219 protein-coding genes, 4 tRNA genes and 2 pseudogenes (2 of these 225 only partly in view) are annotated in these 224,812 nt (G+C 67.1%); 117 read left to right on the top strand and 108 right to left on the bottom strand.

From position 1 onward, the window contains the following. From AC5Y30_RS07045 to AC5Y30_RS07035, 3 genes are all read left to right on the top strand, one after another. Positions 1-369, top strand: partial view of a nuclear transport factor 2 family protein gene (locus tag AC5Y30_RS07045; RefSeq protein ID WP_499917359.1) — the 3' portion only. Its footprint begins 135 nt before the window's first position; only the last 369 of its 504 coding nucleotides appear in the window; the start codon falls outside the window, past its left edge; its stop codon occupies positions 367-369. After that, positions 366-860, top strand: coding sequence for a nuclear transport factor 2-like protein (locus tag AC5Y30_RS07040; RefSeq protein WP_499917358.1), 495 nt, complete (start codon positions 366-368; stop codon positions 858-860). Before AC5Y30_RS07045 ends, AC5Y30_RS07040 begins: the two co-directional genes overlap by 4 nt. Positions 861-1,608: 748 nt before the next feature. Then, positions 1,609-2,718, top strand: a complete 1,110-nt coding sequence (locus AC5Y30_RS07035) for a PPE family protein (protein WP_499917357.1) — start codon at positions 1,609-1,611, stop codon at positions 2,716-2,718. 150 nt (positions 2,719-2,868) lie between these two features. On the opposite strand, the gene AC5Y30_RS07030 is transcribed toward AC5Y30_RS07035, so the two are convergent. Further along, positions 2,869-3,240 carry a hypothetical protein gene (locus AC5Y30_RS07030; RefSeq protein WP_499917356.1) on the bottom strand — a complete coding sequence of 124 codons (372 nt, stop codon included), beginning with the start codon at positions 3,238-3,240 and terminating at the stop codon, positions 2,869-2,871. Between the two features lie 126 nt (positions 3,241-3,366). Between AC5Y30_RS07030 and AC5Y30_RS07025 the strand changes: the two genes are divergently transcribed. Continuing rightward, positions 3,367-3,642 carry a hypothetical protein gene (locus AC5Y30_RS07025; protein WP_499917674.1) on the top strand — a complete coding sequence of 92 codons (276 nt, stop codon included), beginning with the start codon at positions 3,367-3,369 and terminating at the stop codon, positions 3,640-3,642. Between the two features lie 11 nt (positions 3,643-3,653). Next, positions 3,654-4,394: an SDR family NAD(P)-dependent oxidoreductase gene (locus AC5Y30_RS07020; protein ID WP_499917355.1), complete on the top strand. Its 741-nt coding sequence runs from the start codon at positions 3,654-3,656 to the stop codon at positions 4,392-4,394. Positions 4,395-4,429: 35 nt separating this feature from the next. Here the strand turns inward: AC5Y30_RS07020 and AC5Y30_RS07015 are convergent, their stop codons facing one another. Continuing rightward, complete coding sequence (locus AC5Y30_RS07015) at positions 4,430-5,071, bottom strand: DUF5134 domain-containing protein (RefSeq protein WP_499917673.1); 642 nt, start codon at positions 5,069-5,071, stop codon at positions 4,430-4,432. Between the two features lie 268 nt (positions 5,072-5,339). On the opposite strand from AC5Y30_RS07015, the gene AC5Y30_RS07010 reads away from it, so the two are divergent. Continuing rightward, entirely contained in the window at positions 5,340-6,773 is a 1,434-nt protein-coding gene (locus AC5Y30_RS07010) for an FAD-dependent oxidoreductase (RefSeq protein ID WP_499917354.1), read from the top strand. A gap of 445 nt (positions 6,774-7,218) precedes the next feature. Then, positions 7,219-7,896 (top strand): Crp/Fnr family transcriptional regulator, encoded by a 678-nt coding sequence (locus AC5Y30_RS07005; RefSeq protein ID WP_499917353.1) that lies wholly within the window; start codon positions 7,219-7,221, stop codon positions 7,894-7,896. 20 nt (positions 7,897-7,916) lie between these two features. Here AC5Y30_RS07005 and AC5Y30_RS07000 read toward each other — a convergent pair whose 3' ends face one another. From AC5Y30_RS07000 to AC5Y30_RS06990, 3 genes are all read right to left on the bottom strand, one after another. Beyond that, positions 7,917-8,792, bottom strand: a complete 876-nt coding sequence (locus tag AC5Y30_RS07000) for an alpha/beta fold hydrolase (RefSeq protein WP_499917672.1) — start codon at positions 8,790-8,792, stop codon at positions 7,917-7,919. A gap of 120 nt (positions 8,793-8,912) precedes the next feature. Beyond that, entirely contained in the window at positions 8,913-9,251 is a 339-nt protein-coding gene (locus AC5Y30_RS06995) for a nitroreductase/quinone reductase family protein (protein ID WP_499917671.1), read from the bottom strand. Positions 9,252-9,462: 211 nt separating this feature from the next. Continuing rightward, the gene (locus tag AC5Y30_RS06990; RefSeq protein WP_499917352.1) at positions 9,463-10,314 is read right to left on the bottom strand and encodes a LysR family transcriptional regulator; all 852 of its coding nucleotides are present in this window, start codon (positions 10,312-10,314) and stop codon (positions 9,463-9,465) included. A gap of 145 nt (positions 10,315-10,459) precedes the next feature. Between AC5Y30_RS06990 and AC5Y30_RS06985 the strand changes: the two genes are divergently transcribed. The 5 genes from AC5Y30_RS06985 (at position 10,460) to AC5Y30_RS06965 (ending at position 14,294) form a co-directional block, all read left to right on the top strand. After that, positions 10,460-11,404, top strand: coding sequence for a DMT family transporter (locus AC5Y30_RS06985; RefSeq protein ID WP_499917351.1), 945 nt, complete (start codon positions 10,460-10,462; stop codon positions 11,402-11,404). 111 nt (positions 11,405-11,515) lie between these two features. After that, entirely contained in the window at positions 11,516-12,241 is a 726-nt protein-coding gene (locus AC5Y30_RS06980; RefSeq protein ID WP_499917350.1) for an esterase, read from the top strand. Between the two features lie 35 nt (positions 12,242-12,276). Beyond that, positions 12,277-12,714, top strand: coding sequence for an SgcJ/EcaC family oxidoreductase (locus tag AC5Y30_RS06975; RefSeq protein ID WP_499917349.1), 438 nt, complete (start codon positions 12,277-12,279; stop codon positions 12,712-12,714). 42 nt (positions 12,715-12,756) lie between these two features. Beyond that, entirely contained in the window at positions 12,757-13,320 is a 564-nt protein-coding gene (locus tag AC5Y30_RS06970; protein ID WP_499917348.1) for an arsinothricin resistance N-acetyltransferase ArsN1 family B, read from the top strand. Between the two features lie 17 nt (positions 13,321-13,337). Then, positions 13,338-14,294: a dipeptidase gene (locus tag AC5Y30_RS06965; RefSeq protein ID WP_499917347.1), complete on the top strand. Its 957-nt coding sequence runs from the start codon at positions 13,338-13,340 to the stop codon at positions 14,292-14,294. A 103-nt stretch (positions 14,295-14,397) separates the two neighbouring features. Here the strand turns inward: AC5Y30_RS06965 and AC5Y30_RS06960 are convergent, their stop codons facing one another. Further along, positions 14,398-15,006, bottom strand: coding sequence for a hypothetical protein (locus tag AC5Y30_RS06960; RefSeq protein ID WP_499917346.1), 609 nt, complete (start codon positions 15,004-15,006; stop codon positions 14,398-14,400). Positions 15,007-15,142: 136 nt separating this feature from the next. On the opposite strand from AC5Y30_RS06960, the gene AC5Y30_RS06955 reads away from it, so the two are divergent. The 3 genes from AC5Y30_RS06955 (at position 15,143) to AC5Y30_RS06945 (ending at position 17,297) form a co-directional block, all read left to right on the top strand. Continuing rightward, complete coding sequence (locus AC5Y30_RS06955; RefSeq protein ID WP_499917345.1) at positions 15,143-16,402, top strand: TetR/AcrR family transcriptional regulator; 1,260 nt, start codon at positions 15,143-15,145, stop codon at positions 16,400-16,402. 284 nt (positions 16,403-16,686) lie between these two features. Then, positions 16,687-16,911, top strand: coding sequence for a hypothetical protein (locus AC5Y30_RS06950; RefSeq protein ID WP_499917344.1), 225 nt, complete (start codon positions 16,687-16,689; stop codon positions 16,909-16,911). Between the two features lie 11 nt (positions 16,912-16,922). Next, on the top strand, positions 16,923-17,297 hold the full coding sequence (locus tag AC5Y30_RS06945) for a hypothetical protein (RefSeq protein ID WP_499917670.1): 375 nt from the start codon (positions 16,923-16,925) through the stop codon (positions 17,295-17,297). 37 nt (positions 17,298-17,334) lie between these two features. Here AC5Y30_RS06945 and AC5Y30_RS06940 read toward each other — a convergent pair whose 3' ends face one another. From AC5Y30_RS06940 to AC5Y30_RS06930, 3 genes are all read right to left on the bottom strand, one after another. Then, complete coding sequence (locus AC5Y30_RS06940) at positions 17,335-17,502, bottom strand: hypothetical protein (RefSeq protein ID WP_499917343.1); 168 nt, start codon at positions 17,500-17,502, stop codon at positions 17,335-17,337. A gap of 151 nt (positions 17,503-17,653) precedes the next feature. After that, a complete protein-coding gene (locus tag AC5Y30_RS06935; RefSeq protein ID WP_499917342.1) occupies positions 17,654-18,343 on the bottom strand; it encodes a class I SAM-dependent methyltransferase in 690 nt (229 codons plus the stop codon). A 51-nt stretch (positions 18,344-18,394) separates the two neighbouring features. Next, complete coding sequence (locus AC5Y30_RS06930; RefSeq protein WP_499917341.1) at positions 18,395-19,294, bottom strand: class I SAM-dependent methyltransferase; 900 nt, start codon at positions 19,292-19,294, stop codon at positions 18,395-18,397. A 155-nt stretch (positions 19,295-19,449) separates the two neighbouring features. Between AC5Y30_RS06930 and AC5Y30_RS06925 the strand changes: the two genes are divergently transcribed. Continuing rightward, on the top strand, positions 19,450-19,872 hold the full coding sequence (locus AC5Y30_RS06925; protein ID WP_499917340.1) for a nitroreductase family deazaflavin-dependent oxidoreductase: 423 nt from the start codon (positions 19,450-19,452) through the stop codon (positions 19,870-19,872). Positions 19,873-20,129: 257 nt separating this feature from the next. After that, positions 20,130-21,707 carry a SulP family inorganic anion transporter gene (locus AC5Y30_RS06920; RefSeq protein ID WP_499917339.1) on the top strand — a complete coding sequence of 526 codons (1,578 nt, stop codon included), beginning with the start codon at positions 20,130-20,132 and terminating at the stop codon, positions 21,705-21,707. Between the two features lie 23 nt (positions 21,708-21,730). On the opposite strand, the gene AC5Y30_RS06915 is transcribed toward AC5Y30_RS06920, so the two are convergent. Beyond that, positions 21,731-22,588, bottom strand: a complete 858-nt coding sequence (locus AC5Y30_RS06915) for an LLM class F420-dependent oxidoreductase (RefSeq protein ID WP_499917338.1) — start codon at positions 22,586-22,588, stop codon at positions 21,731-21,733. A 186-nt stretch (positions 22,589-22,774) separates the two neighbouring features. On the opposite strand from AC5Y30_RS06915, the gene AC5Y30_RS06910 reads away from it, so the two are divergent. Next, positions 22,775-23,710, top strand: coding sequence for a 2-hydroxyacid dehydrogenase (locus tag AC5Y30_RS06910; protein ID WP_499917669.1), 936 nt, complete (start codon positions 22,775-22,777; stop codon positions 23,708-23,710). 142 nt (positions 23,711-23,852) lie between these two features. Further along, positions 23,853-24,278 carry an ATP-binding protein gene (locus tag AC5Y30_RS06905; protein WP_499917668.1) on the top strand — a complete coding sequence of 142 codons (426 nt, stop codon included), beginning with the start codon at positions 23,853-23,855 and terminating at the stop codon, positions 24,276-24,278. Between the two features lie 19 nt (positions 24,279-24,297). Here AC5Y30_RS06905 and AC5Y30_RS06900 read toward each other — a convergent pair whose 3' ends face one another. Together AC5Y30_RS06900 and AC5Y30_RS06895 are read right to left on the bottom strand one after the other, a co-directional pair. Continuing rightward, on the bottom strand, positions 24,298-25,515 hold the full coding sequence (locus tag AC5Y30_RS06900; RefSeq protein ID WP_499917337.1) for a cytochrome P450: 1,218 nt from the start codon (positions 25,513-25,515) through the stop codon (positions 24,298-24,300). A 146-nt stretch (positions 25,516-25,661) separates the two neighbouring features. Then, the gene (locus AC5Y30_RS06895; protein WP_499917336.1) at positions 25,662-27,020 is read right to left on the bottom strand and encodes a WS/DGAT/MGAT family O-acyltransferase; all 1,359 of its coding nucleotides are present in this window, start codon (positions 27,018-27,020) and stop codon (positions 25,662-25,664) included. Positions 27,021-27,179: 159 nt separating this feature from the next. On the opposite strand from AC5Y30_RS06895, the gene AC5Y30_RS06890 reads away from it, so the two are divergent. Then, complete coding sequence (locus AC5Y30_RS06890; protein ID WP_499917667.1) at positions 27,180-28,157, top strand: methylenetetrahydrofolate reductase; 978 nt, start codon at positions 27,180-27,182, stop codon at positions 28,155-28,157. Between the two features lie 49 nt (positions 28,158-28,206). Further along, positions 28,207-28,977, top strand: coding sequence for a class I SAM-dependent methyltransferase (locus tag AC5Y30_RS06885; protein WP_499917335.1), 771 nt, complete (start codon positions 28,207-28,209; stop codon positions 28,975-28,977). Here AC5Y30_RS06885 and phoU read toward each other — a convergent pair. From phoU to AC5Y30_RS06870, 3 genes are all read right to left on the bottom strand, one after another. Then, positions 28,974-29,609 carry a phosphate signaling complex protein PhoU gene (gene phoU, locus AC5Y30_RS06880; protein WP_499917334.1) on the bottom strand — a complete coding sequence of 212 codons (636 nt, stop codon included), beginning with the start codon at positions 29,607-29,609 and terminating at the stop codon, positions 28,974-28,976. The two genes, AC5Y30_RS06885 and phoU, sit on opposite strands and share 4 nt — an antisense overlap. Positions 29,610-29,679: 70 nt before the next feature. Then, positions 29,680-31,011, bottom strand: a complete 1,332-nt coding sequence (locus AC5Y30_RS06875) for an MFS transporter (protein ID WP_499917666.1) — start codon at positions 31,009-31,011, stop codon at positions 29,680-29,682. Between the two features lie 300 nt (positions 31,012-31,311). Beyond that, complete coding sequence (locus AC5Y30_RS06870) at positions 31,312-31,887, bottom strand: hemerythrin domain-containing protein (RefSeq protein WP_499917333.1); 576 nt, start codon at positions 31,885-31,887, stop codon at positions 31,312-31,314. A gap of 275 nt (positions 31,888-32,162) precedes the next feature. Here AC5Y30_RS06870 and AC5Y30_RS06865 point away from each other — a divergent pair, with 275 nt between their 5' ends. Both AC5Y30_RS06865 and AC5Y30_RS06860 read left to right on the top strand, forming a co-directional pair. Further along, complete coding sequence (locus AC5Y30_RS06865; RefSeq protein WP_499917332.1) at positions 32,163-33,047, top strand: cyclopropane mycolic acid synthase family methyltransferase; 885 nt, start codon at positions 32,163-32,165, stop codon at positions 33,045-33,047. Positions 33,048-33,192: 145 nt separating this feature from the next. Continuing rightward, positions 33,193-33,708, top strand: coding sequence for a hypothetical protein (locus tag AC5Y30_RS06860; protein WP_499917331.1), 516 nt, complete (start codon positions 33,193-33,195; stop codon positions 33,706-33,708). A 22-nt stretch (positions 33,709-33,730) separates the two neighbouring features. Here the strand turns inward: AC5Y30_RS06860 and AC5Y30_RS06855 are convergent, their stop codons facing one another. Beyond that, positions 33,731-33,997: a YdeI/OmpD-associated family protein gene (locus AC5Y30_RS06855; RefSeq protein ID WP_499917330.1), complete on the bottom strand. Its 267-nt coding sequence runs from the start codon at positions 33,995-33,997 to the stop codon at positions 33,731-33,733. Further along, the gene (locus AC5Y30_RS06850; RefSeq protein WP_499917329.1) at positions 33,994-34,890 is read right to left on the bottom strand and encodes an SCO6745 family protein; all 897 of its coding nucleotides are present in this window, start codon (positions 34,888-34,890) and stop codon (positions 33,994-33,996) included. The genes AC5Y30_RS06855 and AC5Y30_RS06850 overlap by 4 nt, the downstream gene beginning before the upstream one ends. A gap of 80 nt (positions 34,891-34,970) precedes the next feature. Between AC5Y30_RS06850 and AC5Y30_RS06845 the strand changes: the two genes are divergently transcribed. Then, the gene (locus tag AC5Y30_RS06845) at positions 34,971-35,690 is read left to right on the top strand and encodes an NUDIX hydrolase (protein ID WP_499917328.1); all 720 of its coding nucleotides are present in this window, start codon (positions 34,971-34,973) and stop codon (positions 35,688-35,690) included. Here the strand turns inward: AC5Y30_RS06845 and AC5Y30_RS06840 are convergent, their stop codons facing one another. Beyond that, on the bottom strand, positions 35,691-36,446 hold the full coding sequence (locus AC5Y30_RS06840) for a haloacid dehalogenase type II (RefSeq protein WP_499917327.1): 756 nt from the start codon (positions 36,444-36,446) through the stop codon (positions 35,691-35,693). Between the two features lie 51 nt (positions 36,447-36,497). Further along, positions 36,498-37,103, bottom strand: coding sequence for a PadR family transcriptional regulator (locus tag AC5Y30_RS06835; RefSeq protein ID WP_499917326.1), 606 nt, complete (start codon positions 37,101-37,103; stop codon positions 36,498-36,500). Positions 37,104-37,222: 119 nt separating this feature from the next. Between AC5Y30_RS06835 and AC5Y30_RS06830 the strand changes: the two genes are divergently transcribed. Beyond that, entirely contained in the window at positions 37,223-37,645 is a 423-nt protein-coding gene (locus tag AC5Y30_RS06830) for a nuclear transport factor 2 family protein (protein ID WP_499917325.1), read from the top strand. Between the two features lie 11 nt (positions 37,646-37,656). Next, positions 37,657-38,694, top strand: coding sequence for an LLM class F420-dependent oxidoreductase (locus AC5Y30_RS06825; protein WP_499917324.1), 1,038 nt, complete (start codon positions 37,657-37,659; stop codon positions 38,692-38,694). Positions 38,695-38,711: 17 nt separating this feature from the next. Here AC5Y30_RS06825 and AC5Y30_RS06820 read toward each other — a convergent pair whose 3' ends face one another. Continuing rightward, on the bottom strand, positions 38,712-39,938 hold the full coding sequence (locus tag AC5Y30_RS06820; protein ID WP_499917323.1) for an MFS transporter: 1,227 nt from the start codon (positions 39,936-39,938) through the stop codon (positions 38,712-38,714). Between the two features lie 234 nt (positions 39,939-40,172). Between AC5Y30_RS06820 and AC5Y30_RS06815 the strand changes: the two genes are divergently transcribed. After that, positions 40,173-40,454: a hypothetical protein gene (locus AC5Y30_RS06815; RefSeq protein ID WP_067357681.1), complete on the top strand. Its 282-nt coding sequence runs from the start codon at positions 40,173-40,175 to the stop codon at positions 40,452-40,454. 59 nt (positions 40,455-40,513) lie between these two features. Here the strand turns inward: AC5Y30_RS06815 and AC5Y30_RS06810 are convergent, their stop codons facing one another. Beyond that, positions 40,514-41,182 (bottom strand): DUF998 domain-containing protein, encoded by a 669-nt coding sequence (locus tag AC5Y30_RS06810; protein ID WP_499917322.1) that lies wholly within the window; start codon positions 41,180-41,182, stop codon positions 40,514-40,516. 99 nt (positions 41,183-41,281) lie between these two features. Between AC5Y30_RS06810 and AC5Y30_RS06805 the strand changes: the two genes are divergently transcribed. Beyond that, a complete protein-coding gene (locus tag AC5Y30_RS06805) occupies positions 41,282-42,262 on the top strand; it encodes an alpha/beta fold hydrolase (RefSeq protein WP_499917321.1) in 981 nt (326 codons plus the stop codon). A gap of 23 nt (positions 42,263-42,285) precedes the next feature. On the opposite strand, the gene AC5Y30_RS06800 is transcribed toward AC5Y30_RS06805, so the two are convergent. The 3 genes from AC5Y30_RS06800 to AC5Y30_RS06790 are packed head-to-tail and all read right to left on the bottom strand — an operon-like array spanning position 42,286 to position 45,396. Beyond that, entirely contained in the window at positions 42,286-43,503 is a 1,218-nt protein-coding gene (locus AC5Y30_RS06800) for a GNAT family N-acetyltransferase (protein ID WP_499917320.1), read from the bottom strand. A 51-nt stretch (positions 43,504-43,554) separates the two neighbouring features. After that, complete coding sequence (locus AC5Y30_RS06795) at positions 43,555-44,766, bottom strand: acyl-CoA dehydrogenase family protein (protein ID WP_499917319.1); 1,212 nt, start codon at positions 44,764-44,766, stop codon at positions 43,555-43,557. Between the two features lie 27 nt (positions 44,767-44,793). Further along, complete coding sequence (locus AC5Y30_RS06790; RefSeq protein ID WP_499917665.1) at positions 44,794-45,396, bottom strand: TetR/AcrR family transcriptional regulator; 603 nt, start codon at positions 45,394-45,396, stop codon at positions 44,794-44,796. A 224-nt stretch (positions 45,397-45,620) separates the two neighbouring features. Between AC5Y30_RS06790 and AC5Y30_RS06785 the strand changes: the two genes are divergently transcribed. From AC5Y30_RS06785 to eccA, 11 genes are all read left to right on the top strand, one after another. Then, positions 45,621-46,949 carry an ATP-binding protein gene (locus AC5Y30_RS06785; protein WP_499917664.1) on the top strand — a complete coding sequence of 443 codons (1,329 nt, stop codon included), beginning with the start codon at positions 45,621-45,623 and terminating at the stop codon, positions 46,947-46,949. Between the two features lie 436 nt (positions 46,950-47,385). Further along, on the top strand, positions 47,386-47,697 hold the full coding sequence (locus AC5Y30_RS06780; protein WP_499917318.1) for a PE domain-containing protein: 312 nt from the start codon (positions 47,386-47,388) through the stop codon (positions 47,695-47,697). 40 nt (positions 47,698-47,737) lie between these two features. Beyond that, positions 47,738-48,940, top strand: a complete 1,203-nt coding sequence (locus AC5Y30_RS06775; RefSeq protein ID WP_499917317.1) for a PPE domain-containing protein — start codon at positions 47,738-47,740, stop codon at positions 48,938-48,940. 96 nt (positions 48,941-49,036) lie between these two features. After that, positions 49,037-49,351, top strand: coding sequence for a WXG100 family type VII secretion target (locus AC5Y30_RS06770; protein WP_040630553.1), 315 nt, complete (start codon positions 49,037-49,039; stop codon positions 49,349-49,351). 50 nt (positions 49,352-49,401) lie between these two features. Beyond that, entirely contained in the window at positions 49,402-49,689 is a 288-nt protein-coding gene (locus AC5Y30_RS06765) for a WXG100 family type VII secretion target (RefSeq protein ID WP_007771836.1), read from the top strand. 106 nt (positions 49,690-49,795) lie between these two features. Next, entirely contained in the window at positions 49,796-50,626 is an 831-nt protein-coding gene (locus AC5Y30_RS06760; protein WP_499917316.1) for an ESX secretion-associated protein EspG, read from the top strand. Between the two features lie 161 nt (positions 50,627-50,787). After that, positions 50,788-51,813, top strand: a complete 1,026-nt coding sequence (locus tag AC5Y30_RS06755; protein ID WP_499917315.1) for a MinD/ParA family ATP-binding protein — start codon at positions 50,788-50,790, stop codon at positions 51,811-51,813. After that, positions 51,810-53,339, top strand: a complete 1,530-nt coding sequence (eccD, locus tag AC5Y30_RS06750) for a type VII secretion integral membrane protein EccD (protein ID WP_499917314.1) — start codon at positions 51,810-51,812, stop codon at positions 53,337-53,339. The genes AC5Y30_RS06755 and eccD overlap by 4 nt, the downstream gene beginning before the upstream one ends. Positions 53,340-53,380: 41 nt before the next feature. Continuing rightward, complete coding sequence (gene mycP, locus AC5Y30_RS06745; protein WP_499917663.1) at positions 53,381-54,988, top strand: type VII secretion-associated serine protease mycosin; 1,608 nt, start codon at positions 53,381-53,383, stop codon at positions 54,986-54,988. Continuing rightward, positions 54,985-56,595 carry a type VII secretion protein EccE gene (eccE, locus tag AC5Y30_RS06740; protein WP_499917313.1) on the top strand — a complete coding sequence of 537 codons (1,611 nt, stop codon included), beginning with the start codon at positions 54,985-54,987 and terminating at the stop codon, positions 56,593-56,595. The genes mycP and eccE overlap by 4 nt, the downstream gene beginning before the upstream one ends. Positions 56,596-56,728: 133 nt before the next feature. Next, on the top strand, positions 56,729-58,567 hold the full coding sequence (gene eccA, locus AC5Y30_RS06735; RefSeq protein WP_499917662.1) for a type VII secretion AAA-ATPase EccA: 1,839 nt from the start codon (positions 56,729-56,731) through the stop codon (positions 58,565-58,567). A gap of 3 nt (positions 58,568-58,570) precedes the next feature. On the opposite strand, the gene AC5Y30_RS06730 is transcribed toward eccA, so the two are convergent. Continuing rightward, positions 58,571-59,011, bottom strand: a complete 441-nt coding sequence (locus AC5Y30_RS06730) for a nitroreductase family deazaflavin-dependent oxidoreductase (RefSeq protein WP_499917312.1) — start codon at positions 59,009-59,011, stop codon at positions 58,571-58,573. Between the two features lie 2 nt (positions 59,012-59,013). Further along, positions 59,014-59,865, bottom strand: a complete 852-nt coding sequence (locus AC5Y30_RS06725) for an NAD(P)H-binding protein (RefSeq protein ID WP_499917311.1) — start codon at positions 59,863-59,865, stop codon at positions 59,014-59,016. A gap of 112 nt (positions 59,866-59,977) precedes the next feature. On the opposite strand from AC5Y30_RS06725, the gene sigI reads away from it, so the two are divergent. After that, the gene (gene sigI / locus AC5Y30_RS06720) at positions 59,978-60,835 is read left to right on the top strand and encodes an RNA polymerase sigma factor SigI (protein WP_499917310.1); all 858 of its coding nucleotides are present in this window, start codon (positions 59,978-59,980) and stop codon (positions 60,833-60,835) included. Here sigI and AC5Y30_RS06715 read toward each other — a convergent pair. After that, on the bottom strand, positions 60,832-62,109 hold the full coding sequence (locus AC5Y30_RS06715; RefSeq protein ID WP_499917309.1) for a MinD/ParA family ATP-binding protein: 1,278 nt from the start codon (positions 62,107-62,109) through the stop codon (positions 60,832-60,834). The two genes, sigI and AC5Y30_RS06715, sit on opposite strands and share 4 nt — an antisense overlap. Before the next feature lie 643 nt (positions 62,110-62,752). Here AC5Y30_RS06715 and gltB point away from each other — a divergent pair. The 3 genes from gltB (at position 62,753) to AC5Y30_RS06700 (ending at position 69,089) form a co-directional block, all read left to right on the top strand. Next, a complete protein-coding gene (gene gltB / locus AC5Y30_RS06710; RefSeq protein WP_499917308.1) occupies positions 62,753-67,336 on the top strand; it encodes a glutamate synthase large subunit in 4,584 nt (1,527 codons plus the stop codon). Further along, a complete protein-coding gene (locus AC5Y30_RS06705) occupies positions 67,329-68,795 on the top strand; it encodes a glutamate synthase subunit beta (protein WP_499917307.1) in 1,467 nt (488 codons plus the stop codon). Before gltB ends, AC5Y30_RS06705 begins: the two co-directional genes overlap by 8 nt. A gap of 123 nt (positions 68,796-68,918) precedes the next feature. Continuing rightward, entirely contained in the window at positions 68,919-69,089 is a 171-nt protein-coding gene (locus AC5Y30_RS06700; protein WP_499917695.1) for a hypothetical protein, read from the top strand. A gap of 99 nt (positions 69,090-69,188) precedes the next feature. On the opposite strand, the gene AC5Y30_RS06695 is transcribed toward AC5Y30_RS06700, so the two are convergent. Continuing rightward, on the bottom strand, positions 69,189-70,040 hold the full coding sequence (locus AC5Y30_RS06695) for an LLM class F420-dependent oxidoreductase (RefSeq protein ID WP_499917306.1): 852 nt from the start codon (positions 70,038-70,040) through the stop codon (positions 69,189-69,191). A gap of 51 nt (positions 70,041-70,091) precedes the next feature. On the opposite strand from AC5Y30_RS06695, the gene AC5Y30_RS06690 reads away from it, so the two are divergent. Then, positions 70,092-70,532 (top strand): hypothetical protein, encoded by a 441-nt coding sequence (locus AC5Y30_RS06690; protein WP_499917305.1) that lies wholly within the window; start codon positions 70,092-70,094, stop codon positions 70,530-70,532. 22 nt (positions 70,533-70,554) lie between these two features. After that, a complete protein-coding gene (locus AC5Y30_RS06685) occupies positions 70,555-71,562 on the top strand; it encodes a PHP domain-containing protein (protein WP_499917304.1) in 1,008 nt (335 codons plus the stop codon). 9 nt (positions 71,563-71,571) lie between these two features. Here AC5Y30_RS06685 and AC5Y30_RS06680 read toward each other — a convergent pair whose 3' ends face one another. The 3 genes from AC5Y30_RS06680 to AC5Y30_RS06670 form a co-directional block, all read right to left on the bottom strand. Continuing rightward, positions 71,572-72,327, bottom strand: a complete 756-nt coding sequence (locus AC5Y30_RS06680; protein WP_499917303.1) for a YoaK family protein — start codon at positions 72,325-72,327, stop codon at positions 71,572-71,574. Positions 72,328-72,478: 151 nt separating this feature from the next. Then, positions 72,479-73,684, bottom strand: coding sequence for a DNA polymerase IV (dinB, locus tag AC5Y30_RS06675; RefSeq protein ID WP_499917302.1), 1,206 nt, complete (start codon positions 73,682-73,684; stop codon positions 72,479-72,481). 30 nt (positions 73,685-73,714) lie between these two features. Continuing rightward, on the bottom strand, positions 73,715-74,353 hold the full coding sequence (locus AC5Y30_RS06670; RefSeq protein ID WP_499917301.1) for a TetR/AcrR family transcriptional regulator: 639 nt from the start codon (positions 74,351-74,353) through the stop codon (positions 73,715-73,717). A gap of 77 nt (positions 74,354-74,430) precedes the next feature. Here AC5Y30_RS06670 and AC5Y30_RS06665 point away from each other — a divergent pair, with 77 nt between their 5' ends. After that, positions 74,431-75,900 (top strand): flavin-containing monooxygenase, encoded by a 1,470-nt coding sequence (locus AC5Y30_RS06665; protein ID WP_499917300.1) that lies wholly within the window; start codon positions 74,431-74,433, stop codon positions 75,898-75,900. 3 nt (positions 75,901-75,903) lie between these two features. Here the strand turns inward: AC5Y30_RS06665 and rraA are convergent, their stop codons facing one another. From rraA to AC5Y30_RS06615, 10 genes are all read right to left on the bottom strand, one after another. Next, on the bottom strand, positions 75,904-76,389 hold the full coding sequence (gene rraA / locus AC5Y30_RS06660) for a ribonuclease E activity regulator RraA (RefSeq protein WP_499917299.1): 486 nt from the start codon (positions 76,387-76,389) through the stop codon (positions 75,904-75,906). A gap of 17 nt (positions 76,390-76,406) precedes the next feature. Further along, a complete protein-coding gene (locus tag AC5Y30_RS06655) occupies positions 76,407-76,859 on the bottom strand; it encodes an Rv3852 family protein (RefSeq protein ID WP_499917298.1) in 453 nt (150 codons plus the stop codon). 113 nt (positions 76,860-76,972) lie between these two features. Continuing rightward, a complete protein-coding gene (locus tag AC5Y30_RS06650; RefSeq protein ID WP_499917297.1) occupies positions 76,973-77,473 on the bottom strand; it encodes a copper resistance CopC family protein in 501 nt (166 codons plus the stop codon). Then, a complete protein-coding gene (locus AC5Y30_RS06645) occupies positions 77,470-78,138 on the bottom strand; it encodes a YcnI family copper-binding membrane protein (RefSeq protein ID WP_499917296.1) in 669 nt (222 codons plus the stop codon). The genes AC5Y30_RS06650 and AC5Y30_RS06645 overlap by 4 nt, the downstream gene beginning before the upstream one ends. Positions 78,139-78,164: 26 nt before the next feature. Continuing rightward, positions 78,165-78,821 carry a DUF6474 family protein gene (locus AC5Y30_RS06640; protein ID WP_499917295.1) on the bottom strand — a complete coding sequence of 219 codons (657 nt, stop codon included), beginning with the start codon at positions 78,819-78,821 and terminating at the stop codon, positions 78,165-78,167. 130 nt (positions 78,822-78,951) lie between these two features. After that, on the bottom strand, positions 78,952-79,350 hold the full coding sequence (locus AC5Y30_RS06635) for a transcriptional regulator (RefSeq protein WP_499917294.1): 399 nt from the start codon (positions 79,348-79,350) through the stop codon (positions 78,952-78,954). A 408-nt stretch (positions 79,351-79,758) separates the two neighbouring features. After that, complete coding sequence (locus tag AC5Y30_RS06630) at positions 79,759-80,454, bottom strand: TMEM165/GDT1 family protein (protein ID WP_499917293.1); 696 nt, start codon at positions 80,452-80,454, stop codon at positions 79,759-79,761. Positions 80,455-80,700: 246 nt separating this feature from the next. Further along, positions 80,701-81,234 carry a peptidase gene (locus tag AC5Y30_RS06625; protein WP_499917292.1) on the bottom strand — a complete coding sequence of 178 codons (534 nt, stop codon included), beginning with the start codon at positions 81,232-81,234 and terminating at the stop codon, positions 80,701-80,703. A gap of 196 nt (positions 81,235-81,430) precedes the next feature. Further along, a complete protein-coding gene (locus AC5Y30_RS06620) occupies positions 81,431-82,054 on the bottom strand; it encodes a superoxide dismutase (RefSeq protein WP_499917291.1) in 624 nt (207 codons plus the stop codon). A gap of 148 nt (positions 82,055-82,202) precedes the next feature. Continuing rightward, positions 82,203-82,358 (bottom strand): hypothetical protein, encoded by a 156-nt coding sequence (locus tag AC5Y30_RS06615; RefSeq protein WP_197694716.1) that lies wholly within the window; start codon positions 82,356-82,358, stop codon positions 82,203-82,205. 452 nt (positions 82,359-82,810) lie between these two features. Between AC5Y30_RS06615 and AC5Y30_RS06610 the strand changes: the two genes are divergently transcribed. Together AC5Y30_RS06610 and AC5Y30_RS06605 are read left to right on the top strand one after the other, a co-directional pair. Continuing rightward, on the top strand, positions 82,811-83,857 hold the full coding sequence (locus tag AC5Y30_RS06610; protein ID WP_499917290.1) for a DUF4328 domain-containing protein: 1,047 nt from the start codon (positions 82,811-82,813) through the stop codon (positions 83,855-83,857). A 4-nt stretch (positions 83,858-83,861) separates the two neighbouring features. Further along, positions 83,862-84,686, top strand: coding sequence for a glycerophosphodiester phosphodiesterase (locus AC5Y30_RS06605; RefSeq protein WP_499917289.1), 825 nt, complete (start codon positions 83,862-83,864; stop codon positions 84,684-84,686). Positions 84,687-84,694: 8 nt separating this feature from the next. On the opposite strand, the gene AC5Y30_RS06600 is transcribed toward AC5Y30_RS06605, so the two are convergent. Together AC5Y30_RS06600 and AC5Y30_RS06595 are read right to left on the bottom strand one after the other, a co-directional pair. Continuing rightward, positions 84,695-85,903: an LCP family protein gene (locus AC5Y30_RS06600; protein ID WP_499917288.1), complete on the bottom strand. Its 1,209-nt coding sequence runs from the start codon at positions 85,901-85,903 to the stop codon at positions 84,695-84,697. A gap of 53 nt (positions 85,904-85,956) precedes the next feature. Further along, the gene (locus tag AC5Y30_RS06595) at positions 85,957-86,751 is read right to left on the bottom strand and encodes a DUF2470 domain-containing protein (protein ID WP_499917287.1); all 795 of its coding nucleotides are present in this window, start codon (positions 86,749-86,751) and stop codon (positions 85,957-85,959) included. A gap of 89 nt (positions 86,752-86,840) precedes the next feature. On the opposite strand from AC5Y30_RS06595, the gene pheA reads away from it, so the two are divergent. Then, positions 86,841-87,785 (top strand): prephenate dehydratase, encoded by a 945-nt coding sequence (pheA, locus tag AC5Y30_RS06590; protein ID WP_499917286.1) that lies wholly within the window; start codon positions 86,841-86,843, stop codon positions 87,783-87,785. Then, positions 87,782-88,468, top strand: coding sequence for a histidine phosphatase family protein (locus AC5Y30_RS06585; RefSeq protein WP_499917285.1), 687 nt, complete (start codon positions 87,782-87,784; stop codon positions 88,466-88,468). The genes pheA and AC5Y30_RS06585 overlap by 4 nt, the downstream gene beginning before the upstream one ends. 8 nt (positions 88,469-88,476) lie before the next feature. On the opposite strand, the gene AC5Y30_RS06580 is transcribed toward AC5Y30_RS06585, so the two are convergent. From AC5Y30_RS06580 to AC5Y30_RS06570, 3 genes and pseudogenes are all read right to left on the bottom strand, one after another. After that, positions 88,477-88,668: a hypothetical protein gene (locus AC5Y30_RS06580; protein ID WP_499917661.1), complete on the bottom strand. Its 192-nt coding sequence runs from the start codon at positions 88,666-88,668 to the stop codon at positions 88,477-88,479. Continuing rightward, positions 88,669-89,094, bottom strand: a pseudogene (locus tag AC5Y30_RS06575) (metallopeptidase family protein); the annotation flags it as partial. It lies immediately after the preceding gene. A gap of 4 nt (positions 89,095-89,098) precedes the next feature. Further along, positions 89,099-90,478 carry a septum formation family protein gene (locus AC5Y30_RS06570; protein WP_499917284.1) on the bottom strand — a complete coding sequence of 460 codons (1,380 nt, stop codon included), beginning with the start codon at positions 90,476-90,478 and terminating at the stop codon, positions 89,099-89,101. A 111-nt stretch (positions 90,479-90,589) separates the two neighbouring features. Here AC5Y30_RS06570 and serS point away from each other — a divergent pair, with 111 nt between their 5' ends. Both serS and purT read left to right on the top strand, forming a co-directional pair. After that, on the top strand, positions 90,590-91,852 hold the full coding sequence (serS, locus tag AC5Y30_RS06565; protein ID WP_499917283.1) for a serine--tRNA ligase: 1,263 nt from the start codon (positions 90,590-90,592) through the stop codon (positions 91,850-91,852). Then, complete coding sequence (purT, locus tag AC5Y30_RS06560) at positions 91,849-93,048, top strand: formate-dependent phosphoribosylglycinamide formyltransferase (protein ID WP_499917282.1); 1,200 nt, start codon at positions 91,849-91,851, stop codon at positions 93,046-93,048. Before serS ends, purT begins: the two co-directional genes overlap by 4 nt. Here purT and AC5Y30_RS06555 read toward each other — a convergent pair. Further along, positions 93,029-93,511, bottom strand: coding sequence for a DUF2834 domain-containing protein (locus tag AC5Y30_RS06555; RefSeq protein ID WP_499917281.1), 483 nt, complete (start codon positions 93,509-93,511; stop codon positions 93,029-93,031). The two genes, purT and AC5Y30_RS06555, sit on opposite strands and share 20 nt — an antisense overlap. Before the next feature lie 69 nt (positions 93,512-93,580). Here AC5Y30_RS06555 and AC5Y30_RS06550 point away from each other — a divergent pair, with 69 nt between their 5' ends. Together AC5Y30_RS06550 and AC5Y30_RS06545 are read left to right on the top strand one after the other, a co-directional pair. Continuing rightward, positions 93,581-94,213, top strand: a complete 633-nt coding sequence (locus AC5Y30_RS06550; RefSeq protein ID WP_499917280.1) for a TetR/AcrR family transcriptional regulator — start codon at positions 93,581-93,583, stop codon at positions 94,211-94,213. Between the two features lie 61 nt (positions 94,214-94,274). Then, positions 94,275-95,837: a phytoene desaturase family protein gene (locus AC5Y30_RS06545; RefSeq protein ID WP_499917279.1), complete on the top strand. Its 1,563-nt coding sequence runs from the start codon at positions 94,275-94,277 to the stop codon at positions 95,835-95,837. Between the two features lie 8 nt (positions 95,838-95,845). Here the strand turns inward: AC5Y30_RS06545 and AC5Y30_RS06540 are convergent, their stop codons facing one another. Continuing rightward, positions 95,846-96,187 carry a hypothetical protein gene (locus AC5Y30_RS06540; protein WP_499917278.1) on the bottom strand — a complete coding sequence of 114 codons (342 nt, stop codon included), beginning with the start codon at positions 96,185-96,187 and terminating at the stop codon, positions 95,846-95,848. Next, the gene (locus AC5Y30_RS06535) at positions 96,184-97,734 is read right to left on the bottom strand and encodes a Rieske 2Fe-2S domain-containing protein (protein WP_499917277.1); all 1,551 of its coding nucleotides are present in this window, start codon (positions 97,732-97,734) and stop codon (positions 96,184-96,186) included. The genes AC5Y30_RS06540 and AC5Y30_RS06535 overlap by 4 nt, the downstream gene beginning before the upstream one ends. A 150-nt stretch (positions 97,735-97,884) precedes the next feature. Here AC5Y30_RS06535 and AC5Y30_RS06530 point away from each other — a divergent pair, with 150 nt between their 5' ends. From AC5Y30_RS06530 to AC5Y30_RS06515, 4 genes are read left to right on the top strand one after another with little or no spacing between them, the layout of a single operon-like run. Continuing rightward, entirely contained in the window at positions 97,885-98,652 is a 768-nt protein-coding gene (locus AC5Y30_RS06530) for a lysophospholipid acyltransferase family protein (RefSeq protein WP_499917276.1), read from the top strand. 7 nt (positions 98,653-98,659) lie between these two features. After that, the gene (locus AC5Y30_RS06525; RefSeq protein WP_499917275.1) at positions 98,660-99,415 is read left to right on the top strand and encodes a lysophospholipid acyltransferase family protein; all 756 of its coding nucleotides are present in this window, start codon (positions 98,660-98,662) and stop codon (positions 99,413-99,415) included. A gap of 14 nt (positions 99,416-99,429) precedes the next feature. Then, positions 99,430-100,215, top strand: a complete 786-nt coding sequence (locus AC5Y30_RS06520; RefSeq protein ID WP_499917274.1) for a lysophospholipid acyltransferase family protein — start codon at positions 99,430-99,432, stop codon at positions 100,213-100,215. A 34-nt stretch (positions 100,216-100,249) separates the two neighbouring features. Beyond that, positions 100,250-101,065, top strand: coding sequence for an HAD family hydrolase (locus AC5Y30_RS06515; protein ID WP_499917273.1), 816 nt, complete (start codon positions 100,250-100,252; stop codon positions 101,063-101,065). Positions 101,066-101,077: 12 nt separating this feature from the next. Here the strand turns inward: AC5Y30_RS06515 and AC5Y30_RS06510 are convergent, their stop codons facing one another. Continuing rightward, positions 101,078-102,769, bottom strand: coding sequence for an N-acetylmuramoyl-L-alanine amidase (locus tag AC5Y30_RS06510; protein ID WP_499917272.1), 1,692 nt, complete (start codon positions 102,767-102,769; stop codon positions 101,078-101,080). A 128-nt stretch (positions 102,770-102,897) separates the two neighbouring features. Then, on the bottom strand, positions 102,898-104,034 hold the full coding sequence (locus tag AC5Y30_RS06505; protein WP_499917271.1) for a PirG: 1,137 nt from the start codon (positions 104,032-104,034) through the stop codon (positions 102,898-102,900). 252 nt (positions 104,035-104,286) lie between these two features. Here AC5Y30_RS06505 and glf point away from each other — a divergent pair, with 252 nt between their 5' ends. The 11 genes from glf to AC5Y30_RS06450 all read left to right on the top strand — a co-directional run bounded on the left by glf (position 104,287) and on the right by AC5Y30_RS06450 (position 123,669). Beyond that, positions 104,287-105,477: a UDP-galactopyranose mutase gene (gene glf / locus AC5Y30_RS06500; protein WP_499917270.1), complete on the top strand. Its 1,191-nt coding sequence runs from the start codon at positions 104,287-104,289 to the stop codon at positions 105,475-105,477. Next, positions 105,477-107,387 (top strand): glycosyltransferase, encoded by a 1,911-nt coding sequence (locus AC5Y30_RS06495; protein WP_499917269.1) that lies wholly within the window; start codon positions 105,477-105,479, stop codon positions 107,385-107,387. Before glf ends, AC5Y30_RS06495 begins: the two co-directional genes overlap by 1 nt. Next, the gene (locus AC5Y30_RS06490) at positions 107,380-107,931 is read left to right on the top strand and encodes a phosphatase PAP2 family protein (RefSeq protein WP_499917268.1); all 552 of its coding nucleotides are present in this window, start codon (positions 107,380-107,382) and stop codon (positions 107,929-107,931) included. Before AC5Y30_RS06495 ends, AC5Y30_RS06490 begins: the two co-directional genes overlap by 8 nt. Then, positions 107,928-108,836, top strand: coding sequence for a decaprenyl-phosphate phosphoribosyltransferase (locus tag AC5Y30_RS06485; RefSeq protein ID WP_499917267.1), 909 nt, complete (start codon positions 107,928-107,930; stop codon positions 108,834-108,836). The genes AC5Y30_RS06490 and AC5Y30_RS06485 overlap by 4 nt, the downstream gene beginning before the upstream one ends. Continuing rightward, positions 108,823-110,796, top strand: coding sequence for a terminal beta-(1->2)-arabinofuranosyltransferase (gene aftB, locus AC5Y30_RS06480; RefSeq protein WP_499917266.1), 1,974 nt, complete (start codon positions 108,823-108,825; stop codon positions 110,794-110,796). The genes AC5Y30_RS06485 and aftB overlap by 14 nt, the downstream gene beginning before the upstream one ends. A gap of 391 nt (positions 110,797-111,187) precedes the next feature. Further along, entirely contained in the window at positions 111,188-112,234 is a 1,047-nt protein-coding gene (ag85A, locus tag AC5Y30_RS06475) for a diacylglycerol acyltransferase/mycolyltransferase Ag85A (protein ID WP_499917265.1), read from the top strand. A gap of 160 nt (positions 112,235-112,394) precedes the next feature. Then, complete coding sequence (locus AC5Y30_RS06470) at positions 112,395-113,300, top strand: alpha/beta hydrolase-fold protein (protein WP_499917660.1); 906 nt, start codon at positions 112,395-112,397, stop codon at positions 113,298-113,300. A gap of 199 nt (positions 113,301-113,499) precedes the next feature. Next, a complete protein-coding gene (culp6, locus tag AC5Y30_RS06465) occupies positions 113,500-114,510 on the top strand; it encodes a carboxylesterase Culp6 (RefSeq protein ID WP_499917264.1) in 1,011 nt (336 codons plus the stop codon). A gap of 324 nt (positions 114,511-114,834) precedes the next feature. Next, positions 114,835-116,733 carry a long-chain-fatty-acid--AMP ligase FadD32 gene (fadD32, locus tag AC5Y30_RS06460; RefSeq protein ID WP_499917263.1) on the top strand — a complete coding sequence of 633 codons (1,899 nt, stop codon included), beginning with the start codon at positions 114,835-114,837 and terminating at the stop codon, positions 116,731-116,733. Positions 116,734-116,824: 91 nt separating this feature from the next. Beyond that, the gene (gene pks13, locus AC5Y30_RS06455) at positions 116,825-122,083 is read left to right on the top strand and encodes a polyketide synthase Pks13 (protein WP_499917659.1); all 5,259 of its coding nucleotides are present in this window, start codon (positions 116,825-116,827) and stop codon (positions 122,081-122,083) included. 11 nt (positions 122,084-122,094) lie between these two features. Then, positions 122,095-123,669, top strand: coding sequence for an acyl-CoA carboxylase subunit beta (locus AC5Y30_RS06450; RefSeq protein WP_499917658.1), 1,575 nt, complete (start codon positions 122,095-122,097; stop codon positions 123,667-123,669). A gap of 99 nt (positions 123,670-123,768) precedes the next feature. On the opposite strand, the gene AC5Y30_RS06445 is transcribed toward AC5Y30_RS06450, so the two are convergent. Further along, the gene (locus tag AC5Y30_RS06445; protein ID WP_499917262.1) at positions 123,769-124,743 is read right to left on the bottom strand and encodes a sigma-70 family RNA polymerase sigma factor; all 975 of its coding nucleotides are present in this window, start codon (positions 124,741-124,743) and stop codon (positions 123,769-123,771) included. A 64-nt stretch (positions 124,744-124,807) separates the two neighbouring features. Between AC5Y30_RS06445 and AC5Y30_RS06440 the strand changes: the two genes are divergently transcribed. Next, positions 124,808-125,404 carry a dihydrofolate reductase family protein gene (locus AC5Y30_RS06440; protein ID WP_076055668.1) on the top strand — a complete coding sequence of 199 codons (597 nt, stop codon included), beginning with the start codon at positions 124,808-124,810 and terminating at the stop codon, positions 125,402-125,404. A 39-nt stretch (positions 125,405-125,443) separates the two neighbouring features. On the opposite strand, the gene AC5Y30_RS06435 is transcribed toward AC5Y30_RS06440, so the two are convergent. From AC5Y30_RS06435 to AC5Y30_RS06330, 22 genes are all read right to left on the bottom strand, one after another. Next, entirely contained in the window at positions 125,444-126,262 is an 819-nt protein-coding gene (locus tag AC5Y30_RS06435) for an SAM-dependent methyltransferase (protein ID WP_499917261.1), read from the bottom strand. Positions 126,263-126,321: 59 nt separating this feature from the next. After that, entirely contained in the window at positions 126,322-127,152 is an 831-nt protein-coding gene (locus AC5Y30_RS06430; protein ID WP_499917260.1) for a helix-turn-helix domain-containing protein, read from the bottom strand. Positions 127,153-127,162: 10 nt separating this feature from the next. Then, the gene (locus AC5Y30_RS06425; protein ID WP_499917259.1) at positions 127,163-128,947 is read right to left on the bottom strand and encodes an acyl-CoA dehydrogenase family protein; all 1,785 of its coding nucleotides are present in this window, start codon (positions 128,945-128,947) and stop codon (positions 127,163-127,165) included. A 40-nt stretch (positions 128,948-128,987) separates the two neighbouring features. Next, a complete protein-coding gene (locus tag AC5Y30_RS06420) occupies positions 128,988-129,464 on the bottom strand; it encodes an FHA domain-containing protein (protein WP_499917258.1) in 477 nt (158 codons plus the stop codon). Positions 129,465-129,548: 84 nt separating this feature from the next. Continuing rightward, positions 129,549-130,064, bottom strand: coding sequence for a hypothetical protein (locus tag AC5Y30_RS06415; RefSeq protein ID WP_499917257.1), 516 nt, complete (start codon positions 130,062-130,064; stop codon positions 129,549-129,551). A 173-nt stretch (positions 130,065-130,237) separates the two neighbouring features. Beyond that, positions 130,238-133,477: an arabinosyltransferase domain-containing protein gene (locus AC5Y30_RS06410; protein ID WP_499917256.1), complete on the bottom strand. Its 3,240-nt coding sequence runs from the start codon at positions 133,475-133,477 to the stop codon at positions 130,238-130,240. A 77-nt stretch (positions 133,478-133,554) separates the two neighbouring features. Beyond that, positions 133,555-136,890 carry an arabinosyltransferase domain-containing protein gene (locus tag AC5Y30_RS06405; RefSeq protein WP_499917255.1) on the bottom strand — a complete coding sequence of 1,112 codons (3,336 nt, stop codon included), beginning with the start codon at positions 136,888-136,890 and terminating at the stop codon, positions 133,555-133,557. Between the two features lie 87 nt (positions 136,891-136,977). Then, positions 136,978-137,601 carry a maleylpyruvate isomerase family mycothiol-dependent enzyme gene (locus tag AC5Y30_RS06400; protein ID WP_499917254.1) on the bottom strand — a complete coding sequence of 208 codons (624 nt, stop codon included), beginning with the start codon at positions 137,599-137,601 and terminating at the stop codon, positions 136,978-136,980. Continuing rightward, positions 137,598-138,083, bottom strand: a complete 486-nt coding sequence (locus AC5Y30_RS06395) for an SRPBCC family protein (RefSeq protein ID WP_499917253.1) — start codon at positions 138,081-138,083, stop codon at positions 137,598-137,600. Before AC5Y30_RS06395 ends, AC5Y30_RS06400 begins: the two co-directional genes overlap by 4 nt. Beyond that, on the bottom strand, positions 138,080-138,403 hold the full coding sequence (locus AC5Y30_RS06390; protein ID WP_499917252.1) for an ArsR/SmtB family transcription factor: 324 nt from the start codon (positions 138,401-138,403) through the stop codon (positions 138,080-138,082). Before AC5Y30_RS06390 ends, AC5Y30_RS06395 begins: the two co-directional genes overlap by 4 nt. Positions 138,404-138,511: 108 nt before the next feature. After that, the gene (locus tag AC5Y30_RS06385) at positions 138,512-141,763 is read right to left on the bottom strand and encodes an arabinosyltransferase domain-containing protein (protein WP_499917251.1); all 3,252 of its coding nucleotides are present in this window, start codon (positions 141,761-141,763) and stop codon (positions 138,512-138,514) included. A gap of 6 nt (positions 141,764-141,769) precedes the next feature. After that, complete coding sequence (locus tag AC5Y30_RS06380) at positions 141,770-143,791, bottom strand: galactan 5-O-arabinofuranosyltransferase (RefSeq protein WP_499917250.1); 2,022 nt, start codon at positions 143,789-143,791, stop codon at positions 141,770-141,772. Positions 143,792-143,793: 2 nt separating this feature from the next. Continuing rightward, positions 143,794-144,558: a decaprenylphospho-beta-D-erythro-pentofuranosid-2-ulose 2-reductase gene (dprE2, locus tag AC5Y30_RS06375; protein WP_499917249.1), complete on the bottom strand. Its 765-nt coding sequence runs from the start codon at positions 144,556-144,558 to the stop codon at positions 143,794-143,796. Next, the gene (dprE1, locus tag AC5Y30_RS06370; protein WP_499917248.1) at positions 144,559-145,959 is read right to left on the bottom strand and encodes a decaprenylphosphoryl-beta-D-ribose oxidase; all 1,401 of its coding nucleotides are present in this window, start codon (positions 145,957-145,959) and stop codon (positions 144,559-144,561) included. It abuts the gene before it with no gap. Positions 145,960-146,049: 90 nt separating this feature from the next. After that, positions 146,050-146,415, bottom strand: a complete 366-nt coding sequence (locus AC5Y30_RS06365) for a GtrA family protein (protein WP_499917657.1) — start codon at positions 146,413-146,415, stop codon at positions 146,050-146,052. A gap of 111 nt (positions 146,416-146,526) precedes the next feature. Beyond that, positions 146,527-147,006 (bottom strand): GreA/GreB family elongation factor, encoded by a 480-nt coding sequence (locus AC5Y30_RS06360; protein WP_499917247.1) that lies wholly within the window; start codon positions 147,004-147,006, stop codon positions 146,527-146,529. A gap of 102 nt (positions 147,007-147,108) precedes the next feature. Then, positions 147,109-147,996, bottom strand: a complete 888-nt coding sequence (locus AC5Y30_RS06355) for a TauD/TfdA dioxygenase family protein (protein WP_499917246.1) — start codon at positions 147,994-147,996, stop codon at positions 147,109-147,111. A gap of 88 nt (positions 147,997-148,084) precedes the next feature. After that, a complete protein-coding gene (gene wzm / locus AC5Y30_RS06350) occupies positions 148,085-148,915 on the bottom strand; it encodes a galactan export ABC transporter permease subunit Wzm/RfbD (protein ID WP_499917245.1) in 831 nt (276 codons plus the stop codon). Then, the gene (glfT1, locus tag AC5Y30_RS06345) at positions 148,912-149,832 is read right to left on the bottom strand and encodes a galactofuranosyltransferase GlfT1 (RefSeq protein ID WP_499917244.1); all 921 of its coding nucleotides are present in this window, start codon (positions 149,830-149,832) and stop codon (positions 148,912-148,914) included. The genes wzm and glfT1 overlap by 4 nt, the downstream gene beginning before the upstream one ends. After that, positions 149,825-150,664: a galactan export ABC transporter ATP-binding subunit Wzt/RfbE gene (gene wzt / locus AC5Y30_RS06340; RefSeq protein WP_499917243.1), complete on the bottom strand. Its 840-nt coding sequence runs from the start codon at positions 150,662-150,664 to the stop codon at positions 149,825-149,827. Before wzt ends, glfT1 begins: the two co-directional genes overlap by 8 nt. Positions 150,665-150,684: 20 nt before the next feature. Beyond that, positions 150,685-151,131, bottom strand: a complete 447-nt coding sequence (locus tag AC5Y30_RS06335) for a bacterial proteasome activator family protein (protein WP_499917656.1) — start codon at positions 151,129-151,131, stop codon at positions 150,685-150,687. 81 nt (positions 151,132-151,212) lie between these two features. Then, positions 151,213-153,210, bottom strand: a complete 1,998-nt coding sequence (locus AC5Y30_RS06330; RefSeq protein ID WP_499917242.1) for a DUF6541 family protein — start codon at positions 153,208-153,210, stop codon at positions 151,213-151,215. A gap of 117 nt (positions 153,211-153,327) precedes the next feature. On the opposite strand from AC5Y30_RS06330, the gene AC5Y30_RS06325 reads away from it, so the two are divergent. Further along, positions 153,328-154,524 carry a cysteine desulfurase-like protein gene (locus AC5Y30_RS06325; RefSeq protein WP_499917241.1) on the top strand — a complete coding sequence of 399 codons (1,197 nt, stop codon included), beginning with the start codon at positions 153,328-153,330 and terminating at the stop codon, positions 154,522-154,524. Between the two features lie 101 nt (positions 154,525-154,625). On the opposite strand, the gene AC5Y30_RS06320 is transcribed toward AC5Y30_RS06325, so the two are convergent. Next, complete coding sequence (locus AC5Y30_RS06320) at positions 154,626-155,594, bottom strand: NAD(P)H-quinone oxidoreductase (RefSeq protein ID WP_499917240.1); 969 nt, start codon at positions 155,592-155,594, stop codon at positions 154,626-154,628. 37 nt (positions 155,595-155,631) lie between these two features. On the opposite strand from AC5Y30_RS06320, the gene AC5Y30_RS06315 reads away from it, so the two are divergent. Beyond that, positions 155,632-155,718: transfer RNA gene (locus AC5Y30_RS06315), tRNA-Ser, on the top strand. A 39-nt stretch (positions 155,719-155,757) separates the two neighbouring features. Here AC5Y30_RS06315 and AC5Y30_RS06310 read toward each other — a convergent pair. The 4 genes and pseudogenes from AC5Y30_RS06310 to AC5Y30_RS06295 all read right to left on the bottom strand — a co-directional run. Beyond that, positions 155,758-156,112: pseudogene (locus AC5Y30_RS06310) on the bottom strand (Rv2629 family ribosome hibernation factor); the annotation flags it as partial. A 35-nt stretch (positions 156,113-156,147) separates the two neighbouring features. Next, positions 156,148-156,336 carry a hypothetical protein gene (locus AC5Y30_RS06305; protein WP_066873023.1) on the bottom strand — a complete coding sequence of 63 codons (189 nt, stop codon included), beginning with the start codon at positions 156,334-156,336 and terminating at the stop codon, positions 156,148-156,150. 29 nt (positions 156,337-156,365) lie between these two features. Beyond that, positions 156,366-157,619 (bottom strand): lipase LipE, encoded by a 1,254-nt coding sequence (gene lipE, locus AC5Y30_RS06300; RefSeq protein ID WP_499917239.1) that lies wholly within the window; start codon positions 157,617-157,619, stop codon positions 156,366-156,368. 25 nt (positions 157,620-157,644) lie between these two features. Continuing rightward, positions 157,645-158,469, bottom strand: a complete 825-nt coding sequence (locus tag AC5Y30_RS06295) for a crotonase/enoyl-CoA hydratase family protein (RefSeq protein WP_499917238.1) — start codon at positions 158,467-158,469, stop codon at positions 157,645-157,647. 23 nt (positions 158,470-158,492) lie between these two features. Between AC5Y30_RS06295 and AC5Y30_RS06290 the strand changes: the two genes are divergently transcribed. Beyond that, complete coding sequence (locus AC5Y30_RS06290) at positions 158,493-159,077, top strand: TIGR03086 family metal-binding protein (RefSeq protein WP_499917237.1); 585 nt, start codon at positions 158,493-158,495, stop codon at positions 159,075-159,077. 91 nt (positions 159,078-159,168) lie between these two features. Here AC5Y30_RS06290 and AC5Y30_RS06285 read toward each other — a convergent pair whose 3' ends face one another. Then, positions 159,169-159,630: a DUF4334 domain-containing protein gene (locus tag AC5Y30_RS06285; protein ID WP_499917236.1), complete on the bottom strand. Its 462-nt coding sequence runs from the start codon at positions 159,628-159,630 to the stop codon at positions 159,169-159,171. Positions 159,631-159,639: 9 nt separating this feature from the next. Further along, on the bottom strand, positions 159,640-160,707 hold the full coding sequence (hisC, locus tag AC5Y30_RS06280) for a histidinol-phosphate transaminase (protein WP_499917235.1): 1,068 nt from the start codon (positions 160,705-160,707) through the stop codon (positions 159,640-159,642). Between the two features lie 80 nt (positions 160,708-160,787). On the opposite strand from hisC, the gene AC5Y30_RS06275 reads away from it, so the two are divergent. Together AC5Y30_RS06275 and AC5Y30_RS06270 are read left to right on the top strand one after the other, a co-directional pair. Continuing rightward, positions 160,788-160,879 (top strand) — tRNA-Ser (locus AC5Y30_RS06275). Between the two features lie 29 nt (positions 160,880-160,908). Continuing rightward, a tRNA-Arg gene (locus AC5Y30_RS06270) sits at positions 160,909-160,981 on the top strand. A gap of 151 nt (positions 160,982-161,132) precedes the next feature. On the opposite strand, the gene AC5Y30_RS06265 is transcribed toward AC5Y30_RS06270, so the two are convergent. The 3 genes from AC5Y30_RS06265 to AC5Y30_RS06255 are packed head-to-tail and all read right to left on the bottom strand — an operon-like array spanning position 161,133 to position 163,063. Continuing rightward, positions 161,133-161,648 carry a hypothetical protein gene (locus AC5Y30_RS06265; RefSeq protein ID WP_499917234.1) on the bottom strand — a complete coding sequence of 172 codons (516 nt, stop codon included), beginning with the start codon at positions 161,646-161,648 and terminating at the stop codon, positions 161,133-161,135. Between the two features lie 11 nt (positions 161,649-161,659). Then, positions 161,660-162,664, bottom strand: coding sequence for a phosphotransferase family protein (locus AC5Y30_RS06260; RefSeq protein ID WP_499917655.1), 1,005 nt, complete (start codon positions 162,662-162,664; stop codon positions 161,660-161,662). Between the two features lie 39 nt (positions 162,665-162,703). After that, on the bottom strand, positions 162,704-163,063 hold the full coding sequence (locus AC5Y30_RS06255) for a nuclear transport factor 2 family protein (RefSeq protein WP_499917233.1): 360 nt from the start codon (positions 163,061-163,063) through the stop codon (positions 162,704-162,706). Between the two features lie 125 nt (positions 163,064-163,188). Between AC5Y30_RS06255 and AC5Y30_RS06250 the strand changes: the two genes are divergently transcribed. The 6 genes from AC5Y30_RS06250 to AC5Y30_RS06225 all read left to right on the top strand — a co-directional run bounded on the left by AC5Y30_RS06250 (position 163,189) and on the right by AC5Y30_RS06225 (position 167,499). Beyond that, positions 163,189-164,133 (top strand): class I SAM-dependent methyltransferase, encoded by a 945-nt coding sequence (locus AC5Y30_RS06250; RefSeq protein WP_499917232.1) that lies wholly within the window; start codon positions 163,189-163,191, stop codon positions 164,131-164,133. Between the two features lie 85 nt (positions 164,134-164,218). Beyond that, a complete protein-coding gene (locus AC5Y30_RS06245; protein ID WP_499917231.1) occupies positions 164,219-164,629 on the top strand; it encodes an MmcQ/YjbR family DNA-binding protein in 411 nt (136 codons plus the stop codon). A 105-nt stretch (positions 164,630-164,734) separates the two neighbouring features. Then, entirely contained in the window at positions 164,735-164,974 is a 240-nt protein-coding gene (locus tag AC5Y30_RS06240; protein WP_064880197.1) for a hypothetical protein, read from the top strand. Positions 164,975-164,997: 23 nt separating this feature from the next. Further along, the gene (locus tag AC5Y30_RS06235) at positions 164,998-165,153 is read left to right on the top strand and encodes a DUF6131 family protein (protein ID WP_197694711.1); all 156 of its coding nucleotides are present in this window, start codon (positions 164,998-165,000) and stop codon (positions 165,151-165,153) included. A gap of 152 nt (positions 165,154-165,305) precedes the next feature. Further along, the gene (locus AC5Y30_RS06230) at positions 165,306-166,010 is read left to right on the top strand and encodes a response regulator transcription factor (protein ID WP_499917654.1); all 705 of its coding nucleotides are present in this window, start codon (positions 165,306-165,308) and stop codon (positions 166,008-166,010) included. Then, a complete protein-coding gene (locus tag AC5Y30_RS06225; RefSeq protein WP_499917230.1) occupies positions 165,988-167,499 on the top strand; it encodes a sensor histidine kinase in 1,512 nt (503 codons plus the stop codon). Before AC5Y30_RS06230 ends, AC5Y30_RS06225 begins: the two co-directional genes overlap by 23 nt. A 1-nt stretch (position 167,500) precedes the next feature. On the opposite strand, the gene AC5Y30_RS06220 is transcribed toward AC5Y30_RS06225, so the two are convergent. Next, positions 167,501-167,968 carry a lipoprotein LpqH gene (locus AC5Y30_RS06220; RefSeq protein ID WP_499917229.1) on the bottom strand — a complete coding sequence of 156 codons (468 nt, stop codon included), beginning with the start codon at positions 167,966-167,968 and terminating at the stop codon, positions 167,501-167,503. Positions 167,969-168,146: 178 nt separating this feature from the next. Here AC5Y30_RS06220 and AC5Y30_RS06215 point away from each other — a divergent pair, with 178 nt between their 5' ends. Further along, positions 168,147-170,021, top strand: coding sequence for an alkyl/aryl-sulfatase (locus AC5Y30_RS06215; RefSeq protein WP_499917228.1), 1,875 nt, complete (start codon positions 168,147-168,149; stop codon positions 170,019-170,021). 7 nt (positions 170,022-170,028) lie between these two features. Here the strand turns inward: AC5Y30_RS06215 and AC5Y30_RS06210 are convergent, their stop codons facing one another. The 6 genes from AC5Y30_RS06210 to AC5Y30_RS06185 form a co-directional block, all read right to left on the bottom strand. Next, on the bottom strand, positions 170,029-170,997 hold the full coding sequence (locus tag AC5Y30_RS06210) for an NADPH:quinone oxidoreductase family protein (RefSeq protein ID WP_499917227.1): 969 nt from the start codon (positions 170,995-170,997) through the stop codon (positions 170,029-170,031). Further along, positions 170,997-171,620, bottom strand: a complete 624-nt coding sequence (locus tag AC5Y30_RS06205; RefSeq protein WP_499917226.1) for a TetR/AcrR family transcriptional regulator — start codon at positions 171,618-171,620, stop codon at positions 170,997-170,999. The genes AC5Y30_RS06210 and AC5Y30_RS06205 overlap by 1 nt, the downstream gene beginning before the upstream one ends. Beyond that, complete coding sequence (locus tag AC5Y30_RS06200; protein WP_499917225.1) at positions 171,601-172,884, bottom strand: acyl-CoA dehydrogenase family protein; 1,284 nt, start codon at positions 172,882-172,884, stop codon at positions 171,601-171,603. Before AC5Y30_RS06200 ends, AC5Y30_RS06205 begins: the two co-directional genes overlap by 20 nt. 18 nt (positions 172,885-172,902) lie before the next feature. Beyond that, entirely contained in the window at positions 172,903-173,667 is a 765-nt protein-coding gene (locus tag AC5Y30_RS06195; protein ID WP_499917224.1) for an SDR family NAD(P)-dependent oxidoreductase, read from the bottom strand. 1 nt (position 173,668) lies between these two features. Then, a complete protein-coding gene (locus AC5Y30_RS06190) occupies positions 173,669-174,709 on the bottom strand; it encodes a phosphotransferase family protein (RefSeq protein ID WP_499917223.1) in 1,041 nt (346 codons plus the stop codon). 70 nt (positions 174,710-174,779) lie between these two features. Continuing rightward, positions 174,780-175,451 carry a class I SAM-dependent methyltransferase gene (locus tag AC5Y30_RS06185; RefSeq protein WP_499917222.1) on the bottom strand — a complete coding sequence of 224 codons (672 nt, stop codon included), beginning with the start codon at positions 175,449-175,451 and terminating at the stop codon, positions 174,780-174,782. A gap of 74 nt (positions 175,452-175,525) precedes the next feature. Between AC5Y30_RS06185 and AC5Y30_RS06180 the strand changes: the two genes are divergently transcribed. Together AC5Y30_RS06180 and AC5Y30_RS06175 are read left to right on the top strand one after the other, a co-directional pair. Then, complete coding sequence (locus AC5Y30_RS06180; RefSeq protein ID WP_499917221.1) at positions 175,526-176,161, top strand: histidine phosphatase family protein; 636 nt, start codon at positions 175,526-175,528, stop codon at positions 176,159-176,161. 63 nt (positions 176,162-176,224) lie between these two features. After that, a complete protein-coding gene (locus AC5Y30_RS06175) occupies positions 176,225-177,271 on the top strand; it encodes a phosphotransferase family protein (RefSeq protein WP_499917220.1) in 1,047 nt (348 codons plus the stop codon). On the opposite strand, the gene AC5Y30_RS06170 is transcribed toward AC5Y30_RS06175, so the two are convergent. Continuing rightward, the gene (locus AC5Y30_RS06170) at positions 177,268-177,618 is read right to left on the bottom strand and encodes a LapA family protein (protein ID WP_499917219.1); all 351 of its coding nucleotides are present in this window, start codon (positions 177,616-177,618) and stop codon (positions 177,268-177,270) included. The two genes, AC5Y30_RS06175 and AC5Y30_RS06170, sit on opposite strands and share 4 nt — an antisense overlap. 100 nt (positions 177,619-177,718) lie before the next feature. On the opposite strand from AC5Y30_RS06170, the gene AC5Y30_RS06165 reads away from it, so the two are divergent. From AC5Y30_RS06165 to AC5Y30_RS06145, 5 genes are read left to right on the top strand one after another with little or no spacing between them, the layout of a single operon-like run. Next, complete coding sequence (locus tag AC5Y30_RS06165; RefSeq protein WP_499917218.1) at positions 177,719-178,666, top strand: ABC transporter substrate-binding protein; 948 nt, start codon at positions 177,719-177,721, stop codon at positions 178,664-178,666. Position 178,667: 1 nt separating this feature from the next. Beyond that, on the top strand, positions 178,668-179,780 hold the full coding sequence (locus AC5Y30_RS06160; RefSeq protein ID WP_499917217.1) for an ABC transporter ATP-binding protein: 1,113 nt from the start codon (positions 178,668-178,670) through the stop codon (positions 179,778-179,780). Between the two features lie 3 nt (positions 179,781-179,783). Beyond that, the gene (locus AC5Y30_RS06155; RefSeq protein ID WP_499917216.1) at positions 179,784-180,470 is read left to right on the top strand and encodes an ABC transporter permease; all 687 of its coding nucleotides are present in this window, start codon (positions 179,784-179,786) and stop codon (positions 180,468-180,470) included. Further along, positions 180,467-181,183 carry an ABC transporter permease gene (locus AC5Y30_RS06150; protein WP_499917215.1) on the top strand — a complete coding sequence of 239 codons (717 nt, stop codon included), beginning with the start codon at positions 180,467-180,469 and terminating at the stop codon, positions 181,181-181,183. The genes AC5Y30_RS06155 and AC5Y30_RS06150 overlap by 4 nt, the downstream gene beginning before the upstream one ends. Further along, a complete protein-coding gene (locus tag AC5Y30_RS06145; protein WP_499917214.1) occupies positions 181,184-181,783 on the top strand; it encodes a putative glycolipid-binding domain-containing protein in 600 nt (199 codons plus the stop codon). It abuts the gene before it with no gap. On the opposite strand, the gene AC5Y30_RS06140 is transcribed toward AC5Y30_RS06145, so the two are convergent. Continuing rightward, positions 181,746-182,690: a prephenate dehydrogenase gene (locus AC5Y30_RS06140; RefSeq protein WP_499917653.1), complete on the bottom strand. Its 945-nt coding sequence runs from the start codon at positions 182,688-182,690 to the stop codon at positions 181,746-181,748. The genes AC5Y30_RS06145 and AC5Y30_RS06140 overlap by 38 nt on opposite strands. Before the next feature lie 129 nt (positions 182,691-182,819). Here AC5Y30_RS06140 and AC5Y30_RS06135 point away from each other — a divergent pair, with 129 nt between their 5' ends. From AC5Y30_RS06135 to AC5Y30_RS06110, 6 genes are all read left to right on the top strand, one after another. After that, the gene (locus tag AC5Y30_RS06135) at positions 182,820-183,341 is read left to right on the top strand and encodes a tRNA adenosine deaminase-associated protein (RefSeq protein ID WP_499917213.1); all 522 of its coding nucleotides are present in this window, start codon (positions 182,820-182,822) and stop codon (positions 183,339-183,341) included. 85 nt (positions 183,342-183,426) lie between these two features. Further along, positions 183,427-183,885: a nucleoside deaminase gene (locus AC5Y30_RS06130; protein ID WP_499917212.1), complete on the top strand. Its 459-nt coding sequence runs from the start codon at positions 183,427-183,429 to the stop codon at positions 183,883-183,885. Between the two features lie 29 nt (positions 183,886-183,914). Further along, positions 183,915-184,004: transfer RNA gene (locus AC5Y30_RS06125), tRNA-Ser, on the top strand. Between the two features lie 127 nt (positions 184,005-184,131). After that, complete coding sequence (locus AC5Y30_RS06120) at positions 184,132-184,845, top strand: cutinase family protein (protein WP_499917211.1); 714 nt, start codon at positions 184,132-184,134, stop codon at positions 184,843-184,845. A 92-nt stretch (positions 184,846-184,937) separates the two neighbouring features. Next, complete coding sequence (locus tag AC5Y30_RS06115) at positions 184,938-185,942, top strand: glycoside hydrolase family 6 protein (RefSeq protein WP_499917210.1); 1,005 nt, start codon at positions 184,938-184,940, stop codon at positions 185,940-185,942. Between the two features lie 141 nt (positions 185,943-186,083). Further along, the gene (locus tag AC5Y30_RS06110) at positions 186,084-186,560 is read left to right on the top strand and encodes a CAP domain-containing protein (RefSeq protein WP_499917209.1); all 477 of its coding nucleotides are present in this window, start codon (positions 186,084-186,086) and stop codon (positions 186,558-186,560) included. 40 nt (positions 186,561-186,600) lie between these two features. Here AC5Y30_RS06110 and AC5Y30_RS06105 read toward each other — a convergent pair whose 3' ends face one another. The 4 genes from AC5Y30_RS06105 to AC5Y30_RS06090 form a co-directional block, all read right to left on the bottom strand. Beyond that, positions 186,601-187,014, bottom strand: coding sequence for a hypothetical protein (locus AC5Y30_RS06105; RefSeq protein ID WP_499917652.1), 414 nt, complete (start codon positions 187,012-187,014; stop codon positions 186,601-186,603). A 115-nt stretch (positions 187,015-187,129) separates the two neighbouring features. Continuing rightward, entirely contained in the window at positions 187,130-188,794 is a 1,665-nt protein-coding gene (locus AC5Y30_RS06100; protein WP_499917208.1) for a putative alpha/beta hydrolase, read from the bottom strand. Positions 188,795-188,927: 133 nt separating this feature from the next. Then, complete coding sequence (locus tag AC5Y30_RS06095; protein ID WP_499917207.1) at positions 188,928-190,061, bottom strand: cellulase family glycosylhydrolase; 1,134 nt, start codon at positions 190,059-190,061, stop codon at positions 188,928-188,930. A gap of 253 nt (positions 190,062-190,314) precedes the next feature. Further along, complete coding sequence (locus AC5Y30_RS06090; protein ID WP_499917206.1) at positions 190,315-190,776, bottom strand: TM2 domain-containing protein; 462 nt, start codon at positions 190,774-190,776, stop codon at positions 190,315-190,317. Between the two features lie 130 nt (positions 190,777-190,906). Here AC5Y30_RS06090 and AC5Y30_RS06085 point away from each other — a divergent pair, with 130 nt between their 5' ends. The 5 genes from AC5Y30_RS06085 to AC5Y30_RS06065 all read left to right on the top strand — a co-directional run bounded on the left by AC5Y30_RS06085 (position 190,907) and on the right by AC5Y30_RS06065 (position 195,341). Then, positions 190,907-191,293, top strand: a complete 387-nt coding sequence (locus tag AC5Y30_RS06085; RefSeq protein WP_499917205.1) for a DUF2237 family protein — start codon at positions 190,907-190,909, stop codon at positions 191,291-191,293. 86 nt (positions 191,294-191,379) lie between these two features. After that, entirely contained in the window at positions 191,380-192,651 is a 1,272-nt protein-coding gene (locus AC5Y30_RS06080) for a sulfotransferase family protein (protein ID WP_499917204.1), read from the top strand. A 13-nt stretch (positions 192,652-192,664) separates the two neighbouring features. Next, positions 192,665-193,903: an MBL fold metallo-hydrolase gene (locus AC5Y30_RS06075; protein WP_499917203.1), complete on the top strand. Its 1,239-nt coding sequence runs from the start codon at positions 192,665-192,667 to the stop codon at positions 193,901-193,903. Next, complete coding sequence (locus AC5Y30_RS06070; RefSeq protein ID WP_499917202.1) at positions 193,900-194,379, top strand: VOC family protein; 480 nt, start codon at positions 193,900-193,902, stop codon at positions 194,377-194,379. Before AC5Y30_RS06075 ends, AC5Y30_RS06070 begins: the two co-directional genes overlap by 4 nt. Positions 194,380-194,393: 14 nt before the next feature. After that, the gene (locus AC5Y30_RS06065; RefSeq protein WP_499917201.1) at positions 194,394-195,341 is read left to right on the top strand and encodes an LLM class flavin-dependent oxidoreductase; all 948 of its coding nucleotides are present in this window, start codon (positions 194,394-194,396) and stop codon (positions 195,339-195,341) included. Positions 195,342-195,470: 129 nt separating this feature from the next. Here the strand turns inward: AC5Y30_RS06065 and AC5Y30_RS06060 are convergent, their stop codons facing one another. Beyond that, positions 195,471-196,115: a GntR family transcriptional regulator gene (locus AC5Y30_RS06060; protein WP_499917200.1), complete on the bottom strand. Its 645-nt coding sequence runs from the start codon at positions 196,113-196,115 to the stop codon at positions 195,471-195,473. 60 nt (positions 196,116-196,175) lie between these two features. Between AC5Y30_RS06060 and AC5Y30_RS06055 the strand changes: the two genes are divergently transcribed. Genes AC5Y30_RS06055 through AC5Y30_RS06045 form a run of 3 tightly spaced genes read left to right on the top strand, consistent with a single transcriptional unit; the run spans position 196,176 to position 199,648 of the window. Continuing rightward, positions 196,176-197,540 (top strand): LLM class flavin-dependent oxidoreductase, encoded by a 1,365-nt coding sequence (locus tag AC5Y30_RS06055; RefSeq protein ID WP_499917199.1) that lies wholly within the window; start codon positions 196,176-196,178, stop codon positions 197,538-197,540. Beyond that, positions 197,533-198,717, top strand: a complete 1,185-nt coding sequence (locus AC5Y30_RS06050; protein ID WP_499917651.1) for a CaiB/BaiF CoA transferase family protein — start codon at positions 197,533-197,535, stop codon at positions 198,715-198,717. Before AC5Y30_RS06055 ends, AC5Y30_RS06050 begins: the two co-directional genes overlap by 8 nt. Before the next feature lie 19 nt (positions 198,718-198,736). Beyond that, the gene (locus AC5Y30_RS06045; RefSeq protein ID WP_499917198.1) at positions 198,737-199,648 is read left to right on the top strand and encodes an HpcH/HpaI aldolase/citrate lyase family protein; all 912 of its coding nucleotides are present in this window, start codon (positions 198,737-198,739) and stop codon (positions 199,646-199,648) included. On the opposite strand, the gene AC5Y30_RS06040 is transcribed toward AC5Y30_RS06045, so the two are convergent. From AC5Y30_RS06040 to prpD, 4 genes are read right to left on the bottom strand one after another with little or no spacing between them, the layout of a single operon-like run. After that, a complete protein-coding gene (locus AC5Y30_RS06040; RefSeq protein WP_499917197.1) occupies positions 199,645-203,028 on the bottom strand; it encodes a pyruvate carboxylase in 3,384 nt (1,127 codons plus the stop codon). The two genes, AC5Y30_RS06045 and AC5Y30_RS06040, sit on opposite strands and share 4 nt — an antisense overlap. A gap of 5 nt (positions 203,029-203,033) precedes the next feature. Then, complete coding sequence (locus tag AC5Y30_RS06035) at positions 203,034-204,161, bottom strand: bifunctional 2-methylcitrate synthase/citrate synthase (protein WP_499917196.1); 1,128 nt, start codon at positions 204,159-204,161, stop codon at positions 203,034-203,036. Then, complete coding sequence (prpB, locus tag AC5Y30_RS06030) at positions 204,158-205,072, bottom strand: methylisocitrate lyase (RefSeq protein ID WP_499917195.1); 915 nt, start codon at positions 205,070-205,072, stop codon at positions 204,158-204,160. Before prpB ends, AC5Y30_RS06035 begins: the two co-directional genes overlap by 4 nt. Then, positions 205,072-206,571: a 2-methylcitrate dehydratase PrpD gene (prpD, locus tag AC5Y30_RS06025; RefSeq protein ID WP_499917194.1), complete on the bottom strand. Its 1,500-nt coding sequence runs from the start codon at positions 206,569-206,571 to the stop codon at positions 205,072-205,074. Before prpD ends, prpB begins: the two co-directional genes overlap by 1 nt. Before the next feature lie 110 nt (positions 206,572-206,681). On the opposite strand from prpD, the gene AC5Y30_RS06020 reads away from it, so the two are divergent. Further along, the gene (locus AC5Y30_RS06020) at positions 206,682-208,106 is read left to right on the top strand and encodes a short-chain fatty acyl-CoA regulator family protein (RefSeq protein WP_499917193.1); all 1,425 of its coding nucleotides are present in this window, start codon (positions 206,682-206,684) and stop codon (positions 208,104-208,106) included. 82 nt (positions 208,107-208,188) lie between these two features. Here the strand turns inward: AC5Y30_RS06020 and AC5Y30_RS06015 are convergent, their stop codons facing one another. Then, on the bottom strand, positions 208,189-208,770 hold the full coding sequence (locus AC5Y30_RS06015) for a TetR/AcrR family transcriptional regulator (protein ID WP_499917192.1): 582 nt from the start codon (positions 208,768-208,770) through the stop codon (positions 208,189-208,191). A 264-nt stretch (positions 208,771-209,034) separates the two neighbouring features. Here AC5Y30_RS06015 and AC5Y30_RS06010 point away from each other — a divergent pair, with 264 nt between their 5' ends. From AC5Y30_RS06010 to AC5Y30_RS06000, 3 genes are all read left to right on the top strand, one after another. Further along, positions 209,035-209,952, top strand: coding sequence for an alpha/beta hydrolase fold domain-containing protein (locus AC5Y30_RS06010; protein ID WP_499917191.1), 918 nt, complete (start codon positions 209,035-209,037; stop codon positions 209,950-209,952). 28 nt (positions 209,953-209,980) lie between these two features. Beyond that, a complete protein-coding gene (locus AC5Y30_RS06005; RefSeq protein WP_499917190.1) occupies positions 209,981-210,922 on the top strand; it encodes an NADP-dependent oxidoreductase in 942 nt (313 codons plus the stop codon). Positions 210,923-211,051: 129 nt separating this feature from the next. Further along, a complete protein-coding gene (locus tag AC5Y30_RS06000) occupies positions 211,052-212,041 on the top strand; it encodes a D-2-hydroxyacid dehydrogenase family protein (protein ID WP_499917189.1) in 990 nt (329 codons plus the stop codon). 6 nt (positions 212,042-212,047) lie between these two features. On the opposite strand, the gene AC5Y30_RS05995 is transcribed toward AC5Y30_RS06000, so the two are convergent. The 3 genes from AC5Y30_RS05995 to AC5Y30_RS05985 are packed head-to-tail and all read right to left on the bottom strand — an operon-like array spanning position 212,048 to position 214,520. Next, complete coding sequence (locus tag AC5Y30_RS05995; RefSeq protein WP_499917188.1) at positions 212,048-212,656, bottom strand: TetR/AcrR family transcriptional regulator; 609 nt, start codon at positions 212,654-212,656, stop codon at positions 212,048-212,050. Continuing rightward, complete coding sequence (locus AC5Y30_RS05990) at positions 212,653-213,426, bottom strand: SDR family NAD(P)-dependent oxidoreductase (protein WP_499917187.1); 774 nt, start codon at positions 213,424-213,426, stop codon at positions 212,653-212,655. Before AC5Y30_RS05990 ends, AC5Y30_RS05995 begins: the two co-directional genes overlap by 4 nt. Continuing rightward, positions 213,423-214,520 (bottom strand): NAD(P)H-dependent amine dehydrogenase family protein, encoded by a 1,098-nt coding sequence (locus AC5Y30_RS05985; RefSeq protein WP_499917186.1) that lies wholly within the window; start codon positions 214,518-214,520, stop codon positions 213,423-213,425. Before AC5Y30_RS05985 ends, AC5Y30_RS05990 begins: the two co-directional genes overlap by 4 nt. A gap of 104 nt (positions 214,521-214,624) precedes the next feature. Here AC5Y30_RS05985 and AC5Y30_RS05980 point away from each other — a divergent pair, with 104 nt between their 5' ends. From AC5Y30_RS05980 to AC5Y30_RS05955, 6 genes are all read left to right on the top strand, one after another. Beyond that, on the top strand, positions 214,625-215,482 hold the full coding sequence (locus AC5Y30_RS05980) for an SDR family oxidoreductase (RefSeq protein WP_499917185.1): 858 nt from the start codon (positions 214,625-214,627) through the stop codon (positions 215,480-215,482). Between the two features lie 46 nt (positions 215,483-215,528). Beyond that, positions 215,529-215,912 (top strand): DUF1330 domain-containing protein, encoded by a 384-nt coding sequence (locus AC5Y30_RS05975; RefSeq protein ID WP_499917184.1) that lies wholly within the window; start codon positions 215,529-215,531, stop codon positions 215,910-215,912. A gap of 62 nt (positions 215,913-215,974) precedes the next feature. Beyond that, on the top strand, positions 215,975-217,330 hold the full coding sequence (locus tag AC5Y30_RS05970; protein WP_499917183.1) for a WS/DGAT/MGAT family O-acyltransferase: 1,356 nt from the start codon (positions 215,975-215,977) through the stop codon (positions 217,328-217,330). A gap of 6 nt (positions 217,331-217,336) precedes the next feature. After that, positions 217,337-217,822, top strand: a complete 486-nt coding sequence (locus AC5Y30_RS05965; RefSeq protein ID WP_499917182.1) for an NUDIX hydrolase — start codon at positions 217,337-217,339, stop codon at positions 217,820-217,822. A 1-nt stretch (position 217,823) separates the two neighbouring features. Next, positions 217,824-218,729, top strand: coding sequence for a haloalkane dehalogenase (locus tag AC5Y30_RS05960; protein ID WP_499917181.1), 906 nt, complete (start codon positions 217,824-217,826; stop codon positions 218,727-218,729). A 35-nt stretch (positions 218,730-218,764) separates the two neighbouring features. Continuing rightward, entirely contained in the window at positions 218,765-220,024 is a 1,260-nt protein-coding gene (locus AC5Y30_RS05955) for a cytochrome P450 (protein ID WP_499917180.1), read from the top strand. Here AC5Y30_RS05955 and AC5Y30_RS05950 read toward each other — a convergent pair. Next, on the bottom strand, positions 220,021-220,389 hold the full coding sequence (locus AC5Y30_RS05950; RefSeq protein ID WP_499917650.1) for a hypothetical protein: 369 nt from the start codon (positions 220,387-220,389) through the stop codon (positions 220,021-220,023). The genes AC5Y30_RS05955 and AC5Y30_RS05950 overlap by 4 nt on opposite strands. A gap of 95 nt (positions 220,390-220,484) precedes the next feature. Between AC5Y30_RS05950 and AC5Y30_RS05945 the strand changes: the two genes are divergently transcribed. Both AC5Y30_RS05945 and AC5Y30_RS05940 read left to right on the top strand, forming a co-directional pair. Continuing rightward, positions 220,485-220,772, top strand: a complete 288-nt coding sequence (locus tag AC5Y30_RS05945; RefSeq protein WP_499917179.1) for a CDGP domain-containing protein — start codon at positions 220,485-220,487, stop codon at positions 220,770-220,772. A gap of 54 nt (positions 220,773-220,826) precedes the next feature. After that, positions 220,827-222,086 carry an HNH endonuclease signature motif containing protein gene (locus tag AC5Y30_RS05940; RefSeq protein ID WP_499917178.1) on the top strand — a complete coding sequence of 420 codons (1,260 nt, stop codon included), beginning with the start codon at positions 220,827-220,829 and terminating at the stop codon, positions 222,084-222,086. A 79-nt stretch (positions 222,087-222,165) separates the two neighbouring features. Here AC5Y30_RS05940 and AC5Y30_RS05935 read toward each other — a convergent pair whose 3' ends face one another. Next, complete coding sequence (locus tag AC5Y30_RS05935; protein ID WP_499917177.1) at positions 222,166-223,236, bottom strand: ATP-dependent DNA ligase; 1,071 nt, start codon at positions 223,234-223,236, stop codon at positions 222,166-222,168. 26 nt (positions 223,237-223,262) lie between these two features. Between AC5Y30_RS05935 and ligD the strand changes: the two genes are divergently transcribed. Both ligD and AC5Y30_RS05925 read left to right on the top strand, forming a co-directional pair. After that, on the top strand, positions 223,263-224,294 hold the full coding sequence (ligD, locus tag AC5Y30_RS05930) for a non-homologous end-joining DNA ligase (protein ID WP_499917176.1): 1,032 nt from the start codon (positions 223,263-223,265) through the stop codon (positions 224,292-224,294). A 94-nt stretch (positions 224,295-224,388) separates the two neighbouring features. Further along, on the top strand, positions 224,389-224,812 hold the beginning of the coding sequence (locus tag AC5Y30_RS05925) for a glycoside hydrolase family 172 protein (protein WP_499917649.1). It continues 1,529 nt past the right edge of the window; the window shows 424 of its 1,953 coding nt (coding positions 1-424); its start codon is at positions 224,389-224,391; the stop codon falls past the right edge of the window.

The following is a 224,812-nucleotide window of genomic DNA, read 5'->3' as shown; positions in this document are numbered from 1 at the left end:
CTACTTGCCGACGTGCGTGGTCGCGAGCAGGCCAGCGCGTACTGGCGCCGAGTCTTCACTCTCATGCCGGACCTGCACATCGACGTGGTGAACTGGGCGGTTTCCGCTGACAACCTCGTCTACATCGAGTTCTTGATCAAGGGAACGCTCGGCGGCACGTCCGTATCCGTTCCGGCGATCGACCGCTATGAGCTCGACGGGTCCGGACGGGTACGGCGGCGGATCTTGTATTGCGATGCGCTGACAATGGCTGCGTCGGTGGTGCGCCGACCCCGGGCGTTGGCGGCGCTGCTGCGGCAGGGTACGCGAATCATCCTTGCTGCGGGCATTTCCGCGATCCAGTCGACCCGGCGGGGTGGCGATCGATGACGGGGCCGACGGCGGCGGCTCACGAGCTAGGGCGGCGGCCCGAAGACGCCGCCGCTTTCGTCGAAGCCGTCGCGCGCGCGACCAACGAATGCCTCACCGACATGGTGTATGACATCTACGCCCCCGACGCCCGGGCGGTGATGATCACCGACGGCGCACGCGAGGAATCAGTCGGCGTGCTCGCCATCCACGACGCGTACGCCAGGAATTGCGCGGCATTCAAAGCACGCCGGTTCACACTTGAAAAGCAGCTTGTCGCCGCCACCGAGGACACCATCGTCAACGAGTGGCGCGGTGGACCGCGCGGGCGCCACCAGGGTTGCGGTATCGAAGTCTGGCGATTTGACCACGAGGGCAAGGTGATCGACCTGCGCCTGTACAGCTACCTGAAAGTCCGGCCCACCCTGCACCCACTGCAGATACTGCAGCTGATGCTCGGCTCGCCAGGGATGACGCTAGCCGCCGGCTGGGCGAGACTTCGTCAACGCTGATTTGCGACGACTTTCGACCGATTACCTGTCACGCCGTGCTGCTTGATTGGACACACCGGCGCATCGAAATCAGCAAGCGGTACGGAACAACCTGTGCCGCAGGCATGTTGGCGTCTGTGTCGACCGTAAGTTGTGGAACCACCGTGCTGGCGATGAGTCTGCAGTCGGCAAGTTCCGGCTGGATCTCAGTTTCGACAGAATTGGCCCAGCGCTCCGTAAGCTGGGCTCGCCTGGCAATCGCCCTGGGCTGTACGCAAGGGGTTATCCGGGATTGAATGGTCGATGCAGGCCTGGCGGTCGACCGGATCGGTGATGCCGTCGCAGGGATCGTCGGCGTGCGCTTGTCCGTGGGATACACAAAGGGATGCCAGCGCGATGGCCGCCGCCGCCGACATCCTCGTTATTGCCGTCTTCATCTCAACTGCTTCCTCTGACCGCTCAGCTGTGGCCGTGTCGTCGTCACCAATACCAGTGTCGCACTGTCTTCGCCGAAACCGACCGAGTAAAGCCAACGCCCGGCATGGAAAGAGATGCTCTCGTAGGCGTGATCACCGCGCGGAGCTGCGTGATGCAACCGGACGCTCGCCAGCAGCAAAGTTTGCTCAATGTTCAACCGCTCGAGCTCCCCCTGTGATAGACCACTAAAGTGCCCCGGCACCGTTAGCCCGACATTGAAGGATTACCAGCATGGCTACCGTGCACGGCTTTGCCGCATCTGCTAACGACGTCGACCTTTGACGGGGCGGGCATGGACTTTTCGGCTCCTCCCGAGATCACCTCAGCACTAATTCATTCTGGGCCGGGGCCTGGATCATTGCTCAGCGCTGCCACCGCATGGCGCCAGTTGGCGATCGAGCTGGGGCGCACGGCCTCGGATTACGCCAGCACTGTGGCCGCCACCCCCTGGCAGGGACCATCAAAGACGGCGATGACCCTCGCTACGGTTCCCTACATCGCCTGGCTAAACACGACGGCGATGCAAGCCGCTCAGATGTCGGTGGCGGCCACCACCATGGCCAGCTCATTCGTCGCCACCCAGGCAGCTGTGGTGCATCCGAGCGTCGTGGCCGCAAACCGCGCACTGCTGTCTCACCTGATTGCGACGAACTTCTTCGGCATCAACTTTCCGGCCATCGCCGCCACCGAGGCCCAGTACATGGAGATGTGGGCGGGTAACACGACCGCGCTGATGGCCTACCACGCCAGCAGGTTGCAGACCATGGCGATGCCGACATTCTCGTCTCCCGCCGCTACCACCAACTCAGCCGGCGTGGCCAACCAGCGCGCTGCCGTAGCCGCTGCACAGGCCGCTGCCGATCCGCCCGCGTTGAACCTTCCGACGGATCCTTTCTTCTCGAATCCCACCATCGGTTTCTTCCTTAATCAGGAAGCTAGCGTCGTCCAGAGCGGGTTCCCGTTCAACGCCCTTGCTGCGTTCACTGGAGGCCATGATTTCGTCCCCGGCCAGTTCCCAGACGTGCTGGCCCCCACCCCACGCAACCTCGCTCTCGCATACAACCTCACCGGTCCAGAGGCCGTTGGAGGGGTGCCCAATCTCTACGCTCCTCCCGCCGCTGAGGCCGGGGCGGTGGAAGCTTCGGTCACCGCGAATATGAGCAAAGGATTGTATGTGGGCAACCTCGTGGTCCCGCCTTCGGCGGTCACCTCCCCGATTCAGTTGGCTGCCACCGAGGCCCCGTTGGTGGCAACCTCTGCAGAAGGCGCTCCACTGATCCCGATGTTCGTTCCGCCGATGCCGCCGGGAGCGCGGAAGGCCCAGCGGGATAAGCCGGACGAGAAAGGTTATGGACCGCCGATCTTTGGCAACATCATGCGGCGGCCTCCCTCCGGGGGCTGAGAGGTCGGACGGCGAACGTCCTGGCCAATTGCTGTTGACCATCGCTGCACCAAGCCAACGCTTTCGGACTTCCGGTTCACCACCTACCGACCTCGTCGCCTTTGCCACGCGAGAGTACCTGCCGCGAAACACGTTGCTAAGACCGTCGATTCAGAACGCCATGTCGTAGCAGACCCACAGCAGCGGGCCGACCACGATGAATGCCAGCAGGGTGACCCCCCCGACGATCCGCCACGCGATGGTCGAGCGGAAGATCACCGCCGTCACCGCCGAAGCGGTCGCCAGGACTGTCAACACGGCCGCGATCACAACTTCGGTGCGCGCTGACTGCACTGCGGCTTCGGACAGCGGCGGGAAGAAGCCGGCTTCCAATTTGAACGCCAGAGCTTGATTGCTCTCGGCGATCAACAACAGCGAAAGCGCGAGCATCATCGCCGCCAAACCGGCCAGCGACAGGCAGGCTCCAAAGATGTTGCGGTTGCGGGGCTCGATCGGGCCCGTGTAGTGGGGCATCTCGTCCACACCCAGATCGTAGGGGCTAGAGCCACGGCGGCGCGGAAGAGGCAAAGCCGCACCGGCGAGGCGTTGTTGGCCGAGGTGTAGCCGGTGTGTGACCTTGCCGCGACGGCGGCGCAGGACGCTCAACACGTGACGGTAATCGCGGCCATCGCCGCGCTCGCGATAGCAGCATGCATCGGCTACTACTTCGGACGGCGTACGGCCTCGACACCGCCGAGCTGGAAGAAGCGAACGAGTCGGATCGCGCTGGGCAGGCAAGCCTTCAACCTGCTCGCGATGATCGCTGCGCGCCGGATCCAGCAGCGGTTCCAAGCGGTCCCAGGCATGGCCGCCGGATGGGGGTTGAGAGCCATTGCGCCGCTTCAGGTTCGACACGGTGCAGTGGCGCGGCTGCGGCCCTACTAGGGTGCACTGATATGGCTGTACTGCAGGGCAAAGTGGCGTTGGTGACCGGCGCGTCGTCGGGCCTGGGCGCCGAAACGGCGAAATTGTTTTCCCGCGAGGGCGCAACGGTTTTCGGTATCGGCCGCGATGCGGATCGCTTGGCCGCCGTGTTCGCCGCCGTCGAGCGGGGCAAATTCGCGTCGGTAGACATCGGTGCGGCGCGGGCCTGCCGGGACGCGGTCGAGCAGTGTGTCCGTGATTTCGGTGGACTCGACGTCCTTGTCAACGTCGCCGGGCGACACCAGATGCGCCGCACGGAGTCGATGACCGACGACGACTGGGAACAAGACCTTGCGGTCAACCTCAACGGGCCTTTCTACCTCTGCAGGGCGGCGCTGCCTCATCTACTGGAACGCGGCGGCAGCATCGTCAACGTCAGCTCCATCGCCGGCGTCGAGGGGCAGGCGTATTCGGCCGGCTACTGCGCCGCCAAGCACGGCCTGATCGGCCTCACCCGCGCGCTGGCCGTGGAATACACCGCGGATCGGTTGCGCGTCAACGCGGTATGCCCCGGTGGCATGCTCACGCCGCAGATCGAACAATTCAGCGCGCCAGACAATCCCAACTACGACCTGATCATGCGCACGGCCGCACCGCGCGGCATGATGCAACCCCTCGACGTCGCCAACGTGATCGCCTTCCTCGCCAGCGACGTCGCGACCGCCATCCATGGGGCTGTCTATCGGGTCGACAACGGTAAAGGCGCCGGCTAGGAAACGGTCAGCACACAGGCCGCTACGGCCCGTCATTACCAGAGCAGCGCGTCGAACATGAGCGCGGTGCCGGCGGCTGTGGAGGCCTGGTAGAGCGGTTCCCACCGAAACGGCCGCGCGGTCGTCGGCACCAGGGTCGTGCGGCGTTCGCCGACGAAGCGGTACGACCAATACAGTGCAACCGCGGCAAACCCAGCCATCAGCATCCAGTTCGCGGCGGCGATCCAAGAGAATTCCGCCGGCGCTGCAGGCATTTCGGGTGAGGGCACCTTCATCCCTGGCATGTTCATAGCCGTCGAGTCGGGCCGTGAGTGAAGGCGTGCGGGAACACCCGACAGGACTCCGCTCATCAGCGCGTACATCCATGCCATCGCCCCCATCATCGCCGCGTAGTAGCACATTTTCAGTCGCTGACGGGATACTGGCTGGGCCCACACGGCGGTGCCCACGAACCAGACCCCGGCAAGAAGAAAGAACAGAATCGGCCCTGCCGCCGGGAGGTCGACCCCCACGCGCCACACCATCGAAACCATCGCCATCGACATCGTCAGGTGTATCAGGTGATTGACCGTCCCCGTCCATTGATCGCGTTGTGCGACAGCGACGTACGCATACATCGCGACGCTGACGCCGAATAGGACCGTGACGGCCCAGCGCAGCGCCGGGTCACCGATCATGGCATGCAACATCGTGATATTACGAACACCGCCTGCGGCACCGCAGCCTTGCAGCGAACCTGCGTTGCGTACATGGCGCCACCGTACCCCTATGGGGTATTTGATCCAACCGCCGTCAAAGGGTGTCGGCGAATAGCCGCCAGCCTGGCGCACGTGCCCGGGGGCGGTAACGGTTCGAGCACGTTTCGGTCACCCCCCGACACGTCGTGTGGCACTACGGGTCTCGTGGTCGACAATTCGGGCATGACGCAATCGCGGGAGTCCGACGATGGCGCGTGAAATCTCGCGGCAGGCGTTTTTGCGGGGCGCCGTCGGCGCGTTGGCCACCGGCGCCGTCCTCGGCGCGCCCCGGGTGACCGCCGATCCGAGACCTACCGGGTGGGAAAGCCTGTCCACCGCCCTCGGCGGGAAGGTGCTGCTTCCGGATAGCCCCCAATTTGCCGGTGCCAAGCAGGTTTTCAATACCAACTACAACGGGTTGACGCCGGCGGCAGTCGTCGCACCCACGTCCGCGGCCGACGTGCAGAAGGCGATGGCGTTCGCGGCCGCCCACAACCTCAAGGTCGCCCCACGCAGCGGCGGCCATTCCTACATCGGCGCCTCGACCGCCAACGGCGCCATGGTGCTCGACCTGCGCCAACTGCCCGGGGACGCCAATTACGACGCCGCAACGGGGCAGGTGACGGTGACGCCCGCGACGAGCCTGTACGCGATGCACCGGACGCTGGCCGCGGCCGGCCGCGGCGTGCCGACGGGCACCTGTCCCTCGGTCGGTGCCGCGGGGCACGCGTTGGGCGGCGGCATGGGGGCCCAGTCACGGCATGCGGGCCTGCTGTGCGACCAGTTGACGTCGGCGTCGGTGGTGCTGCCCAGCGGTCAAGCTGTGACAGCATCCGCCGCCAGCAACCCCGACCTATTCTGGGCGCTGCGCGGTGGCGGTGGCGGCAACTTCGGTGTGACGACCTCGCTCACGTTCGCCACGTTTCCCACCAAGGACGTCGACGTCGTCAACCTCAACTTTCCGCCGCAGTCCTTCGCGCAGGTTCTCGTCGGTTGGCAGAACTGGTTACGCACCGCCGATCGCAGCAGTTGGGCGCTGGCGGACGCCACCGTCGACGCGACGGGGATGCATTGCCGGATCCTGGCGACCTGCCCGGCCGGATCCGGAAACAGCGCCGCGGCCGCGATCACCCAAGCGGTGGGACTGCAGCCGTCGGGTACCGAGAACCACACCCTCAACTACCTGGATCTGGTGAATTATCTGGCCGTCGGGAACCTCAACCCGTCTCCGCTCGGGTATGTCGGCGGATCCGACGTGTTCGCCAACGTCAACGCGGGCGTGGCACAGGGGATCGCCGCGGCGGTCAATGCCTTTCCCCGCGGAGCCGGCCGCATGCTGGCCATCATGCACGCGCTGGACGGCGCCCTCGCCACGGTGGCGCCAGGCGCCACCGCCTTTCCATGGCGCCGGCAGTCGGCGCTGGTGCAGTGGTATGTGGACACGGGCGATCCGGCGGCCGCGACCAATTGGCTCAGCACGGCACATCAAGCGGTGCAACAGTATTCGGTCGGCGGCTACGTGAATTACCTCGAGACCAACCAGCCGCCCTCGCGCTACTTCGGCCCGAACCTCTCGCAGCTGAGTGCCGTGCGGCAGAAGTACGATCCCGGGCGGGTCATGTATTCGGGGCTGAATTTTTAGCCGCACAACGCCACCGGAGGCCGGCACCGCGGGTGGCTCAACCTCGATGGTTAGCGGGGCTCGGCACTGGGTACTTCCAGTGTGTCTGTGGCAAGTTCAGGGGGTTGGCGAATGGCAATCGAGCACGGTCGTGCGCGGTGCCCGCGGTGCATGGCGTGGGCGCAGTACCGGTTTCTTGAGCGGGATGACGCCAAGCTCGAATATCAGGTGGATTGCGATGCATGCGGGAGCCAATACTCCGAGGTGACCATCGCATCGAGCATCACCACGCCGGCCGCCTGAGCGGCCCGCTCGACCACCGTTTCACGCCGAAGCGGTGGTCGTGACCTGCTACGTTACGAATCTCCGGCCTCGTGTAAGGTCTGGGTGGCGAGCCGAGACGCCCCCAGATTGGAGCAGCGCCTAGTGCGCGCAACGCCGTGCGAAACGCGTTGAAAGGGGCGGCGTGAACGAAGTATTGGCGCGAGCCGGCATATTCCAGGGGATCGCCCCTGAGGCGGTCGATGCGTTGGCTCGCCACCTGCAGCACGTAGCGTTCCCACGCAGGCGGACCGTCTTCGTCGAAGGCGAGCTGGGTGACGACCTCTACGTCATCTTGTCGGGCACGGTGAAGATCCGCCATCAGACGGTGGACGGTCGCGAAACCGTCTTCGCGGTGCTGGGGCCGGGGGATGTGTTCGGTGAGCTGGCGCTGTTCGATCCCGGCCCGCGAACCTCCACGGTGATCACCCTGACGGAGGTGAAGGCGGTCAGGATGGACCGCCATGCCCTGCGGACATGGATCGTCGAACGTCCCGAAATCGCAGAGCAGCTGCTGCGGGTGTTGGCGCGCCGACTCCGGCATACCAACAACGCTTTGAGCGACCTGATCTTCACCGATGTCCCCGCCCGGGTGGCCAAGCAAATCCTGGATCTGGCAATGCGATTCGGCACCAGCAACGGGGGCTCGGTCCTGGTCGAGCACCACCTGACGCAGAAGGAACTGGCCCAACTCGTGGGGTCCTCGCGTGAAACGGTCAACAAGGCGCTATCCGACTTCGCCCAACGCGGATGGATCCGTCAGCAGGGCAAGGCCCTGATCATCGACCAACCGGCGAAACTGGCCCGCCGCGCGAGGGCTTGAGGCCCGCAGCCCGTTCCTGCCTAGGTGATCGACCAGAATTCCAGGAGGGTTCGCAGGGTCGCGACCAGGGGGAGCGGTTGGTCCAGCATGGGATGGTGACCGGCCAGGGCCAACTCCACGAAAGGGCCACGCAGCTGAAGCAGGGAGCGGATCCGTTCGGCCATATCGGGCGGCACCAAACCGGCTTCGCAGCGCAAATACCCCACGCGGCAACGCATCGCGGCCAGCATGGTCTCCAAGGACTCCTCGTCGGCGGGCGTCGGCTCGAGAAACTCACCGGCGAAGATGGCCGGGTCGAACTTCCAGACCCATCCCCCGTCGGTTTTGCGTATCGACTCGCCCGCGATGTGTTCTCGGACATAGGGCAGGATCAACTCCTGCGAAGGCACGGCCGTGAAGCGGGCCAGGATCTCATCCCTCGTTTGGTAACGATTGTGTTTGCGCCTGCGCAGTCGCCCTTCCTCCGGTGCACGCTCCCACAACGGCGAATCGATCACCAGCATGCTGTTGATCTGCTGGCTGTAGTGCATCGCGGCCGTGGACACGACCCAACCGCCCATACTGTGGCCGATGATCGTCGGCCGTCCGGCGGGACCCGCGGCCGCCGCGGCCGCCATCACTTCGCTTGCCCAGGTGCGCAGGTCGTAATGGTCACGCGATTCGCTGTCGCCGTGCCCGGACAGATCCGGCGCGATCACCCGATGGGTGCTGGCAAAGAACGGCGCGATGTGATCCCACCAGCCCGAATGTGCTCCGCCGCCATGCACGAGCACCACCGGAGGATGGACAGCAGCACCCCAGACACGCAGGTGTATGCGGCAACCGTCGACATCGACGTCGCAGTGTTCTGGCTTTTGGTCGAGCGCCGTGCTGAACCAAGACGGGGTGATCGGCATCTGACGCGAACGGGCGAACAGTTTATCGTCCTCCACATCCGAAGCTCAAACGCGTTGCTTTGAACCGGATTTCGCGTTGAAGCAGCCGGTCGCGGTTCGGCTGGGCGGTAATCGTGGAACTCAAGATTTCGCCCCGGAGAGCCGCACAGTGACGGTGACAGCTCCCTTTTCGTCCTGCGTGGCGACGGCGTGTCCGGCATGTTCGGCCTCGTCCAGGCGCAGCGTCAGCGGCCCGCCGGTGTCGAGGAAGTTGCGCCACCACGTCTTCGCCTCGGGCATGCCGACGCTGATGAGGATGTCGTCCCCGGAACGTCGGTAGGCCACCGGGATGCTGTACGTGCGCCCGGAGCGTCGGCCCGTGTAAGTCAGCATCGCGATGTTGCGATTGATCAGGCGGCCAAAGCGACGGGAGTTGGCCAGCGCGGCCACCGGCGCATTGAAAACGGGTGCGGCTCGCATCAAGAGGCGGCCGAGTTTGTTCGGACCCACGGGAGAAGTATCGCAGCAAACTCCAAGAGGGGTCGACCGCGGTGCCGCACAGCTGCTGCGCCATCTGGACGACTGTCGGCGGTTAGCCGGCCGGTGTGCTGCCTATTCGGCGCCGCCGTTGGCCGGTGCGTCGCCGGCCAATGCTTCGCGCTGCGCTTGCCCCGGTTAGGTCTCTTTCGAATCAGGTTGCGGCGGCGAGCAAATCGCGTACCGCATCGTCGACCGTGCGCAGCAGTCCGTGGTCGATTCCGGTGCGGCCGCGCACCAGTATGGAGGCGCTGTTGGCGGATGGCAGGCCCTCGGCCGGACTCAGCCCGTCGGGGAACTTGCCGATCATCGGCAGCAGCGCCACGCCAAGGCCCGACCGCACCGCCGCGTAAAGGCCGGACAGATCGCCGCACTCGGCGGCGATCTCGTACTCGATATGGTGGCTCTCCAAAATTGCGAAGGCCGGCTCGCGCAATGTGCACGGCTCGGCGAAAATCACCAGCGGCAGCGGGTCTCGTGGTGAGAGCGCCAGCGAACGAGCTGAAACCCATTGCAACTGGACAAGTCCCGACGCGTTAGCGCGATCCAGGCCTGCCCCGTCGAGCATGATGGCCAGATCGATCAGACCGCGGTCGATCGAGTCGGCCAGCGACACGTTGCGGTCGAGCCGGAAGCGCACCCGTAGATCGGGGAGTCGCTCGCGCAACACGCGGGACAGCCCGCCCAGCATGACGTCGGCGCCGTGTTCGGTGGCACCGATGGTCAGGGCCTTGTGTTCGGTCGCGCCCAGGTCGTCGAGGGCGGCGTCGTGCGCGGCCAGTATGGTGCGGGCGTGGCGCAGTGTCTTCTGGCCGACGTCGGTGAAGACGACCCCGCGTCCCGAGCGTTGGACTATCGGCTCGCCGACCACGGCTTCGATTCGGCGCAGATGCTGGCTGACCGCGGACTGACTCAGATGTAGAGCGGCGGCAGCACGGTGGAAGCCGCCGCAGTCGGCGACGGCGACGAGGCTGCGCAGCGGAGCGATATCGAGCACCTGGGCCACAGCCGCACTGTAATCCGATCGTCTTGACTAATCAATCACTGGCGTTGTCGGCTGAATCATCGCCGCTGATAGGGATACCGATAAGGCGATGCGATCGATCATGATCGCCAATAATCGTTGGACTGCGTCGGTCGATCACGCGAACATGGGTGGCATGCCTTTGCCGCGCATGCCAGCGACCACCGCCACGGCGGTGACATTCTTCTACGCGCTCGGATATCCGATCGGGACGCTGGCGGTTACGGCGATGACGCCGATGGCCGCCCTGGTGCTCCGGTTCAGTTTGGCCGCAACGATTCTGGCCACGTGGTCGATGGTGGCCAGGGCCGGCTGGCCCCGGGGAGCGCAGCTGGGCCATGTCCTGGTGACGGGTCTGCTGATCCAGGGCGTGCAGTTCTGCTGCCTGTATGAGGCCGTTCAGCTCGGAGCGCCCGCGGTGCTGTGCGCGGTGGTGATTGCGATGAACCCGGTGGCTACCGCCATCCTGGCGGCGATGTTTCTGCGGGAATCGCTCGGCGCGCTGCGGGTGGTTGCGCTGGTGCTTGGCGTGGCCGCTGTGTTGGCCGCCTGCTCGCGCAGGCTGATGAGCACGCACGGCGCCGACCCGGTCATCCTGTTGCTTGTCGTTGGGCTGCTTGGTCTTTCGGCCGGCGGGGTGTATCAACAGAGATTCTGCCGCAGTGTCGATTTTCGCGTGACGAGCGCCATACAGAACGCCGTCGGATTGATACCCGCCTCGGCCCTTGCGGTCGTCACGCCCTTTACGGTGCACGACGGCGTCAAGGCGGTGATCGCGGTGAGCGGCATGGTGCTGTTGAATGCCACGCTGGCGGTGAGCCTCTATGTGCGCGCCATCAACACCCACGGTGTGACGGCGGTGGCGATGCTGTTCGCCGTCATTCCGGCGGTGGCCGGCGTGTTGTCGTGGATCATCCTGGGCCAGCGTCCTGACGAGGGGATTGCGGTCGGCCTGGTGCTTGGCGGGCTGGCATGCTGGGTCAATTCGAGGGCATCCGCCGGGAGCCGCTCAGCGGGCCAGAGCATGCCCGCCATGCTGCCGCGGGTCCAGCTGCAGGACGCACGGCGATGAGATCCCGAACGAGCGCGGCGGGGAGGCGTCGCCAATAGGCTTGCCCACCATGGCCCATCCGCCGCAGCGATCTGTGACAATGCACCCTGCGGAATATCAACGGAGGCGTGGGTGAAGTCGGACATCGGGCGGCGCAGCGGATCAACGTGGTCAGCGGGGGCGGTGGCGTTCCTTGTGACGGTGCTAGCCTTCACCGGCACTGCCGTGGCGGGCGCGGACCCGCAATTGTGCAATCCGTCGAGCGTCGACGCGAATCACATGTGCCATTTTGATGCCTCAGAGCCCCTGTCGGATATCGGCATGGTGTTTCCGGCTGATTATCCCGATGAGCAGACGATGATCGGCTATTTGACTAAGACCCATGACGATTTTCGCAACGCCCGCGGACCGCTGAATACGTTGAAATCGCCGACGGCGTTGAAGGTTACCGGTACCCGATACAGCTCGGGTCCCCCGGCCACGGGCACCCAGTCGGTAGTCACCGAGATGTACCAGAACCTTGGCGCCGCGCATCCGCTGGTCTGGTACAAATCCTTCAACTACAACCTGGCCAATCGGCAGCCGATCACCTTCGACGCCTTATTCCAGCCGGGAACTCAACCGTTGCAGGCCATCTTGCCGATTGTGCAGAAGACCTTGGCCGACCGGTATCGGGCGAAGGTGTCGATTCCGCCGGCCACCGGTCTAGAGCCGGCGAATTACCAGAGCTTTGCGATCACCAACGACGCGATCGTGTTCTTCTTCGACCAGAACGCGTTGCAGCCGGCGATGGAGGCTACGCGGGTATCGGTGCCGCGCGGCGCGATCGCCTCGATGATCAGCGCCGACATCGCCTAACCGGCCGTTATAGTGGTGCAACTGCGGGAGGCATCGTGACAAGTGGCGACCAGCGAGCCGACGAACAAGCCATTCGTGCGCTCCTCGATCAGCAGGTAACAGGTTGGGCCGCAGGCGATCCACGGGCTTACGCCAGCGTCTTCACCGCCGACGCGCAGTACGTCACCTTTCTGGGCAGCCGTTACAGGGGGCGTGACGCGATCGCGGCATCATATGTTCCGCTGTTCCGACGGGTCCTCAAGGGAACACGGCTGCTCATAGACATCACCGACGTCCGATTTCTCACACCCGATGTCGCGCTGGTGCACGCGAACGCGTCGGTGGTCAACGGGGCGCGACGGCGTAACCGGCGCAGGGCTCGTGTCAACACCAGCGTGGCTGTGCGCAGGGACGGCCGCTGGCAGCTCGCCGCCTCGCAGAACACCACCCACCGGCGGCTCGCTGAAGTGCTTATGTCTAAATTGTTTTCCTGATCATCGGCGCCCGACTAGCGTTGTGTGGTCATGAGGGCTCGAATGGCGACGCCGCAGGATGCCGATGCGGTGGCGGCACTCTATCTGCCCTATGTGCGCGACACGGCGATTTCCTTCGAGACGGCGCCCCCTGATGCCGAAGAGATGCGGTCGAGGATCACCGCAACGCTTGCGCTTCTGCCCTGGCTGGTCGTCGCCGATGGTGACGACGTCAAGGGTTTTGCCTACGCGAGCCCGCATCGCGCACGTGCGGCCTACCGCTGGTCTGTCGATGTGTCGCTGTACCTGGACGAATCGATTCACCGCCAAGGACACGGCCGCCGGCTCTACGCTGTGCTGTTGAATGTGCTTGTCGCACAGGGCTATATCAACGCCTATGCGGGTATCGCACTACCCAATCCCGCCAGCGTAGGACTACACGAAGCGCTCGGCTTCACGCCGGTGGGCGTCTTTTCCGGCGTGGGCTTCAAGCATGAAACATGGTGGGACGTCGGCTGGTGGCATCGCCGGCTGGTCGATCCGCCTCCGGATCCGCCCGAGCCGCTGCCCTGGTCCCGGCTGCCCGATCAGGCCCTCGCCACCGCCCTCGCCGCATACAGCCGATAGCGGGAGAGATCGCATCGATGACCACGCTGCTCTGGGACCAGCACACCTGTCTACCGCTCAAGACCGACGCCGACATCGATCCGCTGACTCGGTATCAAGGCGCCACCGGCGCAGTGCTTTCCGTCAACGCGGGGTATTCACCCCACAGTTTCGACGATGCCGTGGCGCTCCTGCGGCACTACCGCGCCGCGATCGACGCCCGCGCGGACTTCGCCGTGGCTGACACCATCGACGAGGTGGATGCGGCGGCGCGAGGGGGACGCATAGCGGTGGTGTTCGACCTGGAGGACTCACGGCCGTTGAATGACGACCTCGCGAATGTGCGAAGGTTGGCCGACCTCGGTGTTCGCACCCTGTTGCCGACCTATAACAACGCGAACCGCGCCGGCAGCGGTTGCCTCGACCACACCGATGCGGGCCTGACCGCATGGGGCCGGGCGGTCGTTGCCGAGCTCAACGCCGTCGGCGTCGTCCCGGACGGCTCACATTGCAGCGCTCGCACCGGTCTGGATATGTGCGAGGTATCCTCTGGCCCAGTCATTTACAGCCATTCGTGCATGCGCGCAGTCTGGGACCACCCGCGCAACATCACCGATGATCAGGCACGAGCGTGCGCGCAAACCGGCGGCGTCGTCGGTATCACCGGGGTCGGCATCTTCTTGGGACCCAACACGCCCACACTGGACGCGATGACTCGGCATCTGGAATACGCCGTCGACCTGATCGGCATCGAGCACGTCGGTGTCAGCACCGACTTCTCCTTCGACACAGCCGACTTCATCGATGAGCTGCAGCGCAATCCACATCTGTTCGACGACAGCTACACCCGTTGGGGCCCGATCCAGTGGATGCCGCCAGAGATCTTCCTGACGCTCGGTGAACACCTCCGGCGCAGGGGGTGGAGGGCCGGCGATATCAGCGCGGTATTGGGCGAGAACTTCCATCGGGTGGCCCGAATCGCCTGGCGCTCTTGATCATCGCCGCTCAAGCTGCGGCGGTCTGAAGGCACCTCGGGGAAGCGAGTCGCCAACCCGTCCCGGGTTGGCGACTGTGCGGAAGCGTTTCGGCGATGGTTCGTCAGTCGCATGCGCCCGAGTCGCGAAGCGAGCTGCCCCAGCCGGTGGCCGCGACGATGTTCGCGTGCGTGACTCCTGACGGGTCCTTCCTCTTGATGCTGTCGCTGATCCGCGATAGTTGAAATGCCAAGTGGGTCATCGGTTCGCCGCCGTATACCGGCGAATACGGCCCGAGGTTGTCGGGCTCGTTGGTGATGATCAAAGGCTTTACTCGAGGAGCCAGAAAGGCCGTCGATTGATCGATATTGGCGACCACGGTGTGAGCGTTCCCCTGCACGCTGCCGGCCGAGTAGTCGTCATGCTGATCACCGAGGTACCGGTTGAAGTCGTTGACCTGGCCCATCAGCGGGTCGAATTGCGACTTGAACCATTGGCAGGAGTCCGACATTCCCCCGATCATCTCTGGTGTCACCCGTGCGGCGAATGTGTTGTACGGCCAGATGGAGACGTTCGGTGACCAATCGCTTGGCGCCGGCCTGAACACCGGCAACGGCGGCGGAGGCTGCCCCGGATCGGCGGTGGCCCCGCCGGCGAGCATCAGCGCAGCGGCGAATACCGGCCCGGCGCACGCCAGGCCAGTCGCAGCCCGTCGTAACCTCGTCAGCTCCATCCGCATTCCCAATGGAACACGGTATCGGACGGGGCGTTCTCCGGTGGCATATGGCATGGATGCGCAGCTGCCGGCTCCGCGATTCCGTCGTCTAACGATCGCCCGAACGGCCTCCCTGGCCGCTACGGTGATCTGTATGCCGTCGGCCAGCCGCTCCTCCGCGGATCAGGTAAAGCGGCGCCCGAAGGACCGCAAGATCCAGATCGCGCGCGCCGCTACCGATGCATTCAGCGAGTTGGGCTATCACGCGGTCAGCATGGAGAACATCGCGGCGCGAGTGGGAATCTCGGCTGCCGCGCTGTACCGCCACTCGCAGGGCAAATATGACCTGTTTCGCGAGGTCTTCCTGGCGCTGGGACAGCAACTGGTCGACGCCACGGCATTCGCGGATGCTTTACCCGCCGACGGAAATCCCGAGGAGCAACTCAGCGCACTCACCGGTGCGCTGATCGACACAACGATCGTCAACCGCACCGCGGGTGGGCTGTATCGGTGGGAGGGCCGCTACCTGCGCGGCGACGATCAGCGCGCTCTGGCCGAACAGATCAAATTGATCAACCGGCGCCTGCAACGTCCGCTGATCAGGTTGCGGCCGAAATTGACGTCGCGGCAGCGCTGGATACTGTCGGCGGCCACACTGAGTGTCATTGGCAGCATCACCGACCATCGTTCTCGGTTGGGCAATGCCGAAATTCGCGCGGCGCTGACCGATATCGCGACCGCCGTGTTGCGGACCGAGCTGCCGAGCCAGCGTGGTCGCGGATCCGACCAGCCGCGCCCCGTGACACTGACCAGCGCCGCCGGATGTTATGAGCTCCTGTTGCACGAATCGATGCGCCTGTTCAGCGAGCGAGGCTATCGCGAAACCGGGATGGAGGACATCGCCGCAGCGGTCGGCATACCGGTTGCCACTATCTATCAATACTTTCCGGGGAAGGCCGCCATTTTGGCGGTTTACTACCGGCGCGCCGCCGACCAACTCTCGGGTGACCTCTCCAGCATGTTGGCCACCGACGCCGACCCGGAACAGGCGCTCACGCAACTCATCGAGGCTTACGTCAACCGGTCGTTCGCCAACCCGGAACTGGCGTGCGTGTACTACACCGAGCGCCACAACCTGCCCGACACCGACGCGGTGCTGCTCTACAACATTCAGCGCTCCACCGTCGAATCCTGGGCCAGCCTCGCCGTCGCGGCCAGCCCGGAACTCACCCTGGGCCGGGCCCGATATGCCGTCCACGCCGCGTTCGCGCTTGCGGTGGACGTCGGGCGCCTGGTCTTCTCCGACACCAGTGCTGCCGCCAGCCTCACGGTGCGTCGCCTGATGGAGGTGACGGTGTTGGGGCGACCCGCCTCCTCTCCCCCTGCGCCACCCGGCAGCCGACAACGTCGCTGACCGGTCGTCGCGGATGCCCTTTGCCGCGGAACCCATCCCCACTTGCTGTGGGGACGTCCATCGCGGCCGTGCGTCCGGGCGAGCTGAACGCCCGCTTCCGGCAGCGTATCTCCCGCTCTCATTGGCCGCGCCTAACCGACGGCGACGGGCGCACCGGACTATCGAATCGCCCGAATCAGCATTAACATAGTCGGATCTAGTCCGCGTGCCGGGTGTGCCGGAGTCCGCATTGCTTCGGTGGGCCGCCGTCAAGCTCGGCAGGCGCCCGCGCGAAAGGCATGCCCATGCTCAACAGGATTCGCACACTTCTGGAGTATCAATTGACCATCGCTGAACTGCTGGGACTGGCGATACTGCTGGGGACGCCGTACCTGATCGTTGGCGTGATCTGGTCGAGCACCCATACCCAGCACCTGCACGACATGCACGGCGCCGATTTGGTGGTGTCCTTCCTCGGCTCGATCGTGTCGTGGCCCGTGCTGCTTTTCGCCAACGTGTGCATGACTTAGGGGGCCGCGTGATTAACCGAGTGCCGCTGATCGTCTTCGGCGCCGTGCTGTTATTGGCCGGCGGAACCTTCGCCCTGTACTTCCCGGTGTTCATCGACGCCTTTGATCAGTTCGGCTGGCAAATCAAGTGCGGCAACGGTTTTACAACCGAATTGACCCAGGCCTCGAACGCGGCCGGCACGGCGCACAACTATGTCGATCGATGCGAGAGCGCGCTGATGGTCCGGCGGTTATGGGCAATCCCGACGGCGGCCCTGGGCGGGATGATGCTGACATGGGAGGCTGCGGCGGCAGTCGCCCGCGACCACCGGCGGCCGGCTGCATCTGCGCGTCGGCCGCAATCACCGGGCAACGCGGCGTCACGGCAGGACGAAATGCGCTGCTAAGAGGCGACATTCGCTGGCCGAGAGCCGCTGGGCGGAGCTATCGTGTGCTCTCGTCGGGCAGGTCGTGCCGAGACTGGTGCAATGCCGGCCCGTCGGGATCCTCATCCTGGTGCTCGAGTTGCTCTTGTAACTTGCGCTGTTCCTCGGTCGCCTTGCGGGCGTCCTCGGGCGCAGCGGGCGGGTCGAAGTTCACTTGCTGATCCACCGAGATCTCCTCTGAACGGCTGCAGTGCCATCAGAATCTCCCGAATGACGGGTGCCGAAACCCGGCCCGATCGGTCGATGCTGATTGCGCTGCTCACGGCGCTGCGGCAATCGCTTCTGGCTGACCACCGCGGCGCCGTTCGCCACGTTCGTCAGCCGAGGTGCGCGGAGAGCAGCCAGGCGCCCACGGACTTGCGACCGTTGTCCTCGTCACGAATGTCGGCGCCGGCGAAGGCCTCAAAGCCGGCCAGGAAGCTCTCAGGCACGTTGGCGTGGATGCGCGCCGGCCGGATCTCATCGATCACCCAGTACTTCGAGACGACATCGCGCAGCTCGGTTTCGGTGACAGCGTTGACGGGGCCTTCGGCCGGCATCGCGGCGCGGTCGAAGACGAGCACGAAGTACGAGGCTCCCGGTGCGGCGGCCCGCACGATGGACTGCTGGTAGCCTTCGCGCAGTTCGACGGGCATCGAGTGGAAAAGCGTGCTGTCGACGATGGTTCCGAAGCGGCCGTCGTAGCCGGTGAAGGCGCTGATGTCGGCGACATCGAAGGTGGCGCTGGTCAGGCCCCGCCGGGCGGCTTTCTCGGTTGCCAACGCGATGGCGGTGGGCGACTGGTCCAGGCCTACCGTGGTGAAGCCGCGCTCGGCGAGGTACAGCGACACCGCCGCCTCGCCACAACCGGCGTCGAGCACGTCGCCGTGGAACTTGCCGTCCTCGATCAGGGCGGCGATCTCGGGCTGCGGCTCACCGATGCTCCACGGTGGCCGGTTTCCCTCGCCCATCTCGGGAGCCTCACCCCGATAGGCGGATTCGAACATCTCTTGGGTCGGTTGCGTCATAGCCCCCTTTATATCAAGTTAGCTGATATGTGTCAATGAGGCTGATATGCGCTACTGGAGCGTGGCCGTCAGGTACCCCGATGCGTCGCCGAAGGAAGCCAGTTCGTCGTTCGGCACTGCGAAGCCGTGTGCGGCAAACGCCTGCTGGGTTGTCCGTATATCGATCCGCCAACCACGCGCGGCCAGGTATTCGGCCGCGCTGTTGCGCTCACCGGTGTAGAACAACTCCGCCAGATTGATGTTGGAACCGATGCGCTGAGACCGCTCGGTCAACTTCTTCGCCCAGTCCGAGGGGATGTCGCGCAGATCCATGTGTTCGGTGGCAATCCGGCTGCCCGGCGCCGAAGCCGCGGCGATGTTGTCGAACAAACGGTCTTGCCCCTCGGGCGGCAGGTAAACGAGTAGCCCCTCGGCGCTCCACGCAGTCGGCTTTTGAGCGTCAAACCCCGCTGCCACGAGCGCCGAGGGCCAGTCGTCGCGCAGGTCGATCGCCACGGTGCGGCGCTCGGCACTCGGTGTGGCGCCCAGCTCGGCCAGAGTTCGCGTCTTGAATTCGATCACCTCGGGCTGGTCGATCTCGTATACGACCGTCCCCGTCGGCCAGGGTAGGCGGTAAGCCCTGGTATCCAAGCCGGACGCCAGAATGACCGCTTGCTGGATACCCGATTCGGTCGCTTGCACGAAAAAGTCGTCGAAGAATCGGGTGCGCACCGTGATCTGCTCCCGCACGGCCCGGCGGTTCAGCAGCGGGTCATCGCTACGGTCGAGCCGGTTGCCGAGAAGCTTGATGAAGGCGTCTGCGCCCACCGCCCGGACGAGCGGATCCGCCCAGGGGTCGTTCAACAACGCGTCTGGGCCCTGGGACGCGATCGCCCGCTGTGCGGCAACCGCCGTCGCGGTGGCTCCGACGCTGGACGCCAAATCCCAGGTGTCGTTCTCGGTGCGGGTCACGCCCGTCTCCTCTCTACAGCCTGCGCTAAATTAGCTAGCCTGTCTAAACGACTCCACTGTACTCCTGCACGCAGGGGGTCAGCTGGGCGCGCGGCGACGCGGTGCAGGCGACACCCGAGGAATGCAGTGGCGCTGGCCGGGTGTTCGCTGTAGGTATGGCTGACGAAATCGAAATGAGCCCGAGGGGCTGGGTGCGCGACCAGACCAAACAGATCTTGAGTCAAGGCACGACCGATGGAGTCGAGGTATTCGACCGACCTATCGTTCTGTTGACCATCACCGGAGCGAAGTCGGGCAAGCAGCGCTACGTACCGTTGATGCGCGTCGAGAAGGATGGTCGTTACGTGATTGTCGCCTCCCACGGCGGCGCTCCGGAACATCCGGTTTGGTACTTCAATTTGAAGGCGAATCCGGCGGTGACGTTGCAGGATGGCGACAAGGTTGTCACGTTGACGGCTCGCGAGCTCGACGGTGCCGAGCGCGAGGAGTGGTGGCAGCGGGCCGTTGAGGCTTTTCCGCCCTATGCCGAATACCAGGAAAAGACGGCACGTCAGATCCCCGTTTTCGTTCTGGAGTAACCGCTTTCCGTCTAATGGTCTTGGTGTCTGCGATCGGCGCCGAAAGATTTGCATTCGATATGCGCTCGGCTTGTCCGGTTGACCCTTCGTGCTCGCCCCACCTACCTTCGAACGCATAGTCCAGGCACATCCGCCGAACAATGACGTTCTTGTTAGTTCTAACCGCCTGCGCTGCAAGGCTTTACGCGTTTCCTACCTGCCGTGACCGGGTGGATATCGAAACGCCCACCGCTAGTGACCAATTCAGGGGAGGGCCGGTGCAACAGGTAGAACAGCCAGTTCGTCGGGGCGCGCAGGACGCAGGCCAATCCCGAATCGACCGGTTACGCGAGACGCTCCCGTACGACCTGCCGGCCTCATTGGTCGTCTTTCTGGTGGCACTCCCGTTGTCGCTCGGCATCGCGATTGCTTCGGACGCACCGGTTCTCGCCGGTCTGATCGCGGCGATCGTCGGGGGAGTGGTTGCCGGATGGATCGGCGGCTCACCACTGCAGGTGAGCGGCCCGGCCGCGGGATTGACCGTCGTCGTTGCCGACGTGATCTCTCAGTTCGGCTGGGCGATAACATGTTTCATCACCGTGGTGGCGGGGATTCTCCAAGTCCTGCTGGGGTTCAGCCGGATTGCGCGGGCGGCCCTGGCAATCTCGCCGGTAGTGGTGCACGCCATGCTGGCCGGCATCGGAATCACGATCGTCCTGCAGCAAGTGCACGTGTTGCTGGGTGGCGCTTCGAAGAGTTCGGCCTGGAGCAATGTCATCGGCCTGCCCGCACAAATCGTCGGTGCTCACCGGCCAGGCCTTGTGTTGGGTCTCTTGGTGATCGCCATTCTGATCGCCTGGCGCTGGGTTCCGGCCCGGGTGGCCAAGATACCCGGGCCACTCGTCGCGATCGTCGTGGTCACCGCTATTTCGGTGGTCTTTCCGTTCAACGTATCCCGGATAGTCCTGAATGGCTCGGTGATCGAGGCGTTGCGCCTGCCGTCGTTGCCACACGGGAACTGGGCAGCCGTCACCGTCGCGGTGATCACTGTCACCCTGATTACGAGCGTGCAGAGCCTGCTGACCGCGGTGTCGATCGACCGGATGCACACCGGCGCCCGAACGGACTTGAACCGCGAGCTGATTGGGCAGGGCGCGGCGAACATCGCGTCGGGTGCGATCGGTGGGCTTCCCATCGCGGGTGTCATCGTGCGCAGCGCGGCCAACGTGAATGCCGGCGCGAAAACACGCGCCTCGGCCATATTGCACGGAATTTGGATACTGCTCTTCGCGGTGCCGTTCGCGGGACTCGTCGAAGAGATCCCCACGGCGGCACTTGCCGGCCTGCTCATCGTGATCGGCATCGAACTGCTGAAGCCCGCGCATATCGAAACCGCTTTGCGCAACGGAGATCTCGTCGTCTATCTGGTAACCGTGCTCGCTGTCGTCTTCCTCAACCTGCTGCAGGGCGTCATGATCGGACTCGCCCTGGCCGTCGCCGTGACCGGATGGCGGGTGGTGCGGGCCAGGATCGAGGCCAAGCCCGTTGGTGACGGATGGCACGTCGTCGTGGAAGGTGCGTGCACCTTTCTGGCATTGCCACGCCTGACCGGCGTGCTGGCGTCCGTTCCCGAACGCACGTCGGTCACCATCCACCTGCTCACGAACTATCTCGATCACGCGGCGCACCAGGCGATCAGCGACTGGCAACGACGGCACTGCGCTACCGGCGGGCAGGTCCACGTTCGTGACACGGTCGACGCGAGTGACCGTGAGACCGCAGGCAGGTCGAAGGCGAACCGCCGCAACGTGCACCTGAGCCTGGTCGAGGAGTTGTCGGCGTCAGGGAGCAAGTAAAGCCGACGACCGCGTCGGCGCCGCTACTTCAGGTCGGCGGCGACCTGCTCCAAGGCGGCGAGGTGCTCGTCGACGCTCGCGAAGCCGGCCTTCATGGTGTTCACCGACAGGTGGCTGGCGCCGGCGGCTTTCCATGCGCCGATGGTGGCGGCGAGCTTGTCGCGGTCCTCGGTCCAGCTGACCCGGCCTTCCATTCCGAGGCTCTTCGGGTCACGGCCCGCCGACTCGGCCGCGCGGTTCACCTGTTCGAGTGCCTGATCGAGTTTGGGACCGGGCTCCACCATGGGAAACCAGCCGTCGCCGAGCCGGCCGGCACGTTCGTACGCGCGATCGGAGGCCGCACCGAACCACACGGGTATCGGCCGCTGGGTGGGCAGCGGGGCCAGGCCGGCCGCGGTCACGGTGTGGTACCTGCCGGTGAAGGTGACCGACCGTTCGGTCCAGAGCCTGCGCATGACCTCGACCTGTTCCTCGGAGCGTCTCCCGCGGTTAATGAACGACTCGCCGAGCGCCTCGTATTCGACGGCGTTCCAGCCCAATCCGATTCCGAGCCGAAAGCGGCCCCCGGAGAGCACATCGACCTCGGCGGCCTGCTTGGCCACCAACACCGATTGGCGCTGCGGCAAGATGATGACCCCGGTGACCAGTTCCAGTGACGTGACCGCGGCCAGGTAGCCGAACATGACGAACGGCTCATGAAACGTCGAGTCGATGTCGTAGGGGCCCTGGAAGCCGTGATGGACCGTCGGGTCGGCGCCGACGACGTGGTCATAGGCGAGGATGTGGGTAAACCCGAGCTCCTCGACGCGCTTGGCGTACGCGCGAAGGACGGCGGGGTCCGAGCCGAGCTCGGTTTGTGGGAAGACGACTCCGATGCGCATTCGCTATCCAACCACGTCGCCTCGGGTGCACTTCCCGCGCCCGAAAGACGCAGTGCACCAGCAAGAATTCGACCGGTGTCGATGGCCGGCGGGATATTGCCCTGCGCGACAGAGGCGGGATGCGGCGTCAAGCATGATGTAAACGTGACGGCAGAACAGGTCAGCGGGGTGCTACGGGTCGGTGAAATGGAGCCGACGTTCGAACGCGAATTGGCCGCGCGCTACGAGATTGCGAAGCTTCCCGACGGAACCGCGCGAACCGAGTTCTTGGTTGAGCATGGCGCCGATGTGCGCGTGCTGGTGACATCGGGATCACCCGGCGTCGATGCCGCCACCATCGCGGCGCTGCCCAACCTGGAGGTGATCGTCAACAATGGCGCCGGGGTGGATCTGATCGATCTGGGTGCGGCGAAGCGCCGCGGCATCGGCGTGAGTAACACTCCGGACGTGTTGTCGGACACAGTCGCCGACACGGCGGTGGGCCTCATCTTGATGACGCTGCGCCGTTTCAGTGCCGCCGATCGCTACGTGCGCGCCGGCCGATGGGTCCGGGAAGGCCCATTTCCCTATGCCAGAGATGTCAGCGGCCTGCAGGTCGGCATCTTGGGCCTGGGCCGGATCGGTTCGGCGATCGCGGACAGGCTCCTCGGATTCGACTGCGCCATTGCCTATCACAACCGCCACCGCATCGAGGGATCGCCATTTCGCTATGCCGAGTCGCCCGTGGCACTGGCCGAATCGGTCGACGTGCTGGTCGTCGCCACGACGGGTGACCGCGACACGCACAGGCTGGTCGACCGGGCCGTGCTGCACGCGTTGGGCCCCGACGGTTACCTGATCAACATCGCGCGGGGCAGCGTCGTCGATGAGGACGCGCTGGTGGAACTGCTGACCGCCGGCCAACTGGGGGGTGCGGGGCTGGACGTCTTCGCCGAGGAGCCGCGGGTGCCGGCGGAGTTGTTCGACCTGGACAACGTGGTCCTGCTGCCGCATATTGGCAGCGCCACCGCGCGGACCCGGCGGGCCATGGCGCTGCTGGCGATCCGAAACCTCGACAGCTACCTCCAAACTGGCGAATTGGTCACACCTGTCCTATCGCGGCGCCGCTCGAACCCGCGATAAACGCGGTTCGTCGCGATGACCTGGTGATTCTGGATGGCGATTCAGCTGTGGCCGAAGCGATACTCGCAGAAGGTTATTGGCCCAACCGCTTGTGGGTATGTGACTTTTCATGAGTCCACTAGAGCCGGAGACTGCCACGCCGGTGCGGCTGACGCTCGCCGGCCCAGCCCGCCCCGATACGGCGGCGGAGTGGCGTCGTGCGCTGCAACGGTGGCTGCAGCAAGAGGTGCACGCGCCGGAAAAGATCCGCGAGGACATCGTTCTGGGCGTGAACGAGGCGCTGGCGAATTGTGTTGAGCACGCGTATCGCTCGCATCATCAGGTGGGCGCAATGAAACTGCAGGCCAGCTACGACGCCGACGCCGAGTCGATTCGGGTCTGCGTCAGTGACCGCGGCAGCTGGCGCAAACCCTCGTCCAGGCACCCCAACGACCCCCGGGCATCGCGCGGCATCATGTTGATGCACAACCTCGCCGATCACTGCACCATCCATGCGCGCCCCAACGGGACCAGCGTCTATTTGGATTACGCGACCGATGCGGACCTTGCCGCTCACCAAACCCGTTGAATCCTCGGTCCAGCCGAGATCAGGCGCGTGAGGCTGCCGTCGGCGTGAACTTGACCGGCATCTTCTCCAGACCGCTGACGAAGTTCGCCGGGCGCAGCGGCAGCGGCTCATCGGAAGCCAGCCGCATATCGGGAAGACGCTTCAGCAGCCGCTCGAGCATGATCGACAGCTCCAGGCGCGCCAGCTGATTGCCCAGACAGAAGTGGGTGCCGAACCCGAACGCCAAGTGGTTGTTGGGATAGCGGTCGATGCGGAAGTCCTGCGGATCGCCGAACACCGCCTCGTCGAAGTTCGCCGATTCGAAGAGCAGAATGATCTTCTCGCCCCGCTTGAGCTGCGCGCCGTGAAAGTCCAGGTCGGTGGTCATGGTGCGGGCCATGTTCTTGACCGGGGCGGTCCACCGCAGCATCTCCTCGATCGCGTTGGGTAGCAGCGCCACGTCGTCGACCAGCCGCTGGTGCTGTTGCGGGTGCCGTAGAATCTGCGCGGTACCGCCGGAAAGCGTGTGCCTGGTGGTCTCGTCGCCGCCGATCAACAGCAACAGCACCTCGGTGACGATCTCGTGGTCGGCCAGCTTCTCGCCATCCACCTGCGCGTGTACCAGCACACTGACCAAGTCATCGGTCGGCTCCGCCTTGCGCGCCGCGATCATGCCCGTCATGTACTCGGTGTAAGCGGCGAATGCGTCCACCGAGACCTGAAAATCCTCTTGCGCGGTCGTGCTGCTGAGCAGGGTGACCATGTCGTCGGACCAGCGAAGAAACATCTGGCGTTCCTCCGGAAGTACCCCGAGCATGTCGCCGATCACCGCCATGGGAAGCGGAGCGGCGAGGTCCCAGACAAAGTCGCATTCGCCCCGCTCGCAGACGTTGTCGATCAGCGCATCGCACAGCTCGGCGATCGAGTGCTCCCTGTCCTTGACGCGTTTGCGGGTAAAGCCCGAGTTGACCAGCTTGCGCCGCAGCAGATGCGCCGGGTCGTCCATCGCGATCATCATCGGCGGCGCGTCCTGGTCCGGCCGGATACCGCCGGCGTTGGAGAACATCTCGGGCGCACGCTCGGCGTCGATCACCGCCTGGTAGGTCGCCGCGGCCGCCAGCCCGTTGCGGTCCCGAAAGACCGGTTCATTCTCGCGCATCCACCGATAGACGGGCCGGGAGTCGCCCGCATAGAAGGCGCCGTCGGTCAGATCAATGTCCGGCCGTGACTGGTTGCGCGTATCGGTAGTGCTTGGCACGGGTCCACCCTTCCCGCATGCGGTCGGTTACCGTGGACCTTACAGTAGGAACGGTGGTATTCCCCACAACAGGTTTCAACCTGATGCAGCAACGGGGCGCCGGCGGGTTTCACGGACTGCTGGGACGGCAAGCGATGCAACGCATCTCAGATGCCCGCGCTGAGTTCCAAGTCCTTCAGCGCCGCCTCGAGGTGGCCGAGCATCCGCTGCAGGTGCGGGACGCTGCGCCGGCAACCGACCAGACCGAAGTCGAGGTTGTCCGCGTTGTTGGTGACGGTGATGTTGACCGCTTGGCCGTCCAATGGGATCGACAGAGGATAGTTTCCGTCCAATCGCGCTCCGCGCCAGTACAATTGGTCGCGGTTACCGGTCGATACGTTCGAGATGACGATGTTGAACGGCGGCGATCCCGCCGACAGGTAGCCGGGGATCAGCCCGAAGAACAGCCCCCCGATGTTGAAGGCGGACAGCGCCAGCTGCTGGACCGGAGGTAGCTGCCAGAACACCTCTTTGGTCTCGCGGATGGACGCGCTGATCGTCTCGAGCCGCTTGGCCGGGTCGTCGAGGTGGGTCGCGAGATTGCACAGGAAGGTTCCGACGTTGTTGCCGCCGCGATCGTCGTCGTCCTTGCGCAGATTGACGGGGACCATGGCGGTCAGGGGCGCGTCCGGCAGGGCGTTCTGATCGATGAGGTAGGCGCGCAGGGCCCCGGCGGACATCGCGAGCACCACGTCGTTGATCGTCGCACCGGTAGCCGACTTGACCGCCTTGATGCGCTCCAGCGAGTAGGACTGGGCCGCAACCCGCCGGGCGCCGCCGATCCGCACGTTGAACATCGAGCGCGGCGCCCGAAACGGCAGGGTCAATTGTTGTTCGAGCAGCGCCGCGCGCGCGAGCTTGAGCGTGGAGGGCGCCATGGCGAGCGCCGACCCCGCGGTGCGGCCGACCCGGTCAAACAGCGACGACTGGTGCCGGTGCCCGCTGCGTTTGCGCGGACCGAGGCTCCACGGCACGCGCACCTCGTCGTCCTGGGGATCCGACGTGAAGGCGCGCTGCATCAGGCGTAGCGCCGAGACGCCATCCATGAGGGAGTGGTGGTACTTCGTGTAGACCGCATAGCGCCCGTCCTGCAGACCTTCGACGAGATGTGCCTCCCACATCGGACGGTGCCGGTCGAGCAGGCTGCCGTGCAGCCGGGACGCCAGCTCGAGCAAGTCGCGGACCCGTCCGGGTTCGGGCAGAGCGGACCGGCGCAGGTGGTAGTCGAGCTCGACGTCCTTGTCCAAGGACCACGCGACATTCGTGATGCCGCCGAAGAAGGCGGGATGTTTGCGGAAGGACGGCTGGATTTCGGTGCACTCGAGCATCGCCTGGTACGCCTCGCGCACGAAATGGGGGCCGGCGTCCTCCGGGGGTTCGAAGAGCTGCAACGAGCCGACGTGCATCGGATGTTCGCGTGACTCGCCGATGAGGAACAACGCGTCCATCGGTGATATCGGTTCCATAGCCGTTCCCATTCCCTCGCTGTGCCGCGCGCCCAGCGCGCGCCCCTTTCGTATTAGCCGCGGGAACCACTTGCTAATCCACCATCGGCGTTCGGACCGCGACGGGTCAGAGCGCTTGCGTGCGCATTGGTGTGGGTATTGACGCTCAAGGGGGTGACGATGCCGGCGGAGTCGGAGTGTCCCAAGCGGATGGAGTTCGGGCCGTGCGGCGGCGTGCGCCCGGACGGACAGTGCGAGATGCGCGCTGGCCCGTGTGCGTTCGACGACGTGGTGCCGTGGTCGGGTCATCGCCCCAACCGTCGTCTCGCCAGTGCTCCGCGGGTGCTCACCGACTTCAGTGCCACCCCCTTCGATCCCGACGACATCGCCGCGACCGCAGCCATCCTCGCGCCCGGGTGCGACGCCGTCCTGGTCGGCGAGCATCAGAACAAGCCCGATTTTCCACCGACGCTCATGGCGTCGTTGCTGCTCGACGCCGGCGTGACGCCGTGGATCACGCTGTCCTGCCGCGACCGCAACCGGGTGGTCCTCGAGCAGGAGTTGAGGGGATTACGCAGCATCGATGTCGACACGGTGCTGTGCGTGACGGGTGACGGGCGCGGATACGACGTGCGCCCAGACGTCACGCAGACCTTCGACCTCGACGGGCCGCGCCTGGTGTCGCTGGCCGCCTCGGTCGGCATGGCCGCAGCGGTACCCGAGACGCCCACCGCTCCACCCGTGCACCGCCGACCGGCCCGCCTGGTCGAGAAGCAGCGAGCCGGAGCGAGCCTGGCGGTGCTGAACCATGTGCCGTTTCCCGACATGGTCGCCGACTTCATGACGACGGCGCGATCGGTCGGCCTGACCATCCCGGTGATCGCGGCGGTCGCGGTGTTCACCGACAGCATCTCGGCGGCGGTGCTGGAGGGTTTGCCCGGACTCGAGCTCGATCCCGCTGTGACGCAACGGGTTTTGAGTGCGCGGGATCCGGTGGCCGCCGGGATCGCGGCGGCGGTGAGCGAGGCGCGGGAGCTGTTGTCGATCGAGGGCATCGAGGGTGTCAACGTCTCGGGGCTGGCGTCGGCGTCGGGCCCCCGCGTCGGCGCGGAGATCAAGGCAGAGGTCGGTCGTCGGATCCGGGCGGAGGCGCCATGACCCGTGCCGACGATGCAGGGGGCCGCAACGAGGGGGAGGAGCGGCGCCGATGACCGACGCGATGAAGGCCGAGTTCGACACCGTCGCCGAATGGACCGCGCAGGTCGCGGCGGAGCTGGGGCCGGACTACCACCTCCCTGCCGGCTGCCGGGGAAGCGGAAGTCCGGCTGCGCTCGACTGGCTCATCGAGCGGATGGAGTTGACGCCCGGCGCCACGCTGCTGGATTCCGGCGCGGGTGTCGGGGGCCCTGCCGCGTACGCCGCCCGATCCGGCGCGGTGCGGCCCGTGCTCGTCGAACCCGAAACGGGCGCTTGCCGCGCGGCGCGGGAACTGTTCGGCTTCCCGGTGGTGTGCGCATTGGGATCGGCCCTGCCGATCAGGGACGCGAGTGTCGACGCCGCCTGGTCGCTGGGCGTGTTGTGCACGACGCCTGATCAATTCGCGTTGCTCACGGAGTTGCGCCGCGTCGTACGGCCGGGCGGGCGCATCGGCTTGCTGGTTTTCGTCGCGCACCGTGAGTTGCCGTCAAACACGTTGGAAGGCAATCATTTTCCGACGCCAAACCGAATGCGTGAGCTACTTTCCGCGGCCTCACTCCAGGTCGAGCAGTGGCTCGGCACGTCGGCCCTGCCGCCGATCGACGACACGTGGAACGAGCGCGTGGCCACCGTGGAGGGCGTCCTCGGGGACCGGCACGGACACACGGAAGCCTGGCAGCTGGCCGAACGTCAGAGTTCCAGGATCGGGCGGCTGCTCGAGGAGGGAACCCTCACGGGTGAGTTGTTGGTGCTGAGCCACGCGGCGCAGGGCCCCGGCTAGCGCCCCGTCGCCTGGAAGATCACCCGCCGCGCGATCTCGACCGCGTGGTCGGCGAAGCGTTCGTAGAAGCGGCCCAACAGCGTGGCGTCCACGGCGGCGGCGACTCCTTGCGCCCAGGCCGGATCCATCAGCACCGCCAGCAGTTGCTGGTGCAGCTCGTCCATCGCGTCGTCGTCGTGACGAATCTGGGCGGCCCCGCGCGGATCTTGCGACATCAGCACCTGCCGCGCCCCGAGGGCCAATGCCTCGGCCGCCTCGCCCATGGCGGCGATGTATGGCCGCACCTCGACGGAAACGGCCGGATGGGGATGGCGGCGGCGGGCGATCTCGGCGATGTGGACGGCCAGCTCGACCATCCGTCGCGCGTCCGCGGCGATCCGGATGGCGCTGACGACCGCGCGCAGGTCGGTGGCGACCGGCGCCTGCAACGCCAACAACACGAACGCGGTGTCCTCCACATGAGCGTCGAGAGCGACGATGTCCCGGTGGCCGGCGATGACGCTTTCGGCCGTCGTCAAATCGGCTTTCAGCAGCGCCTCGCTCGCCCGCTTGATCGCCTCGGCGGCAATCGAGCACATGTCGGCGAGCTGGTCGGTCAGCGTGTCCAGCTGCTGGTGGAAACCGGTCCTCACCTTCCAGGGATAGCCCGCTTCCGCCAGATGAATCCAGCGTCGAACAGCGGAAGTTCCGCCGGATGGCCCGCTAGCCGACGCCCTCGGCGAGCGCGCGAGCCTCCCGCTCGGTTTCGACGGCAGGCCCGGAGCCCGGCAACGGCTTGCGGGCGACTTCCGGGGTGAACAGCAGCGTGATGGCTCCCACCACGCCAGCGAAGATCAGCATGTAAGCCGGCACCATCACGTTGCCGGTGGCGGATACCAGCGCCTGGGCGATCAGCGGGGTGATACCGCCGACCAGCGAAATCGAGATGTTGTACGAAATCGCCAGCGCCCCGTAGCGCACGTTGGTGGGAAACAACGCCGGCAGCATGGCCGGTCCGGTGCTGTCGAAGCACAGTTCCATCAGGCCGATCAACAGCACGCCGATGAAGATCACCGGGTACCAGCCGCCGAAGCGGATGAGCAGGAACGCCGGGACGGAGGCCCCGATCAGCAGCCCGCAGCCGGTCCACATGATGGGTTTGACGCCGATGCGGTCGGACAAGCCGGCGACGAGCACCACGGTGACCATCAGGATCGCCAGCGTCGACACGATCATGACCAGTCCCGCGGTGTGCCCGACCCGGACGAAGAGCCGGAGGTAGGTCGGCAGGTACCCGGTGAGCATGAAGTCGGCGACCTGGGAGGTCAGCACCAGCGCCGCGCAGATCAGCATCGGGCGCCACTGGGCCGCCACCGTGCGCAGAATCTGCTGCCCGCCTTGGCCGCCGGAGGGGGGCGCGGCGTCGTTCGCGCTCTGGTAGGCGGAGGACTCCTTGAGCCGAAGCCGCAAGTACAGGGCGACCAGGCCGAAGGGAAAGCCCAGCAGCAAAGGAATCCGCCAGCCGTACGTCAGCATGGCGTCGTCCGGCAGCCAGGTCTGCAAACCGGTCACCAGCAACCCGGCAAGGACGAATCCGACCAGGTTGCCCATCGGCAAGAAGCCGACCATCTTGCCGCGTTTGTGGTCCGGGGCCTGCTCGACGAGATAGGTCATCGCGCCGACGTATTCGCCGCCGGTCGACAGGCCCTGGAAGATTCGTGCGACGACGAGCAGGATCGGCGCCCAGATGCCGATGGTGCCGTAGGTGGGCAGCAGGCCGGTCATGGTGGTGCTCACCGTCATCATGAGGATGGTGACGACCAGCACTCGGTGCCGTCCGATCCGATCGCCCAGCGGCCCGAAAATGAATCCGCCGAGCGGGCGCACGACGAACGCCGCCGCCAGCGTGCCGAAGGTCGCGATGAGGTGAACGCCGCTGACGCTCTTGCCGGGGTAAAACACCTGGGCGATCGTGGTGGCGATATAGCCGTAGACGCCGAAGTCGTACCACTCCATGAAGTTGCCGATCGCGGTGCCCATGATGGTTTGGCGCATAGCCGGATCGGCGACCCTGATGTCTTTACGTGCCCATTTCCTCCGGCGGCGGCGTGCAGTACCCATCGGATGATGGCTTACCCGAAACGTTCCCGGGAGGAACCAGCGGGGTCGGGTGTTCGGGCGTGCTGAGGGGCCATCCGCAGCTCGCCGCGATGTTGCGGCGAGGCCGTGGGCGGATGTGATTGCGGCAGGAAAAGCCAGCTAGGTGCGCCTCGGTGGCGCCGTCGTCGACGGCATCGCCTCGCAGCCCGAGCCGGGGTTGGTTATTCGCGTCACGTCAGCTCGAGCCGGGCCAGGTCATTGCCCTTTGAGGCTCCCGATGCGCAGCGAGAAATCGGTGGGTTTGGCCGGCGTCGGCTCCTCGAACTGTTCGACGTAGCGCTGCGGGTCACGATCGGTGATCAACAGGCCCTCGGTGGTGGGGTGCTCGGCCATGAACTCGCTGTATTGACGTCCGAGGGCTTCGCGAAGCCCGATGGGCGCGTTGCGCCGAAAATCCGACAGCCCCTCTCGCTCCTCCTCGCCCATGTGATCGTCGTTGGCCACCCGGGTCCGCCCGACGGCTGCCCACCACTCCTGGCTGCCGAGTGCGGCGGCGTTGGCGTCGCGCACGCCGTCGCGGATGTCGTTGTGATCGCCGATCGCGTCGAGGGTCTCGCCTTCGGCGTCGTCACCCCCGCGTTTGAGCAGCTGCGGGTAGAAGATCTTTTCTTCGATGTAGGCGTGCACGTCCAGCTTGTCGGCGAGCGGGCGCCACACCCGGTTGAGGGCGGCCGGGTCGTCGGGGCGGCGGGCCTGCAGATCGTCCAGTCGCGCGAACTGTTCCCGAAACCACTCGTGGTCGGCAAGGATCAGCATGGTGATGTCTGCCATCTTCAGAATCCCGCCTCTCGGAACGCCGGTCAGCCGGGCTTACCCGGTTCACCAGCTGAGGTAACAACTCGGCGCGGGATCCGTCAACCGCGTGCGCCCTCTGCGTGACCACTCGCTCGAGTGCGCCGGCACCGGCGCCCCCTCCATCGGCGCTGTGGCCCTGAACAGGAACTCGCCGGGAGGGCGCTGACGTCCGGGCGGATACACTGGTGCGTCAGTCAGGCGATCAGCTTCGATCGCACCCGAATCAAGAAGAATCAGTCAGAGGTTGTGCCTTGTCCGAAAAACCCGGCGATGCCGTCAGCTTGGAACCGCATTTCGAGGACGTACAAGCGCACTACGACCTGTCCGACGAGTTCTTCGCGCTGTTCCTAGACCCGACGCGCACCTATAGCTGCGCCTTTTTCGAGCGCGACGATATGACGCTGGAAGAGGCGCAGTACGCCAAGGTCGATCTCTCCCTGGGCAAGCTTGGGCTGCAACCGGGCATGACCTTGCTCGACATCGGATGCGGGTGGGGCACCACGATCGTCCGCGGCCTCGAGAACTACGACGTCAACGTCGTCGGCCTCACGCTCAGCCGCAATCAACAGGCGCACGTGCAGCGCCGTCTTGACAGCCATCCCTCGCAGCGGTCCAAGCGGGTGCTGCTGCAGGGCTGGGAGCAGTTCGACGAACAGGTCGACCGGATCGTGTCGATCGGCGCCTTCGAGCACTTCGGACGCGACCGCTACCCCGACTTCTTCAAAATGGCGTATGAGGCGCTGCCGGCCGACGGCGTCATGATGCTGCACACCATCATCAAGCCCAGCGACGAGGAGTTCGCCGAGCGCGGGCTGCCCATCACGATGACCAAGCTGCGCTTCATGAAGTTCATCATGGACGAGATCTTCCCGGGCGGAGACCTGCCACAGGCCAAGGGCGTGGTGGAGCACGCGGAGCGCGCGGGCTTCGGTGTGAAGCTGATCCAGCCGCTCCGCCTGCACTACGCCCGCACCCTGGACACCTGGTCGGCCGCGCTCGAGGCGCACCGGGACGAGGCCATCGCGATCCAGTCCGAAGAGGTCTACGACCGGTACATGAAATACCTGACGGGTTGCGCCGACCTGTTCCGTGAGGGCTATACCGACGTCGCACAGTTCACCCTGACCAAGGGCTGACGGCAACTGCCCCGGCCGGCCGATCGGGCTTCCCGGTTGGCCGGGGTGCGGTTTACCGGTCCAATTCTGCGGGTAATTCCACGGCAACAACCTGATTCGGTGCGCGCCGGTGTTCCTCGGTGTAACGCCGCTGGGAGGACTGACCGTGAGCGCCAAACACCGCATGCCGGATTCGCCGGAGCATACGCCGACGCCGACCCATCGTGGTCGCCGGCGCGGGCTGTCCGGCGCAGCCTCGGTATGCGAAATCGTCTCCGCGTCGCTGCTGGGTGCCGCATGCGTAATGGCGCTGGTACTCAACGGACCGCAGTCCGAGAAGCGCGCCGTCGCTGCCGATCTCGAACCGCCGGCCGCCTCGCAGCCGATAAGTCAGGAAGGCACCGTGATGGCCGTGTCGGCGGACTCGGTGACCATGCGCGGCGCCGACGGGCATATCCAGACCTATCGCTTCACCCCGGACACCACGGTTGTCACCCGCGGCGCGCGTCAACCCATCACCGCCGCACCACATTTCGCGGTCAATGACAAGGTCGTTGTGGTGGGCACTATCGAGGATGGAACGGCGCTGGCTACGGCGGTGGCCTACCGGGGATCGGGGCATGGCGAGGCGCCGCCGATGGATTTCGCTGACGGCCAGGCGGTTCCAACCGGCGCGGCCTGAGCCGAAACTCGCCGGTGCGCATTCACTTTCCGGTGCGCTCGCGGTGTTTGCAGCCCGGCCAGCAGCAGGGTCGGCGCTTGCCCTCCTCCAACTCCTCCTGGGTCCGGCGGATGCGGCGCTCCCGGGTCGCCTGCTGCTTGGCATCCTCGACCCAACAGATGAACTCGTTTCGGGCCAGCGGCGTGATGTCCTTCCAGGCGGCGAGCGCGGCGGCGTTGCCGATCAGCGACTCGCGCAGATCCGCAGGCAATTTGTGCACGACACCGCCGGGCACGCGCTGGCCGCTCATCGGTCCACCAGATGCGCGGCGCCATCGTGTAATTCATCGCGGCGCAACGTCATTGGGGTGAGAGCCGGAACGTCGCCGCCCGCCACCACGGCGCGGGTGATGGGGGTGAGCGCCCCGAACAGTGTCTCCACCTCGTCGTCGCTGAGGGCATCGAGTGCGGACAGGGCCAGCGTGTCGGTCGTCAACTCGATGTGGTCCTTCAATTGCTGTCCCGCCGCGGTCAGCGTTCCGTCGTCGTTGAGCAGCCCCCGCTCGGCGAGCGCGTGTTCATGTTCGCGCCAGGACGTCTCGTCGTAGTCACGGGTGCGGGCGATGTAGTCGCGAGCGACGTTGCCCGCCGCGGCATGTAAGACGTTGGATTCTCGGCCGGAGACGCCGGCCGCGGCCAGCACCGCCACGTGCGCGTCGCCACGCTGTTCGCGCAGCAGCGTGGTGGCGTGCCAGAGGGCGGACAGCGGATCGTCCGGCCAGGGCAGCGCCACATTCGCGGCGAACAGCGGCCGCGCATCGAGGGGCGCGCTGCGGGCCGCCCGGCCCGCGAGTTCGGCTGCAACGCGGACGTTTTCGTCGTCCGAGCCCAGGCCATAACGGCGTAGCGCCGCCACCGCGGACTCTTGCCGAGCCTCCAACGCGGCCTGCGGACCCGCGATCTCCCATGCCGCCGGCAGCGCCTTGGCCACCCGTTGGGGCGCGAAGTTGTAGAAGACCGCGGCGACCACCTCCCTGGGCACCACGCCCAACGGCGCCGACCGCGCGGCGAAATAGCCCATCCAGAAGCCCCGGTAACCCAGTGCGTCCAATGCGGCCCGCGCTTCTGGTGCGAAGTACGTCACCGCGTGCACCGGTTCGTAGCGATCGAAAAAACGTCGGGCCAGCACGGGTTGTCGTCGCATGCTGGCAGTTAACCACTGGGGCCGGCCGCGACCAAGCACGGACGTGCGGCACCGGCAGCGCCTCAGCTTAGGCTCGAGTGGTGACCATCCCTTATGACCAGCCTTTGCGCGAGCGGATCCGGAACAATCTGGCCGGCCACCACCGCCGCGTTGTCACCGATCCGACGAAGCGGCACGCCGCCGTCGCGGTGGTACTGGTCGATTCGGAAGTCGGGGAGGACCGGGTCGATCCGGTGCCGGTCGACGAGTGGAATGCCGGACGTCCGGTGCCCGCCGCCCATCTGGACGGGCGCATGGTCGACGTATCCGGCGGCGCCGCGTTTTTACTGTGCCGCAGGGCATCTCGTCTCAGTTCGCACGCGGCGCAGTGGGCGCTACCGGGCGGGCGCCTCGATCCGGGCGAGACGGCGGTCGACGCGGCGCGGCGGGAACTGCTTGAGGAGGTCGGCGTCGAGCTGTCCGATTCGACCGTGCTCGGGTTGCTCGACGACTATCCCACCCGATCCGGGTACGTGATCACCCCCGTCGTGCTGTGGGGAGGAGGGCGGCTGGAGCTTTGCCCCGCGCCCGACGAGGTGGTGGCCGTTTATCGGGTCGGCCTACACGAACTGCAGCGTGACGACTCGCCACGGTTCATCACGATTCCGGAGAGCCCGCGACCGGTGGTGCAGATCCCGCTGGGAAACGACCTCATTCACGCGCCGACCGGCGCCGTACTGCTGCAGCTGCGTTGGCTGTGTCTGGAAGGGCGAACCGATCCGGTCGACGAGTTGGAACAGCCGGTTTTTGCGTGGAAGTAGCTAGCGTTGGCCAAGCGCACCGAACAGCAAGTTGGCCAACTCGATTAGCGATGCGCCCGAGACGTCGAAGGCGCCGGTGGGTTCGGGGTATGGATCGCCGCTGAGCCCGTATTCCTGCGGCCGGGAGACGAAACCGGTGGCCAGGCCGCTGTTCTGGGCCGCCTCGAGATCGGTGGGATGCGCGGCCACCAGCATCACTTCACCCGGTTCCAGACCGAGCAGACGTGCGGGGGTTTGGTAGGCGCGCGGATCGGGCTTGTAGGTTTTGCCGACATCGGAACCGAGCACCACATCCCATGGCAGACCGGCGTATTTCGCCATATCGACCAGCAGCCCGGTGTTCCCGTTGGACAGCGGCCCGACGATGACGTGCCGCTTCATGGCCGCAATCCCGTCGACGCTATCCGGCCACGGCGGCAGCCAGCGCCACGACCGGGCCAGCGCCTCCACCTCGGCACCCGGCAGCGCTTCGGCAGCGATGGAGAACTTCTCGAACGACGCAAGCAGGTTTTCTTTGTGCAGTACGTCCAGCGACACGAATTCGCGACGGCCCGAAAGGATCTCGGACATCGAGGGCAGGTACCTGCTCCGCCATTCCAGCGCGAACTCCCCGGGGTCGATGCTGAGACGGTGGCGCCGCGCGAAGTCGCGCACTGAGGCGGCGATTCCGGAACGCCAGTCGACGACCGTTCCAAAGGTATCGAATAAAACGGCGCGTATTGCCCGGCCGGTCGAGGGCGATCGGTATTCGGCCATTCCTCAGACTAGCGTCGCGTTCGGCGGCGACCGCTGAATCCCTTCGCGAACTCACCGGCGGGGAGCAGCCCGGCGCCGTGAACGCCCGGCGCGCGCACCGCCGGCCGTCAGACGACGTTCGACGATGTCCAGCGCGCGTTCGGCCCATCGAATGTTCTCCTCCTCGAACGAGATTCCGCGCATCAGCGTCAGGTAAGGGCCGACTCGCTCGGACTCGGTAAGGTACTCGTCCTCGGTGCGCCCGTCGAGCACGCGCTCCCGCAGCCGTTCGTAGCGCTGCACTTTGGCCACTGCCCAGTCCAGCCGTTCGCGAACGAATCCGCGGACCGCGTCGAGGTCTCCGGCGTCGCTGGCTTGGACCTTGACCAGCAATTCGTCGCGGATGACGGACGGCTTCGGCGCCTTGGCCGTGAACTGCCGGATCGCGTCACGCCCGGCCTCGGTCAGCGAGAACATGCGCTTGTTGGGCCGGCGTTCCTGCCGCACGACGCGGGCCTGGATGAGGCCTTGCCCGGCCAGCCGGTCGAGTTCGCGATACAGCTGTTGCGGGGTGGCCGGCCAGAAGTTGGCGACCGAGGCGTCGAATTCTTTCGCCAGGTCGTATCCGGACGATTCGCCCTCGAGGAGGGCGGCCAACACCGCGTCACGCAGCGACATCGGTCGATACTATAACGCGCGATTATTCAACAAAGTGACCAATCGCACTCTGGACATCGAACGCCGCGCGACCTAGCGTCTAATCCACCTACTCAACTAGTTGACTATGCGAGGTCGCGATGCACCCGTTCCGCAAAGCCGTCGAAGAGCGCGATGAGAAGGGCATCCAGGCGATGTTGGCCGACGGCGTGGTCTTCACCAGCCCGGTGGCGTTCAAGCCCTATGTCGGCAAGCCGATCACCGCCGCGATCCTGCGAGGTGTATTGCGAATCTTCGAAGACTTCCGCTACGTCCGCGAGATCCACGACCCCGGCGGTCGCGATCACGCCTTCGTGTTCGAGACCGGTATCGCCGGGGCGCCGGGGGTGAAGATCACCGGCTGTGACTTCCTGCACTTCGACGACGACGGTCTCATCGACGACTTCATGGTGATGGTGCGGCCGTTGTCGGGCGCGACGGCACTGTCCGAAGCGATGGGCGCGCAGTTCGGGCGCATCCAGGAGGAGGCGCTCGAATTGGCCAATCAATCCGGTACCGCGTAGAAGTAATGACCATGCGGATTGGACTGAGCGTCAATTATGCCGGCGGTTTCAAGGACGTGGCCGCCGAAGTGGCCGATCTGGAAAAGGCCGGATTGGACATAGTCTTTGTCCCCGAGGCGTATTCGTTCGACGCGGTGAGCGCGCTGGGCTATCTGGCCGCGAGCACCGAACGGGTAGGGCTCGCCTCGGGCATTCTGCAGCTCTACACCCGCACGCCCACCCTGACCGCGATGACCGCAGCCGGCCTGGACTACGTCTCCGACGGCCGGTTCACCCTCGGCCTGGGCGCCTCCGGCCCACAGGTCATCGAGGGCTTCCACGGTGTTCCCTACGACGCGCCGATCGGGCGGACCCGCGAGGTCATCGACATCTGCCGCCAGGTGTGGCGGCGCGAGACCGTGCAACACCGGGGCAAGCACTACACGATCCCGCTGCCCGCCGACCGGGGAACCGGGCTGGGCAAGCCGCTCAAGCTGATCAATCAGCCTGTCCGCGAGCGCATTCCGATACTGGTTGCCGCGCTGGGGCCGAAGAACGTCGAACTGGCGGCCGAGATCGCCGAGGGCTGGCAACCCATCTTCTATCTGCCGGAGCGGGCGCACCAGGTGTGGGGGGATGCCCTGGCCGCCGGCCGGGCCAAGCGCGATCCCGACCTCGGCGACCTCGACATCTACGCCGGACCCGTGCTGGCGATCGGCGAAAATGTCGAGCCGCTAAGGGAATTCGTCAAGCCGCACCTGGCGCTCTACATCGGCGGAATGGGCGCCAAGGGTAAGAATTTCTACCACGCCCTGGCCACCAAATACGGCTACGGTCCCCAAGCCGACCGGATTCAGGAGCTGTATCTGGCCGGTGACAAAGACGGCGCCGCCAAGGTCGTGCCCGATGATCTGGTGCGAGACGTCAACCTGATCGGTAGCCGCGAGTTCGTCAAGGAACGTCTGGCGGCGTTCCGTGAGGCGGGGGTAACCACCCTCAACGTGGCACCCATCGCATCCACCACGGGCGAACGGGTCAAGCTGATCGAGACGCTGCGCGAACTCGTTTGATCGCCGGTGGCGCCAATTCAGTGTTGCCGGTGGCTATCCCGGCGTAGCCGCACCGCTCTGGTTACCGCTGCCGCCGAGGCAAGCAGTGCCATCGCGGAAAGGATCACCACCGAGGCCGCGGAGCCGACGGTGGCCAAGATCAGCGGAAGCGCGAAGCCGACATACGTGACGACATAGAACACTCCGGTCAGGGCGCCGCGCAGGTGCGGTGGGGCCGCGGCCTCCAGGTCGATCAATCCTTCGCGCAGGCAGAGACCCGAGGCGCAGCCGAGGACAAGCAGGAGGGGGAACCCCAATGCCGGGCTCAGAGTGGGCGGCGCCATCGCGGCCACCGCGTAGCCGAACGCGGCCAGCACCGCACCCGCAGTACCGGCCTGGGGCCCCCACCGCAGCGCGCGGGCCAGTACCTGAACGACACCGCTGACACCGTTGACGAGCAGGGTGGCCGTGCCCGCCGCCATCGGAGCCGCGAGCGCGGTGTGTAGCCGGGTGGGGATCGTGACGAATCCCAGTGTCGCCGAGGCATATACCCACGGCGCAAGCGGCATGGCCCAGCTCAGCGCCCGGCTGAATGCTCGCCCCGCGGGTGCGGCCGGGGCGGTCCGGCCCGAGTCGTCGTTCGTGGCCGGCGCCGCCGCTTCGGTGCGTCGGGCCGCGCCGACGACCGCGAACGTCGCCAACATGAGAATGGCTGCGGCCACACCGAAGGAGACTCCGATGCCGGATCGTCCGGCCCACACAATGAACCCGCCGGCGAACGGGCCGAGGGCGAAACCGGCCGTCAGCACCGCCCCGGCGGTTGCGGCACCGGCGGGGCCGCGCAGATCCGATGCCCACGCGGTGCACGAACTGATGGCGAGGCCCACACCGATCCCGACGACCAGCCGACCCAGCAGCAGGGCGCCCGTGTGCTGGGACAGCAGCATCACCGCCGTGCCCACCAGCGCGGCGGCCGAACCCGTCACCGCGACCGACCGGCGCCCGAGCGAGTCCGACACGCGGCCACCGACGAGCAACCCCGGCAACAGCCCGACGGCGTAGATGCCGAAGATCCCGTCGAGCGTGGCCGTGCTGAGGTGCTCGCTGTCACTGATCACCGGCATCAACCCGACGAAGTGATTGGCGACCCACCCGGTGGCCAGCAGCAGTGCCAACACGCTGGCAAACAGCGCCCGGTCGCCCGCGGGCTCGCCCGCCGACCGCTTGATGCCATCGTTGCCGGTGCGCACATTCGACGAGGTCACGAAGGTTCTCCATTCCCAAACTCGAGGTGTGTGCGTGGCCGACCGACGATGATAGAACGCGACGCCACCGGGGCTGTTATTCCCGCTGGGGGTGATCGCATCGCTGCGTCGGCGCGACACCGCCGGCCCGGCGCCCGCCTGCAAACACGGCGATCACCGGTGCGGGGCTCGCTTCGGGGTTTGAAATCAGGCGATTTGGTCTACTGATACCACTACTCGCACCCAGGAAGGCAAATGATGAAGTACATTGCGGCAGCCACGATCGCGATCTCCGTCTTGCTGTCCAGCGCGTGTTCGGCCTCACAGGTCATCAACACCGGTGGCGACACGAAGTGCAAAGATTTCACCACCCAGGACGAGAAGAAGCAGAACGACGAAGTCAGCAAGATGCTCAAGGACAAGAACGGCGCCGACCCGAGCAATGTGGAGATCTCCGCAACGCGGCTTTCGGCGATGACGTACTGCCAGACACTCGGCAAGCCCGACACCAAGATCTCCGAGGCACCGCACGGCTGACGGCGGCCGCACCGACCGTGATGCCGTTGGCCATCGCGCTGTTGCCTGCTTGGGCAAGCTCACCGATGGGCCCTTGGGGGCCGCGGAGACCCGGATCGTGTGGCGGCGCGGGTAGTTCGCGTCAGCAGACAGGCGGCGGTGAGCAACTGCCAGGCGATGATCGAGTACACGCTGCCGCGCTCCCATACGCCGCCGGGCAGCAGCACCGTCTTCGCCGTCGCGGAATCGACCATCAGCATAGCGATGGAAGAAAACCCTAGGGCCGCAAGCACTTTGGAAGCCAAGCGGTACCAACGGCACTCGGCGAGTGCCGCGATCGCATCGGGTCCGGTCAAGATGGCGGCGTTGCCCCCAAGAATCGCCAGCGCGGCGCCGTCGACGTGCACCGTGCCGCTGTGCACCGTACCGATCACGACGTTACCGACAGCATTCCCGGCGACGACACCCAAAAACACCCTGGCCCTTCGGTTGTCGGGCACCCCCACGATCAGTGACGCGCCGAGCAGGAACAGGATGCCCTGCAAATAGAACGCCGCGTGTATCAAATACCCCCGTGGTGAGTAGACCGTCCGTCCGCGGACCAGCCTGCCGCTGGGGAGGCCGAGATCGCTGATGTAGTCGCGGGCATAGCTGTAGGCGGGCTCGAAGCCCGCCGCGGCGACCGCCTCGAGGACCAGGTAACCGATGGCCGCCACGACCCACAGGGCTGCTCCGCGCGCGCTGGCCACGTTGGGCGACTCCTTCCCGGCGGGACCGGTAAGGGCCGGCCGCTTTCATATTGGCGCCAATGTTTTCACGTGGGGCCGGCTTACCCGCACAATAACGCGATGCGTGCAGTGCGGGAGAACTTGAGAAGCGCGGCCTATCCGAAGCGTGCCGCCGCGGGCGTTCGCCGATGTCTGTCGACTCTCGCGCTGATCGGGCTGGTGGGATGCGCCGCACCGGCGCACAACCCCAGCTCGCCGGCCGCAGGCGGCGAGTTCGCGGGCCCTATCGACATCGGCAACGGCCGGCACCTGTATCTCAAGTGCCTCGGAAAGGGCGGGCCCACAGTCATTTTGGAGTCGGGATATCACAACTCCTCGGATCCGTGGAGTCAGTCCGACACCGCTGCGCCGGCAACGGGTCCGGCCGTGCTGCCGTCGCTGGCCGCGGACCACCGCGTCTGCGCCTACGACCGGCCCGGCACCCTGCGCTATGCCGATCCACCCAGCATCACCGACCGCAGTTCGCCGGTGGCGATGCCACGCAGCGCCCAAGACGTTGTCCAGGATCTGCATGCGCTACTCGCCGCCGCCCGTCTTCCCGGCCCGTACGTCCTGGTCGGGCACTCGCTGGGCGGGCTGTTCATTCGGCTGTACGCCCAAACATATCCCGACCAGGTGCGGGCGCTGGCGTTCGTCGACGCCTTTCCGGTCGAGATACCGGACCTGATGGGATCGGACTGGCCGACCTACCGCCAGGCGTTGGACCAGCCGTTGCCCCAGTTCGCGAATGCGCCGTCGTTTGAGGAGATCGACATCGACAAGAGCGTCGCCCAGGTCGGCGCGGCCCCCGCCTTACCGGCGGTCCCCGCCGTCGTGCTGACCAGGACTGAACCGTTTGCGGTTCCCGGCACCGTCTCGCCGGAGCAGAGCGGGAAATTGGAGCAGGCGTGGCGAGAGGCATCGGCGGATCTGATTGCGCTGCGCCCGCAGACACCGCACCTGATCGCGACCGGCAGCGACCATTTCATCCAGATCCACCAGCCCGATCTGGTCGCGGCCGGTGTACGTCTGGTGATGCAGAGGTCGGAAACGTCCCGATGACCGCAGCCGTGCGCCGGCTCCGCTCAGAAGAACGTCCCGGCATGCGGCGCTTCGGGCACCGCGAACAGTTCATCGGCCACATTCAGCGCCACCGGATCGTCGGCGCGGGCCAGCCCGGCCGCGGTAAGGCTGCGCCAGCTCGTGCCGCCGAGCAGCGCGGCCCCAAGCCCCGCGATCCCGACGCGGATGTCGGCGTGCCGGCTTGTCGGTTCGGCGCCGGCGCCGCTGATCGAGAAGCTCACCGAATTCGTCGACAGCAATGGGTCATTCACCGCGATAGTCACCGTCCCGCCGCCGACATAGGATCGTGCCGTCAGCGCACGCGGGACATCGATGACTCGCAGCCACGTTTCGTCGTGCACAGCGGTGACCTTCGCCGCCCGACAATCGACGAACAGCCACGGCAACACGTCGTCGATCGGCAGCATCCAAAACTGCACTCGGTCAACTAGATCCAGGCCGAGCAGAAAACGCAGCAACCCGAGATAGGCGTCGGCGGACGGCGCGAAGAAATCCTCGACCACGACGGTGCGTTGGTCGCTGACGAACCAATTTTCGGTGCCGATCGGCCGGTAGCGGGCGAAACCGGTCTCGGCGCCCGGTTCGCCATGTGCGGCGACATACCAAGCCCCCGAGGAGGATTCGGCTCGGCGCCGCGTGCTCTCCCACCACACCCCAGGGCGGTCGATGGTTCCGGGACGCGACGGGCGGTTGGCGTCGTAGACGCGGGGCAGAATGTCCCAGACTTCGGCCGTGCCGAGCAACCGCACCGGGCCACCCGGGCCGACCCCGGGGCGAAACGCCGCCCGCGCGGTCGTAACCTCCACGCTCTGGAAGCGACTCGCCACCCCGTAGCCATACCGCTCATAGATGGTGGCCTCCGACGCCCGCAGCGACGCGACGACCTCGCCACGCGCCGCGACGTCGCGGAGCTGGTGACGGATCAATTCGGTGGCGACCCCCCGCCGGGTGAACGACGGCAAGACGCCGATGTGGGTTACCGCGGCGTGGCCCACGGCGGCTCCGCCTGGAAGTGTCAGGCTGCTCGTCACAGCATCCGCGGTGCCGACGAGTTGTCCGTCGACGAACGCGCCGACGGTGCGCCCGGGCTCGAACAGCTTGGTGATCTGGCCGGGCGGCAGGTTCTGCACGGGCGGCAGGCCCACCATCGCGGTGCGGAACAGTTGAGCCGCGGCGACCAGGTCGTCGTCGGTGTCCAGGACCCGGATCTCGGTGGTCATTCGGCCATCATGACGCGCCCTGCGCGTCGGGTCACCCGAATTGCGCGCCTGCTAACGGATCGGCAGCCCGGTCACCGCCCGCGAAATCACCAACCGCTGGATCTCACTGGTGCCCTCGAAGATCGTGAAGATCTTCGCGTCGCGGTGCATGCGCTCCACGGGGTAGTCGCGGGTGTAGCCGTTGCCACCAAGGATCTGGATGGCCTCGTCGGTGACGTAGACCGCGGCCTCGCTCGCGATCAGCTTGGCCATCGAGCCCTCCGCCGAGTCGAAGTTCTGGTTGTTGCGCGCCATCCAGCCGGCCCGCCACACCAGCAGGCGGGCCGCGTCGATGCGGCTCTTCATGTCCGCCAGCTTGAACGCCACCGCTTGGAATTCGCCGATCTTGCGGCCGAATTGCTCACGCTGGCAGGCATAGTCGAGTGCGTACTCGTAAGCGGCCCGCCCCACGCCGACGGCCATCGCCCCGACGGTGGGCCGGGTGCGCTCGAAGGTCTTCATGGCCGCCTGGCCACCCGTGGAGGCACCGGACTTGACCCGGGCGATCCGCGCCTCGAACTTCTCCCGGCCGCCGAGGATGGCGTCCTCGGGCAGCCGGACGTTGTCGAGCACCACCTCGGCGGTGTGCGACGCCCGAATGCCGTGCTTCTTGAATTTCTGGCCCTGCGCAAGACCTTTGGTGTCCGGCCCGATGACGAAGCTCGCCTGCCCGCGGGTGCCGAGTTCGGGATAGACGGAGGCCACCACGATGTGCACGTTGGCGATGCCGCCGTTGGTGGCCCAGGTCTTGGTGCCGTTGAGCACCCACTCGTTGGTCGCCTCGTCGAAGCGAGCGCGGGTGCGGATGCCGCCGACATCAGAACCCGCGTCGGGCTCCGACGAGCAGAAGGCGCCGAGCTTGGGCTCGTCGGCCGTACCGAACATTTCGGGCAGCCAGCGCCCCAGCTGTTCGGGAGTTCCGTTGCCCGCCAACGCCGCTGCGGCCAGGCCGGTGCCCATGATGGACAGCGCGATGCCCGCGTCACCCCAGAACATCTCCTCGAACGCGGTCAGCATGCCCAGGCCGGTGGGCTCGGCCGCCTGCTGCGCGAAGAAGTCGGGGGAATACAGGCCGACCTTTGCGGCTTCCTGGATCACCGGCCACGGCGTTTCCTCCCGTTCGTCCCACTCGGCCGCGGCCGGACGGATGATGTCGGCCGCGAACTTGTGCACCCAGTCGCGCACCTCGATCACGTCGTCGGACAGTTGCAGTGAAAATGTCACAGCTGTGCTCCTGAAATAGGTTGCGTATTAACGGTTTCGGTATTGGTTGAGAACGCTGACCGTTTGGTTGACCCACGCCTCGAAATATCGCTCTTCATCGGTGTTTCCGGGCAGGCGGCCGGTGAGGGCCTGCAGAGTCGCGGCGTACGACAGCGATCCGATCGCGACCGCCGCGGCCGCTTCGGGATCGGGAATGCTGGTGCGGCCGGACCGGTTTAATGCCGACAGTTCGTCGGCGAAGCGTTGGTAGGCGTTGTCGGTGATGACCTGCCACGTTTTTTCGTCGAGATCACCGAGCTCGTCGGGTTCACGCAGCATGACCTTGAGCAGATCTTCGCTCTGTTTGAGGTTGCTCCAGATCAGCTCGCCGGCGATGCGCACCGCCCGCTCAACGCTGCCCGGTTGTCCAGCGTCGTATTCCTCTCGCGCGGCCACGATGCTGTCGATGCGGTGCGCCACCGCCGCCTCGAGAAGCTCGCGCTTGGAGCCGAAGTGCTTGTAGAGCGCGCCCGAGCCGGGCGCCAGGCCCGATTCCCGCTGGATGTCGGCCACCGACGTCGCCGCGTAGCCCTTGGCGGCAAAGAGCCGCAGCGCCGCCGACAGCAATCGGTCACGGCCGGAGGCGAGCATGGTGAGAGAGTACTCACTCACCCTGGTCACGGCAAAATCGGGCGGGTTCAAGCACGTGGCGGAGGAGGTGGCGAGGCGGCTGGCGTTAAATTCTTGCGAAACGCCACCGCGCTTGATCGCGCCGGACCGGTACTGCTGTGAGGGTTGTACTCAGGTTGGTTGACCAACGATCAGCACCACCGAAGGAGCCTGACATCCGCGTCCTACCGCGCGTGCAGCTGCCCATGCGGGTGCTGTCGCTGCGCACGATCGTCATCGTCGCCGCCATATCGGTGATGACCCTCGTTGTGCTGCTGGGCACCTGGGTGTGGGTGGGGGTGACCAACGATCAATACAGCCAGCTCGATCGGCGGCTCGATTCGGTCAGCAGCCTGGGTGACATCAGCAGCCTGCTCAACAACGCGGAGCACACCAACCCGGACCGCCCCGCGCCGGATGGCAACCTGGTGCGCACCGCCCGCATCGGCGGCGTGACCGTGTCGGTGCCCAACAGCATCGTGTTGCCCCGGCTTCCCGACGGCTATGCCAACACCACCATCAACGGGGTGCAGTACCGCGTCCGCACCTTCACAGCGGGCCCCGCCTCCATCGCGCTGGCCGCTCCGCTGGCCGAAGCTCAGCACCGGATCAACGAACTGCACCTACGGGTGCTGCTGATCTGTGCCAGCGTGATCGGCGGCACCGTCGTCGTGGGCTGGGTGATCTCGTTGATCATGGTCAATCCATTCCTGCTGCTGGCCCAACAGGCCCGCGCGATCAACGCCCAGTCGAGCCCCGACGAGGTTCAGGTTCGCGGCGTGCGCGAGGCCGTGGAGATCGCCGAAGCGGTCGAGGGAATGCTGGCCCGCATCGGCAAGGAGCAGCAGCGCACCAAGGCCGCGCTCGAATCGGCCCGCGACTTCGCCGCGGTCGCCTCCCACGAGCTGCGCACCCCGTTGACCGCCATGCGCACCAACCTGGAGGTGCTGTCCACCCTGGATCTGCCGCTCGAGCAGCGTCACGAGGTCATCGGCGACGTCATTCGCACCCAGAGCCGCATCGAGGCGACACTGACCGCGCTCGAGCGGCTGGCCCAGGGTGAGCTGACGACCGTCGACGATTTCGTCCCGTTCGACATCACCGAGCTGTTGGACCGTGCCGCGCACGACGCACTCCGCATCTACCCCGACGTGGACGTGTCGCTGGTGCCCTCGCCGACGGTGTTGATGATCGGATTGCCCACCGGGCTGCGGCTAGTGATCGACAACGCGCTCGCCAACGCCGTCAAGCATGGGAATGCCCGCAAAATCCTGCTGGCCGTTGGCAGTTCCGGCGAGGGCGTCGAGATCACCATCGACGACGACGGCACCGGTGTCCCCGAATGCGAACGCGCCACCGTCTTCGAACGGTTCACCCGAGGCTCGACGGCGTCCCGATCGGGCTCGGGGCTGGGCCTGGCGCTGGTCGCCCAACAGGCCGAATTGCACGGCGGCACAGCGGCATTGCAGACCAGTCCGCTCGGAGGCACCCGGTTGTTGTTGCGGCTGGCCGGCGATGGGCGCGGTCCGGCATAGCGGCGGATAGCTGGGCGCCGCCGTTATTTCAGGCCGAAAAAGTTCCCATCGGGACGCCGAAAAACAGGCGCGCCCCGGGCATTGGCTATGCCGATCTTCGGCAATAGCCCCGCAATTACCAGCGGCCTTTTCGTAGGGACATTCGGCATCAAACTCGCAGCGTTATGCCGTCGCCTTCCGCGACGCTCGCAAAGGCCGTGACCCGGGCGCACCAGGTAACCGAGGTGCCTTTGTGACAGCCGAGTCCTGAGAGGCGGCTGAGGTTATCACCGACTCCTTTTGGTAATCCAGTACTTTCACGCTTGGAGCCGGCGCCGCTAAACAAAATCCTGCGGCCTAAGCCGGTCCCGACCGGAGTGAATAACACGATCACCGAAATCCCATTACACTATGGCCCCAAGCACCCGGATTTGGGTTGAGCGTTCGGAGGGAAATCATGGGTCCTGTCACGTCGGTGCAGTCAGAGGCGGTGCTGGCGTCGGCCGGCGCCGAGACGGCGATCAGCGCGGAGACCGAGGCGGCGGCTTCGGCTGCCGCGCCCGTTCTGCTCGGTGTGCTGCCGATGGGCGGCGATCCGGACTCGGCCATGTTCGCGGCGGCGCTTAACGCCTGCGGCGGCAGCTACCTGGGCGTAGTGTCTGAGCACGCCGCCCAGCGCGGCCTGTTCGCCGGCACGCAGAGCATCGCCTCGAGCACGTACGTCGTCACGGAGCTCATGCGCAGCTTGACGATGGCAATCGGGGCTTAGTCACCAGGTTCCCAGCGAGGCATTAAGGGGGGAAGTACGCATGGCCGATCCGGGATGGGCTGCGCGTACGCCTGAGGAAAACGACATGCTGCTCAAGGCGGGGGCCGGCGTCATCACCCACCTGGCGAACCAGGCCGCCTGGACTGCCTTGGCGGCCACCCATCACGGCTCCAGCATCGCGTCAACGATCAACACCGTCGCGACGTCGGCGAGCTGGACGGGCTCGGGTTCGTTGGCCTCGGCTGCCAACGCGACCGCGCTGAACGCGTCGCTGCACGGGCTGGCCGGCTGGGTCGACGTCAAGCCGGCGGTGGTGTCGACTGCGGTCTCGGCGTACCAGATGGCGTACGGCTCGATGCGCCCCGCTCCCGAATGCATCGGCAACCGCACCGAGACCGCCGCCGACTACGGCATCAACCCGCTGGTCCTCGGCGCGTTGACCCCACGCATCACGTCGCTGGAGCTCGAATACTTCGGGTCGATGTGGCCGAACAACTCCGCGGTCGGCGCCAGCTACGGAACGATCCTGACGGCCCTGTCGCAAAGCCTCACCATCCCTCCGCCGATCGCATCCATGGGCGCATCGCCGGCCGCGCCCGCGCAAGCGGCGGCGGCGGTCGGCGAGTCGGCGGCGGAGCAGGGGGCCGGCGACGGCATGCGCGCCGCCTTCCAGGGCGCCCAGACCGGGACGCAGGGGGCCGGTCAGGCCGCCTCGGGTGGGCAGGACTTCATGAGCCAGGCCAGCACGCTGATGCAACCGGCGCAGCAACTGATGGGAGCGGTCCCGCAGGTGATGCAGGCCCCGATGCAGATGATGCAGGCGCCGATGCAGATGATGCAGGCGCCGATGCAGATGATTCAGCCGCTGATGGGCATGTTCGCCAATCCCGGCGCCATGGGCATGGGCGGAGCGGCGCCGGCCGTCTCGGCGGTCTCGGCCACCACCGGACTGTCCGCGGCGGAGGCCGGGGCCGGCGGCGGCGCGTCCCTGGGTGGCGCCGGCATGCCCGCAACCAGTTTCACCCGTCCGGTCAGCGCCTTCGAGCCCGCGACCGGCGGCCGGCCGGTAGGGCTGCGGCCGGCCGGGGCCTTGGGCGCCGAGGCCATGCGACCGCAGACGACGTCGATGGGCGGTGCCCCGATGGGCGGTATGCCCGTGGGTCACGGGGCGGGAAGCGACCGCGGCTCGCGTGACAAAGCCGACCAGCCCACGACCGTGCGAGTCGTCGACGCCCGAGTGTGAACCACTGGTGAAAGGTGAATCGACAGGTCCAATTAGCCGCCATACACTTCGCTTCATGCCCACACGGGGGGCGGCCCACCGGAGAAGGAGAATTCCGTGACAATCAAAGTAACACCGCAAATGCTTCGCGATGCTTCCAACGCCATTCAGGCGAACATGGAGCACGCGATCGGGATTGGCCAGGGATACGTCGCGAATCAGGAGAACGTGATGAATCCGTCCACCTGGTCTGGCTCGGCGGTGACGGCGTCACACGCGACGGCCATCGAAGTTCAGAACGACTTGAACAAGGTTTTGACTGGCGGCACGCGTCTGGCCGAAGGTCTTACGAAGGCGGCGGCCCTGATGGAAGGCCACGAGGCCGATTCTTCGCACGCCTTCAGCGCGCTATTCGGCGGCCACGGCTCCTAAACATCCACTCAGTCGCAATTCCATCAATGGTCTTTTGAAAGGAACTCACAATGTCCGACCCGATCACCTATAACCCGGGAGCCGTCGCGGACTTCGCCACCGACGTCGCCTCCCGCGCGGGCCAGTTGCAGTCGATTTTCGACGACACCTCCAACCGCACGCACGCCCTCCAGGAATTTTTCGCCGGCCACGGCGCATCGGGCTTCTTCGAGGCGCAGGCGCAGATGCTGTCCGGGCTGCAAGGCCTCATCGACACCATCCGCCAGCACGGCGTGACGACGTCCCACGTGCTGGACAACGCGCTGAGCACCGACCAGCACATCGCCGGTCTGTTCTGAGTCCATCCGACCAAGCGAAGGTGGGGCGGCTGCCCCGGGCGCGTGTGCCCCACCTTTGGTCTCCTGTTCACGGGTCGGCCGATTCATCCAGTGACGATGAGGCGAGATGCTGACAACGACGGTGGACGGCTTATGGGTGTTGCAGGCGGTCACCGGGGTCGAGCAAACCTGCCCTGAATTGGGGCTGCGGCCGATGCTGCCGCGCCTGGACACCCCCGAGCGCGCCCGGAACCATCCCGCGGCCGCCGAGCTGGTGGCCGCCGGTGCGCTCGATGAGGCCGGCAACGCCGACCCGATGATTCGAGAATGGCTGACGGTCCTGTTGCGACGAGACCTCGGACTGCTGGTGATGATCGGGGTACCGGGTCGGGAGCCGACGCGCGCATCCATTTGCCGCTTCGCGACGTGGTGGGTGGTCTTGGAACGCCATGGGGACATGGTGCGGTTGTATCCCGCGGGAACGGCCGGCAATGAAGCGTCGGCCAGCGACCTGCTGGTGGGTCAGATCGAGCGGCTGTGCGGCGTGGCCGAGGCGGCACCGCTGAAGCCGGTCACGCTGGACACCGAGCAGTTACTGAACTCGGTGCGCGACGCCGCCAGCCTGCGAACATTCCTGCTCGAACAGCGCCTCGACGCTGACCAGCTGCAGATGGTCCTGACGGCCGCCGATCCGGCGCGGTCCGCGCACGCGAACATCGTCGGGCTGCAGGCCGGCGTGGGGCCGGACGAATTGGCGCGGATAGCCGTCGGCGACTCGACGGTGTCCATCGTCGACACCCCGGCGGGGCGGATCTGCATCGAAAGCGTCACCTCGGGGCAGCGTCAATACCAGATCCTCTCGCCGGGCTCGCGCACGGACATCGGCGGCGCGATTCAGCGGCTCATCCGCCGATTGCCCGCCGGCGACGAGTGGCACTCGTATCGGCGAGTCGTGTGACGCGGCGCTTTGCCATGGGAAGCAAAACGTAAGGGGCGCGACGGAAGCGAACTGACGAAAGTCAGTTAGTAGCCAAAGTCTTGGAATAGCAACATCTGTCGTACTTGCAAAGTTTTTGAACGGGGTAAACGCGGTTTCGGCAACCGTGTTAGCATCGCGTCGTGACGAGCCCTTGGAATGACCCGAATATGTCGGACGAAGGTGCGCTCAGACGGGGGGATCCGTCCGGGGCCAGCAACTTCCCGGATTCGGTATCCGACACAATGCGTATTACCGATCTGGCCGCGCCGCGGAAAATTCCACCCGGATCGGGCTGGCGGAAATTCATTTACTCCATATCTTTTCACAAAATAAATCCGGGCGAGTCGCCGCGGGAACGGCACTATCGCGATTTGCAGAATCGCATCCGGCGGCATATTCGACGGCAGTACGTCATCACGGTCGTCTCCGGCAAGGGCGGCGTGGGCGTGACGACGCTCGTCGCGTGCCTCGGGGGTGTGTTCCGGGAATGCCGCCCGCAGAACGTGATTGCGATCGACGCCGTCCCGGGTTTCGGCACGTTGGCCGACCGCATCGACGAGTCCCCGCCCGGGGACTACACCGCCATCATCAACGACACCGATGTCCAGGGATACGCGGATATTCGAGAACACTTGGGCCAGAACGTCATCGGCCTTGACGTCCTGGCTGGAAACCGGACTTCCGACCAGCCCAGGCCGTTGGTGCCCGCGATGTTCTCCGGGGTGCTTTCCCGCCTGCGACGCACCCACACGGTGATGATCGTCGACACCTCCCCGGACCTCGAACACGAGGTGATGAAGCCGGTACTGGAAAACACCGACACTCTCGTGTTCGTCTCCGGAATCACCGCGGACCGGTCGCGCCCGGTGCTGCGCGCGGTGGATTACCTGCGTTCGCAGGGTTATCACGAGTTGGTCTCGCGCAGCACCGTGATTGTGAACCACACCGACCAGATCACCGATAGGGACGCGCTGGCTTACTTGACCGAGCGCTTCACCAAGGTCGGGGCGACGGTCGAAGTGCTGCCGTTCGATCCCCACCTCGCCAAAGGCGGCATCATCGACACGGTTCACGAGCTGAAAAAGAAGTCGCGACTGCGCCTCTTCGAAATCACCGCCGGGCTGGCGGACAAATACATTCCTGACGCCGAGCGGTCGGTGCCGTGACAGCGCCGCATAAGGTCGCTTTCCCGGCGCGTTGTGCGGTCAACATTTCATACGAGAAGCATCTGTGTTCCCAGGTGTTCCCGGCCGCAATCCCGATGGAGGGATTCTTCGAGGGAATGGTGGAGCTTTTCGACGCCGACCTCAAGCGCAAAGGTTTTGAGGGCATCGCATTGCCCGCGGGCAGCTACGAACTCCACAAGATCAACGGGGTTCGGCTCGACATCAACAAGAGCCTCGACGAGCTCGGCGTCCAGGACGGCGACACCCTGGTGCTGGTGCCGCGGGTCGACGGTGAGTCGTTCGAACCGCAGTACGAATCGCTGTCAACAGGGTTGGCGGCCATGGGCAAATGGCTGGGCCGCGACGGTGGCGATCGGATGTTCGCGCCCGTGACGCCGCTGACGGCGGCGCACACCGCGGTCGCCGTGATCGCGATGGCAGTCGCGGTTGCCGTGGCATTGACGCTGCGGGCGCGGACATTCACCGACGGCCCCATCCCGGCAGCGGTGTCCGGTGCCGTCGGCGTCTTGCTCGGGGTTGCCACGCTGGTGGTGCGAAGCGGGTGGCGGGGACGGCGCGACCTGTTCGGTGGGTTCGCGTGGCTGGCGGTGTTGTCGCTGGCGACCGCCGGTGCGTGCGCGCCACCCGGCGTGCTCGGCGCCGCCCATGGGCTGATCGGCGCCGTCGTGGTGATCCTGGGCGCCATCGCCATCGCGGTGACGGCGCGAAACCGTTGGCAGACAGCGGTGGTCACCGCGGTGGTGACGGTCTGCGGGATCCTGGCCGCTGTCGCCGCGGTCCGCATGTTCCGGCCGGCTTCGGCTCAGGTGCTGGCGGTCTGCGTGTTGGTCGGATTGCTAGTCCTGGTCCGGATGGCCCCACTGATCGCGCTGTGGGTGGCGCGGGTACGGCCGCCGCACTTCGGATCGATCACCGGTCGAGACTTGTTCGCTCGGCGCGAGGGGATGCCCGTCGACACGGTTGCTCCGGTCAGCGAGGACGAATCCGAGGACGAGGACAACGAACTGACCGACATCACCGCGCGCGGCGCCGCGATCGCCGCCTCGGCGCGGTTGGTCAATGCGGTCCAGGTCGGCCTGTGCGCGGGCGTGTCGATAGTGTTGCCCGCCGCGGTATGGGGCGTGTTGACGCCCGGACGCCAATGGGCGTGGTTGGCGCTGGTGGTCGCGGGGCTGGTGGTGGGCATCTTCCTCACGCAGGGGCGCGGATTCGCCGCCAAGTATCAGGCCATCGCGCTCGTGTGTGGGGCATCGGCCGCGGTGTGCGCGGGTGTGGTCAAGTACGCCGTCGCCGCACCGAAAGATGCGATGACTGGCTTGATGTGGCCGGTGGTGACCGTGACGATCTTCGCCGCGTTGGGTTTGGCCGCAGCGCTTTTGGTGCCGACCATGAGGTTTCGGCCGTTCATCCGGTTGACGGTGGAATGGGTGGAAGTGCTCGCATTCATCGTATTGCTTCCAGCCGCGGCGGCCTTGGGAGGGCTCTTCACGTGGATTCGCCACTGAAAAGGGTCGCGGCGGTCGCCGCCGCCGTCACCCTGGTCGCGATGTCAGCCGATATCCCTGCCGCACTTGCCATTACACCACCCTCGGTGGACCCGGGGATGGTTCCGCCGGACGGGCCGCCGAGACCCGACCAGCCGATGCGCCGCGCCAACAGCTGCTCGACTCCGATCACCGTGAGGAATCCCGATGTGGCGCAGATGGCCCCGGGCTTCAACTTGCTGAACATCACGAAGGCATGGCAATACAGCACCGGCAACGGCGTTCCCGTGGCGGTCATCGACACCGGGGTCTCGCCGAATCCGCGGCTACCGGTGATCCCGGGTGGCGACTACATCATGGGCGAGGACGGCCTGTCGGATTGCGACGCCCACGGCACGATCGTCAGCTCGATCATCGGAGCTGCGCCGCAAGGGATTTTGCCGATGCCCCGGCCGATGCCCGCTACTCCGGCGTTCCCTCCGCCGGCCGGTCCACCGCCGGCCGCCGGCGCACCACCCCCACCGGTCGAGGTACCACCCCCGGTGGCACCCCCGCCCCCGCCGCCGCCGGTGACCATCACCCAGGTCCTTCCGCCTCCGCCACCACCGCCGCCGCCCCCGCCGCCGGAGGGAGGCGGCGCCACCGCCGCATCGAACGGTCCCGCAGATCCGCAAACCGAGGACGAACCCGCAGTGCCGCCGCTTCCCCCCGGAGCGCCCGACGGAGTGGTCGGGGTGGCCCCGCACGCCACCATCATCTCGATCCGGCAATCGTCACGCGCCTTCGAACCGGTCAACCCGCCGCCCGGAGATCCCTACTCGGACGAGAAGGTCAAGGCGGGAACGCTGAATTCGGTTGCGCGCGCGGTGGTTCACGCCGCGAACATGGGCGCCAAGGTGATCAACGTTTCGGTGACCTCGTGCCTGCCCGCCGCCTCCACGGCCGATCAGCGAGCGCTGGGGGCGGCGCTCTGGTACGCGGCCACCGCGAAGGACGCGGTGATCGTCGCGGCCGCGGGCAACGACGGGGAAGCCGGCTGTAACAACAATCCGACCTACGACCCGCTGGATCCGTCGGATCCCCGGGACTGGCATCAGGTCAAGATCGTCTCGGCGCCGTCGTGGTTCTCCGACTACGTCCTGTCGGTGGGCGCGGTAGATGCCAGCGGCGCCCCGCTCGACAAGAGCATGTCGGGTCCCTGGGTCGGTGTGGCCGCGCCGGGAACGCACATCATGGGCCTCTCCCCGCAAGGGGGCGGCCCGGTCAACGCGTATCCGCCGTCGCGGCCGGGCGAGAAGAACATGCCGTTCTGGGGAACCAGTTTCTCGGCGGCCTACGTCAGTGGCGTCGCGGCGTTGGTGCGGGCGAAATTCCCCGACCTCAGCGCGCATCAGGTGATCAACCGGATCGTGCAGTCGGCGCACAATCCGCCTGCGGGCGTTGACAATAAGGTCGGGTATGGGTTGGTGGACCCGGTCGCCGCGTTGACCTTCAACATCCCGCCGGGCGAGCGGATGCCACCGGGCGCTCAAAGCCGGGTCATCACCCCGGCAGCGCCGCCCCCGCCGCCCGACCACCGGGCGCGCAACATCGCCATCGGATTCCTGGGAATCGTGGCCGCCGGTGTGCTCGTGTTCGCGATCTCGGCGCGGTTGCGGAGGGCGCGATGAGGCCCGACCTGACCGGGTTCAGCCGCGGCAGTAATCGGCGGGTGGTCGGCGTGTGGACGGTGTTCGTTCTCGCGCTCGCGGCGTGGCTGGTGGGTGGTTACATCGGCGCGGCCCTCGCGGTGGTGGTGGGTATCGCGCTCGTCTTCGTGCGGTGGTGGGGGCAGCCGGCGTGGTCGTGGGCCGTCCTGTGGCGGCGCGGCCGGCGTCCGATCGACTGGACCGCCCCGATCACCGTGGCGAACAACCGATCCGGTGGGGGCGTGCGCGTGCAAGACGGCGTCGCCGTGGTGGCGGTGCAGCTACTCGGCAGGGCGCACCGCGCGACCATGGTGACCGGCTCGGTGACGGTCGAGACCGAAAACGTGCTCGACATCGTCGAATTGGTGCCGATGCTGCACCAGGCCCTGGGCCTGCAACTCGATTCGATCAGCGTTGTCACCATCGGTTCCCGGCACGGCACCACCGGAGACTTTCCGCGGGTGTACGACTCGGAGATCGGAACGCCGCCCTACGCGGGCCGGCGCGAGACGTGGCTGATCATGCGGCTGGCGGTGATCGACAACGCCCAAGCCCTCTTCTGGCGCACGACCGTTGGCGCGGCGGCCATTTCGGTCGCACAGCGCATCGCCGGGTTGTTGCGCTGCCAAGGATTGCGGGCGAAGGTGGCCACCGCCACCGACCTCGTCGAGCTCGATCGCCGGCTCGGGCGCGACGCGGTGTCGGGAAATGTGCAGCGATGGAAGGCCATCCGCGGAGAAGCGGGCTGGATGACCACTTACGCATACCCGGCTGAGGCGATCACGTCGCGCAATCTCTCGCAGGCGTGGACGCTGCGCGCCGACGAGGTCATCCAGAACGTCACGGTGTTCCCGAACTCCGAATGCACCGCGACGATCACGGTGCGAACCCCGACGCCCGCACCGACACCGCCCAGCGTGATTTTGCGCCGGCTCAACGGCGAGCAGGCGGCAGCCGCGGCCGCGAACATGTGCGGTCCCCTTCCGCACCTGCGGGGCATTCGGCGCAGCCCGCTTCCCCCGCAGCTCGTCACCGAGATCGGACCGTCGGGCGTCCTGATCGGCAAACTGAGCAACGGCGATCGGCTGCTGATGCCGGTTACCGACGCCGGCGAGTTGTCGCGCGTGTTCGTGGCGGCGGACGACCCGATCGCCAAGCGGCTCGTGATCCGCACCGCAGGCGCCGGCGAGCGGGTCTGCGTGCACACCCGCGACATGTCGCGCTGGGTCAGCGTGCGCATGCCGGAGATCAGCGTCGTGAGCAGCTCGCGTCCCGCACCGCGGACCACCGTGAGCGTCGTCGAGTACGCTGCGCGACGGGGCAACGCCTTTGGCGCGGCCGAAGCCGGAGGCATCGAGGCTGCGATCTCACCCACTCCGCGGCCTGCGACCGTGATCACGGTGGCACCCGCGGGGGCCAGGCTTTCCGAGGGGCAACGGCACGGCTTCGAGGTGATCATCGAGCAGATCAGCCCGGCGGTGGTGAACGTCAGTGCAGCAGGACAGGATTGGCTTGTCGAGATGGACATGTTCCGCGCCGAGAACCGCTACGTCAGTCTCGAGCCGGTAGGCATGTCGGTCGGCATATAGCGGGTCGGCAGGGCGAGTTTGAGGCACAGTGTGATGAGCGCACGTACCGGTGGCGGCGACAGCGCGAAGCCGCGCAAGGTGGCTGCCCGCAACCTCGGCGCTCGTGGCCACGGTGCTCGAGACGGGGGACGCGATGGGTGATTTACAAACAGCCCGAAGGCATTTCGACCGTGCCATGGCGATCAAGAGCCGGCAGGGTCGCGCGGCGGCGTTACCCGAGTTCGTTGCTGCCACCGACGCCGACAAGTCGATGGCCGATGCGTGGCTGGGGCGCATCGCGTGCGGCGACCACGACCTGGCCTCGTTGCGGCAGCTCTACGCCAGCAGCGAGTGGCTGCACCGCGAAACCACGCGCATCGGGCAGGCACTGGCCGCGGAGATCCAGCTGGGTCCCTACATCGGCATTACTGTCACCGACGCATCACAGGTCGGGCTGGCGTTGTCGTCCGCGTTGACGATCGCCGGTGAGTACGCCGAGGCGGACAAGCTGCTGACCAACCCTGACCTGCTCGACTCGTGGACCAACTACCAGTGGCACCAGTTGGCCCGGACGTTTTTGATGTACCGCACGCAACGCTGGCCGGACGTGCTGCTGGCCGCCGCCGAGGAGCTGCCCGCGCATGCCATCGTGATGTCGGCTGTGACAGCGTCGATTTGCGCGCTGGCCGCTCACGCCGCCGCCCACCTCGGGCAGGGCCGGGTCGCCCTGGACTGGCTGGACCGCGTCGACGTGATCGGGCACACCCAGTCGTCGTCGCGCTTCGACTCGGATGTGTTGACGGCCTCGATCGGCCCGGCCGACATCCCGCTGCTCGTCGCCGATCTGGCCTACGTGCGGGGGATGGTGCACCGGCAGCTGCGCGAGGAGGACAGAGCCCAGGTCTGGCTGTCCAAGGCCACCATCAACGGGGTCCTGACCGAGGCGGCCAAAGAAGCGCTGGCCGACCCGAACCTGCAACTGGTCGTGACCGACGAACAGACCATCAACCGCAGGACCGACCGCTGGGACGCCTCCTCGGCCAAGAGCCGCGACGAACTCGAGGACGACGCCGCCAACGACCGGCGCGCCGAGCTGTTGGCCGAGGGGCGAAAGTTGTTGGCCAAACAGGTCGGACTGGCCGCGGTCAAGGAAGCGGTCGCCGCGCTGGAAGACCAACTCGAAGTGCGGACAATGCGGCTCGAGCATGGCCTGCCGGTGGAGGGGCAGACCAACCACATGCTGCTGGTCGGGCCGCCCGGTACCGGTAAGACGACCACCGCCGAGGCCCTGGGCAAGATCTATGCCGGCATGGGAATCGTGCGGCACCCCGAGATCCGGGAGGTGCGGCGTTCGGATTTCTGCGGCCACTTCATCGGCGAGTCGGGCCCCAAGACCAACGAACTGATCGAAAAGTCGCTCGGGCGAATCATTTTCATGGACGAGTTCTATTCGCTGATCGAGCGCCATCAGGACGGCACACCCGACATGATCGGCATGGAGGCCGTCAACCAGCTGCTGGTCGCCTTGGAAGTGCACCGATTCGACTTCTGTTTCATCGGCGCGGGTTACGAAGACCAGGTGGATGCGTTCCTTACCGTGAACCCGGGTCTGGCCGGCCGGTTCAACCGCAAGCTCCGCTTCGAGTCCTACTCGCCGGCCGAGATCGTCGAGATCGCGCACCGCTACGCCACCCCGCGCGCGAGCCTGCTCGATGACGGCGCGCGCGAATCCTTCCTGGACGCGGCGACGACCATCCGCAACTACACCACTCCCGGCGGGCAGCACGGCATCGACGCCATGCAGAACGGCAGGTTCGCCCGCAACGTTGTCGAACGTGCCGAGGGCTTTCGCGACACCCGAGTGGTCGCGCAAAAGCGGGCGGGTCAGCCGGTGACGGTGGAGGATCTGCAGATCATCACCGCGGCCGACCTGCAGGCCGCGGTGCGCAGCGTATGTTCGGACAACCGCGACATGGCGGCCATCGTCTGGTGACGGTTACGCGGGCTCGAAGCGGAACACGGCCAGCCGGCCCGCCAGCGCTTCGAATTCGTCGGCCGTGCCGTCGCGCACCATCCCCGACCGTTTCGCAAACGCCACGCCGACCGGAACTTCGGTGGGGAACGCCCGCAGCACCGGCCGGGCCTCGTTGGCGGACAGTTCGACGATCCGGACGGGACGCGACCGTCGGCCACGGGTGAGCGTGCCCGCGCCCGCGGCCCGGGCGTTGGCCGCCCAGTCGGCGCCGGGATAGCCGGCCACCACGTAGAGGCCGCCTTCGAAGTGGAAGGGCGTCATCGGGGTGCTGCGCGGCTGACCCGACTTGCGGCCCGGCACGGTGAGCACCATCGCGGGCCCGGTCGGAATCCCGAGCCGCTGCACCGCCATCATGAACTTGTTCATCGGCTTGAGGTAGCGCGGGGGACGCGGATCGGTCATCTTCAGATTCCTACTTTCTCGTTGTCGAACACGCCGCGGTGCTCGGAAACCCAGTGCGCGAACGGAACTGGCGGGCGGCCGAGGATTTTCGCCACATCGCCAGTGACCAGGGCGGGCTTGTCGAGGGTCTCGGCGAGCATGGCGATGTAGGCGTCGGCGAATCCGGCGCCGAACCCCAGCCCGATGAATCGTTGCCGCACGGCCTCGGCGGGGATCTCGCGATACTGCAGCGCCCGGCCCAGGACACCGCCGATGACCTCGACCAGCTCCGCGTTGGTGAACGCCTGTGGACCGGTCAGCGGGATCCGCTGTCCGACAAGCTCATCGGTGAGCAACGCGTGCGCCGCGACGCTCGCGATGTCCGACTCGACGATCGGCGCGGTCGACGCGGCGGCGTATGGGCCGGCGACCACGTCGCCGGCACGGATCTGCGCCGACCACATGCCGGCGAAATTCGTCGCGAACACCGTGGGCCGCAGGCTCACCCAGGCGAGGCCGGAGTCGATCGCCAGGCGTTCGACCTCCCTGTTGCGGTCGCCGCGAAACCGGGACGGCTGCCGGGTGACGTCGTCGTCGGCGTTGATCGCCGACAGCGCGACCAGCTTGGTGACTCCTTCTAGCCGGCATTGGGCCACGACTTCTGCCAACTGCCCGCCCAGCGCCCGCGAGTTCAGGAACACCGCGGAGGCACCCGACAGCGCGTCGGTGGCCGAACCGAACAGCTCGACGCCCGGTGGAAAACCGGCCGGCGCCCGTTGCCGGGTGACCGCGCGAACCTGGGCGCCGGCGGCGATCAGTTCGTTGACGAGCGGGCGTCCGACGTTGCCGGTCACCCCGGTGACGACGATGGTCATGAGTGGGTCCCTTCCGTGAACTTCTTGCACTGGGAGAAACGACGGGGGAAAAGGTGGGAAAGTTACATCGCGAGCCCGGTAACTTTTTGCCCCTGCAGATCGTCGAAGAGTCATGAACCAGTCGCCGTCCGCCAGCGCCCAGGTCAGCGAGGCCTGGCGCCGCCACCGCCCGTACCTGGTCAACCTCGCCTATCAGATGCTGGGCGATATCGGTGAGGCGGAAGACATTGCGCAAGAGGCCTTTCTGCGGTTCTCGCGCGCCGACGCCGACCAGATCGAGGACGCCCGCGGCTGGCTGACCGTGGTGGCGAGCCGACTCTGTCTCGACCAGGTGCGCTCGGCTCGTGCCCGCCACGAGCGTCCCGGCGACGTCGAGGAACAACCGGCACCGCGCCGCTTCGACCCGGCCGACCGGGTCACCCTCGATGACGAGATCCGCACCGCGCTGCTCGAAGTGCTGCGCAGGCTCAGTCCCGCTGAACGGGTCGCCTTCGTGCTGCACGACGTATTCGGTGTGCCTTTCGACTCGATATCGGAGACCGTGGGCCGCCCGGTCGGCACCTGCCGCCAGCTGGCACGGCGCGCACGGTCCAAATTCCATGCGGCACAACCGAAGCTGACCGAAGTCGTGCCGGCAGAGCACCAGCTGGTCACCGAAAAGTTCATCACCGCATGCGCCAACGGTGACCTGGATGGGTTGGCCGCCGTCCTGGACCCGACGGTATGGGGCGTGGGCACGATCCTCGCGGACCCGGCACCGCCACCACAGATCAACCACGGGCCGGATGCCGTGGCCACCAACCTGTTGCGCTACCTGTGGCCGGACGTGACCCTGGTCAGCGGCCCCGCCGGGGGACCGGTGTTGCTGGCCTTCAGCGAGCGCCGCCTGTTCGCCGTCATCGTGCTGACGATCGACGGATCCCGGGTGCGCAAGATCGAGGCGATCGCCGACCCTTCGGCGCGGGCCTAGTCCCGCTTGTTAGTCGGGCCCGGGTCTTTCGCGCCGTCGGGACGGGCCGCGAAGTAGCCGGCGATGGTCGCGGTGACCTCGAGGAACTTGCGGCGCGTGGCCGGCGCCATCTCGTGGGCCACGTCGATCACGCCACCGGGCCGCAGGTGGGGGTCGAACGGCACCTCGATGACCGGGCGCCCATGATCGGTGAATTCGCGAGCGAGCAAGGCCCGGGTGCGTTTGTCGGCATGCCCATCGGAATCGTTGAGCACCACCAGGCTGCGCTGCAGCAGCGTGGTCAAGCCGTGATCGGTCAGCCACTCCATCGTCCGCGCCGCGGCGGAGGCGCCGTCGGCCCACGGCGACGACACAACGATCAGCGCATCCAGGTCACGCAGGACTTCCTGGGTGAGCGGCGAGTCCATCGTCGAACCGCAGTCGATGACCGAGATCGTGAAATGGCGGTCCAGCCGCAGCGCGGCTTCCCGGTAGATCGCCGGATCGAGCACCCGGCGCGGGCCCGACGCGGGTTCGCCGGCGAGCACGTGCAGGCCCGCGGTGTTACGGCCCAGCCGCGCCACCACGTCGTCGAAGGACCGAAGGTTCTTGTCGGCGGTCAGCTCCCAGAACGAGCCCGTCGACGCCGGATCGATTCGGCTGCTGAGCCGGCCGAACGCCGTGTCGGCGTCGATCGCCACCACGTGGTCTTGCCGGCGCAGAGTGGCGAGCAGCGAGCCCACGCTCGCGGCCACCGACGTCTTTCCCACGCCGCCCTTGCCCAGCACCCCGACTTTGTAGTTGCCGTACAGGCGGGTCCGGATGGCCGCCTCGAACTGGGCCTCCTGTTGTTGGACGGGAGAGGGGCCCAGATTGATCAGGCCGAAAGTGGCCAGCCGCAGGGCGCGTCGCCAACCGCGGTCGGGTAGCGCCCCGGCGCCCTGCTGCGAATCCGGTGGGGGGCCTGGGTGGGGGGCCTGCGGGGCTGCCGCGGGAGGAGTGGGCCGGCCCGGCTGCGGGGGTGGCGGCCGGAACGATGGCGGAGCGGGCGGGGCCGACTGGGCGGGCGGCGACCAGCCTTGCGGCGGCGCCGGCGGCCGGCCCGATGGGGGCGGGGGAGGAGCCGACGGGGGGCGCGGGGGAGCGGGCCGCTGGGCGACCGGAGCCGCGGCGGGCCGGGACTCTTGGGGCGCCGGCGGGGGTTGTTGCGCGGAGGGGCCGGACGGGTGTGGTGGGGGCGTGCTCGGCCGTTCGGGCTGCAGACGGTCCCGCAGGAATTCGTCGCGCTCGTTCATGGGCTCCTCGCGTGCCGGGTGGTGATCGTCGCGCCGGTGGGCCGGCGGCAACGAACGCCTTACGTGATCATCGCCACCGTCCAAACCCGAGATTGCCGGGGGTGGCCGATCCGTCCAGTATCTCTTGTCGCGCCCCGTCCGCGAACCTGCAAACTCTAGTGCGCGCGGCTACGGGCGGTCGTGATGCGCCCGGGTGGGCGCTGAGCACGCCGGTATTCGCGCCCAGCAACCTCGTCAACCGGCCCGGCGCACTCGTCAGCAAACTCTGTGGGGGAGGGTCCATCAGGCTCGGACCTCCCGGCAGACCCGCAGCTACCGCAAGAATTCGTTGCCCCGGACGGGTGGTGGGCATAATCGGGGATCAATGGCAGCAGCGAAATTTACGACGCCGCCGACTGCCGGTTAGACTTGACGAAGTTGGCATGTCAGGCGGGTATTGTCATATCGTTTTACGACTTGTCGAGACCGGTTCCAGGCCGCCGTTCAAAGCTGCACGGGCATCCCTAACAGGATCATCTCCGCCTGGGGCACAGCCCATCGAGACAAGACCGAAGGGGTTCTCGCCCGCAACCTCAAGGGTGCGACCTCGTCGGGGCCGCTGGTAACGGCCGCGCGGAACGTTCAGGTGAAGGGTCAGGTGCATATGACGCCCAAGCGCGTCGGGTTATACAACCCCGCGTTCGAGCACGACTCGTGCGGGGTTGCCATGGTCGTCGATATGCACGGCCGCCGTAGCCGCGACATCGTGGACAAGGCAATCACCGCGCTGCTGAACCTCGAGCACCGGGGTGCCCAGGGCGCCGAACCGCGCAGTGGTGACGGCGCCGGCATCATGCTTCAGGTCCCCGACGCTTTTCTGCGCGAGGTCGTCGACTTCGAATTGCCCGCGGAGGGCAGCTACGCCACCGGCATCGCGTTCCTGCCGCAGTCGTCCAAGGACGCCGCGGCGGCCTGTGCCGCGGTGGAGAAGATCGCCGAAGCCGAGGGCCTGACGGTGCTGGGCTGGCGCAACGTGCCCATCGACGATTCGTCGCTGGGCGCCCTGTCCCGCGACGCGATGCCCACCTTCCGCCAGGTCTTCATGGCCGGCGCATCCGGCATGACGCTGGAGCGCCGCGCCTACGTGGTGCGCAAGCGCGCCGAGCACGAACTGGGCACCAAGGGCCCCGGCCAGGACGGGCCCGGTCGCGAAACCGTTTATTTCCCAAGCCTTTCCGGCCGGACGCTGGTCTACAAGGGCATGCTGACCACACCTCAGCTCAAGGCGTTTTACCTTGACCTGCAAGACGATCGGTTGACCAGCGCGCTGGGCATCGTGCACTCGCGGTTCTCCACGAACACCTTCCCGTCGTGGCCGCTGGCGCACCCGTTCCGCCGCGTCGCGCACAACGGTGAGATCAACACCGTCACCGGCAACGAGAACTGGATGCGCGCCCGCGAGGCGCTGATCAAGACCGACGTTTTCGGGACCGAGGCCGACGTCGAGAAGCTGTTCCCGATCTGTACGCCGGGGGCGTCCGACACCGCGCGTTTCGACGAGGCCCTCGAACTTCTGCACCTGGGCGGGCGCAGCCTGGCCCATGCGGTGTTGATGATGATTCCCGAGGCCTGGGAACGCAACGAGACGATGGATCCCGCGCGACGGGCGTTCTACCAGTACCACGCCTCGTTGATGGAGCCGTGGGACGGCCCGGCGTCGATCACGTTCACCGACGGAACCATCATCGGCGCCGTGCTCGACCGTAATGGCTTGCGCCCCTCGCGAATCTGGGTCACCGAAGACGGCCTGGTGGTCATGGCCTCCGAGGCCGGCGTGCTGGACCTGGACCCGGCCAAGGTGGTCCGCCGGATGCGGTTGCAGCCCGGCCGCATGTTCCTGGTGGACACCGCGCAGGGCCGCATCGTCTCCGACGAGGAGATCAAGGCGGAGCTGGCCGCCGAGCACCCGTACCAGGAATGGCTGGACAGGAACCTGGTTCCGCTCGACGACCTGCCGCAGGGCAACTACAAGCGGATGCCGCATGACCGACTGGTCAAGCGCCAGCAGATATTCGGCTATACCTACGAGGAACTCAACCTCCTGGTCGCGCCGATGGTCCGCAGCGGCGCCGAGCCGATCGGGTCGATGGGCACCGACACCCCGGTCGCGGTGCTCTCGCAGCGGCCCCGGATGCTCTACGACTACTTCCAGCAGCTCTTCGCGCAGGTGACCAACCCGCCGCTGGACGCCATCCGCGAGGAGGTGGTGACCAGTCTGCAGGGCACCACCGGCGGCGAGCGCGACCTGCTCACGCCGACCGAGCGTTCGTGTCATCAGATCGCGTTGCCGCAGCCGATTCTGCGCAACCGGGAGCTGGCGAAGCTGATCAACCTCGACCCGGATGACGAGGTCAATGGTCGCCCGCATGGCTTGCGCTCCAAGGTGATTCGCTGTCTGTACCCCGTCGCCGAGGGCGGCGCCGGGCTGGCTGCCGCGCTCGAGGAGGTGCGGGCGCAGGCGTCGGCGGCGATCGCTGACGGCGCGCGGGTGATCATCCTGTCCGACCGTGAATCCGACGAACAGATGGCGCCCATCCCCTCGCTGCTCGCGGTGGCGGGGGTGCACCATCACCTGGTGCGCGACCGGACCCGGACCCACGTCGGGCTGGTGGTGGAGAGCGGGGACGCCCGCGAGGTCCACCACATGGCCGCGCTGGTCGGCTTCGGCGCCGCGGCGATCAACCCGTACATGGCGTTCGAGTCCATCGAGGACATGCTCGATCGCGGCGTCATCGAAGGCATCGACCGCAAGAAGGCGCTCAGCAACTACATCAAGGCCGCCGGCAAGGGTGTGCTGAAAGTCATGTCCAAGATGGGCATTTCGACGGTGGCGTCGTACACCGGGGCCCAGTTGTTCCAGGCGGTCGGCATCTCCGAGGACGTGCTCAGCGAGTACTTCACCGGCTTGAGCTGTCCCATCGGCGGCATCACCCTGGACGACATCGCCGCCGACGTCGCCGCCCGGCACGCGCTGGCCTACCTGGACCGCCCCGATGAGCGGGCCCACCGTGAGCTCGAGGTGGGCGGGGAATACCAGTGGCGCCGCGAGGGCGAGTACCACCTGTTCAACCCCGAGACCGTGTTCAAACTGCAGCACGCGACGCGCACCGGCCAGTACAAGGTGTTCAAGGACTACACCCGCCTGGTCGACGACCAGAGCGAGCGGATGGCATCGCTGCGCGGCCTGCTCAAATTCCGGGCCGGGATCAACCCCCCGATTCCCCTGGAAGAGGTTGAGCCCGCCAGCGAAATCGTCAAGCGCTTCTCGACCGGGGCGATGAGCTACGGCTCGATCTCCGCCGAGGCGCACGAGACGCTGGCCATCGCGATGAACCGGCTGGGCGGCCGGTCCAACAGCGGTGAAGGCGGCGAAGACGTCAAGCGGTTCGACCGCGATCCCAACGGCGATTGGCGGCGCAGCTCGATCAAGCAGGTCGCCTCCGGGCGGTTCGGCGTCACATCGCATTACCTGACGAACTGCACCGACATCCAGATCAAGATGGCCCAAGGTGCGAAACCCGGTGAGGGCGGCCAGCTTCCGGGGCACAAGGTGTACCCGTGGGTCGCCGAGGTGCGCCACTCCACCCCCGGCGTCGGCCTGATTTCGCCGCCGCCGCACCACGACATCTACTCCATCGAGGATCTGGCGCAGCTGATCCACGACCTGAAGAACGCCAACCCGTCCGCGCGGGTGCACGTCAAGCTGGTCTCCGAGAACGGCGTCGGCACGGTGGCCGCGGGCGTATCGAAGGCCCACGCCGACGTGGTCCTGATCTCCGGGCACGACGGCGGCACCGGAGCGACTCCGCTGACCTCGATGAAGCACGCCGGCGCTCCGTGGGAGCTGGGGCTGGCCGAGACGCAGCAGACGTTGCTGCTGAACGGATTACGGGACCGCATCGTGGTTCAGGTCGACGGCCAGCTCAAGACGGGCCGCGACGTGATGATCGCGGCGCTGCTCGGTGCCGAGGAATTCGGCTTCGCCACCGCGCCGCTGGTGGTCTCCGGCTGCATCATGATGCGGGTCTGCCACCTGGACACCTGCCCCGTGGGGGTCGCCACCCAGAACCCGGTGCTGCGTGAACGCTTCACCGGCAAGCCCGAATTCGTCGAGAACTTCTTCATGTTCATCGCCGAAGAGGTGCGCGAGTACATGGCGCAGTTGGGATTCCGCACCATCAACGAGGCCGTCGGCCAGGTGAACTCGTTGGACATGACGCTGGCCCGGGCCCACTGGAAGGCGCACCGGCTGGATCTGGCCCCGGTGCTGCACGAGCCGGAATCGGCGTTCATGAACCAGGACCTGTATTGCAGCTCGCGCCAAGACCACGGTCTGGACAAGGCGCTGGACCAGCAGTTGATCGTGATGAGCCGCGAGGCGCTGGACTCCGGAAAGCCGGTGCGGTTCTCCACGACCATCAGCAACGTCAACCGCACGGTGGGCACTATGCTCGGCCACGAGGTCACCAAAGCCTATGGCGGACAAGGGTTGCCGGACGGAACCATCGACATCACCTTCGACGGCTCGGCGGGCAACAGCTTCGGCGCGTTTGTGCCGCGCGGCATCACGCTGCGTGTCTACGGCGACGCCAACGACTACGTCGGTAAGGGCCTGTCCGGCGGCCGGATCGTGGTTCGGCCTTCCGACGACGCGCCCCAGGACTACGTCGCCGAGGACAACATCATCGGCGGCAACGTGATCCTGTTCGGCGCGACCAGCGGCGAGGCGTACCTGCGCGGGGTCGTCGGCGAGCGGTTCGCCGTCCGTAACTCCGGGGCGCACGCCGTCGTCGAGGGTGTCGGCGACCATGGTTGCGAATACATGACCGGAGGGAAGGTTGTCGTCCTCGGTCGCACCGGCCGCAACTTCGCGGCGGGCATGTCCGGCGGCGTTGCCTACATTTACGATCCGCAGGGCGAATTCCCAGGCAATCTCAACGCGGAGATGGTCGAGCTCGAGAGCTTGGATGAAGATGACTACGAGTGGTTGCACGGCATGATTCAGGCACACGTTGATGCCACCGATTCCGCTGTCGGCCAGCGCATTCTGGGCGACTGGCCGCAACAGCAGCGGCACTTCGCCAAGGTGATGCCCCGGGACTACAAGCGGGTGCTGCAGGCCATCGCCGAAGCCGAACGCGACGGCGTGGATGTCGACAAGGCGATCATGGCGGCCGCGCATGGCTGATCCGAGCGGCTTCCTGAAATACACGCATCGGGAATTGCCGAAGCGCCGGCCTGTCCCGCTGCGGTTGCGTGACTGGCGCGAGGTCTACGAAGAGTTCGACAACGAGACCTTGCGCGAACAGGCGACCCGCTGCATGGACTGCGGTATTCCGTTCTGCCACAACGGTTGCCCACTGGGCAACCTGATCCCGGAATGGAACGACCTGGTGCGCAGGGATCGGTGGCGCGATGCCATCGAACGGCTGCACGCCACCAACAACTTTCCGGACTTCACCGGGCGGCTGTGCCCGGCGCCCTGCGAGCCGGCCTGTGTGCTCGGCATCAACCAGGATCCGGTGACGATCAAGCAGATCGAGCTGGAGATCATCGACAAGGCCTTCGACGAGGGCTGGGTCCGGCCGTTGCCGCCGGAGGAGAAGACCGGAAAAAAGGTCGCCGTGGTCGGTTCCGGGCCGGCGGGTTTGGCCGCCGCCCAGCAGCTGACGCGTGCCGGGCACACGGTCACCGTGTTCGAGCGGGCCGATCGCATCGGTGGACTGCTGCGGTACGGCATCCCGGAATTCAAGATGGAAAAGCGCGTCCTCGACCGCCGGCTGGACCAGATGCGAGCCGAGGGCACCGAGTTCCGGGCCGGGGTCAATGTCGGCGTCGACATCACCGCCGAGCAACTGCGCGCCGACTTCGACGCCGTGGTGCTGGCCGGCGGCGCCACCGCCGGGCGTGATCTGCCCATCCCTGGGCGGGAACTGGACGGGATCCACCAGGCGATGGAATACCTGCCGTGGGGCAACCGCGTGCAGGAGGGCGACGACGTGCTGGGCCCCGACGGGGAGCCGCCGATCACCGCCAAAGACAAAAGGGTCGTCATCATCGGTGGCGGGGACACCGGCGCCGACTGCCTGGGCACCGCGCACCGGCAGGGTGCGAAGGTCATCCATCAGTTCGAGATCATGCCGCGCCCGCCGGAGACGCGCGCGCCGTCCACCCCGTGGCCTACCTACCCGCTGATGTACCGGGTGTCCTCGGCGCACGAGGAAGGCGGCGAGCGGGTGTTCTCGGTCAACACCGAGGAATTCGTCGGCGAAGACGGCCACGTGACCGCGCTGAAGGCGCACGAGGTGACCATGCAAGACGGCAAGTTCGTCAAGGTCGAGGGGTCCGAGTTCGCACTGGAGGCCGACCTGGTGTTGCTGGCGATGGGATTCGTCGGCCCCGAGAAGGAGGGCCTCCTCACCGATCTCGAGGTGAAATTCACCGAGCGCGGCAACGTCGCCCGCGGCGCCGACTTCGACACGTCGATTCCGGGCGTCTTCGTTGCCGGCGACATGGGTCGTGGCCAGTCGCTGATCGTCTGGGCGATAGCTGAGGGCAGGGCCGCTGCCGCCGCGGCGGACCGATACCTGATGGGGTCGACTGCGCTGCCGGCGCCGGTCAAGCCGACCGCGGTGCCGCTTCAGTAGTAACACCAGTCACACGAGAAACACGGCCGAGTTCGTTCGGCGAGTCTCCCACTGTTTGCCAGACGGTAGGTGTGTAATAACCCGTTGTGAGCCCGCTCACATGGGGGTCACACCGTTTCCCGGTTGAACGGACCGATCGCAGGAGAGATTCTTGTGCATATCCACCCATTGCCTCGGACACGGATGGGGCGAATCGCCTGGTCATGGTTGCGTCACCCGGTGAAAAGTCGTGAATTTCCGGCCAAGCATGAGCGTCTGGTGACCGCTCAGGACTTGCTGCTGTTCGGTGCGTGACGGCCCGGCCGACGCCGGCGGTGGCGCGGGCCGGGTTTGCTCAGCGGGCGCCGGGCGGAATTTTGCCGGACGGTTCGATGACGCCCCGTGAAAACGGCATCACCGATCCCATAGGCCCGAGTCGCGGATCGCCTCGGCGAGCGGTTCCAGCACGGCCGGGTCGTGTGGCGGGGGAAGGTAGACGATGCCCAGATCCAAGCCTTCGGCGGCCAGCCCGGCCGCGTCCTCGATGACTTTCCCGTAGTCCAGGTCCGGCTCCAGGCGCAGGTGCGCCGAGAGCGTGATCTCCTTGGGATCGCGGCCGATGTCGGCACAGTGCGAGGCCAGGACGTCACGCTTGTGGGCGAAGACGTCGGGCGGCCCGCCCACGAAGTTCCAGTGCTGGGCGTAGCGGGCGGTGATCCGCAGCGTGCGCTTCTCCCCACTGCCGCCGATGCAGATCGGCGGGTGCGGCCGCTGCGGACCCTTGGGCTCGTTGCGAGCACCCTTGAGCCGGTAGAACTTGCCGTCGAAATCGGTGGTCTCCTGGCTGAGCAGGCTGGTCAGCACCTCGCACGCCTCCTCGAAGCGGTCGAAGCGTTCCCTGATGCTGCCCAGTTCGATGCCGTAGGCGCCCGACTCCTCTTCGTTCCAGCCGGCACCGATCCCCAGCTCGAGCCGCCCGTTCGAAATGATGTCCAGCGCGGCAGCCATGTTGGCCAGCACCGCCGGGTGGCGGTAGTGGATCCCGGTCACCAAAGTCCCCACCCGCAGCCGCTTGGTGGCCTGCGCGAGCGCGGTCAGCGTCGTCCAGCCCTCCAGGCAGGGCCCGCTGCTGTCGGAGAAGATCGGATAGAAGTGGTCGAACGTCCAGCCGGACTCGTAGACCTCGATGTCATCGGCCGCTTGCCAGACGGCGAGCATCTGCGCCCAGGTGGTGTTCTGCGGGGAAGTCTTGAAAGCGAATCGCATGCCGACGACGTTAGCCGGTATTTATGAAGGGCAACTAAACTGAGGCGCGCGATGACTGCTGCATGTTGCTCCCTCGGAATAGACACCAAGATCACCCTGCTGGCGGCGGGCCTGATCTTTCTGCTCGCGCTGATCCTGGGCGTCTGGAAATACCGCGAGATGATGACGTCGGAGAACCACCTTGCGCATCCGTACGTCGACATCGCGCACCGGGCCGCGCTGCTGTATTCGTTCGCGACGCTGCTGCTGGCCGTCTTCGTTGCGCTGAGCGCCTGGCCGGTGTGGGTGAACCTGACGGCCGCCGGCGTCGTCGTCTTCTTTTTCGTGGCGGCGATCCTGGCCTACATCTACCACGGAGCGCGGCGCGACACCGTCAACCAATTCGAAAACGCCGATCGGAGTGTTGCGGTGGCGATGGCGGCGCTGATCGCCGGGGAGATCGGCGGGTTCGGCGTGCTGCTCGCCGGATTCGTCGCCGGCCAGCTCGTGTGAGCGGGGCGGGCACACTGGAGTCATGGATCCGGTAGCGGCGTTACGGCAGATCGCCTACTTCAAGGACCGGAGCCGGCACGATCCCAGGCGGGTGATGGCCTATCGCAACGCGGCCGACATCATCGAGTCCCTCGACGAAGCGACCCGGGAACGGCACGGCCAGGCCAACAGCTGGCAGACGCTGCCTGGGATCGGCCCCAAGACCGCCAAGGTCATAGACCAGGCGTGGTCCGGCCGCGAGCCGGACCTGTTGGTCGAATTGCGTTCCAGCGCCGAGGATCTCGGTGGCGGTGATATCCGCTCCGCGCTGCGCGGTGATCTGCATCTGCATTCCAACTGGTCGGACGGCTCGGCGCCGATCGAGGAGATGATGGCCAGCGCGGCGGCGCTGGGCCACGAGTACTGCGCGCTGACCGACCATTCGCCGAGGCTGACCATCGCCAACGGCCTCTCGCCGGAGCAGTTACGCAAGCAGCTCGATGTCATCGAGGGTTTACAGGAGCAGTTCGCGCCGATGCGCATCCTGACCGGGATCGAGGTCGACATCCTTGACGACGGCAGCCTCGATCAGGAACCCGAGCTGCTGGCGCGCCTCGACGTGGTGGTGGCGAGCGTGCATTCCAAGCTGTCGATGGACGCCCCGGCGATGACGCGGCGCATGCTGCGCGCGGTGGCCAACCCGCACACCGACGTGCTCGGTCACTGCACCGGCCGGCTGGTGTCGGGCAATCGCGGCATCCGGCCGGAATCCAAGTTCGACGCGGAGGCGGTGTTCACGGCATGCCGCGACCACGGCACGGCGGTCGAAATCAACTCCCGGCCCGAGCGCCGCGACCCGCCGTCCCGGCTGCTGAACCTGGCGCTGGAGCTCGGGTGCGTGTTCAGCATCGACACCGACGCCCACGCGCCCGGCCAGCTGGACTTCTTGGGTTACGGCGCCCAGCGCGCGCTGGACGCCGGTGTTCCCGTCGACCGGATCGTGAACACCTGGCCCGCCGAGCGGCTGCTGGAGTGGACCGGCGCGAATTGAGGCGGCCGCTCAGACCCGCGCCGGTTCGGCGTGCTCGGGAACGGGTGCGCCGCTGCGGCCGGCGCCCTGCAGCAGGTTGGCGGCGCCGACTGTCGCGCAGGTCGCGGCCGGGATGAGCAACGCGTAACCCCCCAACCGGGCCCCGAACACGATCCCGGCCACGCCGCCGGCGAGAAACAACACGAGCGTCGTCGCCAGTATCGCCGTTTTCCAGTTCTTGATTCCGTGTAGGCGGCCGCGACCGAGGATCAGCCCGAGGTCGGTGACGGTGCCGGTGAAGTGCGTGGTGCGGATCGCCATTCCGCGAAAGCTCGATGTCAACCCGTTTTGCAGGCCGAGCGCCGCGGCGGCGAACAGCGCCTGCACCGCGGTTCGCTCGATGCCCAGGGCGTCGATCTGTGCACTGACCACGGTCTCCGCGGTTCCGGCCGCGGCGAGTGCGAGCAAGGCTGCCTCGAGGAAGAGCACGGTGGCGTGGCGTGGGCCCGCCAGAGCATCGGTGGGTGCGAGGATCGTCCCGGCTATGGTCGCTCCCGTCAAGAAGCCCAGAAAGATTGCGCCGAGCACGTGGCCTTCGTACAGCCACGGGTTGGCCGTGTTCATGCCCAGCTGGGTGGTGATCCCGGTCAGATTACCGACGGGCACCGCCAAAATCAGCAGCGCCACGGCGTTGACGAAGCCGGCGGACAACGCGAGTAACGCGCTGTAACCGAGTAGGAGACCCTCGCGGGGCAGGCCGGTGTCGCGGGATTGGCGCGGCGGCATCGGATTCAGTTGCTCACTTTCGAGGTCGGGTTTTGGCCAGCCTAACAATCGGGCTGTCGCACAAGCGGTGTCGCCAGGCTGATTCAAATCAACCTCACATCATCCAAAAGTCTTGTGGCAGCGAATAACTAGCGAGGCCACCGGCGACACATCAGTCGGGAAGGTGCGGGATCTCTGTACCCGGATCGCGGCCGACCAAAACCGCGGGCGTCAGCGCGGACTTGCCGTACCGATCCCGCACGCGGTCGATGGCCGCGTCGATGGCGAGTCGGTTGTTGTCGTCATCGAACGGCAGCGTCAGCTGTTGGGCACCGCTGCGGTCGATGCCCGACACCGCGAACCCGACCAGCGTCAGCCCGCGCGAAGCGATGAGCGGCGCGGCGTCCGCGACCAGTTGGCGTGCGGCTGCCAGGAGGGGCGCCGTGGACGAGGTGGCCCACGGCAACGTGTGCGATCGGGTCGCGCGCGTGAAGTCGTCGAAGCGCAGCCGCAGGATCACCGTGCGACCGGTACGCCTCGCCGCCCGCATGCGGCCGGTGATGCGGTCGATCAGGTTCACCACCACCGCGTCGATATCGTTGTCCGACATGGTTTTTCCGGCGCGTCCCAGCGCCCGCTGAGCGCCGACGGACCGGCGGCGCACACCGGTGGTCACCCGACGGCGGTCGATATTGCGGGACAGCGCGTACAGCTGGCGGCCCATCGCACCGCCCACCATGGAGCCCAGCGCAGACTCGCTGAGCTCGGCGACGTCGGCGACGGTCACGATGCCGTGCGCGCGCAGCTTCTCGGCGGTGACCGCGCCGACGCCCCAGAGCCGGCGCACCGGCAGCGGCCGCAGGAACGTCAGCTCCTGATCGGGCGGCACCAGCAGTAGCCCGTCGGGCTTGGCTTCCTGGCTGGCGACCTTGGCGAGGAATTTCGTGCGGGCGACGCCGACGGTGATCGGCAGCCCGACGCGGTCGCGCACGTCGGCCCGCAGCCGCTCGGCGATGGCAACCGGCGTGCCGCTGACCCGGCGCAGCCCGCCGACGTCGAGGAACGCTTCGTCCACCGACAGCGCTTCGACGATCGGGGAGCAATCGCGGAACACCTCGAAGACGGCGTCACTCGCGCGCGAATACGCGCTCATCCGTGGGGGCACGACGACAGCGTGTGGGCACAGCCTTCGCGCCTGCGACCCGCCCATGGCCGTGCGCACGCCGTAAGCCTTGGCCTCGTAGCTCGCGGCCAGCACCACACCGCCGCCCACGATCACCGGGCGGCCGCGCAGGGTGGGGTCGTCGCGCTGTTCGACGGACGCGTAGAACGAATCAAGGTCCGCGTGCAGGATGGAAGCATCACTCCGCACGAACACATGTTCGCATAGGGTGCCGACAGGTGCTGGTCAGCAGGCCTTGCCGTAGACGCTGCTGACCCAGACGTGCACCAGCGTGTCGAGCAGTTGCTCGTCGGGCACCGACGGCCGCCCGTCGGCGAACGAGCTGAGCATGACCTTTTCGTTGAGCAGGTTCAGTGCCGCGGAGAGATTGCGGGCCGGCAGGGTGACCGGGGCGGCGCCGCGGGCGCGTTCGGCTTCGATCACGGTGGTGGTGTGCTCGACCCATTTCTCCATGAAGCGCGACCACAGCTCGCCGACGTCCTTGTTGGTGCGCGCGGCGTCGGCGGCCAGCGACACCGCCCGATGCGCCCCGAACGTCTCGACGAACACGTTGATCCCGATGCGCCACAACGCTTTCAAGTCGGCGGGCGGATTGGCGACCATGGTCTCCAGCGCGGAGTCGGCTTCCATGATCACGCGCTCGAACAGGGTGAACAGCACCGCGTCCTTGGACGGGAAATAGAAGTAGAACGTCGGCCGCGACAGTCCTGCGCCCTTGGCCAGGTCGTCGACTGAGATGTCGGCGAGCGCGCGTTCCCTGAGCAGCCGCTCGGCGGTGGACAGGATGGCCAGTTCACGGTCGTCGCCAGACGGGCGCGCCGAACGCCTGCCTCGGTGGGTGCGGGCGGAACCGACGGTAGTCACGGGCGCTACTTTACACGGTGTTGAAAATTTCGACACACTGTTGACTGTCTCAACACGGTGTTGATAACGTGGGCCTCATGACTGAGCACCTAGACGTCCTCATCGTGGGCGCCGGAATCTCCGGCGTGAGCGCGGCCTGGCACCTGCAGGAACGCTGCCCGACAAAGAGCTACGCCATCCTCGAACGGCGCGCCGACCTGGGCGGGACGTGGGACTTGTTCAAATACCCGGGCATCCGGTCGGACTCCGACATGTTCACCCTGGGCTTCCGGTTCAAGCCCTGGCGCTCGGCGAAGTCGATCGCCGACGGCGCCTCGATCAAGGCCTACATCAAAGAGGCCGCGGTCGAGAACCGGATCGAGCAGAACATCCGCTACCGCCACCGGGTGGTGGCCGCGGACTGGTCGGACACCGACAACCGCTGGACCGTGACGGTCGAACACGACGGCCACCAGAGCGAGATCACGTGCTCGTTCCTGTTCGCCTGCACCGGCTACTACAACTACGACGAGGGATATTCGCCCACCTTCCCCGGCTCGGACGACTTCGGGGGCACCATCGTCCACCCGCAGCACTGGCCGGAGGACCTCGACTATGCGGGCAAGCGGGTCGTCGTCATCGGGTCCGGCGCCACCGCGATCACCCTGATTCCCGCCCTGGTCAATTCGGGTGCCGGGCACGTCACGATGCTGCAACGCTCGCCGACCTACATCGGCTCGCTGCCCGGGGTCGATCCGTTCGCCGTCAAGGCCAACCGGCTGCTGCCCGACCACCTCGCACACATGGCCAATCGGTGGAAGGCCATCGCGTTCAGCACCTTTCAGTATCAGCTGTCCCGCAAGGCCCCCGGCTACATGCGCAAGACGTTGATGACCATGGCGCAGCGGCGCCTACCGAAGGGCTACGACGTCGAAAAGCACTTCGGCCCGCGCTACAACGTCTGGGACGAGCGGCTGTGCCTGGCACCTGACGGCGACTTCTTCCGGACCATCCGGCACGGTAAGGCCGACGTCGTCACCGACACCATCGATCGGTTCACCAAGACCGGTATCAAGCTCACCTCGGGTGAGGAGTTGGCGGCCGACATCATCGTCACCGCAACGGGATTGAACATGCAGTTGCTGGGCGGGGTGAAGCCGACCCGTAACGGCGAGGACATCGACCTGACGTCGCTGATGACCTACAAGGGCCTGATGTTCTCCGGCGTGCCGAACTTCGCCATCACCTTCGGATACACGAATGCGTCCTGGACGCTGAAGGCCGACCTGGTCTCCGAATTCGTCTGCCGGTTGCTGAACTACATGGACGCCAAGGGTTTTGACTTCGTGGAGCCCCAGCATCCGGGCAACGCCGTCGACGAGCTGCCGTTCATGGACTTCACGCCCGGCTACTTCCGGCGCTCGATGCACCTGTTGCCCAAGTCGGGGTCGCGGGCGCCGTGGCGGCTCAAGCAGAACTACTTCGTCGACATGCGCACGATCCGGCGCGGCAAGGTCGACGACGAAGGCTTGAAGTTCGCGAAAAAGCCGGCCCCGGTGGCGGTTTAGCGGTCACTGTCCTGCCGCGACGACGACGATCCCGTCGTCGTCGCTGTAGGCGATCTCGCCCGGCACGAACGTGACCCCGCCCAGGGTGACCTCGACGTCACGCTCGCCGGCGCCGGTCTTGGTGCTCTTGCGGGGATTGGTGCCCAGCGCCTTGATGCCGATGTCCATGCCCCGCAACGTGGCCGAGTCGCGCACCGCGCCGTTGACGATCAGCCCGGCCCAGCCGTTGGAGCGGGCCAGCTCGGCGATGACGTCGCCGACCAGCGCGGTGTGCAGGGAGCCGTCGCCGTCGATGACCAGGACGCCACCGCCGCCCGGCTCCGAGAGCACCGATTTCAGCAGCGCGTTGTCCTGAAAGCACCGCACGGTGTGGATCGGCCCGGCGAATTCGGCCCGCCCCCCCAACTGGCGGAATTGCACGTCGCAACTGCGGACGTCGGCCCCGATGCTGTCGACGAGATCGGCCGTCGGCCGGAAAGGCACCGTCACTTCTGACACGTTGGGGCTCAGCGGCGGCGCAGCTGGCGGATGAGCAGGAGGGCCAGCAGGCTCACCGCCAGAGCCACGAGGAGCGGCACCGGAGACTGACCCGCCGCCGGGCCCGCGACCGCGGGAGAGACCGGGTTGTTTGCGGCCTCCACCGTGGACTTCGCCTGTGCGGCAGCATCTTTGGCGGCGGCGGTCAGGTCGCCATTGCTTTCCGCGCGCTGCTGCACGTCGACCGGCTGCTCGGCCGGCCGCCCGGGGGGTTCCGGGGGCGCGGGTTCGGCCTTCTTTGCCGGCACCTTCTTGGCGGGTGCTTTCTTGGCCGGCGCCTTCTTGGCGGGCGCCTTTTTCGCAGGTGCTTTCTTGGCGGGTGCTTTGGCGGCCTTTTTCGCCGCCTCGGCGGGCGGCTTCTTCTCCGGCGGGGTGACGGCGCCGTCGGGTGCGCTGTTGATTGGGTCCTGCGGGTCTGCCATGCGGCCGCTCCTTGAGCTTCCTCTGTCGTCGTTGCCCTCGCTCGCCGGGTTCAAGGTCCCATCATGCCAGGACGCCTCGGGGCACCTCGGTCGCCGGTGGCCGGGCACCGCTGTTACCGTCGGCCCCGCGCCGCCCACAACGCGCCGCCGGCGACGAGCGCCACCGCGACCGCCACGAACGGCCAGACCGGGAGCGCGCCGCCGCCGTCCGGACCCGCCACGGGGGGCCCCGGCGTGCCGGTCCCGGGCACGGTGAGCCTAAACGACCACGACCCGGACACCACGTGGCCGTCGGCGGACGTGACGCGGTAGTTCACCGTGTACGTCCCGGCCGGCCCGAGCGCGCGCAGGGCAATGCCGACCACCGCGCCCTGCACGGCGGGCTCGCCCTCGGACCACACGTTGCCGTCGGGCCCGACCACCGTCATGGCGGCGAACGTGGTCTGCAACTGCTCGTTGAAGGTGGCGCTCACCCGCTGCGGAGCGGCCGTCAGCGCCGCATCGGCCGCGGGATCGGTGGATATGCGGGCGGCGTGAGCCGACGCGGCCGGCGCGGTCAGCGCGGCGATCACGAACATGACGGCGACGCACGCACCAACCGCCAGGCGCCTCATGCCCGGCGGCGGATCAGTGCGACCGCGACGCTTGCGGCCGCGACCACCAGAGCCACGCCCCCCAGCAGCCGGGCGGTGTTGTCGGCCGCGGTCGACCGCGCCGCGGCGGGCGCGGGGCTGGGCGACCCGTGGTGTTGATGTGCACTCGCCGGGGCCGTGGCGAGGCTGATCGTGGGCACCGGGTGCTCCGGCTCGCTGCCGTCGGGCAGCGGTGGCTGGTCCCACTTCACGACGGTTCCGTCGGCGTAGGTCTGCGTGGCGGGGAAGCTGACGGTATCGGTGTCGGGCAGCTTCACCGACAGCCGGAACAGCCCGAATTGATCTGGCCCGATCCCGCCGGTGAGGTTGGCCGTCCACGTCACCGAACGCACGGTGCCCGACGCGGCGTCCCGGTCGAGCTTGGCCGTCCAGCCGGGCAGGCTTTCGGTGCGTGCCGAGGCGACGTTGGGAAGCGTGACGGTCAGCGCGGTGGTGAGCGCCCCGGTGTTCGATTCGTTGGGCACCTGGAACGTGACGATCGCCATGGCCCCGCGTACCGCGTTGTCGCTGCTGGCGTGCACGTGCGCCCAGGCGGCGGGGGTTTGGGCCGCCGTTCCGAGATAAAGCGCGACGGCCGAGAGGGTCGCGATCAGGCTGCGGGAGATCCACCTGCTGCGCGTTGACATCAAGGTGCTGCGTTCCGTGCGGGTGGTCAGCTCAGCCCGAGGCGGGCCATCAGGTCCGCCTCGATCCCGTCCAGCTGCGACGAGATGGCGGAGTGGGCCGCGCGGCGCCGTGCGGCGGGCATGTTCTCCGCGGCGGTGATCGCCGCCGACAGATCGGTGAGCCGCTCGCCGATCGCGGACACGAACTGCTTGGTCTCGGCATCCTTGGGCTTCTTGTCCTGCACCATCCGCAGCGACTTCTCCGCCCCCGCGATGCGGGCCGACAGCTGGGCGCCGTGACCGGAGAACTGGCCGATCTGGGCCAAGGGAATGCCGAGCTGATCCGCGCGGCGCTGATCGACCTGCGCGCGGACCGCGACGGCCGCACGGTAGATCAACGGGGTGAGGATCGGGGCGAGCAGCCGAGCTACCGTCAGCACCCGGCGGATTCGGGTGGGTGAGAAGATCTTGCCCTCCCGCACGGCTTTGAGTTCGGCCTCGGCGACTTTCAGTGCATTGCGGTCGGTGTCTCGCTGCGCCTTGAGCTGCGCGCGCAGCGCCTTGGCCTCCGCCCGCTGCGCGGATTTGACGCGGCGAACCTCGTTCTTGGCCGCCAGCTTGGCCTCGAGCTTCGCGCGGGCCTTGATCGCCCGGGCTTCAGCGCGACGCGTCGCGCGACTCTTTCGCTTGCCGAACAAGCCCATTCCCGGCCGCCTCCCGGTTATCTCGTGGATTAGCTCTCGCGTTTACGCGATCCGCTGAGCCAACCCTAATCGGAATCGGCGGGCGGCAACCCCCCAGGGCGGGCCCTACAACCGGCGGCCAGCGCGGACGTCAGGCGTCCAGGTGCTCGGCCCGGCGTAGCTCGCTGACCCGCTCCATGACCTCACGCTGCGCCTCGGGGGAAAGCTCGGCCGTGCGCACCGCGATGCGCCGCACATTGTCGTCGCGCGTCGTGGCCAACCACGACAACTCCTTGTCGAGCTTCTCGTAGTACTCGTCGTCGGTGAAGTAGGCCGACTTGATCCGGAAGAAGTTGGCCAGAGCGGCCATGGTCGCCGTCGACGGGTTGGTGCGGTTACCGGAACGCAGCTGAGAGAGGTAGGGAGCCGACATCGTGATGCCCTCCGCCTTGAGCGCCGCGATCACTTCGGCAGAGGTGTGCGGCCCGCGTCCGGGCGGATACACCGTGTCGAACAGGCGGTTCAGGCGAGCAGCGAACGTCGTGCTCATCGATATGACCTCCACTTGGCTGTAGAAGTGAACTATTACCTAGGTGTATTTGCTGACCATGGTAGCGAGGCTTGGTAACCCTAGCCAGGTGCAAACCCCCGGGGAACGCCGCCCGGCATAGCTGGCGGCTACCAATTCCTCACTTGACGAGCGTCTAACTGATTCGCTGGGGTGTCCACTAAATCTATGGAACTCACAGGTTATCCGCAGAATTCGGCGGTCGTCGCGACGTGGCGGGCGAATGCCCCGCTGACGGGTGCGATAATATGTCGCGCGGTGCTGGGCGATCGCTCCGCAACGAATCAGCAACCTGGGGCGATTCGGCACGCCCTTTGCTGCCGAGTGCGAAAAGGCGCTTCCGTGCCCGGGAAACGGCACCCGAACGTCGATGGGCGAGGCGTCGTTAACTTAGCCGGTACCGGGCCGCCCCGCGCCGATTGCCGCGACGGTTCGGCGGCGCCGCAGCGTTTGCGCGACCGCGATTACGGCCGCGATGACCGCCACGGCGATGGTCGCGGCGACGGCCACCCAGCGCCAGCCCAGCGCGCTGTCGAACAGCATCCACAGCCCGAAGGCGAGGAAGAGCAGGCCGCCCGCTGCGTGCAGCAGTTTCTCCGGCAGGCGCCGGTGCAGCAACCGTCCCGCGGCGATCGCCAAACCGTCGGCCAGCACCATGCCCACCGTCGAGCCGAGCCACACCCCTATCCAGTCGTGATCGCTGGCCAACGTCACGGTCGCCAACGCGGTCTTGTCGCTCACCTCCGCGAGCGCGAACGACGACACCACGGTCAGGAAGGCGAATCGCGGGTCGCGCTGCTGCGACACCGCCTCGTCGGTCGCCGCGCCCTCACGCCAAGCCCATACCGCGAACGCGACGAACGCGAACGCCGACACGAAGGCGAGCGGCCGCGCCGGCAGGGCAGCGCCCAGGAAGTGGCCGACGGTCACCGACACTCCGTGCACTGTGAAAGCGGCGAGCGCCACCCCGCTCAGCACCACCCACCACCGGTAGCGCAGGGCGTAGGTCATGGTGATCAGCTGGGACCTGTCACCGAGCTCGGCGACGAATACCACGCCGAGCGTCAACAGCGTGGCGGCGAGCATGGCGGACGACCTTTCGACACGTCGTCGACGACAAGTCGTCGAACTCCGGTCGAAGGTCTCGCCCACCGGGTGAACCGGTTCGCCGGCCGGGCTGTGCGCCAGTATGTCGACTCGACGATTGGGGGCTACTCCCCTTCGCTAACGATCCCAGGCTAATGGGGCCGCTCGGCGTCCGCCAGCGGGATAGCGGAGTTCGGCCGGCCATATTTCCGGCATTCGAGACCCGAACTGTTCCCGGGCATTTCGCTATGCGGCGAGCAGCATTGCCAGTATTGCCGTATCGGGGTGAGTGATCGGGTCGACGCCGACCCGGCTCACCATCGAGGTGATGGTGCCGTCCGCTTCCGCCTCCACCCAGGCCGCCCGATGCTCGAGTCCCAGATATGGCAACCCGGGCAGCAATACGCACCCCGAGGCCGCCCCGGTGCATTCGGGCAGTGACGGCGTCGTTTCCGAGGGCGGGTGCAGCATCAGCAGGGCCGGCGGTTGATGATCTGCGAAATAGCCCGGCTGGATAGCGGATTCACCGAATACCGTGCCCTCGGCCAGCACCAGCCCAACCGTGCCGGGCTCGGGCTCGTCCGGCAATTCCTCACGGGCTCCGAAGACCGTTGTGGTGGAAAGCAATCCGGGCAAAGACGCGACTCTGACCGCGACCATGAGCAGCTGAGCCCATTCTTTGGTCGAGTCGGGCCAGCGCCCGGAGATCACGAACCCTTTCAAGGCCCCGCGGGAATGGAACGGGGAAATCCCGATAGGTCCGTCCGACCCAGTTTCCATTTCGACCTCCGCGCGACGCCTCCGCTTGGAATAACCACACTGGTAAGCCCGAATAATTAAGCATGCCTGCGGTTTAGGCGCGGTGCAACACGACACGGTCTGCGGCGCACGCGCGCTTTCCGGCAGTCGATCACTGGTCAGAAACGACGGGGACGCCGCGCCTACCGCGCGACGCCCCCGCCGATGGAGATGAAACTCAGCCGAAAATCAGGCCCTGCGTTTGCGACGTCGCAGCCGCGTAGCGCTTCTGCACGTCCGCCCAGTTGACGACGTTCCAGAAGGCCTTCACGTAATCCGCCTTGACGTTCTTGTACTGCAGGTAGAAGGCGTGCTCCCACATGTCGACCTGCAGCAAGGGGATGATGCCCAGCGGAACGTTGGCCTGCTGGTCGTACAGCTGGAAGGTCAGCAGCCGGTTGCCGAGGGTGTCATAGCCCAGGACCGCCCAGCCCGACCCCTGCAGGCCGTTGGCGGCGGCGCTGAACTGCGCGCGGAAGCGGTCGAAGGATCCGAACGCGTCGTCGATCGCGGCGGCCAATTCGCCAGTCGGCTTGTCGCCGCCGTCCGGCGACAGGTTCTTCCACCAGATCGAGTGGTTGACGTGACCGCCCAGGTGGAAAGCGAGGTTCTTTTCGTTCAGGAAGATCGCAGCATGGTCCTCATTGGCGCGGGCCTCTTCGAGCTTGGACAGAGCGTCGTTCACACCTTTGACGTAAGTGGCGTGGTGCTTACTGTGGTGGATCTCGTTGATCTGCCCCGAGATGTGCGGTTCCAACGCTGCATAGTCCCAGTCCAAGTCGGGCAGGGTGTATTCAGCCACGGCGTTCCTTTCTTCGGTTGTCGTCTTGACGCTCAGTCGCGCGGGACCGCCTCACGGCGGCCAGCCGTTATCAACCCTGCTCCATGGCCGCGCGCTCCGCAAGAACGACGCTTGTGAGCCGAGACGCGGATACCCGCTCGGCGGAAATTCAAGACAAGACGATGATCACGAGCACCGCGAGCAACGCCAGGGCGATCAACCCGGCGCGCAGTGCGGCGATGCTGTAGCTGTGATTCCACGCCGCCGAACCGCAGTACGACTTCGACGGGTCCGGTGCAGCCGGACCGAACGAATGCGTGGCCATCAGTCGCCTTCCACCCCAGTCACCCCGTCTCAGTGAGGTGAGTCACAAATACATTTCGCGAACGCGATCATAGCGCTTCATGGCGAGCTTGAGAAATGATGCACTGAGCTCTGCGTTGGCGATAACCGCAGGGCATCCGGGGGACACGGATCGGCGGCTGGTACGGCCGTGCCATTGCTTAGCAAGGCAAGTTATTTCGCTCAGCGACCGGGCTGGGGGCCGTCGGGACGTGGGTGGAAGCCCGGCTTGTTATCCACAGAGACAATACGGTCTGCCGCCAGAGGCTGTAGCGATGCTTTCTGTACCCACTTCGGGGGTGTGGATAAACCTGTGGAAACTGTGGATAGTCTTCGGCGGGTGGGTCGGTTGCCGAGTTGGCTCCTACGGACGTCGCGCGCGGGCCGCGGCCGGCGGTCCCCCGGCCCGCGTCGAGACGGCGTTAGTCTGGTCCGGTGATCCAGGTGTGCTCCCAGTGCGGCACGCGCTGGAACGTGCGCGATCGACAACGCGAATGGTGTCCCCGCTGCCGTGGGGCCCTGATGGCGCCCACGCAGGATGGCCCCCCGGCCGACCCGCGGTGGAGTGCGCCCGGCGCACCGACGCAGGCGCGCCCGCCGGCGGCGCCGAGGTGGCAGCGCACGCCGCCGCGGCTGCCGCCGGGCTACCGCTGGATAGCGGTGCGGCCCGGGGCAGCGCCGACGACCCGCCGCGGCCGCCGTCCACTCGGCCCCACGCCTCGCTACGCCGTCATACCGCGCTGGGGATTGACCGACCGCGTCGAGCAGACGGCTGCCGCCGCGGCAGCACCCGCGCAGGCCGGGCCGCCCGCGCAGATCGTCCGCACCACCTCCTTCGTCAGCGTTCTGGTGCTCAGCATCGCCGCCCTGGTCTACGTGGTGCGGTACGTGCTGCTGGTGATCAACCGGAACACGTTGCTGAACTCATGGGTCGCGATCGGAGCGGACTGGCTCGGCGTGCTCGCCAGCGTTGGCGCGGGTGCGGCCGTGATCGCCTCGGGCGTGCAGCTGATCCGTTGGATGATCGCCCGCCGCGCCGCCGTTTTCGCCCATCACGCGTTGCCTGAACAACGCTCGCCACGGGCGCTGTGGGCGGGCTGCGTCGTGCCGCTGGCCAACCTGCTGTGGGCCCCGGTGTACGTGATCGAGCTGGCGCTACTCGAAGAGCATTACGCCCACCTGCGCAAGGCCATCCTTCAGTGGTGGGGCGCGTGGGTGTGCAGCTACGCCGTGTCCATCGCGGCCATCGCGACCAGCTTCGCCACCGACGCGCAGGGCATCGCCAACAACACCGTTCTGATGGTCTTCGCGTACCTCTTCGCGGCCGCGACGCTGGCTGCCGCCACCCGCGTCTTCGAGGGATTCCAGCGCAAACCCGTCGCGCGGCCCGCGCATCGCTGGGTCGCGGTTCCCGACGACCGGCCCGCCGCGCCGGCGTCGACCGATCCGGTTGAGTTGAAGGGGCAGGAACCGGCAGCATAGGGGTATGACGTGGGCCGACGAGGTGCTCGCCGCGCACCCCTATGTCGTCGCCCACCGCGGCGCCTCGGCCGCGCGGCCCGAACACACACTGGCCGCCTACGATCTCGCACTCAAAGAGGGCGCCGACGGCGTCGAATGCGACGTGCGACTGACGCGTGACGGACATCTGGTGTGTGTGCACGACCGCCGGCTGGACCGGACCTCGACCGGGGCGGGTTTGGTCAGCACGATGACGCTCGCCGAGCTGCGCGAGCTCGAGTACGGGGCGTGGCACGACAGCTGGCGCGAAGACGGCACGCACGGAGACACGAGTTTGTTGACGCTGGACGCGCTGGTTTCGCTCGTGCTGGATTGGCGTCGGCCGGTGAAGCTGTTCATCGAAACCAAACACCCGGTCCGGTATGGCTCGTTGGTGGAGACCAAGCTGCTCGCGGCGCTGCACCGTTTCGGCATCGCCGCACCCGCATCGGCAGACCGGTCCCGCGCGGTGGTGATGTCGTTCTCGGCGTCCGCGGTCTGGCGGATCCGGCGGGCCGCGCCGCTGCTGCCGACGGTGCTGCTCGGCAAGACCGCGCGCTATCTGACCAGCGGCGCGGCCACCGCCGTCGGCGCCACCGCCGTCGGGCCTTCGCTGACGACGCTGAAGGACTATCCCCAGCTCGCCGACCGCGCGATCGCCCAGGGCAGGGCGGTCTACTGCTGGAACGTCGACGACTACGAGGACATCGATTTCTGCCGCGACGTCGGGGTGGCGTGGCTGGCCACGCACCACCCGGGGCGCACCAAGGCGTGGCTGCGGGGCAACCGCGCGGGCGAGGGCGGCGGTTAGACCGACCGCTACTGTTGCTCGCCCGATGCGGCAGGCACCGGCGCGTCGGACGCCAACGCCTGGAACAACCTGGCCGCCTCGTCGTGGTTCCACACCACGACTGAGCCGGCGCCGCCGCTGGTGAAATCCCCGATCGGGACCGTCATCGCGGTGGGCGTCCCGTGTAGTGCCCAGCCGAGCCGGGCCAGGTCCCAGACGTGGTCGAACTGGTCGACGGTCAGGGCGTCGGCGGCTGCGCGAGTCACCGCGTACCAGCGCCACGGATTGAGCCACACCGCAGGGCTGGCGGCGCGATGCAGCAGCGCCGTAACGAACTGCCGTTGATTGACCATTCGGTCCAGGTCGGCGCGCGGGGTGTCGCGCGATCTGACGTACCCGAGGGCGTTGCGACCGGTCAGGGTCTGGCAGCCGGCCGGCAAGGCGATGCCGGCCAAGGGGTCGTCGACCGGCGCCTTCGGGCATACGGTCACCCCGCCGAGCGCGTCCACGAGCGCGGCGAACCCGCCGAAACCTATCTCGGCGTAATGATCGAGGCGCAGCCCGGTGGCCCGCTCCACCGTCTGAATCAGCAACTGCGCACCGCCCGTCGCGAACGCGGCGTTGATCTTGTCCTTGCCGAGGCCCGGGATGGGCACGTAGGAGTCGCGCGGGATGGACACCATGGTCGTCGGCGCGGCGGATCCGAGACTGGGCAGGTGAACCAGCAGGATCGTGTCGGTACGGCCGTTACCGATGTCGCCGCCCGTGGCCAGGTCCTGTTGCTGCTCGGCGCTGAGCCCCTGACGGCTGTCCGACCCGACGATCAGCCAGTTGGTGCCGCGGCCGGCCGCGGGGCGGCCGGGATAGTCGTCGAACACCCGCTCGCGGTGCAGTTTGTAGTCGAACCAGACGGCCCCGGCGGTGATGCCCGCACCGATCAGCAACACGCCGACCAGCAGGGCCGCCGCCATCCTGCGAACCCAGCGGAGCTTGCCCGGCTTGCGGCTCGGCGCTTGCGGTCGGGGCGGCGCGACCCGCGGCGCCGGCGAAGCGGCCGCAGGAGGGGGTGGCGTCGTCCGTCGATGCAGCGGCTGGGTCTTTTCGTTCGGCGACGGCGGCGGCGTGTCCGGACGGCGGATCACCTGCGGCGGTTCGGCGCCCGGTTGCCCGGGGCGCGGTCGCGGGGGCGGGCTCGACCCTGCGGGCCGCCGCCGCTGCGGTGATCGGTCGCCGTTCACCCGGTTAACCTACGTGCCCGGGCCCCCGCCGCGTTGGTACGCCGCGGCTTCGGCTAACCGCGCGCGCGAAGACCGTTGATGAACGGGCATCCCATCAGCACCCGGATGGCCTGGCTCAGGCCGGTCATGTCGTCGACCGGTTTGTGGAACGGCAGCCGGACGTCGTGATCGCGGTCGTCGCCCTCGACGCGGAACCGGACGCCGTAGCGGTCCAGTCCGAGGGGCCGCACGTGCCCGCGGCGCAGCGGCGCCGGGAGCCTGGACACCAGCCGCGCCAGGATGTCGCTGTGGGCGGTGTCCAAATGCCACAGCAGGTTCGACTCGAGCGCGCAGAACGGGTCGGGCCGCGCGCCGAGCAGGTCGGCCACGCTGACCGGCTCCGCGCCGGTGGCATCGGTGACGACCACCGAGGCGATCTCGAGCCGCAACAGCGTGTAGCGCGGCTCGTTGCCGTGGGCGGGAGCGCATCGCGGGGTTTCGACGCCCAGCAGGGCCGGATCAGGGCATTCGGCGGCGATCAGGTCGAGCGTGTCGACGATCTCGGCCGGGTGCACCTCCTGGAGGTGCCCGCGCACCCAGACCAGCGAACGGACCGGTTCGCGCAGGGGGAGCGGCGCGTAGTCGGTCAGCTCCAGCAGCGCTGGGGATCCCGAAATGGGACGCGTGAGCTCGCGTTCCCGTTCGACCGGAACCGCCAGCGCAACGGACCCGTCGGCCATCAGGTGATGCACCGGGGTGGCGACCGGGTCGGCATGCTCGATGGCAAGCAGCGCGCCGCTGGCGCGGACGCAGGCGCTGCGGATGCGTTCGGCGGTGGTCGGGGCGGGGCAGCTTGACGGTAATACCATTCTCATCCTTCGCTTAGGTAAGCCTAAGTTAACTTACCGGCGGTGTCGTCGCAAGGGTTTTCCGGCCTGCCCGCCGCTAGGGTTGGGGCGTGGCCCGCATCGCATACCTCGGTCCGGAGGGGACGTTCACCGAGGCGGCGCTGCGACAGATCACCGCCGCCGGCCTGGTCCCCGACAACGGGTTGGGTGAATTTCGATCCTCGCCCGTCGAAAGCAACTCCGCGGCGCTGGACGCCGTGCGCGATGGCGCCGCCGACTACGCCTGCGTCCCGATCGAGAATTCGATCGACGGTTCCGTGACGCCCACGCTGGACAGCCTGGCCATCGGCTCACCCCTACAGGTGTTCGCCGAAACGACCCTGAACATCGCGTTCAGCATCGTGGTCAAACCGGGCCGCAGCGCCGGGGATGTGCGAACGCTGGCCGCCTTCAGTGTGGCGGCGGCCCAGGTGCGCCACTGGGTGGCCGCCAACCTGCCCGATGCCGCGCTGCGGCCGGCCTACTCCAACGCCGACGCCGCCCAACAGGTGGCGGAGGGACACGTCGACGCCGCGGTGACCTCCCCGCTGGCCGCCGAGCGCTGGGGGCTGGCCGCCCTGGCCGACGGGGTCGTCGACGAAGTCAACGCCCGCACCCGCTTCCTTCTGGTCGGTCGCCCGGGGCCGCCGCCGGCGCGCACCGGGGCCGATCGCACCTCGGTGGTGCTGCGCATCGACAACGCGCCCGGCGCGTTGCTGGCCGCGCTCGCCGAATTCGGTGTCCGTGGCATAGACCTCACCCGCATCGAATCCCGGCCCACCCGAACCGGACTCGGCACCTACCGATTCTTCGCCGATTGTGTTGGTCATATCGACGACGACGCGGTCGCCGAGGCACTCAAAGCGCTATACCGTCGTTGTGCTGATGTGCGATACCTAGGATCTTGGCCCACCGGCTCGCCCGCCGGAGCGTTGCCGCCACCGGCGGACGAGGCCGCGCGCTGGCTCACACAGCTGCTCGACGGCAAGCCCGACGCGCGGGGGGCGCAGCGGTGAGAGGTCGACTGATCCTGGTGCGACACGGCCAGTCCTTCGGAAACGTCGAGCGCCGACTCGACACACGCCCGCCGGGCGCGGAGCTGACTCCGTTGGGGCGCGACCAGGCCCGCGCGTTCGCCCGCCATTCGGGGCGGCCGGCGATGCTCGGACACTCGGCGGCCACCCGGGCGTTGCAGACCGCCGCGGTGATCGGGAGTGAGCTCGAGATGCCTTCCATCGAGATGGCCGGCGTCCACGAGGTCCAGGTCGGGCGGCTGGAAAACCGCAACGACGACGACGCGGTCGCCGAGTTCAACGCGATCTACGAGCGCTGGCACCACGGCGAACTCGACGTCGCGCTGCCCGGCGGCGAAACCGGCAACGACGTGCTGGACCGCTACGTACCGGTGCTCACCGAGCTGCGCCTGCGTTATCTCGACAACCACGACTTCCAGGGCGACATCGTCGTCGTCAGCCATGGCGCGGCGATCCGGCTGGCGGCCGCGGTCCTGGCGGGTGTGGAGGCCGACTTCGCGCTGGACAATCACCTGGACAACACAGAATCGGTGGCGTTGACCCCGATCACCGACGGGCGGTGGAGTTGCGTGCGGTGGGGAAGCTTGACGCCGCCGTTCTATCCGAAGGAAGAAGCGACCCCGGTCGCGGACGCGGTGCGGTCAGGCACCGATCCGATGGGCTGACCTCTCGCTCAGACGGCCAGCGCGATGACTTCGGTGCACGCGCAGCCGACGGCGTCGCAGTCGACCACGAAGGCGTGCGGCAACAACTCAGGGGTGAAGCAGTCCGGCTCCGTGCATTCCGACCGGTGCAGGGCATGGCGAATGATGGTGCCGTGACAGTGATCTAAGCCTGCCCGGCAGTCGCGGCAGTCAATGCTCATAGGTGAGTTCATAGCACCCGGCGCGGACAAATCCGGGATGCCGCGCCGGGAAATCCGGGGGGGCGTGCGAGGCGCTCAGGCCCAGCCCAGCTCGTGCAGCCGGTCGTCGTCGATGCCGAAGTGGTGCGCGATCTCGTGGATCACCGTGATGGCCACTTCGTCGACGACCTCGTCCTCGGATTCGCACACGTCCAGCAGCGCGTCGCGATAGATGGTGATGGCATCCGGCAGCGAGCCCGAGTAGTCCGAGTCTCGCTCGGTCAGAGCCACGCCCTCGTACAGCCCGAGCAGTTCGGCATCCTCGGGATGGCGGTCTTCGACCAGGACGACGACGTTGTCCATGGCGGCGGCCAGCTCGGGCGGGATCAGGTCGAGGGCGTCGGAGACCAGTTCGTCGAAGCGTTGCGGATTCATCCGCACGGACACCCGGCTAGCCTCCCGGCGGCGGCTCGGCGGGTGGCGCCGGTGGCGCGGGGTTCGCCGGTGGCGCGGGCTGGGGCGCCTCGGGTGCCGGATTGGCCGGTGGGGCGCCGTTGTCCGCGGGCGGTGGGGCCTGCTGGGCGGGAGCCTGCTGCTGCGGGGCCTGCTGGGGTTGCTGAGCCGGCTGCTGGCCGGGCAGGTGCTGGTTGTTCGGCGGGATTTCCGGGGTCGGGCCGGGACCGGTCTGGGTGGCCGGCGGCTGCGCCGGAACCTGAAGGGGAATCGGCGGCATGGTGAGCCGCTCTTCGGGAATGTCGGGCGGCGGCACCGGCGGTTGGCCGTTGATCAGCAACTGACCCTTGGCGCTGTTCAGCAGGGTGGCCCAGCCGCCGTTGCCCAGCGTGGCGCCGATGCTGCAGGCCACTTCGCGGCTGCCGGCCGTCCAACTGGCCAGCGGCACAGTCGGATAGATCAGCGTCAGCGTGGTGGTGCGCAGCTTGACCGGCGCCAGGTACGCGTCCGTCATCTTGGTGCACGAGTCTTTGATGAAGCCGTCCTGGTCGGGCTCGGCGGGCAGGCCACCGGGGAACTTCTCGCCCAAGTTGACGGTGCCGGTGACTTCCATGGCGTGCGGCGCCGCGCAGTCAACCGGCGCATCGGTCGGCTGGTTGGTCGCCGAATCGATGCCCAGGCAGGTGCCGGTCGGCCAGACCTTGGACTGGTCGACGTCGGCGACCTTGCCCTTGAAGGCCTGCTGCTGGTTGCTCATGCCGGGCAGCTGCAGGCCGCACAGCATGCGGCGATCGCCGGACTGGCGCCAGGCCCGGTCGCCGGGCCACAGCAGGCTGACGGTGAACTTGCTGTTCGGATCGAACTTGGGGCCCAGGTAACTGCGGACGGCGGCCTCGCACTGTTCCTGGGTGATCTGCTGAATGCGCGCGGGCGTCGGCGGCGCGGCGTTGGGTCCGTACTCGGCGCCCGGGAACGTCCGCATGTCAATGGATTCGGCGACCTCGAACTTGTGGTCGTCGCCGCAGTTGACGATCTTCGCCGATTCCGGAGTGGTGTCCGGCCACATCAGGCATTCCCCGGTGCCTGCCCGGTTGAAGGCGGCATCGCTCTTGGTGCCGGTGCTGCGCACGGGGCTGCTGTCGAGGAACCGGCCCGATCCGGGACCCCCGGCCGGGATCGCGGTGACCAGCCCCGCGATCAACAGCCCGCCGAGCGCCGTCAGCAGCAACGCGCGCCGGGTCGCCCGGGCCTGCAGGCTGCGCGGCCACAGGAAGGCCGACGACTCCTGATCGGACGACTGATCGGTCGAGGCGACGGACGAATCGTCCCCCCGGCCTTCCAACAGTTCTTTCTCGGGCGCTTGCGACATCCGCTCCATTCTGACAGCAGCGCCTGGGATGCTTGACAAAAGTTACTGATGTGAGTCCTGCGACCATCGCGGGTGATGCTCCGGCCGCCGGCCGAAAGCGGTGAAAGTAGTCTCAGGGCCGTGATCGACCTGAAGCTGCTCCGGGAGAACCCCGACGCCGTGCGCCGCTCCCAACTCAGTCGCGGGGAGGACCCGTCGCTGGTAGACGCCCTGTTGTCGGCCGACGCCGCCCGCCGGGCGGCGATCTCGTCGGCCGACGGCCTGCGGGCCGAGCAGAAGTCCGCGAGCAAGAGCGTCGGCGCGGCGTCTCCCGAGGAGCGTCCGGCCAAGCTGGCGCATGCGAAGGAGCTGGCCGAGCAGGTGAAGGCCGCCGAAACCGCACAGGCCGACGCGGAGACGGCGTTCACCGCGGCGCACATGGCGATCTCCAACGTCGTCATCGACGGGGTGCCCGCCGGCGGGGAGGACGACTTCGCCGTCCTCGACGTGGTCGGCGAGCCCGCCGCGATCGACGACCCGAAGGACCACCTGGAGCTCGGCGAATCGCTCGGGCTCATCGACATGCAGCGCGGCGCCAAGGTGTCCGGGTCGCGGTTCTACTTCCTGACCGGTAAGGGCGCGCTGCTCCAGCTCGGCCTGTTGCAGCTCGCGTTGCGGCTGGCCGTCGAGAACGGCTTCGTTCCGATGATCCCTCCGGTGCTGGTGCGCCCGGAGGTGATGGCCGGCACCGGATTCCTCGGCGCGCACGCCGACGAGGTCTACCGGGTCGAGGCCGACGACCTCTACCTGGTGGGCACCTCGGAGGTGCCGCTGGCCGGTTATCACTCCGGCGAGATCCTCGACCTGTCCGGCGGCCCGCTGCGCTACGCGGGATGGTCGTCGTGCTTCCGCCGCGAGGCCGGCAGCTACGGCAAGGACACCCGCGGCATCATCCGGGTGCATCAGTTCGACAAGGTCGAGGGCTTCGTCTACTGCACACCCACCGACGCCGAGGCCGAACACCAGCGCCTGCTGGGCTGGCAGCGCGACATGCTGACCCGGATCGAGGTTCCGTATCGAGTGATCGACGTCGCCGCGGGCGATCTCGGCTCGTCGGCCGCCCGCAAATTCGATTGTGAGGCTTGGGTTCCCACCCAGGGCACCTACCGCGAGCTCACGTCGACGTCGAACTGCACCACCTTCCAGGCCCGCCGGCTGGCGACCCGGTATCGCGACGAGGCGGGCAAACCGCAGACCGCGGCCACGCTCAACGGAACGCTGGGCACCACGCGCTGGCTGGTGGCGATCCTGGAGAACCACCAGCAACCCGACGGCAGCGTGCGGGTGCCCGAGGCGCTGGTGCCGTTCGTCGGTGCCGAGGTGTTGGAGCCCGTCGCTCGATGACCACCATCGGAACGCCACTGTCGCCGGACGCAACCAGGGTCATGCTGCTCGGCTCCGGCGAACTCGGCCGCGAGGTGGTGATCGCGCTGCAGCGCCTCGGGGTGGAGACCATCGCGGTCGACTCCTACGACAACGCGCCGGGCCAGCAGGTCGCCCACCACGCGCGGACCATCGCGATGTCGGATCCGAAACAGCTCAAGGCCCTGATCGAGGCCGAGAGGCCGGATGTGGTCGTTCCGGAGATCGAGGCCATCGCCACCGGAGCGCTCGAGGAACTGGAAGCCGCCGGCGTGGTGCGGGTGATCCCCACCGCCCTCGCGGCGCGCCTGACCATGGACCGGGCGGGCATCCGGCGCCTGGCGGCCGAGACCCTCGGCCTGCCCACCAGTCCGTACCGGTTCTGCGATTCGCCGGCCGAATTGCAGGCAGCCGCCGAGGTCATCGGTTACCCCTGCGTCGTCAAACCGGTGATGAGCAGCTCGGGCAAGGGCCAGAGCAAGCTCGACGGACCCGACGACGTCGCGGCGGCCTGGGCCTATGCGCTGGCCGGCGGCCGAGTGAGCCACGGCCGTGTCATCGTCGAGGGATTCGTCGACTTCGATTACGAGATAACACTTTTGACGGTCCGGGCGCGCGGCGACGACGGCGAGGTGGGCACGCATTTCTGCGCGCCGATCGGGCACAAGCAGGTCAGCGGCGACTACGTCGAGAGCTGGCAACCGCACCCGATGTCGGCGGCCGCGCTGCACAACGCTCAGCTGATCGCCCGAGCCATCACCGAAAGGCTGGGCGGGCAGGGGATTTTCGGGGTCGAGCTGTTCGTCAAGGGCGACCATGTGTGGTTCAACGAGGTCAGCCCCCGGCCGCACGACACCGGTATGGTCACGCTGATCACCCAGTGGCAGAACGAATTCGAGTTGCACGCCCGCGCCATCCTGGGGCTCGCGGTCGACACCACGTGCAGGACGCCGGGCGCCAGCGCGGTGATCTACGGCGGCGTGGACGCCAAGGGCGTCGCCTTCGACGGCGTGGACGACGCGCTTCGGGTGCCGCGCAGCGACCTGCGCCTGTTCGGAAAGCCGGAAAGCTTCGTCAAACGGCGCATGGGTGTCGCACTGGCGCATGCCGAGGACGTCGACACCGCGCGTCGCAACGCGGTCGAGGCGGCGAGCCGGGTCAGGCCGCGACCGGTGTGACCGCGGCGCGCTCGTGCCGGCGCTGGCGTTCCATCGTCGCGAAGTAGAAGGCGAACGGAAACGCGAAGCTGGTGAAGAAACTGGACAGGAAGAACAGCCACGGCCGCCGGATACCGCGCCGGAGGCCGTCGATGATGGTAAACACCGGCATCAGAATCACATTCGCGATCATGTAGTCCTGGTTTCCCGACCCGCAGGCCGGGGTGGCGAATTGGCCCTTGATGAATTCCGGATAGCTGGCCGGCCCGGAGATCAGGTTGCCCTGGCCGTGCGCCGCCATCACGAAGTGAATGTTGAACCAGTAACCCAGCACGATCGACGCAATGCCGGCGACGTAATACACGCATTCCAACGGCGAAAGCCACGGCCCACCTTCGGGTCTGGCGTAGACCTTCGGGTTGGACGCGATGATGCCGGCGATGCAGGCGAGTCCCAGCAGAAAGTGAATGATGATCGAGGCCATGCGCGAAGTGTCGCGCGCAATCGAAAGTTTTGTCAATAATGTCAAAAGATTTCTTGGTACCTTCTTCCCATGGTCAGGCCCGCTCAGACGGCGCGCAGCGAGCGCACCCGCGAAGCGCTCCGCCAGGCCGCCCTGGTGCGATTCCTCGCCCAGGGCGTGGAGGACACGTCGGCCGAGCAGATCGCCGCCGACGCCGGGGTGTCGCTGCGAACGTTCTACCGCCACTTCGGCTCCAAGCACGACCTGCTGTTCGCCGACTACACCGGGCTGCATTGGTTCCGGTCCGCGCTGGATGACCGGCCGGCCGGCGAACCCATCATCGATTCGGTGCAGGCGGCCATCTTCTCTTTCCCGTACGACGTCGACGCCGTGACCAAAATCGCCGCACTGCGGCAGGACGAGCTGGATCCCGGCCGCATCGTCCGGCACATCCGGGAGGTCCAGGCCGACTTCGCCGACGCCATCGGCGCTCAGCTGCAACGGCGCAGCCGCCGGGCCAATGGCGCGCCCCCGACGACGGACCAACGGGTGCGGGCCGCGGTGACCGCCAGATGCATTGCGGCCGCGGTGTTCGGCGCGATGGAGGTCTGGATGGTCAGTGACGAACGGTCTCTGGGCGAACTGGCGCGACTGTGCCATGCGGCGCTGGAGTCGCTGCGGGCCGGGATCACCGATTCCTGGGTCACGGCGACGCGACCCTAAAGTTTCGTCATAATTGACAAAACTTTGCCGTCGTGCGAGCCTCCTTTCCGGAGGGCAGGACATGACTGATTACGACGCGATAGTTATCGGTGCCGGCCATAACGGGCTGACCGCGGCGGTGCTGCTGCAGAAGGCCGGGCTGAAGACCGTGTGCCTGGATCCCAAGCTGTACGCGGGCGGCATGGCTTCCACGGTAGAGCTTTTCGACGGCTACCAGTTCGAGATCGCCGGCTCGGTGCAATTCCCGACCTCCCAGGTTGTGGTCGACGAGCTGGGCCTGGACACCATACCCACGATCGACCTGGACGTGATGTCGGTGGCCGTGCGCGGCGTCGGCGACGATCCGCTGGTGCAGTACAGCGACCCCGTCAAGCTGTTCACCCATCTCAACGAGGTGCATGGCGCCGACGCCGTCAACGGCATGGCGGGCCTGATGGCGTGGAGTCAGGGGCCTACCCGCGCCCTGGGCCGATTCGAGGCCGGAACACCACCCAAGAGCATCGACGAGATGTATGCCTGCGCCACAAACGAATTCGAGCGCTCGGCGATCGACGACATGCTGTTCGGATCGGTCACCGACGTGCTGGACCGTTACCTGCCGGACCACGAGAAGCATGCAGCGCTGCGTGGCTCGATGACCGTGCTGGCCGTGAACACGCTCTACCGGGGTCCCGCCACGCCGGGCAGTGCGGCCGCGCTCGCCTTCGGCCTCGGCGTTCCCGACGGCGACAGCATGCAGATGAAGAAGCTGCGCGGCGGCATCGGCGCGCTCACCTCGCACCTGTGCGACGTGCTGGCCGGCCACGGCGGCGAACTCCGGTTGCGTACCAAGGTGACCGAGATCCTGGTCGCCGACGGACGGGTGACCGGGGTGCGCACCGAGGCGGGCGAAACGCTGGCTGCCCCGATCGTGATCTCCGGCATCGCGCCGGACGTCACGCTCAATGAGATGATCGATCCCGCCGCTCTTCCCGCCGATCTCCGGGAACGCTACGCACGCATCGACCACCGCGGCAGCTACCTGCAGATGCACTTCGCGCTGGAGGAGGCGCCCGTCTTCGCCCCGCCCTACGAGGCCCTGAACTCACCGGCCATGCAGGCCTCGATCGGCCTGTTCTGCACGCCCGAAGAGGTCCAGCAGCAGTGGGAGGACGCGCGCCGCGGAATCGTCCCGGCCGACCCGACGGTCGTATTGCAGATCCCATCGCAGAACGACCCGGACCTCGCGCCGCAGGGCAAGCACGCCGCGTCGGCTTTCGCACTGTTCTTCCCGATCGAGGGCGAGGTGGACTACGGGCAGGCCAAGGTCGAGATGGGCCGGCGGGTGATCGACAAGGTCACCCGGCTAGCCCCGAATTTCGAGCGCAGCATCATCCGGCACACCACCTTCACGCCCAAGCACATGGGCGTGATGTTCGGCGCCCCCGGCGGCGACTACTGCCACGGACTGTTGAATGCCAACCAGATCGGTCCCAATCGGCCCGGGCCGCGGGGGTTCCTCGGCCAGCCGATCCCCGTCGAAGGGCTCTACCTGGGCAGCGCGGGCTGCCACGGCGGCCCCGGTATCACCTTCATCCCCGGCTACAACGCCGCGCGACAAGCGCTCGCCGACCGGGACCGCTGAGCGGCGCCCTAACCGCGCAGGCTCAGCAGTTCGTCCAACAGGGCGGTGAACTCCTCGGGGCGCGCCGGGGTGAACGCGGGGGAGGGCCGGGTGCCCGGGACGTCCAGCGTGATCAACGTCGACTTCAACGGCCGGCCGATGTCCAGCGGCAGCCAGCGGCGGAAGTCCGAGCTGCCCCATATCCGGAACCGTTGGGTGAAGAGACCCAGCTGCTCGGCTTTGTACCCGCGGATCGCCTCGAGCGAGATCACCTTCGACGTTCCCGACGGAAAGTGGTAGCGGCGCAACGTGATCGCCGCACGATCCAGCTGGACCAGGCCATCATCATAGGAGTCGTAGGAGTCGGTCACGCCCGCGAACTCCTCAGTTGGTGGCCCTTGGCGGTCAGGCAGCGCCCGTCGTCCAGGCGCCACTGCCACCCGTGCAGGTTGCAGGTCAACGTGTTCCCTTCCACCACACCGAATTTCGACAGGTCGGCCTTGAGGTGTGGGCAGCGGCGCTGAATCTCCCAGCCGTCCAGCGTGACCGAAGCCGAGTCGTCGTGAGTCTCGGCGAACCAGCCGTCGGCGTACGCGATCCGTTCGTCGGTCAGGCACTTGAAGAACGTGTAGAGGTACTCGTTGTAACCGCCGACCCGCCAGGCCCTGAAACGGGTCGACAAGAAGATGGTGTTGACCCAGTCCGGCTCGCCGTCGCGCAGCACGGTGCGGACCAGCTCCGGCGCTATCGCGAATCCGTAACGAACCTTCTCATCCGGAATACGTTCCCGCACAGCCCTTTTGGGGAAGTCCAGGATCACGGTCTCCGGTCCGAGCACCAGTTCGACGGGGTAGCCGATCCCGTCGCAGATCTCGTCGCTCTGCGACATGATCGGCTCGAACAGGGCGCGCAGCGGTTCCAGCAGCGGCTCCCCGCTCGCGGGCGCCCAGCTCGCCCGCTCCGCGGCGATGACGGGCGCCATCCGCTCGGCGTATTCGGCGATGTAGTCGGCCTTGCCCGTGGTGAAGATGGCCTCGACCTGGTCGGTGGGCAGCGGATGGGTCAGCGAATTCAGGGTGGAGCCGGTGAAGTCGGCGGTCGAGCCGGGCATCATCAGCAGCCCGCCGTCGTGGCCGTGCCTGCGCATCTGGTCTAGAAAGACCATCTGGTCGGGAAAGATGTTGGCCGGATCGGCGTGGTCGTCGTTGAGGTCGCGCAGCTCGGGATCCAGGAAGCAGGGCGGCCCCGCCGACGGCACCACCCACGTCGCCCCGACCTGGGCCAGGTACTGGCGGGCGCGGTCCATCTGCCGTTGGCGTTTCTGGAGGCCGAACGATTCCTTGGCGCGGGCCGGCATGTCGTAGACCATCGGGTACCAGATGGCCCCGGAGTACTGCAGCAGGTGCACATCGACGTGCCCGAACTCGGACGCGAGCACGTCCAGGTCCACCGGCCGCGCGTCGTTCATGTTGAAAACCGTTGTCGCGCCGTCGGAAACCAGCAGCGCCGAGTCGCCGATCGGGCCGTCGGCGGGTGCGCGCAGGGCGATGATCATGACGTCAAGGTCGCCGCCCGCGCCGCCGAGCCGGTGCTTGACCGAGTCGCAGGTCTCGAAGAATCGGTGAAAACCCAGCTTCTGCAACTCGTTTCGCAGATCAGGCACCGGGAAGTCCGGCAGCAACACCACCGCGTCCTTGTTGACGTGCTCGGCCAGGTTCTTCGCGTCGAAGTGGTCCCTGTGCAGGTGTGACACATACAGGTAGTCGCAGTCGCCCAGCTCGTCCCAGTCCAGGGTGCTGTTGTCCGGGAACGGGAACCAGGACGCGAAGTACGCGGGATTGACCCAGGGGTCGCAAAGGATGCTGCCCGCTTGGCTCTTGATCAGAAATCCGGCGTGGCCGACGCTGGTGACCTGCACTGATACCTTCCTGGGGCCGGTGGGAGGCCGTGACGGCCTCGGCCGGCGATGACGGCTTTTCAGCCCCCGAGCTTAGCGCGAGCAGGCGCCCTGGGCCCGGCACCGCCGTCCGGTGACGGCGCACGGCGGGGAGCATTAGGCTGAGGTGCTGTGGAACCGGTTTACGGGACTGTCATTCAACTCGCCCGCCTGGTCTGGCGCGCCCAGGGCCTGAAAATCACGATCGCGGGTGTGGAGAACTTGCCGAAAAGCGGCGGTGCGGTGATCGCGATCAACCACACCGGCTACCTGGACTTCACCTTCGCGGGATTACCGGCCTACAAGCAGGGGCTGGGCCGCAAGGTGCGGTTCATGGCCAAGCAGGAGGTCTTCGACCACAAGATCACCGGGCCGATCATGCGCAGCCTGCGGCACATCTCGGTGAACCGGCAGGACGGCGCGGCGTCCTTCGAGGCCGCCGTGCGGAACCTCAAGGACGGTGAGCTGGTCGGCGTCTACCCCGAAGCCACGATCAGCCGCAGCTTCGAGATCAAGGAGTTCAAGTCGGGTGCCGCCCGCATGGCCGTCGAGGCCGGCGTGCCGATCGTTCCGCACATCGTCTGGGGCGCGCAGCGGATCTGGACCAAGGATCACCCGAAGAAGCTGTGGCGGCCGAAGGTCCCGATCGCGGTGCTGGTCGGCGAACCGATCGAGCCGACGTTGGGTATCGAGGAACTCAAGGGGCTGCTGCATTCGCGCATGCAGCATCTGCTGGAACGCGCGCAGGAAATGTACGGGCCGCACCCGGCCGGCGAGTTCTGGGTGCCGCACCGGTTGGGCGGAGGCGCCCCGTCCCTGGCGCAAGCGGCCCAGCTGGAGGCCGAGGAGGCGGCCGCCCGGGCGGCTCGGCGGGCCCGGTCCGCAGGGGCGCCGGAGTAGTAAGTCGATGGTGGAGCCGACCTTCCGCGCTTTGGAGCTTCTGGCGCATTTCTTGGTGAAGGCCACCGGCACCCGGATCACCTTCGAGGGCGAGGAGCAGATCCCCGAACGGGGCGGCGCCGTGGTGGCGATCAACCACACCAGCTACGTCGACTTTCTGCCCGCCGCGCTCGCCGTGCACCGCCGGGGACGTCGGCTGAGATTCATGATCAAAGCCGAGATGCAGCAGGTCAAGCCCGTCAATTTCCTGATCAAGCACACCCGCACCATCCCGGTGGACCGCGGTGCGGGGGCGGGCGCCTACGCGGTGGCGGTGCAGCGGCTACGCGAAGGTGAGCTGGTGGGGGTCTATCCGGAGGCCACCATCAGCCGCAGCTTCGAGCTCAAAGAGTTCAAGTCCGGCGCCGCGCGGATGGCGATCGATGCGGACGTTCCGATCGTGCCGGTGATCGTCTGGGGAGCGCAGCGGATCTGGACCAAGGATCACCCGCGGAATGTGGGCCGCGCGAAGATACCCATTACTGTGCAGGTAGGCGCGCCGGTTCGGGCGCGCGAAGACATCGCGCAGACCGACGCTGCCCTGCGCGACTCGATGACCACCTTGCTGCACCGGGCGCAAGAGCGCTATCCGGGCGAGCCCGGAGCGTATTGGATGCCGCGCCGGCTGGGCGGCGGCGCGCCGACCCCGGCCGAGGCCGCTCGCATGGAGGCCACCGAGGCGGCGGCTCGATCGGCTAAAAGGGCCGAGCACCCGCCGCAGTAGGCGAAGGAGAAGGCATGCCCGAGGGGTTCTACCGGTTGGCGGAATGGGTCGTCCCGCCGATGGTCGCGATGCAGGGCACCAAGTTCACCTATCACGGCCTGGAGAACATTCCCGCGCGTGGCGGCGCCTTGCTGGCCCAGAACCACACCAGCTACCTGGACTGGCTGCCGACGCTGATGGCCGTCCGTGAGCGCCGGCGGCGTGCGTACTTCATGATCAAGGCGGAAATGGCCGACGTGAAGGCGGTCAACTACGTCATCAATCACGCCCGGCTGATCCCGGTGGATCGGCGGTCGGGACACGACGCGTTCGATGTGGCCGTGCAACGCTTGCGCGAGGGCGAGCTGATCGGGATGCATCCCGAGGCGACCATCAGCCGCAGCTTCGAACTGCGGGAGTTCAAGACCGGGGCGGCGCGCATGGCGCTGGACGCGCAGGTGCCGATCGTTCCGATCGTGGTGTGGGGCGCTCATCGGATCTGGCCGAAGGACCATCCCAAGAAGGTGTTTCGCAACAAGGTTCCGATCACGGTCGCGGCCGGGCCGCCGTTGGCGCCGCGGGGCACGCCCGAGGACCTCAACCTGCTGTTGCGTTCGGCGATGAACGACCTGCTCTATCGGGTGCAGGAGGAATATCCGCACCCGAAGGACGAGTTCTGGGTGCCGCGGCGGCTGGGCGGCAGCGCGCCCACCCGGGAGGATTCCCGGGCCCTCCGGCTGTCGGAGTTGCAAGAGCGGATGCAAAGGTACGGAACCGACGGCGTGACGCGACCGGGGCAGATCCAGAGCGGGCTGCATTGAGCGGCCCCCTCAGCTGCCGACGCGGGCGGTATCGATGACGCTGCCGGCGCTCGTCGCTTGCGACGTCGACGGCACCCTGTTCGACGACGACGAGAAGATCTCCCCGCGCACCCGCGACGCCATCCGCGCCGCCGTCGCCGGCGGTGCGCAGTTCGTGGTGGCCACCGGCCGTCCGCCGCGCTGGATACGTCCCGTCGTCGAGGCGCTGGGTTTCGCGCCGATCTCGGTGTGCGCCAACGGCGCCGTGATCTATGACGCCGCGACGGATCGGGTGATGTCCACCCGCACCTTGGCCGTCGACACCCTGGCCGAGTTGGCGGAGCTGGCGACCCGTGTCATCCCCGGTGCGGGGCTGGCCGTGGAGCGCATCGGCGACAGCGCGCATGACACGGCGACGCCCCAGTTCGTCAGCTCGCCGGGTTACGAGCATGCCTGGCTGAACCCGGACAACACCGAGGTGTCGATCCAGGATCTGCTGAGCGCCCCGGCGATCAAACTGCTCATTCGCCGATCCGGAGCCCGCAGCGACGACATGGCGGCCGAACTGGCCAAGCATGTCGGTGCCGAGGCGGACATCACCTACTCCACCAACAACGGCCTGATCGAGATCGTGCCGCCGGGGACCAGCAAGGCCACCGGGATCGAGGAGATCGCCCGACCGCACAAGATCGCGCGCGAGGAGGTGGTGGCGTTCGGCGACATGCCCAACGACCTGCCGATGCTGCGGTGGGCGGGACATGGCGTGGCGATGGGCAACGCCCATCCGGACGTGCAGGTGGCCGCCGACGAGATCACCACCGCCAACAACGACGACGGAGTGGCCCGGGTGCTGGAACGGTGGTGGCTCTAGCGGCGCCGCCGGTTACGTCGGCGTCGGGTGCGACGGCAGCGAGAAGTGCTCGGCCGGTACCGTTGGGCCGCTTGGCGATTCGTTTGTCAGCGGAACGGTGATCCCGTCCAGGACCTCGGTGACATTTCCGGTCAACCGCTCATAGTTCAGCGTGCCGTGCTGGAAGTTCTGCGTAATCTGCAGCGGCTGTTGGATTTCCGCGCTGGTCGGCAATCCGAGCGGGCCACGTTCGTAGCTCTGCGAGCCCCATGCGTCGTAGATGGCGCCGGTGACCGGCTGGGCGCCGGTCTCGGGTGACCAGTACATCGCGCCGCGGGCGAAGGTGACGAAACGGGCATCACCTTCGGCGTCGTCCTCCGGCGAGGTCGGCGCTCCCAGCACGCTGCTCATCGCGCCGATGGCTTGCCAGTGGTCATAGATCGCGCCGCCCTCTAACGCCTTGAGCAGTTCTTCCGGCGGATCGTTGACATGTGATGCGATATCACGCATTTCGTCCATCAGCGCGTAGGCGGCGTTGCCCGGGCAATCGGTATTGCCGACGTCGCGGTGGGTGAAGATGGTCGGCAGCGTCGCGATGGAGCCGGCCGGAAAAGTGGTGTAGTGGCTGCCTGCCGACTCCAGTTGCACCGTGCCCTTGGGGTCGACGGAGTCCAGGCCCAATCGCCAGCCGAGCAGCCGGCCCATCATTCTGAGCTGGATCGGGGTGGGGGGCACGTCGTCGAAGTTGCCGATCATCGCCACACCCCAGGTGTTGCGGTTGAACCCGCCGGTGTGGAAGGCCTCGACCGCCTTGGTGAGACCGCCTGCGCTGCCCTCGAATACCTGGCCGTACTTGTCGACCAGCGCGTTGTAGGCGATGTCGCACCAGCCCAGCGTCTTGCTGTGATAGGTGTAAATCGCCTTGACGATCCCGGCCGATTCGAGCGGTGAATAGTCATTGCTGCCCGCGGTGTGGTGGACGACCGCGGCGCGAATCCCGTTGTCGTACTGCGGGGTACCGCATCGCAGCGACTCGTCGGCGCCCCATTCGGCCCGGCCGATGATGGGGGGAGCCTGGCCGGGCATCAAGACTCCGGCCGGTGGTGTCCAACGCGTTTTCGCCGGCGCTTGCGGTGGCGAGATGAGGACGGCCGAGATGTTCTGCCCGAAGGGCTGTTCCCGGGATGCCGGTTTGTAGCCCAGATCGGTCTTCGCGCCCGGCGGCGGTCCCCCGCCAGCGGGAGGCGCCGCCGGCGTCGCCGCCGCGTCGAGCGGGCGGGTGACCGCGATCTGGACGGTCGTGGTGGTGCCCACGAACACCGGATCGGTGCCGCGGGGCCCCTCGGTCGCCCCGCCGGGGCGGTCCGGAGCCGCCGGGTCTCCGGTGCCCGCCGCGGGCGTCGCCGGGTCGGGCGCCGCCGTTTCGTATTCGGTCTGATACCACGGGCCCCACGTGCCGTCGGGGCGCTTTGCGCGCACGCGGGTCGACGTGCCGGCCAGGTCGCCGGTGAGCGCGACCAGAGAAAACGGGGTGGTCTGACTGATTTCGCGGACCGTGACGCCGGGACCAAGGCCGAAGAGCGGCTGCTCGACGAGCCGAGTTCCGTGCGACGCCGGGGGGCTGGCCGTGCCGCGATCGCGGGCCGTGTCCGTCACCCACGAGACGAGGACGACGGTCGCCGCCATGGCGGTGAGCAACATCGTCGGCGCACGACTGCGAGGCACCAGGCGATGTTACGTGTGTTTCTAGTGTTATCTGTGAGACGACACGAGCCTCGCGCTGGCGAATCTCCACAAAATCGACGGCACCGCAGATGATCTGCGGTGCCGTCTCGTGAAGGGATCGGAAAGGGCTAGACCGGGGGAAGTGCCGGTACCGCACCGGCGGCCGCCGGCAACGCACCGGCCGCACCCGCGGCGGCGGGAAGAGCGCCCGCGGCGGCGCCCGGGAGGGCACCCGCGGCGCCCGGCAAGGCACCCGCCACGCCCGGCAACGCGCCCGCGGCACCCGGCAGGGCACCGGCCGCACCAGGCAGGGCACCCGCCGCACCCGGCAGGGCACCCGCGGCGCCCGGCAAGGCACTCGCGGCACCAGCGCCGCCGTGCATGCCCTGCGTGATGGCCGGCATGACCAGGCCCTTGAGCAGGTCGATCGCCTGGCCGGCGCCCAACTGGTTGGCGGCTTGCATCACGTCGTTGACGAGGCCGCCGCTGGCACCGCCGCCGGTGCCCGAGCCGCCGCCCAGGCCGGTACCGCCGCCGCCGATCGGCGAAGCGTTACCGAAGGTGGACGGGTCGCCCAGGATCGGGTAGGTGCCGCCGACGCCCGGGTCCAAGCCGGCCCCAGAGTCGATCGGCACCTCGCTCGGTGACAGCGCCGGGCCACCCAGGCCCGGCGTGACCCCCGCCGGGCTGGTCAGCCCGGGGTTGGAGAGCGCGGGGTTGAGCCCGGCGCCCGGAGTCGCGACGCCGCCACCGGGGGTGGCCGGCAACGCGCCTGGCGCGGTGAGGCCGGGCGTGGTGGGCGCCAAACCGGGGCTCGTCAGGCCAGGGCTGGCCAAACCGGGGCTCGTCAGGCCGGGGCTGGTCAAGCCGGGACTCGTCAGGCCGGGGCTGGTCAGGCCGGGACTTGCCAGGCCGGGGCTGGTCATGGCCGGATTGGTCAGGCCGGTCGTGCCCAGGCCGGGGGTCCCCAGGCCCGGAGTGCCCAGGCTGGGGCTGGCGAGACCGGGTGTGCCGGCAGCGCCCCCACTCAAGGCGGGCACCGGAGGCAGGTTGATCCCGAATTGCGACAAGCCCTGCGACAGGGCGCCCATCAGCTCGCCGGGCAGATCGCTCATCACCGCGGCCTGCTTGAACTCGTGGTGCTCGGGCGCCTTGTTGCCGGCGGTTGATTCGTAAACCAGGAAGTATGCGCAAGGACTCGCCACTGCCAGGGCGGCAACCGCGCTCATGGCTGTTGAGAGCTTGCGTCGGCGTCGGTTCGGCACGGAAGTCTCCTCAATCTGACTATGTGTTGTGTCGGCGCGTCCCACCGCTCCTATCTGGCGGGAATCACACAAAGTCGATGGTACGAGTGGGGAGCCTGTTACTAGAGTGGTGATATTGAATCGTGAGGCAATTGCGACCACGACCGTGATCGCGGATCCCAGGCGCCGCAACGGCCGTCGTCACGAAGCCACGCCGCCGCATGGCCTCGCCAAATGGGTTCGAGCCACGCGGTCGGATACCCTAAGCAACCGATGACCGCTCGTTTCGATCTTTTCGTCGTCGGCTCTGGATTCTTCGGACTGACCATTGCCGAGCGCGTGGCTACCCAGCTCGGGAAGCGCGTCCTCGTCGTGGACCGCCGACCGCACATCGGTGGCAACGCCTACTCAGAAGCCGAGCCGCACACCGGCATCGAGGTGCACAAGTACGGTGCGCACCTGTTCCACACCTCCAACAAGCGGGTCTGGGACTACGTGCGGCAGTTCACCGACTTCACCGACTACCGCCATCGGGTCTTCGCGATGCACAACGGGCAGGCCTACCAGTTTCCGATGGGGCTGGGGCTGGTGTCGCAGTTCTTCGGCAAGTACTTCACCCCCGACGAAGCCCGCAAGCTCATCGCCGAGCAGGCCGCCGAGATCGACACCGCCGACGCGCAGAACCTCGAGGAGAAGGCGATCTCGCTGATCGGCCGACCCCTCTACGAGGCGTTCGTCAAGGGGTACACGGCCAAGCAATGGCAGACCGACCCCAAGGAACTGCCCGCCGCGAACATCACCCGGCTGCCCGTCCGCTACACCTTCGACAACCGCTACTTCTCCGACACCTACGAGGGCCTGCCCGTCGACGGCTACACCGCCTGGCTGCGCAACATGGCCGCCGACGACCGCATCGAGGTCAGGCTGGACACGGACTGGTTCGACGTGCGCGACGAGCTGCGCGCCGAGAGCCGCGACGCGCCGGTCGTCTACACCGGGCCGCTGGACCGCTACTTCGACTACGCCGAGGGCCGATTGGGCTGGCGCACGCTCGATTTCGAGGTGGAAGTGTTGCCCATCGGCGATTTCCAGGGCACGCCGGTGATGAACTACAACGACCCCGACGTGCCGTACACCCGCATCCACGAGTTCCGTCACTTCCACACCGAGCGCGACTATCCCACCGACAAGACCGTGATCATGCGGGAGTACTCGCGCTTCGCCGAGGACGACGACGAGCCCTACTATCCGATCAACACCGAGGCCGATCGCGCACTGCTGGCCGCGTATCGTGCCCGGGCGAAGTCCGAGACCGCGTCGTCGAAGGTGCTGTTCGGCGGCCGGCTGGGCACCTATCAGTACCTGGATATGCACATGGCCATCGCCAGCGCCCTGAACATGTACGACAACGTCCTCGCGCCGCACCTGCGGGACGGCGTGCCTTTAGTTGAGGAAGCCCCGTAATGACCGCCGTCAGCCTTTTGTCCCGAATCATCTTGCCCCGCCCGGGTGAGCCGCTCGACGTGCGCAAGCTGTATCTCGAGGAGTCGACGACCAACGCCCGGCGTGCCCACGCGACCAGCCGTACCTCGCTGGAGATCGGCAAAGAGTCCGAGGTGTCGTTCGCCACCTACTTCAACGCGTTCCCGGCCAGCTACTGGCGCCGCTGGTCCATCTGTCAGTCGGTGGTGCTGCGGGTCGAGCTGACCGGGACCGGACGCGTCGACGTCTACCGGACCAAGGCGACCGGGGTGCGCATCTCGGTGGAAGGCCGCCAATTCGTCGGCACCGGCGAGCAACCGGCCATCGTCGAAATCGAGGTGGCGCTCAAGCCTTTCGAGGACGGCGGCTGGATTTGGTTCGACATCACCACCGACACCGAGGTCGACCTGATCAATGGCGGCTGGTATGCCACCGAGCCCGCCCCGGGCACGGCCAACATCGCCGTCGGCATCCCCACGTTCAACCGCCCCGCCGACTGCGTCAACGCGCTGGCCGATCTCACCGCGGATCCGTTGGTGGACAAGGTTATCGGCGCGGTCATCGTCCCGGACCAGGGCGTGCGCAAGGTGCGCGACCACCCGGACTTCGCGGCGGCGGCCGCGGGCCTGGGCAACCGGCTGTCGATCCACGACCAGCCCAACCTCGGCGGCTCCGGCGGCTACAGCCGGGTGATGTACGAGGCGCTGAAAAACACCGACTGCCAACAGATTCTGTTCATGGACGACGACATCCGCATCGAGCCGGACACGATCCTGCGGGTGCTGGCGCTCAATCGTTTCGCCAAGACGCCGATGCTGATCGGCGGGCAGATGCTCAACCTGCAGGAGCCGTCACACCTGCACATCATGGGCGAGGTCGTCGACCAGTCGAACTTCATGTGGACCGCCGCGCCGCACGCCGAGTACGACCACGACTTCGCCAGGTTTCCGTTGAACGACAAGAACGATCGCAGCGCACTGCTGCACCGTCGCATCGACGTCGACTTCAACGGCTGGTGGACGTGCATGATCCCGCGCCACGTCGCCGAGGAACTGGGCCAGCCGCTGCCGTTGTTCATCAAATGGGACGACGCCGAGTACGGTCTGCGCGCCGGTGAGCACGGTTACCCGACCGTCACGCTGCCCGGCGCCGCGATCTGGCACATGGCCTGGAGCGACAAGGACGACGCGATCGACTGGCAGGCCTACTTCCACCTGCGCAACCGGCTGGTGGTCGCATCGTTGCACTGGGACGGCGACATCACCGGCCTGGTTCGCAGCCACCTCAAGGCAACACTGAAACACCTTGCCTGCCTTGAGTATTCGACGGTTGCAATCCAGAACCGGGCCATCGACGACTTCCTCGCGGGACCCGAACACATCTTCTCGATTTTGGAATCCGCGCTGCCCGAGGTGCATCGGTTGCGCAAGGAATACCCCGACGCCGTCGTGCTGCCGGCGGCAAGCGAACTGGCCTCGCCTCAGCACAAGACCAAGGCGATGAAGCCGCCGGTGAACCCGGTGTCGATCAGCTACCGGCTGGCCCGCGGAATCCTGCACAACATGACCAAGGCCGACCCGGAATCCCATGCGCGGCCCGAGTTCAACGTGCCGACCCAGGATGCGCGCTGGTTCCGGTTGTGCACGGTCGACGGAGTGACCGTCACCACGGCCGACGGTTGCGGCGTGGTCTACCGCCAGCGGGACCGGCGAAAGATGTTCTCGCTGTTGTTCGCATCGCTGCGCCGTCAGCGCCAGCTGCTCAGCCGCTTCGAGGAGATGCGCCGGGTGTACCGCGGCGCACTGCCCGTGTTGTCGAGCAAGCAGAAGTGGGAGACGGCGTTGTCCCCCGCAAGCGGGCGGTGCCCCCAGCCGGCTGCAGAACATGCATGAGGCCGCCGCCGCAGAGGCGCCGCGCGGCGAGGTGGCCGCGCTCGTCGCCGTCCAGGCCGCATTGAACGAACGCCCCGGCGTGCTGCCGGCGGCGCGCGCACTGTCCCACTTCGGTGAGCACAGCATCGGCTGGGTGGCCGTCGCCGCGCTCGGAGCGGTGCTTTCGCCCAAGCGGCGGTGGGACTGGCTGGTGGCAGGTGCGGGGGCTTTCGGCGCGCACGCCGCCGCGGTCATCGTCAAGCGGATCGTGCGCCGCAAGCGGCCGCACGACCCCGCCGTCGTGGTGAACGTCGGCACGCCGAGCCAACTGAGTTTCCCGTCCGCACACGCCACTTCGACCACCGCCGCGGCGATTCTGCTGGGCCGGACCACCGGTCTGCCTCGAGGAGTATGCGCCGCGGTCTTGGTGCCGCCGATGGCGTTGTCACGGATGCTGCTGGGAGTGCACTACCCCAGCGACGTGGCCTTCGGCATCGCCCTCGGTGCCGTGGTTGCGGCGATCGCGCGCCGCGCAGGAGAGGTCGCAAGAGGTGGAGCCGAATGAGTGAGGACGTCGTGACCCGACCGCCGGGCAACCTGATCACCGGGGTGATCAAGGCGATACGGCCCCGCCAGTGGGTGAAAAACGTGTTGGTGCTGGCCGCGCCGGTGGCCGGGCTGGGCAGCGGCATCCGGTACGACTACGCACAGATGCTCACGCAGGTGGGATTGGCGTTCGTGGTGTTCAGCCTGGCGGCGTCCTCGGTATACCTGGTCAACGACGTCCGCGACGTCGAGGCCGACCGCGAGCACCCGACCAAGAGATTCCGCCCGATCGCGGCGGGCGTGGTGCCTGAGTGGCTGGCCTACTTCCTGGCGGCGCTGCTGGGTGCGGCGTCGCTTGGCATCGCATGGTTCGTGACGCCGAACCTGGCGCTGGTGATGGCCATCTACCTCGCCATGCAACTGGCGTACTGCTTCGGCCTCAAACACCAAGCCGTGCTTGACATCTGCATCGTGTCGTCGGCGTATCTGCTGCGTGCCATCGCCGGCGGCGTGGCGACGGAGATCCCGCTGTCCCAATGGTTCCTGTTGTCGGCCGCGTTCGCGTCGCTGTTCATGGTGGCCGGCAAGCGCTATGCCGAGCTGCAGGTCGCCGAGCGCACCGGCGCCAAGATCCGCAAATCGCTGGAGAGCTACACCAGCACCTATCTGCGATTCGTCTGGACGATGTCGGCGACCGCGGTGGTGATCTGCTACGGCCTGTGGGCGTTCGAGCGTGACCACCATTCGGGATCCTGGTACGCGGTGTCGCTGGTGCCGTTCACCATCGCGATCCTGCGCTACGCGGTGGACGTGGACGGCGGGCTGGCAGGTGAACCCGAAGACATCGCGCTGCGCGACCGGGTGCTGCAGCTGCTGTTCCTGGCGTGGATCGCAACAGTCGGAGCCGCCGTTGCCTTCGGTTAGCCCCGAACTGCAGGCTCTCAAAGCGCGGATGATGCGCAGCCGGCCGGTGATCAGGCGGCCCGGCTGGCCGGTGTTCCCGTACACCACCACGGTGCGGGCCAGCCTGTGGATCAGCGTGGCGTTGGTCGCCGTCCTGTTCGGCTGGGGGAGCTGGCAGCGCCGGTGGATCGCCGACGACGGCCTGATCGTGCTGCGCACGGTGCGCAATCTGCTCGCCGGCAATGGACCGGTGTTCAACCAGGGTGAGCGGGTGGAGGCCAACACCTCCACGGCCTGGACCTACCTGATGTATGTCGGCAGCTGGGTCGGCGGCCCCCTGCGCATGGAGTATGTGGCGCTCGCGCTCGCGCTGGTGCTTTCGGTGCTGGGCGTGGCGTGCGTGATGCTGGGCGCCGCGCGGCTGTACGCGCCGAGCCTGCGGGGCCGCAAGGCCATCATGTTGCCCGCCGGCGTGCTGGTGTACATCGCGCTGCCGCCGGCGCGCGACTTCGCCACGTCCGGTCTGGAGAGCGGTCTGGCGCTGGCGTATCTCGGGCTGTTGTGGTGGATGATGGTCTGCTGGGCGCAGCCGGTGCGTAACCGCGCGGATAACAAGGTGTTCGCCGGGCTGCTGGCGTTCGTTGCCGGGTTCAGTGTGCTGGTCCGGCCGGAACTGGCGCTCATGGGCGGCCTGGCGCTGATCATGATGCTCGTCGCCGCACGGACCTGGCGCCGCCGGGTGCTGATCGTGGTGGCCGGCGGCTTCGTGCCGGTCGCGTACGAGATCTTCCGGATGGGCTATTACGGCCTGCTGGTGCCCGGCACCGCGCTGGCCAAGGACGCCGCCGGGGACAAATGGTCGCAGGGCATGATCTACCTGCTCAACTTCGACGCGCCCTACGCGGTGTGGATACCCGTGGTGCTTCTCGTGCCGCTGGGCGCGCTGCTGTTCGCCGCCCGCCGGCGGCCCTCGTTCCTGCGCCCTGCGCTGGCGCCGGACTACGGGCGGTTTGCCCGTGCGGTGCACAGCCCGCCCGCGGTGGTGGCGTGGGTGGTGGTGAGCGGTCTGCTGCAGGCCCTGTACTGGATCCGGCAAGGCGGCGACTTCATGCACGCCCGGGTGCTGCTGGCCCCGCTGTTCTGTCTGCTGGCTCCGGTCGCCGTCATCCCGATCGCGATCCCGGACGGCCAGGACTATTCGCGGGAGACCGGGAACTGGGTTGCCGGGGCCGCCGGCGCGTTGTGGCTGGGATTGGCCGGATGGGCGCTATGGGCGGCGAATTCACCGGGGATGGGCGACGATGCCACCCACGTCACCTACTCCGGGATTGTGGACGAACGCCGCTTCTACTCCCAGGCAACCGGCAACGCGCATCCGCTGACCGCGGCGGACTACCTGGGCTATCCGCGGATGGCGGCAATCCTGACCGCCCTCAACAACACTCCCGAAGGCGCGCTGCTGCTGCCGTCGGGCAATTACATCCAGTGGGACCTGGTGCCGCAGGCCCAGCCGCCGCCGGGCGACAAGTCCGCGCAAAAACCCCAGCATGCAGTGTTTTTCACCAACCTCGGCATGGTCGGCATGAATGTCGGCCTCGATGTCAGGGTGATCGATCAGATCGGCTTGGCGAATCCGCTTGCGCAGCACACGGAACGGCTCAAGCACGGCCGCATCGGGCACGACAAGAACCTCTTTCCCGACTGGGTGATCGCCGACGGCCCGTGGGTGAAGCTGCCTCCGGGGATCCCGGGCTACCTGGATCAACAATGGGTCGCAGAGGCGGTCTCGGCGCTGCAATGCCCGGAGACCAAGGCGGTGCTCAGCTCGGTGCGCGCACCGATGACCCCGCACCGCTTCCTGTCCAACCTGGTGAATTCCTTCCGGTTCACCAAATACCGGATCGACCGGGTGCCGCGTTACGAACTGGCCCGGTGTGGGCTGCCGGTCCCCGATGAGGCGCCGCCACCACCTCGCGAGTAAGCGTCGCGCAGAAGAAATTTCGGCAAACGCCGAACAAATCACAGCGTGCCGGGCGCGAAAGAATGGCAGCAACATCACATTTGGCCTCTCACCAGCTGGCAATGGCCGCCAAGCACATGTGCAAACGCCGCCTTTTAGACACATGTTTCAATTGAAAACCGCTGGGTAGGTGGGCCGCTCGACGGTTGGTGCCCGCGACTCGATGCGACCGAATGGCGCATCGTGTGGTTGACTACACGAGCACTCCTGCGCTTGGCGTGGCGACGATGCGGGCCGGGACGGCCCGAGAAGGAGCCGTGCATTCGGGTCCGTGCAGGCAGTTTGACCAATCAAGACAGTGACCGATCGGTGAAATGCGCCGAAAGGCCGCAAGAAGGATGAGGAAGCAAGGATGACGCTTGTCGACAGATTGCGCGGCGCCGTGGCGGGTATGCCGCGCCGGCTCGTCGTGGCGGCCGCGGGTGCGGCGCTGCTCTCGGGCCTGATTGGCGCCGTCGGAGGCTCGGCGACCGCCGGGGCCTTCTCGCGCCCGGGTCTGCCGGTGGAGTACCTGCAGGTTCCGTCCGCCGCAATGGGCCGCGACATCAAGGTTCAGTTCCAGAGCGGTGGCGCCGACTCGCCGGCGCTCTACCTGCTCGACGGTATGCGCGCGCAGGACGACTTCAACGGTTGGGACATCAACACCCCGGTGTTCGAGTGGTACCTCCAGTCCGGCATTTCGGTTGTCATGCCGGTCGGTGGCCAGTCCAGCTTCTACTCCGACTGGTACAAGCCCGCCTGCGGTAAGGCCGGCTGCACCACCTACAAGTGGGAGACCTTCCTCACCAGCGAGCTGCCCCAGTACCTTTCGTCGCAGAAGCAGGTGAAGCCGACCGGCAGCGCCGTGGTCGGTCTGTCGATGGCCGGTTCGTCCGCGCTGATCCTGGCCGCCTACCACCCGCAGCAGTTCGTTTACGCCGGCTCGCTGTCGGCGCTGCTGGACCCGTCGCAGGGGATGGGCCCGTCGCTGATCGGCCTGGCCATGGGTGACGCCGGTGGCTACAAAGCCGCCGACATGTGGGGTCCGAAGGAGGACCCGGCCTGGGCCCGCAACGACCCGTCGCTTCAGGTCGGCAAGCTGGTCGCCAACAACACCCGCATCTGGGTGTACTGCGGTAACGGCAAGCCGTCGGACCTGGGTGGGGACAACCTGCCGGCGAAGTTCCTCGAGGGCTTCGTGCGGACTTCCAACCTGAAGTTCCAGGACGCCTACAACGCCGCGGGTGGCCACAACGCGGTGTGGAACTTCGACGCCAACGGCACCCACGACTGGCCGTATTGGGGCGCGCAGGTGCACGCCATGCTGCCCGACCTGCAGTCGACGCTGGGCGCCACCCCGGGCGCGGGTCCGGCCACGGCCGCCAACGCCGGCAACGCCGGCAACGGCCAGGGCACCTAAGCACTGCCAAGCAGAACGACGAGCGGCGGGAACCCTTCGGGGTTCCCGCCGCTAGTCTTTCGGGGTATGTGACGTGTTTCACTACCCGGCGAGCGGGGGAACCACGGCCCTGGCTAATGTGCTTTCAGCGACTACACGATGGAGGGTGGACATGACGGTCGTGCGGGGTATGTCGGCGCTTTTCCGGGTGTTCTGCGTAGCCGTGCTGGCGGTCGGGTTGGCCTTCGCGCTACAGCCCGCGGCAACCGTCGGCAAGGCCAGAGCGGCAGGCTACGAAAGCCTGATGGTTCCGTCGGCGGCGATGGGCCGCGACATTCCGGTGGCCTTCATGGCCGGTGGCCCGCACATGGTCGTGCTACTGGATGCGTTCGACGCCGCACCGGACGTCAGCAACTGGGTGACCGCGGGGAACGCGATGAACACGCTGGCGGGCAAGGGGATCTCGGTCGCGGCGCCCGCCGGCGGCGCGTACAGCATGTACACCAACTGGGAGCAGGACGGTAGCAAGCAGTGGGACACCTTCCTGTCCAGCGAGCTGCCCGACTGGCTGGCCGCCAACAAGGGCCTGGCGCCCGGCGGGCACGCCGCCGTCGGTGCCGCGCAGGGCGGTTACGGCGCGATGGCGCTGGCCGCATTCCACCCCGACCGCTACGGCTTCGCAGGCTCGCTGTCCGGGTTCCTCTACCCGTCGGACACCACGACCAACGGCGCGATCCTGGCGGGTCTGCAGCAGTTCGGCGGTGTGGACGGCAACGGCATGTGGGGAGCCCCGCAGCTGGGCCGGTGGAAGTGGCACGACCCCTACGTGCACTCCTCGCTGCTGGCGCAGAACAACACCCGCGTCTGGGTCTACAGCCCGACGAACGACAGCGCCAGCGATCCCGCCGCGATGATCGGCCAGGCCGCCCAGGCGATGGGCAACAGCCGGATGTTCTATCAGCAGTACCGCAGCAACGGCGGCCACAACGGCCACTTCGACTTCCCCGGCGGCGGCGACAACGGCTGGGGTTCGTGGTCGGGGCAGCTCGGGGCGATGTCGGGCGAGATCGTCGGAGCCATTCGCTAGCGCCGATCGCGAGCGCGGCGAAGCCGGGCGCCGCGGGTCGGCGCCATTGGGCTAGCGCCGATCGCGAGCGCGGCGATGCCGCCCGCTGCGGGTCGCTGGCCGGCCGGCCCACCCGGCCGAGCCGGTACCGTGTAGGGGGTGCAGCAGGGGTCGGGAGGACCGCGTAGCTGCGTTCCACCGACACTGCTGGCAGGAGAACATGGCTACAAGCGCGCGGCGTAAGCGGCAACGCACCCTCGCCTGGATCGCCGCACTGTCCGTCGCCGCCGTCGTCCTGCTTGGCATCCTGGCCGCGGTGACCTTGCTGCGCGGGCACTCCTCGGAGCCGAGCGCGGTCCCACCCGGGGTCCTGCCCCCGTCGTCGACGACGACGCACCCGCACAAGCCGCGGCCCGCGTCTCAGGACGCTTCGTGCCCCGACGTCCTCCTGGTCAACGTCCCCGGCACGTGGGAGTCCTCGGTGCAGGACGACCCCGGCAACCCCGTCCAATTCCCCAACGCGCTGCTGCACAAGGCGACCGCGACCCTCACCCAGCAGTTCCCGTCGTCGCGGGTGCAGGCCTTCACCACGCCGTACACCGCGCAGTTTCACAATCCGCTGAGCGGCGACACGCAGATGTCCTACAACGCCAGCCGCGCCGAAGGCACCCGCGCGACCGTGCAGGCGATGACCGACATGAACGCCAAGTGCCCGTTGACCAGCTACGTGCTGATGGGCTTTTCGCAGGGCGCCGTGATCATGGGCGACATCGCCAGCGACATCGGCAACGGGCGCGGACCCGTCGACGACGACCTGGTGTTGGGTGTGACGTTGATCGCTGACGGTCGTCGCCAGATCGGCGTCGGCAACGACATCGGGCCCAACCCGCCGGGGCAGGGCGCCGAGATCACGTTGCACGAGGTGCCCATCCTGTCCGGAATGGGCCTCACCATGACCGGTGAGCGCCCCGGCGGTTTCGGCGACCTCAACGGCAAGACCAATGAAATCTGCGCGCCGGGCGACCTGATCTGCGCCGCTCCCGAGGAGGCGTTCAGCATTGCGAACCTGCCGACCACGCTGAACACCTTGGCCGGCGGAGCCGGTCAGCCGGTCCACGCGCTGTACGCGACGACGCAATGCTGGAGCATCGACGGGGCGCCGGCGACCGACTGGACGCTCAACTGGGCTCACGGTCTGATCGCAAATGCGCCACAACCAAAACACGGATGATCGGGCTGGCCGGACACAAGCCTCAGGTAGCGGTTGCCGATGCCGATCAGCGGTACCTTGTGATTTGGTCTGCCGTAGGCGGCCCCGTAACATTAAGAGGAATTTAAGAGCTATCGGACCTTTGTCGCGCACCCGATCGGGTGGATGCTGGCTAGGGCTGGCACATCACCGGCGTTCTCGACGGGTGCCGTGCGAGGTCCGGCGCGTGTGACCAGACATGCAACCGGCGGCATGGCCGGCTGAGGAACGAAGCCGTCGGCGGAGCCGACCTAGGGACAACGAGTCGGCCTAGCCGACCGAAAACAGGCGTGACAGGAGAGCGGCATGGCGTACCACAACCCGTTCATCGTGAATGGAAAGATCAAGTTCCCGGACAACACGAACCTGGTCAAGCACGTTGAAAAGTGGGCGAGGGTTCGCGGCGACAAGCTCGCCTATCGGTTCGTCGACTTCTCCACCGAACGCGACGGCGAGTACCGCGACATCGTGTGGCGCGACTTCAGCGCCCGCAACCGGGCCGTGGGCGCCCGCCTGCAGCAGGTCACCCAGCCGGGCGACCGCATCGCCGTCCTGTGCCCGCAGAACCTCGACTACCTCATCGCGTTCTTCGGTGCGCTGTACGCCGGCCGCATCGCGGTGCCGTTGTTCGACCCCGCCGAGCCGGGTCACGTCGGCCGCCTGCACGCCGTCCTCGATGACTGCGCCCCCTCGACGATCCTGACCACCACCGACGCCGCCGAGGGCGTCCGCAAGTTCATCCGCGCCCGTTCGGCCAAGGAACGGCCCCGCGTGATCGCGGTCGACGCGGTCCCCAACGAGGTCGCGTCGACGTGGGAGCCGCCGGAGGCCGAAGAGGACACCATCGCCTACCTGCAGTACACGTCCGGCTCCACCCGCACCCCGACCGGCGTGCAGATCACCCACCTCAACCTGCCCACCAACGTGTTGCAGGTGCTCAACGGCCTGGAAGGCAAGGAGGGCGACCGCGGGCTGAGCTGGCTGCCGTTCTTCCACGACATGGGGCTGATCACGGCGCTGCTCTCGCCGGTGCTGGGCCATAACTTCACCTTCATGACGCCGGCCGCCTTCGTGCGCCGCCCGGGCCGCTGGATCCGCGAGATGGCGCGCAAGCCCGAGGACGATCCCGACAGCGAGGTCTTCACCGTCGCGCCGAACTTCGCGTTCGAGCACGCGGCGGTCCGCGGGGTGCCCAAGGAGGGTGAGCCGCCGCTGGACCTGAGCAACGTCAAGGCGATCCTCAACGGCAGCGAGCCGGTGTCCCCGGCATCGATGCGCAAGTTCTACGAGGCGTTTGCGCCCTACGGTCTGCGGGAGACCGCGATCAAGCCGTCCTACGGCCTGGCCGAGGCGACGCTGTTCGTCTCCACGACGCCGATGGACGAGGCGCCCACGGTCATCCACGTCGACCGCGACGAGCTGAACAAGCAGCGCTTCGTCGAGGTGCCCGCCGATTCGCCGAAGGCCGTCCCGCAGGTCTCGGCCGGCATCATCGGCGTCGACGAGTGGGCCGTCATCGTCGACCCGGAGACCGCCAGCGAGCTGCCGGACGATCAGATCGGCGAGATCTGGCTGCACGGGAAAAACCTGGGCACCGGCTACTGGGGCCGGGAAGGCGAGACCAACGACGTCTTCCGCAACATCCTCAAGTCGCGGATCAGCCAGTCACACGCCGAGGGTGCCCCCGACGACGGCACCTGGGTCAAGACCGGCGACTACGGCACCTACCACAAGGGCCACCTCTACATCGCAGGCCGCATCAAGGACCTGGTCATCATCGACGGCCGCAACCACTACCCGCAGGACCTGGAGTACTCGGCGCAGGAGGCCAGCAAGGCGCTGCGCACCGGCTACGTGGCCGCCTTCTCGGTGCCGGCGAACCAGTTACCGAAGGAAGTGTTCGACAACCCGCACGCCGGCATCAAGTACGACCCTGACGACGTCTCCGAGCAGCTGGTGATCGTCGCCGAGCGCGCGGCCGGCTCGCACAAGCTGGACTACCAGCCCATCGCCGACGACATCCGGGCCGCGATCGCCGTGCGCCACGGCGTCACCGTGCGCGACCTGCTGCTGGTGCAGTCGGGAACGATCCCGCGTACCTCCAGCGGCAAGATCGGGCACCGCGCCTGCCGCGCGGCCTACCTCGACGGCAGTCTGCGAAGCGGCGTCGGTTCGCCGACGGCGTTCGCCAGCTCCACTGACTGAATTCCTGAGGACCATGGCTGACACCGAGAACCCCGAAAACCACACCCCGGGCGAACAGGAGCCCGCCGCACCCCCCGCCAAGGGCACCGACATGACCGTGCCCGAGATGCGCGAATGGCTGCGCAACTGGGTGGGCCGGGCGGTCGGGAAATCACCCGACGAGATCGATGAGTCGGTGCCGATGGTCGAGCTGGGCCTGGCGTCGCGGGACGCCGTGGCGATGGCCGCCGACATCGAGGACATGACCGGCGTGACGCTGTCGGTCGCGGTGGCGTTCCAGCACCCGACCATCGAATCGCTGGCCACCCGCATCATCGAGGGCGAACCCGAGGTCGCCGACGACGAACTCGACGGCGCCGACTGGACGCGTACCGGCCCGGCCGAACGCGTCGACATCGCGATCGTGGGCCTGTCGACCCGGCTGCCCGGCGACATGAACTCCCCCGACGAGACCTGGGCGGCGCTGATGGAGGGTCGCGACGCCATCACCGATCTGCCCGAGGGCCGCTGGTCGGAATTCCTCGAGGAGCCGCGCATCGCGGCGCGCGTCGGCACCGCGCGTACCCGGGGCGGCTACCTGAAGGACATCAAGGGCTTCGACTCGGAGTTCTTCGCGGTCGCCAAGACCGAGGCCGACAACATCGACCCGCAGCAGCGGATGGCGCTGGAGCTCACCTGGGAGGCGCTCGAGCACGCGCGCATCCCGGCGTCGAGCCTGCGCGGCGAGGCCGTCGGCGTGTACGTCGGCTTCTCCAACAACGACTACCAATTCCTGGCGGTGTCCGACCCCACCGTCGCGCACCCGTACGCGATCACCGGCACGGCCAGCTCGATCATCGCCAACCGGGTGTCCTACTTCTACGACTTCCGCGGACCGTCGGTGGCGCTGGACACCGCCTGCTCGAGCTCGCTGGTGGCGACGCATCAGGCGGTGCAGGCGCTGCGCAACGGCGAGTGCGATGTGGCGGTCGCCGGTGGCGTCAACGCGCTGCTCACGCCGTTGGTGACGCTCGGATTCGACGAGATCGGCGCGGTGCTGGCCCCCGACGGCCGGATCAAGTCGTTCTCCTCGGACGCCGACGGCTACACGCGGTCCGAGGGTGGCGGCATGTTCGTGCTCAAGCGGGTCGACGACGCCCGCCGCGACGGCGATCAGATCCTCGCCGTCATCGCGGGCAGCGCGGTCAACCACGACGGCCGGTCCAACGGCCTGATCGCCCCCAACCAGGACGCCCAGGCCGAGGTGTTGCGCCGGGCCTACAAGGACGCCGGGATCGATCCGCGCACCGTCGACTACATCGAGGCGCACGGCACCGGCACCGTCCTCGGTGACCCGATCGAGGCCGAGGCACTGGGCCGCGTCGTCGGGCGGGGTCGCCCCGCCGACCGTCCCGCGCTGCTGGGTGCGGTGAAAACCAATGTGGGACACCTGGAGTCGGCCGCCGGCGCGGCGAGCCTGGCCAAGGTGGTGCTGGCGTTGCAGCACGACAAGCTGCCGCCGTCCATCAACTTCGCCGGTCCCAGCCCCTACATCGACTTCGACGGCATGCGGCTGAAAGTCGTTGACAGCGCCAGCGATTGGCCGCGCTACGGGGGCTACGCCCTGGCCGGCGTGTCCAGTTTAGGCTTCGGTGGCGCCAACGCCCACCTGGTGGTGCGCGAGGTGCTGCCCCGCGACGTCATCGAGCGCGAAGCCGAGCCGCAGCCCGTCGCGGCCGCCCCCACCGCCGACGCGGCCGAGGCGCCCACGATGGAAAGCCACTCGCTGCGGTTCGACGACTTCGGCAACATCATTCCGGACCCCTCCGAGGTGGAGGAAGAGGAATACGACCTTCCCGGTGTCACCGACGAGGCGCTGCGCCTCAAAGCGATCGCGCTGGAAGAGCTTGCCGCACAAGAGGAATCAGCGCCACTGATTCCGCTGGCCGTGTCGGCGTTCCTGACGTCGCGCAAGAAGGTCGCGGCCGCCGAGCTCGCGGACTGGATGGAGAGCGCGGAGGGGCAGGCGTCGTCGCTGGAATCCATTGGCCGGGCGCTGTCGCGGCGCAACCACGGCCGTTCGCGTGCGGTGGTGCTGGCCCACGACCATGAAGAGGCCGTCAAGGGCCTGCGCGCGATCGCCGAGGGCAAGCAGCGCCCCAACGTGTTCAGCACCGACGGGCCGGTGACCAGCGGTCCGGTGTGGGCGATGGCCGGTTTCGGTGCGCAGCACCGCAAGATGGGCAAGAACCTGTACCTGCGCAACGAGGTCTTCGCTGAGTGGATCGAGAAGGTCGACGCGCTGATCCAGGACGAGCGCGGTTACTCGGTGCTCGAGTTGATCCTCGACGACTCGGTCGACTACGGCATCGAAACCAGCAACGTCGTCATCTTCGCGATCCAGATCGCGCTGGGCGAGTTGCTCAAGCACCACGGCGCCAAACCCGCTGCGGTGATCGGCCAGTCGCTCGGCGAACCCGCGTCGGCGTACTTCGCCGGCGGCCTGTCGCTGGCGGACGCGGCCCGCGTGATCGCGTCGCGCTCGCACCTGATGGGCGAGGGCGAGTCGATGCTGTTCGGCGAGTACATCCGCTTCATGGCGCTCGTCGAGTACTCCGCCGACGAGCTCAAGACGGTGTTCGGCGACTTCCCCGGCCTGGAGGTGTGCGTCTACGCCGCGCCCAGCCAGACCGTGATCGGCGGCCCGCCGGACCAGATCGACGCGATCGTCGCCCGCGCGGAGGCCGAGGGCCGCTTCGCCCGCAAGCTGCAGACCAAGGGTGCGGGCCACACCTCGCAGATGGATCCGCTGCTCGGTGAGTTCTCCGCCGAGCTGCAGGGCATCCACCCGCTGAGCCCGACGGTCGGGATCTTCTCTACCGTGCACGAGGGCACCTACATCAAGCCGGGCGGCGAGCCCGTCCACGATGTCGCCTACTGGGTCAAGGGAATGCGGCATTCGGTCTACTTCACCCACGGCGTGCGCAACGCCGTCGACAGCGGCCACACCACTTTCCTGGAGCTCGCGCCCAACCCGGTGGCGCTGATGCAGATCGGCCTGACCACCGCGGCCGCGGGTCTGCATGACGCCCAACTGATTCCGACGCTGGCCCGCAAGCAGGACGACGTCGAGTCGATGATCTCGGCGATGGCCCAGCTCTTCGTCCACGGCCACGACCTGGACATCCGCACCTTGTTCACCCGGGCGCAGGGCCCCGAGGACTACGCGAACATCCCGCCGACGAAGTTCAAACGCAAAGAGCACTGGCTCGACGTGCACTTCTCCGGCGACGGCTCGGTGATCATGCCGGGGACACACGTCGCGCTGCCGGACGGCCGGCACGTCTGGGAGTACGCGCCGCGCAACGGCGACACCGATCTGGCCGCGTTGGTGAGATCCGCTGCCACACAGGTGCTTTCGGATGCTCAGCTGGTGGCATCCGAGCAGCGCGCGGTGCCCGGCGCGGGTGCCCGACTGGTGACCACGATGACCCGGCACCCCGGTGGCGCCTCGGTGCAGGTGCACGCCCGCATCGACGAGTCCTTCACCCTGGTCTACGACGCGCTGGTGTCGCGGGCGGGCCAGAGTGTGGCCGCGCTGCCCACAGCGGTGGGCGCCGGTGCGACCATCGCCGCGCCGACCACGACCGCCGCGATCGAGGCACCCGCGGCGCCGGCCGAGCCGGACGACGCCGAGACGCTGTCGGACAGCCTGACCAACCGCTACCTGCCATCCAACGTGGGCAGGTGGACACCGGATTCGGGCGAGACCATCGGCGAGCGGCTGGGCATGATCGTCTCGGCGGCCATGGGTTACGAGCCCGAGGACCTGCCGTGGGAGGTGCCGCTGATCGAGCTCGGCCTCGACTCGCTGATGGCGGTGCGGATCAAGAACCGCGTCGAATACGACTTCGACATGCCGCCCATCCAGTTGACCGCGGTGCGCGACGCCAACCTGTACGCCGTCGAGAAGCTGATCGAGTACGCGGTCGAACACCGCGACGAGGTCGAGCAGCTGTACGAGCACCAGAAGACGTTGACGCCCGAGGAGATCGCCAAAGAGCAGGCCCAGCTGCTCAGCGGGGCGACGCCGACATCGGCCGCCGCACCCGCACCGGACCCGCAGGCGGAGCCCGAGACCCAGCCGGAGCCGCCGTCGGACGCGACGATTCCGCCGCCGCCGACGGATCCGTCCGGCCCGAAGGGCGCGGCGACGAACGGCGCGAAGCCGGACCTGGCGGGTGCGCTCAGCCAGGAGGCGGTGGCCAAGGCACTGAATTCCGATGTGCCACCGCGTGATGCCGCCGAGCGCGTCACCTTCGCCACCTGGGCGATCGTCACGGGCAAGTCGCCGGGCGGCATCTTCAATCCGCTGCCCAAGCTGGACGCAGACACCGCGGCCAAGATGGCGCAGCGGCTCTCGGAGCGCGCCGAGGGCGCCATCACCGCCGAGGACGTCCAGACGTCGGAGACCATCGAAGCGCTGGCCGAAAAGGTCCGTCAGTACTTGGAGGCCGGTCAGATCGACGGCTTCGTCCGCACCCTGCGGGCCCCGCAGAACGAGTCGCAGATACCCGTGTTCGTGTTCCACCCGGCCGGCGGTTCGACCGTGGTCTACGAGCCGCTGCTGAAGCGGTTGCCGGCGGACACGCCGATGTATGGCTTCGAGCGCGTCGAGGGCACCGTGCAGGAACGGGCCGCCCAGTATGTGCCGAAGCTGTTGGAGATGAACGAGGGCAAGCCGTTCATCCTGGCCGGGTGGTCGCTCGGCGGCGCGCTGGCGTACGCCTGCGCGATCGGCCTGAAGCGGGCGGGCGCCGACGTGCGCTTCGTCGGGATGATCGACACGGTGCGCGCCGGCGAGGAAATCCCGCAGACGCAGGAGGAGACCCGCAAGCGCTGGGACCGGTACGCGAAATTCGCCGAGCGCACCTTCAACGTCGAGATTCCCGCGATCCCCTACGAGCAGCTGGAAGCGCTCGACGACGAGGGACAGGTCAAGTTCGTCCTGGACATCGTCCAGCAGAGCGGCGTGCAGATCCCGGGCGGCATCGTCGAGCACCAGCGGACGTCCTACCTGGACAACCGGGCGCTCGAGACCGTCCAGATCGAGCCGTACGACGGGCACGTCACCCTGTACATGGCCGATCGCTACCACGATGACGTCATCCAGTTCGAGCCGCGCTACGCGATCCGTCAGCCCGACGGCGGCTGGGGCGAGTACGTAGCGGACCTCGAGGTGGTTCCGATCGGCGGCGAGCACATCCAGGCCATCGACGAACCGATCATCGGCAAGGTCGGTGCTCACCTCGCCGACGTGCTGAATAAGGTGGAGGCCGAAACCAGTCAGACGAGTGAGGTGGGCAAGTAGTGACGGAGACCGTGCCAGCTCCGGAGGCAGCTCCCATTCAGCACACCACCGCCGAGAAGCTGGCCGAGCTCCGAGCTCGCCTGGAGTTGGCCAAAGAGCCCGGTGGTGAGAAAGCCGCCGCCAAGCGCGACAAGAAGGGCATCCCGAGCGCCCGCGCGCGGGTGCACGCCCTGGTCGACCCGGGCACCTTCCTGGAAGTCGGGGCGCTGGCCAAAACGCCCAACGACCCCAACGCGCTCTACGGTGACGGCTGCATCACCGGACACGCCATGATCGACGGCCGGCCGGTCGGGGTGTTCTCCCACGACCAGACCGTGTTCCAGGGCACGGTCGGCGAGATGTTCGGCCGCAAGGTCGCGCGCCTGATGGAGTGGTGCGCGATGGTCGGCTGCCCGATCATCGGCATCCAGGACTCGGGTGGCGCGCGCATCCAGGACGCGGTCACCTCGCTGGCCTGGTACGCCGAGCTGGGCCGCCGCCACGAGGCTTTGAGCGGCCTGGTGCCGCAGATCTCCCTCATCTTCGGCAAATGCGCTGGGGGAGCGGTGTATTCACCGATCCAGGACGACCTGCTGGTCTCGGTGCGCGACCAGGGCTACTTCTTCGTCACCGGCCCCGACGTGATCCGGGAAGTCACCGGCGAGGACGTCACGCTCGACGAGCTCGGTGGTTCGGACGCGCAGGCCCGCTACGGCAACATCCACCAGGTGGTGAACTCCGAGGCCGAGGCGTTCCAGTACGTCCGCGACTTCCTGTCGTTCCTGCCGTCGAGCGCCGTCAGCGAGCCGCCGATCGTCAACCCCGGCCTGGAGCCGGAGACGACCCCGACCGATCTGGAGCTCGACACGATCGTGCCGGACTCGGACAACATGGCCTACGACATGCACGAGATCCTGTTGCGGATCTTCGACGACGGCGACTTCCTCGAGGTCGCCGCGCAACACGGGCCGGCCATCATCACCGGGTACGCCCGCGTCGACGGACGCCCGGTGGGCGTGATCGCCAACCAGCCCATGCACCTGTCAGGGTCGATCGACAACGAGGCCTCCGACAAGGCGGCGCGATTCATCCGGTTCTGCGACGCGTTCAACATCCCGCTGGTGTTCGTGGTGGACACGCCTGGCTTCCTGCCGGGCGCCGAGCAGGAGAAGAACGGCATCATCAAACGCGGCGGCCGGTTCCTGTACTCGGTCGTCGAGGCCGACGTGCCGAAGGTGACGATCACCGTCCGCAAGTCATACGGCGGCGCCTACGCCGTCATGGGGTCGCGGCAGCTGACCGCCGACTTCAACTTCGCGTGGCCGACCGCGCGCATCGCGGTGATCGGCGCGGAAGGGGCCGCGCAGCTGCTGATGAAGCGGTTCCCCGACCCCACCACGCCCGAGGCGCAGCAGATCAAGAAGGACTTCATCGAGGGCTACAACCTCAACATGGCGATCCCGTGGACCGCCGCTGAGCGCGGCTTCATCGATGCCGTCATCGACCCGCACGAGACCAGGCTGCTGCTGCGCAAGTCGATGAGACTGCTGCGGGAGAAGCAACTGTGGTTCCGCACGGCGCGTAAGCACGGTCTCATCCCGATCTAGAGATTGGCGGCGCCTGTCCAGGCAATAATCGACTTCGAAAAGTGCTAGCGCATCCGCTATCACGTTTCCCGAAGCATCTTCGATGCCGATACTCGACGATCACGCGACCAACGATCGCGGTAGCCCGAACCAGGGCAGCAGACTGTTGTCGAAGCGTGTCATCGCGCAGATCCGATCGCTCGCGAGGCCAAGGACATACAGGCCGACTCCGTGGCTGATTCCGGATGGGCGGCGCAGGTACGCGCCGAACGCGGGCTGACCGTTGGCTCGCGTCGGCACCAAGTCGAATCTGCGGCCCGCGGCGAAGAGCGACGCACAGAATCGGGCGACCACGTCTCGGCCCTCGTATTCGAACGGCATCGGTGGCATCGACATGAAGACGTCGTTGGTCAACAGAGCCACCAGCGCTTCGAGGTCCGCGGACTCCCACGCGTGGACGAACTTCGCCACCACCGTCTCCTCGACCGCTGAGCCGCGGTCGGGTGGCGGTTGACGGTCATGGGCGGCGGCCAGGCTGTGCCGCAGCCCGGTGCGCGCTCGCTTAAGGGCGCTCTTGACCGATTCCACCGTCGAGTTGAGCATGTCGGCCACCTCGGTCGTGTGGAATCCGAGGACGTCGCGCAACACGAGTACCGCGACCTGACGAGGGGGCAGGACCTGAAGGGCGACAATGAATGCCAGTGAGATGGCTTCGCTTTGCTCGTAGCGGGCTTCCGGCCCGTCAGGAAACGGTTCGAGCCAGACGATTTCACCGAGCCGGGTCGGCTCGGGGGGTTCGACATCGGGCACGTCCCAATCCTTGGCCGGGCGTCGGCTTGCCGAACGTCGGACGTTGAGACAGCGGTTTGTGGCGATCCGGTAGAGCCAGGTGCGCACCGAGGAGCGGCCCTCGAAACCCGCCAGGCCTTGCCACGCGGCCAGCAACGTGTCCTGCAGGGTGTCTTCGGCGTCCTGCAGGGATCCGAGCATCCGGTAGCAGTGCACCTGCAGCTCCCCGCGGTACGGGTCGATCAGCTCCCGGAACGCTTCGCCGTTCCCGGCGCGTGCCCTGGACAGCAGATCCTCGCCAAGCACCCTCGCGTCACCTCCGTTCGTGTAGACACCGACCCGACCGCACCCGGGGCGGTGTCTCTATTACATGGGAAAAATCATTGTCAGCGCGAACGTCTCGCTAGACGGCGTCGTCCAGGACCCGACCGGTGCCGAGGGTTTCAGGGTCGGTGGCTGGTTCGGCCAGATCGACAACACGGACCATGAAGAGTGGGCCAGGGTCGGCCTCGATGAGGCGCTAGGGGCTGAGGCCCTGCTGCTGGGTCGGCGGACCTATGAATTCTTCGGCGCGCGCTGGCCATCCCGCACGGGCCAGTGGGCGGACCGATTGAACGGTATGCCCAAGTACGTGGTGTCGGCGACGCTTCATGCCCCGGAGTGGAACAACACCACAGTGCTTACGGGAAACGCTGTGCGCGAGGCCACCGCGTTGCGCCGAAAGATCAAGGGACACATAGTCGTCTACGGGAGCTTCCAGCTGGTGCACACGTTGGTAGAACACGACCTGGTCGACGAGTTGCGGATGACAATGTTCCCGTTCGTGCTTGGCGTTGGCGAGCGCCTCTTCGGCGCCACCAGCGCTAAGAAGGACATGCGCCTTGCCGGGACGCGCACCGTGGGCAACGGCCTGGCGTCCCTTACCTACCGGCCCCGCGCCGGAACGCACCCTCGAGCAGTTCGTTGAAGCGGTCCAGTCGATGCTGACTCGACCGGACCGTTCGCGCTACTTGGTGGCTTCGACGAAATAGCCGCGAGGCGCCGTCGCCACGTCCATCGGCGCCGCCGGCGCATACCAGCGGCCGTACCGATTCCCGGGTTCCGCGACGTCGGTGACCGTTGCCGACCAGCCAAGGCGTTGCGCCAACCGGCCCGGCTCGTCGGTGCCGAAGAGCCACGGGGCGCCGTTGCGCGCCATCGACTCGAGCAGCGGCGCCATGGCCGCCGATTCCAGGAGCGTTTTGCCGACGACGTCGTAGAGCAGGACCGAGCCGGGCGCCGCGAGCGCGTCGACACGATCGAACAACGCATCCACCGCGGTCGTGTCCAGGTACTGCAACAGCCCTTCGATCAGCCACACCGTCGGCGCCGATGAATCCAGGCCGGCGGAGCTTATGGCGGCCGGCCAGTCGTCGGCCAGGTCGACGCTCACCGGGACGCGCCGGCACCGCGGCGGATCACCGGCAAGCAGACTGGCTTTTGCCGACAACACCTCCGGCTGGTCCAGCTCGTAGACGACGGTGCCGTCGGGCCAGGACAGCCGGTACGCACGGGCGTCCATGCCGGCAGCAAGGATGACGATCTGCCGGGCCTTCTGTGCGGCTCGCAGCAGCGCCTCGTCCCAGAATCGGGTGCGCACGACGATCTGCACGGTGGACCGTTCCCCGGTTTCGGTCAGGGCCGCCGCAAGCAACTCGCGTCCGCGGTCGCCGGCCAGCCGTTCGGCGAAGGGGTCGGCGAAAAGCCGGTCGTCCCGGGCGGTTTCGTGGGCGCGGATCGCCGCGACCAACAGGCCGGTGTCCGCGACCGCATCGAGGTTGTCCATGACGCCATCATCGGCGCTGCGCGGCGGTGCGGCTTGGATATTTTGGCCTCGTTCGCGAATCAGTCCGGCACCGCGCCCAGTTGGACATGTCCGGGCATCGACGATCGTCGCCGCGGGTACTGCGTGGGCGAAAAACCCGTGAACGAGCCGAACTCGCGCACGAAGTGGGGCTGGTCGAAATATCCGAGGTCGGCCGCGATCGCCGCGCCCCGCGCCGGGGTGCTGAGCGCGCGCAGGGCCGCCTGCAAACGGCGCACCCGAAGGTAGGCCTTCGGGGACAGTCCGACTTCGGAACGGAACAGCGCGGTGAACCTCTTACGTGAAAGGCCGGTCAGCAGTTGAGCTTTCGATACCCGCATGGACGGGTCGAGATCAGCGGAGCGCAATACCGACGCCAGCCGCGGATCCGGCCCTTCGGCGTGCGGGCGTATCCGCTGGATCAGGAACGTCTCCAGCAACGCCACCCGCCGTGATGCCGAGCCGGCCGCGCTGAGTTGCTCGCGCAGCCGCTCTGCGCTCGAACCCCACAGATCCTGCAGTCCGACGAGGGCATCCTCCAGGTCGCCCAGCGGATACCCGAGGAATGCCAAAGCACCCGCGGGCCGGAAATGGATGGTCATGATGCTGCGGTCGGGCCCGACCCGGATGACGTAGGAGGCCACGCCCGCACCGGCGGCGAACGCGGACGGGACCGTCATCGGTGTGTGGCCGTCGGAGGCGTAGAAGCCGAGGTCGGTGCGGCCATCGACGTCAATGATCGCGGTGACCGCTCCTCGCGGCAGCGCGCGGCTGGCGTGTGGGCCGGTTGCGCCTGCGCCGTCCCAGTAGCCGAAATACTCGATGTGCTGGGCGAGTTGGGGATTGGGTCGGTATAACCGGTGACTAGCCATTGCGCCTCGCCTATATCTTCAACGCGCCGTCCAGCAGTTCGTCGAAGCGCTCCAGCGCCTCGTCGGAGTCGGAGTCGATACCGCGCAGCGCCCCGCGATCGGCGAGATAGCGCTGCGCGTACAGTCGCGCGACGAGCGCCTTTCGCTCACCACCGCGCGTGGCGCGCTCCCAGGCCGCCTGCTCGATGAGCAACGCACCGGCATAGACGTCACCCATGAATTGGGCCAGCGCAAACAGCCGCGCCTCGGCCACCTGTCTGTCGAGCTTGGTCCATGCGGTGATCGCCGCGTCGAGGTCCTCGATCCGGCCGGCGACCAGCCGGGCGGCTTCGCCGTCGTCGGCGACCGACACCGCATCGCGCAGCCGGGCCAACAGCGTCTCGTGCGCGCGCGTCTGCTCGATCCCCCGTCGCACATCCAGGCACAGAATGTTGTCCGGGCCCTCCCAGATGGTGTTGACCTGAGCGTCACGCAGCAGCCGCGCTACCGGCCAGGTCTCGATATAGCCGTTGCCGCCGTGGATTTCGATCGCATCCGACGCCGCGGTGATCCCCAGCCGGCACACCTTGAGCTTGGTGACCGGCACGGCGATCCGTTGCCGCATGCTGCGCGGCTGACGATGGTTGGTGGCGCCGGTGCCGTCGAACACCAACGCCTGCGCGGCCTCGACGTCGACGATCATCTCGGCGAGTTTGCGTCGCATCAGCGGCTTGTCGATGAGCGCGCCGCCGAATGCCCGCCGTTGCCGGGCGTAGCACAGCGATTCGACCAGGGCGCGTCGCGCGTTACCGAGCCCGAACAAGGCGATGCCCAGGCGCGCGGCGTTGGTCAGCTCCATCATGCGTCCCAGCCCCTTGCCGTCCGACGGGCCGGCGGCGTCGGTGGGCTCACCGGACAGCAAAAACGCTTCGGCGTCAACGAATTCGACCTCACCGGACGCCACCGAGCGGGTGCCCAGCTTGTCCTTCAGCCGCCGGACCCGGACCCCGTTGCGCGAACCGTCGCGCCGCGTGCGCAGCACCAGGAAGTTGGCGACGCCCCGCGAAGTATCCGGCGCCCCTTCGGGTTTCGCCAAGACCACGAACGCCTCCCCGGCGCAGTTGGATGCGAACCACTTGAAGCCGTTCAGCAACCACGCTTGGCCATTTTCGCCGCTGACGCGTCGAGCGGTGGTTTCCAGCGCGCCCAAGTCGGAGCCGCCGGTGCGTTCGGTCAGCAGCTGCGCCGTCTCGCCGGCCCACTCGCCCGAGGCGAATTTAGCCAGCACGTGTTCGGCCACATCGGGTGGCGCGTAGGCGGCCACCAGCGACTGGACCATGCCGCCGCCGGTGCCCAACGCGCAACCCATCCCGATATCGGCTTGGTTGAGCAGGTAATTCGACGCGAACATCGGCAGCGACGAGCTGATCTTCGCCTCGCGTGCCTCGGTTCGCAGCGCCTGCTGGGCATCCAGAACCGCACGCTTGGACTGCGTGAAGGAGGCCGGCATCACGACCTCACTGATGTCGTGACCCCACCGGTCGTAGCGCTGCAGCTGCGGTGGGTTGCGATCGGTCTCTTCGGCCCACCGAGCCACCGGGCCGCCCATCAGTTCACCGATGCGCGTCAAGTGACGCTCGGCCAGTTCCAGTTCCTCGGGCTCGAGATAGTAGGCCATGGTGAATCGCAGCGTGGGATCGGTGAGGTACCAATTGAGGCCCACGGCTCCGCGGTAGTTCTCCGTCGCGTAGCGCTGGGATTTCTCATCGGTGGAAAACGGCAGGCGGTCCACCGCCTCGACGGCGTAGTCACTCATCAGTCAGACGCTACGCGCCGAGCGGGGCGGTCACCGAGTGTCAGCCGCCCGCGGCGGTGAGGAAGATCAGCCGGAAATTGCCGATCTGGAGCAGGTCGCCGTTGGTCAGCACCGCAGAGTCGACGGCGGCGCGGTTGAGATAGGTGCCGTTCAGGCTGCCGCGATCGACGACGCGGAATTCGCCATTCGCGGCGTGGAATTCGGCGTGCCTGCGGCTGACCGTGATGTCGTCGAGAAAGATGTCGCTGGCCGGGTGCCGCCCCGCGTTCATCACCGGCTGGTTCAGCTCGAACTTCGCGCCCACGTTGGGACCCCGCTTCACCACGAGCATGGCCGAGCCGCGGGCCAGCGTCGCGGCCGCCTCGGCGACGGCCGACGATGCGTCGATCTCGTCGTGCGGGTCGGCAGGCAGTACCGAACCGATGTCGCCGGTGGCTTCACCCGCCGCGATCGGTTGCTGCCTTGTCTCCTCGTTTGGCGCCGACACTGTTTCCTCTCGCCCCGTCGATACCTCCATCGCAGCATTTGCCGCGAGCGTCAAGATAGGGACCGAAGTCCCTGTTTCGCCCGGGGCGATTGTGCAGAGGTTGACGGCGTTGGTTTACGCCCGCACCGGCACCAGGAACTCGGACGTATAGAACTCGGCCGGGTTTTGTGAGTTCGCATTCGGCCGCTCGATAATCATCCATATGCCGGTCGTGCCCGGGTGCAGGGTGTCGGTAACGGTGGCCGTTCCGTTCCCCGCGCCGTCGAGATCCATGCCGGTAAACGCGGTCCCCGGGTCCCCGGGTCCGCAGGTCGACGAGGCCGGGCGGGGTTCTTCGATGATGCCGACGTCGTAATGCATGCCCGGCTCGGGCCCGTCGACCAGATGCACCTCGGCGACGGCCCGGTTCCCGCTGGTGCGGACGATTGCCGAACCGCTGCCGAGCATCGGGCCCGGCACCTGGGGTGCGATGGCGACCTTGCTGAAATCGCAACGCCGCAAGTAGTTGTCGAACGCGACGGTGGTGCCGCCGCCCTCGGCGGCCGCGGCCCCGATGGCCAAACTCGAGGACGGCGCGATCAGCAGCGTGACTGTGGCGGTGCAGGTTCCCAGGCGTGTCAGCGTGCGCATTCGGCCACCTTTTCCGACGTGTGAAATGGATCACAGCGGAATCAGTATTGACCAAAAAATGGCGCGGTTAAACCCCCGACCGGTAATTACTGCGCCGTTAATTCGGGCGCACTATTCAACTGATGAATAATGACACCGTAAAGCCATTTGGAAAGCCGTGTTTCGTTCGCTCGCTACGGTTTGATGCGGATCGGTCCGGGCGACCACCATCCGGTGCGGGTGGCGGTGCCCAGGTCGAGTTGCGCCGGGTGTGCATCGGCGATGGTGTCGAACTTGCGCAGCGATCCCCAGTCACGGCCCCAGTCATGGGACAGATACGTCGACATCACGTGGGCCCGCAGCAACAGGTCGGTGATGCCCAGCAGTCCACCGTTGACGCCGTCCTGCCAGGTGTCGGTGTCCTGCTTCTTGGCGTTGTAGTCCGGGGTGATGCGGAACTGCGGGATCTCGGTGACGCCATTGGAGTGCAGCATCGGCTGCTGGCACGGGAACGCCAGCCCGACGGCCCAGTCCATCAGCACCGGGCGCTTGGAGCCGACGTACTCCTGCAACGAGCGCAGCTCCGGCACCCGTGGCGGGGTCAGGGCGATCCAGTCGTCCGGTGTCAACGAAAGATCCTCGGCGACCACCCGCACCGCGACCGCGTCGGCGGGCATCGCCGAGCGCGCGAAGCGCAGGTTTCGCCACACCTTCGGCTGTTCGCCGTACAGGTCATAGGGCACCAGCCGGCCAGCCGGCTGCACCGCGCCGCCGGGGCCGGGCCTGCCGAATTCCAGTTCCACCGTCTGCCCGCTGGTGTGGCCGTGCAGGATGCTGTTGCCGGCGATGGTGCCCGCGGCCGTCACCACCACCAGCGGGTGTCCGTCATCGAGCTTGGGCAGCTGGTACCACGCCGAGGTGAGCCGGCTCTGCTGCTGCGCGCCGGTGGTGTAGCTGCCGGCCAGCGGCACCCTGCTGGGATCGAGGCCATAGGGCAGCGGCACCGTCGAGCCGTTGACGCCCGGGGTCTTCAGCTTGGTCGGCGCATCCCAGTCGTAGTCGGTGCCGGGCTGCGCCACCTCCGTCTCCTTGACCGACTCGGCCAGGGTGCGGTCCGGCACGCCGTTGGGCGTGAAACCCGTTGGGCTGGCCCCACCCAACGGCCCGAGCGGGCCGTAATTGTCCGGCTCTCCTGTTTTGAAAGGCGCCATGAAACCGGCGTTGCTGTCCGGCTCGACGAGCACGTCGTCGGCCAGTCCGCAGCCGCCGCTGAACTCCCGCAGGTTGTCCCAGGCGTTGGAGTAGGTGGGGTACTGACGCACGATGCCCGCCACCATCGACGCGATGAACACGAGCGCCATGAAGCCGGCCGCGAGGGGGATGGGCGCGGCGGTCAGCGCCCGCGCCAGCCGTCCTTCGCCGCGGTCCCGGGGCGCGAAGTGCAGGTACGCCGCGTACAGCGCGACGATCACGAACAGCGCGAAAAAGACTGCGCTGACGCTGATTCCGTGGAACCTCGGCATCACGTTGTTGAACGGGACGCCGAAGCTCGACACGTACCACCAGCCGTTCGTGGTGGCGAAACACAGCGCCAGCACGAACAACAGCGCCGCCAGGAAGGCCGTGCGGTTACGCGACCAGCGCAAGCTCTCGTGCGACACCAGCACCGTCGTCAGCGCGGCCATCGCCGCTCCCACCGCGGCGAACAGCCCGAAGTGGTGCACCCACTTGGTGGGGGTGAACATCAGGAAGAACATGGTGCCGAAGATGACGCCCATCAGCCGCCAGGCCGGCCCGCGCGCAACTCCGGGAATTCGCTTGCGCCGCAACATGATAAAGACGGCGGTGAAGAGGCACAGCGCGGCGATCAGGAAGCCGAAGCGGCGCGACAGCGAGCCGTCGACGGTGGGCAGGATCAGGTAGTAGTAGCGCAGGTTCTCGGTGTACCAGGCCTGGCTGGGGCCGATCGAGGTGCGAATCCTGGTGGCTTCCAACACCGTTGACAGCGTCTGATCGGCGAACACCACGGTCAGGATGACCGTGCCGGCGGCCAGCATCGGCGCCACCAGCGGCCAGGTGCCGACCAGGCGATGGCGTTTCACCAGAATCCGCAGGATCGGGCGGCCGCCGGCGACCAGCGCGGCCACCGCGATCAACCCGGTCGGCTGCACCCCGAGGGTGAACGCCGCGGTGATGACCGCTAGCGCGGCGGGCGTCAGCCGGCTGTAGCGCATGGAGCGCTCGATCAGCACGTAGGTGATCAGCGACCCGACGGCGATGATCGGCTCGGGGCGCAGGCCGTTGTCGAACGGCATCCAGGCCGTCAGCAGGACCATGCCCGCCGCCCAGTTCGCCGCCTTGCTCGCGGCCACCGCGGGTCCCAGCCGCGGCAAAACTTCCCGCGACAGCAGCAGCCAGCACACGATTCCGGCGATCAGGTCCGGCAACCGCATCCACAGGCTGGCGTCGGTGACGTGGGTCATCAGCGCCAGCAGGTTGTAGTACCAGCCGAAGGGGTCCTCGGGGCTACCGAACCAGCGGAAGTAGTTCGACATGTAGCCGGCGCGGTCGGCGACGCGGGCCATGCCCAGGATGTAGCCGTCGTCCGACGAGTTCGCCCCGATCACGTGCCACAGCACGAAGCCGGAGATCACCGTCACGTCGGCCAGGGTGAACGTGCGCCAGTTCGCCGGAATGAGCCGGCGCATCCGGTGACCGTCCAGCTGATCGAGGCGCCACAAGGCGATCAGGGCGACGATGGTGGACACGATGGCCAGCACCATCGCGGCCAGCTTCAAAGTCGTTGGGGTGGTGGAGAACCGGGTGTCGATGGTCGCCGAGAGACCCAGACCCGCCGGGGCCGGTCCGCTGAGGTCGGTGAACACCCCGACGATCTGCGGCCGCAGGTTCGGGTCGGGGAAGCCGCCGCCGAGCGGTTTGCCCGCTGGATCGGTCAGCCCGACGAACGTGGCATAGGCGCCCGCCTTGGTCGAGGTGATCTCGATGCGCTGACACTGCGCCGACTCCACCTGATCGCGGGCCGCGCTGGCGATCACCACGTTGCGGTCGGTGACGTCGACGCGCTTGCCGTTGACGACCACGAACAACGCGTTGAGCGCGGCGTCCTTGCCCTTCTTGGGCGCCGTGCTGAGCACGACCCCGCCCTCGGGTGGCAGGCCCCGCACCACCGAGCACGGCACGGTCACGTGCACGTCGACCGGGGTGAGCGAAATCAGCGGCGCGGCAACGCTGTTCAGTTGGCCGTTCTGCGGCCAGTTCAGCGTTGCGGTGGTCTGCACGACGGGCAGCAGCGGGGTCGCGATCGACAGGATGAAACCGATCAGCCCGGCGATGGTCGCGACCCAGCGCGTCACGCGCACGTCTTGACGGGGTGCCGCCTTGTCTTCGCGGTTGTCGACGCTCGTGACGCTCATTTGCTGGTCGGTTCGCTGCCCGTCCCCCGCAAGCGGGAGGTGCCCCCCGCGCCCGGCTTCGCCGCCCTTGCGATCGCTCATGGCAGCGCCCGAATCGGTCCCTGCCGGCTCCAGCCGTGCACTGTCATCACACCCTGTTCGATCGCGGCGTCCGGCGCCTGATCAGCCGGCACCAATCGGAAGTACTGCTCCAGCGATCCCCAGTCGCGATGCCAGTCGCCACGCAGGTACGTCGCGATCGTCGAGGTGCGCAGCATCGCCTGGGTGATCAGGAACGGACCCCCGTCCTCGCTGGCCTCCCATCCGTTCGACGACGCCGCCGTCTGCTTGTGATCGGGCAGGATGCGGTACGCCGGAAGTTCGGCAACGCCAAGGTGTTCCGAGAACGGCCGCTGGCACGGGAAGTTCGCGGCCGTCGCGATGTCCATCAGCACGGGCGTCTGCGACCCCATCAACTGCTGCAGGGTCTGCAGCACCGGCACGCGCGGCGGCGTGACCGCGAACCACTGATCCGAGCTCAAGTTCGGGTCGTACGCGACGATGCGAGCCACGTTCGCCTCCGGCGGCGCCCAGGTCAGCGGAAACCGCAGGTTGCGCCACGCCGGCTCCGGCCCGATGTCGATCGGATACACCTCTCCCAGCGGCTGGGTGGTGGCGTCGGGACGGGCCAAGTCGCGGTGGCCCCACTGCAGCTTCAGCTGCTGCCCATAGGTGAAGGTGCCATCCTCCTTGTACGACCAGATGGCACCGGCCGCCGTCACCACCACGATCGGCCGGTCCGGGCTACGCGGCGGCAGCTGGTACCACGCCGAGGTAGCGGTGGCGGCCAGCGAATTCTCGCCGTAGCTGCCCATCACCGGCGTGCGGGCCGGGTCCAGTCCGAACGGCAGCGCGGCATGTGACCCGTTCACCCCGACCGGCCCCCTTCCGCCGGCCGTGCCGGCGGAGTCGCTCATGGTGGCATTGGGTTTGTTGGGCGACCCGGTGGAATTCACCACGCCCGGCTTGGTCACCACCGGATACGACCTCAAGTCGTCGCCGACGCCGTCGGGTTTGAAGCCGACCGGGTTGACACCGCCCAGCGGGCCGTCGGGACCGAACGTCTGCCCGGGCGCCGGCGCCAGCATGCCGGCGTTGGGGTCGGGCTCGGCCAGCACGTCGTCGGCCATGGCACAGCTGGTCTTCGCGAGCCCCGAAGTGATCGCGGCGAGGTTGGCCTTGCCGGTGGTGTAGAGGGGATAGCGCAACACCGCGCCCTTGGTCAGCGAGGCGACTTCGCCGACGACCATGATGGTCGCGACCACCAGCAGCGGGGTCGACGCCAGCACCCGGTTGCGCCGGTTGTCCTTGACCTCGGTATGCCCGGCGTAGTCCATCCGGAAGTGCTGCCAGGCGGCCAGCAGGCCGGTCGCGATGGACAGCGCCAGGAACATCGACGTGACCGGGTGGCTGGCGATGACCGGCTGGATGTCGTACCAGGGCACCCCGTAGTTGCCGACGTAGAACCAGCCGTTGACGCCCGAGGTCGCGACCGCGAGCACGAACAGCAGCGCCGTCACGTACAGCGTCAGGTTGCGGCGGTTGTGCAGGCCGATCCGGGCCAGGGCGAACGCGGTCACCGCACCCAGCGCCCCGGCCAGCCCGGCGAACGCGCCGAACTGGACCGCCCACTTCGTCGGCGTGAACGTCAACAGCAGCAGGCCCAACGCGCATGTGCCGATCAACCGCCACGCCGGACCGCTGGCCACGCCCGGGATCCGGCCCCGGCGCAGCAGGGTGACCAGCATCCCGAACATGCACAGCAGCAGCACCAGCACCGCGAATCGCCGCGCCATCGATCCGTCGGGGTTGGATTCCACCGTGAGGAAGTAGTAGCGCAACCAATCCTGGTACCAGGCGATGGTGGGGCCCACCTTGTACTTGATCCGGGCCGACTCGCCGACCGTGGCCAGCGTCTGGCTGCGGAACACCACCAGCAGGATCAGCGACAGCGAGGCCGCCAGCACCGCCAGCGGAGCCAGCAAGCCATCGGTCGCCCGGCGGCGCCGGATCGTCTGGGCGACGGCCCGCGCCCCGGTCAGCAGCGCGGCGACGGCGATCAGGCCCTGCGGCGCGAGCGTCGCGCTCAGCAACGCCACGATGACGGCCACCGCCGCGGGCGCCAACCGCCGCAGCGCGATCGCACGTTCCATCAGCATCCAGGTGATCAGCACGCCGAGGGCGATCAGCGGTTCGGGGCGCAGACCGTTGTTGAACGGCAGCCACGCCGCCACGAATACCGCGCCGGCGGTGAAGACCGCGACGCGATTCGCCGCGAGGCCGCCGCGGCCCGGGCCGAGCCGGCGCAGCACCCAATGGCTGATGATCAGCCAGCACCCGATCGCGGCCACCGTGGCGGGCAGCCGCATCCAGACGCCGGCCGTGCTCACCGAGGCCATCTTGGCCAGCAGCCCGAGGTACCAGTCGAAGGGCGCGTCCGTGGCGCCGAAGTAGCGGTAGTAGTCGGCGATGTAGCCGGCGCCGGGGGCGACACGCGCGATGGCCAGGTTGTAGCCGTCGTCCGACGAGGTGGCGCCGATGATGTGCCACAGCAGCAGCGTCGCGATCACCCCGGCGTCGGCGATCCACGTCGCGATCCCCACCCGGCGCCAGTTGGCCAGGCGCGTGCCGGGGCGGTATCTGGAGAGCCACGCGATGGGGGAGCGCCAGTTGAGCAGCGCGCTGCTGCCCCGGCTGCGGCGGTCCAGCACCGCGAGCGCGACGATGGCCGTTAGCACCGCCAGGGCGCCCAGGATCATCACCACTTCCTTGAGGACGGTGGGCGCGGTGATGAATCGGGTGTCGATGTCGATGCGGGCCGACAGGCCCGGTCCCGCGGGCACCTTCATGTCGGTGAAGATGCCGCCGACCTGGGGCTTCTTCTCGGCGGGCAGCACGCCGGAGGCGCCCGGTATGCCGACGAAATCCGCGCCCGACGCGCCGGCATCGGCCCAGACGTGCAGCACGCTGCAGGCCCCGGCGGCGGCCGCCGAGCGTTGTGCGACCGTGGCCACGGTGTCCCGGAAAGCGACGACGACCACGTCGGTGTTGGCCCGCACGAACAGCCCGTTCTTCCCGGCGTCTATGCCGCCGGGCGGCAGGGTGGAGACCACCAGCCCGCCGGCGGCGGGCAGGGTGGCGATGTCCGGGCAGGGGATGGAGATGTCCAGCGCGCGGGGCGCCCCCGACACCAGGGGAGCGGTGATCTGGCTGACGTGCCCGTCCGTGCTGCCCTGGGGCCACAGGACCGTTGCGGTGGTCTGTTTCACCGGAAGCAGCGGGACGGACAGGCACAGCAGCAGGCCCACGATCCCCGCGATGGCGGCCACCGACCGGGGGATCCGCTGCGATCGCTCTTTACCGTCGTGGGGCACGAGGCTCGATCGTAAGCGACGCGGCTTTGTCCGATGAGGACGCGGGGCCGCGCAGCGCCTCGGCGACGGACCTTAAGTCACCGAACGCTATCCGCGGACGCGGTCCGCCAGCGTGGCAACCCCGGGCCCGGTCAGGTCGGCCAGGGCGGCCGCGCGCCCGGCCATGGCCAGCAGGAGCGCCTCGCCGGAGCCGGTCACCTCGGGCCCGTCGCCGTGCGTCCACTCGACATCGGTGGCGCGCAGGCGCAGGCCCCGGATCCGGCGTCCCGCGCCGAGTCGGGGATTACCGGGCACCAACGGCAAGATTCGCGCGAGCCGATCGGATGGCACGTCGCGCGGCCGGCCAAGCGCGCGCCGAATGTCCTGGTGATGAATGGTGCCGTCGACGAGCGCGATCATCCCGCCGAAACCCGCTGTCAGGCCCCGCGGTTGGAGGTGGCTGCGCAGGAATTCCAGCAGCTGTGGTGGGGTCAGGGCCGCGAATTCGTCGACGCCCACCTGGTTTGCCCGCACGATCCAGCCTTTGGCGAACCGTTTGAGCAGCCCCAGCGCGCCCAGCTCATCGTAGCTGATCACATGCGCGACAACGTCTTTCACGCTCCAGCGGGTGCACAGGGTGGGCGCACTCCAGTCTTGCGGTGTCAGGGTGGCGAGGAAATCCGCGAGGTCGGCCCGCTCCTCGCGCGCCATGGCCATCAGGTCGGAGCTCATCGCGGACCACCGCCGCTGAACAGTCCCGCAAAACGACGCAGGTACAACGGCCAACCCGCGTCGCCGTCGACGCCGTCGGCGACGGACTCCCAGCCCGTCCCGTGCCGGTCCAGATGGCGGTGCTGCAGTTCGACCCGGGTGCGTTCGTCGGACTCGGCGGTGAAGCGCACTTCGACCTCGCTTGCCTTCGCCGGGTCGGTTTCCACCTGCCACGTCGGACCGATGTCCCAGCTGAACGTCACGCGGTGGGGCGGCTCGTAGACCAGGATTCGCGCCCATCGGCACACGCTGCCGTCGACGCCTCGGTCGTAGATATGGCCGCCCACGTGGGGTTCGAACACCGTCTCGGCGATCGGGACCGCCAACAGATTGTGCTCGGGCGGCTTGAAGGGGCCGAAGCGTTCGGTAAAGACGGCAAACGCGCGCTCGATGGGGGCGTTGACGACGACGTGATGGTTGACGTCGGGGGTCCGCTGCGTCATGTTTCTCCTTCGTTCATCTCGTCGATGGTCTGCGCGTAGCCGGCCAGCGCCTGCGTCCAGAACCGGTCGAGGTCGGCGCGCAATGCCTGCAGACCGGTGGGGTCGAGCTGATAGACCCGACGGGTTCCCGCGGCGCGGTCGCGCACCAGCCCGGCGGACTTGAGCACCTTGAGATGTTGGGACACCGCCGGCCTGCTGACCGGCAGGGCGCGGGCCAACTCGCCGACCGCCGACGGCCCGTGGGCAAGCCGCTCCACGATGGCCCGTCGCGTCCCGTCCGCCAGGGCCAGCCAGACGTCACCCGTTTGGTAAGTGACCACGAACCGTAAGTGTAGACTTACCGATGGCGCAGGTCAAGGGTTGCCAGCGGGCCTATGCAAGACTGGCCCACCCGCGTGTCGCGCGGACCTCGAGATTCGTTGTGCGCCTTAGTGTCTCAGCGGCGCCGGGCCCCATAGGCCGCTGCGCGTCGCCGTCCCCAGCAACAGGTGGGCGGGTTCGGCGTCGGGGTAGTAGGGCGTCAGCCGTTGCAGCGAGCCCCAATCGCGCGACCAGTCGTCCTTGAGATAGGTCGCCATGGTGGTCGCCTTGGTCAACAGCTCGGTCACGCCCAGCGGGCCGCCGCCGTTGTTGTCCATCACCGGTGAGTTGGCCTCGGCGCCGAATCGGTCCGGCAGGATGCGCCACTTCGGAGTCTCGTCCACGCCGTTCTGGTGGCCGAACGGTCGCTGGCAGGGGAAGGCCAGCCCGACGAGCCAGTCCAGGAACACCGGGTCGGTCGAGCCCACCACGTCCTGCAGCGTGCGCAGCTGCGGAATCCGCGGCGCGGTCAGTGCTATCCAGTGCTGCGGAGCCAGGTCTTCGTCGTCGGCGACCAGCCGAATCTGGGTGGCGGTACTCGGAATTGCGGACATCGCCAGCCGCAGGTTGCGCCAGGCCGGTGACGCGCCCACGTCCGCGAATTGGAGCGAACCGCCGGGGTGTCCGCCGGCCGCCTGGTCGTCGGTGGCCCACTGCACCTGCACCTCGCGGGGGTCGAAGCGACCGGCCGCGCTCACCACCAGCAGCGGCCCCGCCTTGTCCCGGGCGGGCAGTCGGTACCAGCTGGACCGCAGGTGCGCGGGTACCTGGATGCCGGAACGCCAGCTGCCCAGCACCGGTGTGCGCGCGGGGTCGAGGTAGAAGGGCAGCTGGGCGGACGATCCGTTGATTCCCGGTGCGGGGGTGGTGCCGCCCTCGGTGCCGGCCTGGTTGCTGCCGGTCTTCTCCTCGTCGTTGACGAAGCTGCGGTCACCCGGGCGTTCCATCACCGGGTCCGCGCGCACGTCGGCGGGAATCCCGTTGGGCGTGAAGGCTTCCGACATGCCGGCGCCGAGGGCGTCCGCCGCCGACGCGTTGACCGGCGTCAGCATCCCGGCGTTCGGGTCCTGTTCCACCAGCACGTCCTCGGCCAGCCCGCAGGACTTGCCGGTCAGGGCCTGCAGGTTGGAGCGGCCGACCGACCATGCCGGATACTGGTCGGTCATCGCCAGGGTCAACGATGCGACCTCGAACACCACCAGCACCCAGGTCGCAATTGCCAAGGGCGACTGGACGATTCCGGCCGCGCGGGCGCCCAGGCGGGTCTTGGGCGGACCGTTGTCCGGGTCGACGAAGTGGAACCACGCCGCCAACAGCAGCACCACGACGGTCATTGCGAGCAACGCGGTGGCGAAGGCGTAATGCCAGGCCGGGAACTCATTCGACCACGGCACACCGAAATTCGATACGTACCACCAGCCGTTGACGCTTGCGAACGACAACGCCACCAGGAACAGCACGACCGCGGCAAACACGGTGCGGTTGCGCCGCGAGCGCATCGCCACCGACGTCACCGCGACCGCCGCCAGCGCGCCCAGCGGCCCGGCCAGTCCGGCGAACACCCCGAAGTGGTGGGTCCATTTGGTGGGCGTGAACATCATCGCCACGAAGGAGATGATGGTGATCCCGACGATGCGCCGGCTGGGCCCGGTGGCCGTGCCCGGAATCCGGCCCTTGCGCAACGACATCGCGACCGTGATCCCGAGGGCGAGAACCAGCGCCAGCACGGCGAATCGGCGGGCGACCGACCCGTCGGGACTGGCCATGAACAGCCGCTCGTAGCGGATGTGTTCGTCGAACCAGCTGAGGCTGGGCCCGACGGCGCGCTTGAGCATGGTCGCCTGGATCTCACCGGTCAGCGTCTGATCGCGGAAGATCAGGATGACGGTGACGGTGACCGCCGCCAGCAGGGGCGCGATCAGCGGCAGCGCGCCGAACCGCTTGGAGCGGCGGTGCAGGATGGTCCGCAGCGGCCCGATCGCGACCAGCAGCGCGCCGATCGAGGCGATGCCCGTCGGCCCGGAGAACAGAGTCAGCGCGCCGATGATGCAGGCGATCGCCACCGGCAGCAGCCGGCTGGTCGCCACCGCGCGTTCCACCGAGCACCAGGTCAGCAGGATGCCCAGCGCGATGATCGGCTCCGGGCGCAGGCCGTTGTCCAGCGGCAGCCAGACGGCCAGGAACATGCCCGCCGCGGTCCAGGCCGCGGCCCGGTTCTGTTTGACCGCGTGGCCCAGCCGGGGCATGACTTCACGGCTGATGACCCACCAGCACGTCAGCGCCATCGCGAGGGTGGGCAGCCGCATCCAGACGCTGGTGGTGCTCACGTGTGCCCACAGCGCCAGCAGGTCGTAGTACCAGCCGAACGGCGCCTCGGGAGTGCCGAGCCACCGGTAGTAGTTGGCCATGTAGCCGGCGTGCTCGGATACCCGGGCCATGGTCAGGATGTAGCCGTCGTCGGAGGTGTTGGCGCCGACGAAATGCCACCACACCAGCACGGCGATGACCAGGGCGTCCAGCCCGCCGATCGACCACCAGCGGGCGGGCAGGAAGCGGCGGTGCCGGGTCCCGTCGGCGGTGTCGAGGACGTGCAGGGCGACCAGGGCGGCGGCCGTGAGCACCAGCCCGAGGATCATCGCGGCCATCTTCAGCGGCGTGGGGCTGCTGCTGTAGCGGGTGTCGATGGTCGCCGAGAAATTCAGGCCCGACGGCGCCGGTCCGCTCAGATCGGTGAAGACGCCGACGATCTGGGGCCGGAAGTCGTAGCCGCTCTTCTCGCCGCGCAGCGGCGAGCCGGGATGCTCGGCGTTAGGCCCCTGGGTCAGCCCGACGAACTCGGCGGTGACCCGGTCGGCGTGTGCGGTGAAAGTCAACCGCTGGCAGGCCGGGCTGAGCACCTGGCGCAGTGGCGCGGTCACCACCGGGACGTTGCGCACCACGAGCACCAGGTCGTTGTTGGCGCGCACGATCAGCAATCCCCGGTCGACGGCCTTGGGTGCCTGCTTGGGCACCGTCGACAGCAACACCGTCTTGCCGCCGATCAGCCCGGCGGCGGCCTGGCACGGGACGGTGACGGTCAAATCCGTGGCGACGTAGCCGATCAGCGGTGCGTCGACGCTGCCGAAGGTGCCGTTCTGCGGCCAGTTCAGTTGCGCGGTGGTCTGGTCGACCGGAAGCAGCGGGGTGGCGATCGCCAGCAGCACTCCCAGCAGCCCGGCGACCGAAGCGACCAGCCGGGCGATCCGGTGATTCGCTTCCCTGTCGTTCACGGAGCTAGATGCTAGTTCTTCGGCCCTTTGCGGCGCAGTGTCGGTGCTCATCGGCAGTCACATCCCCGGTTTGCGGATGGCCAGCACAAACGGGCCGACGCTTTGAACGACGAAGCGCGGGTTGTCGAACAGGGCTCCGCGCAGATCGACGGTGTAGCGCCGCACGTTGGGCTGGTTGGGGTACACGTCCTCGGCCAGGCGCAGGGTGTAGTTGCCTCCCGCCCCGCGCCGCATCAGGAAGACCGTCGGCGGCGGCCACGGGCAGGTGTCCAGGGCATGGATCAACTCGTCGGCGGTCTTGAGGTTGGACCACTTGTTGATCTGCGCGGCGCGCAGGTCGAACTGCGCGAGCGGGTTGGCGTAGTGCGAGGTGAGCCCCTGAAATCCCCAGTAGGGATAGAAGGACAGGAAGCTGTAGTCAGCGGTCAGCACGACGGTCTGATCGCGGGGTCTGCCGGTCACCTGCGTGATGGCGTGATCGATTGTCGCGTAGAACTTCTCGGCGCTGGGTGGCCGCCGGTCCCCGCGCTGCCCGTGACCGTCGGTGTCGGTGTAGGCGATGGTGAGGTCGGGCCGCAGCACGTCGGGGATGTCCTGGCTGAACGCGATCGCGGCGGCCAGGCCGACGGCGCCGGCCACCGGAGCTATGGCGCGACCCCAGCCGCGGTCGCGGCCGGCGGCGGCCAGGGTCTGCGCGAGTTCGACGAAGCCGAACGCCCCGGCGGCGACCAGCAGGACGCTCAGGGTCGGCTGTAGCCGGAACGACAACAAGGTGGTGCGCGCCAGCGTGGTGAGCATCGACAGCAGCGACCACAGGTACAGGGCCAGGACGCCGATGGCCAGGGCGCCGGCCCGCACGGAGTAACGGGCCCGCAGCACCAGCCACAGGGTGCCGATCAGGCAGACGACGCCCAGCAGCGTGAACTGCAGCATCGGGAACGTCAACTCCGCGCCGTCGGCCGGCAGGTAGTGCATGGCGCTGCCGGAGTTGCTGACCGGGCTGTGCACCGCCCGCACCACGAATGGGAGCCACGTCGTGCACGCGATCACCACGGCGATGCCGGCGATCACCGCCAGCCTCCGCAGTGGATCGAGCGCGGCCTTGAGGCCCCCGGTCTTCCGGTTGCGCCGCCAGCGGACGCCGGCCAGCCACAGGGCCATCAACCCGATCGTGAAGGCGCTGAACCCGAACAACAGCGTGTACCAGGTGGCCGTCCAGCCGAGGAACAGCCCGGCGGCGACGACGGCCGCCCAACCCGCTCGCCGGGGCGCGTCCGGCTGCGCTCGCTGCCCTGCCGCGAGTGTGAAGTTAGTTTCACGCTCGGACTCGACTGTGCAGTTAGTTTCACGCTCGGCGTCGGGTTCGCGGCCAGTCCCACGCTCACCGGCGCGCAGTCCCGACCACGTCAGCACCAGCATCGGCGGCAAGAGCACGGTGATCATCGCCGAATAGGGTTCGGGCGAGCCGTAGGCCAACGTCACCGCCGCGGTGGCGGCGGTGACGATCAGCGCGTATTCGAAGCGGACCATCCGCCACCACAGCACCAGCGCGACCGCGACGGCAATGGTGATCGAGGTGATGGCCCACGGCTTGAAGATCTCCCAAGCCGGCGTCCCGCAGAGCGCCGCGGCGCGCCCGCCGATCCAAAACCAGCCCGGGGGGTAATACGGGGGCAGGCCGAGATAGGTCATGTCGCGCAGGGCGGGGCTGTCGGCCAGGCGCGTCACGTATTCGGTGCGGAATTGCTGGTCGACGGAGATGCCGAACAGATACAGCTTGGTCGCGCCCAGCGGCATGCCGAGGGTCACGACGGTGAACGCGCAGACGAACACCAGCCCGGCCAGCTGGGCTAGCAGCCGGCCGCGGGGACGGACGCAGCGCCGCCAGCCAAAGCCGACGGCGACCAGGCCGGCCACGCAGCCGACCTGCCCGACGGTGGTCAGCGCGTGCAGTTGGTTGGACGACGGAAAGGCCGGCCACTGGACCCGGGCGATGGCGCTCAGCGATACCACCGCGACGGCCACCGCGACCAGCACCGCCAAAGCCATCTGGCCGAGGGTGGCCAGCGCGTTACGCATTATCAGATGGGAAGCTTGCGGAAGATGGGACGCGGGACGTGTCGCAACACCATCATCACATAACGGAATGCTGCTGGTGCCCAAACCAATTCCTTACCTTTGGCGGCCGCGGTCACCGCGAGGTTGGCGACATACTCTTTGTCGACGGTCAGCGGGGCTTCCTTGACGTGCGCGCTCATCCGGGTGCGCACCTGGCCTGGCCGGATCACAAGCACGCGAACGCCGTACTCGCGCAATGCTTCTGCGAGGCCCAGGTAGAAGCCGTCCAATCCCGCCTTGGTGGAGCCGTACACGAAGTTGGACCGCCGCACCCGCTCGCCGGCGGCGGAGCTCATCGCGATGATCTGGCCGAAGCCCTGCGCCCGCATCTTCTCGCCCAGCAGCACACCCACCGAAACCGCTGCGGTGTAATTGATTTCAGCGGCCAGCACCGCCTTGTGCTGGTTCTGCCAGAGCTCTTCGGCATCTCCGAGGATGCCGAACGCGACTATGGCCACGTCTATATCTCCGCCCCCGAAGGCCGCCTCGATCATCTTGGGGTGGGTGTCGGGATCGGTGGCTTCGAAATCGATCAGCTCGACCGAACGCGCGCCGGCGGCCTGCATCTGCGCCACCGCGGCGTCGCGGCCGGGGTCGCTTGGCATGGCGGCCAACACAATCCGTGCGCGCGCGTTCTGCAGGTAGCGCTCGCAGATTGCCAGGCCGATCTCGGAGGTCCCGCCGAGCAGCAGGATGGTCTGTGGATTCCCCACGGCATCGAGCACCATTTAGAGCAGCTCCAAACGTCGGGCCATGTCGGAGGCGAATACCCGCAAGGGGTCGGCCTTGCGGCGCACCGCGATCCATTCGTCGATGCGTGGATACATGGCGTGGAAGGTTTCGGCGCTCACGCGGGAATCCTTGGCGGTGTACACCCGCCCACCGAATTCCAGTGCGCGCCGGTCGAGTTCGTTGAGGAACTCGTTGATCCCCGGCTTGTTGGGGAAGTCCATGGCGACGTTCCAGCCGGCCATCGGGAAACTCAGCGGCGCGCGGTTGCCCGGGCCGAAAAGCTTGAACACGTTCAGGGCCGAGTAGTGGCCGCTGGTCTGGATCCAGCGGATGATGGCCTTGAATTCGTCCATCGCGTCCGGCGGGACCAGGAACTGGTGTTGGGCGAAACCCCTTGGGCCATAGGCGTTATTCCAGCCGCTGACCAGGTCGAGCATGTGGTAGAACTGCGACAGATTCTGGATCTTGCCGCTGTAGGTTCCGCCCAGCCGGTAGTACACCTCGCCGATCGCCATGAACGACAGCTTGTTCATCGCGCTGACCGGGAACACGTCCGGCACCGTCAACAGCTGCGGCGCATCGAATTTCAGCGGGTTCTTGGCCAGCTTCTTCGGCAGCTGATCGAGCTTGGCCAGGCTGCCGCGGCTGACCGCGGCCCGGCCCAGCTTCGGCGGCGGGCTGATCAGGTCGAACCAGGCGCTGGAGTACGTGTAGTTGGACTCGCTGCCGTCGAGGTGAACGGCGACCGTTTCGTCGAGGTCGCGGGTGGCGATGCCGTCGGCGATGAAGTAGGCCGTCTCCGTCGGCGTCATGGCGATGGTGGCGCGCAGCACGATCCCGGTCAGGCCGTTGCCGCCGACGGTGGCCCAGAACAGCTCGGCATCCGAAGCGTCCGGGCCGTCCGGGGTGATGGTGCGCACGGTGCCGTCGGCCATGAGGAGATCCATCGACCGGACGTGGTTACCGAAGCTGCCCGCGCTGTGGTGGTTCTTGCCGTGGATGTCGCAGGCGATCGCGCCGCCGACGGTGACCTGGCGCGTACCCGGCAGCACCGGAACCCAGAGCCCGAACGGCAGCGCCGCCTTCATCAACTGGTCCAGGCTGACGCCGGCGTCGACGTCGACCAGTCGGGTGTCGGCGCTGATCGAGTGGATGCGATTGAGCCCGGTCATGTCGATCACCAGGCCGCCGCCGTTTTGCGCGTTGTCGCCGTAGGAGCGGCCCAGCCCGCGCGCGATCACGCCGCGGCTCTTGGGGTCGCCGGAGTCGGCCACCCGGGCTACCGCCTTGGCGATCACCTCCGGATCGCGGGTGGAGAGCACCTGGGCCACCGACGGCGCGGTGCGCCCGAAGCCCGTCAGCCGGGCGGGCTTGGTCAGGGGATCGGTGCTCGACATCGTCAAAGAGGGTACCGCCTGCTCCGACGACGATGCGGGACGCGGGCGTCCCGCTGAGGAGGCGGGCAATCTGGGCTTGGCGAGGGCGGCTCAGTGGATGCGGAAGATTACGGCTCGCTGCACGACGAAGTTGATCACCGTCGCGGTGCCCTGCGCGATCACGAACGCGACGAGGGGCGCCCACCCGCGGTAGTGCAGAAGAGCCAGACACAGATGGTTGAGCCCGACCTGGACGGCGAACGTGATGGCGTAGAGAACCATTACCGCGACGAACCGGGCGGTGCTGGGGGTCGCCTGGAAGGTCCAGCGGCGGTTGATCAGATAGGCCGTGATGGTGCCGACGATGAAGCTGGTGGCCTTGGACAGGTCGACCTGTACGCCCAGCACCTTCCACAGCAGCAGGTAGAGCCCGAAGTCCACGATTCCCGCCAGGCCGCCGGTGACGACGAACCGAATGACCTGCGTCGTCAGGCTCAAGTCCGCGCGCACCTCTTCGGACGCGGAACCGGGCAGCGGGGCAACCATCGAGGGGAGTCTAACGGGGCCGGCGGGCACTTCCCGCAAGCGTCAGCGGGGCAGCTTGACCGAGATCAGCTCGACCTGGTTCTCGCCCTGCGGCGTCGAGTAGGTCACCGTGTCGCCGGCTTTGCGCCCGGCCAGGGCCTGGGCCAGCGGGCTGCGCGCGGTCAGCGTCTCGGCCTCGCGGCCGACGGGGGTTTCCTCGACGATCGAGATGACCTGCATCGTGACGACCTCGCCGTCGGCGAACCGCAGGGTCACCTCGGTGCCGCCGGGCAGCGTCTCCGACGCGTCGGACTCCGACGGCCCGGTCCGCAGGCGCCGGTCCAGGTCGCCGATGCGGTCGTTGAGCACCACCAGTTCCTCGGCGCGCTGGATCGCCTCGGCCGCGTCGCCGTGATCGCCAACCATGCCGCGGTCGTTCTTGACCTCGGCCTCGAGGCGGTCGCGCCGTTGCCGTAGCCGGTCCAGCTCCGCTTCGAGGTTGCTCCGCGCGGCGTCCGCTGCCGATGGGACCTTTTTGCTCACGTCGGTGGACCTTTCGCCCGGTTGCTCAGGTGGCGTTTCAGTGTGACACCGCGACGAGCGGCCCGCCAGCACCGGCCGCGCGGCTTCCCAGCACCGGCGCCGTCACTGCGCCGCCCGGCGTGTCGGCGCCCGCATCGCCTCGAGCCCGTCGGCGGCCGTCGCGGCGATCGTGCTCCGCACCATGTGGCGCGGCTGTCGCGCCGGCCAGGGCCGGCCGCGATGCATGACCGCGCGGTTGTCCCACATCACCACGTCGCCCTCGCGCCACGAGTGCAGATAGCTCGTGCCGGGGGCGGTCGCCGCCCGGGTCAGCTCGGCGAGCAGCTCTTGCGCGGCTGTGCGCTCCATGCCCTCGATCGCGTAGGCGTGCGAGGCCATGTACAGCGCCTTGCGGCCGTTGACCGGGTTCTGCCACACCAGGCGCCAACATTGGGGCGGCAGCGCGGCCCGTTCGGCCGGGCCGACGAGGTCGGGCGCGATCTTGCCGCGCGAAAAGGCGTATTCGTGCCAGGCGAAGGAATCTTCGAGTCGCCGCTGCAATGCCGGATCGAGGCGCCCGAACGCGAGCCGGGTGGAGACGTACTCGGTCTCGCCGCCCTGCGCCGGCACGATGCGCGACGACAGCACCGAGGCGAGCGCCGGCACCGGCTTGAACGAACTGTCGGTGTGCCAGAGCTGGTTGGCCTTGTTCTCCAGCGCGATCCGGTCATCTTCGGCCACCACGTTGCCCTGGTCGTCGAGTGTCGTGAGGATCACCAGGTTGGTGCCGTGGCCCTGCGTGTTCGGCTTGGTGACCTCGAGCGGCCCGAAGCGGCGCGAGAACGCGAGCTGCGCCTCATCGGTGACGTCCTGGTCGCGCAGGACCAGAACCGAGTGCTCCTCAAACGCCGCGCGCACCGTCGCGTATGCGGCGTCGTCGGCCGCAACGTCGTGGATGGTGACGCCGCGCAATTCCGCGGCAAAGCCCGGGCCCAACGGCACGATCTCCATCGGCGCCCTCCGTCGTTCGTCTGTGCACGACTGTCCACCCAAAACGAACGCCCGGCAAGCATGGCCGCGTGGACGATCCCGAACGGTCCTACACCCAGTACGGCACCCGGGCGCGGTACTGGCGCATGGCGAAGGCAGCCAGCAACCAGCCGACGGCCGTCAAGATCAGCACCACGGCCCAGTGCCGCAGTTCCTGATGCGAGCCCAGCAGCGGGGCGCGCACGATGTCGAGATAGTGCAGCAGCGGGTTGAGTTCGACGATCTTCGACCAGCGACCGGCGCCTTGCTGTCGCAGGGTGCCGTCGTTCCAGATGATCGGCGTCATGAAGAACAGCAACTGCACCACCGAGAAGAGCAACGGTCCGATGTCGCGGTAGCGGGTCGCCAGGATGCCGAAACACAGTGACACCCAGATGCAGTTGAGCACGATGAGCGCCAGCGCCGGGATCACCGAAAGATCGGCCCACGACCACGGTTTGGGGAAGATCATCGCGATCACGACATAGATGACGATGTTGTGCGCGAACAGAATCATCTGCCGCCACACCAGCCGGTAGACGTGCACGCTGAGTGGCGTGGGCAGTTGCTTGATCAGTCCCTCGTTGGCGACGAAGACGTCGGCGCCCTCCAGGATGGCGGCGTTGATCAGGTTCCAGATGATCAGGCCCAGCGTCACATACGGCAGATGCAGCGACAGCTCGAGATGAAAAAGCTTGGAGTACAAGCCTCCCATCGCGACGGCCGTGGTTCCGGTCGCGATGGTGATCCAGAACGGACCCAGCACCGAGCGACGGTAGCGCTGCTTGATGTCCTGCCAACCCAGGTGCAGCCACAGCTCGTGCCGGCGAAAGCCTGCGACGAGGTCGCCCCGGGCGCGGGTAAGGGTGCGCGACTGTGCCGCCGCGTCGACGAACGTCATGTGCGTCGCTCCTCTGCTGGTTTGCCGAACTGCTCGCGACGCCCCAAGCGCCGCAACCGGATCCATTCCAGCAGACCGCGCGGGTCGCGACGGCTCACCAGGAAGAACCAACCAAACCGCACCCACTCCTGCACCAGCAGCTTGCGTAGGCCGGGCTGCGACAACAGATAGCCCCGATTGCGGTAGGTGTAGAACCGCTTGGTGTGGTTGTCGGGATACTGGGTGTGCATGCGGCCACCCAGAATCGGGCGAAACTCGTCGGATCCGCAGGGGTGCAAGTAGATCGTGTCCAGGCAGGTCCCGAACGGCAGGCCGGACCGCACCAGCCGGCGATGCATCTCCACCTCGTCGCCGCGAATGAACAGCCGCAGGTCCGGGACGCCGACCGCGTCCAAGGTGGTGGCCCGAAACAGCGCGCCGTTGAACAGCGAGGCGATCCCGGGAAGCAGGTCCTGCCCCGCTTCGGTGCGCAGTTCGCTTGCGCGCCTGCGCCATACCAGGCCACGCCGCAGCGGGAAGGCCAGCCGTTCCGGGTCGTCGGAGTCGCAGACCATAGGAGATACTGCGGCGAGGCCGTACTTTTCGGCGCAGGCCAGCAGGGTGGCCAGGACGCCGGAGTCCTGTGGGCGGCCGTCGTCGTCGGCCAGCCACACCCAATCGGCGCCCTGGGCCAGCGCGTGCAGGATGCCCAGCGCGAAACCCCCTGCGCCGCCGAGGTTTCGGCGCGATGACAGGTAGGTGGTCGGGATCGGTTGGCCGGCCACCAGGTCTCGAACGCGGCCGGAACCCGGGCCGTCGTTGTCCACCACGATGAGGTGATCGGGCAGCCGGGTCTGCGTGCTCAGCACATCGAGCGACTTGGCCAGTTCGTCGGGGCGCCGGTGGGTGACGACGACGGCGAAGACGGTCTCACTCATCCCCGGATGCTCTTTGGGCCAGGGGTGTCTCGAGCCGATTCGTCTGCTGGGTCTCTTCCCGCACCTCGCGGACGTGGCGGGCCGCGTCTTCCCCTTCGTACGCGCGCACCACGTCCTCGATGCCCCCGGACATCCGGATGACGCCATGGTCGATCCACATCGCCGTCTTGCACAACCGCGCCAGGAATTCGTTGGAATGACTGGCGAATACCAGGATTCCGGAGCGCTCCACCAGGCTCTGCAACCGCGACTGCGCCTTCTTCAAGAACTCGGCGTCCACCGCGCCGATGCCCTCGTCGAGCAGCAGGATTTCGGGGTCGATGCTGGTGACCACGCCCATCGCCAGCCGGACACGCATGCCGGTGGAATAGGTGCGCAGCGGCATGGACAGGTAGTCGCCGAGCTCGGTGAACTCGGCGATCTCGTCGACCTTGGCCAGCATCTGCTTTCGCGTCTGCCCCAGGAACAGACCGCGAATGATGATGTTCTCGTAGCCGGAGATCTCGGGGTCCATGCCGACGCCGAGGTCGAAGACCGGTGCGACCCGGCCGGTGACCGTCGCCCAACCCCGGGTGGGCTCGTAGATGCCCGAAAGTAGGCGCAGCAGAGTCGATTTGCCCGCCCCGTTGTGGCCCACCAGGCCGACCCGGTCACCCAACTCGAGGGACATGGTGATGTCACGCAACGCTTCGACCACCACCACGTTGGAGCTATTGCGTCCGATCGTGCCGCCGGCTTTGCCCAAGAAGGCCTTCTTCAACGAGCGCGACTTGGCGTCGAAGATGGGAAACTCCACCCACGCGTTGTGCGTCTCGATGTGAGGACCCGACACCGTCACCTACTCGAGGTCGCTTACAGGTACTGGCCGTGCCCGGGCGCGCCCGGCTTGCCGATGCCGGAAGGGAGGGCGCCCTGGCGCATCTTTTCCAGCTGCGCGCGGGCGGCCATCTGCTGCGCGAAAAGCGCGGTCTGGATGCCGTGGAACAGCCCTTCCAGCCAGCCGACCAACTGCGCTTGGGCGATGCGCAATTCGGCGTCGGACGGCGCGGCGTCCTCGTTGAAGGGCAGGGTCAGGCGATCGAGCTCCTCACGCAGTTCCGGCGCCAAGCCCTCCTCCAGTTCCCGGATGCTGGTCGCGTGGATCTCCCGCAGCCGGTTACGGCTGGCCTCATCCAGCGGTGCGGCCCGCACCTCCTCGAGCAGTTGCTTGATCATCGTTCCGATGCGCATCACCTTCGCGGGCTGCTCGACCAGGTCGGTCAGGGAACGCTCGTCGGCGTCGTCCTCGGTGAGCGCCATCACGCGCGGGTCGACGCCACCGATGATTTCGACGTCGTCGTCATCGTTGCGGGTACTCAATCCTTCACCATCCTTTGTGGACTATGGGTGTGGCGTCGTGCCGTTTGGTCGCCATTCATAAATTCGGGCACCGCCATTGTCGTAGATCAACGCCCACGACTTCGACTTATCCAGTGACACTAGTCCTTCGGGTACGGCGAACCCCCGGACAGTCGGCGTGCTGGTGTAGATGTACCGGATATTGAGCGCTTTGATCGCTTCGAGCACCCGCGGATCGGATTCGCCTTTGCGGGCCGAGGTCCAGAAGATGTACCGGTTGGGACCCGGGCCCATCTGCTGTGGGTAGTCGTAGTGGGTCCACAGCGGATGCAGATCGGCGACGGCGTACATCCAGGCGGTGCCGTCGGTGTTGGCGTTGCCGATCAACGTTTCGTGGGCGCCGGGCAGCTTGGACAGATAGGCCATCGCCATCAGGTCGCGCTGGTCGATCATCACCGAGTCGTACTTGTCGCCGAACAACACGATGTGCCGATACAGGTAGTGGCGCCCGGTGAGCACGGTGATAACCACCAGCAGCACCGCTGTGGTGGCGGTCCACACCGGAACCGGCCCGAGGCGCCAGTCGCCTGCCAGGGCCGGTCGAACCCGCCCGGCCAGCCGTTTCGCGAGGCCCACGGAGCCCACGACGAGCGCGAACAGCGCGACGCCGGCCATCGGCTCCAGCAGCAGGGTGATGGCCGCCGAGATCCGGCGCGGGTCCTTGTAGAAGAACTCGCCGATCATCCCGGCCACCGCACCGACCGGACCGCCGAGGGGCGTTCCCGCGTCGACATCGACCACCACGAGTAGCAGCCACGCCGCCAGCGGCCACCAGATCCTCTTGTAGGCGAAAAGCAGCCCGCCGAGGATCGCGAGCGCCATGAGCCCGTACTGGTACGGGAAGTCGTTGAGGTGGCGGGAGTGCTGGAAGACGGCGTCGAAGAGTCCGCGTTTCTTGCTGAGGTAGGTCAGAAAGGAGTGTCCGGCGATGATGTCTTCCTGCCCCTGAACGCTGATGAACTGCGGCAACAGGATCAGTCCGGAGACCACCGCGACGCAGGCCAGCGCGACGAGGTCGGCCAGCCTGCCGCGCACCGGACGCCACACCGCATCCATCAGCCACCAGGCCGCAAGGAACAACAGCACGATCACCCCGCCGGTGATGTGCACGGACATGACGCCCACCCACGCCAGGATGGCCGCCGGGATGCGGTCGCGGTGCCGCAGCGTGGTGGTGATCAGGACGAAAGCCGGAACCGCGACCCCATAGGCGGCGAGGTTGGGCATCGCGGCCACACCGAACTCGACATAGGGGACGGCGGTGAACGATGCCGACAGCGCCGCCGCGGTGGCCGCCGCTCCGGCGCTGCGCCACTCGGTGGTGTGCCGCCGCACCAGATGCCAGGTCAGCATCGCCGCGCTGGTGGGGAACAGCCAAACCGATGCCGCGACCGACGTCAGTGTGTAGCCGGTGGTGGGTGCGGCCCCGGTCAGCTGGCAGAACACGGCGATCAGGGCGTGGAACACCGACGGGTAATACAGCGTATTATGGGTCTCGACGTTGCGCAGCTCGCCCATGTGCGTCGACGACGCCTGGCCGGTGTCCAGGATGAAACGCACCTCGTTGGCGTGCCAGACCGCGTCCCAGGTGCTCGGGATGGTCTGCCAATGGGCGGCCAGTCCGCGGTAGGCGGCCCACATGATGAGCAGGGCGCCCAGCAGTACGCCCACCCCCACCGTGATGGCCGGCCAGCGGCTGACCCCGCGAGCTTCCGCTTCGCGGTCGCGGAAACGGGCCAGCAGCAACTGCAGCACGATCATCAGCAGGCACACCACGACCAGCGTCGCCAGCGCGGTCCAGCCGTTCCACGGAATTCCGATGGCGCCAAACGGAATAATGGCGAGCGCGACCATGCCGAAGGTCAGCGCCGGGCCGACCGCGACAGCGACCGACCACGACAACTGACTGATGCGTGCGATGATCGCCCCGGGCGCTATCAGCAAGAACAATGCAATGAGCGTTCCGAACCAGAGCCCCACTCGACTAGTATGGCTGGCCGGGTGCCCTGGCTCGGGAGGCCACCAACTGGCCGGAACGTCTGTGGGACCCGCTACCGTCACAGTTTCGCAAAAAGCGGAAGCCCTAAGGTGGCCCACATGGCATATGACGTCGCCCGGGTGCGCGGACTCCATCCGTCGCTGGGTGACGGCTGGGTGCACTTCGACGCCCCGAGCGGGATGCTGATTCCAGATTCCGTCGCGACCACGGTGTCGACGGCTTTCCGCAGGTCCGGTCCCACGACGGCGGGCGCACACCCGTCCGCGCAGCGCAGTGCCGCCGTTCTGGAGGCGGCGCGGGCGGCGGTGGCCGATCTGTTCAACGTCGACCCCGCGGGTGTCGTGCTGGGGGCCGATCGGGCGATCTTGTTGTCGGCGCTGGCCGAGGCGTCGTCGTCGCGGGCCGGCCTGGGCTACGAGGTCATCGTCAGCCGCTTGGACGACGAGGCCAACATCGCCCCGTGGCTGCGCGCGGCACACCGGTACGGCGCCAAGGTCAAGTGGGCCGAGATCGACATCGAGACGGGTGAGCTCCCCACGTGGCAGTGGGAGGGTCTCATCGGAAAGTCGACCCGGCTGGTCGCCGTGGCCTCGGCCTCCGCGACGCTGGGCACGGTCACCGACCTGCGGGCGATGACCAAGCTGGTGCACGACGTCGGCGGCCTTGCGGTGGTCGACCATTCCGCCGCCGCGCCCTATAGGCTGCTCGACGTCAAGGAAACCGACGCCGACGTGGTGGCGGTGAACGCCGCGGCGTGGGGCGGTCCGCCGATCGGCGCGATCGTGTTCCGCGATCCCGCGTTGCTCAACTCGTTCAGTTCCATCTCGCCGGATCCCAAGGCCGTCGGGCCGGCCCGCCTGGAGATCGGTGCGCACCAGTTCGGTCTGCTGGCCGGGGTGGTGGCCAGCATCGAGTACCTGGCGTCGCTCGACGAATCCGCCCGCGGCGGCCGGCGCGAACGCCTGGCGGTATCGATGCAATCCGCCACGTCGTACCTGAACCGGATCTACGACTATCTGATGGTGTCGTTGCGGTCACTGCCGTTGGTGATGGTGATCGGCCGCCCGGAGGTGCGGATCCCGGTGGTCAGTTTCGCCTTGAACGGCGTGCCCGCCGAGCGAGTCGTTCAGCGGTTGGCGGACAACGGAATTCTGGCCGTCACCAACGAAAGTTCCCGCGCGCTCGACGTGTTGGGCGTCAACGACGTCGGCGGCGCGGTGACGGTCGGCCTGGCACACTACTCGACGACGGCAGAAGTCGACCAGTTGGTGCGCGCGCTCGCGTCGCTCGGCTAGACCGTCATCGCGTGTGCACTCACGGCGGGAATCCGGCGTAGATTTCGCCGACGTTGCACACTGAAAGCCCTGGGCGCACACTCGACGGCCCGACCCCTCGGCTAGACCGTCAGGACGACCTTTCCGGTCACCTTGCTCGACGAAAGCTGTTGATGTGCCTCACCGGCCTGCTGGATGGGCAGGCGGGCGCCGATGATCGGCCGGACGCGGCCCTCGGCGATCATCGGCCACACGGACGCGATCACCGCCTGCACGATTTCGGTCTTGCTGTTGGGTCCGGTGACCGGGCGGGCGCGCAACGTGGTGCCGATGACCCGCGCCCGCTTGCCCAGCAGCTTGCCGATGTTGAGCTCGCCCTTGATGCCGCCCTGCATGCCGATGATCACGAGCTGTCCGTCGTTGGCCAGGGCGTCGATGTTGCGGTCGAGATAGGAGGCGCCCATGATGTCGAAGATCACGTCAGCGCCGCCGGCCTCCTGCAGGCGCGCGACGAAGTCCTCGTCGTGGTAGTTGATGGTGATCTCGGCGCCGAGCTCACGGCAGAACTCCAGCTTCTCCGCCGACCCGGCGGTGACGGCCACGCGCACACCCAGCGCCCGGGCGACCTGGATGGCGTGACTGCCGATGCCGCTCGCCCCGCCGTGCATCAGCAGCAGCTGCCCCTTGCCGAGGTGCGCGGTCAGCACCAGATTCGACCAGACGGTGCAGGCCACTTCGGGCAATCCGGCAGCGTCCACCAGGTCGACGCCACAGGGGACCGGCATCACCTGCCCGGCCGGCACGGCGACGTATTCGGCGTAGCCGCCACCGGCGAGCAATGCGCAAACCTGTTGTCCGACAGACCAATTCGTGATATCGGGGCCGACATCGGCGATGACGCCGGACACCTCCATGCCGATGATCTCGCTCGCACCCGGCGGCGGCGGGTACTTGCCGGCGGCCTGCAGCAGGTCGGCGCGGTTCACCCCGGCGGCGGCGACCTCGACCAGGACCTCGCCTGGTCCGGCGGACACGTCGGGTACTTCCTGCCACGAAAGCTGATCGGCGGATTCGGCGACGATGGCGCGCATGCAGGCCACGCTACCGAGTCCCGCTACCCTGATCAGCGGTGGCGTGGCAGAGCGGCCTAATGCACTCGCCTTGAAAGCGAGAGACGGCTAACACCGTCCGGGGGTTCAAATCCCTCCGCCACCGCTGTGGTCACTCGACACTGCGATGCAGGGTCGGCGCGTAGCGCAGCTGGCGCTTGACGAATTCGCCCTCGATGGCGTGCTCGATCTCGCCGAAGTCGTGACCGCTGTGCCGTGCCCCGATCTCGAGTGCCACCGTGCGCTCCTGCAGTCGCTCGGGCAGCGTGGCGATCACCGCGCGCCCGCTGCGGCCTATCGGCGGACGCAGGCTCATGATCGCGTCCTCGAGCTAGCCGATCACCGTCGCCCCGGCGGCTGAGCGTTCCAGCTTCCTTGACCGCCCGCCACTTCAGCTCGAGCTGAGCCTCGGCGTCGTGGGTGTCGTGTGAGTCGTCGAAGTACACCGAGGCGAACGGCCCCGGTGCGTCCAGCAGCTTGCGGAAGCGTTGCGAGTCCATACCGTGTTGGGTGCCCCCGCGCCGGGGACAAACACCTAGCTTCGATCGCCCTCGGTGTCGTCGAAGAAGTGCCATTCGCCGTCATGCTCGACTTCCATGCGCCAGCCCAGCTCGCTGTTGTCGGCTTTTTGGTCGACGAACCACGCGTGCGCGTCGTCGGCGCTTTCGATGTCTTTGGTGGCGACGACTTCGCCCTTGGGATCGAGCACTCGATAGGTAGCCATGGGTGGCAGGATTCCCACTGCCGCCGTCGTCAACCGGTTGGGATTTCGGCGGTGATCGTGTCCAGCAGGGCGGTGTACCGGCGGGCTTCGGGATCCCGCCCGGGTTTGCCACTACTCACGACGCCGGCCGACAGCCCGCGCGCGGGGTCGGCCCAGATCGCGATGTTGACCAGGCCCAGGTTGCCGAACGCGTGGGGCGCGTTGTGCCCGAACGGGCCCCACCGGTTGGTGCCGAGGATGAATCCGGTGCCCCAGCGGGCCGGGTGCAACCCGACCGCGAAATCGGGTCGCAGCCTTCGGCATTGGGTCACGGCACGGTACATGGTCTCCGGACTGATCACCCGGACGCCGTCGAGTTCGCCTCCGCGGCGCCAGATTTCGGCGAAGCGTGACATTTCCTGCGCGGTCGAGACCGTGTTGGACGACGGGATGATCGTGTTGAGGAACAGCGGGGTGTTGGTGATCGGGATCATCTCGTGCACCGTTCCGCCGATCGCCTTGCGGAAGATCTGCGCGATCACCGGCGGCAGCGGGCGGCCGGTGGCGTGACTCGGCGCGACCAACGGCAGGTCTTCCTTGGTGACGCCGAAGTTCGTCCACCGGAAGCCGAGCGGGTCGAGGATCTCGGTGGCCAGTATTTCGCGAATCTCCTTGCCGGTGGCCGCGTAGACGAGCTCGCGCACGAGCGGACCCCAGGTCAGCGCGTGGTAGATGTGCACCAGCCCCGGCCTGTACAGGGGTCGCAGCTCGCCCAGCTTCTGCTGTGCGTATTCGTGGTCGTCGGCTCGCTTGACGTCCGGCTTGGCCCCGGTGGGAAACGGCAGCCCGGCGCTGTGAGTCATCACGTGCCGGATGGTGATCCGATGCTTGCCATGACTGGTGAACGTGGGGATGTAGTCGCACACCCGGTCGTCGAGCGAGAAGACGCCGCGCTCGACGAGCATGTGCACCACCGTCGCCGCCATGCCCTTGGCGGCCGAGTACACGCAGAACGGTGTGTCCGGCGTGACCGCGATCTTCTCGGCGTCGGGTGGGTCGCTGGGGGCGTTGCCCCAGCCGTGGCCGATCGCGCGGTTCAGCACCACGCGGCCGTGCTGTCGGATGCACAGCTGGATCGCGGGATGGAAGCCGGCGCCGTACCAATGTCGCGCCGCCTGCCAGATCCGGTCGACGGCGGCGCTGTCGATCTCGGAGTGGTCTTCGTCGGCGATCGCCGTCACAGCGTCCAAATCGGCCGGGACGCGGATTCTGCCGTCGGGAGTCGCTGAGCGCGGCTGGTTCACCCCAGCGAGGGTACGTGGCGTCCGCTTATTCCCCGGTGAACCGCGGCGGGCGCTTCTCGAACGTCGCCGAGATGCCTTCGGTCAGGTCCTTGGACGGCAGGAAGGCCGCGTTCCAGGCGGCCACATACCGCAGGCTCTCCGATACCGCCGCGATGCGCTGCTGGTCGAGCACGTCCTTGACGCCGTGCACCGTCAGCGGGGGATTGGCGGCGATCTCCGCGGCGGTGGCGTGCGCCGCGGCCAGGGTGGCGTCGGCGTCGGCGTACACGTCGTTGACCAGACCGATCTTCTCCGCGCGGGCCGCATCGATGTCCTTGCCGGTCAGCGCCAGCTCGCGCAGGTGCCCGTCGTTCAGGATCATCGGCAGGCGGGCCAGGCTACCGACGTCGGCGACGATGGCGAGCTTGACTTCCCGCACCGAGAACTTGGCGTCGGCGCTGGCATAACGGATGTCCACCGCCGAGATCAGGTCGACGCCGCCGCCGATGCACCAGCCGTGCACCGACGCGATGGTGGGGGTCCGGCAGTCGGCGACGGCGGTGATCGCGGCCTGCATGCGCTTGACCTCGCGGTGGAACACCGCGCGCGGGCCGGCCAGCGCGTCGCCGGACAGTAGCGGGGTGAACGAACCGCCCATCGCCGGCACGTCCAGGCCGTAGCTGAAGTTCTTGCCCGAGCCGGTCAGCACGATGGCCCGCACCTCGGGATCGGCGTCCAGCGCCGCGAACAGCTCGGGCATTTCCGACCAGAAGGCCGGTCCCATCGCATTGCCCTTGCCCGGTCCGATCAGCGTCACCTGGGCGACGTGGTCTTTCGTCTCGACGGTGACGGATTCGTATGCTTGCGCCATATCGAGACCGTAGCGTGGCGAATATGGCTCCAGACTTGCGACCCGGACCGCATTCCCCGCCCACCGACGAGCTGCACAGCGCCGAGGACACGTTGGGGGTGCTGCAGCGGGTGCTGCACACGATCGCCTCCGACGACCTGTCACGACGGACGCCGTGCACGGAATTCGACGTGTCGGATCTGACCGGGCACCTACTGAACTCGATCTCGGCCCTCGGCGGCATGGTCGGCGCGGACATTCCGGCGCGCGAGGAGGGCGATTCGGTGGAACGTCAGGTGATCGCCGCCGCTCGGCCGGCCTTGGACGCCTGGCACCGCCACGGTCTGGACGGGTCGGTGCCGTTCGGCAAGGGCGAGATGCCCGCGAACAGCGCGTGCGCCATCCTGTCGATCGAATTCCTGGTCCACGCATGGGATTACGCCACCGCGCTGGGCCGCGACGTGGACGCCCCCGAGCCACTGTCGGAGTACGTGCTGGGGCTCGCGCGTCAGATCATCCGTCCGGAGCTACGCGGTCAGGCCGGGTTCGACGACCCGGTCGACGTCCCCGCGGACGCCGGCGCGCTCGAGCAGTTGGTCGCGTTCACCGGACGCAACCCCGCGGGGTAGTTCTACGCCTTCGGTGCTATTGCCGAGCGTGAAGTTGGCTTCACGCTGGCTGCCGAGCGTGAAACTAAGTTCACGATCGAGCGTCGAAGACTCACTCCCGCTCGAGGTAGAAGTAGTAGTACTTGCCGTTATCCTGGACGCCCTTGCCGTTCATGATGCCCATCACGGCGTTGTCGTCGATTTTCTTGAAGTGGTCGTGCACCGGCTGACCGTCGTAAACCATGGTCGCGGTGACCTCTCCGCGGAAGTCCTCCAGCCACAGGCTGGCCTCGCCCTTGCCCATCTCGACGTTGGAGAATTTGTTGCCGTCGGCGTCGAGACAGACGAGTGGCTGCACGTCGCGGGCGGACTTGAAGGTCTTGCCGTACCAGCCGGCCTTCTCCAGTTGGCCGTTCATCTTGTGGCCGGTCTGGAACTCGCCACCCTTCCATTCGCCGAGCATCCCGTCGATCGTCGCGGGCGCAAGCTCGGCCCAGAATTCGTCGAGCTCGGAATCCGCGATGTCGCCGCTGCGCTCCTTGAACTCGGTGAACTTCTTCCGCGCGAGGTCCACGGCGTCTCCTTACGATTCGGTGCGGGCTATCCAATCGCGGGCAAAATGCAGCAGCGCGTCATTTTCCTGCGGCGCACCAATGGTGACACGAACGCCTTCGTTCGCGAACGGCCGCACCACCAGGTGTGCGTCGGCGGCCTGCTCGGTGAAATCCATGGTGCGCGCACCCAGCGGTAGCCAGAGGAAGTTGGCGTGCGACGGGGGCAGCTCGAATCCGGCATCGCGCAGCGCGTCACCGACGCGGGTGCGCTCGACGACCAGCGCGTCGGTGCGGGCCATCAGCTCGTCGGAGGCCTCGAGCGACGCGATGGCGGCCGCTTGCGCGACGTTCGTCACGGCGAACGGCATGACCACCTTGTCCAGCGCGATGATCAGGTCCGGGTGGCCCACCGCGTAACCGACGCGCAGCCCCGCCAACCCGTAGGCCTTCGAAAAAGTCCGCAGCACAACGACATTGCCGCGGGTCAGCGCCAGATCCAGGCTGTTGGGCAGCATGCCGTCGCGGATGTATTCGACGTAAGCCTCGTCGATGGCGATCAGGACGTGAGGCGGCACGGCCTCGACGAATCGCGTCAGTGCGTCCGGGTCGACGACGGTGGACGTCGGATTGTTCGGGTTGCACACGAAGATGAGCCGGGTGCGGTCGGTGATGGCGGCGAACATCGCGTCGAGGTCGTGCGTGTGCTCGGTCAGCGGAACTTTGACGGTGGTCGCGCCGGACACTTGGATGATGGGCCGGTAGCACTCGAAGCTGCGCCAGCCGATCATCACCTCATCACCGGCGGCGGCGGTGATCTGAACTAGCTGCTGGCACAAGGTGACCGAACCGCTACCGACCGCGATCTGCTCGGGGGCGACGTGGGAACCGAGGTGCATGGACAGCGCCGCCTTGAGTTCGACGCTGGCGCTGTCCGGGTAGCGGTTGACGACGGCGACCGCGCGCTCGATCGCCGCGTGCACGCTGGGCAGCGGGCCGTAGACGGTCTCATTGCTGGCCAGCTTGATCGAGCCGGGCACGTTCTTGCCGGGGACATACACCGGCAGTCCGACCAGTTCGTTGCGCAGGCGGGCGGTCATTTCGACAGTTTATGTCTCGACTGTGTAAGGTATGGCTCCGCGCGAGCGGAAAGGGGTCCGGTACCCTCAGGAAGTCCAAGGGAGGCGTGCCAGAGCGGCCGAATGGGGCTCACTGCTAATGAGTTGTCCCCCTCAAAGGGGACCGGAGGTTCAAATCCTCTCGCCTCCGCCACGGAACACGGAACGACAACTGAATGACAGGCGCCCGTAGCTCAACGGATAGAGCATCTGACTACGGATCAGAAGGTTAGGGGTTCGAATCCCTTCGGGCGCGCTCAGGGCTCTGGGCTTGTTCGGGGCATCCGAAATGATTCGAATCGTGAAGCGCCAGTTTGTTGTAGGTGCGGCTTTCCCGATACCTTCCGCCCACGACTAACGTCATGCCAGCAGCCGGATCACTCACCGCCCGCGTGCACTCCGCCGCGCTAGGGGCGCGGCTGGAACGGCTGGAACGGTCCGCCGAACGGCCCCCGGCGAGGCGGTTCGGTCACGGTCTGTGTGACGGTGCTGGTTTCGGTGCTCGGCGACACCGTGACCGTGCTCGGAGGCTCTGTCGTCGTAGGAGTCTCGGTACTCGACGGCGGCGGGGCCGTCTCGGTCACCGTCTCGGTCGGGCCTCCGCCACCGCCGCCCCTGTGGTGCCGCGGCGCCTGCTCCGTGGTGGTCACCGGCGCGGTGGCGGACGGGACGGGCGTGGTTGTGGTGGCGGGGCTGGGCGCCGGTGACGACCCGCCAGTCAGTTTGACCACCGCGAACACCAGCGCAGCCAGCACGATCACCCCGATGGCGCCGGCCGCGACCAGCGCCGCCGGACGGCGGTACCACGGCGTCGGCGGCTCCGGTGGCTCAGGCGATTGTGGCTCGGGCTCGTAATATCCGCCGTACCGCGCGGCCGCGGTCGGCTCGGAGTAGAAATCCGGTTCCTCGGGATAAGGCGGCACGAGAGGAGATGTTAGTAGGAGCCCTCATCGGAGATGAGGCCCAGCGCCCGCTCGAACAGGTGCACCGTGGCCGCGTGCAGTTGGTCGCCGACCTCCTTCTCGGCTTTACCGGCGCAGGCACGGGCCAAGGTCCCCTCGATCACGATCCCGAGCTTGAAGCAGGCCAGCACCGTGTACCAGGTGATGTGGGACAGGTCGCGGGCGGTGTTGGCGGCGTAGCGCTCGAGCAGCTCGTCGGTGCTGGCCAACCCGTCCTGCCCGCCAAGGGCGTGGCTGAACACGCTGGAGCCGTCGGGCTGGCGCCAGGTGGCCAGCAGCCAGCCCAGGTCCAGCAGCGGGTCTCCGATGGTGCACATCTCCCAGTCGACGATGGCGACCACGTCCGGGCCGGTGCGGGAGAACATCACGTTCGCGGCGTGATAATCGCCGTGCATGATGCCCGGCCTCCAGTGGGCGGGTCGGTGCCGGTCCAGCCAGGACGACACCTGCTCGATGCCCGGGATGTCGGGCCCTGGGTAACCGTCGTACTCGTTGTAGGACTCCAGCTCCGAAAGCCAGCGCGGCACCTGGCGTTCCAGGAAACCCTCGGGCTTGCCGAAATCGGCGAGGTCCACCGCGACATGGTCGACGGCGCCCAGGTTGGCCAGAGCGTCGGCCATCGACAGTCCCATTCCGTGACGCACTTTGGCGTCGCCGGCGTGCAGGGGTGGCAGGCCTTCGCCCGCGTTGAATCCGTCGACCGGGTCCATCAGGTAGAAGACGGCGTCTCCCAGCACACTCGGGTCCGCACAGGCGGCGATGAGGTGGGGATGGGGCACGCTCGAACCAGCCAGTGCGGCAAGCACTTTCGTTTCCCGCAGGATCACGCTGTTGCTGCGCGGGCGCAAGTGCCGTGGCCCGCGGCGGAGCACATACTGGCGGCCGGCCCGGGTGAACCGCACCATGACGTTCTGGGTTCCGCCGGTGACATTGGAAACGTCCAGTAGCGGCCCCTCGCCGAGACCCTGCGCGGACATCCACTCCGCTACGGCCTCCAGGTTCACGTAATCCACTCTTCAGCCCTTCGGTTGCGGCGTGTATCGGACGGTTTGCGCTCGGATCATGCCGTCGCGAAACACGAAGGTGTCGACGCCGTCGTCGACCCGATTGACGGCCGAGTCGGCCGACCATTGGAGGAACAGCACGTCCTCGTGGAAGAGCTGAGTTTTCAAGTCCCAGTTCGCATCCGGCAGATCGGCGAGCAATGTCGCGAAGACTCTGCGAATGGCTGCCTTGCCGCGAGCCACGCCGGCTGCGCTGAGCAGCACGGAATCCTCGGTGTAGTCGACGACGATCTCGTCAAGGTCGCCCGCGGCCAGCGCGGTGCCGTGGTGGGCGAAGACCTCCTGCGGCGTACGTGACGGGGTGGGCGTCATGGCACTCCCTTGCGACCTGTGGACCGTCTGCGAAAAAGACTAGGACAGGGGCGACGGACGACCCCGGCCGGCGGCGCCTGGAAGAATAGTGTGCATAACTTACTTTCTGGGGAAGGGAACTGGCGATGCCGCGGACCGACGATGACTCCTGGGAGATCACTCAAAGCGTGGGCGCCACCGCGCTGGGTGTGGCGGCAGCTCGCGCGGCCGAAACCGAGAGCGAGAACCCCCTGATCAACGATCCTTTCGCGCGCGTCTTCGTCGACGCCGCGGGCGAGGGGATGTGGAGCGTTTACGCCGACCCGGCGCTGCTGGCCAAGGCTGGCGACATCGAGCCGGATCTGAGGAATCGGCTACAGCTGATGGTCGACTTCATGGCCACCCGGACGGCGTTCTTCGACGAGTTCTTCCTCGGCGCCGCCGACGCCGGCGTTCGGCAGGTGGTGATCCTGGCGGCCGGCCTCGACGCACGCAGCTGGCGCCTCCCGTGGCCCGACGGCACCGTCGTCTACGAACTCGACCAGCCGAAGGTGCTGGAATTCAAATCCGACACGCTGCGCGAGCACGGGGCGCAGCCCAGGGCGCGGCTGGTCAACGTCCCGATCGACCTGCGTCAGGATTGGCCGAAAGCGCTGCGGGAGGCGGGATTCGACGCCTCCAAGCCCGCCGTGTGGTCGGCCGAGGGACTCGTTCGCTACCTGCCCGCGCAGGCCCAGGACCTGTTGTTCGAACGGATCGACTCGCTGAGTGTCGAGGGCAGTCGGCTCGCGTCCAACGTGCCCGCCCCGGGTTTCACCGATCCGGCTCGTGTGCAGCGCCAGCGCGACGAGATGCGCCGGATGCGGGCCGCGGCCGCCGAACTGGTCAACGCCGAGATCACGGATTTCGATGACCTGTGGTACCCCGAGGAGCGCACGCCCGTCGACGGCTGGCTGCGTGAGCGCGGCTGGGACGTCACGACGGCCTCGTTCGCGGAGTTGATGGCGCGGTATGGCCGCAGTGTTCCGCCGGGCGCGGAGGACTCGATGCCGCCCACTCTCTACGTGTCCGCGCAGCGGACGGCGGGCTGATCTGCCCGACGGATCTCCGCGAGGTTAACGTCAAGTACCGCAACGGTTCTCGCCAGAATGACAGGCGGACGGTACCCTCGCCGCTATGGCTGCTCGACGTGCCCGGCTAAGCGACGTGCATGAGATCGCCGCCGCGATGCCGCACGTCCAGCGTTTGGAGGGCCCCAAGGGCAATGCGATTTACCAGGTGGGCGGGAAGTCGTTCGTCTTCTTCCGCACGCCCCGGCCCGACGCGACCGATCCCGACACCGGCGAGCGCTACGCGGATGTGATCATGCTGTGGGTGGAATCGGAAAGCGACAAGTTGGCGTTGATTTCCGATCCCGGTTCGCCGTTCTTCACCACGGACCACTTCGACGGTCACCCTTCGGTGTTGGTGCGGGCCAGCCGGCTGGCTGAAATCAGCAGGACCGAGTTAGCTGAGCTCATTCAGGACGCCTGGTTATCCCGGGCGTCGAAAAAGCGCGCCGCTACCTGGCTTGCCGACCACACCTAACGCAACGAGCTGCGCCGACAAGCACTGTTGCATAACCCATTGCATGTTTAGACATAAGTCGAATGGGTAACTTCAGGTCCACGAGAAAACTTCTTCTCGTCCACATTGGAGGTCACGATGCGTGGCAGCGGGATCATCGGAACGGTTGCGTTGGTGTGGTTGCTGATCGGGGTTTTCGCGGCGTGGCAGCGCGACTACTTCAAAAACGACAACACCTCATGCGCCTCGGCGGGCACGGTCGCGGTAACCGTGATCGCTGGCCCCTTGAATTACTTCGGTGTCAATCCAAAAGTGACGGATTGTCATCTGCCGCAACCAAGTTCAATGCAATCGATCAACCTCTAACCACTCACTCAAAGGAAGTCGACATGGTTATCTTAGGGATCATCCTGCTTATCCTGGGATTCTTTTTCCACGTACCCATCCTGACCACGCTGGGCATCGTGCTACTGGTCATCGGCGTGGTGCTCTGGATTCTCGGCTCGGTCGGCCGCCCGGTCGCCGGACGCCGTTACTGGTACTAACGGCTCCTGCCGAAGACGGATCGCGCGGCTGCCTGGCAGCCGCGCGATCCGTTTCACAGGACACGCATAGGTTCGGCATAGCCTTGACTCAGCCCGCGGCGGGGATACTGGACGCTGTGACCCAGCCCCGAGCCTCGGTAGAGCGGGTTGTCATGTGTCGCGCCGACGGCAACCCCATCAATGTTCTGGTCGTCGACGACGAATCGGTGCTGGCCGACATGGTGTCGATGGCCCTGCGCTACGAGGGCTGGAACATCTGCACCGCCGGCGACGGGGCGTCGGCAATCGCGACCGCTCGCTCCCAGCGGCCCGACGTGGTCGTCCTGGACGTGATGCTGCCCGACATGAGCGGCCTCGACGTCTTGCGCAAACTGCGCGAGGAGAATCCGCAACTGCCGGTCCTGCTGCTGACGGCCAAGGATGCCGTCGAAGACCGCATCGCCGGCCTGACGGCCGGTGGCGACGACTATGTCACCAAACCGTTCAGCATCGAAGAGGTCGTGCTGCGCCTGCGCGCCCTGTTGCGCCGCACCGGGGTGACAACGGTCGACAGCGGCGCGCAGTTGGTGGTCGGAGACTTGGTGCTCGACGAGGACAGCCACGAGGTCACCCGCGCGGGCGAGCCAATCTCGTTGACCTCCACCGAGTTTGAACTGTTGAGATTCATGATGCGCAACTCCAAGCGGGTGCTGAGCAAAGCCCAGATACTGGACCGGGTATGGAGTTACGACTTCGGCGGCCGGTCCAACATCGTCGAGCTCTACATTTCCTACCTGCGCAAGAAGATCGACAACGGCCGAGAACCGATGATCCACACGCTGCGCGGCGCGGGCTATGTCCTCAAGCCGGCCCGCTGATACCCGAAGGGTCTGGTCCCTTCGCCTTCGGCTGCTGGTCGGGCAGATCGTCGTGTTGGCAATCGTTTGCGTCGGCATCACCGCGGCGACCGAACTGGCGTTGCTTCACCACCTGGTGGCCCAGCTCGACGGTCAGCTCGCCGGCACCTCCTACCGTTCGGCGCTCATGTACCCCGAGCCGCCGCATTCGGGCTGGCGGCATCAGCGCGTCTATCCGCGTCCGGGCCCCGGCCCGCGATTCCTGGACGCCCCGGGTCAGCCGGCGGGCATGGTGGCCGCGGTGGTCAGCCACGGGGACACGGTGGACGCCGGTTACACGACGAGCAGCGGCGACCGGGCCGGGCTGACCCCGACCGCCCAGCAGCAACTGTCCGGGATCGCCGGCAGCCGTAAGCCGGTGACCCTCAACCTCGACGGGCTGGGCCGCTACCGGGTGGTTGCGGCGCCGAGCCGCAGCGGCGGCGACGTCATCGTCACCGGCCTGTCGATGGCCAACATCGACGCCACCCTGATGCGGATGCTCGTCATCTTCGGGATCGTCACCGTCGTCGCGCTGGTCGCGGCCACCACCGCCGGTGTGATCATCATCAGGCGGGCGCTGGCGCCGTTGCGCCGCGTCGCGCAGACCGCGAGCGAGGTGGCCGGCTTGCCGCTGGCGCGCGGCGAGGTGAAACTCCCTGTGCGCGTAGGTGAATCCGACGCGAACCCGTCCACCGAGGTGGGGCAACTGGGTGCTGCCCTCAACCAGATGCTGGACCACATCGCTGCCGCACTGTCGGCGCGGCAGGCCAGCGAGACGCGGGTTCGCCAGTTCGTCGCCGACGCCAGCCACGAGCTGCGCACGCCGCTGGCGGCGATCCGCGGCTACACCGAACTGACCCAACGGATGGGCGACGATCGCGAAGCGGTTGCGCAGGCGATGAGCCGGGTGGCTTCGGAGACGGAGCGGATGACGCGCCTCGTCGAGGACCTGCTGCTGCTGGCCCGGCTGGACTCCGGCCGTCCCTTGGAACGCGAACCGGTCGATCTGTCGCGGTTGGCGGTGGACGCGGTCAGCGACGCTCACGTCGCCGGACCCGATCATCAGTGGGAACTCGACCTGCCCGAAGAACCGGTGGTCGTCACTGGCGACGCGGCGCGCCTGCATCAGGTGCTGACGAACCTGCTTGCCAACGCCCGGGTGCACACCGGGGCGGGCACCGTCGTGACGACCCGATTGAGCACCGAGCCGTCACACACCGTGCTGCAGGTCGTCGACAACGGGCCCGGCATCCCGGCGGCGCTACAGTCCGAGGTCTTCGAACGCTTTGCCCGCGGCGACTCCTCGCGCTCGCGCAAGGGCGGCAGCACCGGACTGGGCCTGGCGATCGCCTCGGCGGTTGTCAAGGCGCACAACGGAAGTATCGCGGTGGACAGCGTGCCGGGCCACACCGCGTTCACGGTGCGGTTGCCACCGAATGGATGGCAACCGCCCGCTGGCGAGCCTTAAGTCAGGAGCAAGTCGCGTCGATTTCGAACGGCTTGTTCACCTGCTGCATCGGGTTGGCCATGTCGACACCGGTTGCGGTGCCGGTGACCTTGTACGTGTTGCCGTCCTTGGTCGCCGAGGCGTTGCCCTGGCCACCTTGCGCGTACTGAAGCGTCACGCCGTTGACGTTGCCGAGCTGGACCGCTTTCACCGCGAGCGGATTGGCGTCGGCGAGCACGACGCTGATCCCGGTGGTGTTCCCACCGACCGCGATGGAGATATTGCCGCCGGCCTTCGTGCAAATCGTGGTGCCCTGGACGTTCTGGTCCTTGCCGTCGATGATGACCTTCGACGAGTTGTTGCCGCCTGCCGACACCGAGCCTCCCGGCACCGAGGTCGAAACGCCATTTGATTTGTTGCTCGAACAGCCGGAAATGCCCGCGGCAAGAATTGCCGCTCCGGCCACCGCGACGGTCAGTCCACGCTTCACCTGTACTCCTTTGCCCGAAAGTTGCGGTCCTCGGCATTGAGGGCCGTCTGGGCAGTATGCGGGTTAACTGGGCTACGAATCCAGAACCCGAAGAAATTGTTGCTGTGTTCATTAATTGGACGGCAAAAAGCCGTCGGAACAACCTTGGCCGATGGCGCATTAGTGGCAAGGTAAGACGGTGGACCACAAATCGCCCAGCGCAATCATCGAATCGGCCCATCGCGAACATGTTCTGCCGTTCCATGATGAGACGGATTTCGCCGATGCCGACCGCGGATTCATTGCCGCCCTGTCCCCGTGCGTGATCAAAGCGGCCGACGGGCGGGTGGTGTGGGACAACGACGCCTATTCATTCTTGGACGGCCCCGCCCCGACGTCGGTGCATCCCAGTCTCTGGCGACAATCGACGCTGGCCGCCAAGCAAGGCCTTTACGAAGTGGTTCCCGGCATCTATCAGGTACGCGGTTTAGACCTCTCGAACATCACCTTCGTCGAGGGCGACAGCGGCATCATCGTCATCGACCCACTGATTTCCACGGAGGTCGCCGCCGCGGCGCTGGGGCTGTATCGCGCCCATCGCGGCGGCGACCGCCCGGTGGTCGCGGTGATCTACACCCACAGCCACGCCGACCATTTCGGCGGCGTGCTTGGCGTCACCTCGCAGGAGGACGTCGATGCCGGTGCGGTGGCCGTCCTGGCACCGGAGGGCTTCATCGAGCACGCGGTGCAGGAAAACGTCTACGCCGGGCCGGCGATGACGCGACGCGCCACCTACATGTACGGCATGCTGCTCGAGCGCGGGCCGCGCGGCCATGTGGGGTGCGGGCTCGGCCAGGCCGGATCCACCGGCGAAGTCGCGCTCATCGTGCCGACCGTCGACATCAGGGAAACCGGGGAGCGACACACGATCGACGGCGTCGAGATCGAGTTCCAAATGGCGCCCGGCACCGAGGCTCCCGCCGAAATGCATTTCTATTTCCCGCGTTTCCGTGCCTTGTGTATGGCCGAGAACGCCACCCACAACCTGCACAACCTCTTGACCCTGCGCGGCGCCCTGGTGCGCGACCCGCACGCCTGGTCCGAATACCTCACCGAAGCGATCGACACGTTTGCCGACCGCGCCGACGTCGTGTTCGCCTCCCACCACTGGCCGACCTGGGGACAGCACAACACTGTTGCGTTCCTGTCGCTGCAGCGCGACCTGTACGCGTACCTGCACGACCAGACGCTGCGGCTGCTCAATCAGGGCTACACCGGTGTCGAGATAGCCGAAATGTTCCAGATGCCACCGGCTCTCGATCAGGTCTGGCATACGCGCGGGTACTACGGCTCGGTGAACCACAACGTCAAGGCGGTATACCAGCGTTACATGGGGTGGTTCGACGGCAACCCCGGACGCCTGTGGCCCCATCCGCCCGAGGCGCTGGCGCCCCGCTACGTCGGCGCGATGGGCGGCATCGACCGGGTCGTCGACCTCGCCAGGGAGGCGTTCGACTCGGGTGATTACCGTTGGGCGGCAACTCTTTTAGACCATGCGATGTTCACCGACAGCGCGCACCCGGGCGCCCGCGCGTTGTACTCGGACACGCTCGAGCAGCTGGCGTACGGGGCCGAAAACGCGACTTGGCGCAACTTCTTCCTCAGCGGCGCAGCGGAATTGCGCGACGGAAACTTCGGCACCGCGACCACGACGACGTCTATCTCGATGCTCAGCCAGCTGACGCCGGAGCAGATCTTCGACAGCCTGGCTATCCGGGTCAACGGGCCGCGCAGCTGGGATCTTGACATCACCATCGACGTCACGCTTGCCGACGCGGCGGTCAACTATCGACTCGTCCTGCGCAACGGCGTGCTGGTCCAGCGCAAGGTGGCGGCGGATCCATCGACGGCGACGGTTACGGTGCGGCTGGTCAACAAGATTCGGCTGCTATCGGTGGCGGCGGGTGATTTCACCTCGCCCGGCCTGGAGCTCAGCGGTGATCAGGACGCCCTGCAGGCCTTCCTCGGCGCGCTCGACCAGCCCGACCCGAACTTCAACATCGTCACGCCGTGACACCGCTTCACGCGACGTCGATCACCACCTTGCCCAGCACCTTGCGGTCGGCCACATGCCGTAACGCCGCCGCGGTCTCCGAGAGCGGGAATCGCGCGCCGATGTACGGCCGCACCGTGCCGGCAGCGAACATCTGCGCCAACTCCGCCAGGTCGCGCACGGCTTCGTGGGGCCGGTCCGTCATGAAGGTGCGGATCTCCATGCCGCGGACGCAGATGTCTTTGAGCAGAATGAGATTGAGCGGGATGGCCGGGATGGAGCCGGCGGCGTAGCCCAGCGTGACGAAGGTGCCGCCCCGCGCGAGACCGCGCAGCGCCGGCTCCGAGTAACGTCCGCCGACCGGGTCGAGCACCACGCGGGCGCTGTCGCCGGTGAGTTCACGGATCCGCGTTTTGAGGTCCTCGCGGTCGTAGTCCACGGTGGCCTCGGCCCCACGCTGCCGGCACAGCTCGAGCTTCTCCGGGCTCGACGCCGCGGCCAGCACACGGGCCCCCATCGCCGCCGCCAGGTCGACCGCGGCCAGCCCCACGCCGCCGGCGGCCCCGAGGACCACCACCCAATCTCCCTGCGTGACAGCGGCCGTCGAGCGCAGCGCGTGATAGGCGGTGCGGTAGGTGACGCCGAAGGCCGCGGCCGACGCGAAGTCGGCGTCGTCGGGCACCAACTCGGCCTGGCTCGCGTCGAGCAGCGCTAGTTCGGCGAACGCCCCGAAGGTGGTTCCGCAGACCCGCTGCCCGGGACGGAACGGCGCGCCCTTCCCGGCGGCGACGACCTCCCCGGCGATCTCGTTGCCGGGTATGAACGGAGGCGGAATTTTGACCTGGTACTTGCCGGCGATGAACAGCACGTCGGGGAAGTTGACCGCGGCGGCACGGACCCGCACCAGCAGTTGTCCGGGCGCCGCAACGGGATCGGGCACGTCGTCGATCACCAGGTCCTCGGGTGTGCCATACGCACGACAGATCACCGCGCGCATCAACTGACCCCCAATCCCCGTACACAGAACCGCACCACGTGCGCGATGTCGTCGGCTCCGGGCTGCGCGGCCGAACCCACGTAGCGACGCATGGTAGCGGCGGTGCAGCTGAACACGGCCTCGACATCCCGCTCGACATCGCTACTGCCCAGCGCCGCAATGGGTTCGACGAGCAGCTCGCGAAGCGGCCGCATCATCTCCTGGTCGGCCGCGCGCCAATTGGTGCCGGCCGACATCTGGCCGGCCGCCGCGCGGGTCATGCTGATCAGGTGCGGGTCGGCCACCTGGGCCAGCGTGCCCTCGATCCACCGCATGACCTTGTCGCGGGGGTCTGATTCCTTGGCCATCTGGTGCTCGAGGTAGGAGACCACGATGGCTACCCCGCGTTCCATCACCGCCAGGATCAGGTCGTCCTTACCGGCGAAATATCGGTAGAACGCCTTGTTCGACGAGCCCGCCTCGGCGACGATGTCGCTGACCCGGGGCGCTTCGGGCGCGACGCGTTGCATGACGCGCACCGCGGCGGCCAGGATGCGTTCCACCTCCTCGGTGGCCTCGCGCTGGCGGTCGTCGAGCGCGCGTCCGACCGCCGCGCTCACGCGGTCAGAGGTCAACGAGCTCACCGTATTTGGCGCGCGCGGCCGCGCGCCGCACATCGAGCATCTCGCTGGGCCAGTCGCCTTCTTCGGCCTCGTAACCCTTGAGCAGCATCCTGGCCAGGTTCACCTTGTGCGCCTCGGTGGGCCCGTCGGCCAGGCCCAGCGCGATGCCGCCGAGCAGGACGTTGACCAGTGGCAGCTGATCGGTGAGCCCCAGCGCCCCGTGCACCTGGATCGCCCGCAGGGCAATCGATTTGAGCACCTGTGAGGCCAGGATTTTGCAGGCGGCGATCTCGGCCCGGGCGGCGCGCTCGTCACCCTGGTCGATCAACCACGCCGCGTGCAGCACGGTCAGTCGGAACGGAATCAACTCGGTGTAGGAGTCGGCGACGAACTCCTGGACCAGTTGTTTGTCGGCCAGCAGGCTGCCCTGGGTGAAGCGGCTTTTCGCCCGGCGCGACATGATCTCGACGGCGCGCTGCGCCATCCCGATGGAGCGCATCGCGTGGTGCAGCCGCCCGCCGGCCAGCCGGGTCTGCAATATCAGGAATCCCTGACCCGGCTCTCCCAGCAAGGCATCGGACGGCACTCGCACGTCGTTGTAGTGCACCAGGGAATGGCCCGGCTCGTGCGGGTCGGCCCCGACCAGATGGTGGTTGGCCTCCACGACCAGTCCCTCGGTGCCCGCCGGGATCAGGAACGTCGACGCGCCGGTATGCACCGGCACATCGGGGTCGGTGATCGCGACGACGATGAAGAAGGAGGCGACGGAGGCGTTGGAGGAGAAGTACTTTCGCCCGGTGATCACCCAGTCGTCGCCGTCGCGCACGGCCCGGGTGGTGAACACCCGCGGATCGGCGCCGCCTTGCGGCTCGGTCATCGAGAAGCACGAGAAGATCTCTCCGGACAGCAGGCCCGCCAGATAGCGGTCCTTTTGTTCCTGGGTCCCGAAGCGGGCGATGATCTCGGCGTTGCCGGTGTCGGGCGCCTGCGTCCCGAACACGATCGGCGCCCAGGGGCTGCGGCCCAGGATCTCGTTGATCAGCGTCAGCTTGACCGCGCCGAAGCCCTGCCCACCTAGCTCCGGGCCCAGATGCGGCGCCCACAAACCCTTGTCGCGCACCTGCTGTTTGAGCGGGTCGACGATGCGGCGTCGCTCGTCGTTCAGCGGCAGAAATTCACACCCGGGGAACAGCACCTCGAGCGGTTCCACCTCGTCGCGAACGAACCCGCGGATCCATTCGAGCTTGTCTGCGAACTCGGGCTCGGTAGAAAAGTCCCAGGACATCGCGCAACCTCCTGCTCGCTAAGGGATCCCGCCGTCGGCCCGCAAAATCGAGCCGGTAGTGAAGCTGGACGCGTCGGACGCCAAAAACAGGGCGGCGCCGACGATTTCGCGTGGGTCGCCCGCGCGCTGCAAGGAAAGGTGCTTGAACGGATTCTGAGGTGCCGCATCGAGATTCCAGGCCTTGCTCACGTCGGTGAGGAACGGCCCGGCCATCAGCGTGTTGACCCGCACCGCCGGGCCGAACGCCTTCGCCAGCGCCTCGGTCATGGCGTTCAGACCGGCCTTGGCCGCGGCGTAGGGGACGATGTCGGGTGTCGGCCGCAGCGAGCCGGCCGTACTCACGTTGATGATCGAACCCCGCCCGGCCGCCACCATGCGCTCACCGACCAACGCCGACAACCGGAACGGGCCCTTGAGGTTGAGGTTGACCACGGCGTCGAACAGCTTCTCGGTCACGTCGGTGAGCTTGTCGTACAACGGCGACATGCCCGCGTTGTTGATCAGCGCGTCGACCTTGCCGAACCGCTCGTAGGTCGCCTCGACCAAGCCGTCCAACTGATCCCAGCGCCCCACGTGCACCTGATACGGCATGGCCGCACGGCCGGTCTCGGCCTCGATCTCCTTGGCGGTGGAGGCGCAGTTGTCCAGGTTGCGGCTGGCGATCACCACATCCGCTCCGCAGCGCGCCGCGCCGAACGCCATCTCACGTCCCAGCCCGCGGCTGCCGCCGGTGACCAGGACGACCCGGTCGGTGAGGTCGAAAAGCTGCTCGGCATAACCCATTTCAGGACACCCTGTTGGATCGGGCGAGTTCGGCTGCCGTCGCGATGAGCTGCAAGATCATCGGCCCGAACGCGTCGGTGATCTTGGGGTCGACCTTCCCGGTGCGCACCCCGGCAGCGTAGGTCTTCTCCAGCACGATGCCCAGTTTCCAGTTGGCCAGCACCAGGTAGTAGTCGATGTCCTCGGTCGACAAGCCGCTGACGGTTTCGTAGTGGTCCAACAGCTCGCTGCGCGTTGGCATGCCGCGCATGTCGAGATAAAACCCGTCCTCGCGCGGCTTTTCACCGTCGTAGCCCAGTAGGCACCACGCCAGGTCGAGCAGCGGATCGCCGACAGTGGTCATCTCCCAGTCGACGATCGCGGCAAGACGCGCCGGCTCGCCGTGCGCGAACATCACATTGGCGAACTGATAGTCGCCGTGCATGATGCCGGCCCGGTAGTGCGCCGGACGGTTGCGGCGCAGCCAGTCGGACGCCTCGTCAAGACCGGGCAGCTCGCGGACCTTATAGGCGTCCAGAAACGCCAGCCAGCGATCGACCTGCCGCTCGTGGAATCCGTCGGGGCGGCCGAAGCCTTCGAGCCCTTGCTTGCGCCAATCCACCCGGCCAAGCCTGGCCGCGCCGTCGACCAATTGGAAGGCCAGGCCGCGCCGGGCCGCCAAGTCGGTGTCGAACGGCGGTTGCCACCCGCCGTCCATCGGGCACCACCCGTCGATCGCCTGCATGACGTAGAACGGCATCCCGAGCACGTCGCCGGTGTCGTCGGCGGCGATCAGCGCCGCATGCGGGACATCCGTGCCGGACAGCGCGCGAACCAGGCGAATCTCCCGCAGCAGCCCGTCGATGCGGGCGGCGTCCGCCCGGGGACCGGGCATCCGCAACACCATGCGCCGGCCGGCGCGCTCGATCAGGTAGAGGGTGTTCTGCGAACCGCCCTTCAGCTGGGTCAGCTGCGGTTCTTCCCCGTTCCCCGGTGCGTCGTTGGCGTCCAGCCACCGGGCGAATACGGCCGCGTCGAGTCCCGATTCACCCACGTGAGTCACCCCGCATCGCCGCACATCACAATCTCTGTGCGGAGAATAGCATTCTCACGCGTGCCGTGGCGCCGTCGGGTCAGTCCGGCTTGTGCGCGCTCAACAGGAACCCGGGCGCCATGAAGTGGCCCTCGTCGTCGTGGTCGAGATGCGCCAGCGGATTGTCCGGCGACCCGGCCGCGTCGTCTGTGCCGTACACCTTCGCCGCGCGAACCTCGTCGACCCGCCACAGCGTCGCGACGGCATCGCGCAGTTCGGTTTCGGTGAAGCCGGGTGGGCCCGGCCGGCCCGAATGGGCATCGTCCAGTGCCCCGGCCGCGAAGGCCAGGATGTACAGCGAGGCTCCCGGCGCCGCCGCGCGAAAGATGGACTGCACGTAGTCATGGCGCCGTTCGGGTGGCAGCGCATGGAACAGCCCGCTGTCCAGGATGGTGGAGAAGCGGCCGTCATAGCCGCCGAATCTGGTGACGTCGGCCTGGGCGAAAGTCGCCGTGGCGAGCCCTTGTTCGGCGGCCGCGGCGGTGGCCGCAGCAATCGCAGTCGCGCTGGCATCCAGGCCGACCACGGTGTAGCCGAGCGCGGCAAGGCTCAGCGAGAGCGCGGCGTGGCCACAGCCGGAGTCCAGCACCTCGCTGCGCACCTTGCCTTGGTCGATGAGCAGCGCCAGCTCCGGCTGGGGCCGGCCGATGCTCCACGGGGGCGGGGCGGCCTGCCGGTAGGCGGCGTCCCAATCCCTATCCGGTTCGGTCATCGGTCCTCCTCGAGATTGGCGTCACCCGGCGATGAGAAACTGGCGCTGCCAACCATCGAACGACAGGAAGACATATGCAAGTGCTTCTGGTCCGGCACGCGCTGCCGCTGCGCAGCGAACACGGCCAAGGTTCCGACCCGGATCTGTCGGAGGAAGGGTTGGCGCAGATCGAGCGACTCCCCAAGGCGCTCGCCAGGTTTCCCATTGCCCGCGTGGTGAGCAGTCCGCAGCGCCGGGCCATCCAGACCGCCGAGCCGGTCGCGGCGGACCGCGGGCTGACCGTCGAGGTCGACGATCGCTTCGCCGAGTACGACCGCGACCTGCCGGTGTACATCCCCGTCGAGCAGATCCGCGCGGAGATGCCCGAAGAATGGGCGCGACTGGCTCAGGGGCATCTACCCAGCGCGGTCGACGAGGATGCGTTTCGTGACCGGGTGCGCGCCGCGGTCGACGACCTCGTCGCCGCCGCCGACCCCGACGACACCGTCGCGGTGTTCAGCCACGGCGGGGTCATCAACGTCCTCTTGCACGAAATTCTGGGCACCGCCCGGCTGCTGTCCTTTCCCGTCGACTACGCGTCGGTCACGCGGCTGTTGTTCTCCCGGTCCGGTCAGGCGACGGTCGCCGCGGTCAACACGACCGAACACGTCTGGGACCTGTTGCCGCGAAACCAAAGGATGCTCGACGACGACGCCGGCCGCGGCGGCTGAGCGAAAGATCGGCACATCGCAGGTGGTGCACCGCGTCGGGCTCGGCGATGGTAGACAAGTTCGGTGACTTCAGCTGACCAACTCGAGGGCCTCGACCTGGCCTCGCTCGACCGGTACCTGCGTTCACTGGGGATCGGGCGAGACGGCGAGTTACGCGCGGACTTCATCTCCGGTGGTCGCTCCAATCTGACGTTCCGCGTCTACGACGACAGCACCAGCTGGCTGGTGCGGCGACCGCCCCTGCACGGCTTGACACCGTCGGCGCACGACATGGCCCGCGAGTACCGCGTCGTTGCGGCGCTACAGGACACACCCGTTCCGGTGGCGCGCACGATCGCGCTCTGCGAGGACGATTCGGTGCTGGGCGCCCCCTTCCAGATCGTCGACTTCGTCGACGGCCAGGTGGTACGTCGTCGCGCTCAACTGGAATCGTTCAGCCACACCGTCATCGGCGGGTGCGTCGACTCGTTGATCCGGGTCCTGGTCGATTTGCACCATGTCGACCCCAGCGCCGTCGGCTTGGCCGATTTCGGCAAGCCCAGCGGTTATCTGGAGCGTCAGGTGCGGCGATGGGGTTCGCAATGGTCGCTGGTGCGGTTGCCCGAGGATCGGCGCGATGCCGACGTCGAACGGCTGCATTCCGGTCTGGGCGAGGCCATTCCGCAGCAGAGCCGCACGTCGATCGTGCACGGCGATTACCGGATCGACAACACGATCCTGGACGCCGACGACCCGACCACGGTCCGCGCCGTCGTCGACTGGGAGCTCTCCACGCTGGGCGATCCGCTGTCCGACGCCGCCCTGATGTGCGTATACCGCGACCCCGCCCTGGATTTGATCGTCAACGCGCAGGCCGCCTGGACATCGCCGTTGCTGCCGACGGCCGACGAACTGGCCGACCGGTATTCGTTGGTGGCCGGTACACCGCTGGCGCATTGGGAGTTCTACATGGCGTTGGCCTACTTCAAGCTCGCCATCATCGCCGCGGGCATAGACTTCCGCCGGCGGATGTCGGATCAAGCCCGGGGCGCGGACTCCGACCACGCACCGGAGGTGGTGGCGCCGCTGATCTCCCGGGGTCTGGCCGAACTGGCCAAGCTGCCCGGCTAGCGCGCGACGGCCGCGTGGCTTTTCTTCGCCGCGCGGCGAAGCTGCAAGATCCGTGCGGTGCCGGCCGCAACCGTGATCAGGCCGCCGACCACGGCGGCCAGCAGGATAGCCACGCCCAACGGCAGGCTCCAGTGCCAGCCCAGGAACTTGAAGTCCGTCGGCGACGTGTTCTGGGTAATGAAAATCAGCAACAGGATCAGGATTACGAATCCGGCGACCAGCGACGACCACAGCGCTCCGGCGCGGGTGAAGCCAATGGCCGGTTGCTTGGTGGTTGCGCCCGTTTTGGGTGCAGGATCGGGCTTGGGAGGTGGCTGGCCGGGCGAGGCAGGGGTTTGGCTGCTCATAGTGCCATCTTTGCCCCATCCCGAGCAGATTGAAACCGATTCACCGCAACCGGTGCTCGGGGACCGGCATCGGCGCCGTTCGGGCGTTAGGGTCGGCGGTATGACGGCACTGCCGCGACGTCGGAGCGCGATTACGCGCGCGGCGGCATTAGTGCTGGCGATGTCCGTCGTTGCGGCGTGCAGCAATTCCGATCCGTTGGGAGCGCAGGTTCGCAGCCCCAACTCCATCGTCATCGGCTCCGGCGATTTCCCGGAGTCGCAGATCATCGCCGAGATCTACGCACAAGCGTTGCAGGCCAACGGTTTCGAAGTGGGCAAGCGGATGGGCATCGGCAGCCGCGAAACGTATATCCCTGCGCTCAAAGACCATTCCATTGACCTGGTGCCGGAGTACATCGGCAATCTGCTGCGCTATGTTTGGCCGCAGTCCGACGCCACCACATTGGAAGCGGTCGAGCGGGAGCTCGACCAGCGCCTGCCCGACGGCCTGTCAATTCTGACGCCCGCGCCGGCCGCCGACACCGACACCGTCACGGTGGCCGGGCAGACGGCGAAGTCCTGGGATCTGAAGGCGATCGCCGATTTGGCGGCACATTCGCCCGACGTGCGATTCGGGGCGCCCTCGGCCTTCGCGACCCGGCCGGCGGGCCTGCCGGGGCTGCGGCAGAAGTATGGGCTCGACATCAGACCGGGCAACTTCGTCGCCATCGACGACGGCGGTGGCGCGGTCACCGTGCGCGCGTTGCTCGAGGGAAGGGTGAATGCCGCCAATATCTTCACCACATCGCCGGCGATACCGCAGAACCATTTGGTGGTCCTCGACGACCCCGAACACAACTTCGTAGCCGGAAACATTGTGCCGCTTATCAATACGCAGAAGAGGTCCGACCGTCTCAAGGTCGTTCTGGACGCGGTCTCGGCGAGGCTGACCACCTCAGGTGTCGCTGGACTCAATGCCGCGGTGTCGGGAAACTCGGGCATCGACCCTGACGAGGCGGCGCGAAACTGGGTGAAGGACAACGGCTTCGACCACGCGATCGGAGGATGACTTGATCATCTTCGACAACGTCAGCAAGGCCTTCGCCGACGGCACCACCGCCGTCAACCAGCTGAGCCTGACCGTCCCCAACGGCAAGCTGACCGTCTTCGTCGGGTCCTCGGGCAGCGGCAAGACCACGGCGCTGCGCATGATCAACCGGATGATCGAGCCCACCTCGGGCAGCATCTCGATCGACGGCGTCGATGTCTCCAGCCGCGACCCGGTAAAGCTGCGACTGGGAATCGGATACGTCATCCAGCACGCCGGCCTGATGCCGCATCAACGCGTAATCGACAACGTGGCAACGGTTCCCGTCTTACGCGGCCAGTCTCGCAGGGCCGCCCGCAAGGCCGCCTACGCGGTGCTCGAACGGGTGGGGCTGGACGCCAAGCTCGCAACCCGTTACCCCGCGCAGCTCTCCGGAGGCGAGCAACAACGGGTCGGCGTGGCGCGGGCGCTGGCCGCCGACCCGCCGATCCTGTTGATGGACGAGCCGTTCTCCGCCGTCGATCCGGTGGTTCGCCACGACCTGCAGAACGAGATACTGCGCCTGCAAGGCGAAATGCACAAGACGATCGTCTTCGTCACCCACGACATCGATGAGGCGCTGCGGCTCGGCGAACGGGTGGCGGTGTTCAAGGGCGGCTCATTACAGCAGTACGACGAACCCGGCCGGCTGCTGTCGCGGCCGGCCAATGATTTCGTGTCCAGGTTCATCGGGCTGGGCCGTGGCTATCGATGGTTGCAGCTTCTCGACGCGACCGGTCTGCCGTTACACGACGTCGAGCGGATCGCGGCCGACAAGCTCTCCGGGGCAAGGCTTTCCGACGGTTGGGCGGTCGTCGTCGACGACGACGGTGCGCCGCTGGGCTGGATCGACGAGGCGGGCCTGCGTCGGCATCGCGACAATGTGTCGTTGTCCGAAAGCGTGAGCGGCATCGGATCGCTGTTTAGGCCGCGGGGCAATCTGAGCCAGGCGCTGGATTCCGCGCTGTCGTCGCCGTCGGGCATCGGCGTCGCGGTGGACGACGCCGGCAAGGTGATCGGCGGTGTGCTGGCCGCCGACGTGTTGGCAGCGGTCCAGGCCCAGCGGCTGGGCGCCGCGGAACCTCAAGGGACTTAGCCGGTGCACTACCTGCTGACCCACCTCGACGACGCCCGGACGCTGACCGCGGAACATCTCTGGCTGGCCTTGGTGCCGGTGCTGATCGGGCTGGCGATCGCGCTGCCGCTGGGCATGCTGGTGCAGCGCAAGCGAATCGCCCGCCGGCTCACGACGGCGGCCGCCAGCGTCGTGTTCACCATTCCATCGCTGGCCCTGTTCGTGGTTTTGCCGATGCTGATCGGGACCCGCATCCTCGACGAGGCCAACGTCATGGTGGCGTTGACGGCCTACACCGCCGCACTGCTGGTGCGCGCGGTGCTCGAGGCGCTCGACGCGGTGTCGGCCCAGGTGCGTGACGCCGCCACGGCGGTCGGCTATCCGCCGCTCACGCGGATACTGAAAGTTGAACTGCCGCTGTCGATTCCGGTACTCGTTGCCGGTTTGCGGGTGGTCGTGGTCACCAACATCGCGATGGTTTCGGTCGGTTCGGTGATCGGCATCGGTGGCCTGGGCAGCTGGTTCACCCAGGGCTACCAGACCAACAAGAGCGATCAGATCCTGGCGGGCATCATCGCGCTGTTCCTGCTGTCGGTGGTCATCGATGTGCTGATCGTGTTGGCCGGCCGGTTGGCCACACCGTGGGCACACGCCACCCGGAGCACCGGCCGCCGTTCGGTCGTGGCGCCCGTTGTGGGTGGTGCGCGATGAACTTCGTCGAGCGGGCGATCTCCTACGTGCTGACCGCCGACAACTGGACGGGCCCGGTGGGGCTCGCGGCCCGCATCCTCGAGCATCTCGAGTACACCGCCCTGGCGGTGGCGGCCTCGGCGCTCATCGCGATTCCCGTCGGCTTGATCATCGGGCACACCGGCCGCGGCACCCTGCTGGTGGTGGGTGCCGTCAACGGCCTGCGCTCCCTGCCGACGCTGGGCGTGCTGCTGTTCGGGACGCTGCTGTTCGGGTTGGGGCTCGGTCCGTCTTTGGTGGCGCTGATGCTGCTGGGTGTGCCGGCGTTGTTGGCCGGTACCTACGCCGGGATCGCGAATGTCGAGCCGACGGTCGTCGATGCGGCCCGCGCGATGGGTATGACCGAGGCCCAGGTGCTGATGCGCGTCGAAGTGCCGAATGCGTTGCCGTTGATCCTCGGTGGGCTCCGCAGCGCGACGCTGCAGGTGGTCGCCACCGCGACGGTGGCCGCCTACGCCAGCCTCGGCGGTCTGGGCAGATACCTGATCGACGGGATCAAAGAACGTGAGTTTCATCTCGCCCTTGTCGGGGCGTTGATGGTTGCCGCGTTGGCGCTGGTGCTCGACGGACTGCTGGCTCTCGCGGTGTGGATTTCGGTGCCGGGCACCGGGCGGTTGCGGCGAACATACCGGGCACTTCCGCAGCGGTTGGCGGGCACGTCTTACGGTAGATGAGTGAACGCAGCCCCCTCTGACCCGTCTCGCCGCGTGTGGCAGGCGATGCTCACCTGGCGCGCACATGATGCTCCCCGGATGGAATCGGTACGAGTTCAGGTGTCCGGCAACAGAATCAAGGCCAATGGCCGCATCATCGCCGCCGCCACCGATACCCACCCGGCGTTCGGCGCCTATTACGACTTGCTGACCGATGAGACCGGCGCCACCAAGCGGCTCGGCATGACCGTGACCCTGGCCGAGCGTGAGCGCGTCTTCTCGTTCGCCCGCGACGAAGAGAACATGTGGTTGGTCACCGACCATCAGGGCGAGCACCGCGCGGCCTACAACGGTGCGCTCGACATCGACGTGGAGTTCAGCCCGTTCTTCAATGCGCTGCCCATCCGGCGGCTCGGGCTGTACGAGCGAGCCGCCTCGGTCACGCTGCCGGTGGTCTATGTGAACATGCCGGACATGTCGATCACCGCGGACACCGTGAGCTACAGCAGCACCGGCAGTCTGGACGCGATCAAGTTGCGCTCGCCGATCTCCGACACCACGGTGAGCGTCGACGACGAAGGCTTCATCGTCGACTATCCAGGCTTGGCAGAGCGGATCTGATCACCCCGCCGGCCCGGCCCGCCGCGGCCAGTTCCTGACGCCAGTTCTCCGCCCCGACGATGACGTGGAAGATGTCGGAGCGCGGGAAGCTGTCGTAACGCGTTCGCGCGGCGTGGCCTGCGTCGACGAGGTCGGCGACCGAGTTATGGGACGCCAGCGATTGCCGGGCGCGTTTCAGCAGCTCGATCGCGCGATCGGCCGTGGGCACCAGTTGATCGGAGTTGCCTTCGCACATCGCCCGGACCAGGTCCGGGGCCGTGGCCGCCACCCGGGTCCCGTCCCGGAATGACCCGGCGGCCAATGCGAATGCCAGCGGGACGTCTGCGGCCACGACGGCCAGCGTCTCGGCGAGCAGGTGGGGCAGATGCGAGATGGCCGCCGCGGCGGCGTCGTGCTCGTCGGACCTGGCCGGCACGACCACCGCGCCGCAGTCCAGGGCCAGCGTCATCACCGTCGACCAGACCGAAGGATCGACATGATCGTCGACGCTGATCACCCAGGGGGCCCCGGTGAACAAACCGGCGTAGCCGGCGGCCCATCCCGAATGCGCGGTGCCCGCCATCGGGTGGCCCCCGACGAACCGCTTCAGCAGACCGGCCGCGACCACCTGATCGAGCACCGCTTGCTTGACGCTGGTGACGTCGGTCAATGCGCACTCCGGAGCGTTCTCCTTGATGTGGGCGAGCATGCCCGCCATCGCCGGCATCGGCACGGCCAGCACGATCAACGCTTCGGCGGCGGCGGCACGAGACAGCGTCGCGATCAGATCGGTGTCGGCGTCGAAGCCGTCGGCGGTCGCGGCGTGCGCGCCCTCCACCGACCGGTTGTAGCCGAACACCTCGCGGCCGGCCGCCGTTGCGGCCCGCATTATCGAGCCACCGATCAACCCCAGCCCGAGCACACACACCGGTGTCTTAGAAGGAGGGCTTGCCACATTCCAAGGTTGGCACATCCGGCTGGGAACGGCGCCGTCAGATCTCGCGGCTACCAGGCGCCATCTGGTCAGGGGCCTGGTCAGGGACTACCGTAAGCGGCCATGGGAGCACAACGGGCCTCCGCCCAGCGCCTGTCCGCCGACACCCCGGACGGTTTCGGTGTCGCGGTGGTGCGTGAAGAGGGGCAGTGGCGCTGCGCCCCGATGGCCCGTAAGTCGCTGTTGAGCCTCTCGGCCGCGGAGACCGAGCTGCGTGAACTGCGCAGTTCCGGGGCGGTCTTCGGGCTGCTCGACGTCGACGACGAATTCTTCGTCATCGTCCGGCCCGCTCCGTCGGGGACGCGGTTGTTGCTCTCCGACGCCACCGCCGCGCTGGACTACGACATTGCCGCGGAAGTGCTCGACAAGTTGGATGCCGACATCGATCCGGAGGATCTCGAGGACTCGGATCCTTTCGAAGAGGGCGACTTAGGGCTGTTGTCCGACGTCGGGTTGCCCGAGGCGGTGCTGGGGGTAATCCTCGACGAGACCGATCTGTACGCCGACGAGCAGTTGGGCCGCATTGCCCGCGAGATGGGCTTCGCCGACCAGTTGTCCGCGGTGATCGACCGCCTCGGTCGGTGATCGCAAGCGCGGCGGAGCCGGGCGTGGCGGGTCGCCACCGCTGATGGAGCCGCGCGCGGCGGGTCGCCGCCATCAGAACCCGTCGGTGAGATCTGACGACGACCTGATCCGTTCCGCATTGTCGGTTGCCGCGACTGCGGGTCCCCGTGACGTGCCCATCGGGGCGGTGGTGATCGGCGCGGACGGAACCGAACTGGCCCGCGCGGTCAATGCGCGCGAGGCGCGGGGAGACCCGACGGCCCACGCCGAGATCTTGGCATTGCGCGCGGCGGCCGAGGTTCTCGGCGACGGGTGGCGCCTGGAAGGCGCCACGCTGGCGGTCACCGTGGAACCGTGCACCATGTGCGCGGGCGCGCTGGTGCTCTCGCGCGTCGCCCGGCTGGTGTTCGGCGCCTGGGAGCCCAAGACGGGGGCGGTCGGGTCGCTGTGGGACGTGGTCCGCGATCGGCGGCTCAACCACCGCCCGGAAGTGCGCGGTGGTGTGCTGGCGCAGGAGTGCGCTGCGCCACTGGAGGCCTTCTTCGCCCGCCAGCGATTGGGGTGACGGCCCTTCGGTTGGGTAAGCTGCTCGGCGGTGGCGTGTCCGAGCGGCCTAAGGAGCACGCCTCGAAAGCGTGTGACGGCTAAAACCGTCCGAGGGTTCAAATCCCTCCGCCACCGCCAAGACTGCACGAAAGCCCCAGTGGTTTAGCTGGACGCCGGCCGACCGCCGCGTGCGCGCATGTTTCGCACCGCGCGCGTGGGCCGGGAAGTCGCGGTTTAAAAATCACATTTTTGGGCAAACAGCGGCATGATCGCACGTCACAGCCCTCGTCTTGTGGCTTCCGCCGTGGCCGTCGTGTCGGGCGTTGCCGGTGGTGTCCTCGTATCCGCCATCCCTCCCGCCGGTGCGGATCCGTGTCCGGAGGTTCAGGTGGTGTTCGCCCGCGGCACCGACGATCCGCCCGGCCTCGGTCCGACCGGGCAGGCATTCGTCGACTCCCTGCACTCGCGCATCGGCGCAAAGTCGTTCGACGTCTATCCGGTCGATTACCCCGCCACCCATGACTGGACGAGCGCGGGGGAGGCCGGCGTCAGAGACGCCGGCGCACACGTCGTCACGATGGCGCACGACTGTCCCAACACGAAGATGGTGCTCGGCGGCTACTCCCAAGGTGCGGCCGTGATGGGCTTCGTCACCTCACCCGTCGTACCGAACGGGATCGATCCGGCGGCCGTGCCCAAACCGTTGGATCCGGAGGTGGCCAACCACATCTCCTCTGTCGTGCTCTTCGCCTTGCCCAACGAGAAGGCGATGAACTTCTTCGGCGAGCCGCCGGTCGTTATCGGCCCGCTCTATCAGGCCAAGACCATCCAGGTGTGCGCTGCCCAGGACCCGATCTGCTCTGAGGGCATGAATTTCGCCGCGCACGACACGTACTCCACCAACATGGCGGTGATCGACCAGGGTGCCGCCTTTGCGGCCGGTCGTCTTGGCGGAGGTCCTGAAGGCGGATCCATGTAAGCGGATGGTTGCGGCGATCTTTGTGATTGAACGCACGAATCGGGCCGTCGACGATTGGCGCTCGATGCTTGCCAACCACTAACTTCCCTGAGGTGAAGTTCTCAGCTGCTGGCGCAGTCGCGCGGTGGATCGCGCCTTTGCTCACGGTTGCGGCGGTCGCCGGCATGGGTCTACTCGGAGACCCGGTACAGGTTCGTCCCGCCCCGACGGTGCGCCTGGTTGCCGACGGCGACCCATTGGCCGGAGCGCCGTTCTATGTCAACCCGACGTCGGCCGCCATGCGCGCCGCGCAGAGTGCCGATCCGCCGAGCCCGGAGTTGACCACCATCGCCAACACACCGCAGGCGTACTGGATCGTCCCGGGCGGGTCGGCGGCAACGGTCGGGAAGTATGTCGGCGACGCGAATGCGGCCGGCGCCATCCCGATTCTGGCGATTTATGGCATCCCGCACCGCGACTGCGGCAGCTTCGCCGCCGGCGGCATGGGCTCGGCCGACGGCTACCGCTCGTGGATCGACGGCATCGCATCGGGCGTGGGCACTTCGCGGGTGGCGATCATCGTCGAACCCGATGCGCTCGCGATGGCCGATTGCCTATCGGGTGATCAGCGCCAGGAGCGCTTCGATTTGATTCGCTACGCCGTCGACACGCTGACCCGCGACCCGAACGCGGCCGTCTATGTCGACGCGGGTCACCTGCGCTGGCATACGGCCGACGACATGGCCGCCAGGCTCAACCAGGTGGGTGTCGGTCACGCGCGGGGCTTCAGCATCAACACCGCGAACTTCTTCACCACCGAGGACGAAATCGGTTACGGCGAGGCCATTTCGGGCCTCACGAATGGTTCGCACTACGTGATCGACACGTCGCGCAATGGAGCCGGACCGGCACCGGACTCCGACCTGAACTGGTGCAACCCCAGCGGCCGAGCACTCGGCACTCCGCCTACCGCGGCTACCGCGGGAGCGCACGCCGACGCCTACTTGTGGATCAAACGTCCGGGTGAATCCGACGGAACGTGCGGCAAAGGTGATCCACCGGCCGGCAACTTCGTGAACCAGTACGCCATCGATCTGGTTCACAACGTCGGCCACTAGGAGCGGCTCGAGCCTGACCCCGCGTCGGCCAGCGCCACGTCGCCGGCGTGGACGAATTTGCGATTCGCGCTCGTTCCCGGTTGACGATGGATAACATTTGGGTACCAAAAGCAGCACAACGAGCGCACGGCACGAGGCGTCATGGCCAAGAAAGTCGGGATCATCGCCGTCATCGCGATCTGTACTGCCTTCATTGCGGCCCCGGGGACAGTGTCCGGCTTCCTAGCGCGCGCAGACGATTCGGGAGCCGTGTTGTACGGCGGCATCAACCAGCTTCGTCAGGGATGCGCGGCCATCAATGATGACCCGCGTCTGGCCGAAGCGGCCCAGCGGCACGCCGACGACATGCTGCGCAGCGGGGTGAACGGACACATCGGCTCGGACGGCTCGTCGCCGCAAGCGCGGATCACGGATGCGGGCTATCGGAGCAGGTACTCGGGCGAGATCGTCTTCTGGGGCACGGGTTCCGCCGCGAATCCCAACAAGGCCCTCGACATGTGGATGCAAAGTCCCCCACACCGAGCGATCATCCTGAATTGCGGGTATAACGCGGGCGGCTTCGCCACCGCCTGGGACGGCAACAAAATGACCGCCGTCGGTGACTTCGCGGCCTCGTAAGCTGCTCTGCGCCAAGCTTTTTCACTACCTTTGACGGCGATTACACGTGAGGCAGCCAGCCGGACCCGTGCGGTGAGAGCACAAAGCCACGGCCCTGGGGGTCTTTGCACGCAGTGGTGCCCGCGTTGTCGACCCCGCAGATCACGCCGTCCACGGTGATGGAATGCAAGGGGGGCAGGGTCTTCAAAGGGTGCCCGTAGACCTGATTATTGGCGGCGATCGGGTCACCGGATTGTGCCAACCCAGAGGTGGTCCCGATCGCGTTCACCGCGCCGGTCCCGGTGGCCGGCGGGATAGCGGGAAAGTTATTGCCGGTGCACTGCGCCTCTCCGGAGAAAAAATCGCATGTGATGCCGTCCGGGGTAAGGAAATACACCGTGTTGAGCGGTGAGCGCCCCGTGTTGGGCAGCCCTATCGTGTAATCCGCGACGTTAACCGGTGCGTACCCGCTCATGTCCGGAAAAGCAGGCGTGTCGGCGCGCGCATTGCAGCTGGTCATCACGGCGCTGACTATCCCGGCAGCGACGGCGAGAGTCTTGCTGATCATCGTGATCCTATCGGCGGGCGGGTTAGTGGTTCGCATTAACCTGAAACTCCTGGGTGTTGTAGGGAGTGTTGGTCGTTGTGTTCCATTGACTGACAAAAAGATTCAGCTTATCCAGCGTTGATCCGGGAAGTATGAATCCACCGTAATTCTGGGGTACGAAGTTTGTTCCTTGCGGGTTACTCTGCTGCGCAACAACTGTCGGTCCAACGGTCAACACCTTCGTGGGGTCATTCGCCACTCGGACTTCGACGTTTCCACTGCCCTGGTTGAAACCCGAGAGCACCGCCTGGCCGCCGACTTCCCTGAAACTGAGTTCCCCGAAGGGGGTGCGGCTGATCGGTGCGGTGGCGACTTCGCCGGGCTGGCCCCACCCGCTTCCGTTCCAGGGTTGCCAGTATTGGCGCTCGGTGACGTGATTCGGATCGACGCGGTACATGGTCACGCCTCGGGATCGGTCGAACGAGTCGGCCGCGATGTACACCGTGCCGTCTTTGGCTTGAAAACCGCTGATCTGCGTAGGCTGGCTCGCCGCGCTGGTGCCCGGGTGGACGGCGTCGTTCGGATTGGGAGGGTTCGGTGTCCACGGACGCCACGATCCTGGGATCGGTTTCCATCCTTGGCCGGGATCGTTGGTCACCTTGACCAGCCATGTTCCGCCGGTGGGGTTCAGGTTGTTGGTCCCGGCGACCATCATGTACGTGGTGCCGTCACTCATGCGGATACTTCCGGCGGGCAGCGTGTCTGTCCCTTTTGCCTCCGGTGGCGGTGGGAACAAGACGTTTTGGCCGTCTTGGCCAGTCAGCGGCGCACCGAAATGCGGGCGGCCCTCGTCGTCGAAGGTGACCGGCACGGCCACCGACGGGTAGTGCTTGCCGTCGTAGGCCTTATCGCCGGTGAACGAATCCCCGAAGATTGCGTACAACTTTGCGGGCTGTCCGTTCTCCCCGGGCACCTCGACCACTTCGCCCAGGTCGGCCGCCCCGATCCCTGGGACGCCTGGGATACCGCCGGTTCCGGCGATCGGTCCCAGGTTTCGTGCCTCACCCGGCTTCAACGGACTTTCCATCCAGGTGTCGACGGTTGTCGGGGGGTTGTAACCGTCGGTGTGCAGAGCCTCCATCGATTTCCGCAACGTGTCCGAGTAGGCATTGCGAATTGAATTCATCTGCTTGACGGCATCGCGGACGTCGTCCACGGCCTGGGCGTGCGCAGCCTCCTTCAGCCTCTCCAGTTTGGCGCGTTCCGACGGGGAGAGGTCGAGGGTCAAGTCGTGTTTTATCGCGCCGATGAGCCTGTCGAGCCCCCGCAGCGAACTCTCCAGGGCGGCGATCTCCTGAGCGCCTTGCTTTTGCGCGTCGGCCAGCGCGGCGGCGATACCTTCCAACTCGGCGCCGATCTTCGGCAATTGCTCTGATTGCGCGCCAAGGGATTTGGTGACCCGCTGCACTTCCTCTGAGTCGTTGATCGGGTGTCCACCGTCCTGATGGTTCCAGGACGCGGCGAAGCGTTTCCGGGCTTCCTCGAAGGCGTGGTCGGCCTCGGCGGTGTGCCGACCCGCGCCATGAAAGGCCTCAGCCAGCTGTGAAATCTGGAACGGGCTGCCGGCCTGCAAGCTCTGGTTGATCGCCCACGGATCGCCGCCGGCCGACGCGATCAGCTCTGCTTCGCTCAGGTTTTCCCACGTCATTGTGCCGCCAGCAGCAGACAAACACCGACGAGCATCGCCGCCCCCTTCTGAGCTGGTACAACCCTACTACCGGAAGGTGTATGGCGGCGTGGTGTCGGTTGGCTTGACTGGGGTCACGGAGGACGCGACCTTTTCAGGTCTGGCTACCGGCCAGCTTTCGCACCGTCAGCGCTTCGATGTCTTGGAACGGCCGCCCCTCGGGCCGGATCAGGTCGTGGAACCACACCTTGGGCACCGAGGTGTAGGGGTGATCCCACGAGTCCCACGGGAAGTAGGTCTGGGTCTTGCCGGCCACCAGACCCCAGTTGATGGCACCGACGTTGTGGCGCTTGGCAACCGGCAGTATCGATTGGACGGTGCTGCCCTGGGGTCGCGCCATGTATTCCGTGCACAGGATCGGCCGGCCCAGCGGGGTGAGCTCGTTGATCCGGTTCTCGAACCCGGCGGGGCCCGCGTAGGAGTGAAAGGTGATCACGTCGGCGTTGGCGAGCTGAATGTCGCTGATCGCGCTGCGACCCTGCGGTTGTCCCCAATCCCCGCGCCACACACCACTTGTCAGCGGTTGGCTGGGCTCTACAGCGCGGGCCCAACGAAAGACCTGGGGGAGCAGGTTGGCGACCAGTTGCTCCTTATCGCTTCGTTCGACGCTGCGGTACTGGCGGGCGGGGTTGTCGGGTTCGTTCCACAGGTCCCAGCCCAAAACCCGGTCATCGTTGCGGAATTGGGTCATCACCGCCGTGACGTAGTCGTGCATGACCTGGACGTACCGTGGATCGCCGAGGCGTTCGGCGCCCGGGCTCTGCGCCCAGCCTGAGTTGTGCACGCCGGGCCTCGGCGCGCGCTGGCGTCCCGCGCGCGGTTGCGGATCCCAACAGGAGTCGAAGAAAACGAACAGCGGTTTGATGCGGTGGCGCGCCGCGATGTCGACGAATTGCCCAAGGCGCGTTTGAAAGCCGCGCTGATCGGCCGCCCAGAGCTGATCATGAAGGAACACCCGCGCGGTGTTGTGCCCGTAGAACTGCGCCCAGCCGAGCTCGGTATCGATGCGCCGTAGGTCGAAGGTGTCGGGCTGGAACATCTCGAACTGGTTGATGGCGTTCGCCGGGATGTAGTTAGCCCCAACGAGCCAGCCCTGCGCTTGATACCAGCGGTTGGCGCGCTCGGGTGACCACCGGCCCGCTTCCTCCGCCGTGGCCCGCGGCATCCGGGCGACTGCGGCGCCCGCGGCCAGCAACAGAGGGAGTTTCAGGGCCGTACGTCGTTGCACGATGTGACGATAAGTTTTCGGGGCGATTTCCCTGGGATTTGCTCAGCGCGTCGCGATGACTTCAGATGACGATCGTTACCGTGCCGTCACCGGCGTCGTCGAGCGATGGACCCGCGCGTCATCGTGACCAATCCGTGACCATCGGCAATCGGCGAGCCACACCGTCATGACTGCCGATGACGATAAAATGCTGCCCCGACCTATACCAAATGCGTTGTCCGGCAATCGATAAGGACGGCAAAGCGTCGGACGCCTAACGCAGCTTGCGACCGTGGTTGTCTTTGACGTTGCCGGTGAAGATCAAGATCGCGTCGACGATGGCCCAAACGATGCCGCCGAGCAGAACTGGCAGACCGACAAAACAGAACAGGCTGAAGAGAACTCCGAACAGGCCGAGGCACAACTGCGCCACCGCGATCTGAGTCGAGTCGATGTAGAAGCGGCCGACCCCGAACAAGCCGAAGAACAGCTGTAGCAAGCCGGCGGTTGTGGCGGACTTATCCGACAGCGGTAGCCCGGTAGTTTGATCGCGACCATAGGGCGCCTGCGGGTCGACATAACCCGGGTAGCCGGCGTATCCCGGATACGCCTGCGGGGGCCGATATCCCGGCGGCGGTGGGTGGTGCGGATTCGGCTGCGGCCCGTAACCCGGCGGCTGCCATCCCCAGGGTGGCTCACCGGGCGCATTCGGGGGTTGGTTCGGCGGTGTCGACATCGATTCGAGTTAACACGCCCGGTGGCCGGGCGTCCAAACCGGCGGGCGGCGCCATCCGGCATCGGAAACCAGTCAATGCAGTCGGTGGAATTGCTTCAAACTTCACGCCCAGGCGCGCAATACTGAACGGGTGCCCGATAGAAACGTGTTAGGCGGTCCGCTGGAACCGTGCGGCGCAGACCCGCTGACCGGCTTCTACCGCGACGGCTGTTGCTCGACCGGCCCTCAGGACCTCGGGCGGCACACCATCTGCGCGGTGATGACCGCCGAGTTTCTGGAGCATCAGCGTTCCATCGGCAACGACCTGTTGACCCCGGTTCCCGAGTATCGGTTCCCCGGCCTGCTGCCGGGTGACCGCTGGTGCGTGACCGCGCTGAACTGGCTACGGGCTCACCACGACGGTTGTGCCGCGCCGGTGGTGCTGGCGGCGACGCACGAGAGCACCCTCGAGGTGGTGCCGCTCGAGGCGCTGCAAGAGCACAAGATCGACGTTCCCGACGATCTGGCCAACCTATAGCGCGACCGCCGAGGTGGATGCACGATGCATCTTCACCGCGTCTAGCGTCTGAGTCAGATCACCCGACGCGTCGAAGAGGGGTCCCGGTGGGTTCTGCGGTGGACGACATCGACTTCGCCGACTTGACCGCGCCCCGGCTGACCGAGGTCCAGCGCCAGATCCTCGAGTTCACCGAAGCTCGGCCCGTCGACCTCGACATCGACCGGATGCTCGCCGAGGCCATCGCGCAGGCGGGCCTGACAACTGCAGCCGCCGACCTCGACGACACCGACGGCTTCGCCGACCGCCTGCGGGTGCACGTCGCGGCGATCGAGGCCGACGAAGGACTGCGCCGGCTCACCCGCGGATCGCTGCGCCAACGTATCGTGCGCCTGCTGCGCAACCGGTTGTCACTCACCGAGCTCGTCCAGCGCTATCCCGAGATCGAATCCATCCCGATCGAAAGGCCCTTCATTGTCGTCGGAATGCCGCGTTCGGGCACCACGCATCTGGTGAACCTCATCGCCGCCGACCCACGGCGGCGGGCCCTGCCGTATTGGGAGAGCCAGGATCCCATTCCCGCCCGCGGGCGGGGCCCCGACATCTTCGGCGTCGATCCCCGCTATACGCGTGCCAAGTCAGAACACGATGCGTTGATGGCGAGTGCGCCGGTGGTGGCCGCGATGCATGATCGGTTCCCCGAGGCGATCGAAGAGGAGGTGGAGCTTCTTGATCTCGATCTGGCCGCATACGTACTGGAATGGCATGCGCGAGTGCCCGACTGGCGCGATTACTATCTGGGTCTCGATCAAACCCGCCACTATGCCTACATGAAGAAGGTGCTGCAGGCGCTGACCTTTCTGCGCGGCCCGCGAACATGGGTGCTCAAGAGTCCACAGCACTGCGAGCAGCTCGGTCCGCTGCTGGCGACTTTCCCCGATGCGACAGTGGCTTTCACTCACCGCGACCCCGTTTCGGTGATCCAATCGACCATCACCATGATGGCGTACTCGGATCGGTTGCGCCGTAGCAGCATTGATCCGCAGTGGCTGTTGGACTATTGGAGCGACCGCGTGCACCGACTGCTCAGCGCATGCGTGCGTGACCGCGACCTGGTGGCACCCGAGAGCAGCATTGACATCGACTTCCATCAGTTGAACGGCAACGAAATGCCGGTGCTCGAGCGGCTTTACCAGCGCGCGGGCGTCGACTTACCGCCCAAGGTGCGACAGCGCTTTCAGCGGTACCTGGACGGCAATCCGCGCGCCAAACACGGCCGCATCCGTTACGAACTCGAGCGGCACTTTGGCACCTCCGCCGACGAACTCCGCGGCCGCTTCGGCTTCTACTTCGACAAGTTCGACGTCCGTCCCGAATAAAGGAGCCACCAGCGTGTCAGAACCTGTCTATCGGAGTAGGCCGGGCGCCGACGCGATGCGACCGGCTTCGGCCGAGAAGGCCGAAGAGATTGCACCGGGATTGTGGTGCTCGCCGGGCTTGTCCAACTCGTATCTGCTCACGACCACCGAGGGGCGGGTGATCGTCAACACCGGCATGGGCTTCGAGGGGCCGGTGCACCGGGCCAATTTCGATGCCGTGGACTCGTCACCGGTGCGCTACATCATCTTCACGCAGGGCCATGTGGATCATGTCGGTGGCCTGGACAGCGTACGGGATCCCGAGACAACCGTTGTGGCGCAGGCGAATTGGAAGTCCTGGCGAGACGACAACGATCGGCTGATCGCCTACCGGGCCAACCGCAGCGCCTTCGCCTTCAAAGACACCCTGGCCAGCGGCGTCCAGGCCATCCAGCGGCGCCTGGGCACCACACGGCTGGCCGGTCAGAGCGCGCCCGTCGTCGACATCGACTTCGAGGACACCCTCTGCTTGGAGGTCGGGGGCCGGCGGATGGAGCTGATTTCCGTGTCCGGCGGCGAAACCACCGACTCGCTGGTGGTCTGGCTTCCCGAGGAACGAATCTGTCTGTGTGGGAACACCTTCGGACCGCTGATCGGTCACATTCCCAATCTCGTCACCATGCGCGGCGACCGCTACCGCGACGCGTTGACGGCCATCGCATCGGTGGAGAGGGTCCGCGAGCTGCGGGCCGAGGTCCTGGTGACCGGTCACTTCGAGCCGGTCAGGGGTGCCGAGCGTATCGACGCCGAGTTGCAGCGGCTGCGCGACGCGCTCCAGTACATCCACGATGAGACTGTCGCGGGGATGAACGCCGGCAAAGACGTCCGCACCTTGATGCGCGAGATCGCCCTGCCCGCGGAATGCGAAGTGGGCCAGGGCTACGGCAAAGTCGCGTGGGATGTGCGGGCCGTCTGGGAGAACTACTCGGGCTGGTTCCACCACGAATCGACCACCGAGCTGTACCCCGTCGGATTCGATTCCGTCGCCGCCGACGTCGTCGAGCTCGCCGGCGCTGAAGCGCTGGTGGATCGAGCCCGGGCGCACCTGGCCGCCGATCGGGCGTTGCAGGCCATCCACCTTGCACAGCTCGTCCCCGCGGACCATCCGGGGGTCCGTGACGTGCTGCGGCAGGCTCATGAAAAACTGCTGGCCGGTAGCACGAACTTCTGGGAAACTGCCTGGCTCCGCAACCAGATAGCGAGGAACGCATGACGGCATTCGCGCTACGGCCCGAGGACTTCTACCACACCGGCATCATCGTGCCGGACCTCAGCGCGGCGATGTCACGGCTGACCGCGCTGGCCGGCTATCGCTGGATCGCCCCGGTGAGCTACACCTTGCCGTTTCGCACGACGGCCGGGACTCAAGAGGTGACGTCGACTTTCGCCTATTCGCTGCAGGCTCCGCACGTCGAACTGATCCAGGAGGTGCCCGGGACGGCGTGGACGGCGGCACCCGGCAACTCGATCCATCACCTCGGCTACTGGACCGACAACTTGGCCGAGAGCGCAAAGATGTTGGAGGACAACGGCTTCAGTTTCGAGGCGACTGCCGACACCGCTCCGCCGGATCTAGCGCTCTTCGCCTACTACCTCGATGCGGCGGGCACCCGCATCGAGATCGTCGACCGCGCACTGTTCCCGGACTTTCCGGCCTTCCTGCAGGCGGCGGCCGGGCCGAAAGTGTAGCGAGGCGGGCCAAAATGCCTTTGACGGTGCTGCGCTTCAACTTCGCCTCCCCGCAAGGTGATCCACGCACACAGGGCGAACTCTTGTCCGCGGCGCTCGAGCTCGCGCAATGGGGGGAGTCCCGCGGCATCACCTCCATCAGCGTCGACGAGCATCATGCGACAGGCCACGGGTGGAGTTGCAATCCGATCATGGCCGCGGCGATGTTCTTGGCCCGGACCTCGAGGCTGATCGCCAGCGTCGATTGCGCGCTGGGCCCGCTGTGGAACCCGGTGCGGCTCGCCGAGGATATCGCGCTGGTCGACAACATGAGCCGCGGCCGCCTGCACACGACCGTGGGACTCGGATATCGCGCGATTGAATACGACGAGCTTGGCGTGGATTTCAGCCAGCGCGGCAAGCTGATGGACGCCCTGGTCGAACGGATGTTGGCCATTTGGGCCGGCACCGGCACCTGGTCACGCCCGCATCCGCCGCTGTACGTCGGTGGCGGCGCCCGCGCCACTGCGCGCCGTGCGGCACGGTTCCGGCTGCCGCTCAGTCTGGCGGACCATCTGCCCGACATCGCCGATTACTACCGCGAGCTGTGCGCCGAGGCCGGCATGTCGCCATTCATCCTCATGCCGGGACCGGTCAACCGCGGAATGATCTACCTGCACGAGGATCCGGATCGGGCTTGGGCGGAGCTGGGCGAGCATATCCTCTGGGAGGCAGTCACTTACGGTCGATGGTCGACCGATCAGCGTTCGCTCATGCACTTGCCCGGTGTCCAGACCCTGGACCAGGTCCGGGCATCGGGACGATACCGTTTCCTCACCCCCGATCAGCTGATCGCGGAGGTGCGCGCCGCGCAGAATTACGGCCCGGTCGTCATGCACCCCTTGGTCGGCGGCATGCCGGTCGACGAAGCGTGGAAGTCGGTGCAGTTGCTGACGGACCGAGTCTTGCCCGCACTGATTTGAACGCGTCCTGCTCGAGCCGCTCGTCGCCGTTGCCGGCGGGGGCCTGCGGTCCCCGACACTTAAACCATGCATACGACACGCCGAAAGGCGTAGCCCTGGTTTAAGTCTCGTGGTTGCGTGTCGGAAGGCCTAGCGGCGTTGCTCGAGCCAATCGGCCAGCGAGCGGCCGGCGTCGAGCACGTGTCGTTCCGCGATGATGCGGGCCCGCTCGGCGTCTTTGTCACCGAGCGCGTCCAGCAACTCTTGGTGTTCGTCGAGTGAGTGCTTCTCGTGCTCGGGGAACAAGGTGAGGAAATTGCTCGGCACCACCCGGACGGCCTGCTTGATCTGGGTCAACAGCCGCGGCGAATGCGCGGCACGGTGAATCATCTGGTGGAAATGCCAGTTGGCCTCGCCGATGCTGTCGTCGCCGGACCGCGCGACGACGTCGGCCGCGAGTTCGCGGAGCGTAGCGAGCTCCTGCGGCTCGATCCGCCCGGCAGCCCACGCCGCGGCCTGCCCGGTCAACACCCCGAGAATGGTGAAGCTGTCCAGCACGTCGTCCGGGCTGATGCCGAGCACCGTCACACCGCTGCGCGGCGCGACTTGGACGAGCCCCTCGAAGGACAGCTCCAGCAGCGCCTCTCGCACCGGCGTGCGGCTGGTCGCGAATTCCTCGGTGATGGCGTCGAGGTCGACCCGTGATCCAGCGGCCAGGGTGCCGGTGAGAATCCGGTCGCGCAGCTCGCGCGCGGCGCGTTCGCGGACAGTTCCGGAAATGTCGATGCCTGCCACCTGCGCAGAATACCAAACGCAACGTTTGATATCTGAAATATCAGATGTTACGTTTCAAGAATGCGCACCGACAAAATGGCCCTCGTCGCCTTCATGCAGGCCGGCAGCACTTCCGTCTACGCGGGCTCGTGGCGGCACCCCGCAACCGAGCACGGATACCTCGACGCCTCCTACTACGCCAAAATCGGCCGGCAGCTCGAAGAGGGCTGCTTCGACCTGATGTTCTTCGACGATCGCCTGGCGATGCCGGGGGTCTACGGCGGATCGGTGGACGAAGCGGTGCGCTACGGCGCCCGGCCGGTCAAGCTCGACCTCAGCGTGATCCTCGGGGTGCTCGCGCAAGCCACCTCGAAGATCGGGCTGGGCGCCACCTACTCGACGACCTATTACCAGCCGTTCCACGTCGCAAGGACATTCGCCTCGCTGGATCACCTTTCGGGCGGCCGGGCCGCCTGGAACGTGGTCACCTCGGTCAACGACAGCGAAGCGCAGAACTTCGGCGTCGACGCCCACCTCGGCCACGACGAACGTTACGATCGCGCCGACGAATTCATGGACGTCGTCACCGGCTTGTGGGACACCTGGGAAGACGACGCCATCCTGCACGACCGGGCGTCCGGGTGCTACGCGAATCCCGCGAAGGTGCACGAGCTCGGGCACATCGGCGAGTTCTTCTCCGCGCGCGGCCCGTTGACGGTGCCGCGCACACCGCAGGGCCGACCGGTCATCATTCAGGCCGGATCGTCGGGCCGGGGCCGCGAATTCGCCTCGCGGTGGGCGGAATTGATCTTCACCGGCGATCCGGGCATCGACGTCGCGCGCGGCCACTACGCGGATCAGAAGGACCGCATTGCCGACTCAGGCCGCGATCCCGCCACAGTCCGCATCTGCCCCATGGCCTACGCCGTCGTCGGCGAGTCGGAAGTCCACGCCAAGGAGCGTGAGGCCATGCTCCTCGATGATCTGGTCCATCCCATGGCATCGCTGACCCTCTTGTCGGAGTTGATGAATTACGACTTCGCGCGGCACGATCTCGACGATCCTGTCACCGACGAACTGCTCGCCTCGGTCTCCGGCATCCGCGGGCTGGTGCAGAACCTGCGTACCCACATCGGTGGGGATACGGTCACGTTGCGCGACCTTGCCAATCATCGCGCGACCCTGCTGCAGGGACCGCGTTTCGTCGGCACCGGCCAGCAGGTCGCCGACCAGATGGCGCACTGGTTCGAAACCGGTGCCTGCGACGGATTCGTTTTAGCGGCAACGCATCTGCCCGGTGCATTCGAAGACGTGGTGCGGTTGGTGGTTCCGGAGCTGCAACGCCGGGGCCTGTTCCGCACCGAGTACGAATCGTCGACCTTGCGGGAACACCTCGGGCTGCAACGCCCGTCGAACACGAGGGTTGCCGCCGGTGCCAATGCTTGACGGGCTGCGGGTTCTCGACGTGGCCACCCTGGCCGCCGCGCCGTTGGTGGCCACTTATCTGGGCGAGTTCGGCGCCGACGTGATCAAGGTTGAGCAACCGAGGCAAGGCGACCCGATCCGCGGGTGGGGCAATCAGCGCGACGGGGTCGGGTTGATGTGGAAGTCGTTGTCGCGCAACAAGCGGGCGATCACGCTGGACCTGCGCTGCGCCGAAGGCCAGGCGCTGGTGCGCCGCCTGGTGGAGCACGCGGACGTCGTCATCTTCAACACCCGTCCGCAGACGCTGCGTAAGTGGGGCCTGGACTACGAGAACCTGCGGGCGGTCAACGACAGGATCGTGATGCTGCACATCACGGGTTACGGGTTGACCGGACCCAAGAGCGAGCGCCCGGGGTTCGGCACGCTGGGGGAGGCGATGAGCGGATTCGCGCACATCACCGGCCAGGCCGGCGGCCCACCCACGCTGCCGCCCTTCATGTTGGCCGACGGCGTCGCCTCACTGAATGCCGCTTACGCGGTGATGATGGCGCTGTATCACCGCGACGTGCACGGCGGACCGGGACAGCTGATCGACGTCAACCTCATCGACCCGCTCGCCCGGCTGCTGGAACAAACGCTGCTGGGGTACGACCAGTTGGGCCTGGTGCCCGAGCGCTCCGGTAATCGGTGGGATATTTCGGCGCCCCGCAACACCTATCGCACCGTCGACGACAAGTGGCTGGCCATGTCGGGAAGCTCACCGGCCCTGGCGCTGCGCGTGTTCCGGGCGATAGGGCGAGACGATCTGGTGAGCGACCCCGACTTCTGCGACCCGCAGCGGCGCCTCGCGCGGGCGCGCGAGGTCGACGCCGTGGTGGCCGATTGGGTTGCGGTGAAGACACTTTCGGAGGCGATGGAGGTCTTTGACGCCCACGAGGTGGCCGCGGCCCCGGTCTACGGCGTCAACGACCTGATCGCCGACGAGCAGCTGGCGCATCGCGAAGTGTTCATCTCCGTCGACGACGCAGAGCTCGGGGCGATGACGGTGCAGGCGCCGGTCCCGCGTTTCTCGTCGGCGTCCGGCACGGTCGGCCATCTCGGCCCCCGCCTCGGCGAGCACAACGCCGAAGTCTACGGCGAGCTACTCGGCCTGACTCCCAACGACATCGACGACCTGCGCGCCCGCGGCGTGCTGTGAGAAGAAGGAAACTCCACCAGTGACCGATCTGCTCCGTCGCTCCGAACTCGCGGTGCCCGCGAGCAACGACAACATGTTCGACAAGGGCGCCCGGTGCGGCGCCGACCTGGTGTTCCTCGACCTCGAGGACGCGGTTCCGGTGGCGTTCAAGGAAAAGTCGCGCGCCAAGGCGATCGCCGCGCTCAACGACATCGACTGGGGCCGCACCGCCCGCGCCATCCGGATCAACGGCCTGGACACCCAGTGGTGTCACGACGACGTCGTCGACGTGGTGACCAAGGCCGGCCAGAACCTCGACACGATCATCATCCCGAAGGCCCGCCGGGCCCGCGACGTGTGGTGGGTGGACGTGCTGCTCACCCAGCTGGAAGCGAAACTCGGCCTGGATCACCGCATTCGGCTCGAAGTTCTCATCGAGGAGGTGGAGGGCCTGGCCAACGCCGAAGAGATCGCGGCGGCCAGCCCACGCCTGGACGCCCTGATCTTCGGTGTGGGCGATTTCTCGTTGTCCCAGGGCGCCCGGGTGGACACCAACTTCGCGCCGCTCGGTGAATACCCCGGCGAATTCTGGGCTTACGCGCGCAACAAGGTGATCGTGGCCGCGCGCATCGCCGGCATCGACGCGATCGACGCGCCGTATCCCGACTACCGTGACCTTGCGGGCTACGCGCGCGACGCGCGACGCGCGTCGTTGCTGGGCTACACCGGCAAGTGGGCCATCCACCCCGACCAGGTTCCCGTCGCCAACGAGGTCTATGCGCCGACGGCCGACGAAATCGCCAGGGCGCAAGGCAATGTCGCTGCCTACCGCGAAGCCGAGGCCAAGGGCCGCGGCGCGGTCGGCGTAAACGGCGTCCTCGTGGACGCCGCGCACGTGAAGCAGGCGGAGCAGACGCTGGCGCGAGCGGCCCTGATCAACGGCCCTAGTTAGTCGATTACCATCAACAGGTCGCCACCCTCCACCTGTGCGGTCTGCGAGACCGCGATGCGTGCGACCTTCCCGGCCTTCGGGGTGGTGACGGCGGCCTCCATCTTCATCGCCTCGATGGTCGCGATCGTTTGGCCGGCTTCGACTTCCTCGCCGACGTCGGCCGTCACGGTCACGACGCCGGCAAAGGGCGCTGCGACGTGATCCGGGTTGGCACGATCGGCCTTCTCGGCGGCCGGTACGTCCGAGGCGATGCTGCGATCACGCACCACGACGGGCCGTAGCTGACCGTTGAGGATGCACATCACGGTGCGCATGCCGCGTTCGTCGGCATCCGAGACGGCCTCCAGGCCGATCAGCAGCTCGACACCGCGCTCCAGCTCGACCCGGTGTTCATCCCCGTGTCGCAATCCGTAGAAGAACTGGTTGGCGCTCAGGCCAGAGGTGTCCCCGTACTGTTCGCGATGGTCCTCGAGTTCCTTGGTGGGCCCGGGGAACAGGAGCCGGTTCAGCGCCGCCTGCCGCGCGACGCCCGGGGTCGCCAACGCCTTCTCGTCGTCAGCCGACAGCGCCTGCTCGGGCCTGGCCGGACCGCGCCCCGCTAAAGCCTTGGTGCGCAACGGCTCGGGCCACCCGCCCGGTGGGTCACCGAGTTCTCCGCGCAGGAAACCGATCACGGAATCCGGGATGTCGTACCGTGCGGGATCGTCGGCGAAATCTTGCGCGCTCACGCCCGCGCCCACCAGCGCCAGCGCCAGGTCGCCGACGACCTTGCTCGAGGGGGTGACCTTGACCAGGTGTCCGAGGATGGCATCGGCTCCGGCGTAGGCGTTTTCGATGTCCTCGAACCGGTCACCGAGCCCCAGCGCAATGGCCTGCTGGCGCAGGTTCGACAGCTGGCCGCCCGGAATCTCGTGGTGATAGACGCGTCCCGTCGGGGCGGGGAGCCCGGATTCAAAGGGCGCGTACACCTTTCGAAGTGCCTCCCAATACGGCTCCAGGTCGCACACCGCCGGCAGCGACAGCCCGGTGTCGTAGGCGGTGTTGGCCGCGGCGGCCACGATCGACGACAGCGCGGGCTGGCTGGTGGTGCCCGCGAGCGGGGCCGCGGCGCCGTCGACGGCGTCGGCCCCCGCCTGCCAGGCCGCCACATAGGTCGCCAGCTGCCCACCCGGGGTGTCGTGGGTATGCACGTGCACCGGCAGGTCGAATCGGGACTTGAGCGCCGAGACCAGCGTCGTCGCCGCCGGCGCGCGCAGCAGGCCGGCCATGTCCTTGATCGCCAGCACGTGCGCACCCGCGTCGACGATCTGTTCGGCCAGTTTCAGGTAATAGTCGAGCGTGTACAGCTTTTCGGCCGGATCGCTGAGATCCCCGGTGTAGGACATCGCGACCTCGGCCACCGCCGCACCGGTTTCCCGCACTGCGTCGATGGCGGGTCGCATCGAGTCGACGTTGTTCAGCGCATCGAAGATCCGGAAGATGTCGATGCCCGTCGCCGTCGCTTCTTCGACGAACGCCGTCGTGACCGTCTCCGGATACGGCGTGTAACCAACGGTGTTGCGCCCGCGCAGCAGCATCTGCAGGCAGATGTTGGGCAACGCCTCGCGTAGCGTTGCCAGCCGGTCCCACGGGTCTTCCTTCAGGAACCGCAGCGCCACATCGTAAGTCGCGCCTCCCCAGCATTCGATCGACAGCAGTTGCGGTGTGGTCCGGGCGATGTAGGGCGCGACCTTGATCAGGCCGCTGGTGCGGACCCGGGTGGCGAGCAGGGATTGGTGCGCGTCGCGGAAGGTGGTATCGGTGACGCCCACGCCGCGCGACTCGCGTAACCAGGCCGCAAAGCGCTCCGGCCCGAGCTCGGCCAACCGCTGCTTGGAGCCGGCCGGGGGCTCGACCGAAAGGTCGATGTCGGGCAGCTTGTCGTGTGGGTACACCGCGGATGGACGCTCACCGTGTGGCTTGTTGACGGTCACGTCGGCCAGGTAGTTGAGAATCTTGGTGCCGCGGTCGGCGGAGCTGCGGGCGGTCAGCAGCTGCGGGCGCTCCTCGATGAACGACGTCGTGATTCGGCCGGCCTGAAAGTCCGGGTCATCCAGGACCGCTTGCAGGAACGGGATATTCGTCGAGACGCCCCGGATCCGGAACTCCGCGACCGCCCGTCGCGCCCGGCGCACCGCGGTCGCGAAGTCGCGGCCCCGGCACGTGAGCTTGATCAGCATCGAGTCGAAGTGGGCGCTGATGTCGGCGCCGAGCGTCGTGCCGCCGTCCAACCGGATGCCCGCGCCGCCCGGGGTGCGGTAGGCGGTGATCCGGCCGGTGTCCGGGCGGAAACCGTTCGCCGGATCCTCGGTGGTGATCCGGCACTGCAGCGCCGCGCCGTGTGGAACGACCGAATCCTGGCTCAAACCAATGTCTTCCAGGCTCTGCCCGCCGGCGATCCGCAGCTGCGCCGACACCAGGTCGACATCGGTGATCTCCTCGGTGACCGTGTGCTCCACCTGGATGCGGGGATTCATCTCGATGAACACGTGATTGCCGCGTTCATCGAGCAGGAATTCCACGGTGCCGGCACACGTATAGCCGATGTTGCGTGCGAAAGCCACCGCGTCCGCGCAGATCTGTTGGCGCAGTTCAGGGTCGAGGTTGGGTGCCGGCGCTATCTCGACGACCTTCTGGTGCCGGCGCTGCACGCTGCAGTCCCGCTCGTAGAGGTGCATGACGTTGCCCTGGGTGTCGGCCAGGATCTGCACCTCGATGTGGCGCGGATTGATCACCGCCTGCTCCAGAAACACCGAGGCATCCCCGAACGCGGACTCGGCTTCTCGGCTGGCCGCCTCGATCGCCTCCGGCAGCGACGAGGCGTCGATCACCCGGCGCATCCCGCGTCCGCCGCCGCCGGCGACCGCCTTGACGAACAACGGAAACGTCATCGTCTCGGCGGCCGCCAGTAACTCATCCACCGACGTCGAGGGTGCCGAGGAAGCCAGCACCGGAAGGCCTGCCTCCCGCGCCGCCGCGATCGCCCGCGACTTGTTGCCCGTCAGCTCGAGCACCTCCGCGCTCGGACCGACGAAGGTGATTCCCGCCGCCGCGCACGCCGCCGCCAAGTCGGGATTCTCCGACAAGAAGCCGTAGCCGGGGTAAATCGCATCCGCCCCGCACGCCTGTGCCGTTGCGACGATGTCGTCGACCGACAGGTAAGCGCGGACCGGGTGGCCCTCGTCACCGATCTGGTAGGACTCGTCGGCCTTCAGCCGGTGCACGGAATTGCGGTCCTCGTAGGGGTAGACGGCGACCGTGCCGATCTCCAGCTCGTAGGCAGCGCGGAACGCGCGGATCGCGATCTCCCCGCGATTGGCGACAAGTACCTTCGCAAACACGGTCTTTACGATAGAGCGCGTTGCGCAGGTCCGACATACTCGCTCAGCGGACGGATCAACGCGTTGGACGCGGTCTGCTCCATGATGTGCGCCGTCCAGCCGGTAATGCGGCTCATCACGAAGATCGGCGTGAAGATGCCGATGTCGAAGCCCATCAGGTAGTAGGCCGGCCCGGTCGGGAAGTCCAGGTTGGGCTTGATGCCGTTGACCTCGGCCATGCCCGCCTCCAGAATTTCGTAGATGTCGAGCCACTTCTGCCCGCCGCGCGCCGCGGCGACCCGGTTGAGGGCCTCCTTCATGGTGGGCACCCGCGAGTCACCGTTTTTGTACACCCGGTGACCGAAGCCCATGATCTTGTCTTTGCGATCCAGCTTGCCCTGCAGCCATTCTGCGGCCTTGTCGGCGGTGCCGATGTCGAGCATGTCGCGCATGACGGCCTCGTTGGCGCCCCCGTGCAGCGGGCCCTTGAGCGCGCCGATAGCCGCGGTGACCGCACTGTAGATATCGGACTGAGTGGACGTCACCACCCGGGCGGCGAAGGTCGACGCGTTGAAGCTGTGCTCGGCGTAGAGGATCATCGACTGCTCGAAGGCGTCCACCACCACCTGCTCGGGCACATCACCGAAGCACATGTGCAGGAAGTTCTGCGCGTAGTTCATGTGGCTGTGCGGGGCGATGGGGTCCAGGCCGCGCCGGCGGCGCATGTCGGCGGCGACGATGGTGGGCAGTGCCGCGAACATCCGCATCGCCTTGGCATGGTTGGCCGTCGGGCTGCTGTCGTCCTCGTCCGGGTCCTCGGCACCCATCGAACTGATGAAGGTGCGCACCACGTCCATCGGGTGGCAGGTCTCGGGCAACTTGGCCAACAGCGACAGCTGGGATCGGTTCAGCCGGCGCGACGCGCGTTCTCGCTGGGAGAACAGCGCGAGCTGTTGGTCGTCGGGAAGCTCGCCGTGCCATAGCAAGTAGGCGACCTGCTCAAAGCTGCACTTCGCCGCCAGGTCCTGCACCGCGTAGCCACGATAGGTCAGGGAGTTGGTCTCCGGGACGACCTTGGAGATGGCGGTGGTGTCGACGACGACACCGGCCAGGCCCTTGTAGATGCGGGGTTGGCTGTCTTCGACGGCGCTCATCGCACGGCTCCTTGCGCGAAGTTGTAGATATCGGAATCGAATCGGTTGTAATCGGCGTAGCGCAGCAGCTCGTAAAGGCGGCTGCGGTGTTGCATGCGGGCTACGAGTCCGGATTGCGTTCCCGCGTCGGCGATCTCACGAAGGCCGGCCTCGACGGCGTGCATCGCCAACCGCAGCGTGGTCACGGGGTAGATCACCACGTTGTAGCCGAGGTCGGACAGCTGCCGGGCGCTCAGGAGCTCCGACTTGCCGAACTCGGTCATGTTGGCCAGCAATGGCGTGTCCACCGCGGCGCGGAACTGGGCGAATTCCGCTGGGGTGCGCAGCGCTTCGGTGAAGATCAGGTCGGCGCCCGCATCGGCATAGGCCTTGGCTCGGTCGATCGCCGCGGGGATTCCTTCGATCCCAACGGCGTCGGTGCGAGCGCAGATGATGAAATTCGGGTCCCGCCGCGCGGCGACGGCGGCCGTCAGGCGTTTGATCATCTCGTCTGTCGGCACCACGGCCTTGCCGTCGAGATGCCCGCACCGCTTCGGGTTTTCCTGATCCTCCAAATGGCAACCGGCCAGCCCGGCGTCCTCCAGCACGGTCACGGTGCGCGCCGCGTTCATCGGCTCACCGAAGCCGGTGTCGGCATCGATCAGGGTGGGCAGGTCGGTGACGGAGGCGATCTGTGCGCCGCGGGCGCTGACTTCGGTCAGGGTGGTCAAGCCGATGTCGGGCAGACCGAGGTCGGCCGACAGCGCCGCCCCCGACACGTACACCCCGTCGAACCCGAGCTCGGCAATCTGCTTGGCCACCAGCGGTGAGAAGGCTCCTGGGAACCGTTGCAGGCGGCCGGCTTTCAACGCGGCACGGAAGCGCGCCCGTTTCGTCGCCGCCGGGAGGGCGCCACAGATCGGCCCGCTCATCAGAAGATTCCCCGAGAGATTTTGGGCGCGTTGTCCAGCACCACCGGATCGACCGTGATGTTGAGCGCGGCCAACGCGCTCGCCTGCAGGTCCGGCAGGGCCTCGGCCGCTGAGAGGAACCGCTGCTGCTCGGTGTCGCTGACGATGCCCTCGGCCAGTTCTTTGAACTTTCCGATGTACTGCTTGCGGCCGAACGGCCGGGCCCCCAGCGGGTGTGCGTCGGGGACGGCGATCTCGTCGACGATGACCTCACCGTTTTTCAGGGTGACTTCGGCGCGCGCGCCGAACGCCTTCTCCGCGGGATCGGTGGAGTGGTAGCGCCGCGTCCATTCGGGATCCTCGATCGTCGAGACCGTGCGCCACAGCTCGATGGTGTCGGGCCGGTGGGCTCGCTGCGGCGCGTAAGACCTTTCGTGATGCCAGGTTCCGTCCTGCAGCGCGACCGCGAAGATGTACATCACCGAATGGTCCAGCGTCTCGCGGGAGGCATCCGGGTCGAACTTCTGCGGGTCACCCGCTCCGGTGCCGATCACGTAGTGGGTGTGATGGCTGGTGTGCAGCACGATCGTCGCGACCTGCTCCAGATCGCCGATACTCTCGCGCATCCGGCGGGCGAGGTCGATCAGCGCCTGACTCTGGTATTCGGCGGAGTGCTCCTTGGTGTAGCTGTCCAGGATCGCGCGCTTCGGCTCACCGGGTTCGGGGAGCGGGACCCGATAGGTGTGGTCGGGCCCCGAGAGCAGCCATGCGATCACCCCGTCCTCGCCCTCCCAGATGGGGGCGGGCGCAGCCTCGCCGCGCATGGCGCGGTCGACGGCTTCGATGGCGACCTTGCCGGCCCAGGCCGGCGCGTAGGCCTTCCAACTGGAGATCAGGCCCTTGCGTGACTGCCGGGTGGACGTGGTCAAGTGCAGTGCCTGACCGATGGCCTGGTAGACGGTCTCCTTGTCGAGACGCAGCATGGCGCCCAGGCCCGCGGCCACCGACGGGCCCAAATGAGCGACGTGATCGATCTTGTGCTCGTGCAAGCAGATTCCCTTGGCCAGATCGATCTGGACCTCGTAGCCGGTGGCGATGCCGCGGATCAGGTCGGCTCCGCTGATCCCGAGGTGCTGGGCCACCGCGACCAGCGGGGGGATGTTGTCGCCCGGGTGGGAGTACTCGGCGGCCAGGAAGGTGTCGTGGAAGTCCAGTTCGCGCACGGCGACTCCGTTGGCCCAGGCCGCCCACTCCGGTGAGTAGTCGCCCTCGATCCCGAAGACTTTGGCGCCCTTGGACGGGTGCGCCCGCGCCTGGGCGCGGGCGGCGGCCACTGGGCGACGGGTGATCGACGCGGCTGATACCGCGGCGTTGTCGATGATCCGGTTGATCACCATCGCCTCGGTATCCGCGGGCACGGCGACCGGGTCGGCCGCGACCTCGGCCAACTTCCAGGCCAGGTGCTCCTCGCGGGGGAAGTCGTCGGCGCTGCGCCGGGTTCGAACGTCGTGAATCCGCATAACTCGCACCATACGCAGACGCGGCTACCGGGGTAAATGCCCTGTAAAAGCGTAATCATGTGTCCTTGACCGCGACGTTTTGCGAATCTTGCGTAAAGGCGGGGCGTACTGTGTGGCGGGTGGCGAAGACGTTCGCCGGCGCACGGTTACGGCGTTTGCGCGAGGAGCAGGGGTTGACCCAGGTGGCGCTGGCGCGCGTCGTGGGGTTGTCGACCAGCTACGTCAATCAACTGGAAAACGATCAGCGTCCGATCACCGTCCCGGTCCTGCTCACCCTCACCGATCGGTTCGACTTACCCGCGCATTACTTCGCGCCGGAGTCGGACGCTCGCTTGGTGTCGGACCTGCGTGAAGTCCTTGCCGATGCGTCTGCCACGCCCGCGCAAGTCGAGGAGCTCGTCGCCCGCATGCCCGCGGTCGGCCAGACGCTGGTCAATCTGCACCGGCGGCTGCACGACACCACCGCCGACCTCGAAGCGCTGCACAGTCGCGCCAATGTCGACATGTCGGGAATGGCCCAGCAGCCAATGCCTTTCGAAGAGGTCCGCGACTTCTTCTACGACCGCAAGAACTACATCGGCGAACTGGACACCGCCGCGGAAGACATGTTCAACGAAAACGGTTTGCGCATCGGCGGTCTCGACGGCCAGCTCGCGGAGCTGCTCGCCGCCAGGCTGGGCGTCACGGTGGTGATCGACGACGGTCAAACGTTGGATCCCAACTCCAAGCGCCTGTTTGCGCCCGATTCGAAGACCGTGTATTTGGCCAGGTGGCTTCATCCCGGCCAGCGGGCCTTTCAGCTCGCCACCCAGATCGCTCTGCTCACCCAGGAGAGATTGATTACCGGGATCATCGCCGGCGACGATCAGCTCAGTGACGATGCGCGCGGCGTGGCCCGCATCGGTCTGGCCAACTATTTCGCCGGCGCGCTGCTGTTGCCCTATCAGAGATTCCTCGATGCCGCCGAAAGTGTCCGCTACGACATCGACCAGCTGGCAAGACGATTCGAGGTGGGATTCGAAACCGTCTGCCACCGGCTGTCCACCCTGCAACGCCCCAGCGCCCGCGGTGTGCCGTTCATCTTCGTTCGTACCGACAGCGCGGGGAACATCTCAAAACGCCAATCCGCCACGGCATTTCACTTTTCCCGCGTCGGCGGAAACTGCCCTCTGTGGGTGGTGCATCACGCGTTTTCCCGGCCTGGGCAGTTCCTGACGCAAGTCGCACAGATGCCCGATGAGCGGACGTATTTCTGGATCGCCAGGACGACGACGAGCGAGCCGAGCCGTTATCTCGGTCCGGACAAGACCTTCGCCATCGGACTGGGCTGCGACGTCGCCCATGCCGAGAACCTCATCTACTCCGTCGGAATCGATCCGACCAACGCCGAATCGATCGTGCCGATCGGCGCGGGCTGCAAGATATGCGACCGGCCCGCGTGTCCGCAGCGAGCTTTCCCCTATCTCGGTCGCCCGGTGCATGTCGACCCGCACAGCAGCACGGATCTTCCCTATCCGCCGGAGATTACGGCCTGAGGGCGGCCAGATCGGGACGCCCGCCGCCGCCTAGCTGTAGCCGGAACGGTGAAACTCGGTTGAATTCGCCGCGCTAGTACTGTCAAGGCCCTTTGCGCAGCGCTTGGATTGCGGTGTCGAGGTCTCGGAGGGCTCGCTGGACAAGCGCGGTCATGGATTTCCGATTTCCGGGTTGCAGCCAGCTCTGGAAGGCATCGCCGAGGGCGAGTGCGCCGAAGTTGGCGGCCAGGTTCGCGACAGGCGGTTTTACCCCGCGCGCGACCAGCGCGTCTGCTATCGCCGTTGTCAGGGCGGCGGCTTTGAGCAGGTCTCGCTCTTTGAGTTCGGGATTGGCGTCGATGACGGCTTGACGTTTGGCCACGAATTCGCGGCGGTCGTCTGTGAAGCCGGCGGCGAACGCGGTCAGTGCGGCCCCGATCGCTTCCATGGGGCCGGCCGCGGCGGGCGCACCGGCGATGGCGTCGGCGAACATGCCGCGGTAGGCATCCTGGCCGCGGAATAGAATCTCGCGTTTGTCGGCGAAGTGACGAAAGAACGTCCGTTTGGTCAATCCCGCGCGCTCAGCGATCTCGACGACCGTGACGTCCTCATATCCGCGCTCGGCGAACAATTCCACCGCCGCGGCTCCCAATCGCTCGGGCGCGTTGGGTTCCCACCGACTCATGCCCGCATTCTAAAGCGCGAAGATGTAGTGATGACACCAAGTGCCGCATTGGTGTAGTGTGATGACACCTGGTGCCGTGAAATCGGCGGGATACCACCCTCTGCGCAGACAGGAATCGGAATGAAGGATCTTCACGCAGCCTACGGCCAGTACGCACTCGCGACCGGGGCGTCCTCGTCGAGACCGCGCCGGATGGGCCCTGAGGCGGAAATAGCCTCTACTGCAGCGTATTTCGAGAGGAGTCAGCCCTTGCACATTCCTGGCATGCCAGTCGATATCCCTGACGAAATGCTCTCGGCGGTGCTCCGGCCCGAATTCGACACTCTGGCGCCGGTCGAAGTCTTCCCCGGGGTAGCGAGTCATCTGGATCGCCCGTACGCCACTCGCATCGGATTTCGGCAACTCACCATGGATCTGCACATCCCGCACCATCCCGCGGCCACACCGGTTCCCGTGGTCGTGTACGCACATCCGGGAGGCTTTTTCACCGGCAGCAAGCAAATGGGCCCATGGCGGTTTCTGCTCGAGGCTGGGCTGGCGGTGGTTTCGGTCCAGTACCGGCTCAGTGGCGAGGCCGTCTTTCCTGCGGCCATCCAAGATGTCGCTGCGGCCGTGCGCTGGGTGCGGATCAACGCCGATCGCTACAGCTTGGATTCTGAGCGCATCGTGGGCTTCGGTTCCAGCGCAGGCGCGTATCTCATCAGCGCCGTTGCGCTCGCCGGAGACAACAGCGACCTGGTGAGCAGCACCGAACCCTACTCGGAGGTGTCCTGTGGTCTGACTGCTGTCGTGGAGCACTACGGACCCACCGATTTCCTCAAACACGATGAAGACGCACACCCCGACGCCATCGAACGAATGCACGGTCCCGACAGCACACTGGCGCGCTTCTTCGGATTCGTGCCATCAAGCCGGCCGCAGGTGGTTGAGCGGGGAAACCTGTGCCGCCTGGCACATCCCGGCGCGCCACCCTTCCTGATCGCCCACGGGGACAGGGATCGTCGCGTCGGCATCGAGCAGAGTCGGCGTCTGCATCGCGCACTCACAGCTGTGGGGGTCCGGGCGGACCTGGTGGAGATCGTCGGCGGCGACCACGGGTCTGCTCACTTCAACGCGGCTCCGCTGCATCACAGAACGCTGGCATTCCTCGAATCTGTTCTGGCAGTGCCCCTATCCCGTTGACCACGACACCACTGATCGGAGAACTCACATGCACACGACGAAGCGAATTCAGTACCACCGCTACGGTGGACCGGACGTCATGCGGCTCGAAGGCTTCGAGCCCAGGAAACTCGGCGCCGACGATGTTCTCGTCCGGGTGCGCGCGGCCGCTGCTAACCCGATGGACTTCGTAATCCGAAACGGCGCGATGAAGATGGTGACCGGCCGAACCTTCCCACGTGGGATGGGCTACGACTTCGCCGGCATCGTCGAGGCAGTCGGCGACGACGTGACTCGGGTGCGGGTGGGCGACGAAGTGCTCGGGGGGCCGCCGATCAAGTGGTCAGGCGCGTTCGCTGACGTGGTCGTCGCCGAAGAGAAGGGTGTCGTCAGGAAGCCCGCTGCCTTGACGTTCGAGGCGGCGGCCGCCGTTCCCACTGTCGGTTTGACCGCCTACCAAGCCCTGTTCAACCAAGGGAAGCTGCAGCGTGGCGAGTCGGTGTTCGTGCACGGATGCCTTGGGGGAGTGGGTCGCTCGGCGGTGCAACTCGCGTTGGCACACGGGGCGGCCGTGGCGGGAAGCTGCCGGGCCGGCTCGGCGGACGAGGCACGCGAACTCGGTATCGATCCGATCGTCGACTTCGACTTCGATCCCATCCCCCTCACCCGCCGATTCGATGTCGTCCTGGACACCGCCGGCACGTTACCGGTCAGAGACTCCCGAAAGATGTTGACGCCCAACGGTCGTATCATCAGCGTCAAGCCGAGTCCAGCGAACATGGTCAGGAGCGCCCTGCCGGGCCCATTCCACGTCGTGATCGCCAAGGCAGTCACAACCGATATCGAGGCCGTCGCGCGAGCCGCCGGCGAAGGGGTGCTGCGGCTACCCATCGCCCAAACGGTGCCACTATCGCAAGCAATCTCAGCCCTTACGCAACTCGAACAAACCAGATTCGCCAAGCGGGGCAAGCTCATTATTGTGCCTGACTAAGCCAGCCGGCCGGCGACACCAAACGGCCCGAACAGGACTGAAGCGAGCCGCCTCCCCACCAGATGAGTATGCGGTAGGCACGGCGGGGACGTAATGTTGCGGCGAACCCTTCACCGGATCGGAGACGGCATGCCCAGGGTAGCGATTCTCGATGACTACGCGGGCGTGGCCTTACAGGTTGCCGACTGGTCACCCGTGCAAAAGCGCTCCGAGGTAACCGTTTTCGACCACCACCTGGCCGAGGACGAGGCGGCTGATGCGCTGCGGCCGTTCGACGTGGTGTGCACCCTGCGTGAGCGGATGGCCTTTCCCCGCACCCTGATCGAGCGGCTGCCGGACCTGAAGCTGATCACGATCGTCGGCAGGAGCCTGCCGAACCTGGACATGGCCGCAGCGACCGAACACGGGATATTGGTGGCGCACTCGGATTTCGCCCATCCCCGATTCAGGTCCATGCGCGACGCCACGCCGGAACTCGCCTGGGGGCTGATGATCGCGACGGTGCGCAATCTCGCCGACGAGCATCGCAACATGCGGGCCGGCGGCTGGCAGAGCAGCGCGGGTATGACCCTGTCCGGCAAGACCCTCGGGCTGCTCGGTCTGGGTAGGGTCGGCAGACGCATGGCCGAATACGGCAGGGTCTTCGGCATGGATGTCATTGCGTGGAGCCAGAATCTCACCGAGGACGCCGCCACCAGCGTGGGCGCCCGCCGCGTAGAGAAGGCCGCTCTGTTCGAATCCTCTGACGTGGTCTCCATTCATCTGGTGCTCTCGGAACGCACCCGGGGACTGGTCGGCGCGGCCGAGCTGGCGCTGATGAAGCCGCATGCCTACCTGATCAACACCTCCAGGGGCCCGATCGTCGACGAGGCGTCTTTGCTGACCGCGCTGGAAGCCGGGCGCATTGCCGGGGCCGGGCTGGACGTCTACGACACCGAGCCGCTGCCGAAAGACCATCGGCTGCGGCTGCTTCCGAACGTGACGCTGTCTCCCCACCTGGGGTACGTCACGCGGGAAATGCTGGGCGCCTTCTACTCGGACTCGGTGGAATCGGTGGTGGCCTGGCTGGACGGGGCGCCCATCCGGATCGCCAATCCCGAAGTGGCGCGGCGCCGTTGAGCGGATTTACTTCCGCTTCCAGTGTGGACTTTTGACCGCGTCCAGCGCATCGGTGACGTAGCGGTCCAGTGGCCACGGTTTCCCGGACTGCCGCACCCACTGCTGGAAGGCGAAATCGGCAGCCGCGAAGGCGAGTTGGACCAGCAGCCCGGGACGGATATCGGCCGAGGGATCGACGCCCATCCGTTCGGCGATGAGCTTGGTGGCCCGCTCCTTGTCGGCCGGCCGGTGCACCGTGACCTTGTCGAGTAGGTCGGGAACCACCAGCAGGGCTTCGCGCCACTCCTCGGTGTCGGCCTGCTCGAATGAGCGGGTGCGCGTGATGATGGCGTTGATCAGCGCGACATCGGGTGACTCGGCGGCGGGCCGGCCCTCGAGGAGATTGACGATCGCGGCGCCACCATAGCGCACCGGTGCGAGCAGAAGCTCTTCCTTCGCGGGCACGTGCCGGAAAAACGTGCGCGGGGAAACGCCTGCGGCCGTGGCGATTTCCTCGGTGGTCACCGAGTCGTAGCCGCGCTCGACGAACAGGCGAAACGCCGCACGCCGGATCTCGGCCCGGATCTGCGCGCGCTGCCGGTCGCGGAGCGACACTGGCCTGGTCGGAAAGGTCATCGGAAGCAGCCGATCCCGCCGTCGACGTGAATGGTCTGCCCGGTGATGAAGGTGGCGTCATCGCCGAGTAGGAACGCCACCAGCGCACCCACGTCGGTGCGGACGTCCCCGATGCGCTTCAATGGAACCCGCCCCACGGCCTTGTCGTATTCCCTGGGCGCGAACGACTTCCAGAACTTGACACCGTCTGATTCGGCGAAGGGGCAGATGACATTGACGCGGATGTTGTCGCGCCCCCATTCCAGCGCGGCCACCTTGGACAGCCCGCGGATGCCCTCCTTGGCGGCGGCGTAGCCGCCCCACTTCGGCTCGCCGCCGGTGCCCGTCCCCGAACCGAGGTTCACGATCGACCCGCCGCCGGCCTCGACCATCAACGGGTGCACGGCCTGCATCAGCAGGAACGTCGCGCGCGGGCCCACGTCGTAGCCGAGCGCCAGGTCTTCGGTGGTGATGTCGACGAATGCCTTGGGCTCGTTGGTGGCGATCGCGTTGTTGACCAAGCCGTGCACCGTGCCGAATGCGTCGACCGCCGCGGCCGCGATACGCTGCGCGCTGTCCGGGTCGCGAAGATCGGCGACGAGCTGTTCCACCCGTCCTATCGTCTTGAGTTCGGTGGTGGTGCTGTTGAGGGCCTCTTCCTGGATGTCCACCAGTAGCACCTGTGCGCCGCGTTCGAGCAGCGCGGTGGCGACGCCCTTTCCGACGCCCTGGGCGGCACCGGTGACGATGGCGACGTGCCCCCGCATCGAATCGGGGTGGCTGTAGCTCATCCGGCCGGCCCCAGCGGTAGCGACGCGAGGTTCGGCGCCGGACGACCGGCGAACAAAGGCAAGTCGAGGTAGGTCTTGATGCCCGGTTCGGCGGCGCAGACGTCGGGGATGGCGTTGATGCAGTGGTTGGCGGTGACGACGACGCCGGGGTTCTTCACCAAGCCTTCCGCGATCGTCTCCGGCTGCAGACCCTTGAAGGTGAGGCTCACGTCGGGGTCGCCGGTGATCTCCACCTCGAAGCGCTCGCCCCGGTCGCCGAAGTGCCAGGCCGGGTCCAGGTTCTCCTCACCCATCAGCCAGTTGACCGCGGCGGTGATGACCGGCTCGCCGTCAACCAGCGCCTGCCAGCGGAACCGGCGCGCGGCCACCGTGCCGGTCGTGATCGGGAAGGCGTCGTAGTCGATGTCGGCGGTCGCCACGGCGACGTCCTGGATGGTCCTGATGTTGGGATCGATGCGAAAGCCCATGTGATCGGCGATCATTCGGACCGACTGTTTGAAGCCCGCTTCGAGCAGCCCGGCCATCGGCCCTTGCGTCGCTTCCTCGGGGGTGCCGCCGAATCCCATGATGTGGCGCACCACGTCCGGCGCGTTGTAGGTGCGGATGTCGGAGAACTCCTCGGCACGCACGTGGGTGATCGCCGACGACAGTGAGGAAACCATGAGCGGGAAGCGTTCGGTGATGCCGCCGGGGTGAATGCCCGAACCATGCAGCGTCACACCGCTTTCCGTCGCCGCGTCGGCGACGGCCCGGTGACGCTTGTTGTCCGGATCGGGGTAGACCCAGCCGACGGGGGTGACCACGTTCTTGCCGGAACGGAGGATGGCGATCACTTCGTCGTCATTGGGTATCAATGGGCTGTACATGACGCAGTCGGCGTCCAGCGCCAGTATTTCGTCGATGCTGTTGGTGGCGGTGACGCCGAGCTCCTGCGTCCCGACGATCCGGCCGACGTCGACACTGTTTTTCTCAGCGCTGTGCACCCAGCACCCCACCAGCTCGAGCTGTGGGTGATTGATGACGCACTCGATCGCCGCTTTGCCCACGCCGCCGGTGGCCCACTGGATGACACGGAGTTTGGCTGGGCTACCCATCATTGACCTCCCGGACGGACGGTGCGCGCTGACGAATGAATTGGCAGGCTATGACTTGGTGACAGTGACTGTCAACAACGAACGGTTTGTGAGAGGGTTTGTTGATGAGCGTCCTCGACGGCAAGATCGCGATCGTCACCGGCACCAGCCGCGGCGTGGGCGTGGGCATCGCCCATGAACTGTTGCGCGCCGGTGCGACAGTGATCGGCTGCTCGCGCTCACCGCTCGACACCATCCCGGGCATAGAACCGGACTGGGCGGACCGCGCTTCCCAGAAGGTGTGCGATCAGGGCGACCATCGCTCGATCGATGCGTTCGTCGCCGACGTCGTGGCCACCCACGGTCGGGTCGACATTCTGGTGAACAATGCCGGCGGTACCGTTCCGGCGCCGCACGCCGAGAGCATTCCCGAACTGGTGCAACGCATTCAGGGCGCGCCCGCCGACGAGGACGAATACGCGCGCACGGCTCTGTTTCACGCCTTCGCCGTGCAGATGAACCTCATCAGCCCGCTGTGGTTCGCCATCCGCGCCTATCGGCAGATGCAAACTCAGGACGGCGTCGGCTGCATCATCAACATCTCCAGCGGCGCCGGACATCCGGCCGGATCCCCAACCCTGGTCTCCTACGGGGCGGCCAAAAGCGGTCTGAACCACCTCACCCGCTCGCTGGCCGAAGAGTGGGGGCCCACGGTGCGGGTCAACTGCATCGCGCTGGGCCCCACGATGACGGAGAATTTCCGATCATTCGTGTTACCCAAGGACGACCCCGATGGCGCCAAATATTTCGCCGCCGTCCCGTTGCGCCGCGCCGGTGAGCCCGCCGAAGTCGGGCGGGTCTGCGTTTTTCTGGCCGGTGGACAGGCCGACTTCGTCAACGGCACCACCATCGAATGCGACGGCGGGATGCTGCCCGGCGTGCTCTACGAGGCGGGCTTGAAGACCATCACAGATCTGCTGTAACTGCCCCCGCATCCTTCTAAATGGGAACCAGCGCAAGGAGATTCACATGATCGGCTTGGAACCGACGCCCGAGCAGTTCGCCGCCCTCGCGGCGCGACCGGCTGATGCGCCGGTGGTGATGGTCAACCTGTTGAAGTTCAAGCCCCAGGGTGGCCTGGAGAGTTACCTACAGTACGGCCAGGAAGTGGTGCCGCACCTGGAACGCGTCGGCGCGACGCTGCGCTACGCCGGGGGAGCGCCGTCGGTGGTGATCGGGGACGGCCAACAGCCTTGGTGGGACGCGATTCTCATCGTCGAGTATCCAACCCCGCAGGCCTTCATCGATATGGTGACCACCCAGGAGTACGCCAAGGTGCACGAGCACCGCGCCGCGGCGCTGGAGCGCGGAGACTTGATCGCGACCTCGACATGGTCGGTGGTCACCCAATGAACTGACGCCGGTCCGATCACGAAAGGCTTTCCGGATCAGGCCTAAATGGGTGTAATAGGTGGATGGAACTGATAATGCCCACCGACGCGATCTTTCTTCTGGGAGAATCTCGCGAACATCCCATGCACGTCGGAGGCTTGCAGTTGTTCGAGCCGCCGCCGGGCGCCGGCCGCGGCTTCGTTCGAGAGCTCTACAAGAGCCTGGCCGATCAGCGGGATTTCCAGCCCACCTTTCGCAAGCATCCCGCGAGCTTTGTCGGTGGAATCGCGAACCTGGGCTGGTCGTACGACGACGCCGTCGACATCGACTACCACGTGCGGCGTTCGGCGCTGCCGTCGCCCAAACGGGTTCGTGAACTGCTCGAGCTCACCTCGCGGTGGCATAGCAGCCTGCTCGATCGGCACCGCCCGCTGTGGGAGACGCACATCGTCGAAGGCCTGAAAGACGGCCGGTTCGCTATCTACACCAAGGTGCACCACGCATTGATCGACGGCGTCTCCGCGCAGAAACTGATGCAGCGCGCATTGACCACCGACCCCGAGGACACCGAGATTCGCGCCCCATGGACTCTGCGCAAACCCAAGCGTAAATCCAATCCCGCGTCCCCATTGAGCTCATTGGCCCGCACGGCGGGATCCCTTGCGGCACTGGCCCCCTCGACGATCGGGCTGGCGCGTGCGGCGCTGTTCGAGCAACAGCTGACGTTGCCTTTCGGGGCGCCGAAGACGATGTTGAACGTCAAGATCGGCGGCGCCCGCCGGTGCGCCGCGCAGTCCTGGTCACTGGACCGCATCAAGAACGTGAAGAAGGCCGCGGGGGTCACGGTGAACGACGTGGTCTTGGCGATGTGCTCGGGCGCCCTGCGCTACTACCTGCTCGAGCAGGACGCGCTGCCGGACACGCCGCTGATCGCGATGGTCCCGGTGAGCCTGCGCACCGAGGAAGAGGCCGACGCCGGCGGCAATCTGGTCGGAGCAATCCTGTGCAACCTCGCGACCGACGCCGACGATCCCGCGCAGCGTCTGCTGACCATCAGCGACTCGATGCGCAGCAACAAGAAGGTGTTCTCCCAGTTGCCGCGGTTTCAGGCGCTGGCGCTGTCGGCCGTCAATACCTCGGCATTGGCGCTGGCGGCAGTCCCGGGCTGGGTGTCTTCGACGTCACCGCCGTTCAACATCATCATCTCGAATGTGCCGGGCCCGACGCAGCCGATCTACTACGGCGGCGCCCGGCTCGACGGCAACTACCCGCTGTCCATCGCGCTGGACGGCCAAGCGCTCAACATCACCCTGGCCAGCAACGCCGGCAATCTGGACTTCGGCCTGGTCGGGTGCCGGCGCAGCGTGCCGCACCTGCAACGGCTGCTCGCGCACCTGGAGTCCTCGCTCAAGGATCTGGAACGCGCTGTGGGAGAATAGGTCTCGATGGCAAAGCTGAGCGCGGGTGTGATGTTGTACCGGACCTGCGGCAGCGTCGTCGAAGTCTTGGTCGCGCATCCGGGCGGTCCGTTCTGGGCCCGCAAAGATGACGGCGCGTGGTCGATCCCGAAAGGCGAGTACACCGACGGGGAGGATCCCTGGGCGGCCGCGCAGCGCGAGTTCTCCGAGGAGCTGGGGCTTCCCGTGCCGGCCGGGCCCCGCATCGACCTCGGTCAGCTGAAGCAATCCGGCGGCAAGGTCGTGACCGCCTTCGCCGTACACAGCGACCTCGACATCGCCGACGCGCGCAGCAACACGTTCGAAATGGAGTGGCCGAAAGGATCGGGCACGCTGCGGGAGTTTCCCGAAGTCGATCGCGTGGGCTGGTTCGCGGTGGCAACCGCACGCGTCAAACTGCTGAAAAGTCAGCACGGCTTTCTCGATCGCCTGATGGCGGACCCGGGCCTGGCCGGACTATCCGAAGGGACATGACATGCAAACGCTGCGAACACCCGACGACCGGTTCGACCATGTCCCCGATTTCCCTTACACCCCAAGGTATTGCGAAGTATCCGACGACGAAGGCGGCACGCTGCGGGTGGCCTGGGTCCAGGACGGCCCGGAAACCGCCGACCCGATCCTCATGCTGCACGGCGAACCGTCGTGGTCATATCTGTACCGCAAGATGATTCCGATACTGGTTGCGGCCGGCCATCGAGTCATCTGCCCCGACCTGGTCGGTTTCGGCCGCTCGGACAAGCCAACCCGCCGCGAAGACCACAGCTACGCCCGACACGTCGAGTGGATGCGGGCGGTGGCGTTCGATGTGCTCGACCTGCAGAACGTCACCCTGGTAGGTCAGGACTGGGGCGGGCTCATCGGATTGCGGCTTGCCGCAGAGCATCCCGAACGATTCGCTCGGTTGGTCGTCGCCAACACCGGGCTGCCGAATGGCGAACAGCCCATGGCCGACGTCTGGTGGAAATTCCGCGACGCCATAACCTCGGCGCCGGCGCTGAACGTCGGCGCGTTCGTCCAGGGCGGTTGTCGCCAAAAGATGAGCGAAGAGGCGCGCGCCGGCTATGACGCACCGTTTCCCACCGACGACTACTGCGTCGGGCCGCGCGCCATGCCCGGTCTGGTGCCCACGTCACCGGACGACCCCGCCGCGGCGGCCAACAAGACCGCCTGGACGAAGCTTTCGGTGAGCGCGACGCCCATGCTGGTCGCCTTCAGCGACAGCGACCCGATCACCGGGCCGATGGCCGCCATCTTCCAGCGGCAGATGCGCGGCGCTCAGGGGATCGAACACCCAGTGATCGAGGGCGCCGGGCATTTCCTACAGGAGGACGCCGGAGCGCAGCTGGCCGGCCACATCGTGGAGTTCCTGCGCCGCTGAATAGGGCGCTGCCGGCCGGCGGGCACAATGTCAGAATGACGACCGCGCCCGCCGAGTCCACGAAACCCGACGAATTGTTGGTACGGCTGTTGGACCCGGCGGTCCGTGCGGACCCCTACCCGCTGTTCGCGCAGTTTCGTGAACGCGGGTCGTTCGCGTTACCGGAGGGCAACCTCGCGGTGTTCTCGACGTACCGTGACTGCGACGACGCCTTGAGGCATCCGTCGTCGAGCAACGACCGGAACAAGTCGACGGCGGCCCGCGCCCAGATCGAGGCGCAGACCCGACAGCTCATCGAGGCCGGTGCCGAGGTGCCGGTGCCGAGCCCGCCGGGGTTCCTATTTCTGGACCCGCCGGACCACACCCGGTTGCGCAAACTGGTCAGCAAAGCGTTCGCGCCCAAAGTGGTGAACGCGCTGCAGCCCGACATCACCGCGCTGATAGACGGGTTGCTCGACCGCATCGCCGACAAGGGTCGGTTCGAAGTCGTCGAAGACCTCGCATACCCATTGCCGGTGGCGGTCATTTGCCGACTGCTCGGCGTACCCCTGGAGGACGAACCGGAATTCAGCCGGGTGTCCGCGCTGCTGGCGCAATCGCTGGACCCGTTCGTCGCCTTCACCGGCACGCCGTCAGACAACCTGAAAGAGCGGATGGCCGCCGGAACGTGGCTGCGGGCCTATCTGCACGGACTGATCGACCGGCGACGCTCGCGGCCCGGCGACGACCTGATGTCCGGCCTGATCGCCGTGGAAGAGTCGGGCGACCAACTGACCGCCGAGGAGATCGTTTCCACCTGCGTCCTGTTGCTGGTCGCCGGTCACGAGACGACGGTGAACCTGATCGGCAACGCGGTGCTGGCGATGCTGCGCCAGCCGTCGCAGTGGACCGCGCTGGGCGCCGACGCCAACCGTGTGCCCGCGGTTATCGAAGAGACGTTGCGCTACGACCCGCCGGTGCAGATGATCGCCCGAACCGCAGGCGCCGACATGACCATTGGGGGCATCGAGGTGCCCGGGGGCGACATCATGATGCTGCTGACCGCCGCCGCCCAGCGCGATCCCGCCGAATATGACCGGCCCGACGTGTTCGATCCGGATCGTAAGGCCTTGCGGCACTTAGGATTCGGACGCGGCGCGCATTACTGCCTGGGTGCGCCACTGGCCAGGCTGGAAGCCGGGGTGGCCCTGTCGGCGGTGACCGCGCGTTTTCCGAACGCCCGATTGGACGGTGAGCCCGAGTACAAGCCCAACGTCACGCTGCGCGGGCTATCCCAGCTCATGGTCAGGGTCTAATCCCGTTCCCACGGCGGACTTTCACCCATCTTTGTGTAGTACTTCGCCAGGTGGCTCTTGATCCGATCGACATCGGACTTGGGCACGTCGATACCGCCGCGTGCCCCATCGATGATCGCGCCCGCCGCCATCACGCCGCGTGGCACTGCCTTCAGACCGCCGTCGATGACGTCGGCGATCAGCAGCTTGTAGGCAGTGAAGTTGTCCTTTTTGTCGCCGTCGTACCAGACGTGCGCGTCGCGGTATTTCTGGTTCGGACCGTCCAGCGCGTCGGCCCATTTACGCACCCGCTTTTCGGCCGCGTCCCCGTCCCATTTGCGGTCGCGATCGGCCAACGGCAGGTCTTGAAAGGCTGTGACTGACATGGTTGCCGCGTGCCCGCCTCGGATGCCGATCAAACGCGGCCAAACCGGGTAGTTCGCGCTTGCGCAAGCGGTAGCGTCGTCGGCGGGAGGCAAGCATGAAGCGCCACATCGTTTCAGGATTAGCCGGCCTGGTGATGGCCGCGGGGCTGGTCGTCGCAGCGCCGCCGGCAAGCGCCGGCTGTGTGTACGGGGGACCGGTTCTGAGCAAGTGCGACGGACCCGTCCAGCCGGACGGCACCTGGCAACGCTGTGTGACAGTCACCCAGTTCGTTCCCCATGGCGCCAGTTCCTACCTGGTGCCCGAGAATCACTGCGATCTGATGGGCCCCGACCAGCATCCGGCGGATCTCGGCTTCGCCGATCCGCCGGCGCACATCGATTGAGCTTGCCCGGCTTGGTGGCCGAGTGTTGTCGGACCTCACTGCAATGCTGGTGTCATGTCCCCGACCGCGACTGCAGCCAGCGTCGAAATGCGACCCAAGGATCGTCTCGAGGTGCTCTTCGAGGAGATGGCGGAGTTGGCCGGTCAGCGCAACGCGATTGACGGGCGCATGGTGGAGATCGTGGCCGAGATCGATCGCGACGGGCTGTGCGGGATCACCGGTGCCCGGTCGGTACCGGCGTTAGTGGCCTGGAAGCTGGGCTGCTCATCGGCAAACGCCCACACGATCGCGGCCATCGCTGGCCGGCTCGAGGAATTGCCCCGCTGTGCGGCCGGGTTGCGGGAGGGCCGGTTGTCGCTGGATCAGGTCGGGGTGATCGCCGCCCGGGGAGGGGTGGGGTCTGATGAGCATTATGCGCAGCTGGCCAGTGTCGCCACGGTCAACCAGCTGCGTACCGCGGTCAAGCTGGAACCACGACCGGCACCAGAACCGCGGCCCGAGCCCGAGCGCTCGATCCGCAAGACCTCCGATGAGGCGGGCGCCTGCTATCGGATCAGACTTGACCACTTGGATGCCGCGAAATTCGATGCGGCGCTGGCGTCGCATCGTGATGCGCTGATCACCCAATGGAAACACGACCACGGCCAGGGCAACGACGCACATGTTTCGGCCGATCAGCGGCCGCCGTTGCCGGGCACGCTCGAGGCGTTCCTGCGCCTGGTCGAGGCCGGCTGGGATGCTGAGGCGGCCCGCCGCCCGCACGGCCAGCACACCACGGTGGTGGTGCATGTCGACGTGGAAAAGCCCGCGGCGGCGTTGCATCTGGGTCCGCTCCTGTCCGACGCCGAACGCCGCTACCTGACCTGTGATGCCACTTGTGAAGCCTGGTTTCACCGCGACGGCGAAGTCATCGGCGCCGGCCGTGCGACGCGGGTGATCAGCCGGCGGCTGCGCCGCGCGCTGGAGCATCGCGACCGGATGTGCGCGGTGCCCGGCTGCGGGGCCACCCGTGGTCTGCACGCCCATCACCTCCGGCACTGGGAAGACGGCGGCCCCACCGAACTGGCCAACCTGGTGTTGCTATGCCCGTACCACCACCGGCTGCACCACCGCGGCGTCATCACCATCACCGGACCCGCCGACAACCTCAGCGTCACCGACAACTCCGGGCGACCCCTGCACCCGGGATCGCTCGCGCGCCCACCAACCCAACCTCCACCCGCGGTCGCACCCTGCCGTGGGCCCCTCGGCGAACGCGCCGACTGGTGGTGGTACACACCGTTCCAACCCCAACCACCACCGACAAGCAACTAGGTTTTGGATCGCAGCCCAAAAACGTTGGGGTGTCAAGGAACTCGTACGAGACGCCGTCCGGCCGGCATCGACCGCCGATCTAGCCCGAACCGAGTCGCGGCACGATTTCGCCGAGGCTGAAGGTCACCGGCTGTTCGAGCTGTTCGTAGGTGCACGAGCGGGGTTCGCGGTCCGGACGCCACCGATTGAACTGCGCGGTATGACGAAACCGCTGGCCTTCCATGTGGTCATAGCGGACCTCGACTACCCGCTCAGGCCGCAGCGGCACGAACGACAGGTCCTTGCCCGCGTTCCAGCGCGAGAATTCGTTCTTGCGAGGGGTCCGCTCGCCGGCTTGGTGCGCGGCCCAATTCCACGGGTGATTCTCGAAATCGGTGACGAGCGGCTGCAATTCGTCGAACAGCCGGCGCCGCTCGGCCATGGGGAACGCGCCGATCACCCCGACCGACGCGAGCTGGCCATCATCCTGATAGAGACCGAGCAACAACGAACCGATGGCTCCGGCGCCGGACTTGTGCACCCGGTAGCCGGCGACCACACAGTCGGCGGTCCGCTCGTGCTTGATCTTGAACATGATCCGCTTGTCCGGTTGGTACGTGATGTCCAGCGGCTTGGCGACCACGCCGTCGAGGCCGGCGCCCTCGAATTCGTCGAACCAGCGCTGCGCGGTGCCCAGATCGGTCGTCGCCGGTGTGACATGGATCGATGGCCCCGGGGCCGCCAACGCGTCGACCAGGGCGGCGCGCCGTTCGCCGAAGGGGCGTCGCGTGTAGTCATCGTCGCCGAGGGCGAGCAAATCGAACGCGATGAAGGACGCCGGCGTGGCCTTGGCGAGCATCTGCACCCGCGAGTCGGCCGGATGGATGCGTTGTTGCAGCGCCTCGAAATCCAGCCCGGCCCCGGTGGCGATGACGATCTCACCGTCGATCACGCAGCGCTCCGGCAGCTCGGCCCGGACCGCGGCGACCAGCTCCGGGAAATAGCGCGTCATCGGCCGCTCGTTGCGGCTGCCCAGCTCGACCTGATCGCGGTCGCGGAAACAGATCGACCTGAACCCGTCCCACTTGGGCTCATAGGACGCGTCAGGGGGAATCGAGCGCACCGACTTGGCCAGCATCGGCGACACCGGCGGCATGACAGGGAGGTCCATAGCCTGATTGTGCTGGAATCGGAGGCATGGCTGCTGCAGAAGAGCTCGACGTCGACGGCATCGCGGTGCGCCTGACCAATCCGGACAAGGTGTATTTCCCCAAACTGGGATCAAAGGGCACCAAGCGACACCTGGTGGACTACTACCGTGCCGTCGCGGGCGGTCCGATGCTCGACGCGCTGCGCGACCGGCCCACCCATCTGCAGCGCTTCCCGGACGGCGTCGACGGCGAGGAGATCTACCAGAAGCGCATCCCCCAGCACCACCCCGATTACCTGCAGACGTGTCGGGTGACGTTTCCGTCGGGGCGGACGGCTGACGCGCTGAGGGTGACCCATCCGGCGGCGGTCGTGTGGGCGGCACAGATGGGCACGGTCACCTTGCATCCGTGGCAGGTGCGCTGCCCGGACACCGACCACCCCGACGAGCTGCGCATCGACCTGGACCCGCAGCCCGGTGTCGCCTTCGAGCAGGCGCGCACCGTCGCGGTCGACGTGCTGCGGCCGTTGCTCGACGAACTCGGTCTGGTGGGATACCCGAAGACCTCGGGCGGTCGCGGCATCCACGTCTTTCTGCGGATCGCCAGCGACTGGGATTTTATCGAGGTGCGCCGCGCCGGCATCGCCCTGGCCCGCGAAGTGGAGCGCCGTGCGCCCGACGCGGTCACCACGTCCTGGTGGAAAGAAAAACGCGGCGAGCGCATCTTCATCGACTTCAACCAGAACGCCCGGGACCGCACCATGGCATCGGCGTACTCGGTGCGGCGCACCCCGATCGCGACGGTATCGATGCCGCTGACGTGGGAGGAGCTGGCCGACGCCGAACCGGACGACTACACCATGGCAACCGTGCCCGATCTGATCACGCGGCGCGATGATCCGTGGGCCGCCATGGACCATGTGGCTCAATCGATTTCGCCCTTGCTGGAAATGGCCGAGGCCGACCAGGAGCGCGGCCTTGGCGACATGCCTTATCCGCCGAACTACCCCAAGATGCCGGGCGAGCCCAAACGCGTTCAGCCCAGCCGGGATCGAGATCTCAAAGCCGAGAAGGACTAGCCGGATGTCGGTGGCGGTGCGGGCGTGTGCCGCGCTATTCGCGTTGCTGCTGCTGCCGATTTCCGGTCCGGGTGTGGCCGATGCGGAGCCGGCCATGCCCGACACGAACCGATCCGGCGCAAGAATGGTCGGCTGGGACACCTACCGCCGGTTGGACCGGTTGCCCTACTTGAACCCCGGATCGCAGACCCTGCAGGTGTCGAGCTTTGATCGCAGCGGCGGTGATTTCGATATCTCCACGGGCAATCGCAACGGCAGTGGCGGGTGCCTGGCGACGGGCGGTGCCGGCTGCGTCATCGCGGAGGATCACGGTGCGGGAGAGATCGATTCGATCTGGCTGACCCGCGACGGCGGCAACGTTCGTGCCCTTGGAAACATCCGCATCGAGCTGGACGGGCAGACCGTAGTAGATACTCCGTTGCAATCGCTGGTCGACGGAAACCTCGGTGCCCCGTTCGTGTGGCCGCTGGTGGCCAACGCCGCTCAATCGCCGGGAGGCGATTACATCAAGGTGCCGA

Source organism: Mycobacterium sp. NGS27 (assembly GCF_059813005.1).
This window is presented reverse-complemented; position numbering and strand designations above follow the sequence as displayed.

What these genes read in the sequence shown, in the direction of transcription:
- AC5Y30_RS07040 (WP_499917358.1), top strand. Translation starts at nt 366, where the DNA reads ATGACGGGGCCGACGGCGGCGGCTCACGAGCTAGGGCGGCGGCCCGAA.
- AC5Y30_RS07035 (WP_499917357.1), top strand. Translation starts at nt 1,609, where the DNA reads ATGGACTTTTCGGCTCCTCCCGAGATCACCTCAGCACTAATTCATTCT.
- AC5Y30_RS07020 (WP_499917355.1), top strand. Translation starts at nt 3,654, where the DNA reads ATGGCTGTACTGCAGGGCAAAGTGGCGTTGGTGACCGGCGCGTCGTCG.
- AC5Y30_RS07015 (WP_499917673.1), bottom strand. Translation starts at nt 5,071, where the DNA reads ATGATCGGTGACCCGGCGCTGCGCTGGGCCGTCACGGTCCTATTCGGC.
- AC5Y30_RS07010 (WP_499917354.1), top strand. Translation starts at nt 5,340, where the DNA reads ATGGCGCGTGAAATCTCGCGGCAGGCGTTTTTGCGGGGCGCCGTCGGC.
- AC5Y30_RS07000 (WP_499917672.1), bottom strand. Translation starts at nt 8,792, where the DNA reads ATGCCGATCACCCCGTCTTGGTTCAGCACGGCGCTCGACCAAAAGCCA.
- AC5Y30_RS06995 (WP_499917671.1), bottom strand. Translation starts at nt 9,251, where the DNA reads ATGCGAGCCGCACCCGTTTTCAATGCGCCGGTGGCCGCGCTGGCCAAC.
- AC5Y30_RS06985 (WP_499917351.1), top strand. Translation starts at nt 10,460, where the DNA reads ATGGGTGGCATGCCTTTGCCGCGCATGCCAGCGACCACCGCCACGGCG.
- AC5Y30_RS06970 (WP_499917348.1), top strand. Translation starts at nt 12,757, where the DNA reads ATGGCGACGCCGCAGGATGCCGATGCGGTGGCGGCACTCTATCTGCCC.
- AC5Y30_RS06965 (WP_499917347.1), top strand. Translation starts at nt 13,338, where the DNA reads ATGACCACGCTGCTCTGGGACCAGCACACCTGTCTACCGCTCAAGACC.
- AC5Y30_RS06960 (WP_499917346.1), bottom strand. Translation starts at nt 15,006, where the DNA reads ATGGAGCTGACGAGGTTACGACGGGCTGCGACTGGCCTGGCGTGCGCC.
- AC5Y30_RS06955 (WP_499917345.1), top strand. Translation starts at nt 15,143, where the DNA reads ATGCCGTCGGCCAGCCGCTCCTCCGCGGATCAGGTAAAGCGGCGCCCG.
- AC5Y30_RS06950 (WP_499917344.1), top strand. Translation starts at nt 16,687, where the DNA reads ATGCTCAACAGGATTCGCACACTTCTGGAGTATCAATTGACCATCGCT.
- AC5Y30_RS06935 (WP_499917342.1), bottom strand. Translation starts at nt 18,343, where the DNA reads ATGACGCAACCGACCCAAGAGATGTTCGAATCCGCCTATCGGGGTGAG.
- AC5Y30_RS06925 (WP_499917340.1), top strand. Translation starts at nt 19,450, where the DNA reads ATGGCTGACGAAATCGAAATGAGCCCGAGGGGCTGGGTGCGCGACCAG.
- AC5Y30_RS06915 (WP_499917338.1), bottom strand. Translation starts at nt 22,588, where the DNA reads ATGCGCATCGGAGTCGTCTTCCCACAAACCGAGCTCGGCTCGGACCCC.
- AC5Y30_RS06910 (WP_499917669.1), top strand. Translation starts at nt 22,775, where the DNA reads ATGGAGCCGACGTTCGAACGCGAATTGGCCGCGCGCTACGAGATTGCG.
- AC5Y30_RS06895 (WP_499917336.1), bottom strand. Translation starts at nt 27,020, where the DNA reads ATGGAACCGATATCACCGATGGACGCGTTGTTCCTCATCGGCGAGTCA.
- AC5Y30_RS06890 (WP_499917667.1), top strand. Translation starts at nt 27,180, where the DNA reads ATGCCGGCGGAGTCGGAGTGTCCCAAGCGGATGGAGTTCGGGCCGTGC.
- AC5Y30_RS06885 (WP_499917335.1), top strand. Translation starts at nt 28,207, where the DNA reads ATGACCGACGCGATGAAGGCCGAGTTCGACACCGTCGCCGAATGGACC.
- AC5Y30_RS06875 (WP_499917666.1), bottom strand. Translation starts at nt 31,011, where the DNA reads ATGCGCCAAACCATCATGGGCACCGCGATCGGCAACTTCATGGAGTGG.
- AC5Y30_RS06870 (WP_499917333.1), bottom strand. Translation starts at nt 31,887, where the DNA reads ATGGCAGACATCACCATGCTGATCCTTGCCGACCACGAGTGGTTTCGG.
- AC5Y30_RS06855 (WP_499917330.1), bottom strand. Translation starts at nt 33,997, where the DNA reads ATGAGCGGCCAGCGCGTGCCCGGCGGTGTCGTGCACAAATTGCCTGCG.
- AC5Y30_RS06850 (WP_499917329.1), bottom strand. Translation starts at nt 34,890, where the DNA reads ATGCGACGACAACCCGTGCTGGCCCGACGTTTTTTCGATCGCTACGAA.
- AC5Y30_RS06840 (WP_499917327.1), bottom strand. Translation starts at nt 36,446, where the DNA reads ATGGCCGAATACCGATCGCCCTCGACCGGCCGGGCAATACGCGCCGTT.
- AC5Y30_RS06835 (WP_499917326.1), bottom strand. Translation starts at nt 37,103, where the DNA reads ATGTCGCTGCGTGACGCGGTGTTGGCCGCCCTCCTCGAGGGCGAATCG.
- AC5Y30_RS06830 (WP_499917325.1), top strand. Translation starts at nt 37,223, where the DNA reads ATGCACCCGTTCCGCAAAGCCGTCGAAGAGCGCGATGAGAAGGGCATC.
- AC5Y30_RS06825 (WP_499917324.1), top strand. Translation starts at nt 37,657, where the DNA reads ATGCGGATTGGACTGAGCGTCAATTATGCCGGCGGTTTCAAGGACGTG.
- AC5Y30_RS06815 (WP_067357681.1), top strand. Translation starts at nt 40,173, where the DNA reads ATGATGAAGTACATTGCGGCAGCCACGATCGCGATCTCCGTCTTGCTG.
- AC5Y30_RS06805 (WP_499917321.1), top strand. Translation starts at nt 41,282, where the DNA reads ATGCGTGCAGTGCGGGAGAACTTGAGAAGCGCGGCCTATCCGAAGCGT.
- AC5Y30_RS06800 (WP_499917320.1), bottom strand. Translation starts at nt 43,503, where the DNA reads ATGACCACCGAGATCCGGGTCCTGGACACCGACGACGACCTGGTCGCC.
- AC5Y30_RS06790 (WP_499917665.1), bottom strand. Translation starts at nt 45,396, where the DNA reads ATGCTCGCCTCCGGCCGTGACCGATTGCTGTCGGCGGCGCTGCGGCTC.
- AC5Y30_RS06785 (WP_499917664.1), top strand. Translation starts at nt 45,621, where the DNA reads ATGCGGGTGCTGTCGCTGCGCACGATCGTCATCGTCGCCGCCATATCG.
- AC5Y30_RS06780 (WP_499917318.1), top strand. Translation starts at nt 47,386, where the DNA reads ATGGGTCCTGTCACGTCGGTGCAGTCAGAGGCGGTGCTGGCGTCGGCC.
- AC5Y30_RS06775 (WP_499917317.1), top strand. Translation starts at nt 47,738, where the DNA reads ATGGCCGATCCGGGATGGGCTGCGCGTACGCCTGAGGAAAACGACATG.
- AC5Y30_RS06765 (WP_007771836.1), top strand. Translation starts at nt 49,402, where the DNA reads ATGTCCGACCCGATCACCTATAACCCGGGAGCCGTCGCGGACTTCGCC.
- AC5Y30_RS06760 (WP_499917316.1), top strand. Translation starts at nt 49,796, where the DNA reads ATGCTGACAACGACGGTGGACGGCTTATGGGTGTTGCAGGCGGTCACC.
- mycP (WP_499917663.1), top strand. Translation starts at nt 53,381, where the DNA reads ATGTCAGCCGATATCCCTGCCGCACTTGCCATTACACCACCCTCGGTG.
- eccE (WP_499917313.1), top strand. Translation starts at nt 54,985, where the DNA reads ATGAGGCCCGACCTGACCGGGTTCAGCCGCGGCAGTAATCGGCGGGTG.
- eccA (WP_499917662.1), top strand. Translation starts at nt 56,729, where the DNA reads ATGGGTGATTTACAAACAGCCCGAAGGCATTTCGACCGTGCCATGGCG.
- AC5Y30_RS06730 (WP_499917312.1), bottom strand. Translation starts at nt 59,011, where the DNA reads ATGACCGATCCGCGTCCCCCGCGCTACCTCAAGCCGATGAACAAGTTC.
- AC5Y30_RS06725 (WP_499917311.1), bottom strand. Translation starts at nt 59,865, where the DNA reads ATGACCATCGTCGTCACCGGGGTGACCGGCAACGTCGGACGCCCGCTC.
- sigI (WP_499917310.1), top strand. Translation starts at nt 59,978, where the DNA reads ATGAACCAGTCGCCGTCCGCCAGCGCCCAGGTCAGCGAGGCCTGGCGC.
- AC5Y30_RS06715 (WP_499917309.1), bottom strand. Translation starts at nt 62,109, where the DNA reads ATGAACGAGCGCGACGAATTCCTGCGGGACCGTCTGCAGCCCGAACGG.
- gltB (WP_499917308.1), top strand. Translation starts at nt 62,753, where the DNA reads ATGACGCCCAAGCGCGTCGGGTTATACAACCCCGCGTTCGAGCACGAC.
- AC5Y30_RS06705 (WP_499917307.1), top strand. Translation starts at nt 67,329, where the DNA reads ATGGCTGATCCGAGCGGCTTCCTGAAATACACGCATCGGGAATTGCCG.
- AC5Y30_RS06695 (WP_499917306.1), bottom strand. Translation starts at nt 70,040, where the DNA reads ATGCGATTCGCTTTCAAGACTTCCCCGCAGAACACCACCTGGGCGCAG.
- AC5Y30_RS06690 (WP_499917305.1), top strand. Translation starts at nt 70,092, where the DNA reads ATGACTGCTGCATGTTGCTCCCTCGGAATAGACACCAAGATCACCCTG.
- AC5Y30_RS06685 (WP_499917304.1), top strand. Translation starts at nt 70,555, where the DNA reads ATGGATCCGGTAGCGGCGTTACGGCAGATCGCCTACTTCAAGGACCGG.
- AC5Y30_RS06680 (WP_499917303.1), bottom strand. Translation starts at nt 72,327, where the DNA reads ATGCCGCCGCGCCAATCCCGCGACACCGGCCTGCCCCGCGAGGGTCTC.
- AC5Y30_RS06665 (WP_499917300.1), top strand. Translation starts at nt 74,431, where the DNA reads ATGACTGAGCACCTAGACGTCCTCATCGTGGGCGCCGGAATCTCCGGC.
- AC5Y30_RS06655 (WP_499917298.1), bottom strand. Translation starts at nt 76,859, where the DNA reads ATGGCAGACCCGCAGGACCCAATCAACAGCGCACCCGACGGCGCCGTC.
- AC5Y30_RS06650 (WP_499917297.1), bottom strand. Translation starts at nt 77,473, where the DNA reads ATGAGGCGCCTGGCGGTTGGTGCGTGCGTCGCCGTCATGTTCGTGATC.
- AC5Y30_RS06645 (WP_499917296.1), bottom strand. Translation starts at nt 78,138, where the DNA reads ATGTCAACGCGCAGCAGGTGGATCTCCCGCAGCCTGATCGCGACCCTC.
- AC5Y30_RS06640 (WP_499917295.1), bottom strand. Translation starts at nt 78,821, where the DNA reads ATGGGCTTGTTCGGCAAGCGAAAGAGTCGCGCGACGCGTCGCGCTGAA.
- AC5Y30_RS06635 (WP_499917294.1), bottom strand. Translation starts at nt 79,350, where the DNA reads ATGAGCACGACGTTCGCTGCTCGCCTGAACCGCCTGTTCGACACGGTG.
- AC5Y30_RS06630 (WP_499917293.1), bottom strand. Translation starts at nt 80,454, where the DNA reads ATGCTCGCCGCCACGCTGTTGACGCTCGGCGTGGTATTCGTCGCCGAG.
- AC5Y30_RS06625 (WP_499917292.1), bottom strand. Translation starts at nt 81,234, where the DNA reads ATGGAAACTGGGTCGGACGGACCTATCGGGATTTCCCCGTTCCATTCC.
- AC5Y30_RS06615 (WP_197694716.1), bottom strand. Translation starts at nt 82,358, where the DNA reads ATGGCCACGCATTCGTTCGGTCCGGCTGCACCGGACCCGTCGAAGTCG.
- AC5Y30_RS06605 (WP_499917289.1), top strand. Translation starts at nt 83,862, where the DNA reads ATGACGTGGGCCGACGAGGTGCTCGCCGCGCACCCCTATGTCGTCGCC.
- AC5Y30_RS06595 (WP_499917287.1), bottom strand. Translation starts at nt 86,751, where the DNA reads ATGGTATTACCGTCAAGCTGCCCCGCCCCGACCACCGCCGAACGCATC.
- AC5Y30_RS06580 (WP_499917661.1), bottom strand. Translation starts at nt 88,668, where the DNA reads ATGAGCATTGACTGCCGCGACTGCCGGGCAGGCTTAGATCACTGTCAC.
- AC5Y30_RS06570 (WP_499917284.1), bottom strand. Translation starts at nt 90,478, where the DNA reads ATGGAGCGGATGTCGCAAGCGCCCGAGAAAGAACTGTTGGAAGGCCGG.
- purT (WP_499917282.1), top strand. Translation starts at nt 91,849, where the DNA reads ATGACCACCATCGGAACGCCACTGTCGCCGGACGCAACCAGGGTCATG.
- AC5Y30_RS06555 (WP_499917281.1), bottom strand. Translation starts at nt 93,511, where the DNA reads ATGGCCTCGATCATCATTCACTTTCTGCTGGGACTCGCCTGCATCGCC.
- AC5Y30_RS06550 (WP_499917280.1), top strand. Translation starts at nt 93,581, where the DNA reads ATGGTCAGGCCCGCTCAGACGGCGCGCAGCGAGCGCACCCGCGAAGCG.
- AC5Y30_RS06545 (WP_499917279.1), top strand. Translation starts at nt 94,275, where the DNA reads ATGACTGATTACGACGCGATAGTTATCGGTGCCGGCCATAACGGGCTG.
- AC5Y30_RS06525 (WP_499917275.1), top strand. Translation starts at nt 98,660, where the DNA reads ATGGTGGAGCCGACCTTCCGCGCTTTGGAGCTTCTGGCGCATTTCTTG.
- AC5Y30_RS06520 (WP_499917274.1), top strand. Translation starts at nt 99,430, where the DNA reads ATGCCCGAGGGGTTCTACCGGTTGGCGGAATGGGTCGTCCCGCCGATG.
- AC5Y30_RS06515 (WP_499917273.1), top strand. Translation starts at nt 100,250, where the DNA reads ATGACGCTGCCGGCGCTCGTCGCTTGCGACGTCGACGGCACCCTGTTC.
- glf (WP_499917270.1), top strand. Translation starts at nt 104,287, where the DNA reads ATGACCGCTCGTTTCGATCTTTTCGTCGTCGGCTCTGGATTCTTCGGA.
- AC5Y30_RS06495 (WP_499917269.1), top strand. Translation starts at nt 105,477, where the DNA reads ATGACCGCCGTCAGCCTTTTGTCCCGAATCATCTTGCCCCGCCCGGGT.
- AC5Y30_RS06490 (WP_499917268.1), top strand. Translation starts at nt 107,380, where the DNA reads ATGCATGAGGCCGCCGCCGCAGAGGCGCCGCGCGGCGAGGTGGCCGCG.
- AC5Y30_RS06485 (WP_499917267.1), top strand. Translation starts at nt 107,928, where the DNA reads ATGAGTGAGGACGTCGTGACCCGACCGCCGGGCAACCTGATCACCGGG.
- ag85A (WP_499917265.1), top strand. Translation starts at nt 111,188, where the DNA reads ATGACGCTTGTCGACAGATTGCGCGGCGCCGTGGCGGGTATGCCGCGC.
- culp6 (WP_499917264.1), top strand. Translation starts at nt 113,500, where the DNA reads ATGGCTACAAGCGCGCGGCGTAAGCGGCAACGCACCCTCGCCTGGATC.
- fadD32 (WP_499917263.1), top strand. Translation starts at nt 114,835, where the DNA reads ATGGCGTACCACAACCCGTTCATCGTGAATGGAAAGATCAAGTTCCCG.
- pks13 (WP_499917659.1), top strand. Translation starts at nt 116,825, where the DNA reads ATGACCGTGCCCGAGATGCGCGAATGGCTGCGCAACTGGGTGGGCCGG.
- AC5Y30_RS06440 (WP_076055668.1), top strand. Translation starts at nt 124,808, where the DNA reads ATGGGAAAAATCATTGTCAGCGCGAACGTCTCGCTAGACGGCGTCGTC.
- AC5Y30_RS06435 (WP_499917261.1), bottom strand. Translation starts at nt 126,262, where the DNA reads ATGGACAACCTCGATGCGGTCGCGGACACCGGCCTGTTGGTCGCGGCG.
- AC5Y30_RS06430 (WP_499917260.1), bottom strand. Translation starts at nt 127,152, where the DNA reads ATGGCTAGTCACCGGTTATACCGACCCAATCCCCAACTCGCCCAGCAC.
- AC5Y30_RS06425 (WP_499917259.1), bottom strand. Translation starts at nt 128,947, where the DNA reads ATGAGTGACTACGCCGTCGAGGCGGTGGACCGCCTGCCGTTTTCCACC.
- AC5Y30_RS06420 (WP_499917258.1), bottom strand. Translation starts at nt 129,464, where the DNA reads ATGGAGGTATCGACGGGGCGAGAGGAAACAGTGTCGGCGCCAAACGAG.
- AC5Y30_RS06415 (WP_499917257.1), bottom strand. Translation starts at nt 130,064, where the DNA reads ATGCGCACGCTGACACGCCTGGGAACCTGCACCGCCACAGTCACGCTG.
- AC5Y30_RS06410 (WP_499917256.1), bottom strand. Translation starts at nt 133,477, where the DNA reads ATGAGCGTCACGAGCGTCGACAACCGCGAAGACAAGGCGGCACCCCGT.
- AC5Y30_RS06400 (WP_499917254.1), bottom strand. Translation starts at nt 137,601, where the DNA reads ATGAGCTCCGACCTGATGGCCATGGCGCGCGAGGAGCGGGCCGACCTC.
- AC5Y30_RS06395 (WP_499917253.1), bottom strand. Translation starts at nt 138,083, where the DNA reads ATGACGCAGCGGACCCCCGACGTCAACCATCACGTCGTCGTCAACGCC.
- AC5Y30_RS06385 (WP_499917251.1), bottom strand. Translation starts at nt 141,763, where the DNA reads ATGAGCACCGACACTGCGCCGCAAAGGGCCGAAGAACTAGCATCTAGC.
- AC5Y30_RS06380 (WP_499917250.1), bottom strand. Translation starts at nt 143,791, where the DNA reads ATGCGTAACGCGCTGGCCACCCTCGGCCAGATGGCTTTGGCGGTGCTG.
- dprE2 (WP_499917249.1), bottom strand. Translation starts at nt 144,558, where the DNA reads ATGGTGCTCGATGCCGTGGGGAATCCACAGACCATCCTGCTGCTCGGC.
- dprE1 (WP_499917248.1), bottom strand. Translation starts at nt 145,959, where the DNA reads ATGTCGAGCACCGATCCCCTGACCAAGCCCGCCCGGCTGACGGGCTTC.
- AC5Y30_RS06355 (WP_499917246.1), bottom strand. Translation starts at nt 147,996, where the DNA reads ATGGAGATCGTGCCGTTGGGCCCGGGCTTTGCCGCGGAATTGCGCGGC.
- wzm (WP_499917245.1), bottom strand. Translation starts at nt 148,915, where the DNA reads ATGACGTTCGTCGACGCGGCGGCACAGTCGCGCACCCTTACCCGCGCC.
- glfT1 (WP_499917244.1), bottom strand. Translation starts at nt 149,832, where the DNA reads ATGAGTGAGACCGTCTTCGCCGTCGTCGTCACCCACCGGCGCCCCGAC.
- AC5Y30_RS06335 (WP_499917656.1), bottom strand. Translation starts at nt 151,131, where the DNA reads ATGGCGCTCACCGAGGACGACGCCGACGAGCGTTCCCTGACCGACCTG.
- AC5Y30_RS06325 (WP_499917241.1), top strand. Translation starts at nt 153,328, where the DNA reads ATGGCATATGACGTCGCCCGGGTGCGCGGACTCCATCCGTCGCTGGGT.
- AC5Y30_RS06320 (WP_499917240.1), bottom strand. Translation starts at nt 155,594, where the DNA reads ATGCGCGCCATCGTCGCCGAATCCGCCGATCAGCTTTCGTGGCAGGAA.
- AC5Y30_RS06305 (WP_066873023.1), bottom strand. Translation starts at nt 156,336, where the DNA reads ATGGCTACCTATCGAGTGCTCGATCCCAAGGGCGAAGTCGTCGCCACC.
- AC5Y30_RS06295 (WP_499917238.1), bottom strand. Translation starts at nt 158,469, where the DNA reads ATGGCGCAAGCATACGAATCCGTCACCGTCGAGACGAAAGACCACGTC.
- AC5Y30_RS06290 (WP_499917237.1), top strand. Translation starts at nt 158,493, where the DNA reads ATGGCTCCAGACTTGCGACCCGGACCGCATTCCCCGCCCACCGACGAG.
- hisC (WP_499917235.1), bottom strand. Translation starts at nt 160,707, where the DNA reads ATGACCGCCCGCCTGCGCAACGAACTGGTCGGACTGCCGGTGTATGTC.
- AC5Y30_RS06260 (WP_499917655.1), bottom strand. Translation starts at nt 162,664, where the DNA reads ATGTCCGCGCAGGGTCTCGGCGAGGGGCCGCTACTGGACGTTTCCAAT.
- AC5Y30_RS06255 (WP_499917233.1), bottom strand. Translation starts at nt 163,063, where the DNA reads ATGACGCCCACCCCGTCACGTACGCCGCAGGAGGTCTTCGCCCACCAC.
- AC5Y30_RS06250 (WP_499917232.1), top strand. Translation starts at nt 163,189, where the DNA reads ATGCCGCGGACCGACGATGACTCCTGGGAGATCACTCAAAGCGTGGGC.
- AC5Y30_RS06245 (WP_499917231.1), top strand. Translation starts at nt 164,219, where the DNA reads ATGGCTGCTCGACGTGCCCGGCTAAGCGACGTGCATGAGATCGCCGCC.
- AC5Y30_RS06235 (WP_197694711.1), top strand. Translation starts at nt 164,998, where the DNA reads ATGGTTATCTTAGGGATCATCCTGCTTATCCTGGGATTCTTTTTCCAC.
- AC5Y30_RS06230 (WP_499917654.1), top strand. Translation starts at nt 165,306, where the DNA reads ATGTGTCGCGCCGACGGCAACCCCATCAATGTTCTGGTCGTCGACGAC.
- AC5Y30_RS06225 (WP_499917230.1), top strand. Translation starts at nt 165,988, where the DNA reads ATGTCCTCAAGCCGGCCCGCTGATACCCGAAGGGTCTGGTCCCTTCGC.
- AC5Y30_RS06210 (WP_499917227.1), bottom strand. Translation starts at nt 170,997, where the DNA reads ATGCGCGCGGTGATCTGTCGTGCGTATGGCACACCCGAGGACCTGGTG.
- AC5Y30_RS06200 (WP_499917225.1), bottom strand. Translation starts at nt 172,884, where the DNA reads ATGTCCTGGGACTTTTCTACCGAGCCCGAGTTCGCAGACAAGCTCGAA.
- AC5Y30_RS06195 (WP_499917224.1), bottom strand. Translation starts at nt 173,667, where the DNA reads ATGGGTTATGCCGAGCAGCTTTTCGACCTCACCGACCGGGTCGTCCTG.
- AC5Y30_RS06185 (WP_499917222.1), bottom strand. Translation starts at nt 175,451, where the DNA reads ATGACCGAACCGGATAGGGATTGGGACGCCGCCTACCGGCAGGCCGCC.
- AC5Y30_RS06180 (WP_499917221.1), top strand. Translation starts at nt 175,526, where the DNA reads ATGCAAGTGCTTCTGGTCCGGCACGCGCTGCCGCTGCGCAGCGAACAC.
- AC5Y30_RS06170 (WP_499917219.1), bottom strand. Translation starts at nt 177,618, where the DNA reads ATGAGCAGCCAAACCCCTGCCTCGCCCGGCCAGCCACCTCCCAAGCCC.
- AC5Y30_RS06165 (WP_499917218.1), top strand. Translation starts at nt 177,719, where the DNA reads ATGACGGCACTGCCGCGACGTCGGAGCGCGATTACGCGCGCGGCGGCA.
- AC5Y30_RS06150 (WP_499917215.1), top strand. Translation starts at nt 180,467, where the DNA reads ATGAACTTCGTCGAGCGGGCGATCTCCTACGTGCTGACCGCCGACAAC.
- AC5Y30_RS06135 (WP_499917213.1), top strand. Translation starts at nt 182,820, where the DNA reads ATGGGAGCACAACGGGCCTCCGCCCAGCGCCTGTCCGCCGACACCCCG.
- AC5Y30_RS06120 (WP_499917211.1), top strand. Translation starts at nt 184,132, where the DNA reads ATGATCGCACGTCACAGCCCTCGTCTTGTGGCTTCCGCCGTGGCCGTC.
- AC5Y30_RS06110 (WP_499917209.1), top strand. Translation starts at nt 186,084, where the DNA reads ATGGCCAAGAAAGTCGGGATCATCGCCGTCATCGCGATCTGTACTGCC.
- AC5Y30_RS06105 (WP_499917652.1), bottom strand. Translation starts at nt 187,014, where the DNA reads ATGAGCGGGTACGCACCGGTTAACGTCGCGGATTACACGATAGGGCTG.
- AC5Y30_RS06100 (WP_499917208.1), bottom strand. Translation starts at nt 188,794, where the DNA reads ATGACGTGGGAAAACCTGAGCGAAGCAGAGCTGATCGCGTCGGCCGGC.
- AC5Y30_RS06090 (WP_499917206.1), bottom strand. Translation starts at nt 190,776, where the DNA reads ATGTCGACACCGCCGAACCAACCCCCGAATGCGCCCGGTGAGCCACCC.
- AC5Y30_RS06070 (WP_499917202.1), top strand. Translation starts at nt 193,900, where the DNA reads ATGACGGCATTCGCGCTACGGCCCGAGGACTTCTACCACACCGGCATC.
- AC5Y30_RS06065 (WP_499917201.1), top strand. Translation starts at nt 194,394, where the DNA reads ATGCCTTTGACGGTGCTGCGCTTCAACTTCGCCTCCCCGCAAGGTGAT.
- AC5Y30_RS06055 (WP_499917199.1), top strand. Translation starts at nt 196,176, where the DNA reads ATGCGCACCGACAAAATGGCCCTCGTCGCCTTCATGCAGGCCGGCAGC.
- AC5Y30_RS06050 (WP_499917651.1), top strand. Translation starts at nt 197,533, where the DNA reads ATGCTTGACGGGCTGCGGGTTCTCGACGTGGCCACCCTGGCCGCCGCG.
- AC5Y30_RS06035 (WP_499917196.1), bottom strand. Translation starts at nt 204,161, where the DNA reads ATGAGCGCCGTCGAAGACAGCCAACCCCGCATCTACAAGGGCCTGGCC.
- prpB (WP_499917195.1), bottom strand. Translation starts at nt 205,072, where the DNA reads ATGAGCGGGCCGATCTGTGGCGCCCTCCCGGCGGCGACGAAACGGGCG.
- prpD (WP_499917194.1), bottom strand. Translation starts at nt 206,571, where the DNA reads ATGCGGATTCACGACGTTCGAACCCGGCGCAGCGCCGACGACTTCCCC.
- AC5Y30_RS06015 (WP_499917192.1), bottom strand. Translation starts at nt 208,770, where the DNA reads ATGAGTCGGTGGGAACCCAACGCGCCCGAGCGATTGGGAGCCGCGGCG.
- AC5Y30_RS06010 (WP_499917191.1), top strand. Translation starts at nt 209,035, where the DNA reads ATGCCAGTCGATATCCCTGACGAAATGCTCTCGGCGGTGCTCCGGCCC.
- AC5Y30_RS06005 (WP_499917190.1), top strand. Translation starts at nt 209,981, where the DNA reads ATGCACACGACGAAGCGAATTCAGTACCACCGCTACGGTGGACCGGAC.
- AC5Y30_RS06000 (WP_499917189.1), top strand. Translation starts at nt 211,052, where the DNA reads ATGCCCAGGGTAGCGATTCTCGATGACTACGCGGGCGTGGCCTTACAG.
- AC5Y30_RS05995 (WP_499917188.1), bottom strand. Translation starts at nt 212,656, where the DNA reads ATGACCTTTCCGACCAGGCCAGTGTCGCTCCGCGACCGGCAGCGCGCG.
- AC5Y30_RS05990 (WP_499917187.1), bottom strand. Translation starts at nt 213,426, where the DNA reads ATGAGCTACAGCCACCCCGATTCGATGCGGGGGCACGTCGCCATCGTC.
- AC5Y30_RS05985 (WP_499917186.1), bottom strand. Translation starts at nt 214,520, where the DNA reads ATGGGTAGCCCAGCCAAACTCCGTGTCATCCAGTGGGCCACCGGCGGC.
- AC5Y30_RS05980 (WP_499917185.1), top strand. Translation starts at nt 214,625, where the DNA reads ATGAGCGTCCTCGACGGCAAGATCGCGATCGTCACCGGCACCAGCCGC.
- AC5Y30_RS05975 (WP_499917184.1), top strand. Translation starts at nt 215,529, where the DNA reads ATGATCGGCTTGGAACCGACGCCCGAGCAGTTCGCCGCCCTCGCGGCG.
- AC5Y30_RS05970 (WP_499917183.1), top strand. Translation starts at nt 215,975, where the DNA reads ATGGAACTGATAATGCCCACCGACGCGATCTTTCTTCTGGGAGAATCT.
- AC5Y30_RS05965 (WP_499917182.1), top strand. Translation starts at nt 217,337, where the DNA reads ATGGCAAAGCTGAGCGCGGGTGTGATGTTGTACCGGACCTGCGGCAGC.
- AC5Y30_RS05960 (WP_499917181.1), top strand. Translation starts at nt 217,824, where the DNA reads ATGCAAACGCTGCGAACACCCGACGACCGGTTCGACCATGTCCCCGAT.
- AC5Y30_RS05955 (WP_499917180.1), top strand. Translation starts at nt 218,765, where the DNA reads ATGACGACCGCGCCCGCCGAGTCCACGAAACCCGACGAATTGTTGGTA.
- AC5Y30_RS05950 (WP_499917650.1), bottom strand. Translation starts at nt 220,389, where the DNA reads ATGTCAGTCACAGCCTTTCAAGACCTGCCGTTGGCCGATCGCGACCGC.
- AC5Y30_RS05945 (WP_499917179.1), top strand. Translation starts at nt 220,485, where the DNA reads ATGAAGCGCCACATCGTTTCAGGATTAGCCGGCCTGGTGATGGCCGCG.
- AC5Y30_RS05940 (WP_499917178.1), top strand. Translation starts at nt 220,827, where the DNA reads ATGTCCCCGACCGCGACTGCAGCCAGCGTCGAAATGCGACCCAAGGAT.
- AC5Y30_RS05935 (WP_499917177.1), bottom strand. Translation starts at nt 223,236, where the DNA reads ATGGACCTCCCTGTCATGCCGCCGGTGTCGCCGATGCTGGCCAAGTCG.
- ligD (WP_499917176.1), top strand. Translation starts at nt 223,263, where the DNA reads ATGGCTGCTGCAGAAGAGCTCGACGTCGACGGCATCGCGGTGCGCCTG.